The 224,846-nt window shown below is 60.6% G+C and carries 210 protein-coding genes, 1 tRNA gene and 4 pseudogenes (2 of these 215 only partly in view); 94 read left to right on the top strand and 121 right to left on the bottom strand.

Annotated features, from left to right (window positions below; translation table 11 throughout):
- A protein-coding gene (locus RlegSU303_RS03225; protein WP_131720370.1) for a chloramphenicol phosphotransferase CPT family protein crosses the window boundary here: on the top strand, positions 1-281 show its end. Its footprint begins 361 nt before the window's first position; 281 of the gene's 642 nt are visible here — the last part of the coding sequence; its start codon lies off the left edge, out of view; the stop codon is at positions 279-281.
- A 454-nt stretch (positions 282-735) separates the two neighbouring features.
- Here RlegSU303_RS03225 and RlegSU303_RS03220 read toward each other — a convergent pair whose 3' ends face one another.
- From RlegSU303_RS03220 to coxB, 6 genes are all read right to left on the bottom strand, one after another.
- The gene (locus tag RlegSU303_RS03220) at positions 736-1,614 is read right to left on the bottom strand and encodes a cytochrome c oxidase subunit 3 (protein ID WP_003545992.1); all 879 of its coding nucleotides are present in this window, start codon (positions 1,612-1,614) and stop codon (positions 736-738) included.
- A 61-nt stretch (positions 1,615-1,675) separates the two neighbouring features.
- Entirely contained in the window at positions 1,676-2,284 is a 609-nt protein-coding gene (locus tag RlegSU303_RS03215; RefSeq protein WP_130788898.1) for a cytochrome c oxidase assembly protein, read from the bottom strand.
- A complete protein-coding gene (locus RlegSU303_RS03210) occupies positions 2,281-2,421 on the bottom strand; it encodes a hypothetical protein (RefSeq protein WP_020048779.1) in 141 nt (46 codons plus the stop codon). The genes RlegSU303_RS03215 and RlegSU303_RS03210 overlap by 4 nt, the downstream gene beginning before the upstream one ends.
- Positions 2,421-3,371, bottom strand: coding sequence for a heme o synthase (locus tag RlegSU303_RS03205; protein WP_131720681.1), 951 nt, complete (start codon positions 3,369-3,371; stop codon positions 2,421-2,423). Before RlegSU303_RS03205 ends, RlegSU303_RS03210 begins: the two co-directional genes overlap by 1 nt.
- A 66-nt stretch (positions 3,372-3,437) precedes the next feature.
- Positions 3,438-5,159 (bottom strand): cytochrome c oxidase subunit I, encoded by a 1,722-nt coding sequence (gene ctaD, locus RlegSU303_RS03200; protein WP_222352416.1) that lies wholly within the window; start codon positions 5,157-5,159, stop codon positions 3,438-3,440.
- A 17-nt stretch (positions 5,160-5,176) separates the two neighbouring features.
- Positions 5,177-6,061, bottom strand: coding sequence for a cytochrome c oxidase subunit II (coxB, locus tag RlegSU303_RS03195; protein WP_131720683.1), 885 nt, complete (start codon positions 6,059-6,061; stop codon positions 5,177-5,179).
- A gap of 316 nt (positions 6,062-6,377) precedes the next feature.
- Between coxB and RlegSU303_RS03190 the strand changes: the two genes are divergently transcribed.
- The 3 genes from RlegSU303_RS03190 to RlegSU303_RS03180 all read left to right on the top strand — a co-directional run bounded on the left by RlegSU303_RS03190 (position 6,378) and on the right by RlegSU303_RS03180 (position 9,402).
- A complete protein-coding gene (locus RlegSU303_RS03190; protein WP_205928103.1) occupies positions 6,378-7,040 on the top strand; it encodes an invasion associated locus B family protein in 663 nt (220 codons plus the stop codon).
- Between the two features lie 438 nt (positions 7,041-7,478).
- Positions 7,479-8,894, top strand: coding sequence for a metalloprotease TldD (tldD, locus tag RlegSU303_RS03185; protein ID WP_131720539.1), 1,416 nt, complete (start codon positions 7,479-7,481; stop codon positions 8,892-8,894).
- Positions 8,895-8,910: 16 nt separating this feature from the next.
- The gene (locus RlegSU303_RS03180; RefSeq protein ID WP_131720538.1) at positions 8,911-9,402 is read left to right on the top strand and encodes a GNAT family N-acetyltransferase; all 492 of its coding nucleotides are present in this window, start codon (positions 8,911-8,913) and stop codon (positions 9,400-9,402) included.
- A gap of 112 nt (positions 9,403-9,514) precedes the next feature.
- On the opposite strand, the gene RlegSU303_RS03175 is transcribed toward RlegSU303_RS03180, so the two are convergent.
- Together RlegSU303_RS03175 and RlegSU303_RS03170 are read right to left on the bottom strand one after the other, a co-directional pair.
- Entirely contained in the window at positions 9,515-9,832 is a 318-nt protein-coding gene (locus RlegSU303_RS03175) for a MazG nucleotide pyrophosphohydrolase domain-containing protein (RefSeq protein WP_131720537.1), read from the bottom strand.
- A gap of 98 nt (positions 9,833-9,930) precedes the next feature.
- Positions 9,931-11,214, bottom strand: coding sequence for a D-alanyl-D-alanine carboxypeptidase family protein (locus RlegSU303_RS03170; protein WP_131709924.1), 1,284 nt, complete (start codon positions 11,212-11,214; stop codon positions 9,931-9,933).
- A gap of 261 nt (positions 11,215-11,475) precedes the next feature.
- Here RlegSU303_RS03170 and RlegSU303_RS03165 point away from each other — a divergent pair, with 261 nt between their 5' ends.
- A complete protein-coding gene (locus RlegSU303_RS03165) occupies positions 11,476-12,513 on the top strand; it encodes a polysaccharide deacetylase family protein (RefSeq protein WP_131720536.1) in 1,038 nt (345 codons plus the stop codon).
- A 6-nt stretch (positions 12,514-12,519) separates the two neighbouring features.
- Here RlegSU303_RS03165 and pdxH read toward each other — a convergent pair whose 3' ends face one another.
- Positions 12,520-13,140, bottom strand: a complete 621-nt coding sequence (gene pdxH / locus RlegSU303_RS03160) for a pyridoxamine 5'-phosphate oxidase (protein WP_028742776.1) — start codon at positions 13,138-13,140, stop codon at positions 12,520-12,522.
- Between the two features lie 65 nt (positions 13,141-13,205).
- Here pdxH and RlegSU303_RS03155 point away from each other — a divergent pair, with 65 nt between their 5' ends.
- The 4 genes from RlegSU303_RS03155 to RlegSU303_RS03140 all read left to right on the top strand — a co-directional run bounded on the left by RlegSU303_RS03155 (position 13,206) and on the right by RlegSU303_RS03140 (position 16,712).
- Positions 13,206-13,664 carry an RT0821/Lpp0805 family surface protein gene (locus RlegSU303_RS03155; RefSeq protein ID WP_017959254.1) on the top strand — a complete coding sequence of 153 codons (459 nt, stop codon included), beginning with the start codon at positions 13,206-13,208 and terminating at the stop codon, positions 13,662-13,664.
- A gap of 276 nt (positions 13,665-13,940) precedes the next feature.
- On the top strand, positions 13,941-15,158 hold the full coding sequence (locus RlegSU303_RS03150) for a J domain-containing protein (RefSeq protein ID WP_231283450.1): 1,218 nt from the start codon (positions 13,941-13,943) through the stop codon (positions 15,156-15,158).
- A 121-nt stretch (positions 15,159-15,279) separates the two neighbouring features.
- Positions 15,280-16,098, top strand: a complete 819-nt coding sequence (gene fabI / locus RlegSU303_RS03145) for an enoyl-ACP reductase FabI (protein ID WP_131720534.1) — start codon at positions 15,280-15,282, stop codon at positions 16,096-16,098.
- A 23-nt stretch (positions 16,099-16,121) separates the two neighbouring features.
- Positions 16,122-16,712 carry a histidine phosphatase family protein gene (locus RlegSU303_RS03140; protein ID WP_131720533.1) on the top strand — a complete coding sequence of 197 codons (591 nt, stop codon included), beginning with the start codon at positions 16,122-16,124 and terminating at the stop codon, positions 16,710-16,712.
- 20 nt (positions 16,713-16,732) lie between these two features.
- Here RlegSU303_RS03140 and RlegSU303_RS03135 read toward each other — a convergent pair whose 3' ends face one another.
- The 3 genes from RlegSU303_RS03135 to RlegSU303_RS03125 all read right to left on the bottom strand — a co-directional run bounded on the left by RlegSU303_RS03135 (position 16,733) and on the right by RlegSU303_RS03125 (position 17,587).
- Positions 16,733-16,927, bottom strand: coding sequence for a type II toxin-antitoxin system HicA family toxin (locus tag RlegSU303_RS03135; RefSeq protein WP_003588117.1), 195 nt, complete (start codon positions 16,925-16,927; stop codon positions 16,733-16,735).
- A gap of 4 nt (positions 16,928-16,931) precedes the next feature.
- Positions 16,932-17,174, bottom strand: a complete 243-nt coding sequence (locus RlegSU303_RS03130; RefSeq protein WP_131630185.1) for a DUF1902 domain-containing protein — start codon at positions 17,172-17,174, stop codon at positions 16,932-16,934.
- 152 nt (positions 17,175-17,326) lie between these two features.
- Positions 17,327-17,587 carry a DUF1344 domain-containing protein gene (locus RlegSU303_RS03125; RefSeq protein WP_003569889.1) on the bottom strand — a complete coding sequence of 87 codons (261 nt, stop codon included), beginning with the start codon at positions 17,585-17,587 and terminating at the stop codon, positions 17,327-17,329.
- Between the two features lie 243 nt (positions 17,588-17,830).
- Here RlegSU303_RS03125 and RlegSU303_RS03120 point away from each other — a divergent pair, with 243 nt between their 5' ends.
- The 3 genes from RlegSU303_RS03120 to ribB all read left to right on the top strand — a co-directional run bounded on the left by RlegSU303_RS03120 (position 17,831) and on the right by ribB (position 23,457).
- Positions 17,831-21,010, top strand: a complete 3,180-nt coding sequence (locus RlegSU303_RS03120) for a bifunctional diguanylate cyclase/phosphodiesterase (RefSeq protein ID WP_131709922.1) — start codon at positions 17,831-17,833, stop codon at positions 21,008-21,010.
- Between the two features lie 233 nt (positions 21,011-21,243).
- Positions 21,244-22,341 (top strand): chorismate synthase, encoded by a 1,098-nt coding sequence (gene aroC, locus RlegSU303_RS03115; protein ID WP_231283449.1) that lies wholly within the window; start codon positions 21,244-21,246, stop codon positions 22,339-22,341.
- Between the two features lie 12 nt (positions 22,342-22,353).
- Complete coding sequence (gene ribB / locus RlegSU303_RS03110; RefSeq protein ID WP_129418160.1) at positions 22,354-23,457, top strand: 3,4-dihydroxy-2-butanone-4-phosphate synthase; 1,104 nt, start codon at positions 22,354-22,356, stop codon at positions 23,455-23,457.
- Between the two features lie 685 nt (positions 23,458-24,142).
- Here the strand turns inward: ribB and RlegSU303_RS03105 are convergent.
- Positions 24,143-25,333, bottom strand: a complete 1,191-nt coding sequence (locus tag RlegSU303_RS03105) for a winged helix-turn-helix domain-containing protein (protein WP_231283448.1) — start codon at positions 25,331-25,333, stop codon at positions 24,143-24,145.
- A gap of 118 nt (positions 25,334-25,451) precedes the next feature.
- Here RlegSU303_RS03105 and RlegSU303_RS03100 point away from each other — a divergent pair, with 118 nt between their 5' ends.
- The 8 genes from RlegSU303_RS03100 (at position 25,452) to RlegSU303_RS03065 (ending at position 31,439) form a co-directional block, all read left to right on the top strand.
- Entirely contained in the window at positions 25,452-26,126 is a 675-nt protein-coding gene (locus tag RlegSU303_RS03100; RefSeq protein WP_020485966.1) for an energy-coupling factor ABC transporter ATP-binding protein, read from the top strand.
- Positions 26,126-26,734: an energy-coupling factor transporter transmembrane component T family protein gene (locus tag RlegSU303_RS03095; protein WP_231283447.1), complete on the top strand. Its 609-nt coding sequence runs from the start codon at positions 26,126-26,128 to the stop codon at positions 26,732-26,734. Before RlegSU303_RS03100 ends, RlegSU303_RS03095 begins: the two co-directional genes overlap by 1 nt.
- Positions 26,735-26,761: 27 nt before the next feature.
- The gene (locus tag RlegSU303_RS03090; protein ID WP_094087669.1) at positions 26,762-27,325 is read left to right on the top strand and encodes a biotin transporter BioY; all 564 of its coding nucleotides are present in this window, start codon (positions 26,762-26,764) and stop codon (positions 27,323-27,325) included.
- A 174-nt stretch (positions 27,326-27,499) separates the two neighbouring features.
- On the top strand, positions 27,500-28,012 hold the full coding sequence (locus tag RlegSU303_RS03085) for a GXWXG domain-containing protein (protein WP_222402889.1): 513 nt from the start codon (positions 27,500-27,502) through the stop codon (positions 28,010-28,012).
- 129 nt (positions 28,013-28,141) lie between these two features.
- The gene (locus RlegSU303_RS03080; RefSeq protein ID WP_222372336.1) at positions 28,142-28,933 is read left to right on the top strand and encodes an alpha/beta fold hydrolase; all 792 of its coding nucleotides are present in this window, start codon (positions 28,142-28,144) and stop codon (positions 28,931-28,933) included.
- Entirely contained in the window at positions 28,930-30,069 is a 1,140-nt protein-coding gene (locus RlegSU303_RS03075) for a PAS domain-containing sensor histidine kinase (RefSeq protein WP_231283446.1), read from the top strand. The genes RlegSU303_RS03080 and RlegSU303_RS03075 overlap by 4 nt, the downstream gene beginning before the upstream one ends.
- A gap of 595 nt (positions 30,070-30,664) precedes the next feature.
- Positions 30,665-31,051: an adenylate/guanylate cyclase domain-containing protein gene (locus tag RlegSU303_RS03070; protein WP_231283445.1), complete on the top strand. Its 387-nt coding sequence runs from the start codon at positions 30,665-30,667 to the stop codon at positions 31,049-31,051.
- Positions 31,052-31,064: 13 nt separating this feature from the next.
- Entirely contained in the window at positions 31,065-31,439 is a 375-nt protein-coding gene (locus RlegSU303_RS03065; protein ID WP_017959238.1) for a DUF3307 domain-containing protein, read from the top strand.
- A 114-nt stretch (positions 31,440-31,553) separates the two neighbouring features.
- Here the strand turns inward: RlegSU303_RS03065 and RlegSU303_RS03060 are convergent, their stop codons facing one another.
- From RlegSU303_RS03060 to RlegSU303_RS03045, 4 genes are all read right to left on the bottom strand, one after another.
- Positions 31,554-33,098, bottom strand: a complete 1,545-nt coding sequence (locus RlegSU303_RS03060; protein WP_231283444.1) for a methionine--tRNA ligase — start codon at positions 33,096-33,098, stop codon at positions 31,554-31,556.
- Positions 33,099-33,370: 272 nt separating this feature from the next.
- On the bottom strand, positions 33,371-34,717 hold the full coding sequence (locus RlegSU303_RS03055) for an SLC13 family permease (RefSeq protein WP_231283443.1): 1,347 nt from the start codon (positions 34,715-34,717) through the stop codon (positions 33,371-33,373).
- 95 nt (positions 34,718-34,812) lie between these two features.
- Positions 34,813-36,327 (bottom strand): malonate--CoA ligase, encoded by a 1,515-nt coding sequence (locus RlegSU303_RS03050; RefSeq protein ID WP_168280066.1) that lies wholly within the window; start codon positions 36,325-36,327, stop codon positions 34,813-34,815.
- A complete protein-coding gene (locus tag RlegSU303_RS03045) occupies positions 36,324-37,745 on the bottom strand; it encodes a malonyl-CoA decarboxylase (RefSeq protein WP_231283442.1) in 1,422 nt (473 codons plus the stop codon). The genes RlegSU303_RS03050 and RlegSU303_RS03045 overlap by 4 nt, the downstream gene beginning before the upstream one ends.
- Positions 37,746-37,895: 150 nt before the next feature.
- Here RlegSU303_RS03045 and RlegSU303_RS03040 point away from each other — a divergent pair, with 150 nt between their 5' ends.
- Entirely contained in the window at positions 37,896-38,546 is a 651-nt protein-coding gene (locus tag RlegSU303_RS03040) for a GntR family transcriptional regulator (RefSeq protein ID WP_026158550.1), read from the top strand.
- Between the two features lie 84 nt (positions 38,547-38,630).
- Here RlegSU303_RS03040 and RlegSU303_RS03035 read toward each other — a convergent pair whose 3' ends face one another.
- The 4 genes from RlegSU303_RS03035 to RlegSU303_RS03020 all read right to left on the bottom strand — a co-directional run bounded on the left by RlegSU303_RS03035 (position 38,631) and on the right by RlegSU303_RS03020 (position 42,568).
- Entirely contained in the window at positions 38,631-39,377 is a 747-nt protein-coding gene (locus tag RlegSU303_RS03035) for a GntR family transcriptional regulator (protein ID WP_168276947.1), read from the bottom strand.
- 162 nt (positions 39,378-39,539) lie between these two features.
- A complete protein-coding gene (locus tag RlegSU303_RS03030; protein WP_131720523.1) occupies positions 39,540-40,670 on the bottom strand; it encodes a sugar phosphate isomerase/epimerase family protein in 1,131 nt (376 codons plus the stop codon).
- Positions 40,671-40,757: 87 nt separating this feature from the next.
- Positions 40,758-41,630, bottom strand: a complete 873-nt coding sequence (locus RlegSU303_RS03025; protein ID WP_231283441.1) for an amino acid ABC transporter permease — start codon at positions 41,628-41,630, stop codon at positions 40,758-40,760.
- A 5-nt stretch (positions 41,631-41,635) separates the two neighbouring features.
- On the bottom strand, positions 41,636-42,568 hold the full coding sequence (locus RlegSU303_RS03020; protein WP_231283440.1) for an ABC transporter substrate-binding protein: 933 nt from the start codon (positions 42,566-42,568) through the stop codon (positions 41,636-41,638).
- A gap of 504 nt (positions 42,569-43,072) precedes the next feature.
- Here RlegSU303_RS03020 and RlegSU303_RS03015 point away from each other — a divergent pair.
- Genes RlegSU303_RS03015 through RlegSU303_RS02990 form a run of 6 tightly spaced genes read left to right on the top strand, consistent with a single transcriptional unit; the run spans position 43,073 to position 49,145 of the window.
- Positions 43,073-44,305, top strand: coding sequence for an ABC transporter ATP-binding protein (locus tag RlegSU303_RS03015; protein ID WP_231283439.1), 1,233 nt, complete (start codon positions 43,073-43,075; stop codon positions 44,303-44,305).
- Positions 44,302-45,351 (top strand): ABC transporter substrate-binding protein, encoded by a 1,050-nt coding sequence (locus RlegSU303_RS03010; RefSeq protein ID WP_222372277.1) that lies wholly within the window; start codon positions 44,302-44,304, stop codon positions 45,349-45,351. The genes RlegSU303_RS03015 and RlegSU303_RS03010 overlap by 4 nt, the downstream gene beginning before the upstream one ends.
- 9 nt (positions 45,352-45,360) lie before the next feature.
- Positions 45,361-46,188, top strand: a complete 828-nt coding sequence (locus RlegSU303_RS03005) for an ABC transporter permease (protein WP_222372269.1) — start codon at positions 45,361-45,363, stop codon at positions 46,186-46,188.
- Positions 46,181-47,002 carry an ABC transporter permease gene (locus tag RlegSU303_RS03000; protein ID WP_231283438.1) on the top strand — a complete coding sequence of 274 codons (822 nt, stop codon included), beginning with the start codon at positions 46,181-46,183 and terminating at the stop codon, positions 47,000-47,002. The genes RlegSU303_RS03005 and RlegSU303_RS03000 overlap by 8 nt, the downstream gene beginning before the upstream one ends.
- A gap of 45 nt (positions 47,003-47,047) precedes the next feature.
- Entirely contained in the window at positions 47,048-48,472 is a 1,425-nt protein-coding gene (locus RlegSU303_RS02995; RefSeq protein ID WP_231283437.1) for a M24 family metallopeptidase, read from the top strand.
- A 1-nt stretch (position 48,473) separates the two neighbouring features.
- Positions 48,474-49,145 (top strand): flavin reductase family protein, encoded by a 672-nt coding sequence (locus tag RlegSU303_RS02990; protein ID WP_231283436.1) that lies wholly within the window; start codon positions 48,474-48,476, stop codon positions 49,143-49,145.
- 84 nt (positions 49,146-49,229) lie between these two features.
- Here RlegSU303_RS02990 and RlegSU303_RS02985 read toward each other — a convergent pair whose 3' ends face one another.
- Positions 49,230-49,631, bottom strand: a complete 402-nt coding sequence (locus RlegSU303_RS02985; protein ID WP_131645566.1) for an acyl-CoA thioesterase — start codon at positions 49,629-49,631, stop codon at positions 49,230-49,232.
- A gap of 285 nt (positions 49,632-49,916) precedes the next feature.
- Between RlegSU303_RS02985 and RlegSU303_RS02980 the strand changes: the two genes are divergently transcribed.
- The 5 genes from RlegSU303_RS02980 (at position 49,917) to dxs (ending at position 55,163) form a co-directional block, all read left to right on the top strand.
- On the top strand, positions 49,917-50,852 hold the full coding sequence (locus RlegSU303_RS02980; protein WP_017959231.1) for a histone deacetylase family protein: 936 nt from the start codon (positions 49,917-49,919) through the stop codon (positions 50,850-50,852).
- A 2-nt stretch (positions 50,853-50,854) separates the two neighbouring features.
- Entirely contained in the window at positions 50,855-51,106 is a 252-nt protein-coding gene (locus RlegSU303_RS02975; RefSeq protein ID WP_003545921.1) for an exodeoxyribonuclease VII small subunit, read from the top strand.
- An 86-nt stretch (positions 51,107-51,192) separates the two neighbouring features.
- The gene (locus RlegSU303_RS02970) at positions 51,193-51,960 is read left to right on the top strand and encodes an SDR family NAD(P)-dependent oxidoreductase (protein ID WP_131623043.1); all 768 of its coding nucleotides are present in this window, start codon (positions 51,193-51,195) and stop codon (positions 51,958-51,960) included.
- Between the two features lie 197 nt (positions 51,961-52,157).
- Positions 52,158-53,081, top strand: a complete 924-nt coding sequence (locus RlegSU303_RS02965) for a pirin family protein (protein WP_017959229.1) — start codon at positions 52,158-52,160, stop codon at positions 53,079-53,081.
- A 165-nt stretch (positions 53,082-53,246) separates the two neighbouring features.
- Complete coding sequence (dxs, locus tag RlegSU303_RS02960; protein WP_017959228.1) at positions 53,247-55,163, top strand: 1-deoxy-D-xylulose-5-phosphate synthase; 1,917 nt, start codon at positions 53,247-53,249, stop codon at positions 55,161-55,163.
- 161 nt (positions 55,164-55,324) lie between these two features.
- On the opposite strand, the gene RlegSU303_RS02955 is transcribed toward dxs, so the two are convergent.
- Together RlegSU303_RS02955 and RlegSU303_RS02950 are read right to left on the bottom strand one after the other, a co-directional pair.
- The gene (locus RlegSU303_RS02955; RefSeq protein ID WP_231283435.1) at positions 55,325-57,262 is read right to left on the bottom strand and encodes a methyl-accepting chemotaxis protein; all 1,938 of its coding nucleotides are present in this window, start codon (positions 57,260-57,262) and stop codon (positions 55,325-55,327) included.
- A 219-nt stretch (positions 57,263-57,481) separates the two neighbouring features.
- Positions 57,482-58,480 carry a DUF4424 domain-containing protein gene (locus RlegSU303_RS02950; protein WP_231283434.1) on the bottom strand — a complete coding sequence of 333 codons (999 nt, stop codon included), beginning with the start codon at positions 58,478-58,480 and terminating at the stop codon, positions 57,482-57,484.
- Between the two features lie 89 nt (positions 58,481-58,569).
- On the opposite strand from RlegSU303_RS02950, the gene RlegSU303_RS02945 reads away from it, so the two are divergent.
- The 3 genes from RlegSU303_RS02945 to RlegSU303_RS02935 are packed head-to-tail and all read left to right on the top strand — an operon-like array spanning position 58,570 to position 61,615.
- Positions 58,570-59,355 (top strand): TlyA family RNA methyltransferase, encoded by a 786-nt coding sequence (locus RlegSU303_RS02945; protein WP_231283433.1) that lies wholly within the window; start codon positions 58,570-58,572, stop codon positions 59,353-59,355.
- Positions 59,352-60,602: a class I SAM-dependent RNA methyltransferase gene (locus RlegSU303_RS02940; protein WP_231283432.1), complete on the top strand. Its 1,251-nt coding sequence runs from the start codon at positions 59,352-59,354 to the stop codon at positions 60,600-60,602. Before RlegSU303_RS02945 ends, RlegSU303_RS02940 begins: the two co-directional genes overlap by 4 nt.
- A 2-nt stretch (positions 60,603-60,604) precedes the next feature.
- The gene (locus RlegSU303_RS02935) at positions 60,605-61,615 is read left to right on the top strand and encodes an MBL fold metallo-hydrolase (protein ID WP_131709913.1); all 1,011 of its coding nucleotides are present in this window, start codon (positions 60,605-60,607) and stop codon (positions 61,613-61,615) included.
- Positions 61,616-61,675: 60 nt separating this feature from the next.
- On the opposite strand, the gene RlegSU303_RS02930 is transcribed toward RlegSU303_RS02935, so the two are convergent.
- On the bottom strand, positions 61,676-62,431 hold the full coding sequence (locus RlegSU303_RS02930) for a crotonase/enoyl-CoA hydratase family protein (protein WP_017959222.1): 756 nt from the start codon (positions 62,429-62,431) through the stop codon (positions 61,676-61,678).
- Positions 62,432-62,440: 9 nt separating this feature from the next.
- Complete coding sequence (locus tag RlegSU303_RS02925; RefSeq protein WP_231283431.1) at positions 62,441-64,219, bottom strand: acyl-CoA dehydrogenase; 1,779 nt, start codon at positions 64,217-64,219, stop codon at positions 62,441-62,443.
- 209 nt (positions 64,220-64,428) lie between these two features.
- On the opposite strand from RlegSU303_RS02925, the gene RlegSU303_RS02920 reads away from it, so the two are divergent.
- Complete coding sequence (locus RlegSU303_RS02920; RefSeq protein ID WP_027666630.1) at positions 64,429-65,424, top strand: transporter; 996 nt, start codon at positions 64,429-64,431, stop codon at positions 65,422-65,424.
- A 291-nt stretch (positions 65,425-65,715) separates the two neighbouring features.
- Here RlegSU303_RS02920 and RlegSU303_RS02915 read toward each other — a convergent pair whose 3' ends face one another.
- Both RlegSU303_RS02915 and RlegSU303_RS02910 read right to left on the bottom strand, forming a co-directional pair.
- Positions 65,716-66,195 carry a BA14K family protein gene (locus RlegSU303_RS02915; protein ID WP_017959218.1) on the bottom strand — a complete coding sequence of 160 codons (480 nt, stop codon included), beginning with the start codon at positions 66,193-66,195 and terminating at the stop codon, positions 65,716-65,718.
- A gap of 220 nt (positions 66,196-66,415) precedes the next feature.
- On the bottom strand, positions 66,416-67,660 hold the full coding sequence (locus RlegSU303_RS02910; RefSeq protein WP_231283430.1) for an aromatic ring-hydroxylating oxygenase subunit alpha: 1,245 nt from the start codon (positions 67,658-67,660) through the stop codon (positions 66,416-66,418).
- 417 nt (positions 67,661-68,077) lie between these two features.
- Between RlegSU303_RS02910 and RlegSU303_RS02905 the strand changes: the two genes are divergently transcribed.
- The 3 genes from RlegSU303_RS02905 (at position 68,078) to RlegSU303_RS02895 (ending at position 71,272) form a co-directional block, all read left to right on the top strand.
- Positions 68,078-68,686, top strand: a complete 609-nt coding sequence (locus tag RlegSU303_RS02905) for a DUF6656 family protein (RefSeq protein WP_017959216.1) — start codon at positions 68,078-68,080, stop codon at positions 68,684-68,686.
- 141 nt (positions 68,687-68,827) lie between these two features.
- On the top strand, positions 68,828-69,802 hold the full coding sequence (locus tag RlegSU303_RS02900) for an L-threonylcarbamoyladenylate synthase (RefSeq protein ID WP_222330703.1): 975 nt from the start codon (positions 68,828-68,830) through the stop codon (positions 69,800-69,802).
- Between the two features lie 33 nt (positions 69,803-69,835).
- Positions 69,836-71,272, top strand: a complete 1,437-nt coding sequence (locus RlegSU303_RS02895) for an FAD-binding oxidoreductase (RefSeq protein ID WP_231283429.1) — start codon at positions 69,836-69,838, stop codon at positions 71,270-71,272.
- Between the two features lie 18 nt (positions 71,273-71,290).
- On the opposite strand, the gene RlegSU303_RS02890 is transcribed toward RlegSU303_RS02895, so the two are convergent.
- Positions 71,291-74,620, bottom strand: coding sequence for a DUF1217 domain-containing protein (locus RlegSU303_RS02890; protein ID WP_131623067.1), 3,330 nt, complete (start codon positions 74,618-74,620; stop codon positions 71,291-71,293).
- Between the two features lie 300 nt (positions 74,621-74,920).
- Between RlegSU303_RS02890 and RlegSU303_RS02885 the strand changes: the two genes are divergently transcribed.
- A complete protein-coding gene (locus RlegSU303_RS02885) occupies positions 74,921-75,487 on the top strand; it encodes a DUF6101 family protein (RefSeq protein ID WP_027666623.1) in 567 nt (188 codons plus the stop codon).
- An 85-nt stretch (positions 75,488-75,572) separates the two neighbouring features.
- Here RlegSU303_RS02885 and ubiA read toward each other — a convergent pair whose 3' ends face one another.
- The 5 genes from ubiA to RlegSU303_RS02860 form a co-directional block, all read right to left on the bottom strand.
- Positions 75,573-76,532 carry a 4-hydroxybenzoate octaprenyltransferase gene (gene ubiA / locus RlegSU303_RS02880; protein ID WP_231283428.1) on the bottom strand — a complete coding sequence of 320 codons (960 nt, stop codon included), beginning with the start codon at positions 76,530-76,532 and terminating at the stop codon, positions 75,573-75,575.
- A gap of 159 nt (positions 76,533-76,691) precedes the next feature.
- The gene (locus RlegSU303_RS02875) at positions 76,692-77,504 is read right to left on the bottom strand and encodes a MipA/OmpV family protein (protein WP_017959210.1); all 813 of its coding nucleotides are present in this window, start codon (positions 77,502-77,504) and stop codon (positions 76,692-76,694) included.
- A gap of 127 nt (positions 77,505-77,631) precedes the next feature.
- The gene (locus tag RlegSU303_RS02870; RefSeq protein WP_077976573.1) at positions 77,632-78,213 is read right to left on the bottom strand and encodes a histidine phosphatase family protein; all 582 of its coding nucleotides are present in this window, start codon (positions 78,211-78,213) and stop codon (positions 77,632-77,634) included.
- Between the two features lie 67 nt (positions 78,214-78,280).
- The gene (locus RlegSU303_RS02865; RefSeq protein WP_151519382.1) at positions 78,281-79,540 is read right to left on the bottom strand and encodes an SAM-dependent methyltransferase; all 1,260 of its coding nucleotides are present in this window, start codon (positions 79,538-79,540) and stop codon (positions 78,281-78,283) included.
- Between the two features lie 133 nt (positions 79,541-79,673).
- The gene (locus RlegSU303_RS02860; RefSeq protein ID WP_151519383.1) at positions 79,674-81,983 is read right to left on the bottom strand and encodes a Tex family protein; all 2,310 of its coding nucleotides are present in this window, start codon (positions 81,981-81,983) and stop codon (positions 79,674-79,676) included.
- Between the two features lie 414 nt (positions 81,984-82,397).
- Between RlegSU303_RS02860 and glyS the strand changes: the two genes are divergently transcribed.
- Positions 82,398-84,572 (top strand): glycine--tRNA ligase subunit beta, encoded by a 2,175-nt coding sequence (gene glyS, locus RlegSU303_RS02855; RefSeq protein WP_231283427.1) that lies wholly within the window; start codon positions 82,398-82,400, stop codon positions 84,570-84,572.
- A 58-nt stretch (positions 84,573-84,630) separates the two neighbouring features.
- On the top strand, positions 84,631-85,119 hold the full coding sequence (locus RlegSU303_RS02850; protein ID WP_094086614.1) for a DUF523 domain-containing protein: 489 nt from the start codon (positions 84,631-84,633) through the stop codon (positions 85,117-85,119).
- Between the two features lie 78 nt (positions 85,120-85,197).
- Here RlegSU303_RS02850 and RlegSU303_RS02845 read toward each other — a convergent pair whose 3' ends face one another.
- The 10 genes from RlegSU303_RS02845 to RlegSU303_RS02800 all read right to left on the bottom strand — a co-directional run bounded on the left by RlegSU303_RS02845 (position 85,198) and on the right by RlegSU303_RS02800 (position 97,597).
- Positions 85,198-87,021, bottom strand: coding sequence for a methyl-accepting chemotaxis protein (locus RlegSU303_RS02845; RefSeq protein WP_131623077.1), 1,824 nt, complete (start codon positions 87,019-87,021; stop codon positions 85,198-85,200).
- A 461-nt stretch (positions 87,022-87,482) separates the two neighbouring features.
- On the bottom strand, positions 87,483-87,944 hold the full coding sequence (locus RlegSU303_RS02840) for a plant virulence effector HPE1-like domain-containing protein (protein ID WP_094086616.1): 462 nt from the start codon (positions 87,942-87,944) through the stop codon (positions 87,483-87,485).
- Positions 87,945-88,043: 99 nt separating this feature from the next.
- Positions 88,044-89,321 (bottom strand): phosphoribosylamine--glycine ligase, encoded by a 1,278-nt coding sequence (gene purD, locus RlegSU303_RS02835; RefSeq protein ID WP_231283426.1) that lies wholly within the window; start codon positions 89,319-89,321, stop codon positions 88,044-88,046.
- Positions 89,322-89,386: 65 nt separating this feature from the next.
- A complete protein-coding gene (locus RlegSU303_RS02830; RefSeq protein ID WP_222352372.1) occupies positions 89,387-91,321 on the bottom strand; it encodes a DUF2207 domain-containing protein in 1,935 nt (644 codons plus the stop codon).
- Between the two features lie 36 nt (positions 91,322-91,357).
- Positions 91,358-92,620, bottom strand: a complete 1,263-nt coding sequence (locus RlegSU303_RS02825) for a 3-phosphoshikimate 1-carboxyvinyltransferase (protein ID WP_094086619.1) — start codon at positions 92,618-92,620, stop codon at positions 91,358-91,360.
- An 89-nt stretch (positions 92,621-92,709) separates the two neighbouring features.
- The gene (locus tag RlegSU303_RS02820) at positions 92,710-93,261 is read right to left on the bottom strand and encodes a LemA family protein (protein WP_094086620.1); all 552 of its coding nucleotides are present in this window, start codon (positions 93,259-93,261) and stop codon (positions 92,710-92,712) included.
- A gap of 113 nt (positions 93,262-93,374) precedes the next feature.
- Positions 93,375-95,198, bottom strand: a complete 1,824-nt coding sequence (locus tag RlegSU303_RS02815; protein ID WP_445944748.1) for a DUF2207 family protein — start codon at positions 95,196-95,198, stop codon at positions 93,375-93,377.
- Positions 95,199-95,280: 82 nt separating this feature from the next.
- Complete coding sequence (locus RlegSU303_RS02810; protein ID WP_017993106.1) at positions 95,281-96,237, bottom strand: glycine--tRNA ligase subunit alpha; 957 nt, start codon at positions 96,235-96,237, stop codon at positions 95,281-95,283.
- A 289-nt stretch (positions 96,238-96,526) separates the two neighbouring features.
- Positions 96,527-96,718: a membrane protein gene (locus tag RlegSU303_RS02805; protein WP_020048688.1), complete on the bottom strand. Its 192-nt coding sequence runs from the start codon at positions 96,716-96,718 to the stop codon at positions 96,527-96,529.
- A gap of 18 nt (positions 96,719-96,736) precedes the next feature.
- A complete protein-coding gene (locus RlegSU303_RS02800) occupies positions 96,737-97,597 on the bottom strand; it encodes a S49 family peptidase (protein WP_029872639.1) in 861 nt (286 codons plus the stop codon).
- Between the two features lie 170 nt (positions 97,598-97,767).
- Here RlegSU303_RS02800 and RlegSU303_RS02795 point away from each other — a divergent pair, with 170 nt between their 5' ends.
- Positions 97,768-99,108, top strand: a complete 1,341-nt coding sequence (locus RlegSU303_RS02795) for an Nramp family divalent metal transporter (protein WP_231283425.1) — start codon at positions 97,768-97,770, stop codon at positions 99,106-99,108.
- Between the two features lie 29 nt (positions 99,109-99,137).
- Here RlegSU303_RS02795 and RlegSU303_RS02790 read toward each other — a convergent pair whose 3' ends face one another.
- Entirely contained in the window at positions 99,138-99,914 is a 777-nt protein-coding gene (locus RlegSU303_RS02790; RefSeq protein ID WP_231283424.1) for a tRNA1(Val) (adenine(37)-N6)-methyltransferase, read from the bottom strand.
- 6 nt (positions 99,915-99,920) lie between these two features.
- Entirely contained in the window at positions 99,921-100,148 is a 228-nt protein-coding gene (locus tag RlegSU303_RS02785) for a putative signal transducing protein (RefSeq protein ID WP_065278960.1), read from the bottom strand.
- Between the two features lie 108 nt (positions 100,149-100,256).
- Here RlegSU303_RS02785 and RlegSU303_RS02780 point away from each other — a divergent pair, with 108 nt between their 5' ends.
- From RlegSU303_RS02780 to moaB, 4 genes are all read left to right on the top strand, one after another.
- Entirely contained in the window at positions 100,257-101,273 is a 1,017-nt protein-coding gene (locus RlegSU303_RS02780; protein ID WP_065278959.1) for a polyprenyl synthetase family protein, read from the top strand.
- A 134-nt stretch (positions 101,274-101,407) separates the two neighbouring features.
- Entirely contained in the window at positions 101,408-103,240 is a 1,833-nt protein-coding gene (locus tag RlegSU303_RS02775; protein ID WP_231283423.1) for a tetratricopeptide repeat protein, read from the top strand.
- Positions 103,241-103,296: 56 nt separating this feature from the next.
- Positions 103,297-104,208 carry a 4-(cytidine 5'-diphospho)-2-C-methyl-D-erythritol kinase gene (locus RlegSU303_RS02770; RefSeq protein WP_077976593.1) on the top strand — a complete coding sequence of 304 codons (912 nt, stop codon included), beginning with the start codon at positions 103,297-103,299 and terminating at the stop codon, positions 104,206-104,208.
- A complete protein-coding gene (gene moaB / locus RlegSU303_RS02765; protein ID WP_231283422.1) occupies positions 104,208-104,759 on the top strand; it encodes a molybdenum cofactor biosynthesis protein B in 552 nt (183 codons plus the stop codon). The genes RlegSU303_RS02770 and moaB overlap by 1 nt, the downstream gene beginning before the upstream one ends.
- Positions 104,760-104,774: 15 nt before the next feature.
- On the opposite strand, the gene RlegSU303_RS02760 is transcribed toward moaB, so the two are convergent.
- Together RlegSU303_RS02760 and RlegSU303_RS02755 are read right to left on the bottom strand one after the other, a co-directional pair.
- Entirely contained in the window at positions 104,775-105,110 is a 336-nt protein-coding gene (locus RlegSU303_RS02760) for a hypothetical protein (RefSeq protein ID WP_170268254.1), read from the bottom strand.
- A 181-nt stretch (positions 105,111-105,291) separates the two neighbouring features.
- Positions 105,292-105,810, bottom strand: coding sequence for a glycosyltransferase family 2 protein (locus tag RlegSU303_RS02755; RefSeq protein ID WP_017959187.1), 519 nt, complete (start codon positions 105,808-105,810; stop codon positions 105,292-105,294).
- A 139-nt stretch (positions 105,811-105,949) separates the two neighbouring features.
- Between RlegSU303_RS02755 and RlegSU303_RS02750 the strand changes: the two genes are divergently transcribed.
- Positions 105,950-107,107, top strand: coding sequence for a PA0069 family radical SAM protein (locus RlegSU303_RS02750; protein WP_168271494.1), 1,158 nt, complete (start codon positions 105,950-105,952; stop codon positions 107,105-107,107).
- 167 nt (positions 107,108-107,274) lie between these two features.
- Positions 107,275-107,964 (top strand): ribonuclease HII, encoded by a 690-nt coding sequence (locus tag RlegSU303_RS02745; protein WP_131720663.1) that lies wholly within the window; start codon positions 107,275-107,277, stop codon positions 107,962-107,964.
- A gap of 549 nt (positions 107,965-108,513) precedes the next feature.
- Here RlegSU303_RS02745 and RlegSU303_RS02740 read toward each other — a convergent pair.
- The 11 genes from RlegSU303_RS02740 to RlegSU303_RS02690 form a co-directional block, all read right to left on the bottom strand.
- A complete protein-coding gene (locus RlegSU303_RS02740) occupies positions 108,514-109,005 on the bottom strand; it encodes a F0F1 ATP synthase subunit B (protein WP_012756242.1) in 492 nt (163 codons plus the stop codon).
- A gap of 3 nt (positions 109,006-109,008) precedes the next feature.
- The gene (locus RlegSU303_RS02735) at positions 109,009-109,632 is read right to left on the bottom strand and encodes a F0F1 ATP synthase subunit B (protein WP_027666596.1); all 624 of its coding nucleotides are present in this window, start codon (positions 109,630-109,632) and stop codon (positions 109,009-109,011) included.
- A gap of 77 nt (positions 109,633-109,709) precedes the next feature.
- The gene (locus RlegSU303_RS02730; protein WP_003545854.1) at positions 109,710-109,937 is read right to left on the bottom strand and encodes a F0F1 ATP synthase subunit C; all 228 of its coding nucleotides are present in this window, start codon (positions 109,935-109,937) and stop codon (positions 109,710-109,712) included.
- Positions 109,938-110,004: 67 nt separating this feature from the next.
- A complete protein-coding gene (locus RlegSU303_RS02725) occupies positions 110,005-110,757 on the bottom strand; it encodes a F0F1 ATP synthase subunit A (RefSeq protein WP_131624429.1) in 753 nt (250 codons plus the stop codon).
- Between the two features lie 62 nt (positions 110,758-110,819).
- Positions 110,820-111,158: an AtpZ/AtpI family protein gene (locus RlegSU303_RS02720; RefSeq protein WP_017959180.1), complete on the bottom strand. Its 339-nt coding sequence runs from the start codon at positions 111,156-111,158 to the stop codon at positions 110,820-110,822.
- 271 nt (positions 111,159-111,429) lie between these two features.
- Positions 111,430-112,641 carry a cell wall hydrolase gene (locus tag RlegSU303_RS02715; protein WP_222282394.1) on the bottom strand — a complete coding sequence of 404 codons (1,212 nt, stop codon included), beginning with the start codon at positions 112,639-112,641 and terminating at the stop codon, positions 111,430-111,432.
- A 368-nt stretch (positions 112,642-113,009) separates the two neighbouring features.
- Entirely contained in the window at positions 113,010-114,908 is a 1,899-nt protein-coding gene (locus tag RlegSU303_RS02710; protein ID WP_131624335.1) for a potassium transporter Kup, read from the bottom strand.
- Between the two features lie 18 nt (positions 114,909-114,926).
- On the bottom strand, positions 114,927-115,904 hold the full coding sequence (locus RlegSU303_RS02705; protein ID WP_315856230.1) for a magnesium transporter CorA family protein: 978 nt from the start codon (positions 115,902-115,904) through the stop codon (positions 114,927-114,929).
- Between the two features lie 452 nt (positions 115,905-116,356).
- Complete coding sequence (locus RlegSU303_RS02700; RefSeq protein ID WP_131630389.1) at positions 116,357-117,535, bottom strand: Mrp/NBP35 family ATP-binding protein; 1,179 nt, start codon at positions 117,533-117,535, stop codon at positions 116,357-116,359.
- A 541-nt stretch (positions 117,536-118,076) separates the two neighbouring features.
- The gene (locus RlegSU303_RS02695; RefSeq protein WP_130654733.1) at positions 118,077-118,811 is read right to left on the bottom strand and encodes a helix-turn-helix transcriptional regulator; all 735 of its coding nucleotides are present in this window, start codon (positions 118,809-118,811) and stop codon (positions 118,077-118,079) included.
- Between the two features lie 244 nt (positions 118,812-119,055).
- Positions 119,056-119,853 carry an IclR family transcriptional regulator gene (locus RlegSU303_RS02690; protein ID WP_231283421.1) on the bottom strand — a complete coding sequence of 266 codons (798 nt, stop codon included), beginning with the start codon at positions 119,851-119,853 and terminating at the stop codon, positions 119,056-119,058.
- 108 nt (positions 119,854-119,961) lie between these two features.
- Between RlegSU303_RS02690 and RlegSU303_RS02685 the strand changes: the two genes are divergently transcribed.
- The 5 genes from RlegSU303_RS02685 to RlegSU303_RS02665 all read left to right on the top strand — a co-directional run bounded on the left by RlegSU303_RS02685 (position 119,962) and on the right by RlegSU303_RS02665 (position 124,022).
- Positions 119,962-120,723, top strand: coding sequence for an SDR family NAD(P)-dependent oxidoreductase (locus tag RlegSU303_RS02685; protein WP_231283839.1), 762 nt, complete (start codon positions 119,962-119,964; stop codon positions 120,721-120,723).
- The gene (locus tag RlegSU303_RS02680; RefSeq protein WP_231283420.1) at positions 120,723-121,640 is read left to right on the top strand and encodes a 2-dehydro-3-deoxygalactonokinase; all 918 of its coding nucleotides are present in this window, start codon (positions 120,723-120,725) and stop codon (positions 121,638-121,640) included. The genes RlegSU303_RS02685 and RlegSU303_RS02680 overlap by 1 nt, the downstream gene beginning before the upstream one ends.
- Positions 121,641-121,653: 13 nt before the next feature.
- Positions 121,654-122,295, top strand: coding sequence for a 2-dehydro-3-deoxy-6-phosphogalactonate aldolase (locus tag RlegSU303_RS02675; RefSeq protein ID WP_129418091.1), 642 nt, complete (start codon positions 121,654-121,656; stop codon positions 122,293-122,295).
- Entirely contained in the window at positions 122,292-123,179 is an 888-nt protein-coding gene (locus RlegSU303_RS02670; RefSeq protein WP_017959170.1) for an SMP-30/gluconolactonase/LRE family protein, read from the top strand. Before RlegSU303_RS02675 ends, RlegSU303_RS02670 begins: the two co-directional genes overlap by 4 nt.
- Before the next feature lie 231 nt (positions 123,180-123,410).
- Positions 123,411-124,022, top strand: a complete 612-nt coding sequence (locus RlegSU303_RS02665) for a PRC-barrel domain-containing protein (RefSeq protein WP_017959169.1) — start codon at positions 123,411-123,413, stop codon at positions 124,020-124,022.
- Positions 124,023-124,094: 72 nt separating this feature from the next.
- Here the strand turns inward: RlegSU303_RS02665 and RlegSU303_RS02660 are convergent, their stop codons facing one another.
- The gene (locus RlegSU303_RS02660) at positions 124,095-125,459 is read right to left on the bottom strand and encodes a putative bifunctional diguanylate cyclase/phosphodiesterase (protein WP_017959168.1); all 1,365 of its coding nucleotides are present in this window, start codon (positions 125,457-125,459) and stop codon (positions 124,095-124,097) included.
- A 153-nt stretch (positions 125,460-125,612) separates the two neighbouring features.
- Positions 125,613-127,331, bottom strand: a complete 1,719-nt coding sequence (locus tag RlegSU303_RS02655) for a response regulator (RefSeq protein ID WP_222402863.1) — start codon at positions 127,329-127,331, stop codon at positions 125,613-125,615.
- Between the two features lie 183 nt (positions 127,332-127,514).
- On the opposite strand from RlegSU303_RS02655, the gene mutL reads away from it, so the two are divergent.
- Both mutL and RlegSU303_RS02645 read left to right on the top strand, forming a co-directional pair.
- On the top strand, positions 127,515-129,317 hold the full coding sequence (gene mutL, locus RlegSU303_RS02650; protein ID WP_094086639.1) for a DNA mismatch repair endonuclease MutL: 1,803 nt from the start codon (positions 127,515-127,517) through the stop codon (positions 129,315-129,317).
- Between the two features lie 172 nt (positions 129,318-129,489).
- Entirely contained in the window at positions 129,490-129,720 is a 231-nt protein-coding gene (locus RlegSU303_RS02645; protein ID WP_003545832.1) for a DUF2093 domain-containing protein, read from the top strand.
- A gap of 68 nt (positions 129,721-129,788) precedes the next feature.
- Here the strand turns inward: RlegSU303_RS02645 and lpxK are convergent, their stop codons facing one another.
- The 6 genes from lpxK to RlegSU303_RS02615 all read right to left on the bottom strand — a co-directional run bounded on the left by lpxK (position 129,789) and on the right by RlegSU303_RS02615 (position 135,714).
- Positions 129,789-130,853 carry a tetraacyldisaccharide 4'-kinase gene (lpxK, locus tag RlegSU303_RS02640; protein ID WP_017959165.1) on the bottom strand — a complete coding sequence of 355 codons (1,065 nt, stop codon included), beginning with the start codon at positions 130,851-130,853 and terminating at the stop codon, positions 129,789-129,791.
- Between the two features lie 158 nt (positions 130,854-131,011).
- A complete protein-coding gene (locus tag RlegSU303_RS02635) occupies positions 131,012-131,734 on the bottom strand; it encodes an HAD family hydrolase (protein WP_017959164.1) in 723 nt (240 codons plus the stop codon).
- A 9-nt stretch (positions 131,735-131,743) separates the two neighbouring features.
- Positions 131,744-133,063 carry a lipid IV(A) 3-deoxy-D-manno-octulosonic acid transferase gene (gene waaA, locus RlegSU303_RS02630; RefSeq protein ID WP_231283419.1) on the bottom strand — a complete coding sequence of 440 codons (1,320 nt, stop codon included), beginning with the start codon at positions 133,061-133,063 and terminating at the stop codon, positions 131,744-131,746.
- Positions 133,064-133,235: 172 nt separating this feature from the next.
- Positions 133,236-133,481 carry a DUF4170 domain-containing protein gene (locus RlegSU303_RS02625; RefSeq protein WP_003545820.1) on the bottom strand — a complete coding sequence of 82 codons (246 nt, stop codon included), beginning with the start codon at positions 133,479-133,481 and terminating at the stop codon, positions 133,236-133,238.
- A 61-nt stretch (positions 133,482-133,542) separates the two neighbouring features.
- On the bottom strand, positions 133,543-134,352 hold the full coding sequence (locus tag RlegSU303_RS02620; RefSeq protein ID WP_017959162.1) for a 3'(2'),5'-bisphosphate nucleotidase CysQ: 810 nt from the start codon (positions 134,350-134,352) through the stop codon (positions 133,543-133,545).
- 15 nt (positions 134,353-134,367) lie between these two features.
- Positions 134,368-135,714 (bottom strand): TldD/PmbA family protein, encoded by a 1,347-nt coding sequence (locus RlegSU303_RS02615; protein WP_094086641.1) that lies wholly within the window; start codon positions 135,712-135,714, stop codon positions 134,368-134,370.
- A gap of 119 nt (positions 135,715-135,833) precedes the next feature.
- Between RlegSU303_RS02615 and RlegSU303_RS02610 the strand changes: the two genes are divergently transcribed.
- The 3 genes from RlegSU303_RS02610 (at position 135,834) to RlegSU303_RS02600 (ending at position 139,610) form a co-directional block, all read left to right on the top strand.
- Positions 135,834-137,648 (top strand): monovalent cation:proton antiporter-2 (CPA2) family protein, encoded by a 1,815-nt coding sequence (locus RlegSU303_RS02610; RefSeq protein WP_094086642.1) that lies wholly within the window; start codon positions 135,834-135,836, stop codon positions 137,646-137,648.
- Between the two features lie 91 nt (positions 137,649-137,739).
- Entirely contained in the window at positions 137,740-138,147 is a 408-nt protein-coding gene (locus tag RlegSU303_RS02605; protein WP_094087674.1) for a hypothetical protein, read from the top strand.
- An 89-nt stretch (positions 138,148-138,236) separates the two neighbouring features.
- Positions 138,237-139,610: a PepSY-associated TM helix domain-containing protein gene (locus RlegSU303_RS02600; protein ID WP_231283418.1), complete on the top strand. Its 1,374-nt coding sequence runs from the start codon at positions 138,237-138,239 to the stop codon at positions 139,608-139,610.
- A 46-nt stretch (positions 139,611-139,656) separates the two neighbouring features.
- Here the strand turns inward: RlegSU303_RS02600 and RlegSU303_RS02595 are convergent, their stop codons facing one another.
- From RlegSU303_RS02595 to RlegSU303_RS02585, 3 genes are read right to left on the bottom strand one after another with little or no spacing between them, the layout of a single operon-like run.
- Positions 139,657-140,538: a patatin-like phospholipase family protein gene (locus RlegSU303_RS02595; RefSeq protein ID WP_094086644.1), complete on the bottom strand. Its 882-nt coding sequence runs from the start codon at positions 140,536-140,538 to the stop codon at positions 139,657-139,659.
- A 12-nt stretch (positions 140,539-140,550) separates the two neighbouring features.
- Complete coding sequence (gene rsmD, locus RlegSU303_RS02590) at positions 140,551-141,111, bottom strand: 16S rRNA (guanine(966)-N(2))-methyltransferase RsmD (RefSeq protein WP_017959156.1); 561 nt, start codon at positions 141,109-141,111, stop codon at positions 140,551-140,553.
- Positions 141,092-143,185 (bottom strand): pseudouridine synthase, encoded by a 2,094-nt coding sequence (locus RlegSU303_RS02585; RefSeq protein ID WP_131645404.1) that lies wholly within the window; start codon positions 143,183-143,185, stop codon positions 141,092-141,094. The genes rsmD and RlegSU303_RS02585 overlap by 20 nt, the downstream gene beginning before the upstream one ends.
- A 90-nt stretch (positions 143,186-143,275) precedes the next feature.
- On the opposite strand from RlegSU303_RS02585, the gene RlegSU303_RS02580 reads away from it, so the two are divergent.
- A complete protein-coding gene (locus RlegSU303_RS02580; protein ID WP_029872596.1) occupies positions 143,276-143,713 on the top strand; it encodes a nucleoside deaminase in 438 nt (145 codons plus the stop codon).
- A gap of 51 nt (positions 143,714-143,764) precedes the next feature.
- On the opposite strand, the gene RlegSU303_RS02575 is transcribed toward RlegSU303_RS02580, so the two are convergent.
- A complete protein-coding gene (locus RlegSU303_RS02575) occupies positions 143,765-144,394 on the bottom strand; it encodes a hypothetical protein (RefSeq protein ID WP_094086646.1) in 630 nt (209 codons plus the stop codon).
- Between the two features lie 133 nt (positions 144,395-144,527).
- Positions 144,528-147,419, bottom strand: coding sequence for an isoleucine--tRNA ligase (gene ileS, locus RlegSU303_RS02570; protein ID WP_094087675.1), 2,892 nt, complete (start codon positions 147,417-147,419; stop codon positions 144,528-144,530).
- 352 nt (positions 147,420-147,771) lie between these two features.
- Between ileS and RlegSU303_RS02565 the strand changes: the two genes are divergently transcribed.
- Together RlegSU303_RS02565 and RlegSU303_RS02560 are read left to right on the top strand one after the other, a co-directional pair.
- A complete protein-coding gene (locus tag RlegSU303_RS02565; protein ID WP_017959151.1) occupies positions 147,772-148,035 on the top strand; it encodes a type II toxin-antitoxin system Phd/YefM family antitoxin in 264 nt (87 codons plus the stop codon).
- Positions 148,032-148,490: a type II toxin-antitoxin system VapC family toxin gene (locus tag RlegSU303_RS02560; RefSeq protein WP_094086647.1), complete on the top strand. Its 459-nt coding sequence runs from the start codon at positions 148,032-148,034 to the stop codon at positions 148,488-148,490. Before RlegSU303_RS02565 ends, RlegSU303_RS02560 begins: the two co-directional genes overlap by 4 nt.
- Before the next feature lie 12 nt (positions 148,491-148,502).
- On the opposite strand, the gene RlegSU303_RS02555 is transcribed toward RlegSU303_RS02560, so the two are convergent.
- Positions 148,503-149,486, bottom strand: coding sequence for a bifunctional riboflavin kinase/FAD synthetase (locus RlegSU303_RS02555; RefSeq protein ID WP_094087676.1), 984 nt, complete (start codon positions 149,484-149,486; stop codon positions 148,503-148,505).
- 30 nt (positions 149,487-149,516) lie between these two features.
- The gene (locus RlegSU303_RS02550; protein ID WP_094086648.1) at positions 149,517-150,365 is read right to left on the bottom strand and encodes a TIGR01459 family HAD-type hydrolase; all 849 of its coding nucleotides are present in this window, start codon (positions 150,363-150,365) and stop codon (positions 149,517-149,519) included.
- On the opposite strand from RlegSU303_RS02550, the gene RlegSU303_RS02545 reads away from it, so the two are divergent.
- From RlegSU303_RS02545 to RlegSU303_RS02530, 4 genes are all read left to right on the top strand, one after another.
- Positions 150,358-150,642: a hypothetical protein gene (locus RlegSU303_RS02545; protein WP_131720582.1), complete on the top strand. Its 285-nt coding sequence runs from the start codon at positions 150,358-150,360 to the stop codon at positions 150,640-150,642. The two genes, RlegSU303_RS02550 and RlegSU303_RS02545, sit on opposite strands and share 8 nt — an antisense overlap.
- A gap of 117 nt (positions 150,643-150,759) precedes the next feature.
- Positions 150,760-151,056, top strand: a complete 297-nt coding sequence (gene groES / locus RlegSU303_RS02540) for a co-chaperone GroES (RefSeq protein WP_003545797.1) — start codon at positions 150,760-150,762, stop codon at positions 151,054-151,056.
- Between the two features lie 72 nt (positions 151,057-151,128).
- Positions 151,129-152,772: a chaperonin GroEL gene (gene groL, locus RlegSU303_RS02535; protein WP_003545786.1), complete on the top strand. Its 1,644-nt coding sequence runs from the start codon at positions 151,129-151,131 to the stop codon at positions 152,770-152,772.
- A gap of 633 nt (positions 152,773-153,405) precedes the next feature.
- Positions 153,406-153,882 carry a hypothetical protein gene (locus RlegSU303_RS02530; RefSeq protein WP_094086649.1) on the top strand — a complete coding sequence of 159 codons (477 nt, stop codon included), beginning with the start codon at positions 153,406-153,408 and terminating at the stop codon, positions 153,880-153,882.
- 115 nt (positions 153,883-153,997) lie between these two features.
- Here RlegSU303_RS02530 and RlegSU303_RS02525 read toward each other — a convergent pair whose 3' ends face one another.
- Entirely contained in the window at positions 153,998-154,708 is a 711-nt protein-coding gene (locus RlegSU303_RS02525; RefSeq protein ID WP_094086650.1) for a glutathione binding-like protein, read from the bottom strand.
- A 217-nt stretch (positions 154,709-154,925) separates the two neighbouring features.
- Here RlegSU303_RS02525 and RlegSU303_RS02520 point away from each other — a divergent pair, with 217 nt between their 5' ends.
- Positions 154,926-155,363 (top strand): DoxX family protein, encoded by a 438-nt coding sequence (locus tag RlegSU303_RS02520; RefSeq protein ID WP_011650625.1) that lies wholly within the window; start codon positions 154,926-154,928, stop codon positions 155,361-155,363.
- Between the two features lie 79 nt (positions 155,364-155,442).
- Here the strand turns inward: RlegSU303_RS02520 and hisG are convergent, their stop codons facing one another.
- The 3 genes from hisG to hisS form a co-directional block, all read right to left on the bottom strand.
- Complete coding sequence (hisG, locus tag RlegSU303_RS02515) at positions 155,443-156,138, bottom strand: ATP phosphoribosyltransferase (protein ID WP_094086651.1); 696 nt, start codon at positions 156,136-156,138, stop codon at positions 155,443-155,445.
- Positions 156,135-157,256: an ATP phosphoribosyltransferase regulatory subunit gene (locus RlegSU303_RS02510; protein WP_094086652.1), complete on the bottom strand. Its 1,122-nt coding sequence runs from the start codon at positions 157,254-157,256 to the stop codon at positions 156,135-156,137. The genes hisG and RlegSU303_RS02510 overlap by 4 nt, the downstream gene beginning before the upstream one ends.
- A gap of 180 nt (positions 157,257-157,436) precedes the next feature.
- Positions 157,437-159,008 (bottom strand): histidine--tRNA ligase, encoded by a 1,572-nt coding sequence (gene hisS / locus RlegSU303_RS02505; RefSeq protein ID WP_094086653.1) that lies wholly within the window; start codon positions 159,006-159,008, stop codon positions 157,437-157,439.
- Positions 159,009-159,138: 130 nt separating this feature from the next.
- On the opposite strand from hisS, the gene RlegSU303_RS02500 reads away from it, so the two are divergent.
- Positions 159,139-159,900, top strand: coding sequence for a hypothetical protein (locus tag RlegSU303_RS02500; protein ID WP_077976631.1), 762 nt, complete (start codon positions 159,139-159,141; stop codon positions 159,898-159,900).
- Between the two features lie 158 nt (positions 159,901-160,058).
- Here RlegSU303_RS02500 and RlegSU303_RS02495 read toward each other — a convergent pair whose 3' ends face one another.
- The gene (locus tag RlegSU303_RS02495; RefSeq protein ID WP_094086654.1) at positions 160,059-161,108 is read right to left on the bottom strand and encodes an aldo/keto reductase; all 1,050 of its coding nucleotides are present in this window, start codon (positions 161,106-161,108) and stop codon (positions 160,059-160,061) included.
- Positions 161,109-161,345: 237 nt separating this feature from the next.
- Between RlegSU303_RS02495 and RlegSU303_RS02490 the strand changes: the two genes are divergently transcribed.
- On the top strand, positions 161,346-162,050 hold the full coding sequence (locus tag RlegSU303_RS02490; protein ID WP_094086655.1) for an HAD family hydrolase: 705 nt from the start codon (positions 161,346-161,348) through the stop codon (positions 162,048-162,050).
- A 19-nt stretch (positions 162,051-162,069) separates the two neighbouring features.
- On the opposite strand, the gene RlegSU303_RS02485 is transcribed toward RlegSU303_RS02490, so the two are convergent.
- Both RlegSU303_RS02485 and RlegSU303_RS02480 read right to left on the bottom strand, forming a co-directional pair.
- Complete coding sequence (locus tag RlegSU303_RS02485; protein WP_017959138.1) at positions 162,070-162,576, bottom strand: hypothetical protein; 507 nt, start codon at positions 162,574-162,576, stop codon at positions 162,070-162,072.
- Positions 162,573-163,202 (bottom strand): DNA-3-methyladenine glycosylase I, encoded by a 630-nt coding sequence (locus RlegSU303_RS02480; RefSeq protein WP_094086656.1) that lies wholly within the window; start codon positions 163,200-163,202, stop codon positions 162,573-162,575. The genes RlegSU303_RS02485 and RlegSU303_RS02480 overlap by 4 nt, the downstream gene beginning before the upstream one ends.
- A gap of 249 nt (positions 163,203-163,451) precedes the next feature.
- Here RlegSU303_RS02480 and RlegSU303_RS02475 point away from each other — a divergent pair, with 249 nt between their 5' ends.
- The 3 genes from RlegSU303_RS02475 to RlegSU303_RS02465 all read left to right on the top strand — a co-directional run bounded on the left by RlegSU303_RS02475 (position 163,452) and on the right by RlegSU303_RS02465 (position 165,823).
- A complete protein-coding gene (locus RlegSU303_RS02475; RefSeq protein ID WP_094086657.1) occupies positions 163,452-164,201 on the top strand; it encodes a L,D-transpeptidase in 750 nt (249 codons plus the stop codon).
- Between the two features lie 135 nt (positions 164,202-164,336).
- A complete protein-coding gene (locus tag RlegSU303_RS02470) occupies positions 164,337-165,029 on the top strand; it encodes a L,D-transpeptidase (RefSeq protein ID WP_017959135.1) in 693 nt (230 codons plus the stop codon).
- 119 nt (positions 165,030-165,148) lie between these two features.
- Positions 165,149-165,823: an outer membrane protein gene (locus RlegSU303_RS02465; protein ID WP_017959134.1), complete on the top strand. Its 675-nt coding sequence runs from the start codon at positions 165,149-165,151 to the stop codon at positions 165,821-165,823.
- Between the two features lie 18 nt (positions 165,824-165,841).
- Here RlegSU303_RS02465 and RlegSU303_RS02460 read toward each other — a convergent pair whose 3' ends face one another.
- From RlegSU303_RS02460 to RlegSU303_RS02445, 4 genes are all read right to left on the bottom strand, one after another.
- Complete coding sequence (locus RlegSU303_RS02460) at positions 165,842-166,282, bottom strand: hypothetical protein (protein ID WP_017959133.1); 441 nt, start codon at positions 166,280-166,282, stop codon at positions 165,842-165,844.
- A gap of 65 nt (positions 166,283-166,347) precedes the next feature.
- On the bottom strand, positions 166,348-167,658 hold the full coding sequence (gene glcF / locus RlegSU303_RS02455) for a glycolate oxidase subunit GlcF (protein WP_231283417.1): 1,311 nt from the start codon (positions 167,656-167,658) through the stop codon (positions 166,348-166,350).
- Between the two features lie 282 nt (positions 167,659-167,940).
- Complete coding sequence (gene glcE / locus RlegSU303_RS02450) at positions 167,941-169,143, bottom strand: glycolate oxidase subunit GlcE (protein ID WP_094086659.1); 1,203 nt, start codon at positions 169,141-169,143, stop codon at positions 167,941-167,943.
- On the bottom strand, positions 169,140-170,579 hold the full coding sequence (locus RlegSU303_RS02445) for an FAD-linked oxidase C-terminal domain-containing protein (RefSeq protein WP_231283416.1): 1,440 nt from the start codon (positions 170,577-170,579) through the stop codon (positions 169,140-169,142). The genes glcE and RlegSU303_RS02445 overlap by 4 nt, the downstream gene beginning before the upstream one ends.
- Positions 170,580-170,740: 161 nt before the next feature.
- On the opposite strand from RlegSU303_RS02445, the gene RlegSU303_RS02440 reads away from it, so the two are divergent.
- Positions 170,741-171,637: a LysR family transcriptional regulator gene (locus RlegSU303_RS02440; RefSeq protein WP_017959127.1), complete on the top strand. Its 897-nt coding sequence runs from the start codon at positions 170,741-170,743 to the stop codon at positions 171,635-171,637.
- Positions 171,638-171,644: 7 nt separating this feature from the next.
- Here the strand turns inward: RlegSU303_RS02440 and RlegSU303_RS02435 are convergent, their stop codons facing one another.
- Complete coding sequence (locus tag RlegSU303_RS02435; protein WP_017959126.1) at positions 171,645-172,802, bottom strand: adenosylhomocysteinase; 1,158 nt, start codon at positions 172,800-172,802, stop codon at positions 171,645-171,647.
- A 98-nt stretch (positions 172,803-172,900) separates the two neighbouring features.
- Positions 172,901-173,809, bottom strand: coding sequence for a LysR substrate-binding domain-containing protein (locus tag RlegSU303_RS02430; protein WP_231283415.1), 909 nt, complete (start codon positions 173,807-173,809; stop codon positions 172,901-172,903).
- Between the two features lie 232 nt (positions 173,810-174,041).
- Here RlegSU303_RS02430 and RlegSU303_RS02425 point away from each other — a divergent pair, with 232 nt between their 5' ends.
- The 4 genes from RlegSU303_RS02425 (at position 174,042) to RlegSU303_RS02410 (ending at position 178,410) form a co-directional block, all read left to right on the top strand.
- Positions 174,042-174,572 carry an NUDIX hydrolase gene (locus tag RlegSU303_RS02425; protein ID WP_017959124.1) on the top strand — a complete coding sequence of 177 codons (531 nt, stop codon included), beginning with the start codon at positions 174,042-174,044 and terminating at the stop codon, positions 174,570-174,572.
- A 62-nt stretch (positions 174,573-174,634) separates the two neighbouring features.
- Positions 174,635-176,134 carry an inorganic phosphate transporter gene (locus RlegSU303_RS02420; RefSeq protein WP_017959123.1) on the top strand — a complete coding sequence of 500 codons (1,500 nt, stop codon included), beginning with the start codon at positions 174,635-174,637 and terminating at the stop codon, positions 176,132-176,134.
- A 17-nt stretch (positions 176,135-176,151) separates the two neighbouring features.
- Entirely contained in the window at positions 176,152-176,889 is a 738-nt protein-coding gene (locus tag RlegSU303_RS02415) for a 16S rRNA (uracil(1498)-N(3))-methyltransferase (protein ID WP_017959122.1), read from the top strand.
- Between the two features lie 147 nt (positions 176,890-177,036).
- Complete coding sequence (locus tag RlegSU303_RS02410) at positions 177,037-178,410, top strand: glutamate--cysteine ligase (protein ID WP_017959121.1); 1,374 nt, start codon at positions 177,037-177,039, stop codon at positions 178,408-178,410.
- A gap of 62 nt (positions 178,411-178,472) precedes the next feature.
- Here the strand turns inward: RlegSU303_RS02410 and RlegSU303_RS02405 are convergent, their stop codons facing one another.
- Complete coding sequence (locus RlegSU303_RS02405) at positions 178,473-179,357, bottom strand: hypothetical protein (RefSeq protein ID WP_017959120.1); 885 nt, start codon at positions 179,355-179,357, stop codon at positions 178,473-178,475.
- 197 nt (positions 179,358-179,554) lie between these two features.
- Between RlegSU303_RS02405 and RlegSU303_RS02400 the strand changes: the two genes are divergently transcribed.
- Positions 179,555-180,409 (top strand): DUF937 domain-containing protein, encoded by an 855-nt coding sequence (locus RlegSU303_RS02400; RefSeq protein ID WP_207156380.1) that lies wholly within the window; start codon positions 179,555-179,557, stop codon positions 180,407-180,409.
- A gap of 261 nt (positions 180,410-180,670) precedes the next feature.
- Here the strand turns inward: RlegSU303_RS02400 and RlegSU303_RS02395 are convergent, their stop codons facing one another.
- Positions 180,671-180,970, bottom strand: a complete 300-nt coding sequence (locus RlegSU303_RS02395; RefSeq protein WP_065282286.1) for a DUF1127 domain-containing protein — start codon at positions 180,968-180,970, stop codon at positions 180,671-180,673.
- A gap of 214 nt (positions 180,971-181,184) precedes the next feature.
- On the opposite strand from RlegSU303_RS02395, the gene RlegSU303_RS02390 reads away from it, so the two are divergent.
- Complete coding sequence (locus RlegSU303_RS02390) at positions 181,185-182,141, top strand: LysR substrate-binding domain-containing protein (protein WP_038614725.1); 957 nt, start codon at positions 181,185-181,187, stop codon at positions 182,139-182,141.
- Positions 182,142-182,147: 6 nt separating this feature from the next.
- On the opposite strand, the gene RlegSU303_RS02385 is transcribed toward RlegSU303_RS02390, so the two are convergent.
- The 5 genes from RlegSU303_RS02385 to RlegSU303_RS02365 form a co-directional block, all read right to left on the bottom strand.
- Complete coding sequence (locus RlegSU303_RS02385; protein WP_026158539.1) at positions 182,148-182,789, bottom strand: TetR family transcriptional regulator; 642 nt, start codon at positions 182,787-182,789, stop codon at positions 182,148-182,150.
- A gap of 196 nt (positions 182,790-182,985) precedes the next feature.
- Positions 182,986-183,402 (bottom strand): MAPEG family protein, encoded by a 417-nt coding sequence (locus tag RlegSU303_RS02380; protein WP_017959115.1) that lies wholly within the window; start codon positions 183,400-183,402, stop codon positions 182,986-182,988.
- Between the two features lie 77 nt (positions 183,403-183,479).
- The gene (locus RlegSU303_RS02375; protein ID WP_231283414.1) at positions 183,480-184,034 is read right to left on the bottom strand and encodes a hypothetical protein; all 555 of its coding nucleotides are present in this window, start codon (positions 184,032-184,034) and stop codon (positions 183,480-183,482) included.
- A 2-nt stretch (positions 184,035-184,036) separates the two neighbouring features.
- Positions 184,037-185,521, bottom strand: a complete 1,485-nt coding sequence (guaB, locus tag RlegSU303_RS02370; RefSeq protein WP_131619274.1) for an IMP dehydrogenase — start codon at positions 185,519-185,521, stop codon at positions 184,037-184,039.
- 180 nt (positions 185,522-185,701) lie between these two features.
- Positions 185,702-186,694: an MBL fold metallo-hydrolase gene (locus tag RlegSU303_RS02365; RefSeq protein ID WP_231283413.1), complete on the bottom strand. Its 993-nt coding sequence runs from the start codon at positions 186,692-186,694 to the stop codon at positions 185,702-185,704.
- Positions 186,695-186,954: 260 nt separating this feature from the next.
- Here RlegSU303_RS02365 and RlegSU303_RS02360 point away from each other — a divergent pair, with 260 nt between their 5' ends.
- Positions 186,955-188,379: a DHA2 family efflux MFS transporter permease subunit gene (locus tag RlegSU303_RS02360; RefSeq protein ID WP_131718751.1), complete on the top strand. Its 1,425-nt coding sequence runs from the start codon at positions 186,955-186,957 to the stop codon at positions 188,377-188,379.
- Positions 188,380-188,386: 7 nt separating this feature from the next.
- On the opposite strand, the gene RlegSU303_RS02355 is transcribed toward RlegSU303_RS02360, so the two are convergent.
- The 3 genes from RlegSU303_RS02355 to RlegSU303_RS02345 all read right to left on the bottom strand — a co-directional run bounded on the left by RlegSU303_RS02355 (position 188,387) and on the right by RlegSU303_RS02345 (position 191,234).
- On the bottom strand, positions 188,387-188,770 hold the full coding sequence (locus tag RlegSU303_RS02355; RefSeq protein ID WP_020048594.1) for a VOC family protein: 384 nt from the start codon (positions 188,768-188,770) through the stop codon (positions 188,387-188,389).
- A 158-nt stretch (positions 188,771-188,928) separates the two neighbouring features.
- Positions 188,929-189,648, bottom strand: a complete 720-nt coding sequence (locus tag RlegSU303_RS02350) for an RlmE family RNA methyltransferase (RefSeq protein WP_017959110.1) — start codon at positions 189,646-189,648, stop codon at positions 188,929-188,931.
- 14 nt (positions 189,649-189,662) lie between these two features.
- Positions 189,663-191,234: a Ppx/GppA phosphatase family protein gene (locus RlegSU303_RS02345; RefSeq protein WP_168292744.1), complete on the bottom strand. Its 1,572-nt coding sequence runs from the start codon at positions 191,232-191,234 to the stop codon at positions 189,663-189,665.
- 242 nt (positions 191,235-191,476) lie between these two features.
- On the opposite strand from RlegSU303_RS02345, the gene RlegSU303_RS02340 reads away from it, so the two are divergent.
- Positions 191,477-191,550: transfer RNA gene (locus RlegSU303_RS02340), tRNA-Gln, on the top strand.
- 175 nt (positions 191,551-191,725) lie between these two features.
- Here the strand turns inward: RlegSU303_RS02340 and RlegSU303_RS02335 are convergent.
- Both RlegSU303_RS02335 and RlegSU303_RS02330 read right to left on the bottom strand, forming a co-directional pair.
- A complete protein-coding gene (locus RlegSU303_RS02335; protein ID WP_231283412.1) occupies positions 191,726-192,046 on the bottom strand; it encodes a hypothetical protein in 321 nt (106 codons plus the stop codon).
- Positions 192,047-192,340: 294 nt separating this feature from the next.
- A complete protein-coding gene (locus tag RlegSU303_RS02330) occupies positions 192,341-192,559 on the bottom strand; it encodes a hypothetical protein (protein WP_026157258.1) in 219 nt (72 codons plus the stop codon).
- Positions 192,560-192,755: 196 nt separating this feature from the next.
- On the opposite strand from RlegSU303_RS02330, the gene RlegSU303_RS02325 reads away from it, so the two are divergent.
- The 7 genes and pseudogenes from RlegSU303_RS02325 to RlegSU303_RS02305 all read left to right on the top strand — a co-directional run bounded on the left by RlegSU303_RS02325 (position 192,756) and on the right by RlegSU303_RS02305 (position 196,741).
- Positions 192,756-192,971, top strand: coding sequence for a hypothetical protein (locus tag RlegSU303_RS02325; protein WP_094086681.1), 216 nt, complete (start codon positions 192,756-192,758; stop codon positions 192,969-192,971).
- A 374-nt stretch (positions 192,972-193,345) separates the two neighbouring features.
- Complete coding sequence (locus RlegSU303_RS02320) at positions 193,346-193,636, top strand: ribbon-helix-helix protein, CopG family (protein WP_094086682.1); 291 nt, start codon at positions 193,346-193,348, stop codon at positions 193,634-193,636.
- Between the two features lie 666 nt (positions 193,637-194,302).
- Positions 194,303-194,383 (top strand): annotated as a pseudogene (locus tag RlegSU303_RS34460) (hypothetical protein); the annotation flags it as partial.
- A 115-nt stretch (positions 194,384-194,498) separates the two neighbouring features.
- A complete protein-coding gene (locus tag RlegSU303_RS34175) occupies positions 194,499-194,633 on the top strand; it encodes a hypothetical protein (protein WP_011650582.1) in 135 nt (44 codons plus the stop codon).
- A 49-nt stretch (positions 194,634-194,682) separates the two neighbouring features.
- Positions 194,683-194,985 (top strand): hypothetical protein, encoded by a 303-nt coding sequence (locus RlegSU303_RS02315; RefSeq protein WP_231283411.1) that lies wholly within the window; start codon positions 194,683-194,685, stop codon positions 194,983-194,985.
- A 438-nt stretch (positions 194,986-195,423) separates the two neighbouring features.
- Entirely contained in the window at positions 195,424-195,594 is a 171-nt protein-coding gene (locus tag RlegSU303_RS02310; protein WP_231283410.1) for a hypothetical protein, read from the top strand.
- Between the two features lie 44 nt (positions 195,595-195,638).
- A protein-coding gene (locus RlegSU303_RS02305) for an IS3 family transposase (protein ID WP_231283409.1) occupies positions 195,639-196,741 on the top strand; the annotation gives its coding sequence in 2 pieces (ribosomal slippage) (positions 195,639-195,900 and positions 195,900-196,741; 1,104 coding nt in all).
- A 244-nt stretch (positions 196,742-196,985) separates the two neighbouring features.
- On the opposite strand, the gene rffA is transcribed toward RlegSU303_RS02305, so the two are convergent.
- The 14 genes from rffA to RlegSU303_RS02235 form a co-directional block, all read right to left on the bottom strand.
- Positions 196,986-198,134: a dTDP-4-amino-4,6-dideoxygalactose transaminase gene (gene rffA / locus RlegSU303_RS02300; RefSeq protein WP_082933909.1), complete on the bottom strand. Its 1,149-nt coding sequence runs from the start codon at positions 198,132-198,134 to the stop codon at positions 196,986-196,988.
- The gene (rfbA, locus tag RlegSU303_RS02295; RefSeq protein WP_094086684.1) at positions 198,124-199,017 is read right to left on the bottom strand and encodes a glucose-1-phosphate thymidylyltransferase RfbA; all 894 of its coding nucleotides are present in this window, start codon (positions 199,015-199,017) and stop codon (positions 198,124-198,126) included. The genes rffA and rfbA overlap by 11 nt, the downstream gene beginning before the upstream one ends.
- A gap of 92 nt (positions 199,018-199,109) precedes the next feature.
- Positions 199,110-199,991 carry a class I SAM-dependent methyltransferase gene (locus RlegSU303_RS02290; RefSeq protein WP_094086685.1) on the bottom strand — a complete coding sequence of 294 codons (882 nt, stop codon included), beginning with the start codon at positions 199,989-199,991 and terminating at the stop codon, positions 199,110-199,112.
- Entirely contained in the window at positions 199,988-200,374 is a 387-nt protein-coding gene (locus RlegSU303_RS02285; RefSeq protein ID WP_231283408.1) for a GtrA family protein, read from the bottom strand. Before RlegSU303_RS02285 ends, RlegSU303_RS02290 begins: the two co-directional genes overlap by 4 nt.
- 10 nt (positions 200,375-200,384) lie before the next feature.
- Positions 200,385-201,326: a hypothetical protein gene (locus tag RlegSU303_RS02280; protein WP_094086686.1), complete on the bottom strand. Its 942-nt coding sequence runs from the start codon at positions 201,324-201,326 to the stop codon at positions 200,385-200,387.
- The gene (locus tag RlegSU303_RS02275; RefSeq protein WP_064650496.1) at positions 201,323-201,988 is read right to left on the bottom strand and encodes an acetyltransferase; all 666 of its coding nucleotides are present in this window, start codon (positions 201,986-201,988) and stop codon (positions 201,323-201,325) included. The genes RlegSU303_RS02280 and RlegSU303_RS02275 overlap by 4 nt, the downstream gene beginning before the upstream one ends.
- A complete protein-coding gene (locus RlegSU303_RS02270; RefSeq protein WP_094086687.1) occupies positions 201,985-202,620 on the bottom strand; it encodes a class I SAM-dependent methyltransferase in 636 nt (211 codons plus the stop codon). Before RlegSU303_RS02270 ends, RlegSU303_RS02275 begins: the two co-directional genes overlap by 4 nt.
- A 404-nt stretch (positions 202,621-203,024) precedes the next feature.
- Complete coding sequence (locus tag RlegSU303_RS02265) at positions 203,025-203,963, bottom strand: glycosyltransferase family 2 protein (RefSeq protein WP_269207227.1); 939 nt, start codon at positions 203,961-203,963, stop codon at positions 203,025-203,027.
- A gap of 5 nt (positions 203,964-203,968) precedes the next feature.
- Positions 203,969-204,790, bottom strand: a complete 822-nt coding sequence (locus tag RlegSU303_RS02260) for a phytanoyl-CoA dioxygenase family protein (protein ID WP_094086688.1) — start codon at positions 204,788-204,790, stop codon at positions 203,969-203,971.
- On the bottom strand, positions 204,787-205,884 hold the full coding sequence (locus RlegSU303_RS02255; RefSeq protein ID WP_231283406.1) for a class I SAM-dependent methyltransferase: 1,098 nt from the start codon (positions 205,882-205,884) through the stop codon (positions 204,787-204,789). The genes RlegSU303_RS02260 and RlegSU303_RS02255 overlap by 4 nt, the downstream gene beginning before the upstream one ends.
- Positions 205,885-206,373: 489 nt before the next feature.
- A complete protein-coding gene (locus tag RlegSU303_RS02250) occupies positions 206,374-207,066 on the bottom strand; it encodes a WbqC family protein (RefSeq protein ID WP_064650486.1) in 693 nt (230 codons plus the stop codon).
- Positions 207,067-207,596: 530 nt separating this feature from the next.
- Entirely contained in the window at positions 207,597-209,642 is a 2,046-nt protein-coding gene (locus RlegSU303_RS02245; protein ID WP_094086689.1) for a thiol-disulfide oxidoreductase DCC family protein, read from the bottom strand.
- Between the two features lie 182 nt (positions 209,643-209,824).
- Positions 209,825-211,663: a hypothetical protein gene (locus tag RlegSU303_RS02240; RefSeq protein WP_094086690.1), complete on the bottom strand. Its 1,839-nt coding sequence runs from the start codon at positions 211,661-211,663 to the stop codon at positions 209,825-209,827.
- Between the two features lie 410 nt (positions 211,664-212,073).
- On the bottom strand, positions 212,074-212,784 hold the full coding sequence (locus RlegSU303_RS02235) for a class I SAM-dependent methyltransferase (protein ID WP_094086691.1): 711 nt from the start codon (positions 212,782-212,784) through the stop codon (positions 212,074-212,076).
- A 68-nt stretch (positions 212,785-212,852) separates the two neighbouring features.
- Between RlegSU303_RS02235 and RlegSU303_RS02230 the strand changes: the two are divergent.
- From RlegSU303_RS02230 to RlegSU303_RS02220, 3 genes and pseudogenes are all read left to right on the top strand, one after another.
- Positions 212,853-213,109 (top strand): annotated as a pseudogene (locus RlegSU303_RS02230) (DUF7940 domain-containing protein).
- A complete protein-coding gene (locus tag RlegSU303_RS02225; RefSeq protein ID WP_331275221.1) occupies positions 213,084-213,551 on the top strand; it encodes a lysozyme in 468 nt (155 codons plus the stop codon). The pseudogene RlegSU303_RS02230 and the gene RlegSU303_RS02225 overlap by 26 nt, the downstream one beginning before the upstream one ends.
- Positions 213,551-213,856 (top strand): hypothetical protein, encoded by a 306-nt coding sequence (locus RlegSU303_RS02220; protein ID WP_231283405.1) that lies wholly within the window; start codon positions 213,551-213,553, stop codon positions 213,854-213,856. The genes RlegSU303_RS02225 and RlegSU303_RS02220 overlap by 1 nt, the downstream gene beginning before the upstream one ends.
- On the opposite strand, the pseudogene RlegSU303_RS02215 reads toward RlegSU303_RS02220, so the two are convergent.
- A pseudogene (locus tag RlegSU303_RS02215) lies at positions 213,785-213,970 on the bottom strand (lysylphosphatidylglycerol synthase transmembrane domain-containing protein); the annotation flags it as partial. The gene RlegSU303_RS02220 and the pseudogene RlegSU303_RS02215 overlap by 72 nt on opposite strands.
- Before the next feature lie 708 nt (positions 213,971-214,678).
- Here RlegSU303_RS02215 and RlegSU303_RS02210 point away from each other — a divergent pair.
- The 3 genes and pseudogenes from RlegSU303_RS02210 to RlegSU303_RS02200 form a co-directional block, all read left to right on the top strand.
- A pseudogene (locus RlegSU303_RS02210) lies at positions 214,679-214,813 on the top strand (dTDP-glucose 4,6-dehydratase); the annotation flags it as partial.
- Positions 214,814-214,954: 141 nt separating this feature from the next.
- Positions 214,955-217,027 carry a polysaccharide biosynthesis protein gene (locus RlegSU303_RS02205; RefSeq protein ID WP_064650476.1) on the top strand — a complete coding sequence of 691 codons (2,073 nt, stop codon included), beginning with the start codon at positions 214,955-214,957 and terminating at the stop codon, positions 217,025-217,027.
- Between the two features lie 303 nt (positions 217,028-217,330).
- Positions 217,331-218,158 carry a Wzz/FepE/Etk N-terminal domain-containing protein gene (locus RlegSU303_RS02200; protein ID WP_094086693.1) on the top strand — a complete coding sequence of 276 codons (828 nt, stop codon included), beginning with the start codon at positions 217,331-217,333 and terminating at the stop codon, positions 218,156-218,158.
- Positions 218,159-218,162: 4 nt separating this feature from the next.
- Here the strand turns inward: RlegSU303_RS02200 and RlegSU303_RS02195 are convergent, their stop codons facing one another.
- From RlegSU303_RS02195 to RlegSU303_RS02165, 7 genes are all read right to left on the bottom strand, one after another.
- On the bottom strand, positions 218,163-218,939 hold the full coding sequence (locus RlegSU303_RS02195) for a glycosyltransferase family 2 protein (protein ID WP_094086694.1): 777 nt from the start codon (positions 218,937-218,939) through the stop codon (positions 218,163-218,165).
- 62 nt (positions 218,940-219,001) lie between these two features.
- Positions 219,002-220,174, bottom strand: coding sequence for a glycosyltransferase family 4 protein (locus RlegSU303_RS02190; RefSeq protein ID WP_094086695.1), 1,173 nt, complete (start codon positions 220,172-220,174; stop codon positions 219,002-219,004).
- Positions 220,171-221,121: an NAD-dependent epimerase/dehydratase family protein gene (locus tag RlegSU303_RS02185; protein ID WP_064650468.1), complete on the bottom strand. Its 951-nt coding sequence runs from the start codon at positions 221,119-221,121 to the stop codon at positions 220,171-220,173. The genes RlegSU303_RS02190 and RlegSU303_RS02185 overlap by 4 nt, the downstream gene beginning before the upstream one ends.
- Before the next feature lie 9 nt (positions 221,122-221,130).
- Positions 221,131-221,973: a class I SAM-dependent methyltransferase gene (locus RlegSU303_RS02180; RefSeq protein ID WP_094086697.1), complete on the bottom strand. Its 843-nt coding sequence runs from the start codon at positions 221,971-221,973 to the stop codon at positions 221,131-221,133.
- Positions 221,970-222,563 carry an acyltransferase gene (locus tag RlegSU303_RS02175; protein ID WP_011650563.1) on the bottom strand — a complete coding sequence of 198 codons (594 nt, stop codon included), beginning with the start codon at positions 222,561-222,563 and terminating at the stop codon, positions 221,970-221,972. Before RlegSU303_RS02175 ends, RlegSU303_RS02180 begins: the two co-directional genes overlap by 4 nt.
- A complete protein-coding gene (locus RlegSU303_RS02170; RefSeq protein ID WP_064650464.1) occupies positions 222,560-223,651 on the bottom strand; it encodes a glycosyltransferase family protein in 1,092 nt (363 codons plus the stop codon). Before RlegSU303_RS02170 ends, RlegSU303_RS02175 begins: the two co-directional genes overlap by 4 nt.
- Positions 223,652-223,659: 8 nt before the next feature.
- A protein-coding gene (locus RlegSU303_RS02165; RefSeq protein WP_064650462.1) for an O-antigen polymerase crosses the window boundary here: on the bottom strand, positions 223,660-224,846 show its 3' portion. The gene runs 172 nt beyond the window's last position; the window shows 1,187 of its 1,359 coding nt (coding positions 173-1,359); the start codon falls outside the window, past its right edge; it ends in the stop codon at positions 223,660-223,662.

Raw genomic sequence — 224,846 nt, 5'->3', positions numbered from 1 at the left:
TGCTGTTCGTCGGCGTGCGCTGTCCGATCGAGACGATCATGCAGCGGCGCGACATTGCCCAGGAAGGGCGCGAGACGCTTTATCTCAGCGCCACCGAAGACGTACCAGTCCCGGAACCGGTGCAGCGCTGGCAGGATGAGGTTCATCGTCCCGGCATCTACGACATGGAGATCGATACGTCGGTGCTGACACCGCTCGAATGCGCCGAAGCGATCCGCCACCAGTTGGATCTCGGTATTCCCGAGCCTTCGGCCTTCGAACGGATCGCCGGGGTACGCTGAGGCGATAAAAGCGGGAGCCCTTACCTCGGCCGAAGAGATTGCCGCACCTGCCCCTCATCCGGCTGCCGCCACCTTCTCCCCGTAAACGGGGCGAAGGGGACATGCCGCAACCTCTCGATTCCCTCTTCTCCCCAGCGGGGAGAAGGCGCCCGTAGGGCGGATGAGGGGGCCGGCGAAGCCGGTCTTTAAAACAACATTCATGCGGGATTCAACCGCACTCGCGTCGGCACGGCGGGATAGTTAAGATGAGAGGGCGTGCCGTGTGGCCCCCTCATCCGACCCTTCGGGCCACCTTCTCCCCGCTGGGGAGAAGAGGACACATGCCGCAACCTCTCCGTCCCTCGCCCGCTCTCGCATGGCACGTCCCTCGTCTCCGGAGAGGTGCGGGCTGTCGTGGATCCCACCAATAAAAAAGGCGGGCACGAGGCCCGCCTTTTCTCAAGTTTCGTTCCGGTCAGCCGGCTGCGACGGGTGCGCCCCAGCCGCCCCAGACGTAGATGCAGAAGAACAGGAACAGCCAGACGACGTCGACGAAGTGCCAGTACCAGGCGGCCGCCTCGAAGCCGAAATGCTGTTTCGGGGTGAAGTCACCGCGCAGCGCGCGGATCAGGCAGACAGCCAGGAAGATCGTGCCGACGAGGACGTGGAAACCGTGGAAACCGGTCGCCATGAAGAAGGTCGCGCCGTAGATCGAACTCTTGAAGGCGAACGGGGCGTGAGCATATTCGTAGGCCTGAACGGCAGAGAAGAACATGCCGAGCAGCACGGTCAGCGTCAGGCCCTGGATCAGGCCCTTGCGGTCGTTGTGCAGCAGCGCATGGTGCGCCCAGGTGACCGTGGTGCCCGACAAAAGCAGGATGACGGTGTTGTAGATCGGCAGGTGCCAGGGGTCGAGAACCTCGATACCCTTCGGCGGCCAGGTGCCGCCGGTATAGAGCAGGCGCGAGGCCTGGATCGCTTCGTTCGGATAGAGGCTGGCGTCGAAATAGGCCCAGAACCAGGCGACGAAGAACATCACTTCCGAAGCGATGAACATGATCATGCCGTAGCGCAGGTGCAGCGAGACGACACGGGTATGGGCGCCCTCATGGGCTTCCTTCACCGTATCGGCCCACCAGCCATACATGACGTAGAGCACCAGCGCGAAGCCGATATAGAAAACCCAGGGATTGGCAAGCTCGAAGCCGGCGACCTTGAAGGAGCCGCCATTGAGATAACGCATGTAGGAGACGCCGCCGAGCGCCATGATGAAGGCGCCGAGCGAGGCGAGAATCGGCCACGGGCTCGGATCGATGATGTGATAGTCGTGATTCTTCTGGTGAGCATCGGCCATGTCGTTATCCCCGGATGTCTTCCTTCACTCCGCTCCCGGCATAGCCGGAAACGAGCCTTGATCAAAGTTTCTTTTCAATCTTCTCCGCTCCACCCTCATTCGAAGCCACCGGCTTCGGACCCTCTTTCGGGTAGAACGTGTATGACAGCGTGATCGTATGGATATTCTTCGATTCCACCGCCTTGACGATTTCAGGATCGATGTAGAACACGACGGGCATGTCGAGCTTCTCGCCCGGCTTCAGGTCCGTTTCCGTAAAGCAGAAACATTGCACCTTGTTGAAATAGACGCCGGCTTCGCCCGGCGTGACGTTGAAAACCGCCTGGCCGCGCTGGGTCTCGTTCGAACGATTCTCGGCGGTGAAATTGACCTGGATGGTCTCGCCGATCTTCGGATTGACCTCGCGCTCGACCGGCTTGAAGTCCCATTGCAGGCCGGGGGCGACATTGGCGTCGAAGGTGACGCGCATCGTGCGGTCGAGCACGACGCTCGACACCTGGTCGACGCGCTGCGTCGTGCCGTTATAGCCGGTCACCTGGCAGAAGATGCGGTAGAGCGGCACGGCGGCATAGCTCATCGCGCCCATGCCGAAGACGAAGCTCAGGCACATCATGACGACGGCGCCGTTGTTGCGGCCGGGCTTTTTCGGTGCGGCGGGGTTATCGCTCATCCGGCCGTTCCCCCGCCGATCTTCACGATTGCCATCACGTAGAAGAGAACGACGAGGCCGGCAAGCACCAGCCCCAGCGCGATGTTGCGGTTGCGGCGCGACTTGAGCTGCTTTTCCGTGAGCTTGACCAATTCCATCAGAACCAACCTCCCGCATGCGAGACCAGCACCGACGTCAGCCGGTCGATCATCAAGGCGGAGAACACGGCGAAGAGATAAAAGATCGAGAAACCGAAGAGCTTCTTCGCCGGGATCATCTTCAGATCGCCGTCGGGCATGCGCCAGACGGCGATGGAACAGTATATGAAGATCGCGCCGAGGACGGCGGCGACGAGGCCATAGCCGAGGCTTGCGAAACCGAGGAAGGATGGCAATACCGCGCAGACGGCGGTCAGCACCGCATAGGCGACGATCTGATGCTTGGTCACCCGTTCGCCGGCAACGTTCGGCAGCATCGGCACCCCGACGGCCTCGTAGTCGCGCATCTTGAAGAGGGCAAGCGCCCAGAAATGCGCCGGCGTCCACAGGAAGATGATGAGGAAGAGAACAGTGCTCTCGATCGTCACGCTGTTGGTGACGCAGGCCCAGCCGATCATCGGCGGGAAGGCGCCGGCAGCACCGCCGATGACGATGTTCTGCGGCGTCGAGCGCTTCAGCCACATGGTGTAGACGACGGCATAGAAGAAGATAGTGAAGGCGAGGATGCCGGCCGAAAGCCAGTTGACGGCCAGGCCGAGGATCACCACCGAAAAGCCCGACAGTACCAGGCCGAAGGCGAGTGCCTCGGAGGGTGCAATGCGGCCGGCCGGGATCGGACGGTTGGCCGTGCGGCTCATGATGGCGTCGATATCGGCGTCATACCACATGTTCAGCGCGCCGGAGGCGCCAGCGCCGACGGCGATGCAGAGGATGGCGATCATGCCGAGGACGGGATGAATGTGGCCCGGCGCAAGCACGAGACCGGCAAAGGCAGTGAAGACCACGAGCGACATGACCCGTGGCTTCAGCAACTCGAAATAATCGCGCGCACTCGCTTCCGACAATTCGCCGTCCTTTGCAAGCACCTCGTGATTGTCGATAACAGTCATCATTCCGTCCTGAATGTCTTACGATCAGGACGCCGTATCGAACGCGGCGTCCTGATATCAGCGCAATTACTTGATGCGCGGAAGCTGTTCCCACTGGTGATAGGGCGGCGGCGAAGGCAGCTGCCATTCGAGCGTCGTTGCGCCCTCACCCCACGGATTGTCGCCGGCGACGCGCTTCCTGGCGAAGGCTTCGAAGACACCGTAGAGGAAGATCAGCACACCGAAGGCCGAGATGTAGGAGCCGATGGAAGAAACATAGTTCCAGCCGGCAAAGGCATCCGGATAATCGATATAGCGGCGCGGCATGCCGGCGAGGCCGAGGAAGTGCTGCGGGAAGAACACCAGGTTGACGCCGATGAACATGATCCAGAAATGCAGCTTGCCGACCAGCTCGTTGTACATGTAGCCGGTCATCTTCGGGAACCAGTAGTACCAGCCGGCGAAGATCGCGAATACGGCGCCGAGCGATAGAACGTAGTGGAAGTGGGCCACGACGTAATAGGTGTCGTGCAGCGAGCGGTCGAGACCGGCATTGGCGAGCTGGACGCCGGTCACGCCGCCGACCGTGAACAGGAAGATGAAGCCGATCGCCCAGAGCATCGGCGTGTTGAACGAGATCGAGCCGCCCCACATCGTCGCGATCCAGGAGAAGATCTTCACACCCGTCGGAACGGCGATGACCATCGTCGCGAAGACGAAGTAGCGCTGCGCGTCGAGCGACAGGCCGACCGTGTACATGTGGTGAGCCCAGACGACGAAGCCGACGGCGCCGATCGCGACCATGGCGTAGGCCATGCCGAGATAGCCGAAGATCGGCTTCTTCGAGAAGGTCGAGATGATGTGGCTGACCATGCCGAAGCCCGGCAGGATGAGAATGTAGACCTCGGGGTGACCGAAGAACCAGAACAGGTGCTGGTAGAGGATCGGGTCGCCGCCGCCTTCCGGAGAGAAGAACGCAGTGCCGAAATTGCGGTCGGTGAGCAGCATGGTGATACCGCCAGCCAGAACCGGCAGCGACAGCAGCAGCAGGAAGGCGGTGATCAGCACGGACCATGCAAACAGCGGCATCTTGTGCAGCGTCATGCCCGGAGCGCGCATGTTGAGGATCGTGGTGATGAAGTTGATCGCACCGAGGATCGACGAGGCGCCGGCGATGTGGAGCGCGAAGATCGCAAGGTCGACCGCCGGTCCCGGCGTGCCGCTTGTCGCCAGCGGCGGATACATCGTCCAGCCGCCGCCTGTGCCATAGGCGCCTGCCGGGCCTTCGACGAACATCGACAGCAGCAGGAGAATGAAGGCAGGAACGATCAACCAGAAGGAGATGTTGTTGAGGCGCGGGAAGGCCATGTCGGGCGCACCGATCATGATCGGCACCATCCAGTTGGCGAAACCGCCGATCATCGCCGGCATGACCATGAAGAAGATCATGATCAGCGCGTGCGCTGTCGTGAACATGTTGAACATCTGCTTGGCGCCGTCGATCGCGGCATCGCCCTCATAGCCGTAAACCATCGAGGCCAGGCCGTGGAAGATCTGGATGCCAGGCTCCTGCAGCTCCATCCGCATGGCAACCGACAGCGCGCCGCCGATGATGCCGGCAATGATCGCGAAGATCAGGTAGAGCGTGCCGATGTCCTTATGGTTGGTCGAGAACAGCCAGCGATTGGCAAAGCTCGGCTTGTGCCCGTGATCGTGATCGTCATGCGCGTGGTCATGATGGGCGGCGTGATCGCCATGCGTGCGATCGTGATCATGAGAATGATCGTCGTGAGCGGAAGGTCCAGCCATTGTCCCGATCCCCTTTATTACTGTGCTTCGGCGACGTTAACGGTCTTTGCGGGACCATCGGTTGCGGCCATGAGTGTCTTGTAGGCGCCGGGCAGGTCGCTGGCGGCTGCGGTCAGCCACTGCTTGTACTTGTCCTCGGAGACGACGCGGATGGCGATCGGCATGAACGCATGGTCCTTGCCGCAGAGCTCGGAACACTGGCCATAGAACAGGCCTTCGCGCTCGGCCTTGAACCAGGTCTCGTTCAGGCGACCCGGCACGGCATCGATCTTGACGCCGAAGGACGGCATGGCGAAGGCGTGGATGACGTCGGTCGGTGATGCGGTCACGAGAACGCGGACCGTCTTGTTGACCGGCAGGACCAGCTCGTTGTCGACGGCGAGAAGTCTGGGATAGATCGACTTGTCTTCTTTGCCGGCGGCTGCGCGGTCCTGATCCTTCAGCAGGAAGGAATCGAAAGCCAGCGGGCTTTCGCCCGAACCTTCATATTCGTAGTTCCACTGCCACTGGGTGGCGGTCGCCTTGATCGTCACGTCGGGGTTTTCGGGCAGCGTCAGCTGCGCCGTCAGCAGGTTGAACGAGGGAATGGCGAGAAGAAGAAGCACCAGGACCGGCCCCACGGTCCAGGCAATCTCGATCAGCGTGTTGTGGCTCGTCTTCGAGGGAACCGGGTTCGCGCTGGCGCGGAACTTGAAACAGACGACGATGAGCAGGACCAGAACGAAGAGCGTGATCGGAACAATAAATATCAGCGTATATTGTTCGAACCAGTGGATTTCCCGCATGATCGGCGTTGCCGCCGGCTGCAGCGTCGCCTGCCACGGCGTCGGCTGGTCGGCATATGTGCCGGAAGCAAAAAGCAGACAGACCAGCGTGGTCAGGGCTGCATAAGCCTTCTTCATCACCTTGTAATCTCCCTCGAGCGCTTGACCTGCAAAATAGAACGCAGAATCCTTGCCATCTTCAGCGCTTCAAACCACAGTTTGGCATTCGCCGCAACAGGTCAGAGCAATTGTCTATGCGGCATTTTTGCTCAAAGCATAGGCAGGCTGGAACGGCAAAACATCCCAAATTTTTCATCAGCATATGAAAAATCGGCTTTCCGGCCAATCCGCGCGCGGCACATTATTTCGCAAAGGTCCAATTTCCGCCGCAGTCCCCCGGTTTTCACGGGGTGGGGCTTTTCATTTTTGGTGGGCAGCTTCAACAATAGCCGCAATGATTCGATATCCAGAGGTTTCCATGGGTTTCCGTTCCCTCGCGCAGTCGCTTCTCCTGACTGCCAGCATCGCGGCCGCAGCGACGACGCCCGTTTTCGCACAGCAGCAACCCGCCCCGTCACAGGCCACCCCCCCGGCTTCGGCGCCGGCCCCTGCTCCGGCGCCGCAACAGCCGAGCGCCGCCAAACCGAATGTCGAACCGGTGGCACCTGGCCAGACACAACCGCCGGCGCCGGGCACGGTGAAGTCCAATCATGGCGCATGGTCCGTCGTCTGCGACAAGCCGGCGGGTGCAGCGACCGAACAATGCGCGCTGATGCAGAATGTAATCGCCGAGGATCGGCCCGAGGTCGGGCTTTCCGTCGTCGTCCTGAAGACGGCCGACCGCAAGTCGAAGATCCTGCGCGTGCTGGCACCACTTGGCGTGCTGCTGCCGAACGGCCTCGGGCTCAATGTCGACGGCAAGGATATCGGCCGCGCCTATTTCGTCCGCTGCTTCGCCGACGGCTGCTACGCCGAGGTCGTGCTCGAGGATGAGTTGCTCAAGACCTTCCGCAGCGGTGCGCAGGCAACCTTCATCGTCTTCCAGACCCCGGAAGAAGGCATCGGCATCCCCGTCGACCTCAAGGGCTTCGCCGAAGGTTTCGACGCTCTGCCGTGAGGGCAGGCTAGTCGCGACGTCTCGATTCCCTCTTCTCCCCAGCGGGGAGAAGGTGCCCGTAGGGCGGATGAGGGGGCCGGCGAAGCCGGTCTTTTCAACAACGCCCATACGGGCTTCGACAGCGCTGGCGTCATCTCGACCATGCTCAGGGTCTTGTGGGCGCGGTGCTATCGTTAGCGAACCGGGAATAGGGTTTACGTGAAGGATGTGCCGTGTGGCCCCCTCATCCGCCTGCCGGCACCTTCTCCCCGAGGGGAGAAGAGATTGCGCCGCGCCCTCTCCGTTCCCCGCCAACTCATCACATGGTACGTTCCATCTCGCCACATCATCCTTGCCCAACAAAGAATAATTCGACGGCGGGGCTTCACTCCTTATTATGTGGAGCCCTATCTAGGGAGTAAGTGCATTCCTGAACGCATGCCTATTGGAGCCATTACCATGACCACCGATCTCCTGACGCTCTTCGATGCCGATGAAGCGACGATGCGCAAGCACGTGGCTGAGGCCCTGTCCGGCGCCGATGACGGCGAACTGTTCATCGAGCATGCGCAGGCGGAAGCGCTGACCTTCGACAATGGCCGGCTGAAGGGCGGCAGCTTCAACACCGAACAGGGTTTCGGCCTGCGCGCCGTTGCCGGCGAAGCGGTCGGCTATGCTCATGCCGGCGATCTCTCGGTGGCGGCGCTGAAGCGGGCCGCCGATGCCGTCGGCGCAGTGACGCGCGGCTATTCCGGCTCCTATGCTGCCGCACCCCAGGGCACCAACAAGAAATTCTACAGCGACGAGAACCCGATCGGCCAGCCGAGCTTCGAGGAGAAGGTCAAGGTCCTGCAGGACATCGACGCCTATCTGAGGGGCAAGGATGACAAGGTGCGCCAGGTGACGGCCTCGGTCGCCGCAAGCTGGCAGGTCGTCGATATCCTGCGCGCCGACGGACACCGCGTGCGCGACATCAGGCCGATGACGCGCATCAACATTTCGGTGATGGTCGGCGAAGGCGAGCGGCAGGAGAGCGGCTCCTATGGCAGCGGCGGGCGCATCGGCTTCGGCGACTTCATCGCCGAGGGCAGCTGGCAGTATGGCGCCGACGAGGCGCTGCGCCAGGCGCTCGTCAATCTCGAGGCGATCGATGCGCCGGCGGGCACGATGGACGTGGTGCTCGGCTCCGGCTGGCCGGGCGTGATGCTGCATGAGGCGGTCGGTCACGGGCTGGAAGGCGATTTCAACCGCAAGAAGACCTCGGCATTCGCCGGCCTTCTCGGCCAGATGGTCGCCGCTCCCGGCGTCACTGTCGTCGATGACGGCACGATCGACAATCGCCGCGGCTCGATCACCATCGATGACGAGGGCACGCCGTCCGCCTACAACGTGCTGATCGAGAACGGCAAGCTCGTCGGCTATATGCAGGATCGGCAGAATGCCCGGCTGATGGGCATGGCGCCCACCGGCAACGGCCGCCGGCAGGGCTATTCCCATGTACCGATGCCGCGCATGACCAACACCTACATGCTCGGCGGCGACAAGACGCCTGAGGAAATGATTGCCTCGGTGAAGAAGGGCATCTACGCCGTCTCCTTCGGCGGCGGCCAGGTGGACATCACCTCCGGCAAATTCGTCTTCGGCTGCACCGAGGCCTATCTAATCGAGAACGGCAAGGTCGGCGCGCCGATCAAGGGCGCGATGCTGATCGGCAACGGGCCTGATGCGATGAAGCGGGTGTCGATGATCGGCAACGACATGAAGCTCGATACCGGCATCGGCAATTGCGGCAAGGCCGGCCAATGGGTTCCCGTCGGCGTCGGCCAACCGCATCTGCGCATGGATCAGGTGACGGTCGGCGGCACGCAGACCTGAGGCGAAAGGATCCATCATGGCGGACGTCGATATCAGAACCTTCACCGCCGACGACGCCGATGACGTGCTTTCGGTGATCCTGCCGATCCAGCGCGAGGAATTCGGCATCGATATCACCGCGGATGAGCAGCCGGATCTTAGGGTCATCCCGGATTTCTACCAGTCCGGCAAGGGACAGTTCTGGGTTGCCGTCAAGGATGGTGCCATCGTCGGCACGGTCGGGCTCAAGGATATCGGCAACAACCAGGCGGCGCTGCGCAAGATGTTCGTCTCAGCTGAAGTTCGCGGCTCCGAGCATGGCGTGGCCGCACGGCTTCTCGATTACCTGTTTGCCCATGCCAGGGATGTCGGCCTCACCGATATCTTCCTCGGCACGACGGACAAGTTCGTCGCCGCGCATCGCTTCTACGAGAAGAACGGCTTTAGCGAGATCGCCAAGAGCGCCCTGCCCCGCGCCTTCCCGCTGATGGCGGTGGACAGCAAATTCTACCGCTATAAGGTCGGCTGACTTAAGCTGCGGGAGAATCCTGGTGCGGTTGACGAGGGACAGTCTCGCCTAAAGCGCGTCACATCGAAATGCCGTCGCCCCCAAACACACTGCGCATTTTCGGCGCGTTGCATCAGCTCTTCGACGTTTGCGCCGGCTGAAACAGCCACTTGCGTTCGATCGCGGCGGCAAGGTCGATATCGTTGTGTCGGGCGAAAAGCAGTAAGTGGCCGAGGACGTCGGCGGTCTCGTCGGCAAGGTCTTGCTGCATATCTTCCGGTGAACGCCCCTTCGCACGACCGCGCCCGGTCAGCCGGTTCCAGGCCTGTGTCAACTCGCCCATTTCCTCCTGGAGTTTTAGAAGGAACCAATCGGTATCACGCTCGATGCCGTGGGCCGCGACATGGGTGGAGGAAGAAATTTCGAACTGATCGGCGAGACGGCGCAGCATGAGCGTTCTCCTTTTGTTTATGGAGGAGACGCTGATTCCCAATGTTTGTCCAGCGTGGGATTGTCCCGCGTGGATTGTCCGGAGTGCTGGAGTGGCAATCAGCCGTGGTCCGGCAGCAGCATGCAGTCATAGGAGCGTTGCTTCAGCGCATCGCAGGCCGAGACGGCGGCATCCTTGCTGGCGAAGCCGACGAAGCGGGCGCGATAGATCTTGTTGACCCCCTGCCCGACCGCCTCCGTATAGGGTGAGGCGGACACGAGCGGTGCGCCGCCTTCCGACTTCGCCTGGGCGAGAAGTGCACGCGCCGCATCGGCACTCGGTGCGGCCGAGATCTGGATCTGCCAGTCGCCATTGGTCTTCTCTGCCGATGTCTTCGGCATCTTGCCGGCGTTGAGGATCTCGTCCATCGCGACGGGACGCTCCAGAGGCACGACGGCGTCGTCGGCATAGGCAAGGCTCTTTGCTGCGAGATCGTCGGCCGGGCGCGGTGCGTTGAGCGGCACCGGAACATCGGAGGCCTCGGCGGCGGACGCGACTTCGACGGGTTCCCTCGCGCCGACGCTCGCCATCAGCTTTGCGCCGCCGGAAGACGAGGCACGGCCGAGATAACGGTCGAGCAAACCAGCCATCTTGGCGTCGCGGCTGCGGGCGGTGCGGCCGCCGAGCACGACGCCGACCACGCGGCGGTTGCCGTCTCTGACGGCGCTGACGAGGTTGAAGCCGGAGGCGTTGGTATAGCCGGTCTTGATGCCGTCCATGCCCTGGTAGCGGTACATGAGATTGTTGTGGCCGCGCACCGTCCGGCCGCGGAAATTGAAACTGGCCGTCGAAAACAGCCGGTATTCGTTCGGGTAATTCTTCATCAGCGCGATGGCGAGCGTCGACATGTCACGCGCCGTCGTGACCTGGCGGCCGTCCGGCAAGCCGGATGCGTTGACGAAGACGGTGCGGCTCATGCCGAGCTGGCGGGCTTTGGCCGTCATCACCCGGGCAAAACCGCTTTCCGAGCCGGCGAGCTTTTCGCCCATGGCGGAGGCAGCATCATTGGCCGATTTGACGATCATGCCATAGACCGCCTCGCGCACGGTGATCGTGCCGCCCGCCTTGACGCCAAGCTTTGTCGGCGGGCGTGCAGCTGCGTATTTCGACATCCGGATCGGCGTGTCCCAGGTGATCTTGCCGCGCTTCAACGCCTCGAAGGTGAGATAGAGCGTCATCATCTTCGTCAGCGAGGCCGGATGGTTCAGCGTATCGGCGTTTTCGGAGGCGAGAACCTTGCCGGTCCGGGCATCGAGGATCAGCGAAGCGTTGCCGGCAAGGGCCGCAAGCGGCGCCGAAACGGCAAGCGTTACGGTCAAAACAGCCGCCAAAAGCTTTCTCATGCACTTTCCCCTCATACCCTGGCCCCTCATACGCTGGTCCCTGATGCGCAGCCCTTAATGCCGGCTCTCGGTCAGACCGGAATTGTGCCGTAATGTGACAGAAGCCGTAAGTTTGGCGCGACTTTGAGGCAACGCCTATCATTTTTCTAGTCTTTTCATCGTCTTGGTAAACAGAAAATGAAAGACCCGTGCCGGATCGGGATTCAGCAAGGCTTAAGTCGCACTTGCTAGTTTCCTGAAAAGGCAAGGGATAGGCGCCGCATGACGGGACAATTCAAGCGATTGGGCAAGCGACTGGCGATCGGCGCCGGGCTCGAGTTTTCCTGGCTGCTCGCGTCAGTCGGACTGATGCGCGAAGCGCGCGGGCGCGGCGTCGTCTTTACGCTGCATCATGTCCGCCCGCACGCGCCCCAGGCCTTCGAGCCGAATGCGCATCTCGAAATCACCCCCCGTTTTCTCGACGCGGCGCTGCGGCGGCTGCGGCGAGAGGGCTACCGCTTCGTGCCGCTTGATCAAGTGCCGGCGCTGCTGGCGGAGCCGGAAGGCGCAAAGCCCTTCGCGGCGTTCACCCTGGACGACGGATACAGCAACAATCTGGAACATGCGTTGCCGGTGTTCGAGCGGCATCAGGCGCCGTTCACGGTGTTCGTCGCCAAGGGTTTTGCCGAAGGCTCTCACAGCATCTGGTGGGAAACGCTCGCCGTCCTCCTGCGCCGGCCGAGCGAAATCTACTTCGATTTCGGCCGCGGCAGAGAGCGCCTGGCGCTGGACAACCCGCAGCAGCAATGGCATGCCTTCGACCGTTTCGCCTGGTATATCCACGGCTCCGAGGAGGCGCGCGCCATTGCCGCCATCGATCTGCTGGCGCGCGAAAACGGCATCGAGCCGACGGATATCGTCCGCGAGCTGGTGATGGGGCCAGGCGAACTGCAATGGCTGGCGGCGCATCCGCTCGCAACGCTCGGCGCCCATACGATCAGCCATCGCGCACTGGCCCGGCTGCCGGAAGCCGAAGCACGAATCGAAATGCAGGTTTCGGCGGATTACGTCGAAGCAGTGACCGGCATCCGTCCCGAGACGATCGCCTATCCCTATGGCACGCCTGATGCTGCGACCGCCCGCGAGGCGCGCATCGCCCGCAATCTCGGCTTTACGCTTGCGGTCACCACGCAGCCCGGGCTGCCGTCAGCGCAGCTGACCGGCTATCTCCCGCGCATTTCGCTCAACGGCTTCTACCAGAAGCGACGCTACGTCTCGGCGCTCGCCTCCGGCATACCGTTGAAGCTGATGGGCAGGTAAAGCCCGCTACGGATACATCCGCACCTTGTCCCATTCGCCTTCCGGTGACGGCCGGCGGAATTCGACGCGGTCGTGCAGGCGGAATTTCTGGTCCTTCCAGAATTCGATCGAGGTCGGCCGGATGCGGAAGCCCGACCAGTGGGCGGGGCGCGGAATCTCGCCGATGGCATAACGCGCGGTATATTCGGCCACGGCCTTTTCCAGCGCGAACCGGCTTTCGAGCGGGCGGGATTGTTTTGAGGCCCAGGCGCCGATGCGGCTGCCCCGCGCCCGCGTCTTGAAATAGGCGTCCGCTTCGGCGTCGGTAACGATTTCGACCGGGCCGCGCAGCCTGACCTGGCGACGCAGGCTTTTCCAGTGAAAGCACATGGCCGCCTTTTTCTGGCCGAGAATTTCGCGGCCTTTCTGGCTCTCGAAATTGGTGTAAAAGACGAAACCGTCGTCGTCGAATCCCTTCAGGAGAACCATGCGGACATTGGGAAGACCATCCTCATCGACCGTTGCCAGCGCCACCGCATTGGGGTCATTGGGCTCGGAAGCCTCGGCTTCTTTCAGCCATTCGGCAAAGAGCTTGAAGGGCTCGCCACTTTCGGTAAAGTCACCGCTTGTTAACTCGTTTGCCGACATATTGGTTCAAATGCCCCGGATTATTCAAAACTCGCCCAGCTTTTGATAACTGGACAGGATGCAGGGTGGAAGTCATAGCAAAGTCATCTCGCCATACAAAGGGCCTGCGGCGACGCAGCAGTGTGTTCTTCGTCACCGGCGTCGCGATGTTGTCGCTGTCCGGCTGCGTCGGCGGCGGCATGGATTTCCTGAGTGAAGCCAAGGTCGACCGGTCGGTGGCAACCGGGACCGTGCCGCAGACGCCGCCGAGCACCGACACGCTTTCCGACGAAATGACCGTGCGCAATGCCGTGACCTCAGCCGACGTGCAAAGGCTCGAGGGCCAGCCGCTTCCCTGGGCGAACGCATCGACCGGCAGTGCCGGCGTCATCGATACGATCGTCGAGAATAACGAGTCCGGCCAGGTCTGCCGCCAGTTCCGCACGACCCGGCATTCCTATGTCGGCATCGCCAAATTCTACGGCAAGACCTGCCTCGTCGGCGGCGGCAACTGGCAGCTTCTGAGCTTCCAGCCGGAAAGCTGATCTTCCCCAAGGTCACTCAAATATTACAGCGTCCTTTGGGCGTTCGAAAAGACGCGGCGCGCGCCCTCCCCAACAGGTTAACGCGTGACCGCTTTCTGCCGAATGCTTAGCAAAGAGCTAACCATTTACCGCGAAACACCCCACATCTCTTCGCAGAATAACAAGTGATTAGCAACTCGGCCCGCAGGATCGGCGTTGAGAGTGGCTGTTCCTGCCTTTGCGGCGGGTGACGCCACACACGCTTTATTGGACGGGGATGCCGGGCAAGGACGAGGCTTGCCGCATCGCAACACCGGCGGTTTTGATATGCGCGATCCTTACAAAATTCTGGGCGTCAAGCGCGACGCGGCAGCAGACGAGATCAAGGCGGCCTGGCGCAACATGGCCAAATCAGCCCATCCCGACCATAATCAGGACGACCCGACGGCGACGGCCCGGTTCGCCGAGATCGGCCGCGCCTATGAAACCCTGAAGGACCCGCGCAAACGCAGCCTGTTCGACAATGCCGTGCGGATGGCTGAAGCCAAGAAGCACGAACAGACGATCATGCAGCAGCGCCAGGCTGCCCGCGAGGCGGCCGTGCGCGCCAAGGCGGCGCAGGCCAATGCCGAGCGCGTGATGGAGGAGCTGGCGCGCGCCGCACAGAAGGCCGCCGCCGACGGCTCCAGGCAACAGGCAGGCGCTACCGAGCCCGCCGACGAGATGGTGGATCGCATTTTTGGCGCCCAGGCGCGTGCGGCCGGCGGCGGCCAGGCGCAGGGTCGCGCCCAGCAGACACAATATCAGCAGGCCCAAAGTCAGCAGACACAAAACGCCCAGGGCGAGACCGGCAGGCGCATCGATGGCGATGCCGCCGAGGCTGACACCAAGGGCGACGAGGAAGCGGGCGAAGCCGGGCAAAATGCCGCCGCCAACCTGTCGCTGCCGCTCAGCATCCTGACAAACCTGGTGCGCCGTTTCACCGGCGCCAAGGATACCGGGCTCGATAAAGCACCGGATGAGGTGACGACGGCGACGGTGACGATCGACGACGTGTTGAAGAGCGGCTGGATCACCGCGTCGCTGCCTGAGGGCCGGGAAATCGGCTTCGCATTGCCCGCAGGCACGACCGACGGTCACGAGATCAGGCTCAAGGGACAGGGCTTCAAGCTGCCTGGCATGCAGCGCGGCGACGCCGTCATCAACATTCGCATCGCAGCCGATCCGCGCTTCACCGTCGACGGTTTCGATCTGCACGCCGTGCTGCCGCTCAGCATCGAAAATGCCGTGCTCGGCACCGAGGCGCGTATCGAAGGACCGAGCGGGCCGCTGAACGTGACGATCCCCGCATGGTCCGGCTCGGACAAGACGATTAGAATTCCCGGCCAGGGATTGCCCCGCGAAGAGAGCGGCAGAGGCGATCTGGTCGTCGAATTGCGCATTATCTTGTGGGAAAAACCCGACGACAAAATCACCGATCTGATGCGGAGCATGCGCGAAGGCCTGTTCCTATGAAATTTTTATGACATTCGCACCCTTTATTACGATCCCTAACAGTTGATGATCCCGGCCAAGCTTGAACCGATTAACGGCCTATGCCATAGGCAGGATCGATCAGAATCCTAGGGAGCGAAATATGGCTCAAGCATCCGGCCTCATGGCAGGCAAACGCGGCGTCATCATGGGTGTCGCCAACAATCGTTCGATTGCGTGGGGTATTGCCAAGGCCATTCATGCGCATGGCGGAGAAGTCGCGCTCACCTATCAGGGCGACGCGCTGAAGAAGCGCGTCGAGCCGCTCGCCGCCGAGATCGACGCGACGCTGGTCGGCCATTGTGACGTCGCCGACGAAGCCACCATCGACGCCGTTTTCGAAAACGTTGAAAAGCTTTGGGGCAAGATCGATTTCCTCGTGCATGCGATCGGCTTCTCCGACAAGGACGAGCTGACCGGCCGCTACGTCGACACTTCGCCTGACAATTTCAACAAGACGATGCAGATCTCCGTCTATTCCTTCACCTCGGTCGCACGCCGCGCCGAGAAGCTGATGACGGAAGGCGGCGCGATGCTGACGCTGACCTATTACGGCGCCGAAAAGGTGATGCCGAACTATAACGTCATGGGTGTCGCCAAGGCGGCGCTCGAAGCGAGCGTCAAATATCTCGCCGTCGACCTCGGACCGCAGAACATCCGTGTCAATGCCATCTCGGCCGGGCCGATCAAGACGCTTGCCGCCTCCGGCATCGGCGATTTCCGCTACATCCTGAAGTGGAACGAATATAACGCGCCGCTGCGCCGCACCGTCACCATCGAGGAAGTCGGCGATGTCGGCCTCTATCTCCTGTCGGATCTGTCGCGCTCTGTCACCGGCGAAGTGCACCATGCCGACAGCGGCTATCATGTCATCGGCATGAAGGCGGTCGACGCGCCCGACATTTCCGTCGTCAAGGACTGATTTTTCCATATGGATGCGAGACCGTGCTTATCTATGTGATCAGACACGGCCAGACCGCCTGGAATGCAGAGCGGCGCCTGCAGGGGCAGAAGGACATCCCGATGAATGCCACGGGCCTGGAGCAGGCCCGGCAGAACGGCATCGCGCTTGCGGAGATTCTCGGCGACACGGTCGACGAATTCGATTTCGTCGCAAGCCCGCTCCAGCGCACACGCGCGACGATGGAAATCATGCGCACCGCCATGGGCCTGCCACCGCTTGCCTATCGCACCGATCCGAGGCTGGTGGAAATTTCCTTCGGCGACTGGGAGGGCTCGACCATCAAGGAGCTGAAGGCGACGCAGCGCGAGCGGGTGGCGGAACGCAACGCCTCGAAATGGGATTTCATCCCGCCCGGCGATGACGCGGAAAGCTATGAAATCCTCTCCTGGCGCACCGGCTCATGGCTGAACTCCGTCGATCGTCCGACGGTTTGCGTCACCCATGGCGGCGTCATCCGCACGCTTTTCCAGACGATCGCCGACCTGCCGAAAAGCAGCGCTGCTGAAGGTGCGATCCCGCAGGACCGGATCATCCGGATCGAAACCACTGAGCGGACGATTGCCTGGCTGTAGGCATTGCCATTGCGCCTCGATCAGAAAGCCTTCGGAAGTCCGGCCTGTTTCAGCGTTTCATTGGCCGTATGGCGGGATTTTACACCATGGTCGACCGTGAAGTGGCGGTTAGAAATCGGGCTGTACCAGATTTCATGATCACCCTTTCCCGGTCGCACGTATTCGCAGCCGGCCTTCAGCAATAACTCTTTGAGTTCGCGGAGATAGCCGGCCATGTGCTCAGTAGGTCGGATTGGGGATGCGAACGAGCTGTTCGGCCATGATGTGGACGGGGATTTCCGGCAGGCTCGAGGTGAAACCGTTCAGCTCGAAAAGGTCGGTTATAGCTGCTACAACTTTAGGCTCGAGGGCTTCGAGGGTATCGGCCTCGACGGCCAGCCCTTCGATATCGTCGCTACTGGCAACCCAAACACCAGCCTCTTCATCCCAATCCGCGCGCACTATGATCGAGGCGTGCTTCATACGATCAGTCTCCATAGCGGACACGATTGTCCTACAAGGTTGCGCACCACTGTTGGTACTACGCCGACGTGGCATAGTGTACATATATAGCGGAATGGAAATTATAGCGGAATGGAAATGAATTTTATACGCTGATCTGAGTGTTTCGGCCGCTATTTAACGATGTCGAGATCGTTGATGACGCGCTTGCCGTCGACTTCGGTATAGAAGACGATCACCTTCACGCCGGCTTCGAGGCCGTCGAAATTGAATTCCTCGGGCGCCTGATAGGTTTTGCCGTCGTCGAGCGTCAGCACGAGGTTGGCCGTGTCGACCTTCTTGATCGTCGCCTCGACATCGGCGCTCTCGGCGAAACCGCTCATTGGTGACAGGAAGCTTGCTGTTGCCAAAAGCGTGGCGACGACGAAACGCATGGCGACAATCCTTTAAGACGCTGCACGAGAACACGACCGGCCACAGATAAGCTCCTGAATATGGCGAAAATTGCCCGTAAGAATGGCTTTTCCCGCCCAATTGATGAATAGGATTTTAAATATAATCAAAATGCCGCGTTAACCCGCGCTTTTTCCCTTCCCGCGATCTCTCGGCGTCGAAGGCGGGGCAATCGTAAATTAACCCGCGCGCCCTACAGTTGCTCGTCAACATGGGGGTTCATTTTGTTATCCAGGCTCAGCGACAGCAAGCAGTTGCGGCGCGTGTTGAAGAATAGCCGCGTCTCGTTTCTGGTTTCGTCGCTTGTCGCCCTGGTCGTCATCATGGTCGGCTTCGGCCTCGACCAAGCCAATACTGCGTCTCATGTGCGCGAACTTCATATCCGCACCGAAAACGAGACAAACCTCATCCGCGCCCGGGTCATGGCCGAGATCAATATGGACCTCAGCGTCGTCCGCGACCTGACGAACCTGATCTCCGTCAGCGCGGCAAACGGAGAGGAGATGGAACGCCAGATCAACTGGCTGCTGATCCAGAACCCGTCTTTCATCCATATCGCCGTCGCGCCTGATTTCATCATCCGTGACATCCACCCAGCGCAATCCGGCAATGAGCGGATCGGCCGCGACGTGCGCGAGGAGCTCTTCTTTCGCCAGGCGATGACCGGCGCGGCCGGCAACCAGTCGGCGCGCTTCTACGGCCCGATCAGCACCGACGGCCGGGACGCCTTTGCCATCTTCTTCCCGGTTTACGTCAAGGAGAATGGCCAGCGGCGGATCTGGGGGGCGGTCCAAGTCGCCATCGACCAGACAATGTTCTACCAGGCGACCGGGCTGATGCCGGCGCGCGACCGCGAGAACCGGGAACGCTATCCGCATCTCGGCCATCTTTCGATCGCAATCCGCGATATCGGCGCGCCGACCGCCGCCAAGGCTCCTCCCCCGGCGCCGTTCTTCGGGTCCTCCGATATCGACGGCAAGGATCCGATGCGCCAAAAGATCGGTTTTGCCGGCGGCAAGTGGGAGCTTGCCGCTGTGCCGAACAGCGGCTGGAACGCGATACCCGAAAACCGCACCGAGTTGCGCCTGATCATCGTTGCCGCCGGCTTCATCATCATCGTGCCGATCTTCTTTGCGACCATGCTGCTCGGCGAGCGCAATCGCAACATCAACGCGCTGGAGACGCGCGAGGCAAAACTGCTGGAACTGTCGCAGCGGCTCAACCTGGCGCTGGAATCCTCCAATATCGGCATCTGGGAGCTGCAGGATGATTCAAACAGCCTGCACTGGGACGCGCGCGCCGCGGCCCTGCACGGCAAACCGGCGCAAGAAGGAAGCCGGGCGCTCGACGAATGGCTGGCGGCAATCCTGCCCGAGGACCGCGACACCGCCGAAGTACATTTCTTCAGCTGCAGCATTGCGGGTGCCGCCTGCACGGCGCAGTACCGCATCCTGCTCGGCGACGGCGGCATCCGCCACCTGCGCTCGGTCGGCTCCTTCTATACGGATGCCGGCGGCGTCAGCAAGACGATCGGCATTGTCTGGGACGTGACCGCAGATGCGGAGATCACCGACACGCTGCGCAAGGCCAAGGATATGAGTGAGGTCAAGAATGCCGAGCTGGAATTGGCGCTTGAAGAGCTCTCGAGTCGTGAGGGGCAGCTCGCCGAGCTTTCCAGCCGGCTCGACCTGGCGCTCGATTCCTATCAGTGCGGCATATGGGAAGCGCGGCCGGGCCTCGGCGGTTCGATCTGGAACGAGCGGATGCACGAGCTCTATGGGCTTACGCCGCGCAACGGCTTCATGACCGAAGAGACCTGGCTTGGCTGCATCCACCCCGAGGATCGGGCCTTAGCGCTTGAAAGCGCACGCCACTTCAAGCGCAACGGCGATACGCACACCCTCGTCTGCCGCGTGCTCGTCGACGACGGCTCGGTGCGCTATGTGCGCTCGGTCGGCAAGGTGCACCAGACGGGGACTAGCGAGATGAAGATCATGGGCATCGCCTTCGACGCCACCGAAGACGTGCTGATGACGATCCGGCTGAATGCCGCCAAGGACGAAGCGGTCGCCAAGAATATCGAACTCGAGCTTGCCAAGAACAGGATCGAGCACAATTCGCTTCACGACCCGCTGACCGCACTCGCCAACCGCCGCAAGCTCGACATCGCGCTCGAAAATCTGACCCAGGACGGCCGTCAGCAGCGGCAGAAATTCTCGATCCTGCATATCGACCTCGACCGCTTCAAGGACATTAACGACACGCTTGGCCATGCCGCCGGCGATGCGATGCTGGTGCACGCCTCGAAGGTGCTCGCCAAGAACGTCCGCGGCAGCGATATCGTCGCGCGCATCGGTGGCGACGAATTCGTCATCCTTGCCCTCGATGTCGACGATAAGGAGATGGCGCAGCTTTCGACCCGGATCATCGAGGAGATGCGCCAGCCCATCGATTTCCAGGGCTTCTCCTGCCGCTGCGGCGTGTCGATCGGCATTGCGCTTGCCAACGGCATCCATGTCGATGCGCGCAAGGTGCTGATCAATGCCGATATCGCGCTCTACCGCGCAAAAAGCATGGGCCGCAACCGCTTCGAATTCTTCAATCACAATCTCCAGGCCGATATCATCAACACCAAGCGCACCGCCGACGAGATCCTCGCCGGCATCGACAATGGCGAATTCACCGCCTGGTACCAGCCGCAATTCTGCGCCCGGACGATGGAGCTGACGGGCGTCGAGGCGCTGGTGCGCTGGAACCACCCGTCCAAGGGGTGGCTCGCCCCCGACAAGTTCCTGCGCATCGCCGACGAGATCAATGTCGTGCAGATGCTCGACCGGATCGTGCTGGAAACGGCGCTGCGCGACAAGGTGCGCTGGACGGCGCGCGGCATTGTGGTGCCCAAGGTCTCGGTCAATGTTTCGGCGCGGCGGCTGCATGACGGCAGCCTGTTGGAATCGCTCGCCGATCTGCATATCCGTCCGGGTGAGATCTCCTTCGAACTGGTGGAATCGATCTTCCTCGACGAGAGCGAGGACGTCGTCTCGCAGAATCTCGAACGCATCAAGGCGCTCGGCATCGATATCGAGATCGACGATTTCGGCACCGGCCATACCTCGATCGTCAGCCTGTTGAAGCTGAAGCCGAAGCGGCTGAAGATCGACCGCCAGCTGGTGCAGCCGATCGTCAATGCCTCGCAGGAGCGGGCGCTGGTCAGCTCGATCATCGAGATCGCCCGCTCGCTCGGCGTCGAAACCGTGGCCGAAGGGGTGGAGACGGCAGCCCATGCCGCACTGCTGCGCGATCTCGGCTGCGATATCCTGCAGGGCTACGCCTTCTCGCGGCCGCTCTCCTTCGACGATTTCACCAACGAGGCGACCGGGACGGGGTGGCGGCTGGCGTCCTGATCACCGCGTGCCGATCGGCCGCGCCCTCACCCCTCCCCGCCTGCGCAGAGAGAATGGCGGCAAGATGGGTCGCCCATCCCCGGCAACGAACGGAAACAGCATTTCCTGAGCTGCCGGTTTGGCGCAAAGAAAGACTTTTGCCTCGGCGGTTTTTTGGCCTATGAGTGTCGCGCCTTTTCAAGCAATGGCGCGGCCGGCAGCGATCGGCTTCGGCGCGCCACCGGTCGGAACACATGTCGCACAATACATTCGGTCACCTCTTCCGCGTAACCACCTGGGGCGAAAGCCATGGTCCGGCGCTCGGCTGCGTCGTCGACGGCTGCCCTCCGGGGCTCAGCTTCAAGCTCGAGGACCTGCAGGTCTGGCTCGACAAGCGCAAGCCCGGGCAATCCCGCTTCGTGACGCAGCGGCGCGAGGACGATCTGGTGAAGGTACTATCAGGCGTCATGCTCAACGCCGACGCCGAGACGATGACGACCACCGGCACGCCGATCTCGATGCTGATCGAAAACACCGACCAGCGCTCCAAGGATTACGGCGAGATTGCCCGGCAATATCGCCCCGGCCACGCCGATTATACCTATGACCTCAAATACGGCATTCGCGACTATCGCGGTGGCGGCCGCTCCTCGGCGCGCGAGACCGCCGCCCGGGTTGCCGCCGGCGGCATCGCCCGCCTTGTCGTGCCCGGCGTCACCGTGCGCGGCGCGCTGGTGCAGATCGGCAAACACAAGATCGACCGCCGCAACTGGGACTGGGATCAAATCGGGCAGAACCCGTTCTTCTCGCCCGATGCCGCGATCGTCCCGGTCTGGGAGGAATATCTCGACGGCATCCGCAAGAACGGCTCCTCGATCGGCGCGGTCATCGAAGTGATCGCCGAAGGTGTGCCGGCCGGCCTCGGCGCGCCGATCTATGCCAAGCTCGACCAGGATATCGCCTCGCTGCTGATGTCGATCAATGCCGTCAAGGGCGTCGAGATCGGCAATGGTTTTGCCGCCGCCGAAACCTCAGGCGAAGACAATGCCGACGAGATGCGCATGGGCAATGACGGCACGCCGATCTTCCTTTCCAACAATGCCGGCGGTATTCTCGGCGGCATCTCCACCGGGCAGCCGGTGGTGGCGCGTTTTGCCGTCAAGCCGACCTCCTCGATCCTGACCGAGCGCCAGTCGATCGATGCGGAGGGCAAGAATGTCGATATCCGTACCAAGGGCCGGCACGACCCCTGCGTCGGCATCCGCGCCGTGCCGATCGGCGAGGCGATGGTCGCCTGCGCCATCGCCGACCATTATCTTCGCGACCGCGGCCAGACCGGCCGTCTGAAATAGGAGCGCTCGCCCATGTCTTATGACCAGAAGCGCGTCGTCGACGCCATCCGGGCCTTCGAGGCCGGCGAGATCGTCGTCGTCATGGACGACAATGACCGTGAGAACGAAGGCGACCTGATCGTCGCCGCCGTGCATTGCACGCCGGAAAAGATGGCCTTCATCGTGCGCCACACCTCCGGCATCGTCTGCGCGCCGATGCCGAAGGAAGAGGCCAAACGCCTCAACCTCAACGCCATGGTGGCGGAAAACGATTCGGCCCATACGACGGCCTTCACCGTCTCGGTCGATTTCAAGCACGGCACGACGACCGGCATCTCGGCCGACGACCGGACACTGACGGTGCGCAACCTCGCCAATCCGAATGTCGGCGCTTCCGACTTCGTCCGTCCCGGCCACATCTTCCCGCTGGTTTCCCGCGAAGGCGGGGTGCTGATGCGCTCCGGCCATACCGAAGCCGCCGTCGACCTCTGCAAGCTTGCCGGCCTGCCGCTGATCGGCGTCATCTCCGAGCTGGTCAACGACGACGGCACGGTGACGCGCGGCCCTCAGGTGGTCGACTTCGCCGCACAGCACGGGCTGAAGCTCGTCTCCGTCGCCGATCTCATCGCCTACCGCCAGCGCAAGGAAACGCTGATCGAACTCGGCACCAGCTTCGACATCGAGACGCCGTTCGGCAAGGCGAAGGCCCATACCTATTCCCTGCCCTGGGATCCGATGCAGCATCTCGCCGTCGTCTTCGGCGACATCCGCGACGGCGTCGACATCCCTGTTCGCCTGCATCCGGAGAACGTCGCCGAGGATCTCTTCGGCAAGAACAGCCCCGTCGATTTCTACATGCAGAAAATTGCCGAGCAGGGCCGCGGCGTCATCGTCTATCTGCGCGAAGGCTCGGTCGGCGTCGGCCATCACGACAACGGCCGCAAGGCCCGCAACCAGGGCCGCGAAGCCCATGCCGAAGCCCAGACGCGCGACAGCGAATGGCTGGAAATCGGCCTCGGCGCCCAGATCCTCAAGGATCTCGGCGTCAGCTCGATCAAGCTGCTCACCAGCCGCGAGCGGCACTATGTCGGCCTGGAAGGTTTCGGCATCAAGATCAGCACGACGGAGATCTGCTGAAGGAGCTTAGCGGCTGCCGCCAGGCGATATTCATACGCAATTTTTACGACCCGGAGATATTATTCTGGGCAAACAAAATTACTTATAATCTGCCCAGAAAGAACGATGGAGCATGCAAAAGCAACCAACGCTGAAACAGCCACGCTCACGGAAAACCGATTCCTCACCAAAAGAAAAATACATAAGTAGGCAACACAAAACGATACTATTGCCGTGAAATGCCTGATGAAGTGCATCTCAACATCATTATAACAAACGCCGTCGCCGAGAAAATCACCATTTAATACTAAATAATATTGAGTAAAATAATTATACACGAAAAATATAATAAACAATATTGGATATACTAATATAATACACGCATTTAAAAAGCGTCTGCTTTGCAATTTTTTCTCCTTGGCTTTGATTATCTTACATTGTTCGAGATTGATCGCAAGCGCCGCAACCAGAGCATGCAATTATGTCGCCTAGTGCAGTCATGTTGTCCAAAAAATCATGGGAACGTCGAAGCCTGATTAGGCGAGGATCTTGGTCAATGTTCTCCAGCTCCGCCATGGCTTAGGGCCGGGATTGATAACTACTGCTGAGTATTTGGCACTTGGTGAGATGAAGATATCTCTCAGCGTGGAAAAGACCGAGCGGCAGGATATGACTCGGATTTGAACCGTGGTGCGCTAGAGGAAAATCATGCTCTCCACCCCTCCAGAAACACGACCTTCTCCACACCCGCAAACCGCGCCAGCCGGTCGAGCTCCGCTTCCAGCCTCTCCAGCCGGCCTGCCGAAGGCTTGACGCCCGGCTCAAGCCAGAGCCGTTTGACGTCGAGCGTCGACTTCTTCCGGTCCGCCTTCATGTCGATGCGGCCGATCAGCCTGTCGCCTTCGAGCAGCGGGAAGACGTAATAGCCATATTCGCGCTTCGGCTCGGGCACGAAGACTTCAATGCGGTAGAAGAAGCCGAACAGGCGTTCGGTGCGATTGCGGTCGCGGATCATCGGGTCGAAGGGGCTGAGCACGCGAATGCGGGGCGGAGCATCGGGATAGCTGTCGAGCGTCGAGAGGAAATCGGCAAAAGCCCAGGATGGGCGCGCCTTGCCGCCAAGCGCCGGTTCGATCAGCACTTCGATCAGTTCGTCGCGATGGGCTGATACCCAGGCCTTGGCTTCATCGGGCGAGACGAGGTTCCAAAAGGCTGCGATCTCGCCATGGGTAGCAAAGCCGAGGCGGGCAAGCGCGCTGCGGCAGGCCCAGTCGACAAACTCCTCGCGGCTCACCTCGGGCTCGCGGAATTCGGCCGGAATGACCCGCTCGGTGAGATCATAGATCTTCTGGAAATTCGAGCGGCCTGCGATGGCGAGCTTGCCGGTGTGCCAGAAATATTCCAGCGCCGTCTTGTTCGGATGCCAGTTCCACCAGCCGCCGGAAACGTGGCCATCGGCCTTGACGTCGCGCGCCAGCATCGCGCCGTCGCGACGCACGCGCTCGTAGGTCTCCTCGAAAGCCGCCTCGAAGCCTTCGCCGCGCCACTTGCGCCAACGCTCGATCAAGACCTTCTCCTGATGGCGGAACTTGTGCTTCCAATAAACGAAGAAGGCGCTCGGCAAGATCGAGGCATCGTGCGTCCAGTGCTCGAACAACGCGCGTTCCTTTTCGAGCAGCGCCTTCAGATGTTCGCGCCTATAGGTCTGATTGCGGGAAAACAGGATCTGATGATGCGCCCGCTCCACCGTCTGGATGCTGTCCACCTGGACGAAACCCAGTTCATGGATGAGCTGCAGCAGGCCGGCCTTGGTCAAGGCGCGGTTCGGCGGGGCGCTGAGGCCCTGTTTGGCAAGGAAGACACGGCGGGCGGCGGAATTGGAAAGCAGATTCGTCATGGCCACATCATAATCCGGAAAATCTTCCTAGCCACCCGATATCGACAGCGCACTTTGCTCTTTCATCACCCTCGATTACCCGTATAGAAGCGGGATCGCATGGATGCGAGGGATTGGTTTGGATATTCGTTTCGAAGGCGCCGGAGTCAGTTTCGGGGCACGGGTGGCGCTGCAGCCGCTGACGCTTGGCATCAGTGGAAAACGCATCGGCGTCATCGGGCTGAACGGCTCGGGCAAGACGACTTTCGCCCGGCTGATCAATGGATTGGCCAAGCCGTCGGTCGGCCGCGTCACCGTCAACGGCCGCGACACGAGCGACGACAAGACTGCGGCGGCCGATGTCGGCTTCATCTTCCAGTCGCCGCAGAACCAGATCATCCTGCCGATCGTCAAAGACGACATCGCGTTCGGGCTGAAGCGGCGCGGCTTCACCAAGGCAGAGATCGAGGCGAAGGTCGAGGGCGTGCTGGCCCGCTTCGGCGCCGAGGCGCTGGCCGATCGCCGCGCGCACGAGCTTTCCGGCGGCGAGTTGCAGGTGGCGGCCCTTTGCTCGGTGCTGGCAACGGGGCCTGGCATTCTCATCCTCGACGAGCCGACCAACCAGCTCGACCTCAAGAACCGGGCGCTGGTCGAAGGGATTATCGCCGGACTGCCGGAAAGCGCCATCATCATCACGCATGATCTGGAACTGATCGCCGGTTTCGAGCGAGTGCTGCTGTTTCATGAAGGGCGGCTTGCCGCCGATGCGCCGGCCGCCGAAGCGATCGCCCGCTACAAGGAGATCGCCGCCTGATGCAATCGCTCTATGTCGAAGGCAACAGCGTGATGCACCGGCTTTCGCCGCGGGTAAAGCTGTTGTCGCTGACGATCTTCGGCGTGGTGCTGTTCATCAGCGGGAACCTGGTTCTGCTCTCGATCGCCGTGCTGCTGACGGCGGCTCTCTACCGGATGGTCGGCCTGCCGTTTGCGGATGGGCTCAGGCGGCTGCGGCCGATCTTCCTGACGATCGCGGTCGTCGCACTCTTCAACCTCATCTTCAATCCCTGGCAGGAAGCACTCGTGCCCCTGCTGCGGCTGACGGCACTGATGCTGCTTGCCGCTACCGTGACGGCGACGACGTCGATCGCTGAGTTTATCGACGAGGTGACCGCGCTTGCCCGCCCGCTCGAACGCACCGGCTGGGTGCAGGCCGACGATATCGGCCTGGCGCTCGGGCTGGTGCTGCGCTTCGTGCCGGAGATTGTCGGCCGTTATCAGGCGATCCGCGAGGCGCATAGGGCACGCGGCCTGAAGATCCGGCCGACGACGCTGCTTGCGCCGCTGATCATCCTGACCCTTAAGGATGCGGATAATATCGCCGCAGCGATTGACGCGCGGGGCATTCGGTGGCATGTGAGTTAACGATTGATAAATACGGAATTGATGATGATGAGCACCCGCGACCTCGTTCTTACCGCCCTCTTCGCCGCGATCATCGTGGCGCTCGGCCTGCTGCCGCCGATCTCGCTCGGCTTCATTCCAGTGCCGATCACGGCGCAATCCCTCGGCGTCATGATGGCCGGCGTCGTGCTCGGCGCCCGGCGCGGCGCGATTGCCGTGCTGATCGTGCTGGTGTTGGTGGCGATCGGCCTGCCGGTGCTTTCCGGCGGCCGCGGCGGGCTTGCGATCTTCGCGTCGCCAACGGCCGGCTTCCTGATCGGCTGGATCTTTGCCGCCTTCGTCACCGGCTATCTCAGCGAGCGGCTGGTCAACGATCAGCAAGCCGCCCTGGTGCAGACGGTGAGCTTCTTCCTCACCGCCATGGTCGGCGGCATCGTCGTGCTCTACGCCTTTGGGATCACCTATCTCGCCACCGTCGCCGGTCTCGGCTTCACGAAAGCCTTCGTCGGCTCGATGGCTTTCATTCCCGGCGATGTGATCAAGGCTTTCGTCGCAGCCCTGCTCGGCCGCGCCGTCATGGTCGGCTATCCCCTGCTGCCGTCGCGGGCCTGACGCAGAGGTCGATCTTGTCTGGCGAATGCCCCAACGGCCCCTTCGAGAGCCGTTGGGCTTAAAGACATAGAACTTATGCGAAAGCCTCACCAGGCGCGCCGCCCGGTCCGATGAACGGGAACTTCCGAACCTTCTTTTCATTTTTCCGCAACGAATATCCGTGAAGGAGAAATCATGCGAGGCGACCAGCAGGAGGAGGTGGCTGCCTGGTTCCGGTCGCTGGAGCCCGTCCAGCCAAAGGACATGGTCGGCCTTTGGAGCGGCGTTGGTATTCCGTCGGGTCATCCACTGGACGGCGTGCTCGAGAATCTCAACTGGTTTGGCAAGCGCTTCCATTCCGACATGCGGGCGGACGCCCTGCTCTTCAAGTGGAGACCGGGCCGGCTCGTTCCGATCGAGCCAAGTTTCTTCCCTGTTCGGCTGGCGATCAAGATGGCGCCCTTTGGCCGGACGTTCGTCGCCCGCCATTGGTTCTCGTACCTGCAGAAGATGCTTCGAGCGAGAGGCACGACAGCTTCATTGAAGCTTCAGGCTCTCGACGGCGTCAAAACGGCTGCGATGGTCTACGACAAACAGCCGATCGTGGACTACTTCCACAGGATTGACGATGACGGGATTGCCGGGATGATGTGCGTGCACGACGACCCTCGGCGATTCTTCTTCAAGCTGCAGGAAGTGATGGGCTGAGACATGTCGCAAACGGCAGGGCGGTTGCCTTCTGGAATATCATGTCACACATCCATCGAACCCGTTGGCTGGCCGATCTTTCCTCAATCCAAGGCAGCCGGAACATGCTATGAGAGGAAAGAGGGCGAGATGACCGTCATCGATCGAAATCATGTTCAAATCCGGGGCGATGGCCAGCGTGCGATGATCTTTTCGCATGGATTCGGCTGCGACCAGAATATGTGGCGCTTCGTGGCACCGGCCTTCGAAGGCGACTTCAAGACAGTGCTGTTCGATCATGTTGGCGCGGGACGATCCGATCTCGCGGCTTATGATGCCCAGAAGTATTCGTCATTGGCAGGTTATGCCGATGACCTCGTGGAAATTTGCCGCGCGCTCGGCCTGACGCAAACGGTCTTCGTCGGCCACTCCGTCAGCGCGATGATCGGCGTCATCGCGTCGCTGCAAGCACCGGAACTGTTTGAAAGCCTGGTCCTTGTCGGGCCGTCGCCGCGCTATATCAATGACGATGACTATACCGGCGGCTTCAGCGCGGCAGATATAGACGAACTGCTGACGTCGTTGGACGACAACCACATGGGGTGGTCTGCCGCCATGGCGCCCGTCATCATGGGCAATCCCGATCGACCGGAACTCAGCGAAGAGCTGACAAATAGCTTCTGCCGCACCGATCCTGAGATCGCCAAGGCGTTCGCACGGGTGACATTCACGTCGGACAATCGCAGCGATCTTCCGCGCGTCACCGCCAGAACGCTGATCCTTCAGTGCCGTAATGATGTCATCGCTTCCGAAGAGGTCGGCGAATTCGTCCATCGGCAGGTCCCAAACAGCCAATTGGTGGTGCTGAATGCGAGTGGCCACTGCCCTAACCTCAGCGCTCCCGACGAGGTCATATCGGCAATCCGGCGGTTCGTCCGATGACCGATGCCAATATGCAGGTCGCCATGCCGGCGGAAGACCTCGAGGACTTGTACGAAAACGCGCCATGCGGCTATCTTTCGCTGCAGCCGGATGGGCGCATCGTCAAGGTCAACAGAACGCTGTCGACCTGGATCGGCATCCCTGCCGAGCAACTCCTCGGCAAACGACTTCATGACCTGCTCAACGCCTCGGGCCGGATATTCTACGAGACCCATTTTGCGCCTTTGCTGCGCATGCAAGGGTTCTTCAACGAGGTTGCCCTCGACCTTGTCACAGTAGAAGGCAAAAAGCTGCCCGTGCTCGCCAACGCGATGGAAAGACGGGCGCAAGACGGTGCCCTGCTTTTCACCCGTGTGACGATGTTCCAGGCTGCCGAGCGTCGCCGTTATGAACGGGAACTGGTCGAGGCGCGCGCCGCGGCGGATGCTGCCGGCGCCACGATCAAAGCCAAACTTGCCTTCGAACAGCAAACCGCCGAATTGCGGGAAGAGTTCATTGCTGTTCTCGGCCACGACCTGCGCAACCCGCTTGCCTCGATTTCAGCCGCTGCGCGCATTCTGCGAAAAGAAAAGCAGACCGATCGCGCGATTAAAGTTCTCGACTTGATGCAGGGCAGCGTCGTTCGCATGTCCGCCCTGATCGACAACGTCCTCGACTTCGCGCGCGGACGATTGGGTGGCGGCATCACACTCGAGAGGCGGTCGGAGCATGTCGAGCCGCTCTTGCGGCAGGTCATCGAAGAACTCCGCTTCAGTCATCTCGACCGCGGGATTGAGGTGACGATTGAATTCGACGGGCCGATAAACTGCGACAGCGGGCGGATCGGCCAGTTGGTGTCCAATCTTCTGGGAAATGCCCTGACCCATGGCACACCGGACGAACCCGTGCGGCTATCGGCGGCAACTGTCGACGGAAAGCTGGAGCTTTGGATCGCCAATGGCGGCGCTCCGATTTCCAGCGAGGCGATGACAGGGCTTTTTCAGCCTTTCTTCAAAGGTGAAGCCGGCACAAGTCAAAGAGGATTGGGGCTGGGTCTGCACATCGCCTCGGAAATTGCCCGCGCCCATGGCGGGACGATCACGGTTAGTTCCGATGACAAGGAGACGCGCTTCACCTTTGTGATGCCCTTGGATTGACCGGGGCACAGCCGCGCCGGAATCCGGGCAACAAAAAACCGCCTTGAGGCGGTCGGGCATTCTATCGATTTCAGTTTGATTTAGTCTCCTCCTCCACCATCTCCGCCACCGCCGTCACAGTCGCCTGAGGCATCGAACCAGCCTCCACCTCCATCGCCGGAGCTTCCTGAACTGCCCGACCTACGCTTGGTGTTTGCGGTGGTCTGGGCAGTGCGCCCTCGTGCTGCCCCGGTGATCAGGGCAAACAGGACAAAGCCTGCGATGAGCATGGTAGTCATAAGAAATATACTCAATCAGTCTCCTTCGTTTGTTTCAGGAAATCTTGTTTCCTGATTAAAATAGTAGATTATTTTCGCTCTGCCGGAAATAGCCTGAATATGAAACTTTCATGACATTCTGGATCACGTCAAGCGTGGGCTGTTGCATCAGCGGGCAAGGACCGCATTCACCGAATCGTCCTTCGACTGATCGATTGAGAACATGGAAGGCCGTTCGATGTGCGTTTCGCGCTCCCTCGCGCTTTCCATCGCCGCGATCCACGCCGAGGGCGGCACGGTCGACAAATTCATCGGCGACGCTGTGATGGCGATCTGGAATGGCCCCGAACGACGAGCCCGATCACGCGTCGTGTGCCTGCCGTGCCGCGGCCGCGATCCTTAACGCGATGCATGCCATCCCGCCGCTCGCGCCCCAGCATGACGCAGTGCGGGTCAGGATCGGCATCAACAGCGGGACGGCACTCGTCGACAATATCGGCTCGGCCGAACGCCTGAGCTACACGGCGATTGGCGATGCCGTAAACCTCGCAAGCCGCCTGGTCGGCGTCGCCAAAGACAAAGGCGTTGAAATCGTGTTGAGTGGCGAGACGTGGGAACGGGCCGACAGGCGGCTCGATGCCCGCTCGCTGGGAGAGACGGTGGTGCGCGGCAAATCGCAACCGGTGCCGATCTTTACCCTGGACCGGAAATCGCCCCCAATTTGAGGGAGGAAGGATCATGGAAAGTGCATCTTCCCTTATTGGCCTACTCGCCTGGCTGCAGGTCAAGCATTTCGCCGCCGACTATCTCTTGCAGTCGACCTGGATTCTGCGGGGCAAGGGCGACATCCGCCATCCCGGCGGCTATATCCATGCAGCGATCCACGTCGCAGGCACCCTTCCGGGATTGTTTTTGTTCGGGCTGGATGGCGTGACGGTCGCGGTCTTGGCGCTAGCCGAATTTCTAATTCACTTCATCATCGATCACTTAAAGGCCGTTCACTCGCGCCGCCATCCGGCTGCCGTGACAACCCGTCCTTACTGGGCCGCGCACGGAGCCGATCAGTTGTTGCATCACTTGACCTACACTGGGATTTTGGCTGCTGCGATGTGAGAAGATAGGCGTTTGATTGATCCTGCAGATCATGCGAATGCCGCTGTTAGCGCGATCGGGAAGAGGATGACTGCCCTCTCCTACCGTCTCCAAGCAGGCTCGAAACCTCGTCGTTCAAGCCGCCGCTCGTTGCGGAAAAAGGACGGCTTGTGGAGCGGCCTTGACCCCGCCAACGATCAAGGGGTCCCGATAGAGGCGAGGAGACGGTATTCCCAGCCTGGAATGCAGCGTTGCGGCCGAGCTTGGCAGGAACGGCAGGAGGCAGCGGGCAACGACCGCAAGGCCGTAGACCTGCTCGGCCAGGGAAGCGCCGAGGCGCGCAGTGGTCGCCTGCCGATCCTCCGGCGTGAGATCGGCAAGCAGGGCTTTCGCATCCGCCCATGGCGCGCCTTGTGTAAACCGCCTGTTCGCCGCGCCGATAAACGCAAAAATATCGGCGAGGCCGACATGGAGCTCGTAGGCATCGAAGGCTTCAGCCACCTTCCCCGGAAGACGGGCAGCCTCATCTACGAACGCGCTGTCCGGCACGGGCGGAACGAAACCGCCGAATGACGTGGACAGAAGCGCAAGCACCCGGTTGGCGAGATTTCCGAGCTGCCCGGCGAGCTCGCCCGACCAAGCGGCTTCGAGACGCTCGGCCGAGAAGTCGCCATCGTCTGCCGAGCGTATATGCCGGAGCAGGTAATAGCGCAGTGCATCCGGCGTTGCGTAGGATTGGATGATGCGTTCCGGATCGATGCCGTTGCCAGCCGACTTGCCGATCTTCCTGCCGTCCACCGTGACGTAACCGTGCACGAGGATCGAGGATGGCGGCGGCAGGCCTGCCGACAAGAGGATGGCCGGCCAGTAGATGGCGTGGAACTTGGAAATGCCCTTACCGACGACGTGGATGCGTTGGCCGCCGTTCCAATAGCGCGGCAAGAGGGTTTCATCGAAGCCGTGGCCGAGACCTGTGAGATAGTTTGCCAAAGCATCGAACCAGACATAGACCACCTCATCTCCATCGGGCACGGGAACACCCCAGCCTCGCGCCCGCTCCGCACTGCGCGACACGCTGATGTCGGTCAGGCCACGCCGCAGCAGGGCAAGGATTTCGTTGCGCCGATGAGCCGGGACGATCCGAAGCTCGCCGGTCTCGACCAGCTCGATGAGCCGGTCGCCGTAACGGGAGAGACGGAAGAACCAGTTCTCCTCGCGGATGGTCTCAAGGGCGATGCCGTGTTCCGGGCACCGCCCTTCATCGAGTTCCGACGGCTCGTAGAATTGCTCGCAGCCGACGCAATAGAGACCCTCATATGCCTTGCGATAAAGGTCGCCCTTGCTAGCGCATGCCCTCCACAAGGCGTGGACGCAGGCGATGTGCCTCGGATCGCGGGAGGTGCGGACGAATTCCTCGTTGGAGATATCGAGCAGGCCGCCAAGGCGCTCGAACCTGTCCGCGTTCGCATTGACGAAGTCCTTGACCTCCACTCCCGCGGCTTCCGCCGACCGGACATTCTTCAGGCTGTTGTCGTCGGTTCCGCACTGGAACCTGATGTCGTGGCCGAGAAGCCGGAAATGGCGGGCATAGGCGTCGGCCTGGATCAGCTCGAGGGCAAAGCCCACATGCGGCGCGGCATTCACATAGGGGATCGAGGTGGTGATGTAGATCTTGTTCATCGGTGTTTCCTTTCGAAGGCTGTTATTGCCCGCGAGACGGATCGACCCATGAAAAGACCGCCTCGAGGGCGGTCGCTGGTGCATTCTGGACGCACGAAACCCGCCACGCTATGAGCGCGACATCATCATCACGAAAGTGCTGATCAGGGTGTTGTCCATGCGATTTTCTAGCATCGCGGGCCGTTTCGAACAAGCGCGCTCTTCGATCTGGATGCACTGGCGCCGCGGGCATGGCCTGCGGCGGAAAGCGATGATTCCAGGGCAGCCCGCCGTCACACCAGCCCGGACACGACAAACACCAACCAGGCGACGATCGGGCCGATGATCGCGATCAAGGCGCTGTAGACCAGCAGCTGTCGCAGCACCTGCTCTCGCCAGTCGTCCGGCGCATTGGCGACGACAAGAGCGCCATTGGTGGAAAACGGGCTGGTATCGACTATCGTCGTCGAGATCGCGATCGCCGCGACCACACCGATGGCGCTGACGTGTCCTTGCAAGAGGAACGGAACGGCAAGCGGGATGATCGCGCCGAGCAGCGCGGTCGAGGAGGCAAAGGCCGAGACGATGGCGCCGGTAAAGCAAAGCAGGAGCGCCACCAGCAGCGGCATGCCGAGACTGGATATGCCGTTCGCCACGTAGTCGACCGTGCCGGCCTTCTCCATGACGCCGACATAGGTGATGATGCCTGATATCAGCAGCACGGTCGACCAGCTGACCTTGTCGATCGCTGCCTTCTGAGTCTTCGGTGACAAGAGCGCCAGTGCGACGGCGACGGTCATGGCGACGAGGCCGACGTTGAACTTGAAGACCAGGGCGCCGATGCCGAGCGCCGTCAGGCCGATCAAGGTGGTAATTCTCTCATTGTTCAGGCGCAACGACGTCGCGGTATCAGCCGCCGTACCATAGGCATGCTCCCTGATCGGTTTTGCCGGCGTGCCGCCGTGACCTCTGATCGACTCCGATACGCCCTCGGGATGGAGTTCGGGCAAGGGGCCAAGTGATGCGGGATCTTGCTTCATCACCCTGGCGCCGCCGAAAACGAAGAAGACCAGCACCGCAATCGCCAGGTTGAAGAAGAAGCTGGAGAGAAACAGCGAGGTCGGCGCGAAAGGCAGGCCGGCCTTCGCAACGATCTGGTTGGTGATACCGCCATAGATGCTGATCGGCGAAAAGCCGCCGGCCTGGGCGCCGTGGATCACCATCAGGCCCATCATGACCGGGTGGATGCGGTATTGCACGGCAAAGCTCAACGCGACGGGTGCGAGAATGGCGACCGCGGCAGGCCCAAGCGCACCGAAACCGGTAATGATGACGGCGACCATGAACATCACCCAGGGAATCAAGCCGATCCGCCCGCGCACCAGGCGGACGGCACATTCGACGAGCCAGTCGATCGTGCCGTTGATCTGCGCTATGGCGAAGAGATAGGTGACGGCGACGAGCGTCAGGAACAGATCACTCGGAAAGCCGGCGAAAATATCGCTGGTTTTCATCCCGATGATCATCGAGCCGAGCACGAAGGCACCGGCAAAGGCGAGCGCACCCATGTTGATCGGCTGGATCGTCGCAATGATGAACATCGCGACCAGCAGGCCTATGGCCAATAGTTCAATACCCATGATTCCCCTCCCTCCGACGCCTCCAGCGCCGTAGTTGCTGTTTTAAGATCGATGCTGGATGTCGACGCACCCTCCTCCCAGAGGGCGCGGTCGCCTTACCTCCTGGTGTAAAGATCGGCGTATTGCTGCCGCAGGATATTCTTCTGAACCTTACCCATCGTGTTGCGCGGCAGGTCGTCGGCGAAGATGATGCGCTTGGGTTGTTTGTAGCGGGCGAGACGGTCCTGGAGGGCGCTGACGATGGTCTTTTCATCGAGGACAGCGCCGGGCTTGCACACGACGACGGCCGTTACGCCTTCTCCGAAATCGGGATGCGGCACACCGATCACAGCGCTCTCAACCACACCCTCGATCTGATCGATCTCGCCTTCGACCTCTTTCGGATAGATGTTGTATCCACCCGAAATCACCAGGTCCTTGCCGCGACCGACGATGTGGACGTAGCCTTCCCGGTCGATCTTGCCGAGATCGCCGCTGATGAAGAAACCGTCGGCGGTGAATTCGGCCGCGGTCTTTTCCGGCATGCGCCAATAACCCTTGAAGACGTTCGGTCCCTTGATCTCGATCATGCCCGTTTCTTCAAGCGGCAGCACGAGCCCGGTGGCGGGATCGGTGACGCGCACCGTGACATCAGGCAGCGGGAAACCGACCGTTCCGGCAATCCGTTTGCCCTCATAGGGGTTGGACGTATTCATATTGGTTTCCGTCATGCCGTAGCGCTCGAGAATGGCGTGACCGGTGCGGGCCTGGAACTCGGTATGGGTTTCGGCAAGCAGGGGAGCCGAACCGGAGATGAAAAGGCGGATGCTGGCGACCGCTTGCTCGTCGAGGCGCGGGCTTTGCAGGAGGCGCACGTAGAAGGTCGGCACGCCCATCAGCATCGTTGCCTCAGGCATCAGCGACAGGATCTCCTCCGGATCGAACTTCGACAGCAGGAACATCGAGGCGCCGGCGAGCAGCGTGACGTTCGTGGCGACAAACAGCCCATGCGTGTGGAAGATCGGCAAGGCATGGATCAGCCGATCGTCGGCGGTGACGCGCCAATAGTCTCGCAAGGTCAGGGCGTTCGAGAGCAGGTTCCCATGCGTGAGCATCGCCCCCTTGGAGCGTCCGGTCGTTCCCGACGTGTAGAGGATCGCAGCCAGATCATCCGCGGAACGCGAGGCATCGACAAAGTCGGCCGGCTCATCGCGGGCGAGATCCAGCAACGAGCCGCTGCCGTCGGCATCGAGCGTTTCGACGATCGCGCCGTGAGGCTTGGAGATTTTCTCCACGCCCTCTCTCGCAGCCGACGCGACAACCACCAAACGCGGCTCCGCATCGCCGATAAAATAATCGAGCTCAGCCAGCGTATAGGCGGTGTTGAGCGGCAGGTAGACGGCGCCGGTTCGAAGGCAGGCGAGATAGAGGATCAGTGCCTCGGCACTTTTCTCGACTTGCACCGCCACCCGGTCGCCGGGGCGAATGCCGAGCGTGTCCATCGCGCCGGCAATACGGCCGGAAAGAGCGAAAGCGTCATCATAGGTCCATGTGCGCTTGCTATCGATCCGGATGAACGGTGCGTCACCGGGCGCAGCCGTCCGCATGGCGTCGAAAAGATGGTTGCTCACTTTCGCCCTCCAAGCGTTGAGTTCATGATCTGTGCGAATGGCCGGGAGCCTTGCTGGCCATTGCCGCCGCGGCGGACTTCGTCGTTCTGGTTGAGCAAGCTCTTGACGGCAGGCGAGGCAATCACCTCGCCGCGCTGCGCCAGGGCCTCGTGGTTGGCCACGATATCGTCGAGCTTGTAGAGGTAGTTGACCATCAGGCCGTGTGCCTGCTGCATCGCCTTGGTCGAGCGGTCGCCAAGAAAATTCAGTCTTTCCAGTCGAGCGCCGTTGCCGAGATGGAAGCGGGCGACAGGATCGATGGGGCGGCCCTCCGGCGTCCGTTCGGTCAGGAAATAGCCCGCGGCAAGAGGCAGCAACACGCGCTCCACTTCGCTCGCCGTATTCTCGTTGTCAGGCCAGCTCGGATCATCCAGCAAGGTCATTTTTTCGAGGACCGCTTCCGGCAGCAACCGGTCGGCGGCCGGGGCACGCGCCTTGGCAAGCCAGCGGGCAAAGCCTGGAACGGGCGACAGCGTGACGAAATTCTTGAGGCCGGGCAGGTCCCGGCGCAGGTCTTCCACGACCTGCTTGATCAGGAAGTTGCCGAACGAGATGCCGCGCAAGCCATCCTGGCAGTTGGAAATCGAATAGAAGACAGCCGTCGTCGCCTCGTCGGCATTGATCTGCTCCCTGCCCTCGACCAGCACATCTCCGATCGCGCCGGGCACGGATCGTGTCAGCGCCACCTCGACAAACACGAGCGGCTCGTCGGCCAATCGGGGGTGGAAGAAGGCAAAGCATCGACGGTCGGCCGGTGCCAAACGACTGCGCAACTCCTCCCAGCCGGCGATCTCGTGCACGGCCTCGTATTTGATGATCTTTTCAAGGATGTAGGCCGGCGTCGACCAGTCGATGGGGCGCAGCGTGAGAAAGCCGCGATTGAACCAGGAGCCGAACAGATGCGTGAAGTCGGCGTCAAGCGCGTGATATCCTGCGGATTGGTCTTTGGAAGCAAGCAGCTGCTCACGCATCCGGACAAGCTTGGCGGTGCCGTTCGGCGCGTGATTCAATCGGCGCAGAAGCTCCTGTCGCCGCGGCTCGGCTGCCTGGTGGAGCGCGATGATCGCGGCAGAGCTTTTGTCGGTGCGGTAATTTTCAATCGCCTGGTCGAGCTTGGCCGTGTCAGGCCCGAACTTTTCATGCAGCATATCGAGGAATGCCCGCGAGCCCTCGCTCTTGAGCGCGCCCCAGCGATCGAGTATCTCGGCCGCAAGTGCCATGCCCGAGGCTTCGCCCCGGCTCGACAGCAGCATTTCACAGAGTGTGTGGAGATCGGCCTTGGCTGCGACCTGCGTGGCGCGGGAGCCGGAAAACAGAAGCTGGCGTCCGCGATCCGTGATGCTCTGCAGCATGTCGGTGAAGAAGGAAGCCTCAGACATGCCATTCTCCTCTCTTCTGGGTGCGGACCGTTTTGACGGCTGCTTCCCATCGTCGGGTTTCACCGGTAGTATGTAGAATGCCACTCTTCGTACACGAGGTCAATGATCGTGTATACAAGAAGTGCTATTATGTATGAGGAATTGAGACGAATGTCCGAGAATGTCGGCCGATGGCTTCGGGATGAGATTGAAAATTCCATTCTTTCCAATGAGTTCTCCCCCGGTGAGCGACTCGACGAAATGGTGCTTGCGACGCGTTTCGGGGTCTCCCGCACGCCGGTGCGCGAGGCGCTGATGCAGCTCGATGCGATCGGCCTCATCGAAATTCGACCGCGCAGAGGCGCAATCGTCATCGATCCGGGGCCGCACCGCGTCTACGAGATGTTCGAGGTGATGGCCGAATTGGAGGGCCTGGCCGGGTCGCTCGCCGCACGACGGCTGGACAAGGCTTCCCGGGAAGCGATCACGGCCACCCACAGCCGCTGCGAGCAATCAGCCGCGGCCGGTGACAGCGATGCCTATTATTACGACAATGAGGAATTCCATAAGGCCATCTATGCAGCCGGCCGAAGCGAATTCCTCGAGGAGCAATGTGTGCAATTGCACCGCCGCCTGCGGCCTTATCGCCGCCTCCAGCTGCGCGTGCGCAACCGCCTGTCGACCTCCTTCTCAGAACATAGCGCCATCGTCGATGCGATCTTTGCCGGAAATGGAGATGAAGCCCGCCGTCTGCTGCGGACGCATGTCGGCATTCAGGGAGAGAGGTTCAGCGATCTGGTAGCCAGCATGGCGGCGAGATGATTGGACGGCGTGACCGAGCTCAGGCGGCAGGAAAGCCCCACACCCGCGCGATGGAAGCCGTTATCCGATACGCGCGGGTCTCCATCAGGAAAAATTCTCCAGCACGGCCAGGAATGTGTGCCGGTCGCCCTGCCCTTCGGTCAGGCGCACGCGACCCTCGATGTCGGCGAGATGGTGGTCCATCAGCTGTTGCGCCTTGGCGAGGTTTTTCTCCTTTAGGGCGGCAACGATCATGCGATGGTGGTCCGCGCCGCAGTCGTCCTTGCGGTCCTCTTCGTACAAGGACATGACGAGCGAAAGCCGGGCGACGATCTTGGCGAGCACTTCGGTCAGCACCGGGTTGCCGGCGATTTCGGCAAGCACGATGTGGAACTTGCCGGACAGGACCGTCTTCGACTTTTCGTCACCGTGGTGGTGGATGTGCTCTTCTTCATCCGTCAGCTTCTGCAGCGCATCCAGCTGCTCCAGCGTGACGCGGGCGATCACCAGTTCGAGCAGCAGGCCCTCGATCTTCCGGCGCGCCTCGAAAAGGCTCTTCGCCTGCTCGACGCTCGGCTCGGCGACGAAGGTGCCGCGGTTTCTCTTCCGCTCCAGCAGATGGTCGCTTTCAAGCACGCCGAGCGCCCCGCGCACCACCGTTCGGCTGACACCGAAATGCTCGGCGATCGCTTCCTCCAGGATCTTGGTGCCGGGCTTGAGTGCCCCTTCGCCGATGGCGGCGGCCAGCGTGGAGCGGATGCGTTCCGAAACATCGTCATTGGTATCGGTGCTTTCCACCGGCCCATTGGCCGCTGTCATCACTTTGGCACTCTGACGGCGCATCTTTCTCATTGCAGTCTCCAAATTGCCTCTGGCGGCCCGGCGTGGATTCGATCGATCACCAGATATCCAAGCGCCATACTTTTTTCCATAAGAATATTCTTGCGTAAATAATTCCGGCACCAGCATTTCGACAGCCGGTGCCGATGGAAAAAGCTGGCACCGCCTCGGGACTCAAGCCGCTTTCTGCTTCTTTTCCGGCACCGACAGGGCAATGCCCTTTTCGGCGCAAACCATCTCGACATGACGAGCCGATTGCTGGATGAAAGCGATTGCCTCGTCGAAACCGTAGGATTGCACCTCATAGGTCGGATAGCCGTAGCAACTGCTCTCATAGGCCTCCCAGTCGAGAACAGCCCCGGAGGCGACCCGCTTCTCATAGGCATCCACCATCGCCATATAGGCCGCAAGCTCATCCGCCGTCAGGTCGGGGTGGCCGGCGCGCCAGATAGGATCGTCGATCTCGATGCACTGGCGCGGATTGGCCTTGCGGGGCTTGTCGGCGACAGACTGGGCAACCTCCAGCGACAGGTTCAGCCTCGGGTTAGCCTCCGCAAGAATGGGGAGGATCGCAGCAAAATCGACGATGCCGCCGCCAACGGGTCTGGTCTGGAAATCGAGACCACCTGGAGCGCGCCCGACATAGGCATCCTTGATATGGGTCTGGCGGATATAGGGAGCCAGGCGCTTGGCGGCGAAGACCGGATGCTCGCCCCGCTGCAGTCCGTTGGCCGTGTCGAAGACGACGCCGACGCAATCGGCGCCGACCTTCTCGATCAATCGCAGGATCTCGAAGGAGGTGATTTCGTCGTGCGTTTCGATATTCATGTGCGCGCCATTGGCGCGGGCGACGGGAGCGAGCTTGCGGAGGACCTTTTCGATCCCGAGCAGTTGCTCTTCCCAGGTCACATCGGTGCGGAAGCGGTCATTGGCCAGCCGGCCGCGATATTCGCTCTTGAAATTGCCCGGAGCAACCCAAAGCTCATGGCAGCCGATCGCGGCACTTGCCTCGATCATGCGCGTGAAACCGGCAATGATATCGCCGCCGCCGGCGGCCCGGAGCGCCGGTTCCTCGGCGCTGCAATAGGGATTGATCTTGCCGATGCCGCTTTCGAGATAGAGGCCAAGGTCGTCGGCCTTCGCCCTGATCTCGCGTAGCAGGCCGCTGTCGAGATCGGGGCTCATGTCCAGCGCCGTACTGAAGAAAATGCCTGCGAGCCCAAGTTCCTTGACGTGATCAAGGCTTGCCAGAGGCCCCCGCTTCTTTGCCTCGGGCAGCTTTATGCTGTCGATTCCCAATTTCATGTCATGCTCCTCTGCTGTTTCCTGATGGGGCGCGCTGCACTGGCGACCCTTCGTTGTTGATCTCAATTCACATCGACGGATCCGCGATCACGCCCGTCCGGGAGCGCGAGGCTTCTCTACTGTCCGGCCTTTCGGAACGAGACTCTTTTCGAGATAGTGCTGGCCTATGGATGCGACACTCGTGATGGCGAGGTACCAGATCGAGGCGACGAACAGCAGTTCGATGACGAGGAAGTTCCGGGCGTAGATCGCCTGGGCCTGCGTCAGCAGATCCTGCATGCCGATGACCGAGACGATGGCGCTGGCCTTCAGCATGCCGATGGCCTGGTTCCCCGTCGGCGGCACGATGATACGCGTGGCCTGGGGCATGATGACGGTGAAAAAAGTCTGTGTCTTTTTCAGCCCGAGCGCCGTTGCCGCTTCGCGCTGGCCGCGATCGACCGCAATCAGGCCACCTCGGATGATCTCCGACATGTTCGCGGCTTCATGCAGCCCGAGTGCGAGGAAGCCGGCCAGGGCCGGCGTCACCAGATCGTTGATCGAAATGGTGAAGCTTCCCATCCCGACCTGCGGGATGAAGAGGGCGATATTGAACCAGAAGAAGATCTGGACGATGAGCGGCACGCCGCGAAACCACCAGACGAAGCTGGCGGCGATCACCTTGAGAACCGGGTTCTGGCTCGTCGCCATCAGCGCCAGCAGGCATCCGAGCACGATGCCGAACACCATGGCGCCTGCCGTCAGTTCAAGCGTCAGCAGCACGCCGCGCAGGATCGAAGGATCTACCAGATAGCGGGGGATCTCGGACCACTGGATGCTCTGGCTCCGCCCGACGACGAGCGCGAAGAAGGCCAGCGCTGAAATCGCGATGGCACCGGTTGCGATCTGCCCCCAACGCATCGGTCTTCCGACCGTTGGCGCAAGGGAGAGCGATATGGTTGACGCTTGAAACAGGGCCATCGGCGTCAATCCGCACGCATGCTGGCGGCATCATTGACCTTGACGGTCTTCACGGCCAGCGGTCCGAGGCTCCACTTCTTCATGATGGTCTCGTAGGCGCCGGAGTCCACCATCTGCTGCAAGGCGGCAACGACGCTGTCGCGCAGCTGCGGATTGTCCTTGGCGGTCAGCATGCCAAGGTAACCGACGGCAAGGCGGATATCCGGCAGCGCCTGCAGGCCCTTGCCGTTTCCGGTCTGGTGTTCGGTGGTGTAGACGCTGGTGGCGTAACCGTTGACCGTGGCGTCAGCCCTCCCGGTGCGGACGGCCTGCAGCACATCCGGCATTTTCGGAATCGACATGATGTTGACCGGGGTCGCGCATTTGGCCGATGCCGCCTCGACCATCTTCGCCTGGAAGGTGCCGACGGGAACGGCGACCTTCTTGCCGCACAGATCCTCCAGGCCCTTGATGGCGAGAGGATTGTCCCTGATCGTCATGATCGTCGTCGCGTCATACATATAGTCGATGACGTCGACCTGCTTTTCCAGCTCCGGATCGTCGTTGATTCCCGAGATCGACATGTCGAAGCGCTTTGCCAATATGGAGGGCACGATCGCCGCACCCGCCCCGACATCGGTCATCTCAACATCGACGCCCAGGATGACGCCGAGTGCGGCGGCGATATCGGCATCGATGCCGATCAGCTTGCCGTCTTCGCCATGAAAGCTGATCGGCGGCGTCAGGTCGGTCGCAACCTTCAGCACGCCCGATGACTTGACGGAGGGCGGCAGCCCGTCGGCCAGTTTCTGCGTGAGGACGACACCGGGGAGCTTGGCGACATCGGCGCCGGCCGCCATCTTCTCGGCGGCACCTCCGGCAGCGTAAGCAGAGGCCGCGATCAAAGTGACCATCGCTCCGGCAACTCCGGCCTTCAAGATTTTCTGAATGCGCATCATGTGATCCCCTGTCATTTTTGTATCGGTGAATTCTCGGGATCATCTATGCAATCGCCGTGCCACCTGCAGTGGTGCGTCAGTAATTATCTGATATCAATAGGATTTTTATTAAAAACGACATTTCGGATAGAGTTTCGCAATATAATTCGCATAAAGTTTCGAACATACAATGCACAATTTTTATGCTCCCAGGCCCCGCCGCATCATTTTTGACCGTCTCATTCGCCCCCAAGACCCAAAAACACCTCTTCAGAGGCCAAAACCCGCACTTTTCGGCGCTTGATCGCCCGCTCAGGGGCCGTGGCTACTTCTATCTGATGCCCATTTAATATACGACGTTGGCGAAAATTTATACAAAAAGCAAATTCGAATTTCAAATCGAATGATTATTATTACAAACTTTCGAAACTTTATAAGTCAAAAATATCGATTTATTTTCATAGGCTTGATACCGTCGTCAACGGCGAATGGCAAAACTGGCACGCCGCTTGCAGTTCGTTTCTCATGAACAAGCTCGACGCAAAATTTCTCGCCGGACCGCATCTCCGTCTTGTGCCGGAGACCGCGCAGCAATCCGTGACCTCGACCCAGAACCAGGGAGGCCCTATGCCCATACCGAATATGGCTGAACGCAAACGGCTCAGCGTTCAGGGCCTCACCCACAGCTATGGCGGCCAGAATGCCATCAGCGACGTGGCCTTCGATATCGAGGCCGGCGAGATCGTTGCCCTGCTCGGGCCGAGCGGCTGCGGCAAGTCGACCGTGCTGCGCGCCATCGCCGGTCTGATCCAGCCGAAGACCGGCAGGATTGTGCTCGGGGAGAAAGACTTGGCCGATGTCTCGGCCCGCTCACGCGGCGTCGGCATGGTCTTCCAGAACTATGCTCTGTTTCCGCATCTGACGGTCGCAGAAAACATCGCCTATCCGCTCGCCTGCCAGAAGCTTCCTCGCACTGAGCGCAAGGCGCGCGTCGAGGAGATGCTGTCTCTCGTTAGGCTCAAGGATTATGGCAACCGCCTGCCGCGGGAACTCTCCGGCGGCCAGCAGCAGCGCGTCGCCGTCGCCCGCGCCATCGCCGGACGCCCGTCCCTTCTGCTGCTCGACGAACCCTTCGGCGCGCTCGACCGCGCCTTGCGTTTCGATCTGCAGGTGGAGCTGCTGCACCTGCAGAAGACGCTCGGCATCACGACGCTGATCGTCACGCACGACCAGGAGGAAGCCCAGAGCCTCGCAAACCGCCTGGTGCTGATGAACAAGGGTAATGTCGAGCAGATCGACACGCCGATGACCGTCTACGATCGCCCGAAGACGCTTTTCGTCAACACCTTCATCGGCCAGGCAAACCTGCTCAATGGAACGGTGCTGCGGCTCGATGCCGACAGCACGCTGATCGGCCTTGCCAATGACCGGACCCTGCTCCTGCCGCGCCGCCTGAACTTCACCCTCGGCTCGAAGGTCACGATCACCTTCCGGCCGGAAGAGGTTCGCCTGTCGACGCAGCCAAGCGAGAGCACCCTACCGGTTCGCATGACCGTGTCCGTGCCGCTCGGCCCCTCCCTCGTCCATGACCTTGTTCTGGAAGACGGAACGGGCCTGCGCGCCTCCGAGATCAGAGGCCCCACCACATTCATTCCCGAACCGGGAACGCAGCAATTTGCCGAGATCGACACCGCAAGGTGTCACGCCTTTCCGGCCGAACCGGAAATCATGAGTGAAGAAACAATTCAACAGAGGTGAACGTGATGAAGGACTTTCAGATTACCCGTCGCGGGTTCGGTTTCCTGGCGGCCGGTGTTGCCGCATCGACCATGCTTCCATTTGCCGCCCGCGCTGCCGGTGGCGGAGCCGTTGCCGCCACTTTCCCGGGCAGCTGGGAAGACGCCTACCGCACAGTGCTGACGCCGATGGTCAAGGATGCAGGCTATGACCTGACCATTGCCCCGGCGATGGCGCAGGACCAGCTTGCCAAGATCATGGCGAGCCCCGGTAACCCGCCCTATGACACGCTGCTGATGTCGCCCGGCCAGATGGCCGTCGCCATCGAGAAGGATCTCATCCAGAAGATCGATCCGAGCAAGCTCAAGAACTGGGGCATGCTCGATCCGTCCTTCCAGGGCGAATACGGCCCGACCGTGACCATCGAAGTCAACGGCATCGCCTACAATCCCGATCTCGTTCCGAAGCCGAAGGGTTATCGCGATCTCTTCGAGAACCCGGCCTATAGCGGCAAGGTTTCCTGGACCGGCTTTGCCTCGAACACCGCCGTCATGGCCTATACCGAGATCGCCAAGATCTTCGGTTCCGGCCCCAACGACATGGACGCGGTCTTCAAGCTGTTCAAGGATCATCCGGAGCATCTGAAGGGCGTGGTCGACAGCACCAACCACCAGATGACGCTGTTCCAGCAGGGCGAAATCGCCGTCTTCATGTGCTCGACCGGCAACGTCGCCCGCCTGAAGAGCCTCGGCCTCAACGCCGAGTTCGTCCAACCCGAAACCGGCTCGCCGGCAGCCCCCGTCAATATCCACCTGACCAAGGGCACGGCCAATCTCGATGCGGCCTATGCCTATATGGATGCCGCGATCTCCAAGGCCGCCCAGGACCAGCTCAAGGAGCCGCCGACCGAGATGTTCCCGACCAACAAGGACGTGGCGCTGACGCCGGGCATCGAAGCCTATGTCACCCGCGACCAGCTCAAGACCATGGTCTATCCGGACTGGGTCGCGATCAACAAGAACCGCGACGGCTGGATCCGCCAGTTCGACGCCCTCGTTGCCGGTTGAGGTGATGTGATGAAGGCGAGCGGCTTCCCATACGTCCTACCGATGCTGTTGCTTTCCGTGGCGTTCTTCGCAACGCCGCTCGCCGTCCTCGTCGGTTTCAGCTTCGCCGGCCCCGGCGGAGCGACCCTCGAACATTATGTCCGCTTCTTCGGGGACGCATTCAATTTCCGCGTCCTCGTCAATACCGCAAGGCTCGGGCTCGAAACCGTCATCGGCACGACCTTGCTCGGCGTGCCGATCGCGCTTCTCTACTGGCATGGTGGCCGAAACCTGCGGCAGGTGCTGATTTTCCTGACGCTCATTCCGATGCTGACCAGCAATGTCGTGCGCACTTTCGCCTGGATCGTCATCCTCGGACGCCAGGGGCCGATCAGCGAAGCGCTGGTCGGGCTCGGCCTGGCGGGAATGCCGACCAGCCTGCTGTTTACCGAACTCGGCCTGGTCATGGCCATGTGCCAGATCGACCTGCCGCTGATCATCCTGCCGCTGATTGCCATCCTGTCGCGCACGCCCGTGCAACTGACGGAAGCCGCCCAGGTTTCCGGCGCCGGCCCCTGGCGCATCTTCGTCACCGTGCTTTTGCCGCTGATGCTGCCGGGCCTGCTGGCGGGCTGGATCCTGGTCTTTGCCAGTACCAGCAGCTCCTTTGTCACCCAGGCGGTCATCGGCGGTGCGCGCAACGTCTATGTTCCACAGTTGATCTACCGCGAAGTCGGCACGCTGTTCGACTGGCCGCTGGCCTCGGCCATCGCCGTCGTCCTGCTGCTGTCCACCGGCTGCCTGCTGGTCGCCCTTACCATGATGTCCCGTCACAGGAGGTTGGTCGGTCATGCGTGATCATCGCGAAAATCCCATTCCCGTCATGCTCTACAAGGCATTCGTCTACGGTTTCGGCGGGCTCTGCGTCATCTATCTCGTGGCACCCATCGTGATTGCGCTGACGATGTCGTTTACCTCGGGGCAGACATTGAAATATCCGCCGCAGGGCTTTTCGCTCAGGTGGTACGCGGCGCTGCTCGATCCGGTGCGCTCGGCAACCGAACATATCGCTGCCTGGAACTCGCTGAAGATCGCCGGCCTTGCCGTCCTCGGATCGCTGATCTTTGCGGTTCCGGCAACCATCGGCATGACGCGCATGAAGCGCAGCAGCGCCGGCACCATCGAGCCACTGCTGCTCGCCCCGCTCGTCCTGCCGAGCCTGGTCTACGGCCTTGCCGCCCTGATCGTCGCCAATTTCATCGGCTTCAAGCCGTCGCTCTGGCTGACCGTATCAGGCCATGTCGTGGTCTTCGGGCCGCTGATGTACCGCGCCGCCTCCGTCGTCGCCCAGGGCCTCAATCCCTCGCTTGCCGAGGCATCGACGACGATGGGCGCGAGCTGGTTCATGACACTGCGGCGCGTGACCCTGCCGCTATTGATGCCCGGCATTCTGGCCGGCGCATTCCTCGTCTTCATCCAGTCGCTCGATAATGTGTCGGTATCGCTTTTCCTCGCCGATGCCCGAACGACCGTCTTGCCGCTGCGCATGTTCGCGCTGATCGAGGAATCGCTCGATGTCCGCGTCGCCGCAATCTCCGGAATTCTGATCGCCGTGACGCTGGTCGGACTGCTGGTTGCCCGGCGCGTGCTCGCGCCGCCACGGCAGGCCTGAACAATCCGTCATTTGGCCTATGCTTGAATTAGAAGGAACAAACTCATGAATATGCGCGCGACAAACGCAGGCGGCTATCGGATGGGATCGCTGCTGGCCGATTTCCAGCCGGATTTCGATTTCTCCGCTCCGCTGCCGCTTCCTGTCGAAGAGTTCGAGGATCGCCTTCGCAGAATTCGCCGTCAGGCGGTCGAAGCCGGGCATGACGCGCTGATCGTCCATGCCGGCAGCGTCGGCTGGTTCCACGCTTCGAATGCCTATCTGCGCTATATCTGCGACTGGATGCGCGAGGGTGTGCTGATCATTCCGACCGATGCCGACAAGGCGATGGTGCTTCTCTCCTTCTTCACGCAATCCGTCCTGCTGCCGCCGGGCGGCGAGCCTGTGCTCGTCGACGAGATCTGGCAGATCGGCCCGATCGGCCGCGAATATGCCGACCGCCCCGGCGATTCCGTCATCAAGACCGCCGAGAAATGCGCCGAGGTTCTCGCCGGTCTCGGCCTCGCCAAGGCCCAAATCGGCAGGATCGGCGACCGCACGTCGCTGAGCTTCTGGTCTGCCCTCGACGAACTGCTGCCGAAGAGCAAGTTCGTGGCCGACAACGCCATTCTCGACCGCATGCAGAAGGTCCGCTCACTGCCCGAGATCGAGATGTTCCGCGCCGCCGCCCAGCTGATCAGCATCGGCACGCAGGCCGCCTATCATGTGGCGAAGTCAGGCGTCACCGACCATGAAATCCTGGCGGCCTTCACCTATGCGCAGATGGCGCTCGGCGGCGAAACCGGCGACGGCTACCAGATCGGCATCAACGAATTCGGCACCCATTGCGGCAAGCCCTATGGCCGCATCGTCCGCCCGGGTGACCTCATCAACCTCTATATTTCCAACGTCACCTATCGCGGCTACACCGCCCAGACCGCCCGCATGATCGCGATCGGCGACATCACCAGCCAACAGGAGGATGTGCTTGCCGCCTGCACCGAAGGCGTCAAGCGGGCCGAAAAGCTGATCAGGCCCGGCGCATTGATGCGCGAGGTCAACAATGCCGCCTTCGAACCGATGATCGAGCGAGGCATGCTCACCTCAGCCGAGGCGCGCACCATGCCCTACAACTGGTCGCCGATGGAAGACGGCGGCGCCCGCCTGATTCCCCATCAGTATGTGAAGGACATCGACTGGGAGGCGCAGGGCCGCAAGCTCATGCACGTCTATCCGGCAACGCACGGACCGCACAATCCGAACCTCGGCCATTCGGTCGGCATGGCCGGCGGCCAGAACAGCTTCAACATCTCCTCGCATAACTACGACAGGATGGAGGAGGGCATGGTCTTCGTGCTGCACACGCAGTGGCTGGAACCGCTATCGGCCGGCTGCAATATCGGCGACATGTATGTCGTGACCAAGGACGGTTTCGAGAACCTCAGCCGCCATACCCCGCTTGAAACCCACCGCGTCGCTGCCGAGGCCTGACATGACCCATCATAAACAACACACGCATTTCGATTTCGCCAAGATGACCGAGCGCGAGCGTTACAAGATCCTCATCGGCACGGTCATTCCGCGCCCCATCGCACTGGTCACCACCTTGAGCAAGGAGGGCCTGCCGAATGCCGGCCCGTTCAGCTTCTTCAACGTCCTCACCCACGACCCGGCAATCGTTGCCATAGGCGTCGAGAATTATGCCGACATGCGCTTCAAGGATACCGCCCGCAACATCCGCGAAACCGGCGAGTTCACGGTCCATATCTGCGATGACGCCCTTGTCGACCAGATGGAGGTCTGCGCCATCAAGTTCGGACCTGAGGTCGACGAGCTCTCCGAAGCCGGCCTGGCAACGGCGCCGGGACAGATGGTCAGAAGCCCCCGCATCCTGGCAGCGCCCGCAGCACTCGAATGCCGCCGCCACACCACCCTGCAGGTCGGCCCGGCGCGCGAAATCATCCTCGGCGAAGTCCTCGGCGTCTATGTCAGAAGCGATGCGGTCAATCCGACGAACCTGCACATCGACCAGCAACTGATGGACGCCGTCGGAAGGATGGGCGGCCATACCTACACAAGGACGCGCGACCAGTTCGACATCAAGACGCAGACCAAGGAGGAGTGGAGTTCGCGAAAGAGCGTTTCAGAGCCGGTCATCGCATAGTCAGGCTTGGCATACGCTCAAGCCGGAGGTGGTTTCCGTTTCCGGCGTAAAACTCCCGGGAAAACCCTTTGCATTTGGAATCCCCTAATTCAAAAACCGATAGAGCCAGTCCCGCGTCTCCTCCGGCAACGGAGCCGGCGATTCGTCTTCGGGGGCGTGGGCCTGCCAGATGATTTCCACCTCGGCGGCGCGCTCCTCGCCCGTCTCGATCGAGATGAGGAAGCCGATAGAGCGCACGCCGATCTTGTCGACGGTGGCGGTGAAGGTTGCCGGCTCGTCGTAGTGGAGCGGGCGGTGGAGAAAGCAGGAAACCTTGCTGGGGCTATAGACGGGTTCGTCGTCGACATCGGGCCGTGAGGACCAGAAGTTCGCAAGCACGGACTCGGCATAGGAAATATAGGATGCCAGAAACATCCGGCCGGTCATATCGACATCGCGAAACGGCACGCGTATTTCCGCCACATCAGGACGTTTCGACTGACTCATCAACAAATCTGCCCTACAGAGTTCCCATGGCAACACTACTTCATAATTGCTTATACCGGAACCGGCTTAAGGATAAAATTACGCAATAGTTCAAAGTGTTACAGTGTCCTCCACGTACCGGAAAGGTGCGGGCCGTTGCAATTGGACCTGATCGACGGGAACGGCGCAAACGAGACAGTGTGATAGGCGAACGGTCGGAAGGCGCGGCAAGAGCGCTTGTTGAAATCGTCAGGCGATGCCCCATCTGCTGTGGCACATGACATAAGCGACCGATAGAGTGTCTTCATGAGCACCCGTCTTTATGAACACCCGATCTTCCTGGAACATGTCACGCCCGCCGGCCATCCGGAGCGATCGGACAGGATCCGCGCCATCAATGTTGCGCTGGAACATCCGAATTTCGAGCGGCTGGAGCGCCGGCAGGCGCCGCAGGCGAATGAGGATGCGGTGCTGCTTGCCCATCCGGAGGAGCATCTGACCGCCGTCATGCGGGAGATTCCCGAGGAAGAGGGTGAGATCAACCAGATCGAAGCCGATACCTATGCCAGCAGCAAGAGCCTGCAGGCGGCGCTGACCGGCATTGGCGGGGCGATGGCGGCGGTGGACGATGTCTTTACCGGCCGGGCCGACAATGTCTTCGTCGCCGCCCGCCCGCCGGGGCACCATGCCGAAAAGATGACGGCGATGGGCTTCTGCTTCTTCAACAATGCGGCGATCGCCGCCCGGCATGCGCAAAAGACGCATGGCGCCGAGCGCATCGCCATCGTCGACTGGGACGTGCACCACGGCAACGGCACGCAGGATATCTTCTGGGACGATCCTTCGGTGCTGTTCTGCTCGACGCATCAGATGCCGCTCTATCCCGGCACCGGCGCCAAGGACGAGAAGGGCAAGCACAACACCATCGTCAATGCGCCGCTGTCGCCGAATGTCGGCAGCGACCACTTTCGCGAGGCGTTCAAATCGCGCGTGCTACCCGCCCTTGACGATTTCCGGCCGGATCTCATCATCATCTCCGCCGGCTTCGACGCGCATCACCGCGATCCCTTAGCGCAGATCAATCTGACCGGCGAGGATTTCGACTGGGCGACCGGGCGCGTGCTGGAACTCGCGGACCGGCACGCGAAGAACCGGGTCGTCAGCCTGCTCGAAGGCGGTTATGATCTCGAGGGACTCGCCGAATCGGCGGGCATGCATATTCTGAGAATGATGAAGGGTTGAGAATGACTGACAGCGCCAAGCCGGAGGTGTCCGGCCTTTCCTTCGAAAAGGCGGTCGCCGAACTCGAAAGCATCGTCGCCCGGCTGGAACGCGGCGATGTGGCGCTGGATGAATCGATCGAAATCTACGAGCGCGGCGAAGCGCTGAAGAAACATTGCGAAACGCTGCTTTCGGCCGCCGAAAACCGCATCGAAAAAATCAGGCTCGACCGCGCCGGCAAGCCGCAGGGCGTCGAGCCGCTCGACGGCGCCTGAGGCAGCAAACTCCCTTTTGAAGATGCTTGGCTATCGGCTTCGGACCGATCTATGATCCCCATCCAAAACGATGAGGGGACAAGGACATGACGGACAGGTTGAAGGGCAAGGTCGCCATTATCTCGGGGGGCGCGACCGGCATGGGCGGTGCTGCCTCGAAGCTTTTTGCGGCGGAAGGGGCGCGTATTGCGATCATCGACCGCAATGGTCAGGCGGCGGCCGAGACCGTGAAGCAAATCCGTGATGCCGGCGGCGAGGCCGATTGCTGGACGGCCGATGTCTCGGACGAAGCAGCCGTCAATGCCGCCGTAGCGGGCGTCGAAGAACGCTACGGCGCAGTCACCGTGCTCTTCAATCATGCCGGCACGATCGTCATCAAACCGTTTCTGGAAACGACCGTTGAGGAATGGGACTGGCTGCACGCCGTCAATGTGCGCTCGATGTTCCTGATGACCAAGGCCGTGCTGCCGAAGATGGTTGAAAGCGGCGGCGGGTCGATCGTCTGCACCTCGTCGATCTCGGCGGTCGCCGCCACGCCGATGGAAGTGCTTTACGACACGACCAAGGGGGCCGTGCATATGTTTGCCCGCGCCATCGCGGTGGAGTTCCGTGACCGCAATATCCGCTGCAACGCCGTCTGCCCCGGCTTTATCCGCACGCCGCACGGCCTGCGCGAGGTGGCCGACTTGCAGGCGCTTGGCGTCGACGTTTCGGATGCCGCCATTGCCGCCCAGCAGGGGCGGATTGGCGAGCCGGAGGACGTGGCGCGGGCCGCGCTTTATCTCGCCAGCGACGAATCGAGCTTCGTCAATGGCGCCCATCTCTTCGTCGACAATGGTTTTACCGCGATCTGAGATAGAGGCTGCTCAGCGCATCCGATTGGACGCGCGGTGTACTAACCGTTATCTCTGTTGGATGCTAGAGCATGATGCCGAAAAGTGTGAGCGGTTTTCGGACGACATCATGCTCTAACTATATAATGTAGAACAGGATTCAGATTTTAGGCCGACCCGGCCTAAAATCATCCTGTTCTAGCGATCGGAGATCCCACATGTCCTTCTTTCCCGGTAAAGATCCCCTGCCCGGCGATGCCTTCGCCTGCGACGCGATCGAGAACCTGATCATCCCGCGTACCAGCGATATCGGCGGTTTCCAGGTGCGCCGCGCGCTGCCCAGCCGGCAGCGGCGGCTCGTCGGGCCGTTCATCTTCTTCGACCGCATGGGGCCGGCGATCCTGAAGCCGGACGAGGCGCTCGACGTCAAGCCGCATCCGCATATCGGACTGTCGACGGTCACCTATCTGTTCGACGGCGAGATCCGCCATCGCGACAGCCTTGGCACCGAAAAGGTCATCCGTCCCGGCGATATCAATCTGATGACCGCAGGCCGCGGCATCGTGCATTCCGAGCGCACGCCCGACAATCTGCGCGGCCATCCGCTGCTGATGTCGGGGCTGCAGACCTGGCTGGCGCTGCCCGACGACAAGGAGGAGATTGATCCCGCCTTCGCCCATACGGAAAAATCCGCCATGCCGCTAATCGAGACGGCAGGCGTGCGCGGGCGCGTGGTCATCGGCTCGTTCGAAGGCATGACATCCCCCGTCGGCGTTTTCTCCGACACGCTCTATGTCGATCTCGACCTGCAGCCGGGCGCCAAATTTCCCTTCGGCGCGGGCCATGAAGAGCGCGCCGTCTATGTGCTCTCGGGCGAGGTCGTCATATCAGGCGACCGTTTTGCCGCCGACCAGTTGCTGGTCTTCCGGCCGGGCGATGCGATCACGCTGGAGGCCGGCCGCGATGGCTGCCACCTGATGCTCTTCGGCGGTGCGGCGCTCAATTCGAAACGTTATATCTGGTGGAATTTCGTCTCTTCCTCGAAGGAGCGGATCGAACAGGCCAAGGAGGAATGGCGCACCGGCCGCTTCGATATCGTGCCGGGGGATGAAGAGGAATTCGTGCCGTTGCCGGAGGGCTGAGCGACACGAAATGAGAGAAATAGACCAGGATATACTCCGAAAACCGTTCACACTTTCCGGCATCATGCTCTAAGGTGAAAAGCTTCGGTTCCTGAAATGCACTTGTTTTGCCGCAATCTAATCGAATAAAGCGGAACAAGGAAAAGCAAGAAAGAGCGCCCGCCTGTGACACAACTGCCGAAGACCCCCCTGCTCGACCAGGTCATCTATCCCGCCGACCTGCGCAAGCTCGAGGATCGCGACCTACCGCAGCTTGCCCGCGAAGTCCGGGACGAAATGATCGATGCGGTGTCGCGCACCGGCGGCCATCTCGGCGCCGGTCTCGGCGTCGTCGAATTGACGATCGCCATTCACAGCGTCTTCGACACACCTGATGATCGGCTTATTTTCGATGTCGGCCATCAATGTTATCCGCACAAAATCCTCACCGGCCGGCGTGACCGCATCCGGACGCTGCGCCAGGAAGACGGGCTGTCCGGCTTCACCCGCCGGGCCGAAAGCGAATATGATCCCTTCGGTGCGGCGCATTCCTCGACTTCGATCTCGGCCGGCCTCGGCATGGCGATTGCCGCCGACCTCGACAAATCAGACCGTCGCGTCATCGCCGTCATCGGCGACGGGGCGATGTCGGCCGGCATGGCCTATGAGGCGTTGAACAATGCGGGTGCCCTCGATGCGCGGCTCATCGTCATCCTCAACGACAACGACATGTCGATCGCGCCACCGACGGGCGCCATGAGCGCCTATCTCGCGCGCCTTGCCTCGGGTCGCACCTATATGGGCTTCCGTGACTTCGGCAAGAAGCTGACGGCCTATCTCGGCAAGAACATCGACCGGGCGATCACCCGCGCCGTCGAGCATGCGCGCGGCTATGTCACCGGCGGCACGATGTTCGAAGAGATGGGCTTTTATCATATCGGGCCGATCGACGGGCATTCCTTCGACCACCTGCTGCCCGTGTTGCGCAACGTGCGCGACAATGGACGCGGGCCGGTGCTGATCCATGTCGTCACCCAGAAGGGCAAGGGCTATCCGCCGGCGGAAGCTGCGGCCGACAAATATCACGGCGTCAACAAGTTCGACGTCATCACCGGCGCCCAGGCCAGGGTCAAGCCGAATGCGCCGAGCTATACTAGCGTCTTTGCCGAAGCGCTGGTGCAGGAAGCCGCCCTCGACGACAAGATCGTCGGCATCACCGCCGCCATGCCGAATGGTACCGGCCTCGACAAGCTCGCCGAGGCCTTTCCGTCGCGCTGTTTCGACGTCGGCATTGCCGAACAGCATGCCGTGACCTTCGCCGCCGGCCTGGCAGCGGAAGGCTACAAGCCGTTCGCCGCCCTCTATTCAACCTTCCTGCAGCGCGCCTACGACCAGGTCGTGCATGACGTGGCGATCCAGGGATTGCCGGTGCGTTTTCCGATCGACCGCGCCGGCTTCGTCGGCGCCGACGGGCCGACCCATGCCGGTTCCTTCGACACCGCCTTCCTCACCACCCTGCCCGGCTTCGTGGTGATGGCGGCGGCCGACGAGGCCGAACTCAAGCATATGGTGCGCACGGCTGTCGCCTATGATGGCGGGCCGATCTCGTTCCGCTACCCGCGCGGTGAAGGCGTCGGCGTCGACATGCCGGCGCGCGGCGAAATCCTGCAGATCGGCAAGGGCCGCATCGTCAAGGAAGGCACCAAGGTGGCGCTGCTCTCCTTCGGCACCCGGCTTGCCGACTGTCTGCTTGCCGCTGAGGATCTCGATGCCGCGGGGCTTTCGACGACGGTCGCCGATGCACGTTTCGCCAAGCCGCTCGACCATGATCTGATCCGCCAGCTTGCCCGCCACCACGAAATTGTCATCACCGTCGAGGAAGGCTCGATCGGCGGCTTCGGCAGCCATGTGATGCATTTCCTCGCCACCGAGGGCCTGCTCGACAACGGCCTGAAGCTGCGCTCGCTTGTGATGCCCGACATCTGGATGGAGCAGGCCAAGCCCGAAGCCATGAACGCCCACGCCGGCCTCGACCGCGCCGGCATCGTCTCCACGGTGTTCAGGGCGCTGGGGCGCGGTGTTGCGGTTGGGGTTGCTGGGTAGCTGAGATTATGTGACGGCGTGCCGTGTGGCCCCCTCATCCGCCCTACGGGCACCTTCTCCCCGAGGGGGGAGAAGAGGGAATTAAGGGGTCCTCTCAATAAAAAAGGCGGCACATCACTGCACCGCCCTTTTTATTTAACGTCCCTGCAAAGGGTCCGCTCTCAGAACTCCGTCCACTCTTCCTGAACGGTCGCCGCAGCGCTTGCCTGTCTTCCGCCGAAGGCCTTGGCGACGGTTCGGGTCAGGGCGTGGGCCGGGGAGGCGACCGGGCGGGAGCTCGTGCCGGCAACGCTTGCGCGCGGCGCCGGCGCCACCTGGCCGAGCTTGAACTGGCGCAGCAACTCTTCGAGGGCATTTGCTTCCTGGGCGAGCGCATGGCTGGCCGCGGTCTGCTCCTCGACCATGGCGGCGTTCTGCTGCGTGCCCTGGTCCATGTTGTTGACGGCGGTGTTGATCTCCTGCAGGCCGATCGACTGTTCGCGCGTGGCGGTGACGATGGCGCTGACGTGGTGGTTGATCTCCTGCACCTCGGAGACGATGACCTCCAGCGCCTTGCCGGTCTCGCCGACGAGGCCGACGCCGGCGACGACTTGTTCGCCCGAGGTGGTGATCAGCGCTTTGATCTCCTTGGCGGCCTTCGCCGAGCGCTGGGCGAGTTCGCGCACTTCTTGCGCGACGACCGCAAAGCCCTTGCCGGCATCGCCGGCGCGGGCCGCTTCGACGCCTGCATTCAAGGCCAAAAGATTGGTCTGGAAGGCGATGTCGTCGATGACGCCGATGATGTTGGAGATTTCGCCCGAGGACTTCTCGATCTGCTGCATGGCAGAGACGGCCTTGCGGACGACTTCGCCTGATTTCTCGGCGCCGAGGCGGGCGCGCTCGACGAGATTGCCGACATCCTCGGCGCGCTTGGCGCTGTCGCGGACGGTCGTCGTCACTTCCTCGAGCGCTGCTGCGGTCTGTTCGACGGCGGCAGCCTGCTGCTCGGTGCGGTGGGCCAGATCGTCGGCGGCGGAGCGGATTTCGCCGGCGCCGGCATTGATCGCCGAAGCATTGCGGCCGACCGATTGCAGTGCCGCCTGCAGCTTTTCGACGGCGTGGTTGAAGTCGTTGCGCAGGCTGTCATATTGCGAGGCGAACGGCGTCTGGAGACGACCGGCCATATCGCCATTGGCAAGCTCGGCAAGGCCGCCCGCCAAAGCGTCGATGGCATAGCGGATCTCGCCTTCCTCGCGCGCCTTCTGCTCGTCGCCTGCCCGGCGCTGGCGCTCGGCGTCGTCGCGCATGCGGTCGGTCTCGCCGGCAAGGCGCAGCTTCTCGATCGCTGCCTGCTTGAAGACCAGGACGGACTGCGCCATGCGGCCGATTTCGTCGCCGCGCTCGACTGCCGGAACCTCGATATCGTTCTGACCGCCGGCGAGGCGATCCATGGCGCTCGTCATGCCGACGACCGGGCGGACGATGATGCGCGACATCAGCCAGGCGAGCATAGCGGCGGCGAGCGAGGCGACGATGCCGCCGGCAATGAGCGTCGTCTTCAGATGGCTGTTGGCATCGGCGCGGATTGCGGCGAGCGCATTCGACTTTTCCCGCGCGGTGGCCTTGATCTTGGCCGAGGCCTGGCGGAAGCCGTCGAGCTGGCCCTTGGTGGCGTTGACGCCGATCTTGACGACCTCTTCGATCGGCATGTCGGTTTCCTTGCGCGCCTTGGTCTGCGGCTCGGCAAGTTCATGGAAGTAGAGATCGGCGGCCTTCTGCATGCCGTCGATCATCTCGACGAGCTGCGGCTCGCCGGCGGCCGTCTGCTTGGCGGCGGCAATCGCCTTCAGCATGCGCTCGCGGTTGGCGAAGACATCGCCATAGGTGCTGTCGCTGCGGAACAGGATGAAGCCGCGCAGGTTGACGGCCTGTTCGAGCATCGCCTGCAGCGCATCGTCGATCTGGTTGACGAGCAGCTCGGATTTTTCCTGTTCGGCGGAAGCGGCCGCGGACGCCGTCGCCTTCGAATAGACGAAAGCGGAAACGGCGATGAAAATGAGAATGAGGGCTGCGAACGTGGCCGCAAGCTTACCGTTCAAGGATATGTTTTTGGCGGACATCGGTGATTTCTCCTGACGACAGTCGACGCGGCGAGAGGCAGGTCGCGCGAGACGCAACCGCCGGGATGTTTGAAGCTGAGAACATGATCGGCGTGGAAACGCTTGCGCCGTCATGGCGCCGAGCGGCTCGAATGAACCGCTGCAATCAAGCCGACCCTATCCGGGGAGGCTTTAAATTTGTTTAAATTTGTGCAGCGCAGCAGCGACCACACCCGCGGATTATTGTGCCGTTTCCGGAGGATTGAGGATCAGGATGTCTAAATCCTTCGTGGGATCGAAATCCTCTGATGTCATTCGGAAGGTCGTCGGGCCGATCTTCTGAACGTTGCTGCCGCAGAAGCTGATAAGGCTGCTGGGCTTGCCCTTGTCGATCGTCAGCTGGAAGCGCTTGATCGGCCCCGCCCAGTTGGCGCCAGTCGACAGCACATAGGAGATCCAGCTTTCGGTATAGTTGGCGCCGCCGGTCTCGGCTTCCCGCGCACGCTGTTGGGCAACCCTGATGAAGTCTCCGTCGAGGCAGTATTTGCGGGAATATTCCTCGAAACGCTCACCCTTTGGCTCACTACCTTCGAGAAAACTGATGGCGACGGTGCCGCCGACTGCCGGCTTGTAGCGATGCTGGACGCTGACTTTCTTTTTTGCCGGAAAGGTGGTGCGCCACCAATAGGTCGAGCGCAGCGTCCAGAGCGGCACGAGGTCGACCCCGGCAGCATCGCCGGCGCCCATGGGATAAACGAGGCCGCGAACGATCCAGTCCTTGCGGATGGTTTCGGGAAGCTTGGCGAGCGCCTCGGTCGTCTTCTGGCTATAGGGCAGGACGGGGATGCCCTGCTTGGCGAACTCGTCGGTCACGTCGATGCCGAGCGAGATGACGCGCTGTTGCAGCTTGGCGGTGATCGGCCTGCCATCCTGCACGGTGGAAAAATGCAGGAAGTTATCACTGTCATAATCGGAGATAGCGGAGTTGTTGTCGACCTGACCTGATATGTCAGGCATCGGGAAGGCGACCAGGCTCTCGACGTCCTTGTCGGAGCTGTTTTCGAAGACGTAGTCGACACGCACTTCCGAAGCGGAGATGAAGAGATCCTCTTCCGCCATGCTGACATCGTCGGATTGGGCAAAGATCAGCCCGCCGGTCTTGATCTCGGCCAGAGTATCATTCGCCAGCGCGGGCGATGCGATCCCCGCGGCGACAAGAAGAGTGAAGAGCTTCAGCATAGAGCACCCCCATGCGGCCCGCCCCGCGATCGCCGCGGCAGGATTATCGCCGAAAGCTTTTGAGGGTCAATGACGGTCTTGGGAACAAAATGCTTGCAACCGGCGGCTTTGCCGGTCATGCACAGCCGATGTCAGATCAAAACACCCAACGCCTCGACCAACTTCTCGTCTCTCTCGGCCTCTTTGCCAGTCGTTCACGCGCCCGCGACGCCGTGCAGCGCGGCACCGTCAGGATCGGCGGCCAGGTGGTCACGAAGGCCGGCGCGCTGTTTGGCGCAGACGCGTCGATCGAGATCGACGATCCGGCGCAGGACTACGTCTCGCGCGCCGCACTGAAGCTTGCCGCCGCACTCGACCATTTCCGGCTCGATCCTGCCGGCCATCACTGTCTTGATGTCGGCGCCTCCACCGGCGGCTTCACCGAGGTGCTGCTGCAGCGCGGCGCCGCGCACGTCACCGCGATCGATGTCGGCCATGGGCAGATGCATCCGCGCATATCAGGCGATCCGCGGGTGACGAACAGGGAGGGCCTCAACGCCCGCAACCTGACGGCAGAGGATATCGGCCATCCCGCGACCTTCATCGTTTCCGACGTCTCCTTCATCACGCTGAAGCTGGCGCTCGCGCCGGCCCTTGAGATCGCCGAACCCGGTGCTGTCGCCGTGCTGCTGGTCAAGCCGCAGTTCGAGGCCGGGCGCGAGGCGATCGGCAAGGGCGGGATGCTGAAGGACCCCTCGTCCGCTCCCGCCGTTGCTGCGGAACTGGAGCGCTGGTTCATCGAGGACATGGGCTGGAAAAGCCTCGGCCTCATCCCCTCCCCGATTTCCGGCGGCGATGGCAATCAGGAATTTCTTCTGGCAGGATTGAAACCGTGAGCACCGAAACCGTCAAGATCGAGAAGCTCGGCGCCCAGGGCGACGGCATCGCCGGCAGCGCCGGCGGACCTGTTTATGTGCCATTTTCCCTGCCCGGGGAAACGGTGGCGATTGCCCGGATCAAGAGCCAGGGCACGATCATGTCGATCACGACGCCCTCGCCCGACCGGCAGGAGCCGCCCTGCCGGCATTTCGGCCCGGATGGCGTCAACGGCACCTGCGGCGGCTGCACGCTGCAGCATATGGCAGACGCGCCCTACCGCGCCTTCAAGCGCCAGTTGGTCATCGATGCGCTGAAATCCAAGGGGCTGACATCAGATGTCGGCGAGATCGTTCCGGCTCGGCCAGGCGAACGGCGGCGCGTGGTGTTTGCGGCGCGCAAGACCGAGAGGGACATGCTTGTTGGATTCAACCAGGCCGAAAGCCACCATATCGTCGCCATCGAAGAATGTCCGATCTCGTCGGCAGGGATCATCGCCCGGCTGTCGGCGATCAGGGCAATTGCCGCATCGCTGGCGACCAGTGCCGAACCCTTCCGCGTTGCCGTGCTAGAAACGCTTTCCGGCCTCGATATCTCAGTCGACGAGGTGAAGAAGCTGTCCGACGCGCAGCGGCGCAAGGCGATCGAGACTGCGCTCAGCCTGCGCGGCATCGCGCGTGTTTCGCTGAACGGCGAAATCCTCGTCGAGCCGTCGAAGCCGATGGTCGAATTCGGCGGCGTCCAGGTTTCACCGCCGCCGGGCGGCTTCACCCAGGCAACCAAGCCCGCGGAAGAGGCGATGGCCGAACTGGTGCTTGCTCATGTCGGCAAGTCGAAGCGGATCGCCGATCTCTTTGCCGGCGCCGGCACGTTTTCGCTGCGCCTGGCGCGGATCGGCCGTGTGCACGCCGTCGAAGCCGAGGCAAAGGCGCTCGCAGCACTCGATCATGCCGCCCGCAACACGCAGGGGCTGAAGCCGGTCACCGTCGAAAAGCGCGATCTCTTTCGCCGTCCTTTGATGACGCAGGAATTCAAGCCCTATGATGCCGTCGTCTTCGACCCGCCGCGCGCCGGTGCCGAGTTCCAGTGCCAGGAGCTTGCCCGTTCGGCGGTGAAGAAGATCGTGGCCGTCAGCTGCAATCCGCTGACGCTGGCGCGGGATCTCGCGATCCTCGTCGAGAGCGGTTACCGGATCGCGCAAGTAACGCCGATCGACCAGTTCCTCTGGACCTCGCATGTCGAGGTGGTGGCGACGCTGGAGAAATAGGCGTGTCTGTCGAAAAGACCAAAAGACGCAACCCATACTATAACGGCCCAGTGTCCGATCATTTCGACGGCACGCATTTCTTCAATCCCGAAGGTATTGAGCCCCTTGGTTTCCGCGACCTGATGCGCTGGCAATTCGGCGGTGGCCGAGAGCGTTGGCCGAGGTCGGTCCCAAGTCCTTACGCGATGGCCAAGCCGGATCCACACGTCGACGGCGAGGATCTAAGGGTGACCATGGTTGGCCATGCAACAATGCTCGTGCAGGTCGCCGGGCTCAATATCCTCACCGACCCGGTATGGTCGGAGCGCGCGAGTCCCTTCGCTTTTGCCGGACCCAGGCGCGTCGTCCCACCGGGCATCGCGTTCGATGATTTGCCGCCGATTGATCTCGTGCTGGTATCGCACAATCATTATGATCATCTCGATATCGCAACGCTCAGGCGGTTGGGTGCGAAGCATCGGCCGCGTGTCGTGACGCCACTTGGCAATGACACGATCATACGGCGTGCCGTGCCCGATATAGAGACGACATCTATGGACTGGGGCGAGCGCATTTCGCACGCCGGAATAAGCATTGACGCGGAGCCTGCACACCATTGGTCGGCCCGCGGAACCGCCGACCGCCGGATGGCACTCTGGGCGTCGTTCGTTTTGTCGACTCCCGCCGGAAAAATTTATCACGTCGGAGATACGGGTTTTCACCACGGCATCAATTACAAAGCGGCACAGCAGAAGCATGGCGGCTTTCGTCTGGCCATTTTACCCTTCGGCGCCTACGAGCCGCGCTGGTTCATGAAAGGGCAGCACCAGAATCCGCAGGAGGCGGTGATCGGGATGACGTTGGCAAATGCGGCCTATGTGGCCGGGCATCACTTCGCCACGTTCCAACTGACAAACGAAGCGGTCGATGCGCCGGCAAGAGCGTTGCAAGACGCAATGCGCGAGCATGATATTCCCCCGGAACGGTTCCGGCCGCTCAGGGCCGGCGAGGTATTCGACGTGCCGGCGGTCTAATCGCTATCCGTTTGCTCCGGGTGTTGGTGTCGATCGCCGCGAAGCGATGCCAGGCGGCGCTCAGCGGCGCATGAAGGCCTCGAAGGCCGCCCGGGCCTCGGCGCTTTTCAGCCGCGCGGAGAAATAGCGGGCCTCCTCGTCGATGCGGGCGATGATCTCGCCACGATCGCCGCGAATGAGATCGCGGGCGATGCGCAGCGCCTCCGGCGGCTTGGCGGCGAGCGTTGCGGCGAGGCCAAGCGTCATGGCATCGACCTCGCCTGGCTCGACGACTTTCCAGACCAGGCCGGCTTCCTTGGCTTCTTCGGCCGAGAATGCTTCGCCGGCGGCAAGCATGGCGAAGGCGCGCTGATGACCCATCAGGCGTGGTGCGACGAGGCTGGAAGCCGCCTCCGGCACCAGCGCCAGATCGACGAAGGGGGTGCGAAACTGGCTGCGGCTTGACGCGATGGTCAGGTCGCAATGGAGATGAATCGTCGTGCCGATGCCGATCGCCAGGCCGTCGACGCCCGAGACGACGGGTTTTTCGGCGTTCACCAGCGCATAGAGGAAGTCGAGGATCTCCTGGCCGAGGCCGCCCCCGCCGATCGCGGCAGCGAGAAAATCGTTCATGTCGTTGCCGGCCGAAAAGCAGCCTTCGGTGCCGAGCAAAGCGCTGGCGCGGATGTCGGGATTCGTGTTGGCCGCATTCAGCGCATCGGCCATCGTCCGGTACATGGCGCGGGTGATGGCGTTCTTCTTTTCCGGCCGGTTGAAGCGGATCAGCTGCACGCCTGGATGGGCGGCAGGCTGCTCGACGATGATGTGATCGGTCATAAGGTCTCCTTAGGCAAGCAGGATGCGGGCGGCGGCAAGGCTTGCCGCGCCATTGACGACCCGGTCGCGAAGGGCTGCGGTCTCGGCAAGCAGGTTTTCGGCAGCGAAGCGGCAGAGCGCGATGCGTTTTTCGCCTGCCCCATCGGCTCCCTCGGCGAGACCGCCCTTGGCGAGATAACAGCCGGTGAGCACCAACCCGAACAGGCGTTGATAGGGCGTGGCACCGGAGAGCGCCTCGGCGACCTTGTCATCGGCAAGCGTCTTTATCAGCCAGGCGGTCGCCTGTTCGAGATCGGCGATCGCCGCGTCGAGCCGCGCAGCGGTCTCGCCGAAACCATTAAGATTGGAGCGTCGGACGCCATCGGCGATCTGCTTCAGCTCGGTGATGAAACCCTTTACCTGATCGCCGCCGGAGAGCGGCAGCTTGCGGGTGACGAGGTCGATCGCCTGGATACCATTGGTGCCCTCATAGATCGGCGCGATGCGGGCATCGCGGAGATAACGCGCCGCGCCTGTCTCCTCGATAAAACCCATGCCACCATGCACCTGGATGCCGAGCGAGGCGACGTCGACGCCAGCATCGGTCGAAAAGGATTTGGCAATCGGCGTCAAAAGGGCGGCGCGTTCCTGCCAATGGCGGCTGGTGTCACCTGCCCGATGGGACATGTCGATCGCATGGGCGCAGGCATAGGAGATGGAGCGCGCCCCTTGCGTCAGCGCCTTCATGGTGAGGAGCATGCGGGCGACATCGGGATGTTCGACGATCGGGCTCATGCCGGCGCCGCTTGAACCTGGCGCCCTGCCCTGGGTGCGTTCCCTGGCATAGGCGAGCGCCTTCTGGGTGGCCGCCTCGGCGATCGCCACGCCCTGCATGCCGACGGCAAGGCGGGCATTGTTCATCATCGTGAACATGCAGGCGAGCCCCTTGTTCTCCTCGCCGACCAGCCATCCCACAGCGCCCTTTTCACCGCCGAATTTTCCGTCGCCGTAGATCATCGTGCAGGTCGGCGAACCATGGATGCCGAGCTTGTGCTCCAGTGAATGGCAGAACAGATCGTTGCGGGGCCCAAGCGAGCCGTCGTCGTTCACCAGGAATTTCGGCACCAGAAACAGCGAAATGCCGCGTGTGCCGGCCGGCGCATCCGGGAGGCGGGCCAGCACCAGATGGATGATGTTGTCGGCCGCGTCGTGCTCGCCCCAGGTGATGAAGATCTTCTGGCCGAAAAGGCGGTAGCTGCCGTCGTGGCGGCGCTCGGCGCGGGCTTTCAGCACGCCGAGATCGGAGCCGGCATGCGGCTCGGTCAGGTTCATGGTGCCGGTCCATTCGCCGGAGACCATCCTCTCCAGATATGTGTCTTTCAGCGCAGCACTGCCATGGACGCTGACCGCCTCGATGGCGCCCATCGTCAGGGTCGGGGCGAGTGCGAAGGCCATGGAACCGGAATTCCACATTTCGAGCGTTGCGACATTCAGCATATGCGGCAAGGCCTGGCCGCCGAAAGCCTCGGGCGCCGTCAGTCCGTTCCAACCGCCGGCGATCCAATGGCGGTAGAGTTCACGCCAGCCATCCGGCAGCCTGACCTCGCCACCCTCCAGACGAGCGCCCTGGCGGTCGCCGATTTCGGCAAGCGGGGCCACTTCCTCTGTGGCAAAACGCCCCGCCTCGGCGAGGATGGCGTCGACGAGATCCTCGCCGAGATCGCCGAGAAGCCCTTTTGAAATCGCCTCGCCCATGCCCGCTACATGCTTCAGCGTGAATGCGATTTCCTCGACGGGCGCCTTGTACATGGTTTTTCCTCCGCAGACCGGCTTCGCGCACGGCAAAGCCCCTCCGAGGCAAGGGCTAATTGATTTTTACGTAAACGTCAATTTCGATTTCTTTAGTGGTCATGCGATAGTTTGGCTGAAATGACGCTTTGCTCTTGCACCGTCGGCGAAATGGACGTCATGAACAAACTCTAAGGAAAGACATCGCCTTCGAAAAGGACCGGCGAACAGTGGACACATTGCCCGTCAACATACCCGGTTTTGTCTGGGGCTATCGCTTCTCGCCGGATGAAAAGACCGCGGTGCGGCTGAACAACAGTGCGACGGTGGCGGAACTGACCGCGGATAACTGTTTCTACTGGTTGCACCTCAACCTTGTCGACGCCCGCGTGCCAGCCTTGCTCGATACGCTGGAGGGGCTGACGGAGGACGCGAAATCGGCGCTGACGACGCGCGATACGCATGCGGCCATCACCGTCGACGAGCAGATGCTTTATGGCACGCTCGTCGATTGCCAGCGCGAGTTTGCCGAGGATACCAACAATCTCGGCTGGCTGCATTTCGCCATGTCCGACCGCTTCATCATCACCACGAGGCTGCAGCCGCTGCGCAGCGTCGAACGGGCACGCGCACTGATCGATAAGAATCCGGGCAAATTCTCGCGGCCGGTCGATCTCTTCGAACTGCTGGTGACCGAATTCCAGCGTACGTTGATCGCCATCGTCATCGAACTCACCGAAGAGCTGAACCAGATCGAGGATATCGTCTACGACAGCGCGCAGCGCGATGAACGGCGGCGGCTGGCGCCGGTGCGGCGAACCGTGGTCAGGCTGCATCGGCACCTGCGCACGGTGCTGGCGCTGATGCGCCGGGCGGCGGCGGCCGACGACGACGAAATGCCCTTCGGCTTCGACGATGTGGCGCGGCGGCTGACCGGCCGGCTGGAAACGGTCGACCACGATATTTATGCGCTGCAGGACCGGGCGCGCCTGCTGCACGAAGAAATCGATTCGAAACAATCCTCCGAAACCAACCGTCATCTCTATCTGCTGTCGATCATGACGGCCTTCCTGCTGCCGCCGACCCTGGTGACGGGCTTCTTCGGCATGAACACGGCAAACCTGCCCTTCGCCGTCGGCGACTACGGCACGGAATATGCCGTCGTCCTCATCCTCGCCTCCGTTGCCCTTGCCTGGTGGTTGCTGAGGCGGGTGGATATTCTTTGAAGGTGAACGTGCGGGCGTGACTGTCGGAGAGGCGCATTCCCCACACGTCGCGGTACTTGCTCCAGAAGCTCACCCCACCCTCCGTCATCCTCGGGCCCGACCCGAGGATCCATGTTGCCCTCCATCAGCCGCGGGCATGGATCCTCGGCTCAAGGCCGAGGATGACGGAGGGTGGGGTTAGTTCCGGCCGAACTCCGCCGCTCACGCAACGAATGAAATGGCGCTGCTCCTATGGCATCACGCTGCGTTGACACTTAGCGATTGGAAGCGCAGCGCGCTTCCTACGCCTTATCAATACGGCGAATAGCACTGCTGGCGCGGGCCGTTATAGGGTTGGAACGTGTTGTCGTAGGCGCGGTATGACCGGTAGCGGTTGGCGCACCAGGCGACGTGGCTCGAACCCATGCGCGGCGCAGGTGCGACGTAACGCGGCTGTGCGGCAATGGCGCCGCCGATGACCGCGCCGGCGCCGAAGGCGGCGAGCGGATACCAGTAGCCGTTATAGCGGCGGTATCCCGGGCGGTAATAGGAATATCCGCGATAGCCACCGTAATAGCCGGGCCGGTAGTAGGCGCCGGGACGATAGCCAGGCCGGTAGCCCGGACGGTAACCGGGGCGATAATAGCGGCGGTACTGCACGTTCTCGACGGCGGAGGATTTTTCCACCTGCGGGGGGGTGGGCATCTGGATTGCCTGCGACGGCGCAAAGCCCGTCAGCACCACGGCGGCCGCCAGAATTGCGGTCGCGATCTTGTTACTCAAACCGAACATTCTTCTCTCCCATTCAACAGCGATAACCGCCTGCTCAGCAACGCTTTCGTGCCGGAATGGTTCCGAAAGCGGCCGGGGGCCAGCTGCTTTCGTATGTGTACAGAAATCGATCTGAACCGGGCATTAACCGGGAGGCCGATGATGTCGCCCGGAACGCACTTCAGTCCTTTGTTCATGCATGCCGTTATCCCGGAATCGTAACAGTTCCGGGCTACATGCATTAGGCCACGGCTGAAATTTTCGCCTGGTCACCCTGCAGACGGTTCACCATGAAGTTCGAATACCATTCGAGGAACTGCATGACGCCGCCCTCATGCAGGGCGGAATAGGGGCCGGGTTCATAGGCGGGCGAGTGAATGCCGAAGGCGTTTTCCTCGACGATGCGGCGATCCTGATCGTTGGTCTCGGTCCAGACGTGGGTCAGTTCCTCGAGATTGTAATCCACGCCTTCGACCGCGTCCTTGTGGACGAGCCACTTGGTCGTCACCGCCGTCTCATTGGCGCTGAGCGGCAACACCCGGAAGGAAATGGCGTGGTCACCGAGCAGATGGTTCCACGTCGTCGGGTAGTGGAAGAGCAGCATGGCGCCGATATGGCTGATCGAAATATCGTCGGAGAGCTGGCGCTTGACGGCGCGCTTGCCCGACATGGTGTAGCTCTCGGCATCTTCGATCAGCGGCATGCGGGCGGTGCGGAACTGACCGTCCGGCGAAATCTGGAACTTGCTCGGCAGGCCGGCAGCCTCGCAGCGCGCCCAATGGCCGGCGATCTCGGGATCGTCGGCGCCGCCATCCGTGCCGGTGACACTCGGAGCCTCGGGATAGGTGCGGCAGAGCTCGGGGTGATTGGCGGCGCAGTGATAGCACTCGCGGTTGTTTTCCCAGACAAGCTTCCAGTTGCCCTTCTCGATGATCGTGTTCTGGAAGGCGACCTTGCTCTCACTGATCCGGTGCGGCGCGACATAGGGTTCGATCTTGTCGCGCACCGGCTGGAAATCCGGAGCGGTGTTGGCAAGGCAGATGAAGACATAGCCAGCGACGATTTCGCAATGGACGGGTTTCAGGTTGAAGCCAGTCTTGTCGAAATCATCGCCCATGTGGCGGGCGAAGGCGAGCTTGCCTTCGAGATCATAGGTCCATTGATGATAGGGGCAGACGAGACGCACGGAGGAGCCATGCTCCTTGGTGCAGACGCGCGAACCGCGATGGCGACAGCTGTTGTGGAAAGCGCGGATGACATTGTCACGGCCGCGGACGATGACGACGGGATAGGTGCCGATCTGAACAGTGAAATAGGCGCCCGGATTCGGCAGCTCGCAATCATGGCCGATAAACAGCCAGTCGCGATAATAGATCATCTCCATGTCGAGCTGGAAATAATCCTCGTCGATATAGAACGGCTGTTCGAGGCTGAAGCCCTCACGGCGGCTCTTGAGCTGACGCAAAACGTTGCTGCGAATATCCATCTTCATGTCCTCGTGCACCCGGCTGCCGCCCTTCCGGCAAGAAGGCCGGCGGAAGCGCGCCCGCTTCCTTCTCCTTCGGGAGAAGTGTTCATGGCGTCATTTAATCACCGAGCCTGCCTGCCGCTTGGTTGTAATGCGACATCGGCTTCGAAATTGACGACAGGATGCGGCAAGCCGCAAGCTGCCGATCCCAGTCGATGACATCGCCCGACTCTCCGCGCAATTATCGTCAATTGCGACATGGCGTAAAGACCCGCTCCGCAAAGAGGTCTGCTGCCGAGATCGACCGCCATCGCGTTTGCGACATCTGCCGGCATTTGCCCTTCCGCCGGCCGGCTGCGGACCATTTTTTAACATCGCCTTAAGCATACGGTCCTATCCTCCTGGTGATCACCGACCGACCGAAGAACGCGAACCATGGCCAAACTCCGTTATTTCGACGCGAAAGATGCGAGCAGATCGCAAGAGCCGCAGCTGATTGCCGCTCATTCCGAATTCTTGCGCACCGGCCGCATTCCCCGCGAGCGGCGGCATTGGCTGGCAGAGGAAAAGCGGTATTTCACCCATGACGAGGTCGCCGCAAAGACCGGCCGCAAGCTGCAGGTGGCCGGCGAAAAAACGCATCAGAACATCAACGGTTTCCACCATTCGATCCAGTTTCCGAAGATGATCTTCCACCGGACGCTGCAGGATAGCCCGCATCTCGGCTATTGCCACGTCACCGCCGCACGGACGAAGTTCGCCCGCTACGAGGAGGTGAGCTGGGCTTTCTACATCGCCAATTTCTACTCCGACATCGGCGACAACGACAATTTCTTCGAGCGCATCGACGTCGGTTATTCCCGCATGTATTTCGCCGTCGCCATAAAACCCGGCGAAGACTCCGCGGAAAAGATGGCCATCGACCGGTCGGTGCGCGGCAACGGCCTGCTCTTCCGCACCCACGATCCGCAGGCGGCGATCCGCAACATCCTGCTGCTCGGCGCCCGCAACGAACAGCTGCGCGAAATCATCCGGCAGCTATAAAGCTGCGACGCGGTCCTTGCTTGATGCATGTCGTGGTCCCAAAACCGCTGCACACTTTTGGGCGACATGCATAGATGAACAACGCGATTGATCGCAGGCGGCGGAAAGCCTAATGACTGCCGGGACGAACACGGGCAGGACATGGCACACACCATCGACATAGAGGCAGACAGGCAGGCAGCGATCGAGGCGGCCTCAGCCGCTCTTGCCGGAGGCTTTGCCATCGCCATCCCGACGGAGACCGTCTACGGCCTTGCCGCCGACGCCACCAATCCTTTGGCCATCGCCCGCATCTACGAGACAAAGGGACGGCCGCGCTTCAACCCGCTAATCTGCCACATGGCCGACCTCGCCATGGCCGAAAAACATGCCGAGTTCGACCCGGTCTCGCGGGCGCTCGCCAAAGCCTTCTGGCCCGGCCCGCTGACCCTCGTGCTGCCGCTGAAGCGGGAAAGCCCGATCCATTCGCTGGCGACTGCCGGGCTCGACAGCGTCGGCATCCGCGTGCCGAAGGGGTTTGCAGGCGCTTTGATCGGCGCCTTCGGACGGCCGCTCGCAGCCCCCAGCGCTAATACCTCAGGCGGGATCAGCGCCACGAGCGCCGCCCATGTCGAAGCCGATCTCGGAGCGAAAATCCCGCTGATCCTCGACGCAGGTCCGAGTGCTGTCGGCGTCGAATCGACGATCGTCAAGGCAGAGGGTGGCCAACTCAGGCTGCTTCGGCCGGGTGGGCTGGCGGCGCGCGAGATCGAGCGCGTTGCGGGCCAACCGCTGCTGCGGGCGAAGACGGCATCGGCGGCCATCGAGGCGCCGGGCATGCTTGCCTCCCATTACGCGCCGGGTGCTTCCGTGCGCCTCAATGCAACGGCAGTCGAACCTGGCGAAGCGCTGATCGCCTTCGGCAGCGCTGCGGTCTCCGGCGCGGACAGTGCGCGGATCGTCCTTGATCTTAGCCCGCGCGGCGACCTTGCCGAGGCCGCCGCCAATCTTTTCGACTATATGAAGCGGGCCGATGCGAGCGGCGCCCGGAGCATTGCCTTTTCGCCCATTCCCGGGGAGGGGCTGGGCGAGGCGATCAACGACCGCCTGCAGCGGGCAGCCGCGCCCCGCGACTGAAGGACCGTGCATCACGATGAAGGACCGAGCCCGATGAGCAATTCCAGCATTTCCACCGAACTCCTCGATCGCTTCGCGGCCATCGTCGGCGAAAAATACGCGCTGCGTAACGAGGCCGATCTTGCACCGCATCTGATCGAAAACCGCGGGCTCTATCACGGCTCCTCCCCTCTCCTCTTGAAACCCGGTTCGGTCGAAGAAGTCTCTGAAGTCATGAAGCTTGCGACGGAGACCGGAACGGCGATCGTGCCGCAGACCGGCAATACCGGCCTCGTCGGCGGCCAGACGCCGCGTCAGGGTAAGTCCGATATCATTCTGTCGCTCGAACGCATGAACAGGATCCGCGATGTCGATCCGGTGGCGAACGTGCTGGTGGCCGACGGCGGTGCCATCCTTGCCGAGGTGCAGAAGGCGGCTGAGGCGCATGGGCGGCTGTTTCCGCTGTCCCTTGGCGCCGAGGGCTCCTGCCGCATCGGCGGCAATCTTTCCACCAACGCCGGCGGCACGGCCGTGCTTGCCTATGGAAATATACGTCAGCTCTGCCTCGGCCTTGAAGTGGTGCTGCCGACCGGGGAGATCTGGGACGGCTTGCGCCGCCTGAAGAAGGACAATACCGGCTACGACCTGCGCGACCTCTTCATCGGCGCCGAGGGCACGCTCGGCATCATCACAGGCGCGGTGCTGAAGCTCTTTCCCCAGCCGCTCGGCCATCAGGTGGCCTTCGCCGGCCTGAATTCGGTGACGGATGCGCTTGCCCTCTTCAACCTTGCCTCCAGCCTCTGCGGCGCCTCGCTCACCGGTTTCGAGTTGATGCCGCGTTTCGGCGTCGAGATCACCACGCGCCATATCGACGGCGTGCGCGATCCGCTGGAAACGGCCTATCCCTGGTACGTGCTGATCGACATTTCGACATCGGATTCGGCCGAGACGGCGGAGCGGATGATGAGTGGCGTGCTGGAACAGGGTTTTGAGGCCGGGCTGGTGCTGGATGCCGCAATCGCCTCATCCGTGGCGCAGCAGAAGGCGCTCTGGCACATGCGCGAGAGCATGTCGGATGCGCAGAAGCCGGAAGGCGGATCGATCAAGCACGATGTTTCCGTGCCCGTGTCGAAGATCCCGCATTTCATGACCGAGGCCGAAGAAGCGGTGATGGCGGCCATGCCTGGCGCCCGCATCTGCGCCTTCGGCCATATGGGCGACGGCAACATCCATTACAATATTTCCCAGCCGCTCGGCGCCGACAAGGACGCCTTCATTGCCCGCTGGCATGAGATGAACCATATCGTGCATGGACTGGTGCTTGCCCATGGTGGCTCGATCTCCGCCGAGCACGGCATCGGTCAGCTGAAGCGCGACGAACTGGCGGCGATCCGCCCGGCGATCGAAATCGAGCTGATGCGCCGCATCAAGCGCGCCTTCGACCCAGCCGATATCATGAACCCGGGAAAGGTTGTCAGCCTCGATCCGTGAGGCTGCACGCCATCAGGCCTACTGCGTACCGCCGTTGGTCAGGATCATCAGCGCCGGTGACTGCTGGGTGGCGTTCTGGACGTCGTACATCGCGGTGAACCGGCGTAGCAGCTTGTCGACCTTCTTCGGATCCTGGAGATCCTCGAGCTTGACGAAGCGGTTGATGAGATCGGCCTGTTTGGCGACATCCATGCCGGAGATCTGCGACGGCAGGCTGTAGGCTGTGGTGATGACCTGATAAAGCGCCCTGTCGCCGAGGATTCCATAGATCGAGGTGATGCTCGAGGCCTTGCGGCTGAAATAGAGCGCCAGGCGGACGCCGTCATTGCTTTCGCCTTGCTGGGCTTCCATCGTCTGCTGAACGTAGAGCTCCTGCGTATGCTCCTCGGCCGCCTTGTTCTGGATGGTGCCGATCTTGGCGCGGGTCAAGTTGCCGTCCTTGTCGAAATTGAAGGCGGCGACGATGTCCTGGAATCGCGCATCGGCGGTGGCGTTGAGATAGCTCTTCTTGTCATCGGGATCGGACGTGAAGATCTTCTTCAGCGTCGCCTTGTCGTAATCCTTCGGATCAAGGTTGTTGGCCTTCAGCACCAGATCGGTCAGCCGGCTGTCGTCGAGGAAGTCGTCGAGCGACTTCACCTTCGCCATGCCCTTGGCGAAATAATCGACTTCCGCCGTCGCATCCTTCGCCGCCTTGTCCTTTACCGGACCGTCCTTCATCAGCATGGTCATATGCGATCTATAGTCGGTGGCGTATTTGGCCATTGTCGCGTCGGGAAGCGCCTGGAAGGGTGATGCCGCCTTCCCGTCGGGGCCGAAGTTGAAGGCGCGGGCAAGGTTGGTGATGCGTTCATCCTTGAGCGACGCGACATAGCCGTTCGGATCATAGGCATCGCTGGTCAGGATCTTGCGCATCATCGAACGCGATACATCCTGGTCCGTCAGGCCGAAAGCCTGCAGCGCCACATGGAAGAGATCCGGCAGATTGTCGTTGCTCTTGCTGAAATCCGCTGACGAATTGCTGCGCAGGAAATCATTGACGCTGTTGACGTCGGAGAAATTCACCAGGCTGCTGCTGTCGGCCATAAGCTTCTGGTAGTTGGATGCGACCTCTTCGATCGCCTCGTCGCGCTCGTCGTCGTAGCGCGCCGCATAATTGTCATTGGTGGTCTGCGCCTGATCGGCCGTCTGGACCGAACTGACGACAGGAAGCGATCCATCGGCGGCGAAGTTAAAGTCGGCATTGAGATCCGCGTGGCCGGCTGCTGCAGCTGCCGTCGCATCGGTCAGAATGCTCTTCAGGTCGGCGTTCGAGATATCGAACGGCAGATTGTAAGTGCTCTTTAGGAAATTGGTGATGCCGTCATCGGCAATAAGATCATCGACATTGGCGATCGCCCTCATGCGTGCGGAATAGTCGTTGGTCCGCGCTGTCGCACTAATTTTCGTATTGCTGATCTGGGCGGCCGTCTGCGCCTGCATACCATCTTCAAGGGTGCCGTCCGCCTTGAAGTTGAAGGCAGCAGCAACGTCGGCATAAGTGCCGGTGCCGCTCTGGTCAGTCAGGATATTCCTGAGATCGAGATCGCTGACCGTCGACGGGATGCCGAAGGCGTTGCGGACGAAATTGTTCAGTTTCTGGTCCGCCAGCAACTGATCGACGTCCGAGATGCCGGCGATGGTCGCCTGATAGTAGACGGCCGCATCATTAGCCTTGCTGGTGGTGCTCGCGCTCTGCGAGGCACTTTGCGAGGCGTAAAGGGTGGCGACAGAACCGTCGGTCTTGAAATTGAACAGATCGTGGACGTCGCTATAACCCTGGGCGCTGGCAGCCGCGGGATCGACCAGGAAGGTCCTCAAGGTCGCATCCGAGACGCTGTCTGCGATCTGCATGCTGTTTCTGATGTAACTGACGGCAACGGCATCGGACATGATGCCATCGACATTGGTGACATTGCCGATCATGCCGTTGAAATGCGCGGCGTTCGCAGCCGACTTGTCGGTGGTCGACTTGCGCTGCGCTTCCGTCTGAATCACCGAACCGTTGATCGAACCGTCCGCCTGGAAATTGAAGTCGGCATTGATGCCGGCATGGCCCTGAGCCGCAGCATAGGCCGGATCCGTCAGAATGCTCTTGAGGTCGGCATTGCTGAAATTCGTGCCCAGACGATAGGCATCCTTGATATAGCGCGCCAGCACGTCATCGGCGAGCAGGTCATCGACATTGGTGATGCTGCTCGATTGCGAGGTCAAGGTATAATACTTGCCGGTGTTCGACGCAGCCGACTGCAGATTGTTCGCCTGGGCGATAGACTGGGCGCGCGCCGTGTTCGACGTTGAACCGTCCGCCTTGAAATTGAAAGCATTGTAGACATTGGTGAAGCCCATCAGTTGGGCATAACCGGGGTCGGTCAGCACCGTGCGCAGCGCTGCGGCGGTAAAGTCGGCACCCATGCTGTAGGCTGTCTTGATATATGAGGTCAGCCGGTTGTCGGCGACCAGGTCATCGACATTTGTGATCGTGCCGATCTTGGCGGTGTAATAGGCCTTGTTGTATTCGGCCGCTGTCTTGCCGACATAGTAGACGTCGGAGCCGACCGAATTGTCGATGATGACCGATTGGGAATTCAGCGTGTAGGACTCGATGACCGAGGCCTTCTGCGCCGCGGTCTGGGCCGTGCCGGTGACGGTGCCGTCGGCGTTGAAGCTGAACTGGGCGGCAAGCGCCTTATATTTGTCGCCGCCCTGCGTATTGACGAAGCTCGTGGGGTCGCTGAGATCGCTGGTCAGCACCTGCCGCAGAAAGTCCTTCGACGCATAGGTGGGATCGATCTTGAAGGTCTTCAGCACATAGGTGCGCAACCGGGTGTTGTTGAGCAGGTCGTCGACGCTCTGCACGCTATCGATATTGTTGCCGTAATAAGTGCTTTCGGCGCTGGCGGCCTTTTCGGCATCGGCGAAGGATTGCTTGTAAAGGCCGATGAGCTCGTCTTCCTGCGCATCCGTCTGCACGTCCTTCTCCGGCGCATTGAAATTGAAGGCGGCGGCGAATTCGCGGTAGCGCGTGTCGGAAAGCTTGTTGGCGTAGCTGTCGGGATCGGTGAGATCGCTTTCCAGCACCTTCTTCATGAAGGCCTTGGCGTAGGTCATGTCCTCGAGGCCATAGGCCTTCATCGCATAGCTGTAGAGCTTGTAGTCGCCGAGGAAGTCGTCGACATTGGTGACCTTGTTGATATGGTCGGCGTAGTATTGGGCATCCTTCTTGACCGTCGTCTGCGACGCGACCTTGTTGAGGCTCGACGTCATGTCCCGCGACAGGATCGTGTAAGCGAGGGAAGCCGTGATCATGGAAAGCGCCCTTTTCGGCAAAATCTCTAAAAGAACGACGAAATGCTGGTGAGCACATTTTGCCATGGAAAGCTTACCTGAGGCTTACCTCCGGATGCATCATTCCAGGACACCACATCGTTCACCTTCCGGAAACCCTGCCGGATTCGGTTTTGATAACCATCAGAGGAGGCAAAGTTTTCTTAACCGCAATTTTTAAGCTGTACGGAACGGCAGCTGCCTATTGTCGGCCATAGAGGACGAAAAGTCCCAAGGAGAAGACCGGAAATCGGCTCTCAGGTAAGACAAGGGTAGAATGAAATGAACAATCCCGTTATGAAGCCCGCCTGGGCTGGCACGACGTTACGCCTCGATCCGTCCCGCTTTCCCCAGCAGGTCAGCTACGCCATCCACGATTGTTCGGATGACGTCAATATCACCATAGACGAACGCGGTGCGGTCCTGCGCAAGGTCCTTCCCTCCAGCGGCCTGCCGCTCTCGATTGCGCTGCCGAAGCGCGTTTTCAAGGGCGTCGCCGCCCGCGCCATCGACCATGGCGACGGCGATGTCACTGTCACTCTCGAACTCCATCACACCGATCCGGAGCTCTGCATTCCGCTGCTCGTCGCCCATGATCTCAGCGACATTGCCGCCGACTGGCGCAGCTGGTCCGAAGCCTTCCGCATTCCGATGCTGATGGTCGAGGCCGACGGCGTCGCCCGGCCGCTCGAAGATCACATCGGAGCCTTGCGCACCAGCGACCTCAAGCCGCGCCGCCGCCATTCCTACTTCGCCAATCGCCGTCCGCGCTTCCTCGTGCGCCGCACCACTGGCCGGCTGGGCGTCGCCATGAAGATCGAAGGTAAGGAAATCATCGCCCGGACTTAAGCGAAATCGCGAAAGTCCCAATGTGGCAATGCCATTTTGAAACCCGGCGCCCGCGCCGGGTTTATCGTTTCGTTCATCGTCCCAATCAGGGAATGGCGAAGAGCAGCGAGACGAAGAGGCCGAAGAAGATGATCAGGCCGACGCGGTTGTTCGATTTGAAGAGCGCCAGGCACTGGTCGGCATCGTTGATATCGAGCCGGATGATCTGCCAGGCGAACATGCCGGCCGCACCGAGCAAGGCCAGAAAAGCAATGAGGTTGGCGCCGGCGAGAGCGAAAGCAATAAACATCAGCACCAGCGTCAGCCCATAAAGGCCGATCAGCCATTGCCGTGTCCTGTCGCCGAACAGGCGCGCGGTGGAGCGGACGCCGATCAGCTCGTCATCCTCCTTGTCCTGATGCGCATAGATCGTGTCATAACCGATCGTCCAGGCGACGGAGGCGGCGTAGAGCAGGATGGCGGCGAAGGAGAGGCCGCCCATAACCCCGGCCCAGCCCATCAGCGCGCCCCAGGAGAAGGCAAGTCCGAGGTAGAATTGCGGCCAGTCGGTGAAACGTTTGGCAAAGGGATAAAACGCCACGATCCCGAGCGAGAGCACGCCGAGGAAGACGTTGAGCCAGTTGAACTGCAGCAACACGATGAGGCCGACCAGCGCCTGCAGGCCGATGAAGATTTTCGCGTGGGCGCGCGTGACGCGGCCGGAGGGCAGCGGACGCGACCGCGTGCGCGCCACTTCCATATCAATCTCGTGGTCGACGAGATCATTATAGGTGCAGCCGGCGCCGCGCATGGCGACCGCGCCGATGAAATAAAGGAACAGATGAGACACCAGCAAGCTGCCGGAATAGATCCCCTCGCCGATCGCCGCATTGGCCGCAAGTGTCGCCGACCAGAAGCACGGCCACATCAGGAGCTGCCAGCCGATGGGGCGATCCCAGCGTGCGAGCTGTGCATAGGGCCAAAGCCGTGGCGGCAGGATCCGGTAGACCCAGTTATCGGAAGGTGCGTCGGAGACGCGATCGTTGAAGTCGCCGGTGTCGTGCATGCCGCTCATCTAGCGGCGGGCCGTCGATGCGGTCAAGAAGCGATCATTGCGCCGCCATTTGCATCACCGTTGGATCGATTCTGATCCAAGGGTGAAATTATAGGGCAATTCAAAGCATTACAGCGCTGCGCATCTGAGAGAGATGCGCAGCCGCATCAATCACTGCAGTGAGAAATTGAACTTGTAAGTCGCTGAGACGCCGATCAGGACCTGGTTCTTCGAGCCGCGGTCACGCACGAGGCTGCTGTCGGCGGCAGGGCCTGCCAGCCGCTTATATTCGAGGAAGGAACTTGCCGAGAGGTTTTCCGTCGCCTTCCAGGTCAGCGCCGCGCCTGCGCCATAGGATTGGATGCCAGACGACGGCTTATAGGGATCAAGGCCGCTTGCCGCCGCCTGCTTGGCGTTGACGCCGTAATAGGCGTCGTAATAGCCGCTGGTGGCGAAGGTCGCACGCGGGCCGCCTGATAGCTGCAGGTCGGGGGCGATATCGGTGAAGGCATCGACCGCGAGATCGGCGACGATGCCGTCATGCGAGCGGATGCCCTGGCGGACTTCGGCGCGGGCACGAAGGAAATCTGTGGGGTAGACCTCGACGAAACCGCCGGCTTCCGCCCCCCATTTGACCTTCTTCAAGCCCTTCAGCTCGCTGCCGTCGCCGTCATCGCGCGACGGCACAAACCTGCCGACGATGCCGGCGCGGAAAGCGCCCTTGTCGATGAGGGCGAAGGACGGATTGTCGTTGCGCGAGGAAAAACGCGGGCCGGCGCCTTGGCGACCGACCGAGATCAACGGGCTGAACTTGAATTCATTGTGCGACGAGCCCTCGAATTTCGGGGCGGAGAAGCCAGCGACGCCGACGCTCAAATACCAGTCGCCGGACCAGAAGTGCTGGCCGCTTTCCTGGGCGGCCGCCGAGCCAGCAGATAAAAGGGCAATAGCCAAAGAGATCGATACGACTGATCGATGAGACACGTCCACACTCCAGAAAACGCAAAAACAAAGCCGCGGAGGGCGGCGCTCGCTACATCTATCCCGATGTCGTTACCCCAATGTTAACCACGGCGGCGAGATTGAGCAGGCAGACGACTGCGTCTGGTTTTTACCGCTGGTTCCAGCGGCGGATGACCGGCTCGGTCAGATCGTGCTCGTAGCCGAGCACGCTGATGCTGGCCGTATCGAGTACGAAACGGGAGCCGTCTTCCGGCGGCAGGCCGAGCCAGCGGGCGGCGAGGACGCGCAGGAAATGCGAGCTCGAAAAGACCAGGATGGTGCCGGCCGTTTGACGAAGTCCGCTAATCACGGCGTCGGCGCGATCGCCGACATCGGCGGCGAATTCGCCCTTCGGGCAGCCGTCGCGAAAGAGCTGCCAGCCGGGGCGGTTGGCAAGGATCGCCTTGGTGGTGATGCCTTCATAAGAGCCGTAGTCCCATTCGGCGAGATCGTCCTTGATCACCGCGCCCGATCCGAACCCGGCGAGCGCGCAGGTCTTGCGGGCCCGCTCGGACGGGCTCGACCAGACGGCGGAGAAGCTAAGGCCCGCCAGCCGGTCGGCGAGTTTGCGGGCGGCGGCCTCGCCGTTCGCCGTCAAGGGAATATCGCTGCGTCCGGTATGCCGCCCCGACAGGCTCCATTCGGTTTCACCGTGGCGGACCAGGTAGATCTCGGGAAACGCACTGCTCATCGGCACAACCTTTCATGAGAATTGGCTCCTCGGCAAAATCGCCAGCGGAAGCGGCATTTCCGGGGGATCAGAATGTCACCTTTTCGAGCGGGGCGCGCCTCGCCTCGAATTCCTTCAACTTCGCTTCATTCCGCGCAATGTAACTACGATTGTCGGGAACGGCGAACTGGTTCTTGGCGATCTGGATCTGCAGGATGAAAAGCTCGTCCCAGCGGAAGCCCATTTCGGAACCCGCCAGATAGAATTCCCACATGCGGAAGAACTGCTCGTCGTAAAGTGCCACCGCTTCGGCCTTGCGCGCCACGAAACGCTCGCGCCAATGACGCAGCGTATAGGCATAATGCAGCGGCAGGATTTCGATATCCTTGACCAGCAGCCCGGCCTTTTCAAGCGGCGGCACGACCTCGCCGACGGAAGGGATGTAGCCGCCCGGGAAAATGTATTTCTCGATGAAGGCATTGGTGCCGAAGCTCGGCTTGGGGCGGCCGATCGAATGCAGCACCATGACGCCGTTGTCATCGAGGAGATCCGATACCTTACGAAAGAAATTGCCGTAATGGCCGATGCCGACATGTTCGAACATGCCGACCGAAACGATGCGGTCGAACTTCCTGCCCGTCATGGTGCGGTAGTCCTGCAGTTCGAAACGCACCCGATCGGCAAGGCCGCGCTTTTCGGCGCGCTTACGCGAGACCTTGAGCTGTTCCTCGCTCAGCGTGATGCCGGTGAACTCGGCACCTTCCGTCGCCTCCGTCAGGTACATGCCCATGCCGCCCCAGCCGGAGCCGATCTCCAGGATGCGCTGGTTCGGCGCGAGCAGAAGCTTGGCGGCGATATGGCGCTTCTTGGCGAGCTGCGCCTCGTCGAGACCAATCCCCGGCGGCTCGAAATAGGCGCAGGAATATTGCCAGTCCTCATCGAGGAAAAGATCGAAGAGCTTGGCCGACAGGTCGTAATGATGGGCGACATTGTGCTTGTTGCGATTGACCGGCACGCGGTTCTTCAGTTGCTGCCAGGCAATGCGGCCGAGAAGCAGTGCCGCCATCTTGAAATCGAAGATCTCGTTGGTGGTGTTCTGCTTCACCAGCGACAGGAAATCATAGATGTTGCCCTGTTCGAGAATGAACCGGCCTTGCATGTACATTTCGCCGAGCTTCATGGTCGGGTCGCGCCGGATGGCGTCCTCGGCCTCTTGATCGGCAAGGCGGGCGACAACGGGTTCACCGGTGCCGTCGCCGATAATGTGGGTTTCGCCATTGGCAAGGGTAAGTTTTAATGAACCCTTGCGGACGATTTGCTGGACGATCGATAAGAATGCCGACGCCATGGACGCCTCGCAAATGTGACAGGATAGTCACATCAACTTAATAGCTCTCTTTCGCCTTACAAGCGCCCGATTTAGCACTCCGCTCAGAACGCTGCCAAACTGTTGCATTTTTGCCGAAATTCCGGCTAAACCTTTATTTTCGCTTCATGGCTTCGGCAAGTGCTGCACCGAATGCACCCTGGCTTTCGGCTTTCTGCGCCGCCGGCCGGCGTTCGTTCTGCGGCCGGGAACCCTGACTTCCGCGAGAATCACCACGCGGCGGAGAGGCTGAAGAGCCGTCATCACGTTTCATCGAGAGAGCGATGCGCTTGCGCTTGGCATCGACTTCGACAACCCGCACCTTGACGACATCGCCGGCCTTCACGACTTCGTGGGGATCCTTGACGAAGCGATCGGCAAGCTGGGAGACATGCACCAGGCCATCCTGGTGCACGCCGATATCGACGAAGGCGCCGAAGGCGGCGACGTTGGTCACCGTGCCTTCCAGCACCATGCCGGGCGTCAGGTCGGAAATTTCGTTGACGCCCTCGGCAAAGGTCGCGGTCTTGAAGCTCGGACGCGGGTCGCGGCCAGGCTTTTCCAATTCCGCGATAATGTCCCTGACCGTCGGCAGGCCGAATTTCTCGTCGATAAACTGGCGCGGATCCACCGATTTCAACACGGCACTATCGCCCATCAGCGCGCGCAGATCGCGGCCGCAGGCGGCGACGATCTTCTTGGCGACGCCATAGGCCTCCGGATGCACCGAGGAGGAATCGAGCGGCTCCTTGCCGTTGGGAATGCGCAGGAACCCGGCGCATTGCTCGAAGGTGCGGCCGCCCAATCTGGCGACCTTCAGGAGATCCTTTCGCGTCTCGAAACGGCCCTCGCTGTCGCGGTGGCGGACGATGGCGTCGGCGATCGACGGGCCGAGGCCGGAGACACGCGCGAGCAGCGGCGCTGACGCCGTGTTGAGGTCGACACCGACGGCATTCACCGCGTCTTCCACCACGGCATCGAGCGAACGCGACAGCTTCTGCTGGTCGACATCATGCTGATATTGGCCGACGCCGATCGACTTCGGCTCGATCTTGACGAGTTCGGCCAGCGGATCCTGCAGGCGCCGCGCGATGGAGACGGCGCCGCGCAGCGACACGTCGAGATCGGGGAATTCTGCCGCTGCGGTCGCCGAGGCGGAATAGACCGAGGCGCCGGCTTCCGACACGATGACCTTGGTCGGCTTCGGCGCCGGCAACTCGGCCAGCATGTCGGCCACCAGCTTTTCGGTTTCGCGGCTGCCGGTGCCGTTGCCGATCGAGATCAGCTCGACATTGTGCTTGCGGACCAGCGATGCGAGCTCGACCTGGGCACCGCGCACATCGTTCCTCGGCTGGAATGGATAGACGGTCGATGTCGCCACCACCTTGCCGGTGCCGTCGACGACAGCGACCTTGACGCCGGTGCGGATGCCGGGATCGAGACCCATCGTCGCGCGCGAGCCGGCGGGCGCTGCCAAGAGCAGGTCCTTCAGATTGCGGGCGAAGACATGGATCGCCTCCTCTTCGGCCCTTTCGCGCAGTTCCCGCATCAGGTCGAGCGAGAGCGACATGGAAAGCTTGACGCGCCAGGTCCAGCTTGCGACCTCCATCAGCCAGCGGTCGCCGGGACGGCTCGTACCGATCTCGTAAGCCGCCACGATCATGCGTTCGACCGGCTTGTTCGGAGAGGCGGTTTCGGCGTCGGCCTCGATCGTCAGCGTCAGCACCTCCTCGTTCCAGCCGCGCAGCATCGCGAGCGCGCGGTGGCCCGGCGCAGTCGCCCAGCGTTCGGAATGGTCGAAATAGTCGGAAAACTTCTCGCCCGTTGCCTGCTTGCCGTCGACGACTTTTGCCTTCAGCAGTGCGGCCTGGCGCATATGGGCGCGCAACTTGCCGAGCAGGTCGGCATTTTCGGCAATGCCTTCGGCGATGATGTCGCGCGCGCCTTCGAGCGCCGTCTTCACATCGGGCACATCAGCTGTGACGAAGCCTTCGGCCAATACCGCCGGTTCCCTGGCTCGGTCGGCAAGGATCGTCTCGGCGAGCGGGCCGAGGCCGCGTTCGCGGGCGATTTCCGCCCGTGTGCGGCGCTTCGGCTTGTAGGGCAGATAGAGATCTTCGAGCTCGGCCTTGGTTTCGGCGCCTGCGACCTTGGTCATCAGCTCGTCGGTCATCTTGCCCTGGCCGGTGATCGATTCGACGATCGCGTCGCGCCGGGCTTCGAGTTCGCGCAGATAGACCAGCCGTTCGGCGAGATTGCGCAGCTGCGTATCGTCAAGCCCGCCCGTCACTTCCTTGCGGTAGCGGGCGATGAAGGGCACGGTTGCGCCCTCGTCGAGCAGCTCGATGGCGGCTTTGGCCTGTTCGGGCCGGGCGTTGATTTCGGCGGAGATGCGGGCTGCGAGAAAACGGAGGTCTGCGGCCATGGGATTTCCTGTTTCGTCAGAGGTGGCGGGACCATAGCGGCGAAAAGCGGCAAGGCAATGCCCGACTGTGGTTTTCACAGGTTAATGGATTGGAGGATCATCGACGTGTTGCCGTGTGGCCCCCTCATCTGCCTGCCGGCATCTTCTCCCCGAGGGGAGAAGGGATATGCCGTACTGCTTTCCTCCATCACAAACGGCAGCGGCAAGAATGGATCGCTGCCGCAACTCCCCTTCTACCCATCGGGGAGAAGGTGCCCGGCAGGGCGGATGAGGGGGCCACGCGGCAACACGCCTGCCGGTTGCCCCACCCCATCGCTCTCGTCCGTTTTTGCGGTTGTGCAGATGCGGCATTCTTTGATAGCAGAAGCAACGTTTTTGGATCGCCCTGCCCGCGGGCGCAAGGAAAAGATTGACATGCCAAACCTTCTTCTCGAACTCCGCTCCGAAGAGATTCCGGCCCGCATGCAGCGCAAGGCTGCCGGCGACCTGAAGAAGCTCGTCACCGATGCGCTTGTCGAAGCGGGTCTATCCTACGAGGGCGCACGCGAATACTGGACGCCGCGGCGGCTTGCGCTCGACATCCATGGGCTGACGGCACGCTCCGCCGATGTGCGCGAGGAACGCAAGGGGCCGCGCACCGACGCCAACGAAAAGGCGATCGAGGGTTTTCTGCGCGGTGCAGGACTGTCCTCCGTCTCCGAGGCGCAGGTGATGAGCGATCCGAAGAAGGGCGATTTCTACGTCGCAGTCATCTCCAAGCCCGGCCGTGCGACGGAAGAGATCGTCAGCGATGTGATGCCCGGCATCATCCGCGATTTTCCCTGGCCGAAGTCGATGCGCTGGGGCAAGGCTTCATCGAAGCCCGGTGCGCTGCGCTGGGTGCGGCCGCTGCAGTCGATCGTCTGCACCTTCGGCCCGGAGCATGAAGAGACCACCGTCATTCCCTTCGAGATCGACGGCATCACCGCCTCCAACATCACCTACGGCCACCGTTTCCACGCGCCCGAGGCGATCACCGTCCGGCGCTTCGACGATTATGCGGCGAACCTGGAAAAGGCCAAGGTCATCCTCGACGCCGAGCGGCGCAAGGACATCATCCTGCACGACGCCCGCGACATCGCCTTTGCCAACGGGCTGGAGCTGGTGGAAGACGAAGGCCTGCTGGAGGAAGTCTCCGGCCTCGTCGAATGGCCGCAGGTGCTGATGGGCAGTTTCGAGGAGGATTATCTCTCGATCCCCTCAGAAATCATCCGGCTGACGATCAAGACCAACCAGAAGTGTTTCGTGACGCGCGCGAGCGGCAGCGAGACGCTGTCGAACAAGTTCATCCTGGTCTCCAACATCCAGGCGAGCGACGGCGGCAAGGAAATCGTCCACGGCAACGGCAAGGTTGTGCGCGCAAGGCTTTCCGATGCGCTGCATTTCTGGAAGCGCGACCAGGGCGATCTGCCGGATCTCGAAACGCTGACGGCTTCGGCGGCAAAGTTCGGCCTCGACATCAAGAAGCCGCTCGACCAGCGCATGGCCAAGCTCGACGCGCTCGACGTGACCTTCCATGCCAAACTCGGCACGCAGGGCGCACGCGTTGCCCGCATCCGCGCCCTGGCCAAGGAATTGGCTGGCATCACAGGCGCGGATTCAGCTCTCGTCGATCGTGCTGCGGTACTTGCCAAGGCCGATCTGCGCACCGAAACGGTTGGCGAATTCCCGGAATTGCAAGGCTTGATGGGCCGCAAATATGCGGTGCTGCAGGGCGAGAATGCCTCCGTTGCCGCAGCAATCGAGGATCACTACAAGCCGCAGGGTCCGTCCGATCGCGTGCCGGAGGATAAGGTAGCGATCACTATCGCCCTTGCCGACAAGCTCGATACGCTGATCGGCTTCTGGGCTATCGACGAAAAGCCGACCGGGTCGAAGGATCCGTTCGCCCTGCGGCGGGCGGCGCTCGGTGTCGTCAGGATCCTCTTGGAGCGAAGAATCCGCCTGCCGCTTTTGGCGTCTTTAATTGGGGTAGCCTTCGACGCTAAGGTGCTCGGAACGGAGAAAATCGAGGTTACCGGAGAAGCCATCTCCGACCTGCTCTCCTTCTTCCACGACCGTCTCAGGGTCTATCTGCGCGACCAGGGCGCCCGCCATGATCTGATCGACGCCGTGCTGACGCCCGATGCCGACGACCTGTTGATGGTGGCGCGCCGCGTCGAAGCGCTGACGGCTTTCATCACCTCGGAAGACGGCAAGAACCTGCTTTCCGGCACAAAACGCGCGACGCAGCTGCTTGCCGCCGAGGAAAAGAAGGGCACCGTGATCGCCGACGGCGTTTCGCCAGCGCTTCTGAAGCTCGATGCCGAGAAGGAGCTCTTCGCCGCAATCTCCAGCGCCTCGAAGGATGCCTCGGGCGCCGTTGCCGGAGAGGATTTCCGCTCGGCGATGGAAGCGCTTTCCAAGCTGCGCGGCCCAGTCGACCGCTTCTTCGAAGAGGTACTCGTCAACGACGAGGACGCTGCCATCCGCGCCAACCGTCTCGCGCTGCTGCGACTGATCCGCGAGGCGACGGGAACGGTTGCGGACTTCTCGAAGATTTCGGGGTGATGTTCGGCCGCCATCGGCGGTCTGGCATTGCCGCCGCCGTGGCGTTATTCATGCAGACATGCAGAGCAAGATTCTCGTCAGCGCCTGTCTCATGGGCCACGCCGTCCGCTATGACGGGCGGGCGAAGCCGTTGCTTCACCCTGCGATCGAGCGCTGGCGGGCCGAGGGCCGGCTGGTGACGATCTGTCCCGAGATGTCGGCTGGCATGACGGTGCCGCGGCCGCCCGCGGAGATCGCAGAGGCGGCAACCGGCGAAGAGGTGCTGGCCGGCAAGGCGCGGGTTGTCGAGCTGACGGGCGCCGATGTAACGGAAGAATTCCTGCAGGCTGCCAAGAATGCCGTGACGCTCGCACTGCAAGCCGGCTGCCATTATGCGCTGCTCATCGACGGCAGCCCGTCCTGCGGGTCCGGTTTCATTTATGACGGCACGTTTTCCGGCCGTAAGCAGGCCGGCAACGGCGTGACGGCGGCGGCGCTGAAGGCAGCCGGCGTCGAAGTGTTTTCCGATCACGAAATCGAGCAGTTGATCGACCGTATCGCGGAATAGGGGTCCAAATGGCACGGCCGCCGGAGAACCGACGGCCGCTAAGAATTTGGTGATAAAAACGCTTTTGTCACGCGCCGTTTAAGCGGCACGGCGACCTTGATGCATAGCCGGGGCAGCGCTTTCGCCACTGACGCGGAAGCCGCGGATAAGGTCGATCAGCTCGTCGGTATCGCTGGCCAGCGTCTCTGCCGATGCCGTGGTCTCCTCGGCCATGGCGGCATTCTGCTGGGTGGCGGCATCGAGCTGGTTCATCGACGACGAGATCGAGCGCAGCGTCGTATCCTGTTCGGAGGCGCTGTGGGCGATCTTGGCGACGATCTCGTTGGCGGCTTTGATCTGATCGGAGATGCGCTTCAGCGCCTCGCCTGCCTCGCCGACCAGACGGACGCCGTGGTCGACCTGGCTGGAGGAGCGGGCGATCTGATCCTTGATCTCCTTGGCCGCAGCGGCGGAGCGCTGGGCGAGTTCGCGGACTTCCTGAGCGACGACCGCAAAACCCTTGCCGGATTCGCCGGCACGGGCTGCCTCGACGCCGGCATTCAGCGCCAGCAGATTGGTCTGGAACGCGATCTCGTCGATGACACCGATGATCTTGGTGATCTCCGACGACGACTTCTCGATGCCGCTCATCGCCTCGATCGCCTGGGTGACGATCGCATCGCTATGGGTGGCTTCGGTGCTGACCGAATGGACGCGCTTGCTGGCTTCATGGGCGCCATCGGCCGTCTGACGGACGGCGACGGTGAGTTCGTCGAGGGCCGCCGAGGTTTCTTCGAGGCTGGCAGCCTGGCGTTCGGTGCGCTGCGACAGTTCGTTCGAAGCCCGGCGGATCTCTTCCTTGCTGGTGCCGATATCGGTGCCCTTGGCGCTGACCTTGGCCATGGCGGCTTCGAGATGCGACAGCGCATCGTTGAAGTTGTCGCGAAGGGCGGCGTATTTCTGGCCGAGATCGGCGCAGCGGACGGTGAGATCGCCGCGGGCGATCATCTCCAGCGCCTGGCCGATCGTCGTCACCACGCGCGCCTGCAGCGTTGCCTCGTCCTGCTGCTGGCGCAAGTTGTTTTCGCGCTCGCTTTCCAGCGCCAGCTGCTGGGCCGCCTCGCGATCGGACATCTGATGGCGCTCCCTGATCTTTTCCTGCAGCGAGAGAGTCGCCTTGGCCATCATGCCGACTTCGTTATTCATGCCGGTATGCGGGATGGCGATGGAAACGTCCTCTTCCGAGACCGCCTTCAGGGCGGCGTGGACATTGTTGAGAGGCCCCGATATGCCGCGAATGACGATGTAGGCGGCTGCCATGGCAAGGAAGAACAGAACGATGCTGCCGGAGAGTGCAGTCAGGATCGTGCTGTTTATCTGAGCATCAAGATCGTCCATATAGACGCCGGTAACGACGACAACCTTCCAAGGTTCGAAGGCCTGTGCATAGGCCGTCTTGCGGAAATCGCCCGCCGGCTGGCCCGGTTTGCTGGTGGAATAAAATTCGACGAGACCGCCGCCCTGCTGCCCGAGCTTGACCAGCTCTTCGCGATAGAGCTTGCCTTTGCTGTCCGGCTGACCCTTCAGGTTCTGCCCGACTTTCGCGGCATCATAATGGAACATCATCTGGACGTCGTAGCTATAACCGAAGAAATAGCCGTCCGGATCGTATTTCATCCCGTTGACGGTGGTGTAGGCCTGCTTTTGGGCATCCTCGAGCTTCATTTCGCCCGCGGTTACCTTGGCCTGGTAAAGCTTGAGGACCGAGACCGCCGACTGAACCTCGGCGCGGAGCATGTCATAACGCTCCTTGTAGATTGCATCGACCGAGGAGCGGATCTGCAGAGAGGTGGCGATCGCAAAGGCGATCATCAGGCCGACGACCAGCAATATGAGCTGCTTCGATATCTTCAAATTTTTCATGACGCCTCGCAACGGGAATGGATGGCTGCATTCCGGTGCGGTTTTCTACCGCCTGTGCGAGCGCGCCGAAAAGGAGGACGCGTCTACCGCTGCTAAAACAAACATGCTGCGACCGGGTAAGGAACAATTGATGCCCACCCGATAAAAAAGCTTTAACTTTATTGTTCGCGATCCGAATTTCCCTTAAAATCCAGGGTGCTTACAAAGAAAAACCGCCGGATCTTCATCCGTCGGCCAAATATCATTTTTTTTCGAATTCTCGGCGTGCCCGGCGCATCAAAACATGAATGCACCCTCGCTGCTCATCGAGGGTGCATTCGGTCCACCGGTGGTGGAACCCCAATCGATCGAAACCTTGATCAGGCAGGGGCAGGGAACTTTTTTGTTTTTCGCAATTCCCGGCAAAACCGCTTCGCGCTTTGCCTGGGAAAGCCGTTGCGCACTTTTCCAGGAAGTTGCTGTTAGAAACGCAGCTTGAAATCGGAAGCGTTAAGGGCTGCCGGTTGTTCCGCCATGCCGGCCGCAACGGGCCTGGCGTCGCCGCCGATGACGGCTGCCGTCGTCGCACTCATGTCGATGCCGTCGGCAGGCAGGGCTGGAGGTGCCGCGGCAAGCATCGCTTCCGGGGTTGCCTTGCTGACGAAGACGACGGGCGAGCCGCCCATCCAGCCTTCGGTGCGATAGAGCTTCTTTTCGCCGCCGACATCGCGGATTTCACTCGCCTGGAGGACGCCGGGCTTCAGCTCCGGCACCGTATAGTCCCTCTTGGTCAGCTCGGCCTGGAGCGGCGGGCAATGGGCGCAGGTTTCGGTGACGATGCTGCCTTCAGCGGACGGCGCGGTCTTGCCGACCACCTCTATCGAGGACGCCATCGCAGAACCTGCCATCAGCAGGATTGCCGCACCGAGGAAAATCTGACGCATCAAAGTTACTCCGTCTCATCTCAGGAGCAAATTAGCGCAGCTTTGTTTCCATACCGTCAGGGGAAAAGGTAAAAACTTATAGAATGCGGCGGTTTATACTCACTGCGGGCCGGTTTCGCGTTCGATCGCCCGCCAGCCGATGTCGCGCCGGCAGAAGCCGTTTTCCCATCTCACCCTGTCGAGCAGCGCGTAGGCGCGGTCCTTGGCCTCGGCGACCGTGCCGCCTGACGCGGTGACGTTCAGCACGCGGCCGCCGGTCGCAACCAGCGCGCCGTCCTTCAGACCCGTACCGGCATGAAACACCTTCTCGCCCTCGCCCGCATCCGGCAGGGAGAGGATCGGCGTATTCTTGTCGTAGGCGCCGGGATATCCCTTGGAGGCCATGACCACCGTCAGTGCCGGATCGTCGCTCCATTCGGCCTTGACCTGATCGAGCGTGCCGTTGGCGGTGGCGAGCAGCAGCGGCAGGAGATCGCTCTTCAACCGCATCATCAGCACCTGGCATTCGGGGTCGCCGAAGCGGACATTGTATTCGATCAACTCCGGCCCCTTCCTGGTGATCATCAGCCCGGCGAAAAAGACGCCGGAGAAAGGATGACCGCTCTCGGCCATGCCGCGCATCGTCGGTTCGATGATCTCCTTCATGGTGCGCTCGACCATTTCGGCAGTCATCACAGGCGCCGGCGAATAGGCCCCCATGCCGCCGGTATTGACGCCGGTATCACCCTCGCCCACCCGCTTATGATCCTGGGCGGTTGCGAGCGGCAGCGCATTTTTGCCATCGCAGAGGCAGAAGAAGCTCGCCTCCTCGCCATCGAGATAGGCTTCGACGACGACTTCGGCGCCGGCAGCGCCAAAGGCACCCTCGAAGCAGTCGTCGACCGCCGCCAAAGCATCATCGAGCGTCATCGCAACCGTCACGCCCTTGCCGGCGGCAAGACCATCGGCCTTGACGACGATCGGCACGCCTTCGGCGCGGATATAGGATTTCGCCTTCGGTCCATTATTGAAGCGCTGGTAGGCGCCTGTCGGAATATCGTAGCGGGCGCAGATATCCTTGGTGAAGCCTTTGGAACCCTCGAGCTGGGCGGCGGCAGCGGAGGGACCGAAGACCGCCAGGCCATCGGCGCGCAAACGGTCGGCGAGGCCGGCAACCAGCGGCGCCTCCGGGCCGACGACGACGAAATCGATCGCCTTGTCCTTGCAGAAGGCCGCGACCGCTTCGTGATCCTCGATATTCAAGGGCACGAGGACGGCGTGTTCGGCAATGCCGGGATTGCCGGGTGCGGCGTGGAGTTCCGTCATCAACGGCGATTGCGCCAGCTTCCAGGCGAGCGCGTGCTCGCGTCCGCCCGATCCGATCAACAGAACCTTCATGCGCCACCCTTTCCTTTTCTGTCTGGCGGTTAAGGGCCAGGGGCCGAAAGGTCAAGCAGGAAAGCTTACCAGCCCCCGCCTCCCCCGCCTCCGCCACCGCCGCCGGACGAGCCGCCGCCGGAAAAACCGGAGGATGAGCTCGAAGGCGGCGGCGCGGGAATCGTCGACGCGATGGTCGAGGCCATCGAAGAGGAAAAGCCGCCGATACGATCTGAGAAGCTGCCGCTGTTGAAATTGCCGGCATACCAGGCGGGCGCATAGGCGGCGGCCGCGCCGGCGGCAGCGACCGCAAGCCAGGTCTCGAAGGTGCGCGACCAGGGCTTTTCGACGCCGAGCGCCACCGCATAGGGCAGCAGCGTCTCGAAATGCTGCGGCGACATATCAGGTGCGCCTGCCGTGTTCATCCGGTCTTTCTCGGCAAGCGTCAGATACTGCCGCAGGCCGTCTATGCCGTCCATCATCTTGGCGCCGAGCGGGGTCGGCGCACCCATGATGAAGAAATAGAGGATGTTCAAAAGCACGATGCCGCCGACAGCAAAGAGCATCGGCGTTTCGTGCAGTTCCACCAACGAGGAGGCAAGCGCCAATCCCATGGTCGCCAAGATGCTGATGCCGACGAAGACGCCGATCGCGGCGGAGATGATGGCGATGATCTTGCCGAACAGCGACTTGCCGCGATGCAGTGACCTGACGAGGCCGGCGACGAACACCGAAACGAAGACCGAGATGACGATCGGGATCAGCATCACCGCGATGGTGTCGGGCTCCAGCGAACCGAAAACGAACAGGATCACCAGGGCCGCGGCACTGAGCGCGATGCCGCCTGCGGTATAGATCAGGTTGGAATTGTAATATTTGCCGCGATGCTCCTTCTCGATCGCCGAGCGGAATGCCTGCCCGACGGACTTCACCCGCTCGCCATTGGCCTTGTCGATCGTCAGCGTCGAGCCGGCGCCACCGGCGACCTTCAGCAATTCGATCTCGCCGGCCTGGAATTTCTCCTTGCCGAGCGGCTTGCCGGTTCCGCGGATGACGATCGAGTTCTTCAGGTCTTCCAGCTTGACGTAACCGCGGACGGCAAGATTGAGCGCGGTGGCGGACAGCGCCGTCCAGCCCTCTCCGGAGAAGCCCTTATTGTCGATATAGTTGACCAGCGCCGGCGAGATACCATCCGGCGCGTCCCAGCGCGGCACGACGACGCCACGGGCGGGATCGCGGCCGACCTTCAGCCAGGAGCGCGTGTAATAGGCGAAAACGAGGATCAGGCCGCCGAAGCCGATGAAATAATTGCGGTTGTCCTTCAGCCACCAAGTGCTTTCCATGTCCGCGCTCGGCGGATCGATCGACCCCTTCGGCATGCGGATTGCAAAGGTGAGCCCTTCGTTGGGGCCAAGGGGCGTGGTGGTGGAAAAGACCAGGCCAGCGCCGGTCTGGTTGACGCGGGCGTTCTTTCCCGTCGCGCCCTGCTGGCCGGTAAAGAAAGTCGTCTCAGTCGCGCCGACGCCAGGCGGCAGCGTCACCGTCGCCGTGGCCGAAAGCATCGGGAAGATCCAGCCATTGCCGGTAACGTTCCAGTAGAGTTCGTCATGATCGTCGAAATAGCGGATCTGTCGGTTGGTCCTGTAGGTGAAGACATAGCGATGACGGCCCGGCGTCACCGTCTCATCGGCGGAACCGGCATAGATGCGAATGCCGCCTGAGATCGATTCGGTGTGCCAGGGCTCGTCCTCGCCGTCGCGCTGGACCGACACCACATCGAAATCGACGCTACGGCGGCGGCCCGCAGCATCAGTGAAATAGAGCGGGAAATCACGGAAGATGCCATGGTTGATCTGGTTGCCCTCGGCATTGACGGTGATCGTTTCGGTCACTGTCATCGCACCGCTTTTGTCGAGCGCGATGTCGGACGCGAAACTGTCGATCACCTCGGCGGCAAAGGCAGCGGGGGCGGGGAGCATCAACAGCAATGCAAAGCAAAATCCGAAAAACCGACGACCCATCCCTGTCTCCCCGCCGGCAGCCTCGGCTGCGTTTCGTCAATCGTTGTCCTGATAGGTCACGCCGAGTGCCGCCAGCGTCCGCCAATAGGCGGGGAAGGTCTTGCCGACGCAATCGGGATCGAGAATGGTGATGCCGTCGACCTTCAGCCCGGCGAGTGCGAAGCTCATGGCGATGCGGTGATCGGCGAAGCTGTCGATCTCAGCCGGCAGCGTCTGACCGGCGAGAGCAGGATCGGAATGGACGATCAGATCGTCGTCGTCCTCGACGGCCAGGCCTGCGCGGATATTGTTGAGCCCCGTGGACAGGGCGCGGATGCGGTCGCATTCCTTGACTCGCAGATTGGCGATGCCAACAAAGCGGACCGGCGTCTCATTGAAAGCGGCGAGCACCGCGATCGTCGGAACGGCATCCTGCATCTGCGAGCCGTCGATTTCAGCCGGCAGATGCGGGAATTTGGCGATCGCCTCGTAGGCCTTGGCATCCGGCTGGGTGAAGGCATCGTTCGGCACGCCGAGATCGATCTTGCCACCACTCAGCACTTCGGCCGCCCAGAGATAGGTCGCGGCGGATGCATCCGGCTCGACGATGAAATCGGCGGCCCGGTAGCCGGTCGGCTCGACGCGCCAGGTGACGGGACTGGTCTTTTCGACCTTGGCGCCGAAGGCCTTCATCGCCGCCGTCGTGAGATCGATATAGCCAAGCGCGCCGATATCCTCACCGACGAGTTCGATATCGACAGGACGGTCGCCGCCGGCCGCCATCATCAGCAGCGCCGAAACATATTGGCTGGACAGGCCGCCATCGATCGGGATTCGGTCGGCCTCAAAGCGGCCGGTGCCCCTGACGGTGACCGGCGGGCAGCCGGTCTCGGCGGTGACGTCGATGCCGAGCGTACGCATCGCCTCGACCAGCGGGCCTATCGGGCGCTTGCGCATATGCTCGTCGCCATCGACGATGACGGTGCCGTCGACCAAAGCCGCAGCCGCCGTCAGGAAGCGGGTCGCCGTGCCGGCATTGCCGAGGAAGAGCGGCGCTTTCGGCGCCATCAGCCTGCCGCTGCCGGTGACGACGAAGCTGGTATCGTCAGGCTCGTCGATTGCAACACCCATGGCGCGCAGCGCTTCGGCCATATAACGCGTATCGTCGCTCTTCAGCGCCCCGGTCAGCCGGCTAGTGCCCTTCGCAAGGCCGGCGAGCAGAAGCGCGCGATTGGTGATCGACTTGGAGCCCGGCGGCATGGCGCGGCCCGAAAGCGGCCTGCCCGGCGGGATGATCGTGAGTTTGGCTGTGCGTGTCATGCTGTTCTTCCGTCCATAAGGCGACCATTACCGGCCGCAATCTGCCCTTGCTCTTAATCGCTTTCTGGCAAAGGCAAAATGCCGGATCGTCAGAATTTCACGGTGGGGACGGCGCGGTCGGCCTCGTTGGTGATTTCGAAATATTCCCGCTTGGCAAAACCGAACTGGCCGGCAACGAGATTGGACGGAAAGCTTTCGACCTTGACGTTCAGGTCGCGAGCCGCACCATTGTAATAACGCCGCGCCATTTGAAGTTCGCCTTCCATGGTTTCCAGCGAGGCCTGCAGCTCGGCAAAGTTCTGGTTGGCTTTGAGATCGGGATAGGCCTCGGCGAGCGCGATGACCCGGCCGAGCGCCTGGCCAAGCAGGCCTTCCGCCTGCGCCCTGCCGGCGACATCGCCTGATGGAACGGCCTGCGCCTTGTTGCGGAGCTCAACCACCTCTTCAAGCGTCGACTTTTCGTGGGCGGCATAACCCTTGACCGTCTCGATCAGGTTTGGGATCAGGTCGGCGCGGCGCTTGAGCTGGACATCGATACCCGACCAGGCCTCTTCCGCCATCTGCCGCGCGCGAACCAGGCCGTTGTAGATGAAGACGAGATAGAGCGCGATGACAACGATAATAGCGAGTGTCACAAACATGCAGATGGGCTCCCCGATTTGATGATCGCACGTTAGTGATTCGGCATAACAAAGTCATCTTGGCGCAGTCATTCTTTGACTGATTTCGATCAGACCTTGAGAATGCCGCTCGTCTAAGAACTTATTCGCCAATCCGGAGCATAGGCATCCATCTTCTCGCTCTCTCGCCAGAGGTTGAAACGTTCGGTCCAGCGTTGCTCAACACCAAGCGCGACGGCGAAGGGCAGATGGTGCTCGTAGCATTCGATCGACATTGGCGGGCCATCGATCTCGCCGTGGAAATAATGGTGCAAGCTGAGGATGTTATTGCGCATCTGCCGCTGCTTCGACGTTGGCATGCGCAGCATCGCCAGAACGACGATAATGCCGACAATGTGTAGCAAGATCGCCACCAGATATGGCTGCTGTTCGCCGATCACTTCAGTCATGCCGATATAGCCAAGTGCAACAATCAGTATCGCCGGAAGACCCACAAACAAACTAATCGCCTGTTTGAACTGCTCGGAGGTGCCGGTGGCCACGGGAAACCGCTCTGGATGGCGGAACATTGTTACCGCTAGAAAAACAATGAACAATATCCCGCAGATGGCCGCGGAAAAGATCAAGAGGCCCGACAAATAGGCAGTGGCAATGCCAAGAACTAGAATTGTAGCTGAAGTCTTCAGCGCTGCTCGATCTGCGCCGCCTCTAACTTTCCGATATTCCTCGGCGACTATCTGGTGCAAGTCAGGTTCAAAACCATACAGGCCGTATACGACGGTGCGCCGATCATTGACAGGTCGCTCTCCTTCAATCCGACCAAACACCGAACGCGTCACAGCTGGAAGACCATACCATCTGGCGCGCGCCACCTTGCCCTTCTTGCGCACCTGCCTGGCAGACAAATCCGAAGCTTCAGCATTCTCTCCAAGGCCAGAAATGCGAAGCAGTCTCTTCGTTGCGAGATGGCAGACAGACGCCATGAAGGCTGCCTTTGCAGCATCCGGCTTCCAGTTCCAAAACACATAGGCGGCTAAAGCAGGCGAAATGCTCTCCGTCTTCTTACCGTCGACAGCAATTGAAGGTGCAGTCAATCGCCAGCTCTGCCCCAATCTAATGAGGACAAACAGACTGGCGATGAGCGGTCCCAAAATACTTATGCACGGGAGAAGGTGATCGGAGAGCCACCACCGCACCCGATCGCCGCTCGTTACGGTCACAAAGGTCCCTGCGGGATATTCGATCTCGATGTCCGGCAGCTTTCGATCCGCTTTACCTACTGGAATGGATACCAAGATCTCATTCGGTGCGCTCCGCGTAATGTCATAGGCCGCCGCCCGATCCTGTTGCGAGGGGCGTACCGTTCCGCCCGGCGGCAGTTTTAGAGTAAGCGTTTTTTTCGCTCCCTGGCCGTGCACGCGGCCCATATAGGCCGGCAGGAAGAGAACCTCGCGATCGCCTTCCTGACGAACCAGGCGTCCGAGCCAGTAAGCGATCTGGATCTTTGTAACACCGGTGAGCAGATCTGCAGAACAGCCTTTGCAGTGCTCCGTTCCTATGTAAACCGAATAGCCCGGCACACTGTTTTCTTTGAAATAATATTCGTCTATTCCGTCACGCCGGGCTGCGGCCAGTTCGAAATCTCGCCAGTGAACACCACCTGAAGCATCCGTGAAACGTTGAGGGATATCAACGTAAACGCCGCCGTAATTTTCCGCCTTTTTGACCAAAATATCGAAGTTTTCCGACACAAACGCACCGCCGTCGGTATAGACTTCGATGGTAGTGTTTGCCGAATAGACGGTGAATTCTTTGTCGAAATTGCTGCACGAAGTGAGGACGAACAGCATGGCGCATAAGATGGGCCATGCTAAAAGGCGCAACATCCTGGGGGCGGAATTTTCATACAAAAGTTTAAAGTAAAGAATACCGCTCTTCAAAAGAGATACCGAAGCCATACGTGATCGCAACACCCACAAGACAATGTGGGGACAGATTGCGCAATACAAAAGAAGCGTAGCGACGGAAATTAGACGGCTATTACGCCGCCTCTTTCGAGAGGTTGACGCCGCCGGCGTCGGTCAGCAGGAAGGCTTCGCCACAGGCCTTGGCGAGCGTACGCACGCGCAGGATATAGCTCTGGCGCTCGGTGACCGATATGACGCCGCGGGCATCGAGCAGGTTGAAGACATGGCTTGCCTTGATGCACTGGTCATACGCCGGGAAGACGCATTTGTGCAGGCGCTGGTTTGCGTTATCGCCGGGGGCGCCGGCATCGAGCAGAGCCCGGCATTCCTTCTCGGCATCGACGAAATGGCGATGCAGCATCTCGGTATTGGCGAATTCGAAATTATGGCGCGAATATTCCTGCTCGGCCTGCAGGAAGACGTCGCCATAGCTGATCTTCTCGTCGCCGTCGCGGCCGTTGAAGTTCAGGTCGTAGACATTGTCGACGCCCTGGACATACATGGCGAGGCGTTCGAGACCATAGGTCAGTTCGCCGGCGACGGGCGAGCATTCGATGCCGCAGACCTGCTGGAAATAGGTGAACTGCGAGACTTCCATGCCGTCGCACCAGCATTCCCAGCCGAGGCCCCAGGCGCCGAGCGTCGGGCTTTCCCAGTCGTCCTCGACGAAACGGATGTCATGCAGCAGCGGATCAAGACCGATCGCCGCCAGCGAGCCGAGATAAAGCTCCTGCAGATTGGCAGGGTTCGGCTTCAGGATGACCTGGTACTGGTAATAATGCTGCAGCCGGTTCGGGTTTTCGCCATAGCGGCCGTCGGACGGGCGCCGCGACGGCTGGACGTAAGCCGCCTTCCACGGCTTTGGGCCGAGGGCGCGCAGCGTGGTGGCCGGGTGGAAGGTGCCGGCGCCGACTTCCATGTCATAGGGCTGCAGCACCGCGCAACCCTTGTCCGCCCAGTAGTTATGCAGGGTCAGGATCAACGCCTGGAAGGAGCGCTTCGGGTTCATATGGTCTGGGATAGCTGACATCGAACGGTACCGATTGCGTGGGATTTATCGGCGCGACAGGTGCCATGGAGGGCGGCGGGGGTCAAGACTTTTGCGGCGGCGGAGAGATCTAAAACCCCTCCCCAACCCCTCCCCACAAGGGGGAGGGACTAACCCGGAGTACCCGCCTCGCTCCTTCCGAAACGTCGAAGATCTGGAAAGAGGGTGCGGCAAGTTAAGCCCCTCCCCTTGTGGGGAGGGGTTGGGGAGGGGTCTAGGATGCCGGATGGGGCAGAGCAGTGGCGACGCCCCTTTAATTTGTGCTCTTAATTTATTCTCCCTCGCGCTTCAGCCGGTATTCCCCCGTCTCCGGGTCCTTGACCAGCGTGCCGATCGCACCGGTCTGGCGCTCCTTTTCAGCACGGCGCGACTTTTCGGCAAGCTTACGGGCATCGGAGACGAAGCGGCGGTAAAGCCACCAGGCTGAGAAAACCAGGACCAGGATTGTAATAAGCTGTGCCATGCCCCTCTCTTGCTCCTCTCAAAGCCCGAACCGGCTCCACAATGCTCTCTCTTCCGCCGCTTCGACAAGCCCCGTCGCGAGACCGGATGCAGCACCTTCGAGCGAGACCGGCGATACGCCGGGTATCCTGCGGCCGAACAGGCCGCGGCCGGCGGTGACGAGCTCCAGCTTGGTCTTCTGGCCGTAGCGCCGCTTCAGTTCCTGGCGCATGTCGCCGAGGCCGTCGATCAGGCCGAGTTCGAGGCCGCGTGTGCCACTCCAGAACAGGCCGGAAAACACCGCCGCATCGTCCCTCAGCTTGCCGGCGCGACGTTCGCGCACCATGGAGATGAAGACCTGGTGGATTTCGAGCTGCAGGCTCTTCAGGTACTCGATGTCCTTTTCCTTTTCCGGCTGGAACGGATCGAGGATCACCTTGTTTTCGCCAGCCGTATAGACGCGGCGTTCGACGCCGATCTTCTTCAGCAGTTCGGGAAAGCCGAAACCGCCGGAAACGACGCCGATCGAGCCGACGATCGAGGTGGCGTCGGCGATGATCTCGTCGCCGGCAAGCGCGATCATGTAACCGCCCGAGGCAGCGACATCCTCGACGAAGACCAAAACCTTCTTCTGCTTCTCGCGGGCGAGCTCGCGAATGCGGGTGAAGATCAGGCGCGACTGCACGGGCGAGCCGCCCGGCGAATTGATGGAGATGGCGACCGCCGGTGCGTCCTTCATGGCGAAGGCCTTTTCCAGAACCGGAGAGACATTGGCGAGGTTGAGGGTCGGCCGGAACTGGCCGCCGCCGCTGATGATCGCCCCCTGCAGGCGAACGACCGGAATGGTGATGCCGTCCTTGCGGAACCGTTTCGGCATCAGTTTTCTCAAGAATCCGGCCATTTCCCATCCTTCGCTTCGGGTCGCACGATCGTCACCCATGTATGCGCTGGAACGACAAACGCAATGGCTGCGTTCCTGAAAACATTGGGCTTGAATTTGTTGTTGCGAATGACTTGCATTATCATTCTAATTCGTCATAGTGCGTGCACGATAAAACAGGTGGAAATCGCATGGACGTGCTCAATCCGAATACAAAGAGCGGCTGGCGGCACGAACGCGGAGAAGCGTCGCTGTCGGATGTCTACCGCACCGTCGGAACCGGGCGTCACAGCTCGATGTGGCGAAGGGCGGCGGCCTTCGCCGGGCCGGGCTACATGGTCGCCGTCGGCTACATGGACCCCGGCAACTGGGCGACCTCGCTCGCCGGCGGCTCGAAATTCGGCTATGCGCTGCTCACCGTCGCGCTGCTTTCCAACCTGATGGCGATCGTGCTGCAATCGCTCTGCGCGCGCCTCGCGATCGCCTCCGGCCGCGACCTCGCGCAGGCCTGCCGCGACGCCTTTCCGAAATATGTCTCGCTGCCGCTCTGGGCCTTTGCGGAAATCGCCATCATCGCCACCGATATCGCCGAGGTGATTGGCACGGCGATCGGCCTCAACCTGTTGATGGGCATCCCGCTCGAACTCGGCGTGCTGATCACCGCGCTCGACGTCTTCGTGATCCTCTTCCTGCAGAAGCTCGGCTTCCGCTGGGTGGAAGCCTTCATCATCGCGCTGCTCGGCGTCATCGCGGTCTGCTTCGGCGTGCAGATCCTGCTGGCCGACCCGCAATGGGGCGCGGTTCTCACCGGCTTCTTCCCGACGACCGAGATCGTCACCAATCCCGAGATGCTCTACCTGGCGCTCGGCATTCTCGGCGCGACCGTCATGCCGCACAATCTCTATCTCCACTCCGGCATCGTGCAGACGCGGGCCTATGGCCATACGGTTCCTGAAAAGAGGGAGGCGCTGACCTTTGCGACGATCGACTCGACGGTCGCGCTCTGTTTCGCGCTGCTGATCAACGCCTCGATCCTGATCCTGGCTGCCGCCGCCTTCAACGCGCATGGCAAGACCGACGTCGTCGAACTCGGCGATGCCTATTCGCTGCTGTCGCCGCTGCTCGGCCTCGCCATTGCGCCGACGCTGTTCGGCATCGCGCTTCTCTGCTGCGGTCTCAACTCGACGGTGACGGCGACGCTTGCCGGCCAGATCGTCATGGAAGGCTTCCTCAAGATCCGGCTGAAGCCGTGGGTGCGCCGCCTGATTACCCGTGCCATCGCCATCGTGCCGGCAGCGATCGTCACCATCTGGTATGGCGACCAGGGCACGGCGGAGCTGTTGATCCTGACCCAGGTGGTGCTCAGCCTGCAGCTTTCCTTCGCCGTCTTCCCGCTGGTGATGTTTACCGCCAACAAGGCCAAGATGGGCGAACTGGTGGCGCCGCGCTGGCTGAGTGGTGTCGCCTATCTGATCGCGGTCGTGATCGCCGGACTGAACGTCAAGCTGCTCCTCGACTTCGTCACCGGCTGAAGCATTTTCAGGAAAAGTGTGAAGCCAGCCTAAAGCCTGGCATAGGCCGCCCGGCCATTGTTGAAATCATCGACGAGGGGAGAGAACTTGTGGCTCCCCTCTTCGTGCATGATGAGGGCCGCCCGTAGCGACAGCCGCGCCCGCGATCCCTTGATCGCTGTCACCAGGATCCGCACGGCATTTTCGCCCGGACGCGGATGGATGGCGGTGATCTCGATGCCGCCGAAGCGCCGGCCGCAGGCCGTGATGATCTCGGCGATCGATTGCGGCCTGGCGATCAGCGACAATTGCCCGCCTGGGATCATGATGGCACCCGCCGTGCGGATCCAGCTTTCGAACAGGCCGTCGGTCATCGCATGGGCTTCGGCCTTCAGCGCATCCGGCGTGCGCCGGTCGCCGGCGTCGTTGAAGGGCGGGTTCATGATGACGTGGTGGAAGCTCTCATCGGTGAGCCCCGCATCGTTGCGCGCCTTGGCGGTCAGCGTCACATCGGCCTCGACGACGCTGACGCGGCCGGCGACATGGGCATTGTCGGGCAGCAGGATGCTGCGGCGGGCATAATCGGCCATCTCGGCCGAGCGTTCGAAAAGCACCACCTCTGCATCGGCAAGGCGCGAGGCGACGGCAAGACCGGCGGCACCGGCGCCGGCGCCGAGATCGGCAACCCTGACCGGGCGATCGTCGGCGACGAGCGCCGCAAGCAGCATCGCATCCATGCCGGAGCGATGGCCCCTGCCCTTCGGCTGGACCACATGGAAGGCGCCGCGATGAAAGGCATCGATCGTTTCAGCGGTTTCCCCGGTCATCGAAGCTCACTTCCGATCGCGCAGCTCGCTGCCGAGACCGGCATCGATGAGGATGCGGCGCGCCTGATCGGCCATCTCCTCATCCACCAGCAGGCGGCGCGACAGCATGCCGAGCGAGCCTTCGAGCACGCTCATGCCCTGATCGGCGATGAAGCAGTGAATTCCGGCATCCTTCATCAAACTCTCGGCATAGGAGAGAAGAACGGGATCGTTGGCGCGGATAAGCTCATGCATTTGCCGTCGTTTTCCTTCCAAATTCGCCCAGCGCGACAATTCACCCCTTGCCGCGTCCATCGCCCCTTTCTATTGTCAGGTGCAATGAATGAATAGGAGTCCGGGTCGTTGGGCGTGGTCATACCGCTTGAAGAAAGCAAAAACAAACTGGCATCCATAAAGCCGCTGGTCGATCTCACCAGGGCGGATATGGAGCGAGTAAACCAGCTCATTCTCTCCAAGGCCGGCTCCGACGTGCAGATGATCCCCGAAGTGGCGAACCATCTGATCTCGTCCGGCGGCAAGCGGCTGCGGCCGATGCTGACGCTGGCTTCCGCATCGCTGTTCGACTACAGGGGCGAAAACCACGTCAAGCTCGCCACATCGGTCGAGTTCATGCACACGGCGACGCTGCTGCATGACGACGTGGTCGACGAAAGCGATCTGCGCCGCGGCAAATCGACGGCGCGGATGATCTGGGGCAACCAGGCAAGCGTGCTGGTCGGCGATTTCCTGCTCGGCCAGGCCTTCCGCATGATGGTCGATGTCGGCTCGCTCGATGCGCTGGACGTCTTGTCTGCCGCCGCCTGCGTGATCGCCGAAGGCGAGGTGCTGCAGCTTTCCGTCGCCAAGAACATGGAGACGACGGAGGACGATTATCTCTCGGTCATCCGCGCCAAGACGGCCGCTCTCTTTGCCGCCGCCGCCGAAGTCGGGCCGATCGTCGCCGAGGCCGGCCGGTCAGGCCGCAATGCGCTGAAATCCTACGGCATGAATCTCGGGCTCGCCTTCCAGCTGGTCGACGATGCGCTCGACTATGGCGGCAAGGCCGCCGATCTCGGCAAGAATGTCGGCGACGATTTCCGCGAGGGCAAGATCACCCTGCCGGTCATTCTCGCCTATCGCCGCGGCACCGAGGATGAGCGCGCCTTCTGGCGCGATGCGATCGAGGCCGGCAACAGCACCGACGCCAACCTCGAAAAAGCGCTGGGATTGATCACCAAATACGGCACGCTCAGCGACACGATCGGCCGCGCGATCCATTACGGCACGATCGCGCGCGATGCGCTTGCGCCCCTTCCCGATACGGTCTGGAAATCCGCCCTGATGGAAGTGATCGACTTCTGCATCGAGCGCGTCAATTGATCAAACGTCCTTGATCGCAGGCTGATTTTCTTGCAGCACCGCTTCAAAAAAGCCATCCTGTTATGAATCAGTGATCGCAACTGATTTTGCGGCCGGCACCATTTGTCGGGACGCTGTCGAAGAAAGGTTTCCTAATGCGGCAGAGAATTGCCATCCGTCTTCTTACGAGCGCAGCGCTGGCCGCTGTCCTTTCGCTCAGCGGTGTCGGCGGCGCAAACGCCGAGGATGCGGCCAAGACAGACGATGCCGGCACGGCCGTTCACTTCGATGCGGACAGCGTCACCACTTTCTCCGGCGCCTTTCTCGCCGCGCGCACCGCCGATGTCGATCATGATTATGAAACGGCGATCGAACTCTACAAGAAGGCGCTGCAGATCGAGCCCGGCAATCCGGAGATTCGCCAGCGGCTGATGATCTCGCTGCTGCTCAATGGCGATATCAAGGACGGCGTCAAATATGCCAACGACCTGAAGGGCGATCCTTCCGTCGAGCGTATCACCACGATCGTGCGCGGCATGGATGCCGTGCGCCGTGATGACTACAAATCCGCCGAGGCCATCCTGAAATATAAGGGGCCAAACGATCTCGACCGGATGATGAACGACCTGCTGCTCGCCTGGGCCCGCGTCGGCGCCGGCCGCGGCAAGGAAGCGCTCACGATGGTCGAGAAGATGAAGGGGCCGGACTGGTTCCGCATCTTCCAGAATTACAATGCCGGAGCGATCGCCATCGCCATCGGCGACGTGAAATCCGCCCGAAAGCATCTGAACGATGCCGTGCTCGACAAGGAAGGGGGCGCGACCGCGCCCGACACCTTCATGCGCGCCGTGATGGCGCTTGCCCGCCTCGAAGCAACACAAGGCAATAAGCAGAAGGCGCTCGACGCCGTTTCCGTCGGCGACAACCTGTTGCCGAACTATGCGCCGCTGAACGCGCTGCGCGACAGTATCGAAAAGAACGAGAAGCAGGAGCAGCAGGTCAAGACGGCCGAAGAAGGTGCCGCCGGCGTGCTGTTCTCGGTCGGCGGCGCGCTGAACCGCGACGGCGCCGAGGACATCGTCTCGCTGTACCTGCAGACGGCCAATGCGCTCGATCCGAACAGCGCCGATACGCTGGTGCTGCTCGGCGGCATTGCCGAGAAGCAGAACCAGATGGACCGCGCCATCGCGCTCTACAAGAAGGTGCCGGAGAATTCGCCGATGCGGCGCATCTCCGAGCTGCAGCTCGGCCTTGCCCTTGCCCAGGGTGGCAAGGTGGACGAAGCGCGCAAGCACCTGCAGGCGCTGATCGCCTCCGATCCGAAGGACATCCGCAGTTACCTCGCCTATGGCAGCGTGCTCTCCGACGCCAAGGACTACCAGGCGATGGCCACGAATTACGACAAGGCCGTCGAAACGATCGGCCCCATTCCGGGCCGCGCCAACTGGAGCGTCTTCTTCCAGCGCGGCATTGCCTATGAACGGCTGAAGAAGTGGGACCAGGCGGAACCGAACTTCCGCAAGGCGCTGGAGCTCAATCCCGACCAGCCGCAGGTGCTGAACTATCTCGGCTATTCGTGGATCGACATGAATCGCAACCTCGACGAAGGTCTCGGCATGATCAAGAAGGCCGTCAACCTTCGCCCTGACGACGGCTACATCATCGATTCGCTCGGCTGGGCCTATTTCCGCCTCAACCGCTTCGACGATGCCGTCGACGAGCTGGAGCGGGCCGCCCAGATCAAGGCCGGCGACGCGACGATCAACGACCATCTTGGCGATGCCTACTGGCGCGTCGGACGCAAGCTCGAGGCCGTCTACCAGTGGAACCGGGCGCTCGCCTCCGAGCCCGAAGCTGCCGAGATCCCGAAGATCAAGGACAAGGTCGCCAACGGCCTGCCTCCCGTCAGCGACGATGCCAAGGCAGCCGACAAGAAGCAGCCGGATCCGGCGCCCGTCATCCCGCCGCCGGTCGACAAAAAATCCTGACGGGCAGGAGGCATGCCTGAAAGGACTTGGCCGGATACAGGTCAAAGAAATAGAGCATGATGTCGTCCGAAAACCGCTCACACTTTTCGGCATCATGCACTAGCGTTTCCGAGGAGGCGCGCGCGAAAATCAACCTGGCCCTGCATGTGACGGGCCAGCGGCCGGACGGCTATCATCTGCTCGATATGCTGGTGACCTTCGCAGATCATGGCGACCGGCTGGACTTCATGCGGTCGCCGGCCGATGCATTCACCCTGTCGGGCCGTTTCGGCGAGATACTTGCCGGCGACAGCGGCACCAACCTGGTGCTGAAGGCCCGCGACCTCCTGCGCGAGGCGATCGGTCCCCTCGCCTTTCCCGTCCGCATTCATCTCGAAAAGAACTTGCCGGTTGCCTCCGGCATCGGCGGCGGCTCGGCCGATGCAGCCGCGACGCTGCGCGGGCTGATGCGGCTCTGGGGCACGACATTATCGGCGGAGACGCTTGCCGCGCTGGCGCTGAAGCTCGGCGCCGACGTGCCGATGTGCCTGGAGAGCCGGCCGCTGATTGCCCGCGGCATCGGCGAAAAGATCGAAGCTGTGCCTGATCTGCCGGCCTTTGCCATGGTGCTCGCCAATCCGCTGAAGGGCGTCTCGACGCCTGAGGTTTTCCGCCGGCTGGCGACAAAGAACAATCCGGCCCTGAGCCTGGCACCGAGCCCGCCTCAGACTGCCGACTGGCTCGCGGCAATTGCTGCTGCCCGCAACGACCTGGAGCCGCCGGCGCGCGAACTCGTGCCCGAGATTTCGGAGATCTCGGCGATGCTGCAAGCTCACGGCGCCCTTTTGACCCGCATGTCCGGTTCCGGCGCCACCTGTTTCGGCATCTTTGCGAGCATGACTGTTGCCGAAGATGCGGCGGCAGCTCTTCACGACGAGTGCCCTGGCTGGTATTTCCAGGCGACGGAAACGGGTTCGGGAGGCGCATGATGGCAGGTCTGGACGAAAAGCGGCCCTTCATCGCGGTCGGCATTGCGGTTCTCACGATCTCGGATACCCGCACGCCGGAGACGGACAAGTCAGGCGACACGCTGGCGGCGCGGATCACCGAGGCAGGTCACAGGCTGGTCGACCGGGGGATCGTGCCCGATGATCGCCAAAAGATTGCCGCACGGGTGAAGGCCTGGACTGAGAGAGAAGACATAGACGTCGTCATCACCACGGGCGGCACCGGCTTTACCGGTCGCGATGTGACGCCCGAAGCGCTGGAACCTTTGTTCGAAAAGCGGATGGACGGCTTTTCCGCCATCTTCCACCGGATCTCCTACGAGAAGATCGGCACGGCGACGATCCAGTCGCGCGCCACGGCAGGTGTTGCCAACGCCACCTTCATCTTCGTGCTGCCGGGTTCGCCCGGCGCCTGCCGGGATGCCTGGGACGGCATTTTGAAAGGACAGCTCGACTATCGCAGCGTGCCGTGCAATTTCGTCGAGATCATGCCGCGTCTGGACGAGCACCTGAAACGCGGCGTGACCAAATAGACCGATGTGCCTGCGCTATGTCGCAAGGCCTGGCAGGACGGGCATCGTGTCCCAGCTGTCACCCGACAGCAGGACGCAGCTTATGCCGTGAACATCCGTGACGATGAGTGTCCAGGTGCCGCTTTCGGCGGCATAGACCTCAAGAACGGCGTTCTGGTTGATCAGTCCGACTGCCGTGAGCTTTTCGGCGAAATTCTTGTCCAGGAAATTGACGATTTCGGGTCGGCCTGCGCAACTGCGCATCATCTGCGATGCTGCCGAATGCGGATGCGCGATCACCAATGTCGGCAATATGACGGCCATGAGGCCGCAGATCATACTGCGTACGCCGTAGATCCTACCGCGCGCCATGACGCACCTCCTTTCGCCGGGAACCCGGCAGAAGAGGAGATTGTCACTGACCTGTTCTGCCGTTCACCGGCATTCCATGGCCATTCCGTTGCGAAGCGAGGCGCTTCGACGGCGCCATGTTTAAATTATAGCGCGAAATCCTATTGGGCGCCATCTTTTGCTCATGGAGAGCGTTGCGGCCCTATCGCGCAGCGCGGGCGACCCAGGACGGAATCAGTTCGCTCGCGAGCTTGCGCGGCTTCTGCCCCTTGACGAATTCGGTCAGCCGCATGCCGCTTTTGGCAATGGCGAGCGCCTGCTTCTTCGGCAGGAGAAAGCCCAGTTCCAGGGGCGGCACGGCTCGGCCGACACGCTGGAAAAACGGGCGCCGGTAGCCGCGCGACGCGGTGAAGCGCGCCGGCAGCTTGTTCAGCGCGACATATTCGGCGATCTCATCGATCCAGCCGGCCTGGGGTCTGGCGCCCGGCTCGACGAAGAGCAGCCATTCGCCGCGCGCTGCGCGGACGATGTCCTTGATATCCCATTGCGAATGGAAGCGGCAGCCGGCGGCGTCGGCCACCCGCGAGGTGCCGTCGCGCGAGCCGTGATCGAGCACGACCACATCGCTCACCAGCCCCTCCACCGCGCCTGCCACCAGTACCGATAAAGTCTGTGCCAGCTCAGATTCCTGATCCTGACATTCGAGAACAACCGTCAACATTGACTATTTATAATGCGCCGCACAAATTTTTTCCAGCGCCGTTTTCCTCATTTTGTTCTTGCAATGTTCTCATTTTGCGGATAGGAATTTAATCAGCAAAACGGGCGGAGGCGATGGCTTTCCGCCGCGGGAGAATCCGATGAGAGAGCAGTCCCTGGCAGGGCAGGCCGCATTCGCGCCTGCCAATACGGCAGATATTGCCGATGCGATGATCGTGTCCTCCGGCCTGAGAGTCGAGGTCGACCGGCGGCGTGGACGTGGGGCGGGACTGAACCCGACGGGTCGGTTCGAGCCACTGCAGCGGGAGACCGTCGACGATGGCTGGCAGACCTGGGAAGAGCTGCCGCCATTCAAGACGGAAGTGCAGGTCGAGAAGCCGCGCACGGCCATCACCCGCAACGAATCGCCGGACCTTTCCTTCGACCGCTCGATCAATCCCTATCGCGGCTGCGAGCACGGATGCATCTATTGTTTCGCCCGGCCGACACACGCCTATATGGGGCTTTCCGCAGGGCTCGATTTCGAGACGAAGCTCTTTGCCAAGCCCGATGCGGCAAAACTGCTGGAGCGGGAGCTCGCCAAGCCGGGCTACAAGGTGCGGGTGATCGCAATCGGCACCAATACCGATCCCTATCAGCCGATCGAGAAGGAATGGCGCATCATGCGCGGCATTCTGGAGGTGTTGAACAAGGCGAACCATCCGGTATCGATCGTCACCAAGTCGGCGATGATCCTGCGTGATCTCGACATTCTGCAGGAGATGGCAGCTAAGAACCTGGTGCGCGTCGGCATCTCGGTGACCACGCTGGATCGCAAGCTTGCCCGGACGATGGAGCCGCGTGCCGCCACACCGCCGCGGCGGCTGGAGACGATCCGCACCCTTGCCGAAGCAGGCATCCAGACGGCAGTCATGGCCGCCCCGCTCATCCCGGCGCTGAACGACCACGAGCTGGAGCGCATCCTCGAATCGGCAAAGGCTGCGGGCGCTGCCGAGGCGAGTTATGTCATCCTCAGACTGCCGCTCGAGGTCAGCCCGCTGTTTCGAGACTGGCTGCTGCAGCATTATCCCGATCGCTACCGGCATGTGATGTCGCTGGTACGCTCGATGCGCGGCGGCAAGGATTACGATGCCGAATTCGGCAAGCGCATGAAGGGCGCCGGTCCCTATGCCTGGCAGATCGCCCGGCGCTTTGAAATGGCCGCCAGACGTTTCGAGCTGACGCGACGTAGTGTGCCGCTGCGCGATGACCTGTTCGTACCGCCTGATGGCAGCGGCGTGCAATTGTCGCTTCTTTGATTTTTAAGCTTGCGTTTCGGCATCTCGACAAAACCGCCCTGTTTTCGAGCACCGAGCGCAATTCCCGCGGATGGCCCTGACCGCCACCATCCGCCGGACCGGTCCCCGGCCGCCGCCCTGATCCGGGGACTTGCGGGAAATCGGGTTGGCGTGCGAGGTTCAGCCGCATGAAACCTCGCACGCCACCCGATTCTCCCCTGCTTTTCGACACGGCTCCACTCGTGCCGGATTTCCGACTGGAACTCAAAGCCCGCAAGGCCGGCCACTGGCCGGTCGCCGGTGCCGACGAGGCTGGCCGCGGCCCGCTGGCGGGACCCGTCGTGGCGGCCGCCGTCATTCTCGATCCGAAGCGCATCCCTGAGGGGCTGAACGATTCCAAGCAGCTTTCGGCGCAACGGCGCGAGGAACTGTTCGTGCAGATTCTGGCGACTGCGACCGTCTCCATCGCCTCCTCCAGTTCGACGCGCATCGACGAGACGGATATCCGCAAGGCAAGCCTCGACGCCATGCGCCGGGCCATCTGCAGCCTCGCCATTCCGGCTAGCTACGTGCTGACCGACGGGCTCGACGTGCCGCCCGGCCTCGATTGCCCTGGACAGGCGGTGGTCAAGGGCGATGCCCGCTCGGTCTCGATCGCCGCCGCCTCGATCGTCGCCAAGGTGACGCGCGACCGGATGATGGCGCGGGCACATAGCGTGTATCCGGATTACGGCTTTGCGGCGCATGTCGGCTATGGCACGGCGCAACACCGCGCCGGCATCGAGAGGCACGGCCCCTGTTCGCTGCACCGGATGAGCTTCAGGCCGCTGCGCAAGACCGAGGACGGTCCTGAGACGGACGAACTGCTTTCCGAGTAGGGTCGCCCCAAAGAAGACCGGGCAAATGAAAAGCCCGTGCATGCTCTGTGAAAGGGGCGCGCGAGGAACGGAGAGGTTGCGGCATGTCCTCTTCTCCCCTCGGGGGTCCGAAGGACGGGTCGAGACCAGTGTGCTCGACCCCGGTCGGTGCCGGCAGGCGGATGAGGGGGCCGCACGGCACATCCGTCCCATTATTCTATCTGCCGCGCCACAGCTACCTGAACCGAGTCGAGATGACGATAGCGCGGTCGAAGCTCGTATGCGCGTTGCTGGGAAAGACCGGCTTCGCCGGCCCCCTCATCCGCCCTACGGGCACCTTCTCCCCGCTGGGGAGAAGAGGGAATCGAGACGTTGCGGTATGTTCCTTCGCCCTGTTTGCGACGGTCCGAAGTACGGCGCGAGAAACGTACTCGACCCGGGCAAAGGTGGCAATGCCGGATCAACGGCACCACATTGTCCTCGGCACGAGGCCGGGTAAAGACCAAGCCTTGCCAACAAAGAAAAGGCCGGGACATGCCCGGCCTTCCCTCTCAATCTTTTCGAAGCCGCTCAGTTCAGCCGCGTCTTGACCTGGCCGACAGCATTGCCGAAGAGCTCGGACTGGATTTTGGTGTCGGCCCGCTTGGCAAGCACGGTTTCAGCGGCCGCGATTGCGAGATCGACGGCAGCGGAACGCACCGCCTTCATCGCCTCAACCTCGGCCTGCTTGATCTTCTGCTCGGACAGCGCCGTGCGGTTGGCGACGAATTCTTCGGTCTTCTTCTTCGCTTCAGCGGTCAGCATTTCGGCTTCGCGCTCGGCGGCGGCAACGATATGGGCCGCTTCGGCTTCTGCTTCCTTGCGCTTGCGCTGGTATTCGGCGAGCAGGTGTTGGGCCTCCTCGCGCAGACGCTTGGCTTCAGCCAACTCGTTGCGGATCTGGTCGGCGCGGTCGTCGAGCGACCGTGCCATCATGCCCGGAACCTTCAGGTAGACGACCAGCGCCAGGAAGAGGACGAGGCCGACAAAGGCGAAGAAAGTCGCGTCAAAGGCAAATTCCATCGATCAGGCCTCCTTCTTGGCAGCCGCGACGGCGGCGGCGACATCGGCCTTGGCGACGGTGCCGCCGATCAGCTGATCGACCACGGCAGCCGCCGTTTCCTCGGCAATGGTGCCGACGTCGGCGAAGGCCTTGGCCTTGATCTCGCCGATACGGAGCTCGGCAGCCTTGATCTTTTCCGAAAGGCTCGCCTCGACAGCGCGGCGTTCCTCTTCGGCCTTGGCCTTGGCGGCGTCGCGTGCGGCGGAGCCGATCGCGTTGGATTTGGCGCGGGCGGCGGCCAGTTCACCTTCATAGGTCTGGACGGCGGCGTCGGCTTCGCCCTTCAGGCGGCCTGCCTCTTCCAGATCCTGGGAAATGCGCGTGTGACGCTGATCGAGGATGGCCCCGATGCGCGGCGCGATGACCTTTTGCATGAGCAAATAGAAGACGCCGAACGTGATCACCAGCCAGAGCAGCTGGGACGCGTAGGTCGTCGAATCGAAAGGCGGGAAAGGGCCGCGGGCGTGTTCGCCTTCGGCAACACCAGTCTCGGTATGGACCTCGCCTGCGGCCGGAGCGGCATGCGCATCCGTACCCGTCGCTGCCGCCGGTGCTTCCTCAGCGTAAGCCGGGGTCACAAAAAACATGCTCACCTCCAGGTGGACTGCAAATGCAAAGGATCACGGCTTGCGGTCGCAGGCCGTGATCCATCTATTCGCCGATATCAGACGGCGAAGAGGAGGAGGAGAGCGACGAGCAGCGAGAAGATGCCCAGAGCTTCCGTAACGGCGAAGCCGAATACCAGACGGCCGAACTGGCTGTCAGCGGCAGACGGATTGCGCAGAGCGCCGGAGAGGTAGCTGCCGAAAATATTGCCGAGGCCGAGAGCCGTACCGGCCATACCAAAGCAAGCCAGGCCTGCACCGATGTACTTTGCTGCTTCCGCTTCCATGTTGAACTCCTTTGAAATGGTTGTTGCGGCGAATGACTGACGCCCTTTGACGTCGATGTCGTTATCCTTAGTGCCCGCCCGGATGGATTGCATCGTTGAGGTACATGCAAGTCAGCACCGCAAAGACGTAAGCCTGAAGGAAGGCGACGAGGAACTCGAGACCGGTCAGGGCGACGGTCATGATGAGGGGAAGAACGGCGCCGCCGATACCGAGAGCACCCATGGTTCCGAGCGAGGCGACGAAGCCTGCGAACACTTTGAGCGTGATGTGACCGGCGAGCATGTTGGCGAAAAGACGAACCGAGAGTGAAATCGGTCGCGACAGGAAGGAGATGATTTCAATCGTGACGACCAGCGGCAGCAGAACGCCCGGCACACCCGAGGGCACGAAGACATTCAGGAAGTGGAAGCCGTGCTTATAGAAACCGTAAACGAGAACCGTACCGATAACCAGGATCGCAAGCGCGAAGGTGACGATGATCTGGCTCGTCACCGTGAAGAAATACGGGAACATGCCAAGCAGGTTGGCCGTCAGGACGAACATGAAGAGCGAAAAGACCAGCGGGAAGAACTTCATTCCCTGCTTGCCGGCGCCTTCCTTCAGCATATTGGCGATGAATTCATAGGACATTTCCGCAACCGACTGCGAACGGCCCGGCACGATGGCGCGGTTCGAGGTCGAGAAATAGAGGAAGCCTGCGGCAGCGGCAGCTGAAACGGCCATGAAGAGCGATGCATTGGTAAACGAAAAATCAATTCCGCCGATTTCGATCGGCACAATCTTCTGGATCAGGAACTGATGAGTCGGATCGTTAGACACCGCTTGTTCTCTCTCTTTGGCCCGCAGGACGCGGGGTCATTGCACTGGACCGGAACCGGTCCCTATTTCTTGTCGTCCTTGTCGTCCAGGGGATGGGCCACCACCCCCGCAGAACGCAGCACGTTCAGAACGCCGGCACAAAATCCGAGAAGCAGAAGAACAATCAAACCCCAAGGCGCCGTGCCAACAAAACGGTCGAGGACATAGCCAAGGAGAGCACCGACGACGATTGCGGAAATGAACTCGCTGGAAAGCTTCATCGCCTGGGCATAACCTTTGCGGCTTACCTCGGCGCGGGCTTCCCTAGCCTCGTCCTGTCCCGTCTCGACGCGCTTGGTCGCGAGTTTCGCTTCCAATTGCGCACGGCGCTTCTCAAGACTTTCCTCGCGGTCATCCGCCATGGATCTCTCCTCGCCTGCCCGTCGCCCGCACTCCCGCTACCCCGGTCATTCGGACCCCGGACGCGAAGGTTGAGACCCTTCCGGCCCGTTCTGAAGTCGCGCGCAACATAGTTTTAGGGATTAGCATAGTCAAGGCGTAGACAGCTTCTGTCCAGCGAGAAAATAATTACATCAAATCAAAGGGATAAATCGACTCCGGGTCGATCGCGCAAATTCGACGGAAAGAATCCGCTTTTCCGGGCCGGAAATCGGCTTGCCCAAGCGATTTATCTCAGCTCCAGCCGCCACCATGGGTGCGATAGAAGACGTGAAGACCGATGCGACCGACCTTTTCCATGGTCTTTGCCCATTTCGGTCTGACATAGACGGCATGGTAATGCGTCGCCGAGCCCACCTGCGGCAGCCAGATCTTGCCTGATGTCACCGCCATCGCAACGTCGCGGGCGACTCGCCAGTGATATTCCGAGTTCACCCTGTCCTTGATGCTGTCGCAGGCGAAGGAAAACTGGCAGCGGTTGCGCCAATCCTCGTTCTGATAGACGACACCGCAGATGGTTTTCGGATAGGAAGGGTTGCGGACGCGGTTGAGAATGACCTGGGCGACGGCCGCCTGGCCCTTCACCGATTCTCCACGCGCCTCGAAATAGATGCCGGAGGCAAGGCACTGCTGTTCTTGGGCGGAAAAGACGCTCGGCGCCAGCACGCTTGCGGCCCAGGCATGATCGCGAGGGCCGATCTCCGGAACGAAGCGGCCGCTGTCCTGTTCGGTCAGGATGGAATCGAACGGCGATTGGCGGGCATAGTCGGGTGTGGCCGGGGCATAGGCGGTGGCCAGAACATCGGCCTTGTTGCTGGTGACGAGGCTTGCGAGCATTGCCGGCACGCCATTATCGGTCACAACCGGCTGCGTCTTATAGAAAGATGTGGCGATCTCGATTTCCTTGCCCTGGATCTTCGGCTTGACGAAAGCCGACCGGTCCTTGAGATCGAAGCTCGGGGTGAAGAGCATCTTGGTGCGCTCGAGGATGGAGCCGGCTGAAAAGTCCTTCGGCGGCTGCATCTTCTCGACGGCGACGACGCGGCCTTTCTTGCTGCCACGGTTGACGCGATCCTCGTCCGGCGTGTCCTCGTGGCCTTTGTTCTTGGCAGTGAAGGCGACCTTGCGGCCGTCAGGCAGAACCATGCCGGCACCGGCGGAGATCGAACCGGTCACCATCGGCTCGGCGAAGGCGAGTTCGGCCTGGTGGATGGAGCCGGCCGGCGAATTGGTCAGCACCATGCGCCAGTTCTCCCCCTCATGATCGAGGCCGGCGAGCATGGCGGCGAGATCGGCATGGGATGCGGCGCTCGGGAAAATCAGCCAGCCGGCGAGACCGAAGATTGCGGGCGACACCCAATTCTCGGGAATAAGACGCAGCTTGCTACGGGAAGGGCTCTTTCGACGCAACACGGACTCCGGGCATGGAACGCGGGAACATTCCATTAAAAATCCCGCATTAACCTTGATGTCCGGTTAACAGGCCGTGCCGAAATGTGACCGTGAGAAGTTTTGGATGTTCTAATATGAGGGATAATTTCGTGGGATGAGGTGTGTCGCAGCTTCGTAAAAGTCCCCTCTCCACCTTGCGAAAGTCCCCTCCCCACAAGGGAGCGGGACTAATGTGCGGCGCTCGCACGCAACAAACATCAGCCTTTCTGCGGATGAAACGATGAAGTGGGAAGCGCCGGAGCGGCGGATTAAGCCCCTCCCCCTTGTGGGGAGGGGTTTGGGGCGGGGTCTTTATCGCGAAGGCCGAAGTTCCCGAAACATCGCTGAGCTAGGGCCGAAGCAAGCGCCCCTCTTTCAACGCATCAAATAATAACGTGCGAGCCGAGTTCCACCACCCGGTTCGCCGGCAGGCGGAAGTAATCCGAGGGGTTGGCGGCGGCGTTGGCGAGCGCGATGTAAAGCCGGTCCTGCCAGTAGGGCATGCCAGATTTGGCGTCCGGCACCAACTTGCGGCGGCCGAGATAGAATGAGGTCGACATGATGTCGAACTTCAGTCCCGTCTTGCGCAATGTCGCCAAGGCCTGCGAGACGTTCTGCGATTCCATGAAGCCGAACAGCAGTTCGACGCGGGAGAAGCGCTCGGAAATCTGCTCGACCCTGTAGCGGTCGTGGCTCGGCACGCGCGGTTTGTTGATCGTGCGGATGGTCAGGATGACGTTGCGGTCATGAAGCACATGATTGTGCTTGAGATTGTGCAGCAAGGCGGCGGGAGCCGATTCCGGATCGCTGGTCAGGAAGATCGCCGTGCCCGGAACCTGCGCCGGCGAGTGTTCGCTCTTGCGCTCGATCGAGCTGACGAAGGAGGCGAGCGGAATATCGGTGTGGCGGGTCTTTTCCATCAGGATCGCGGTGCCGCGACGCCAGGTCCACATGACGATGGTAAAGGCCGTGGCGATCATGATCGGGATATAGCCGCCGTCGTGGATCTTCAAAAGGTTGGCGCCGAGGAAGATCATTTCAAGCACGACCAGCGGCGCGAGCGCGAGCACCGCAACCGGGAGCGACCAGTTCCAGCGGGCCCGGACGAATTCGAAGGCCATGATCGAGGTGACGACCATGGCGCCGGTGACCGAGATGCCGTAGGCGGTCGCCAGCGCGTCCGATGTCTTGAAACTCAAGACCAGGAAGATGACGCCGATGAACAGAACGGCGTTGACCGAAGGCACGAAGATCTGCCCGGTATTGGTTTCCGAGGTGAAGAGGATTTCCATGCGCGGCAGGAAGCCGAGGTTGATGCCCTGGCGCACCATCGAGAAGGCGCCGGTGATGACAGCCTGGCTGGCGATGATCGTTGCGGCGGTCGCCAGGATGACGACCGGCAGCAGCGCCCATTTCGGATACATCAGATAGAAGGGATCGGACATCGTCGCCGGATTGCCGAGAACCAGCGCGCCCTGCCCGAGATAGTTCAGCGTCAGCGCCGGGAAAACCAGCAGGAACCAGGCCCACTGGATCGGGCGGCGGCCGAAATGGCCGAGATCGGCATAGAGCGCCTCAGCACCCGTCACCGTCAGGAAGACGGCGCCGAGCACGACGATGCCGTAGAAGCCCTCATGCAGCAGGAAGGCGACGGCATAATAGGGATTGAAGGCAGCAAGGATGCCGTAATCGTCAGAGATATGGGAAATGCCGGCGGCGGCCATGACGAGGAACCAGACGGCGGTGATCGGGCCGAAGAACCTCGCGACGGCGCCGGTGCCGCGCGATTGCACGACGAAGAGCAGCGCCAGGATCACCACCGAGATCGGCACGATATATTCCGCGAGGCTGGGTGTGACGAGCTTCAGGCCTTCGACGGCCGACAGCACGGATAGAGCCGGCGTGATCATCGCATCGCCGAGGAAGAGGGCTGCACCCATCAGGCCGAGCAGCATCAGGACGGCAGTGTGGCCGTTGGCGGTCTTCATCAAAAGGGCAAGCAGCGACAGCGTGCCGCCCTCGCCGTCGTTGTCGGCGCGCAGCAGGAAGAGCACATATTTGATGGTGACGATGATCGTCAGCGCCCAGATCATCAGCGAGATCAGGCTGATGATCTCGAAACGGGTGACGCCGTCATGGGCCACCGGCTTCAGCGCCTCGCGAAAGGCATAGAGCGGGCTGGTGCCGATATCGCCGTAGACGACACCGACGGAACCCAGCCCGAGATAGAACAGCTTTTTCGGCGTCATATGGCGTTCGTTCGGATGGCTATCTTCGGACATGAAGTTTTAACAGGCTCCTCAGAGCCAGCCTTTCCAGCGGAAAAAGAAAAAAGGGATGACGGCGGATAACACCATCAGGGCCAGCGAATAGGGATAACCCGCGGCCCAGGTCAGCTCCGGCATAACCTGAAAGTTCATACCATAGACGGAAGCGACCAATGTCGGCGGCAAGAATACCACCGAGGCAATCGAGAAAATCTTGATGATCGAGTTCTGCTCGATGTTGATCAGCCCGAGCGAAGCATCGAGCAGGAAGGTGATGTTGGCGGCGACGAAGGAAGCATGCTCCGACAACGACTGGATATCGCGCGAAACGGTGCGGCAGAGCTCCTTCGCCTCATGGTCCTGCTGGATCGCCGGGATCGTGTGAAAGAACGTCAGCAGGCGGGCAAGCGAACCGAGACTGTCGCGCACCTTGCTGATCATCCGGTGATGGCCGGCAATATCGCGCAACTTCTCCTCGAGGTAGTTCGAGGGCTTACGCACTTTCCTTGCCCGGTCGCCGAAGACATGCGTCGACAAGATGTCGATGCGCGAGACGGAGATCTCGAGGATCTCGGCGGTGCGGTCGACGATCGTCTCCAAGAGCTTGGCGAGAAGGGCAGCGCCGCTGCGCCAGTTTTCCGGCAGCCGGTGAAGGGCGGCGATGAACAGTGCAAAGGATTTGGGATGGGCGTAGCGAATGGTGACCAGGCGGTTTCCAGCCAGGATGAAGGCGACATCGGTCAGCGTCGGCACGTCGGTGTCAGCCTTCCAGAGCAGCGAGGCGGTCATGAAGACGGCGTCGTTTTCGACATAGAGACGGGCGGAAGGCTCTATATCCTTGAGATCGTCGCGGGTCGGGACCTCGATGCCGAGAATCTTCTCGACATAGAGTTCCTCATCACGGGTCGGCTCGATCATGTCGATCCAGACGACATCCTCGGGAAAGGAGGCGGCATGCGACAGATCGTGGATCTCCACCGACCTGCAATTGGAACAGTAGGCGGTAATCACCGGTCGTCTCTCCGGCTGCATCCAACCTTAAAGGCCGGCATGCGCGTTGTGCTCAACCGCATCGCAGTTCCCAATCCTTCGATCGACAAGACAACTCCGAACTTGCAGGCGGGCCGGCCTCTTCGAAACGAAGACCGCCGTCACTGAGCATCTGCAGCAAAACGCCATCATGGCGCCGCGGCATATGAAGCAAAGCCGTGAAATAATCAAGGCATCTTCCGTGAAGCGCGGCTTTTCATCACGTTTCCCCCACAATTGGGGGTATCTACCGCAGTGATTCGGCTCGCTCAAGCACCTCGCATCGACACGATTTAACCGCTGCACTTCCGGCGGCATGCATTTGTTGTGATGTATGCCTTTATCCGGAACCGCTGCACACTTCCGGGCGGCATGCACTTTGTTTTATGCATGCCTTTATCCCGGAACCGCTGCACACTTCCGGGCGGCATGCATTATTCGAAGACGATTGTCGGCGCCGGGCGCTGGGACTGACCGGCGACCTGCTCCCAGACCTTGGCGGCGATGCCGCGATAGATGCCGGCGACGACGCCGTTCGGCTCGGAGGCGACGAGCGGCGTGCCGGCGTCGGAGGTTTCGCGAATGTTCATCGTCAGCGGCACTTCGCCGAGGAAGGGCACGCCGATGCGCTCGGCCTCCTTGCGGGCGCCGCCATGGCCGAAGATATCGTAGCGGGTGCCGGTGTCCGGGGCGATGAAATAGCTCATATTCTCGACGATGCCGAGCACCGGCACCTCGACCTTGCGGAACATGTTGAGGCCCTTGCGGGCATCGATCAGCGCGAGATCCTGCGGCGTCGAGACGATGACGGCGCCGGCAAGCGGCACCTGCTGGGCCATGGTCAATTGGGCGTCGCCGGTGCCGGGCGGCATGTCGACGACGAGGACGTCAAGTTCGCCCCAGGCGACTTCGCGCAGCATCTGCAGCAGCGCCGACTGGACCATCGGCCCGCGCCAGATCATCGCCGTCTCCTCGTCGACGAGGAAGCCCATCGACATGACCTTGAGGCCGTAATTCTCCATCGGATTGATGATGCGGCCGTCGATCTGCGTCGGGCGGCCCGATATCTTCAGCAGCCGCGGCATCGAGGGACCATAAATATCGGCATCGAGAATGCCGACCCGAAGACCGTTGGCGAGCAGGCCGAGTGCGAGATTGACGGCGGTGGTCGACTTGCCGACCCCACCCTTGCCCGAGGCGACGGCGATGATGGCGCCGATGCCGGGCACACCGATCTTGCCGGCGCGCGGCGGCTGTTGAGGAGCGTGAGCATGGCTCGCATGATCATGTTGGTGATCGTGGCCGGCATGACCGTGAGGCGGGTTCGGCGCAGGGCGGGCAGCCGGAGCGGCGGCGGCCGCCTTCTTGTCGGCGGTCAATGTGACGAGGGCACCCTTGACGCCCGGCATTTCCTTGATGACGCGCTCAGCGGCGAGCCGCATCGGCTCCAACTCCCTGGCGCGATCGGCCGGGACGGTGATGGAGAAATAAACCTTGCCGTCGGAGATGAAGACGTCGGAGACCATGCCGAGCTCGACGATATCGTGCTCGAGATCGGGCCCACGCACGGTCTTCAGCGTTTCGAGAACCTGTTCTTTGGTGACGTCGGCCATTCCACCCTCACTGCTTCTTCTTGCAGATCACAGATAGTGGAGACGGAAGCCTTCGCCAAACAAAATCATCGGGAGGGAAATCGATTGCCGGCGCTCAAAAAGGCGCCGGGGAGAATTGGCGATCCGTTGCGGCCATCAAGTCCGCCGGGCTTTCGCCCTGATGGCCGCAACGGTCTCCCCGAGAACCGGCGCAATCCGGGGCGAACTAGAGCAAGTCGAGCAAAAGGCCAGCGAAAAGTGAACGAGGAAGAGGAAATCGCAGGCAGCCGGGAAAGAAGCGGTGCCAAAACGCAACAACCGCCGCCGACACCGAAGAGCCGGGAGAAAGCGGCAACGGCGTCGGACAGCGGTGTGTCGGCCGCGCCATTTCCTGGCGCTGGCCTCAAAGTCCCCTCTGGACCTCTCGCATGAAGAGATGCAGAAAGCGTGCCAGATGGAAAATCAAGGAAAAGACTGCAAAAGCGCTTGCGACAGCCCCTCAACGGGAAAGACTTGCCTACGCGCTGGGCGGCTTCAAAAGCAGTCGGTTGTCTTTTGCAACTTATTTGATCAGGCCGATGCGCAGCGCCTTGGCGACCGCCTGGGTGCGGTTGACCGTATCGAGCTTCTTGGTGGCGCGGTTGAGGTAGTGATTGACCGTATGCTCGGACAGGGTCAGGATTTCAGCGATTTCGGCACTGGTCTTGCCGGCCGCCGTCCAGTTGAGGCAATCGATCTCGCGGTCGGTCAGCGTGTCCGTCATGCGCGTATCGAGGTTGCGGATCTCGGCAAGCCTGTCGAAGACATGGATGGCGATGTAGCAGAGCTCGCGCATCTCGGCAGGGCTGAAGGGTTCGCGGTCGCCGGCGAAAGAGACGGCGCCGCGCAGGCCGGAGGGCTCATGCGTCGGGAAATAGGCGCAGCGCATCATCTTGAAACGTTCGAACAGGGAGGCGACGAGAATGGACTTGCCGTCGTCCCGCGACCAGTTCTGCCGCGACATATCGTAGAAGAAGGGCCGCGCGGATGTTCTCAGCCGCCTGAGGACCGGACTGTTCACCATCAGACCCTCCTGGTCGTAGAGGGCCAGAAGCTCGGCCGGCCAGCTGGTGATGACAGTGCTGCCCTGAAGATCGAAGGAGGTGATCGGCGGCAGGTTGAGAACCATGAAGGCACGGCTGCGATACGCTTCCGTCACGCGTTTCATGAAACGGAAAATATCGAACTGGGTCTTCAGGCCCGCTATTTCCTGAACATAATCGTCTTCTTCCGTGGATGTTTGCGACAAGGGTGCCATCACATTTCTTCATCTTCGGCCGGCAAACCGTTTGCGAAACCTGCCCGCCGCGGCCGGCTCGATTGCATCGGGAAACGACGATCGCTGGTTGGAATCGGCTTCGGCGTTGAGCGTTCGGCCGGTGAATGGTTGTAGATTTCGCGGACCGTTCTAGTTGTGGTGATTCGCCGGAAAATCTCAATATCGCGCTTATCATAAGCATGCTCTGCGATTACGTCCAGCAGTGGCCGACGGCGATCTTCCGTCAGCGGCGCGGACCGAGACGGACGCGCATGCCTTCCATGATGCTCGCAGCCGCCAGTTGCACCGGAACGGACCATTGGTGCAGAAGTTCCATCGATAAGCGATAGGCCGGGCCGGTAATCGAAATGCCACCCATAAAGGTCCGATCCTCCGACCAGATGGGTGCGGCAACGCAGCGGATGCCGGCCTCATGCTCTTCGCGGTCGAAGGCATAACCCTGATCGGCAATCTCGCGGATTTCGGCAAGCAGCGTTTTGGCGGAGACATGGGTCGAGGCGGTAAAGCTGGTGAAGCTCAGGCCGGCTAGCAGATCGACAAGGCTTTCGGCCGGCAGCAGCGAAAGGGCGGCCTTGCCGACGCCGGTGCAATAACAGGGCGAGGCATTGCCGATCTGCGAATACATACGTACCGGCTGGCGGCCTTCGACCTTATCGAGATAGATGATCGACTGGCCTCTCAGAACGCCGAGATGCACCGTCTCGCCGGTCGCCCGCTGCAGATCTCTCAGGTGCGGTTCGGCAATCAGGCGGAACTCGTTGCGCGCCCAGCTGCGCGCGGCGAAATCGAGCAGGCGCAGGCCAGGCGCATAACGGCCGTCGCCATCGAGCTCGAGCAGCCCCTCCTCGACCAGATGGGTGAGCTGGCGATGCAGCGTGCCGCGCGGCTGGCCGGCAAGGCCCAGGATATCGGTGAAACGCAGCGGCGCATCGGCATGGGTGACGAGATCGAGCAGAACCATCAGTTTGCCGAGCGTGCCGGTCTCGCGTGCCGGTGTTGTGTTTTCGCCGTTTGAACTCATCGCCTCGTCCGCCCTTGACAGAAAGGGCAGTGTAATTCGATAATTCCATATAGTCAAATTAAGTTCCAAATAATGGAACAATTCAGTCGGGAGGCGACGGTGACCACAATGGCAGCACAATTTCCCGAATTCAAAGACCGAGCCGTGCTGGTGACCGGCGGCGGATCGGGCATCGGTGCTGCGATCGTCGAAGGTTTCGCGCGCCACGGCGCCAAGGTCTCGTTCATCGATATCGCCGAGGCCGCCGGCCGCGAACTTGCCGAAAGACTGTCGCGGGAGACGGCGCATCCGGTCTCCTTTTACCATGCCGACCTGCGCGACATCGCGGCGATCCGGCGCACGGTCGATACCGTCATTGCCAATTCAGGGCCGATCCGCGTGCTGGTCAACAATGCCGCCTGGGACGACCGCCATGAATTCGACGCGGTGACCGAGGCCTATTGGGACAACAACCAGGCGGTCAACCTCAAGCACGTGTTCTTCACCTCGCAGGCAGCCGTGCCGTCGATGCGGTCGGCCGGCGGCGGGGCGATCATCAATATGTCGTCGATCGCCTTCAAGCTGAACATGGGCGGTTTTCCCGCCTACGCGGCGGCCAAGGCGGCGGTCGTCGGGCTGACGAAGAGTATGGCGGGCAGGCTCGGGCCGGAGAACATCCGGGTCAACTGCATCCTGCCCGGCATGGTGGTCACCGAGCGGCAGATGCAGCACTGGCTCACCGAGGAAAGCATTGCGCGCTCGGTCGAGGATCAGTGCCTGAAGGTTGCGCTCAAACCCGATGCGATCGTCGGTCCCTGCCTGTTTCTTGCATCCGACTGTGCGGCGGCGATAACCGCCCAGTCCCTGATTGTCGATGGAGGCGTTCTGTAATGACAAATCCCGCTTATGTCGCGGTGGACTGGGGCACCAGCAGTTTCCGGCTCTGGCTGATCGGCAGAGACGGCACCGTCCTTGCCGAACGCCGCAGCGGCGAAGGCATGACGAGCGCGGCAAAGACCGGCTTTTCCGCCGTGCTTGCCGGCCATCTCGCCGCCATCGAGGCGCCGGAAAACCTGCCGGTGATCGTCTGCGGCATGGCCGGCGCCAGGCAGGGCTGGGTCGAGGCCGGTTATATCGATGTGCCGGCGCCGCTCGCCTCGATCCTGACCGGGGCGGTCTCCGTGCCCGGCGAAAGCCGCGACATCCGCATCCTGCCGGGCCTTGCCCAGCGGGACATGGCGAGGCCCGACGTCATGCGCGGCGAGGAAACCCAGCTTCTCGGTGCGCTCGGCCGCGCAAGCTCAGGCGCGCAGGCGGTCTGCATGCCTGGCACGCATTCGAAATGGGTGCATGTGACGGACAGCAAGGCGACCGGCTTTTCGACCTTCATGACCGGCGAGCTTTTCGACGTCATCAGCAAACACACGATCCTTTCGCATGCCGTGGCCGGTGCGGAAGAGCAGCCGGCGGATGCGGCGGCTTTCGAGGTCGCGGTCTCGGCCGCTTTCGCACGCCCGGCCCTTGCCTCCAACCTGCTCTTTGCCGCCCGTTCCGGCCAGCTCCTGCACGGGATTTCTGCCGCTGCCGCACAAGCCCGGCTTTCCGGTACGCTGATCGGCCTCGAAATCGCCGGCGCGCTGCAGGATGCGGCAAACGGCACCACCATCACCCTCGTCGCCTCCGGGCGCCTGCAGGCGCTCTACGAACAGGCCTTCGGAACCCTCTCCCTTGCCTTCACCGCCATCGACGCCGACGCTGCCGTGCGCCGCGGGCTTTCGGCCGCTGCCGAAGCCATCTGGCCGAATTGAGAAAGCTGACACGATGAACCGTATCCCCTTCCCCGACATGAAGCGTCCGCTGATCGCCATCCTTCGCGGCATCCGGCCCGACGAGACAGAAAGCGTCGTCGGTGCTCTGATCGACAACGGCCTGACGGCGATCGAGATCCCGCTCAACTCGCCGGAACCGTTCAAATCCATCGAGATCGCCGCGAAGATGGCGCCGGCCGAAGTGCTGATCGGCGCCGGCACGGTGCTGACCGTCGAGGCGGTCGACAGCCTGCATGCGGCCGGCGGCAAGCTGCTGGTCACCCCGAATGTCGAACCCGAGGTGATCATCCGGGCGCGCGAATACGGCATGGTGACGATGCCGGGCGTCTTTACGCCGACCGAGGCGCTGGCAGCTGCGCGTGCCGGCGCCACCGGTCTCAAATTCTTTCCGGCCAGCGTGCTTGGCCCTTCCGGCATTACGGCGATCCGGGCAATCCTGCCGCCGGAGCTGACGATTGCCGCCGTCGGCGGTGTCTCGGACAAGAATTTCGGCGATTACACCAAGGCCGGCATCTTCGCCTTCGGCCTCGGCACCAGCATTTACAAGCCGGGAATGACCGCATCAGAGGTTGCCGAGCGCGCCAAGGCGACCATTTACGCCTATGATGCAGCCATTGGGAGCGTGAACGTATGACCGATATTTATGAGTTCGAGGGCAAAACACTTTGCAATACCAATTCCGTCCTCGGCGAAGGTCCGACCTATGATCCGGACAGCAACACCGTCTGGTGGTTCAACATTCTCGGCAAGGAACTGCACGAGCTCAATCTTTCGACGAGCGAGAAAAAGGTGCACCCGCTGCCTGTGATGGCGAGCGTGCTTGCTCGCATCGACGCCGGGCGGCAGCTGATCGCAACGGAAGAAGGGCTTTTCGTGCGCGACATCGCAAGCGGCAACCTGACCTTCTACGCCGCGCTCGAAAACGACAGGCCGGAAAACCGTTCGAATGATGGCCGCACGCATCCTTCCGGTGCGCTCTGGATCGGCACGATGAGCAAACGGGCGGAAAATCAGGCCGGCGCCATCTATCATGTCGCCAGCGGCAAGGTGACGAAGATCTTCAACGGTATCAGCATTCCGAATTCGATCTGCTTCTCGCCTGACGGAACGGTCGGCTATTATACGGATTCCCGCATCAACCGGCTGATGCGCGTCATGGTCGATCCGCTGACCGGCCTGCCTTCGGGCGAGCCGATCGTGCTCGTCGACAGCATGGACGACCCCGGCAGCATCGACGGCTCGGTGGTCGATGCCGACGGCTATCTGTGGAACGCGCGCTGGGGCGCCGGCGCCGTCGACCGCTATAGTCCGGACGGTCTGCGCATCTCGCGCTATATGGTTCCTGCCGTCCAGCCCTCCTGCCCTGCCTTCATCGGCGTCAATGCCGACCGGCTTGCGGTAACGACCGCCTGGGAAGGGCTGGACGAGGATGCCCGTTCGGCGCAGCCCAGTGCCGGCGCGCTTCTGGAACTCGGCATCGACGTCAAAGGCGTGTTCGATCCCGTCTATGTAATCTGATTTTTGCTTGTCATCGGTGATCAGAGGCGCTCCCCACCGGGGCGCCTTTTCTCGTTTTGGCGGCCACTCTTCGATAAATGTTCCGTGAGAATCGAGAAATTTTCCGTGTTTTCAACCGGAACCAATCGCGCCACCAGCCATTTTCCTTTCGAACTGACGCGGCAACGAGACCTGAAAACAGGTGTTGCCGGGTTAGCGGTTACTCTAAAGAAAAACGAAGGTAGGTTCGAAATGACACGCAAACTCTTGACGACCGTTGCCGCTGGCGCACTGTTTGCCACGGCTTTCGCACCGGCGGCATTTTCGCAGACGGCACCGCAGCCTGCGGACCCCGCCGCTCCGACCCAGGCGGCTCCCGCCGACCCGGCAGCACCGAAGCCGATGACGCCTGACGTCACCAAGCCCGCAGGCGATGCCGCACAGGCGCCGGCCGCAGCACCGACGGCAGATACGGCTCAGGCCGCCTATCTGACGGAGCAGGCTCCGGACCAGGTCAGCGCCAACACCTATATCGGCCAGTCGGTCTATAACGGCAACAACGAAAGCATCGGCAGCGTCAACGACCTGATCATGAAGAAGGATGGCGGCATGGTTGCCGCAATCGTTGGCGTCGGCGGCTTCCTTGGCATCGGCGAAAAGAATGTCGCCGTGCCTATGGAAAAGATCACCGTCGCGCAGAACACCCAGGACGGCAGCGTCAAGCTGACGACCAGCGAAACGGCTGAATCGCTGAAGGCTGCACCCGAGTTCAAGACGCTGGCAATGCTGGCCGCCGAAAAGGCTCCGGCTCCGGCTGCGACCGGCACCGATACCACGGCAACCGGCTCGACCACGCCTAAGTAATCCGCGCGCGGTAGTATAGCGTAGGCGATGGCGCTCTCAGGGGCGCCATCGTTTTTATGTGGCGCCATCGCTTTATGCGCTGGCACGCTCCATCATGGTCGGATCGTAATAGTTCTCGTGCAGGAAGCGCAGCGTGGCGATACCGTCGGCCGGACGGCCGAAGTGATAGCCCTGGCCCATGCCGCAGCCGAGCGTGCGCAACTTCACCGCCTCCGCATAATCCTCGATGCCTTCCGCTACGACTTCCAGCTCCAAGCCCTCGCACATGGTGAGGATCGCCTTGATGATGTGTTCGGAGGCGCGATCGGAATTGATGCGCGAGACGAAGGCACGGTCGATCTTGATCTTGTCGAAGATGAAGTCGCGCAGGCGCCCGAGGCTCGACTGGCCGGTGCCGAAATCGTCGAGCGAGATGCGCACACCGGCGGCGCGCAGATCGGCGATGATGCGATGAGCGGTATCGGCCGAACTCATCACCGCGGTCTCTGTGATCTCCAGCTCCAGGCGATGCGGATCGAAGCCGACGCGGCCGAGGATCGACAGGACGCTGCTGCTCGTGCCCGGATCCATCAGCTGGGCCGAGGAAAGATTGAACGACAGGAAGAGTTCGCGCGGCCAAGAGAGCGCTGCCTCGGCGGCTTTGCGCAGCAACGCCTCCGACAGCGCATCGATGAAGCCGCGTTCTTCGGCGAGCGGCACGAAGACGCCGGGCGACACGAAGCCGAGATCGGGATCGTTCCAGCGGGCGAGCGCCTCGAAGCCGACGACCTGATTGTTGGACAGCGAGACGATCGGCTGGAAATGCACGTCGATCGCGTCGGAGATGATGGCGTTTCTGAGCGCCTGCTCCAGCTGTGTCGCGCGCTTCATCTCCTGGGCGATTTCGCGCGAATAGACGGTGATCTGGCCGCGGCCGCGGCGCTTGGAACGGTAGAGGGCGGTTTCGGCGCTCTTCAGCAGTTCCTCGCAATCCTCTCCGGCGAAGGGATAGATGGAAAAGCCGAGGGAGGCGGAGAGACGAACGTTGCGGTCACCGAGGTCATAAGGCGCCGACAGCACCTCGCGGATCATCTGGCCGAATTTCTCGGCACTCGCCCGCTCGAAAATCAACGGCAGCACGAAGGCGAATTCGTCGCCATCGTGGCGGGTAACCAGCGCGCCGTCAGGAATGCAGGCCCTGAGACGATGGGCGACCTGACAGAGGATTTCATCGCCGGCTGTCGAGCCGAACAAATCGTTGATCGGCTTGAAACTGTCGAGGTTGACGATGCCGATGGTGAAGGGGGCCGGATCGCTGGCGCGCTCGGAAGAGATCTGCAAGACCTTGTCGCGCATGCGATTGCGGTTGCCCAATCCGGTCAGCGGATCGGTATAGGCCATCGCCTGAAGCTCATTCTGACCGACGGTCAAGAAAGCTATGTCCGCCGATTTCATCATCCAAACCCGAGCTTTCCTCCGGAGCCATGCAGAAGAATGACCGGCAGGTCTTAACAATTTGATAGTAAATCAGCGACATAGCCGCCTGAACCTCCCCAAAATCTAGGGAATTGACGGGTATTTTGGCGCCTGCACACTTTTGCGCGGCAGGTTTCAGTTTTGAGCCCGCATGGGTTCATTCATTAGGTATTTCTGAAATATAGTTTCCAGCATGTCAGGGCTGACGGGTTTCATGATGACGTCGTCCATGCCCGATTTGACGCATTCGGCGCGGTCACGCTCGAAGGCCTGGGTGAGCACGCCGATGATCGGGGTGCGGGTGCCACCGCCGGTTTCCTCCATCTGTCGGATGAGGCGGGCGGCCTCGAAGCCGTTGAAGCCCGGCAGGGAAATATCCATCAGCACGATCTGCGGCCGGTGCTCGGCCCACAGGCGCACGGCCTCGTCGCCGGTCGCCGCAAGCATGTGGCGATAGCCGAGACCTTCGAGGATCTGTGAAAAGACGATCTGATTGATATCATTGTCTTCGGCGACGAGAACCTGCAGGCCGACCGGATCGTCGGAAATGGTGATTTCCCAATCCGCATCCGAACCGGCGCTGCGGCTGTTGCGATTGAAATGGCGGGCAATCTGGAAGGTGAGCTCGTTGGCGATCTGGAAACCGTCCATGACGAGCGCCGGGATGCCGTATTGCTCGGCAAGCTCGAGGCAGCGCATGCCCATCTGATTGTCGATGATCAGAAGATCGAGCGAGATGCCGGAGGAGGTGGCGATTTCCAGAAACCGCTCCTCTTCGTCCTCGCCGCGGACCGAGCAGGATTCGAAGCCGTATTTCGTCAGCGTCCGCAGCGCGGCCGTCTCGGCGGCGAGGTCGGCCGTGACGACGAGGACCTTGCGGCCGGAGAAATTCTCCGGAACGATCGCTTCCATCGCCGCCGGTTCGCGCCGCGCGATGCCGGTTGGTACCGGTACATAGGCCCGTCGATAGCTTTGATTGCTGGAGGCGGTGATCGCGGACGCTTGACCGAACTCGTCGAGATCGGCGCCGTCGCGCGGCAGGTCCTGCATGGTCGACACCAGGAAGTAGCGGCCAGGCTTGCCGATGCGGTGCTTCCGACTGACGATATCGCGCTCGATGCCGTCGCGGGAGATCTGCCGCTGGCGGGAGACGGACATCTCGCCGGTCTCCAGCACATGGCGGTCGCTTTCTTCGAAGCGCTTGGCGATCTCTTCTGAAAAAAGATCGCCGCTCTTGCGCCCGAGCACCTCGTCGGCGCTTGTCTGATATTTCTCGCAGAAGGCGAGATTCACCGCGACATAGGTGAGGTTGCGATCCTTGACGAAGAGCGGGAACGGCAGATTGTCGAGAATGTCCTCGGTGAGCTGCACCCGCTCCAGATCGGAGCGCCATTGCTCTTCGCGCTTCTTGTTCTCGGAAATGTCGGAGATGATGGTGACGCCGTAACCGCCGGGCAGCCTGCGCTTGACGAAGCGGACCCAGCTATCGGCACCGTGGCGCTCGACGGCGTCGAAGCGCTCGCGCCAATGCGAGGCGATTTTCTGCGACAGCCAGTCTTCGCGGCTCAGCGAGCCACCCTGCCTGACATCAAACTGCTGGCGAATGCCGGTGTCGTACATCGCGCCGAGGAAATCGCGAAGCCGCGTGCCCGGCTTCAGCATCTCGGCGGGCAGCGGAAAGAAATCGAGGGTTTGGCGGCTTGCAAAGATCAGGTGATCGTTTTTGTCGTAGATGATGAAAGCCGCCGAAAGGCTGTCGCACACCACATCGAAAAGCGCCGTCTGCAGATCGGCCTCGGCGGGAGCCCCATCCATTTCTGATGATGTGTCCGCCTTTTCGAAGCCGGCACTCATTCTATTGCGTCCCACATCTGTTCGATTTCGCAGCTTCCGGAGGTATGTGATTAGAAATGCCATTTTTATGTTAAAACCGGCTTAACATTACCTATTCCCAAATTTGGCGGAGCCCCGGATCACGTTTCGGGAAAGCCTGTCGAGACCCCTTCCCTCCGGCCCGCGAATCCCCGAAAATAGCCCATGGCCATCAGACAGCTTTCCGAAACGCTCATCAACCAGATCGCCGCCGGCGAAGTCATCGAACGGCCGGCGAGTGCTGCCAAGGAACTGATCGAAAACGCACTCGACGCGGGCGCGACGCGCATAGAAGTCGCCACCTCAGGCGGCGGCAAGGCGCTGTTGCGCGTCAGCGACAACGGCTCGGGAATGGACGCGGCCGATCTAGAACTGGCGGTCAGGCGCCACTGCACCTCGAAGATATCGGAGACGCTCGAGGATATCCGCACGCTCGGCTTCCGCGGTGAGGCGCTGCCCTCGATCGGCTCGGTCGCGAGGCTCAGCATCGCAAGCCGCAGGCGCGACAGCGCTGGCGGCCACGAGATTGCCGTTGCCGGCGGCAAGATCGCGCATCTGCGCCCCGCCGCCGCCAATCCCGGGACGATCGTCGAAGTGCGCGACCTTTTCTTCGCCACACCCGCCCGGCTCAAATTCCTGAAGACTGAAAAAGCCGAGGCCGGCGCCATCACCGAAATCGTCAAGCGCATGGCGATCGCCTTTCCGGCCGTGCGTTTCGTGCTGTCGGGCTCGGACCGCACGACGCTGGAATTTCCAGCGACCGGCGACGATCATCTGGCCCGCATGGCGCAGGTGCTCGGCAAGGAGTTCCGCGACAACGCCATTGCGCTCGACGCCATGCGCGAAGAGATCGCGCTGACCGGCTTTGCCGGCGTGCCGACCTTCAATCGCGGCAACTCCGCCCATCAATATGCCTTCGTCAACGGCCGGCCGGTGCAGGACAAGCTGATCCTCTCGGCGATCCGCGGCGCCTATGCCGAGACGATCCCATCCGGACGCCATCCGGTGGCGGTCCTGTCGATCGCGCTCGATCCCGGTCTCGTCGACGTCAACGTGCATCCGGCAAAATCCGACGTGCGCTTCCGCGCCCCTGGCCTGGTGCGCGGCCTGATCGTCGGCGCCATCCGCGAGGCCTTGGCGCGCGACGGCAGCCGGGCGGCAACGACCGGTGCGAACGACATGCTGCGCTCCTTCCGCCCCGGCTTCCAGCCGCACGCTCAACGGCCGCAGACACCATGGTCGGCCGAGACCTCGCCCTCCCGGCCCTATCAGCCGACAACGGGTTTCGGCGAGCGGCCACAGGCGTCCTTCGACGGACTTTCGATGCCGGCGGCGCGGGCCGAGCCGCAGTTTTCGCCGCAGCCGGCAGCCGCCGAACCAAACGCGCGGTATCCGCTCGGTGCGGCGCGGGCGCAGATCCACGCAAACTACATCGTCGCCCAGACCGAAGATGGGCTCGTCATCGTCGACCAGCATGCAGCACACGAGCGGCTGGTCTTCGAGGCGATGCGCAAGGCGCTGCATTCGAAGCGGCTGGCCTCGCAGGTGCTGCTCATCCCCGAGATCATCGATATTCCGGAAGAGGACTGCGACCGGCTGATGCAGCACGCCGCCGAGCTTTCCGAACTCGGCCTGGCGATCGAGCGTTTCGGCCCTGGGGCGATTGCCGTGCGGGAGACGCCGGCGATGCTCGGCGAGGTCGATGCGCATGGGCTGATCCGCCAGCTCGCCGACGAGATTGCCGAATGGGACACGGCGTCGGGCCTGTCGGCCAAGCTCGAATATGTGGCGGCGACCATGGCCTGCCACGGATCGGTGCGCTCCGGACGGCGGCTGCGGCCGGAGGAAATGAACGCGCTGCTCCGGGAGATGGAAGTGACGCCCGGCTCCGGCCAATGCAATCACGGCCGGCCGACCTATATCGAATTGAAGCTCAGCGATATCGAACGGCTTTTCGGCAGAAGCTAAAAAAGCTGGAAAAGCGACCCTTGCGGGAGTATGGCAAACTAAGGCGTGTCGCGATCTTTCAGATCGCTTGGCCCACGCTTTAGGTCTTTGATGTTCCGCATGTCGTGATCGCAAAACCGCGGCACAGTTTTGCGCGACATGCTCTAATGACAGACTACAGGGAACGGAGCGCATGAATTTGTTCGAAGGGCACGGAAACCGCGAAGCGAAGATCCGGTATCTCGATGGCGATTTCCAGATTCTCTCGCCCGGCTCCTATGTCGTCTGCGCGATGACGGGGAAACAGATCCCGCTCGACGAATTGCGCTATTGGAGCGTCGCCCGGCAGGAACCTTATGCCGACGTGATCTCGGCCATCGATGCCGACAAACGCGCCGGCGTGCTGCCGAACCAGCGGCGCTAGACCGGCTCAGCTTTTCGTGGAATTGCAGAACGGCTCTCGCTTTTTACGCAATTCCCGGCAAAACCGCTTCACACTTTTCCTGGAACTGCCTTAGCCGCAGTTTTGATCTCCCGCAGCCGCCGCTCGCGGCAAGCGACGATCGCCCGGTCGATGATGAGGCTGGGGGCGAGGTGATCCTCGAAGACCATGTCGACCTCGATCACCCGGCTCTTTTCGACGAGCCGCGCCGCCTTGCCGTGATGGCCGGAAAGGCGGACGAAATCCTTGGAGGTGGTGACGATCATGAGAGCTTGACGCTCGGCGGTCGTCAGGATGTCGTCGATCTCCTCCTCGGTCAGGTGCTCGTGGTCGCCGAAGGACTTGGCGACGACGATCTCGGCGCCACGGGATTCCACCGTGCGGAAGAATTTGGCGGGATCGGCAATGCCGGCAAAGGCGAGCACCTTGGTGCCGGCCAGCGTATTGTCGCCCCGGACTTTCAGCGATGCGGTGAAATAGGGCTTTGCCGCGCGCGCCGCCATGCGGACGATCCTGTCGGCGGCGTTGCCGCCGCCAACCTTCAGCAAAGCGGTCGCAGACCGCAACTGCTGGCGGATCGGCGCGCGGACCGGGCCACCCGGCACGATATGGCCGTTGCCGAGGCCGCGCGTCGCGTCGATGACGAGCAGGGCGTAGTCGATCGCCAGCCGGGCACTCTGGAAACCGTCGTCCATGATGATGAGATCGGCGCCCTCCGCCACCAGGCGCTGAGCCCCTTCGACGCGCCGGCGGGAAATCACCGTCAGCGCTTCCTGGGCAAGCAGCAAGGGCTCGTCGCCGACGGCAATCGCCCGGTGATGATCGGGGTCGACCACGGTCGTCACATCGAGCGAGCCGCCGTAACCCCTGCTGAGAAAGCCGGGCTTCAGCCCCTTCGCCTTGGCGGCACGGGCAATCGTCAGCGCCGTCGGCGTCTTGCCGGCGCCGCCGACGGTGAAATTGCCGACGCAGATGACGGGAACAGGAACGGAGGCGCGGCGCGCATGGGCCATGCGGTGGCCGGCGATACGGCCATAGAGAAAAGAAAGCGGCAGCAGCAGCCAGGCCCGCCAATCGGCTTTCCTCCACCAGAACGGTGGCGCTTCAGATATCATCTTGCCGTCCCGCTCCCCTGTCCGGCTTGTTCTCACGCAATCCCGGACGCAAAACCGCTGTGCACTTTTGCTGGAATTGCTTTAGCCACAGCCAGTCCCCTGCTTGTCGATCGCGGGATTGAGAGGCCAAAACCTGAAAAAATGCAAGCCCTTACCCGTCAGGCGGGCTGCAGGTCCGGCAGCAGGGTCTCGATGGCGGTGATATCGTCGAGCACATGATCGGCCGCGGCGGCAAGCGTCTCCCGCGAGCCGGTGCCGGTCAGCACCGCGATCCTCAGGCCGGTGCCGGCATTCAGACCCATGTGCAGATCGTGATTGTTGTCGCCGACCATGGCGACCTCTTCAGGCAAAAGACCGGTCGCGGCGCAGAAGCCGAGCACCATGCCCGGCTCCGGCTTGACGCCGAAACCACTGTCATATCCGGCGATGTAATCGATATAGCGGGCAAAACCGAAACGTTCCGCCGTCTGGCGGATCGAGCGCTCATTGTCGCTGGAGGCGACACCGAGCTTGAAGCCCCGCCGATGCAGCCGCGCGAAGAAGCCGGCGAGGTCGGTCACCGGCACGGAAAATTCGGCGGCGCTGGAAAAGAGGTCGTCGAGGCGGACCGTCAGCTCGTCGACATCGACCATCGAACCCGCCGCAACGAGGCCCTCGGCGATCTGGCGGGTATTGCCGGCGGCAAGCAGGCTGTCGGGAACGATATGGCCGGTCACCGGATCCATGCCGCAGGCCGACAGCAGCCGGTTGGCGAGAAGCTCATCCCCTTTGGCGGCGATGCGGGCAAGCTCGCGGTTGACCGGCAGCCAGCTCTCGTCATAGTCGAGCAGCGTGCCGTCCTTGTCGAAGAGGATGCCTTTGATAGGGGACGCTGCCGACATCTTCGCTCCTCAGACCTGGGCCACGGCCTTGGGCAGCAGCCGCGCCTTCACCGTCAGCGGATTGATATAGGGTTCCAGCCCCTTTACCGTCGCCGTCAGCGCGCCGCGCATCTCGTGCACGGCAGTGATGCCGGCCTCGATCATGTTGCGGCGGGCGTCGTCGTTGATCAGCAGATAATGCACGCCCTTGGCCAGCATTTCAGTATCGCGCACCATGCGGGCGCTGCCGCTGCGGGCAAGCTTCTGATAGGCATCGCGGAAATTCTGCACATGGCCGCCGGAGAGAATGGCGCAGCCGAGCATGGCGGGCTCCAGCGGGTTCTGGCCGCCTTCGGCAAAGAGCGAACGGCCGACGAAGGCGATTTCCGTCAGTCTCAAATAGAGGCCCATTTCACCGATCGTGTCGCCGAGGAAGATATCGACATCGGCCGACAAGACATCGTCGCGGGTACGGCGGGCGACCTTCAGCCCCTGCTTGACAAGCGCCGCCTCGATCTCGTCGCTGCGCTCGGGATGGCGCGGCACGATGATGGTCAATTGATGGTCGCGCTCCCTGAGCGCCCGGTGAACGATGGCGGCGGCATTCTCCTCGCCGTCGAAGGTTGAGATCGCCGCCCAGGTCTTGCGCTTGCCGATCTGCTTCTTGTAGCGGGCAAGGACAGCGCTGTCATAAGGTGGTGCGTCGGTATCGACCTTCAGATTACCCGAGGTGATGACGGGAACCGCGCCGAGATCGCGGAAACGTTCGGCATCGACATCCGACTGGGCGATGACGAGAGCAAGGTTCTCGAACAAGGCTTCGGCGATCGCCGGGCGGCGGCGCCAGCGGGCAAAGGAACGGTCCGACATGCGGGCATTGATCAGGATCTGCGGAATGCGGCGGTGGCCGAGTTCCAGCACCGTTGCCGGCCAGATCTCGGATTCGGCGATGATGGCGCAATCGGGCTGCCAGTAATCGAGGAAGCGGCTGACGGAGGGTTTCAGATCGAGCGGCACATATTGATGGATCGCTTCCTGGCCGAGGCGCTCGGCGGCGAGCTTGGCCGACGTGATGGTGCCGGTCGTCAGGATGACATGGATATCGCGGCGGCGGATTTCGCGGATCAGCGGGATGACGGCGTTGGTTTCACCGACGCTTGCGGCATGGAACCAGACGAGCGGCCCTTGCGGCCGGTTGGCGCTCGGATAACCGAAGCGTTCCAGGCGGCGGGCCCTATCTTCCTTGCCCTTGGCCGTGCGGTAGGTGATATAGAGGCCGACGACAGGAGAGGCCACGGTTCCCGCCAGACGGTATGCGTTCAGACCGAACCGCGCCATCCGGGAACTCATCGCGCCAGCCTCCGATCAAAACCGATCGACATCAAACCCATTCCCTAATTATCGTTGCGGCCGCAATGGCCGATTAATTTGTTCAGAATGCGTCAAACAATCCGGATCGACGGGCGCGCGCCATGCAGCAAAGCCCGCTCGACGAGCGGCCGGCCGGCGGCACTTGCTAAGCTCAGCCCTTGGGCTTTTCCTGCGGATCGAGCAAACGATGCATGTGGACGATGAAGTAGCGCATATGCGCATTGTCGACCGTCTGCTGCGCCTTCGACTTCCACGCCGTCAGCGCCGTGGCATAATCCGGGAAAATGCCGACGATATCGAGACCCTGCAGGTCACGGAACTGGACGTCATCGAGGCTTTCCAGTTCGCCGCCAAAAACGAGATGCAGAAGCTGCTTCTTGTCACCGGAGTCAGTCATTTTTTCTTCTCTTTCTGCCTATTCTCCTCCGCCACCCATCTGCGGGATTTTGACGGAAACGTCAACTGTCTCGTCGCCCCGCAAAGGCCGCGAGGAATTCACTGATGCGGGGTGTTGGGGCCGCACAGAGGACCTTGTGGGTGACCTCAGTGCGGTTGTAGACGATCGGTTCGCCTTCGAGGTCGACGAGGCCGCCACCGGCGCAGACAAGGATCAGATCGGCAGCGGCAAGGTCCCAATCATGTGAATTGCCCTTGACGAAGGTGCCTTCGAGACGACCGTCCGCCACCATCGCGATGCGATAGGCGAGCGAGGGAATATATTTTTCGCGTGTCACCCGGTCACGGAACGCCGGCGGAAAGGTCTTCAGCAGGTCTTCACCGATCGCAAGGCGGCTCATCTCTTCCGGTCCGGCGGCCGAGACGGTGCAGGGAACGCCGTTCTTCAGCGCCACGCCGCCCTCGACCGCCTCATAGAGCTCTTCGAGCGCCGGGGCATAGAGCACGCCGGCGACCGGCCGGCCGCGATGAACGACCGCGACGCTGACGCACCAGACCTTCTGCCCGCCGAGGAAGGCGCGCGTGCCGTCGATCGGATCGATGATGAACAGTGTCTCGCGTGAGAGACGGTCGGCATCGTCGTCGGTTTCTTCCGACAGCCAGCCATAATCCGGCCGAGCCTTGCGCAGGATGGTCTCGAGCGTCTTGTTGGCGGCGAAATCGGCGGCGCTGACGGGAGACCGGTCTTCGTTCTTCCACCAGACCTCGGGAGACTGGTTGAAGAAGCCGAAAGCGACGGCGCCCGCCTCTTTCGCAGCATCGACGATCAGCGTCAGATCGCTCTGCCAGCGGGCCTTTTCCTTATCGTTCATCCCGTCATCCGTTTCTCAGCGCCCTGCGAGTGTCATGCCTTCGATGGCGAAGGTCGGGGCCGCGACGCCGAACTTGCGGTCGATGTCGTTTGCCGGCGTCAGGCGCATGAACATCTCCTTGAGGTTCGAGGCGATCGTCACCTCGGAGACCGGGAAGGTCAGTTCGCCGTTCTCGATCCAGAAGCCGGTGGCGCCGCGGCTGTATTCGCCGGTGATCATGTTGACGCCGTGGCCGATCAATTCGGTGACATAAAAACCGTTGCCGACGCTGCGGATCAGATCCTCCGGCGAGATGTCGCCGGGTTCCAGCGCAAGGTTGGTGGAGGACGGCGAGACGGCGCTGCCGCCTCGCACGCCGCGGCCGTTGGTTTCGAGACCGAGCTCGCGCGCCGTCGAGGTCGAAAGGAACCAGTGCTTCAAGACACCATCCTCGATCATCACCAGCCGCTCGCCGGACACGCCCTCGCCGTCGAAGGGCCGCGAGGAAGGCCCCCGCACGATCAGCGGATCGTCGGTGATCGACAGGCCTGATTTCAGCACCTGCTGACCCATCCTGTCGCGAAGGAAACTGGACTTGCGGGCGACGGAAGCACCATTGATCGCACCGGCGATATGGCCGACGAAGCCGCGGGCGACACGCGGGTCGAAGATGACGGTGACGTCCTTGCCGGTCGGCACCTGGCGCGGATTGACGCGCTTGATCACCCGTTCGGCTGCGCGACGGCCGATTTCAGAGGGATCGTCGAGCTCGGCATAATAGAGGCGGCTGTCGAAATCATAATCGCGCTCCATGCCAGTGCCTTCGCCTGATATGACGCTGACGGAATGGCCGAAACGCGAAGCCATGTAACTGCCTTCGAACCCGTGCGAGGTGGCAAGAACGAGGCCGCCCATGCCGGCAGAGGCGCCGGCCCCGGAGGAATTGGTGACACCCTTGACCGCAAGCGCGGCTGCTTCAGCGGCAAGAGCCGCCTCGCGCAGCATCTCGGAGGAGACCTCGGTGGTATCGAGCAATTGCAGGTCGGGATAGGATCTCGAAAGGCTCGCCTCATCCGCCAGGCAGGCGAAAGGGTCTTCCGGGGAAACCTTGGCCATGGCGACGGCGCGTTCGGCCAGCGCCTGAAGATCGAAGCCCGGATTGGCCGAAACGCTGGCGACCCGCTTGCCGATGAAGACGCGCAGGGAAAAATCGTCGTTTTCGGAGGATTCCGTTCCCTCGACCTTGCCGAGGCGGACGCTGACCGATTGCGAGCGCGACCGGACGACGACGGCATCGGCGGCATCGGCCCCTGCCTTCCTTGCCAGATCGATCAATTGACTTGCGCGGGAAAGAAGTGTCGAGGAATCAATTTCAGAGGACATGATTTGGCCTTTCCTTCGGCTTCCATTTATTGTGCACTCTCCCAAGCATCAAGGCCGCCGCCTCCGATTCTTTACCGGGGCTGCCAGCGTGCTCCCCGCCGTTGAAAGAAATTGTCAGCATGTCAGCGCCCAATGCCCTTTTTTCCGAAACGATCCTGCTGCTTGGCGGGGCGGTGGTCGCCGCTCCGATCTTCAAGAAACTCGGGCTCGGCACGGTGCTCGGCTATCTCGCCGCAGGCATCGTCATCGGCCCGGTCTTCCATGGCATCACCGATGGCGAACAAATCCTCGCCGTCGCCGAACTCGGCGTCGTCTTCCTGCTGTTCATCATCGGACTGGAGCTGAAACCCACCCGCCTCTGGCAGATGCGGCGCGATATCTTCGGCCTCGGCACGGCGCAGGTGGTGCTGACGGGGCTGGCGCTGACCGCGCTTGCCTGGTTTTCTGAGGTTCTCGACTGGCGCGGCAGCATCGTTGCCGGATTTGGCCTGGCGCTGTCTTCGACCGCCTTCGCCATGCAGATCCTCGAGGGCGATGGCGACGTCAATACGCGATACGGGCAGCGCTCCTTTTCGATGCTGCTGTTCCAGGACCTGGCGATCGTGCCGCTGCTGGCGCTGATCACCATCCTCGACGGCGGCGACAAGGGCAGCAACGCGCCGCTGCTGGATTTCGCCGTCGCCGTCGGCGCGGTTGCGGCGATGATCGTCATGGGGCGCTACCTGCTGACGCCGCTCTTCCAGATCATCGCCCGTACCGGGGCGCGCGAAGCAATGATCGCGGCTGCCCTCTTCGTCGTCATGGGGTCGGCGAGCCTGATGCAGCTGGCCGGGCTTTCGATGGCGATGGGCGCCTTCCTTTCCGGCGTGATGCTTGCCGAATCCTCCTACCGACACGAGCTGGAGGCGGATATCGAGCCCTTCCGCGGCGTACTGCTCGCTATCTTCTTCATCGCCGTCGGCCTGTCGCTGGAGCTCGACGTTCTCGCCGACAACGCGGTCTTCGTCATCGTCGCCGTGCCGATCGTCATGGCCGTCAAGGCGATCGTCATCTATGGGCTCTGCCGGATCTCCGGCTCCCCGCACAACGATGCGATCCGCATCGCCTTCCTGCTGCCGCAGGGCGGCGAATTCGGCTTCGTGCTGTTCACCACGGCGGCTGCAGCCGGCCTGATGTCGACGAGCACGGCCTCGCTGCTGGTCGCGATCGTCACGCTGTCCATGGCGCTGACGCCGATCGGCTCGGCCCTTTCGAAGCGGCTGCTGAGCGGCGACGAGCAGGAGGAGCTGGACGAGGATTTCGAGGGGGCCGGCGCCGACGTGCTGATGGTCGGCTTCTCGCGTTTCGGCCAGATCGCCGCCCAGATCCTGCTTGCCGGCGGGCGCAGCGTCACTGTGATCGATTTTTCGGCCGACCGCATCCGCCAGGCCTCCTCCTTCGGCTTCCGCATCTATTTCGGCGACGGCGCCCGCAAGGATGTGCTGCGCTCGGCCGGCATCGACCGGGCGAAGATCGTGCTCGTCTGCACGCAGAAGAAGGAAATCACCGACAAGGTGGTGGAACTGGTGCAGGCCGACTATCCGCACACCCGGCTCTACGTGCGCTCCTACGACCGCGTCCATTCGATCGAACTTCGCAACAAGGGCGTCGACTACGAGCTGCGCGAAACATTGGAATCGGGCCTGCTCTTCGGACGGCGAACGCTGGAGGCGCTCGGCGTTTCCGAGGTCGACGCCTACGAAATCGGCGAGGATATCCGCAAGCGCGACGAGGCACGCCTGGTGCTGCAGGTGTCCGAAGGGCTGCAGGCCGGGCGCGACATGCTATTTTCCCACCCTGTCCGCCCCGAACCGCTGGTCAAGCCGAAGCGTGCTGCTGATCCTTTCGAGGACGATCCGCTGGCCGGAACCGCGGATGCGACGGCGGATGCCTGATCGCCCCTGACCGGCTTGCGAAATTGACGCATTGAATATCAAGGGGGCGGCGTTTATCAAACGCGCGATCGGAGCGATCCAAGAGGGAAACTTGATCAAACGGGCGACACAGATCGAACAATGGGCGCTGCGCATCCTGTGCGCGGTCGCATTGGTGTTCGTCGGCTTCGCCCATCAGCTGCCCGCCGCAGAGGCCGGCGAATTTGATCCAGCCGAACTCGGCCAATATGTGCTTCCGGACGGGACGCTGCCGACGCTATGCGTCACCACGACGGAGAAATCCGGTCAGAGCCAGCACGACAAGGGGCATTCGCATGGTTGCGAAGCCTGCCGGATCAGCACCGCCATTCTCCTGCCGGCGCCGGCGGACATCGCCGGTGCCGCCATACCCTTTGCGGCTGCGGTTGAACTGCCGATCCGGACCGAGGCCTTCCATCGCCAGCTTTTCCCGCCCAATACCGGTCCCCGGGCTCCTCCTTCCGATCCGATCCCTGCCTGAACTTCGCGTTGCGGCAGGCGCCGTGACGCGCCTTTCAACGCCGGCCGACCTGCATGCGTGCCGTCGGTCGTGGATACGGATCCATTCTCATGTCGACTATTACTGCTGCCGAACCGGCAGAGGACGCAGCAAACGGCGTTTCGCTCTACCGTGCCATCTGGCGCTGGCATTTCTTTGCCGGACTTCTCGTCATACCCTTCCTGCTCAATCTGGCCGTTACCGGATCGCTCTATCTCTTCAAGGACGAGATCAACAGCACCTTCTTCGGCTACCGCTACAGTGTCCAGCCGGCTGGCGAAGCGCTGTCGCCGGAGCGGATCGCGGCGATCGCCGCCTCCGCCGTGCCGGGCTCAACCGCAACATCCTACAAAGACCCGGTCCTGCCCGAGCGATCAGCCATCGTCACCCTTTCCAGCGATACCGGCTCGATGCTGGTCTTCGTCAACCCCTATGACGGCAAGGTGCTCGATGTGGTCGGATCGACCGACGAGTTCAATTATGTCGTCAAGCGCATCCACAGCCTCGCCTATTTCGGCACCATAACGAACCGGCTGATCGAAATTGCCGGCGGCTTTGCCATGGTGCTCGTCGTCACCGGCATCTATCTCTGGTGGCCGCGACGCCAGACGGGCGGCGTCGTCAGCGTGCGGGGAACGCCCGGCCGCCGCGTATTCTGGCGCGACCTGCATGCGGTGACCGGTGCCTTCGCCGGTGTCCTGATCTTCTTCCTTGCGATGTCAGGCATGCCATGGTCGGCCTATTGGGGGGCAAACGCCAACGCCTGGCTGACCGAACATGGCCTCGGCTATCCGGTCCAGCTCTGGGACGACGTGCCGAAGTCGCGAAAAGTCACCGAGGATATCCTTCCGAACAGCGGCTGGATCGTCGAGAAGGCGCCCGTTCCGCTTTCCGATATCGCCGCAGCGCAATCAGCCAAGCCGATCGGCCTCGACAAAGCCGTGGAGATCGCCAAACGGCTGGGCATGGCGCCGGGCTTCGACGTGGCGATCCCCTCCGACGAGACGGGCGTCTATACCGCCTCCCTCTTTCCGGACGACCTTACCGACGAACGCACCCTCCATATCGATCAATACTCCGGCAAACCACTGATCGATATCGGCTTCGATCAATATCCATTCCTCGGCAAAGCGATCGAGTGGGGCATCAATGTCCACCAAGGACAGGAATGGGGGCGTTTCAACCAGTTGCTGATGCTCGCAACATGCCTCGCAATTGTGCTCAGCTGCGTGACCGCCGTCGCCATGTGGTGGAAACGGCGCCCGATCGGCCGCCTCGGCGTGCCACCCATGCCGCCAAAGCCTTCGATCTACTACGGCCTGTGGGTGATTGTCGGGATCTTCGCGGTCGCCTTCCCGATGAGCGGGCTCGCGATTCTCGCCATGATCGCCTTCGACCAGATCGTCGTGCGGTTCGTACCGTTGCTGAAACGTGTTCTCGCTTGAGGGAGGCCAAAGCGCGAAGAGCGAATCTGAAAGATCGCGACGCGCTTTAGCGCTTCAGCCGGGCCTCAATTTCCCGGTCAAGGGCGAATTTCAGGTCGTCCTTGACGCCGACGGACATGGCAAGGACTTCGCGGGCCTTGAGGAAATCCATGACGCCGGTGCGGCCGACGGTCGGGCGCAGGAAGATATGCGGCGGGCGAAGCTTCAGCTTCAGTGAGATCGCCGTCTGCATCATCAGCTGGCCGGAACCGAAGATGCTCTCCATGCGGTTCGGAATATGGGTGCCGTCGCCTTCCGGCGCGCCGACGACATCGATGCCGACGACGATGTCGGCAAGATCCATCAGGCATTCATAGGGTACCGGATTGCTGATGCCGCCGTCGATCATCACGCGGTCGCGCAGACGCACCGGCATGAAGACGGCGGGAATGGCGGAAGAGGCGGCGAGCGCTGGGAACAATTCGCCGTGTTCGATGATGACTTCGCACTGCCCGTAATAATCCGTGGTGATCACCTTCATCGGGACCAGCAGATCCTCGAAGCGGGCCGGCAGCTCGGACGGCAGGAAGGCCTTGAGAATCCGCTCCAGATTGAACTGGCCGATGCGGATACCCTTGGCCACCGCATCGCGCACCGTCGCCGGCCTCAGGCCCCAGATGCGGGCAACGACCGCCGTCTTGTTGCCGACGGTCGTCAGCGCATGTTCGCGGATCTCGGCGCCGGACATGCCAGCCGCCATGCCGGCCGCCATGATCGCGCCGATCGACGAGCCTGATACCGCCACCGGGCGGATGCCGAGTTCATCGAGCGTCTCGATGACATGGATATGGGCAAGTCCGCGCGCGCCGCCGCCGCCGAAAGCGACGGCGACCGTCGGCACATCGCTGATCGCAGGCAATTTCGGGCTGATGATCTCTGCCTGCTGCACGCCTGCCCCCGCTTATTGCGGCTGATATCGGAAGAAATGCACCCTCGTATCGCCAAAGATGCGGCTTTCGAGGAAAACATAGGAAGGATGCACGGAAACGACAATATCGGCGCGTTCTTCGAGCACTGCGATTGCGCCAGGCCGCAGCCAGCCGCCCTCGGCCGCCGCCGCCATCGCCTTTTCGCCGAGACCCTTGCCGTAGGGCGGGTCGGCAAAGAGCACATCGAAGGGTTCGAGATTGCCGACGCTGCCGAGATCGGTCGCATCCCGGCGCAGGATGCGCGTGCGGCCATGCAGGCCGAGCGCATCGATATTCTCCCAGAGCAGCGCCCTGCCCTCGACGCTGTTTTCGACGAAGAGCGCATGGCGACAGCCGCGTGAAACCGCTTCGAGGCCGACGGCGCCGGTGCCGGCAAAGAGGTCGAGAATCCGGGTGCCATCGACGCATTCCGGATAGGCATGGCTCAATATATTGAACAGGCTCTCGCGCGTCCGGTCGGCAGTCGGCCGGATCTCGTTGGATTTTGGCACGGCGAGAGGCCGTCCGCGAAACTCACCGCCGACGATCCGCACCGCGCGTCATTCCTTTTCCTTTAGCACCACCTCTGGACGGCCCGCCCGCAGGCCTGTCACCGCCCGGCCTGTCACCCCCCGGTTTGGCGCCTTTCGGCTTGCCGGAAAAACTCTTGGCCCCACCAGGTTTCGCCCCGGGCTTGGCCGCAAAGCCCTTGCCGCGCGGCCTGTCTCCAGAAGGCCTGTCACCCGAAGGCTTGTCGCCGTACGATCTTTCGCCGCGCGGACGCTCGGAGCGGCCCTCGCCGGCAAAGCTTCTGGCTGCCCGTGGACGTTCATCACCGTCCTCGCGCGGCCTGCGATCGCCACGCGGCTTATCGCCGAAGGGCCGGTCTCCACGTGGACGATCACCGGAGGGGCGGTCGCTGCGCGGACGCTCCGAACGGCCCTCACCGGCAGAGCTTCTCACGGCCCGAGGACGCTCGTCGCCATCCGCACGCGGCTTGCGATCGCCGCGCGGCTTGTCGCCGAAGGGGCGATCTCCACGCGAAGGACGATCACCGAACGGCCGGTCGCCGCGCGGACGCTCCGAACGCCCCTCACCGGCAGGGCCTCTCGCGGCACGAGGACGCTCGTCACCGTCGGTACGCGGCTTGCGATCACCGCGCGGCTTGTCGCCGAAGGAACGATCCCCACGCGAGGGACGATCACCGAACGGCCGTTCGCCGCGCGCCGGGCGGTCGCCAGAACCGCGGTCTTCGCGGGCGGGGCGATCACCAAAGCCGCGCTTGCGGCCGAAGCCCTCGCCCTCATCCTTGCGGCGGGGCTCTTCGCTCGAGCGGATCCATTCGCCATCCTCTTCGCGCACGCGGTTCACCTGGGTGCGCGGGCGATCTTCGATGCGATCATTCTTTGCCGGCACCGGCTCGCCGCGCCGACGCGCGGTCTGCGCATTCTTGGCGGCTTTCGCCGCGGCCTTTTCGCCGAGCGGCCGGGCGCCCGGCGCCATCCAGACATTGGCGCTGCGGCGCTGGCCGAGCGGCTGGGGACGCTTCGGCTTCTCGTCGTCCCTGCGGCCACCGTCACGGCGATCGTCATCTCTGCGCGCGCCACCGTGGCGGTCGTCGCGCTTGGTATCGAGACGGCTCAGCGCCCGTTCGCGCTTGTCTTCGTCGCGGCGCGGACGCTCACGCTTTTCAGGTGCTGCGGGCTCCACCTCTTCCTCGGCAGCGACCGCCGCCGCATTGTAGATCGGCGCGTCGAAATTCGCCTTGGCTTCCTCGATGAGGCGCGGGCCGAGCTGGTCGCGCAAGGTGCGGCCGCGCACTTCGACGACATGGCCTTCCGGCAGGTCGCCGAGCTGGAATGGGCCATAGGAAATGCGGATCAGGCGATTGACCTCGAGGCCGAGCGCGCCGAGCACGTTCTTGATTTCGCGGTTCTTGCCTTCGCGAAGACCCATGGTGATCCAGACGTTCGAGCCTTGCGTGCGGTCGAGCGTCGCCTCGATCGAGCCGTAGAGCACGCCGTCGACGGCAATGCCGTCCTTCAGCTTGTCGAGCGCGTCCTGATCGATCTCGCCATGGGCGCGGACGCGGTAGCGCCGCAGCCAGCCGGTCGCCGGCAGCTCAAGCGCGCGGGCGAGACCGCCGTCATTGGTCAGGAGCAGCAGTCCTTCGGTGTTGATGTCGAGGCGGCCGATCGACATGACGCGCGGCAATTCTTCCGGCAGGTTGTCGAAAACGGTCGAGCGGCCTTCCGGATCGGCATTGGTGGTCACCAGGCCCGCGGGCTTATGATAGAGCCACAGCCTGGTGCGCTCGATGCCGCGGATCGGCACGCCGTCGACCTCGATGCGGTCGGCGAGCGTGACGTTGACGACGGGGGTTTCGAGAACCCTGCCGTTCAGCATCACGCGGCCTTCCATGATCATGCGTTCGATATCGCGGCGGGAGGCGACGCCGGCGCGCGCCATCACCTTGGAAATGCGTTCGGCCTTGGCCTCGCCGTCAGTTTCGGCGGCGATCGGACGCGCGGTTACAGCCTTTGCCGGCTTCGCATCGCCCGGTTTCGGCCCGGTGTCCCGTGAAAAGGGCTTTGCGCCCGGGCGTTTTGGCTTGTCTTTGGGTGTCATTTGTTGTTTGCCTGCCTTTTCGGCCTGTCTATCAGGTCACGCATCTGCGGTTAAGTGGAAATTCTTGCGATCGTGAAGACAAATCGTTTCATGGAGATGGCGCTCGAAGAGGCGCGTGCCGCCGGAGAACGCGGCGAGGTGCCGATCGGCGCCGTCGTCGTTGTCGACGATATTGCCGTTTCACGCTCGGGGAACCGCACGCGCGAGCTCAAAGACGTGACCGCGCATGCCGAAATCGCCGCGATCCGGCTCGCCTGCGAAGCGCTCGGACAGGAACGTCTTGTCGGCGCCGATCTCTACGTGACGCTGGAGCCTTGCACCATGTGCGCAGCAGCCATCTCATTTGCGCGTATCCGCAGGCTTTATTACGGCGCCGAGGACCCGAAGGGCGGCGCCGTCGACAATGGCGTGCGATTCTATGGGCAGCCGACCTGCCACCACGCCCCGGAGGTCTATTCCGGCTTCAACGAGGTCCAATCAGCCGATCTGCTGCGAAGGTTCTTTTCGCAAAGAAGAGAGGCGCCGTAATCCGCAGCGCCGGTGCGCGGCGCCGTCATCCTTGCCGGCGCGCCGAAAAAGCTATTGCAGGAAATTCCACCACTGCTTGCCGGTGTTGGCGACAGCTGCATCCTTCTTGCGCTTTTTCTGCTTCTTGAGTTCGGGCTCGCCGACATCATCGAGCTTTGCCGGATCGTCGACAGTGCGGTAGCCGGGCGGCGGATCGGATATATAGCGGCGCTGGTCGACATAGGAGCCCTTCTGCAGGGCACGGGCTTCACGATAGGCCTTGGTCTGGGCTTCCGTCGTGCGCCGGCCGCCTTCGATCGCAGAGCTTGCGAGTGGCGAGCGGTAATTCGGATTGTCCGAATTCGCGTCGGCCTCCGAAACGAGACGAGCACGCGTCTCCTCCGGCGATTCAAGCCATTGCGGATTGTCCTTGTTGGCGACCGTCGGCTGCGGCGCAACCAGGGTCTCTTTCTGCGCCTGGGCCGGCAGCACCAGCGTCGGACGCGGCGTGTACTTGACGCCCTTGTTCTTCGGGTCCGGTCCGGTCAGCGACACGGACTGGCCGAGATCGTCGGTCAGCTGTTCCATGGCGGTCTTGTCGGTGCCGTAGGTCGGGCTGCTGGCGCAACCGGACACCAGGGAACATCCCGCCACTACAACAGACAGGCAGGCGCCCATACGGAACCAATGCGTTGCTAACATGAAAACCCTTCCAGCCCTGCCGGTGCAATCGTCGCCCAACCGGACAACCGTCCCCCTGACGCAAAATTCCGGCCATTTTCAGGCAGCTTTTACCGGATGAACCGCGAAAACGCAATTCACCCGGCAATATTCTTCACTTGAGCGCGGCAAGCTCGCGAAGGGCGGCGGCATCGCGGGCCGAAACATCAGGATATTCCGGATCGGAGCCGACATCCCTGGTGATGCGCCAGGAGCGGGCGCATTTCTCGCCCTCTGCAAGCTTCGGCACGACGCTGACCTCCGGGACCTCCGCCAGGCGGAAGGCATCCACCGGTCCTTCACCGGCCTTGATCTCGATTGCCGACGTGATGCAGACCTCGGTGAAGTCCTGGCCCGCCAGGGCCTTCAGCAGCTCCGGATCGGCGATATGAACGACAGGAGCCGCTTCCAGCGAGGAGCCGATGCGCTTGTCCTTCCGCTCGATTTCCAGAGCGCCGGTCACGACCGAACGCACGGCGCGGATCTTCTTCCACTTCTCGGCTAGGGCATCGTTGCGCCATTCCTTTGCAACCGGGGCAAACTGCTCCAGATGCACGGAAACGGCGGACGGATTGCGCGACAGCCAGGCCTCCTCGGTGGTGAAGGGCAGCATCGGGGCAAGCCACGTCACCATGCAATCGAAGATCTGGCGGATGACGTGCAGGCTGGCGCGCCGACGCAGGCTCGACGGCGCGTCGCAATAGAGCGCATCCTTGCGGACATCGAAATAGAAGGCCGACAGCTCGACATTGGCGAAATCGATCAGCGCGCGGGCGATCTTCTTGAAGTCGAAGGCATCGTAGTTCTCGCGCACCAGCTCGTCGAGTTCGGCCAGCCGGTGCAGCATCAGCTGCTCCAGCTCCGGCAGATCGACAAGCGCGATCTCCTCGCCCTTGTCGTGGGCAAGCGTGCCGAGCATCCAGCGGATGGTGTTGCGCAACTTGCGATAGGCGTCGACATTGGTCTGGATGATCGTCTTGCCGACGCGCAGGTCGTCGGCATAATCGGAGGTCATCACCCAGAGGCGAAGGATATCGGCGCCGGCATCCTTCATCACTTCCTGAGGTGCTGTGACGTTGCCCTTCGACTTCGACATCTTCTCGCCCTTCTCGTCCATGGTGAATCCATGGGTGAGGACGGCGTTGTAAGGCGCGCGGCCGCGGGTTGCCGCCGATTCCAGCAGCGACGAATGGAACCAGCCGCGATGCTGGTCGGAACCTTCAAGATAAAGGTCGGCCGGCCACTTCAGGTCCGGGCGGTCTTCGAGCGTGAAGGTGTGCGTCGAGCCAGAGTCGAACCAGACGTCGAGGATATCCATGACCTGGGTCCAGCGGGAATGGTCGTGGTCATTGCCGAGGAAGCGCTCCTTGGCGCCTTCGGCAAACCAGGCGTCGGCGCCCTCATGTTCGAAGGCTTCGAGGATGCGGCCGTTGACGGCTTCGTCGACCAGGACCTCGCCCTCATCGTCGGCAAAGACGGCGATCGGCACGCCCCAGGCGCGCTGGCGCGAGAGCACCCAGTCCGGACGGCCCTCGATCATGGCGCGCAGGCGGTTCTGGCCGGCGGCCGGCACGAAGCGCGTATCGTCGATCGCACTGAGCGCGCGCGAACGCAGCGTCGTACCGTCGGCAAGGGTCTTGTCCATATAGACGAACCATTGCGGCGTGTTGCGGAAAATGACCGGCTTCTTCGAGCGCCAGGAGTGCGGATACTGGTGCTTCAGACGGCCGCGGGCAAAGAGCGCGCCGCGGGCGATCAGTTCCCTGATGACACGGTCGTTGGCATCGCCCTTCTTGCCGTTGTCGTCGATGACGCGGGCGCCCTCGAAGCCGGGAGCGTCGGCGGTATAGAAGCCGCCGTCGTCGACCGGGAACGGGATTTTGGTGTCGATGCCGCGGGCCTCAAGCGTGCGGACAGCCGACATCCAGGCGTCGAAGTCTTCGCGACCGTGGCTGGGTGCGGTGTGGACGAAGCCGGTGCCGGCATCGTCAGTGACGTGGTCGCCATCGAGCAGCGGCACACGGAATTCATAACCGCCGTCGAGACCCTTGAAGGGATGCGCGCAGGTCATCGCTGCGAAGTCGGCCGCAGAGACATCGCTCAAGCGCTTGTACTGCAGCTTGGCCTTGGCGAAGGATTCCTCGGCCAGCTTATCGGCAAAGATCAGCTTTTCGCCGGGACGCGGACCAAAATCGTTCTCGGCGGCCGTCACTTCATAGAGGCCGTAGGAGATGCGTGGCGAAAAGGAAACCGCGCGGTTGCCGGGGATCGTCCAGGGCGTGGTCGTCCAGATGACCACGAACGCATCCTTGAGCGCGACCGGACCTTCGACCACCGGGAATTTCACCCAGATCGTGTCGCTCTCATAATCCTGGTACTCGACCTCGGCCTCGGCCAGCGCCGTGCGCTCGACCACCGACCACATGATCGGCTTGGAGCCGCGATAGAGCTGCCCGCTCGCGGCGATCTTCAGGAGTTCACCGGCGATGCGCGACTCCGCGTGGAAGTTCATCGTCGTATAGGGATTGTCGAAGTCACCCTCGATGCCGAGGCGCTTGAACTCTTCCGCCTGGACCTTGATCCAGCCGGCGGCGAATTCACGGCATTCCCGGCGGAATTCGTTGACTGGGACCTCGTCCTTGTTCTTGCCCTTCTCGCGGTACTTCTCTTCGATCTTCCATTCGATCGGCAGGCCGTGGCAATCCCAGCCAGGCACGTAATTGGCGTCATAGCCGCGCATCTGGAACGAACGGTTGATGACGTCCTTGAGGATCTTGTTTAGCGCGTGGCCGATATGGATGTTGCCGTTGGCATAGGGCGGGCCGTCGTGAAGGACGAATTTCTCGCGGCCGGCGGCGGAAGCGCGCAGTTTCTTGTAGAGACCCATCTCCTGCCAGCGCTTGACGAGTTCCGGTTCCTTCTGCGGCAGGCCGGCGCGCATGGGGAAGTCGGTCTCGGGCAAATAGAGGGTCTTCGAATAGTCGATCTTTTCGGCTGTGTCGGTCATGTCTGACAATCGTTTTCTGGCGGCCCAGGAAGGGGCGCAACGGGCGTGAAATTGCTGGTGACGGAAGCGCTCGTATCCAAGCGCCAAAAACCCGGACCTTCCGGCCGCTTAGCGCGCGCGGAAGGCCGGGCCGATAATTCGCATCATCATTGCCAGCCGATATTTCTTCATCGCGCCGGTTCATAGGCGTTTTTGCCGGGAAAAGGAAGAGAAGAATTCGCGGTTGTCAATCGGCTTCAACGGCTGGAATCGCCGGTGCCCGCATCGTTCCGGAAAGCCTATGGCTGGAAACTCTATGCGGCTTGCCGTATATAACTGACTATCTGACTAGATTAGATCGAGAGCCAGAAGTATGAAAAAAATCACGAAGCAAAGCTGGAAGCTCGAGGACGCGAAAGCGCGCTTCAGCGAGGTAGTCCGTCGTGCACATAGCGAAGGACCACAGCGCGTGACCGTTCGCGGCCGGGACAGCGTCGTCGTCATCAGCGCCGAAGAGCTCGACCAACTGACCAAAGCCGAACCGAAAAAACCTTTCGTCGCCTTCATGGAAAGCCTCGATCTCAAAGAGCTAGACCTCGAGCGAGAGGCAGATTACGGGCGGGATGCCGAGCTGTGATCGGCTGGCTGCTCGATACCAACGTCATTGCCGCGCTGATCAATCCGAACGGCGCACCCTCCGTCAAATCCTGGGCTGCGGCCCAAGACGAGAAGAAGATGTTCATCAGCATCCTCACGCTGGCGGAATATGACAAGGGCATCGAAAACCTGCCCGACGACGATCAAAACCGCTATCGCTATGCCGCCTCCCGCGATGCGCTGGAGGAAAGGTTTTCGCAACGCGTTCTTTCGCTGAGCGACGCAGCCGTCAGACACTGGGGCGTCATTTCGGGGCGGGTGAAACTCAAGACCGGACATGCGCCGTCGGTTGTCGACACGATGCTCGCTGCCACCGCAATCGAGCACAATCTCTATCTGGTGACGCGAAACGTCAGGGATACGCGCTTCTCCGGCGCGGCGATCTTCGATCCATGGACAAACGATCCCGCTCAGTTTCCGCTGAGCCGGAGATAACTCAAGGCGACATCAGGAAAAGCAGAGTTTCTGATCAAGAGCGCCGAGCGGCTTAACACCGGCAAGCAGCGCCCTCGCCTCTTCCTCATCGCGTTTGATCTGGGCGACGAGCGGATCGAGGCCCTCGAATTTCAGCTCGGGTCTAATATAGCCGAAGAAGGAGACTGAGCAGAGCTGGCCATAGAGATCGCCGCTGAAATCGAAAAGATAGGTTTCGAGCAGCGGTGCGCCGTTTTCCGTCACCGTCGGGCGGCGGCCATAGCTGGCGACGGCATCGTGGAGCGTGCCGTCCTGGCGGCGGAAGCGGACGGCGTAGATGCCGGCGGCAAGTTCGACCTCCGGCGGCAGGCGCATGTTGGCTGTCGGGAAACCCAGCTGCCGGCCGAGCTTTTCGCCATCGATCACCTCGGCTTCCACCGTATAGCGGTAACCGAGCATGCCGGCGACTTCGCTGACATTGCCCTCCTTCAGGAGCGCGCGGATATGGCTCGAAGAGACGACATCGGCGTTTTCGTCGCGGAAGGCATCGATCAGGGTGACGCCGAAGCCGTAGGTTTGGCCGGCATTCATCAAGAAGGCCGGACCGCCCTCGCGGCCGCGGCCAAAATGGAAATCGAAGCCGGTGACGACTTCGGAGGCGCCGAGCCAATCCTTCAGGATCGAATGGATGAAATCGTCGGCCGAGCGCTGTGAAAATTCATAGTCGAACGGATATTCGATGACCGCGTTGAAACCAAGCGTTTCCAGGATGCGGGCCTTGAGCGGCGCGGGCGTCAGCCGGAAGACCGGCGTCTGCGGCTGGAAGACCGTTCGAGGATGCGGCTCGAAGGTCAGCACCAAGCCGGGAATGCTGCGCGCCTTCGAGATCTCCAGCGCCCGGCTCAGCACCGATTGATGGCCGCGGTGCACGCCATCGAAATTGCCGATGGCAATGACGCCGCCCTTCAGATGGGCGGGTAGGGGTTCCCGGGTTTCATTGCGGTGGAAGACGGTCATCGGCTGGCTCTCTTCATGCAAGGCGTGTCTTCATGCAAGGCGGGGCATCCACCACTTTGGCGCGGCGTTTTCCCGTTCGAGATAGGCGTTGAGGAGCGCCTCGTCGGTCTCGCCGTTGAGAGTATATTCCTTAGCGTGGATACCACCGCTGATGTAGAGGAGGTCGAGGCCGTAATTCAAGGCGCCCCGCACATCGGTCGGCATGCCGTCGCCGATCGCCAGCACGCGCTCGACCGGGAAATCACCGCGAAGCTCGCGGGCAGCCGCAAGCGTCGCCTCGTAGATCGGCCGATGCGGCTTGCCGGCGATGCGGGTTTTTCCGCCGAGCTGCTCGTAATAGGCGGCCATGGCGCCGGCGCAGGGGATGATGCGATGGCCGCGCTCGACGATGAGGTCGGGATTGGCGCAGATCATCGGCACCTCGCGGGTTTTGAAATCGAGAAGCATCTCGGTGTAATCCTCCGGCTTCTCCGTCTCGTCGTCGAAAAAGCCGGTGCAGACCAGCGATTGCGCTTCGCCCGCCGGCCGGCGCTCGACGCCAATGCCTTCGAGCAGCGCCTTGTCGCGCTCGGGGCCGAGCAGAAAGACGGTCTTCGGCCCTTCGGCGATCAACCCGCGCGTGACGTCGCCGGAGGTGACGATCCTGTCATAGGCGCTGTCGGGAACGCCGATCTGGCGCAACTGCTCGACCACCTGCCAGGAAAGGCGCGGAGAATTGGTGATGAGGACGACGGCGAGGCCGCTGTCGCGTGCCGCTTCAAGGGCTGCTGCCGCCTTCGGGAACGGATCGACGCCGTTGTGAACGACGCCCCAGACATCGCAGAGCACCACATCATAGTGACCTGATATCTCCGAGAAGTTTTCTATCCGCTTGGCCATTCCGATTTCCCGATTTGCTTCAGTCACCGGTGACATTGCAAAGGCGCAAGGCGATGGCAAGGCATTTTCTTTGCTGCCGGGCCAATGCGAAGAGCTCGAACGGCGATCCGGCGAAGCGGATGGGCAAGGGGTTTTGACGATTGCCGCAAAGCGCCAGATCGCCGGCGGCGGACGAGTTCGGCAAAGTTCGGCCGCGCCATGGTTTCGGCCGCAATCTCCGACTATTCTCCGGCCTCTTCACAATTCCGGCACAAAAATTCGTGATTGCTCTCATTGACTCCTCTCGGAGCCATCCCTAAATGCTCGTCGCTAGCACTCACCGCAAGGGAGTGCTAACATCTATCCATGTGGGCCACTCCGGTCCGCGAATGTCATTCGATCGAGGGATTAGACAATGGCAAGCACCAACTTCCGCCCCCTTCACGACCGCGTCGTTGTTCGCCGCGTTGAGTCCGAAGCCAAGACCAAGGGCGGCATCATCATTCCCGATACCGCCAAGGAAAAGCCGCAGGAAGGCGAAATCGTCGCCGTCGGCTCCGGCGCGCGCGATGAGTCCGGCAAGGTCGTCGCACTCGACGTCAAGGCTGGCGACCGCATTCTGTTCGGCAAGTGGTCCGGCACCGAAGTCAAGATCGACGGCGAAGACCTTCTGATCATGAAGGAAGCCGACATCATGGGCATCATCGGCTGATCGGCCGACCTGCTTTCCCGAAATGGCTGACGGGCTCTTTGCCCGAACAACTCGAATTCAGGAGTTAAGAATATGGCATCTAAAGAAATCAAGTTTGGCCGCACCGCGCGCGAAAAGATGCTGCGCGGCGTCGACATTCTCGCCGATGCAGTCAAGGTAACGCTCGGCCCGAAGGGCCGTAACGTCATCATCGACAAGTCCTTCGGCGCGCCGCGCATCACCAAGGACGGCGTTTCCGTCGCCAAGGAAATCGAACTCGAAGACAAGTTCGAAAACATGGGCGCCCAGATGGTCCGCGAAGTTGCTTCGAAGACCAACGACATCGCCGGCGACGGCACCACGACGGCAACCGTTCTTGCCCAGGCGATCGTTCGCGAAGGCAACAAGGCCGTTGCAGCCGGCATGAACCCGATGGACCTGAAGCGCGGCATCGACCTCGCTGTCGCCGACGTCGTGAAGGATCTCCAGGCCAAGGCCAAGAAGATCTCGACTTCGGAAGAAGTTGCACAGGTCGGCACGATTTCGGCAAATGGCGACAAGCAGGTCGGTCTCGACATTGCTGAAGCCATGCAGAAGGTCGGCAACGAAGGCGTCATCACGGTTGAAGAAGCCAAGACCGCCGAAACCGAACTCGAAGTCGTCGAAGGCATGCAGTTCGACCGCGGCTACCTCAGCCCCTACTTCGTGACCAACCCGGAAAAGATGATCGCCGACCTCGAAGACGTCTTCATTCTCCTTCACGAGAAGAAGCTCTCGAACCTGCAGTCGATGCTCCCGGTTCTCGAAGCCGTCGTTCAGACCGGCAAGCCGCTCCTCATCGTTGCTGAAGACGTCGAAGGCGAAGCGCTTGCTACGCTCGTCGTCAACAAGCTGCGCGGCGGCCTGAAGATCGCTGCCGTCAAGGCGCCTGGCTTCGGCGACCGCCGCAAGGCCATGCTCGAAGACATCGCCATCCTGACGGGCGGCACTGTCATCTCCGAAGACCTCGGCATCAAGCTCGAATCCGTCACGCTCGACATGCTCGGCCGTGCCAAGAAGGTTTCGATCTCCAAGGAAAACACCACGATCGTCGACGGTTCGGGCGCCAAGACCGACATCGAAGGCCGTGTTGCCCAGATCAAGGCGCAGATCGAAGAAACCACCTCCGACTACGACCGCGAGAAGCTGCAGGAACGTCTTGCCAAGCTCGCTGGCGGCGTTGCCGTCATCCGCGTCGGCGGCTCGACGGAAGTCGAAGTGAAGGAAAAGAAGGACCGCATCGACGACGCGCTCAACGCGACGCGCGCTGCCGTTCAGGAAGGCATCGTCCCCGGCGGCGGTATCGCTCTGCTCCGCTCCTCCACGAAGATCACCGTCAAGGGTGCAAACGACGACCAGGAAGCCGGCATCAACATCGTTCGCCGCGCCCTGCAGTCGCTCGTTCGTCAGATCGCTGAAAACGCAGGCGACGAAGCCTCGATCGTTGTCGGCAAGGTCCTCGACAAGAACGAAGACAACTTCGGCTACAACGCCCAGACATCCGAATATGGCGACATGATCGCCATGGGTATCGTCGACCCGCTCAAGGTCGTTCGCACGGCGCTGCAGAACGCTGCTTCTGTCGCATCGCTGCTGATCACCACCGAAGCCATGATCGCCGAACTGCCGAAGAAAGAATCGGCTGGCGGCGGCATGCCGGGCGGCATGGGCGGAATGGGCGGAATGGACATGATGTGATCGGCGAAAGCCATCACTGACTACCATTCCGGCATCCGGAACAGGAAGGGCGGCCCTCGGGTCGCCCTTTTCTTTGACCAAAGCGATTCGACGCGCGGCACACTGATTGGCATAGCCGGCGAAACATTTACCCATCTCCCTCTTGCAGGTCCGAGGCACGAAGCTTGCGCCAAACTTGCGCTGCCTGCGTATTTCTCAGCCTGCCGGCATGCGAGAGATCGCAGTGCTGCTGCAACATTTCCGGCCTGACGTTGAGTGAAAACGTTTGCAAAGCTCTCAAAGATGATCTTCCCATGCCAATTCTCGCGAAATAGGCCGAAGATGCAGACATCCTAAGAAAAGAGGCCGATCCGAATACCCCTTAAAAAGCCGTTGCCGTTTGTCCAAAAGCCCCTATAAATCCGCGCTGCACTTCAACCGCGCCCGGCGATAGTTCTCGCCAATAGACGAGGCCGGAGCACGGAGAGCATACGTGAACGTTCGGCTTTGAGGGGCTCCGGTTACGGAGGCCAGATGGCCGTGGCAATAATCGCCGGAGGTAAGCGCGGGCATCATGCCCGCTGCTGCGTGATCCTGTTTCTTTGTGTTTGCCGAGCGTGCGGCCGAGGAGCCGCATCCGAACGGGGGAACGCCTTGTTTAACATCGCCAGAGCCAATGCAGCCGTACCTTTGACACCCAGCTCGCTTGATGACGCCAATCAAAATCATAAGATGTTGGCGCAGTTTTCCGTTTCCGAAGCCTGGACTGGAGATTTTTCGAGCGGCATGCTCCGTCTCGGCGAATGGAGCGCGATGCTGCACGGCCTTGCCACGCAGGATTGCGGGCTGCTCGGCCTGATCCGCTGCTATGATGCCAAGGACCGCAGCCACATATTGGAGCTGTTCGAGCAGGCGGCGACGCTCTGCTCCTCCTTCTGTTTTTCGACGACGATCATCATGCCGAACGGCTTTCGCCAGCCGCTCTTCTGCATGGGCGAGTCCAATGGTCTCGAGCAGAAATACAGCGGCAGCATGGCCGGCGTTTTCGTCTTTCCGCGCTTCAAGCTGGAAGGCGCAAAGCAGATCACGACAGCGCCGCGCAGCTTTTCAGACGCGCAAAGGACGCTGTAGCATTTTGAATTGCTGCATCATTTTATTCAGTCGCCAGCAATAAGCCGGAAAAGCAAAATCAATGGCCGCCCCGACGTCTGCGAGGGCGGCCTTTCTACTTTCCAGCTATCTTTCGTTACTCCGGCTTGACCGGTATGTTTAGACCCCTGGCACTTGCCGGACGAGCGATGCAGCGCTCCAGCCAATCCGAGACGGCGGGGAATTTCGCGTATTCGAGAACCTCGCGGCCGCCATAGAAGATATCGGCACCGCGAACCCAGGTGAAGGTGGTGATGTCGGCGATGGTGTACTGGTCGCCCATGATCCACTGACGGCCCTTCAACCGGTCTTCAAGCACCCCGAGCAGGCGCTTGGATTCATCGCGATAACGCTCCACCGGGTAGGAATTGTTGACGACCTTGTCGGCGGCAAATTTGTAGAAATGACCGAACTGGCCGAACATCGGGCCGATGCCCGCCATCTGGAAAAACACCCATTGGATGGTTTCATATCGGCCGGCAGCATCGGCAGGGATGAGCTTGCCAGTTTTTTCCGCGAGATAAAGCAGAATGGCGCCGGATTCGAAAAGGCCGATCGGCTTCCCATCCGGCCCGTTCGGATCAATGATCGCCGGAATGCGGCCGTTTGGGTTGAGAGATTCGAATTCCGGCGACTTCTGCTCGTTGGCGGCGAAGGAAATATAATGCGGCTCGTAGGCAAGGCCGAGCTCCTCGAGGGCGACTGAGACCTTCACCCCATTCGGCGTCTGCAGGGAATAGAGCTGGATGATGTCGGGATTTTTCGCCGGCCAGCGCGTCGTGATCGGAAATGCGGAAAGATCTGCCATCGGATTCTCCATGTTGGGCGCTGACCATAAAAGACCGGGCTTGGCAAAGGCAAGCGGGGAGACCGCAAGGTAGATCGTTCCATATTAGTGAACGAAGTGTCCCCTTTCGTTTATCTTTCCACAACAAGAGAAAAGAGCGACATAGAGGCATCCGAGGTCGAACCGGTGCCGGGGCGGCACCGTGATCTCCAAAGTCCTTGAAACGGAGACAACGTCCATGTCGAACAACGTCATCATCCTGATTGCCCGTATCCTGCTTTCCTTCATGTTCATCTTCGCCGGCTTCGGCAAGGTAACCGATCCGGCCTCGACCGCAGGCATGATCGCCGGCGCCGGTCTTCCGGCGTCCACCGCGCTCGCCTATCTCGCCGGCCTCTTCGAACTCGCAACCGGCATTGCCGTGCTCGTCGGCTTCCAGGTCCGCATCGTCGGCTGGCTGCTCGCCGTCTTCTGTGTCTTCACCGGCCTTGTCTTCCATCTTGCACCGGTCAATGTTCCGGATTTCCCGGCCGCCGCCAACGGCTGGATCAACGGCCTGAACTTCGTCAATCTCATGAAGAACATCACGCTCGCCGGCGCCTATATCATGCTCGCCACCAATGGCGCAGGCGCCTACTCGCTCGACGCCCGCCGCGGCGCCTACGCAGCTGCGTAACACCAGCAGACATCCTCCCAGACATAGCGAACCCGCCGTCATCCGACGGCGGGTTTTCTTTTGGTCTTTATGACTGAGATCAGAGGGCGGCGCGCACTGCCTCTATGATCGCCTGCACGACAGGCTCGCCGGCGTGGCTTTCCTTGCGGGCGCGCACCAGGCAGGCCTGCGAATGCAGGATGACACCGTCCTGGAGCACCTTCAGATGGTTGGCGCGCAGCGTCGAGCCGGTGGAGGTGATATCGACGATGATATCGGCCGAGCCGGCCGCGGGAGCGCCCTCGGTGGCGCCCAGGCTTTCGACGATGCGATAAAGCTGGATGCCGTGCTGGCTCGAAAAGAACTGCTGGGTCAGCCGCCAGTATTTGGTGGCGATGGCAAGGCGCCTGGAGTGGCGGGCGCGAAAATCGGCGGCGACATCGACGAGATCGGCCATGGTGTCGACATCGAGCCAGATCTCCGGCACGGCGACGACGACATCGGCGTGGCCGAAGCCGAGGCGGGCGCAGAATTCGACGCGCTTGTCGACCTCGGCAAAACCCTCCCGCATCAGATCCTCGCCGGTGACGCCGAAATCGACGGTGCCGTTGCCGATTTCACGGGAGATTTCGGAGGCCGAGAGGAAGGCGATTTCCACATCGTCCCAGCCTTCGACGCGGCCGCGATAGGAGCGATCGTTGCCGACCGCAGAAATCGTCATACCGGCACGTTCGAAGATCGCCGAAGCGTCTTCCTTCATCCGGCCCTTGGAGGGAAGCGCGATGGTGATGGTCATACGGCTGCCCTTTCGGTTTCGATGCGGTCGAGCCAGAAAGAGAAGCCGACGGCCGGGATGCGGTCCGTCGCACCGAGGAAGGTCAGGAGCCGGTCGAAGCGACCGCCGCCGGCCAGAACCGCGGTCGAACCTTCGACCGTCACCTCGAAGACGAGGCCGGTGTAATAGTCGAGCGGCCGTCCGAAGGCGGCACGATAGTCGAGGCAGGAAAGATCGACGCCGGCATTGGAAAGTGCTGCGACGCGGCCGTTGAAGCGCGAGAGCGCGTTGCCGAGTTTGAGGCCGGCAGCATCGGCGAAACCGGCAAGGGCCGCGGACGCATTGACGAGCGGCACGTCGAGCGACAGGAACTCTTCCAGCACATGGAAGGCGGCATCGTCGAGGCGCGTTTCGGACAGGATGAGCTTTTCCTTGAGCCGTCGGGCGATCTCCAGGGCCGAGCGGCCGGCATTCGTCGAATAGCCGGTCTTCTGCATCTCGCGCTCGAGATGGGCGACCAGCGCCTGCTCGTCGCCCGATGCGACAAGCCTGGCGATATCGTCGTCCAGCCCGGTGACGAATTGCGGGCTGACAAGGCTGGCGAGCAACGCCTCCAACTGCGTCATATTGCCGAAGGCATGGATCAGGCGCTTCTGCCAGCCGAGCGGCAGGCCGAGCGCCTGGACGACCGCCTCGAACACCGCCTGGTCGCCTAATGTCACGGCTAAGCGCCGGCCCGGTAGCAGGCGGGCGAGAATGCCGGTGGCATCGCCGATAGCGCGGGCGTCCGCGCTTGACAGGTTGATATCGCCCAGGTCCTCGATGCCGGCCTGATAGAATTCGTTGGCGCCGTCGCGGCGCTGGCGGAAAACCTCGCCGAGATAGGCGTAACGCTTCGGCGTGCCGGTCGCCGTCTCGATGTGGCGCAGACAGACGGGAATGGTGAATTCGGGACGTAGGCAGAGGCTGGCGCCGGTTTCGCTCTCCGTCATGAAGATGCGGCGGCGCAGATCTTCGCCGGCAATATCAAGGAAAGGTTCGGCCGGCTGAATGACAGGCGTATCGATGCGCTCGGCGTTGCGCTCGATGAATTCGGCAATGAGGTCGTTGGCGAATTCGGGGAGATTGATCAGGGGCATTGGCTTGACTTCCCTCTTCTCCCCAGCGGGGAGAAGATGCCCGACAGGGCAGATGAGGGGGATGAGGAGTGTAAACGACGAATGTCCTGAGCGGCGAGCGAAGGACAGCTTCTGCCGTGATGCCCCCTCATCCGACCCTTCGGGCCACCTTCTCCCCGAGGGGAGAAGGGGAGATTCCTCTCAAGCGTTCTCATCAGTGTCACCGACTTGGGCGGGATCATATGGAAGTGCGAAGCCGTAGGCCGCCCGTTTCCGATCCTCGGCCTGCGCAGCAAGGATCTCCTTCACGTTGGCGACGAGGTCGGCTTCCGGCGCCGTTTCCTGCGCTACGCGCGCTTCGCGCCAGCTGGCATTGTCCTCGATCTCGCCGGAGAGCCGCTTGCCTTCGATCAGATCCTTGATCTGCACCACGCCTTCGGCGCGCTCGTCGCCGCCCTGGATGATGGCGACGGGGCAGCCGCGGCGATCGGCATATTTCAGCTGATTGCCGAACTTCTTCCAGTTGCCCTGGAACATCTCGGCGCGGATGCCGGCGGCGCGCAGTTCCTGCGTCATCTTTTGATAACGGCCCATCGCCTCGACATCGCCGTCCATGACGGTCACCAGCACCGGCTCGATGACTTCGCTGGCGCCGAGCTTGCCGAGGTTTTTCAGCGCCGTCATCAGCCGGGAGACGCCGATCGAAAAGCCGGTCGCCGGCACCGGCTGGCCCATGAAGCGGGAGACGAGGCCGTCATAACGGCCGCCGCCGCCGACCGAACCGAAGACGACTTTCTCGCCCTTTTCATTGGTGACGTCGAAGGTCAGTTCGGCCTCATAGACCGGGCCTGTATAATATTCGAGGCCGCGAACGACGGAGGGGTCGATCTTGATGCGGTCAGGGCCATAGCCGGCGCTGGTAACCAGCGCACCGATGAAATTCAGCTCCTCGACGCCTTCGCCACCCCTGGCGGTTCCCGCAACCAGCTCGGCGAGGCGTTGAGCGCTTTCGGCATAGTCCTTGATGCCGACGAAGAACAGCACCTTGTCGATCTGCTCCTGATCGAGACCGGCGCCCTTGGTGAAGTCGCCGGATTCATCCTTGCGGCCGGGACCGAGCAGCAAGGCCACGCCCTCCGGGCCGAACTTGTCGAGCTTGTCGATGGCGCGCAGCACGTTGAGCCGCTGGCCGGCCATGTCGTCGCCGCCGAGACCGATCGCTTCGAGCACGCCATCCAGAACCTTGCGGTTATTGACGCGGATGAGGTAATCGCCGCGCTTGATGCCGAGGGCTTCCAGCGTATCGGCCATCATCATGCACATTTCGGCATCGGCCTGGACGCCGGGCGCACCGACGGTATCGGCATCGAACTGCATGAACTGGCGGAAGCGGCCGGGGCCCGGCTTCTCGTTGCGGAAGACGTAGCCGGCGCGATAGGTGCGATAGGGCAGCTGGATCTCGTTGAAATTCTCGGCGACGTGACGGGCGAGCGGCGCCGTCAGGTCGTAACGCAGCGACATCCATTGCTCGTCATCGTCCTGCAACGAGAACACGCCTTCGTTCGGCCGGTCGCTGTCGGGCAGGAACTTACCGAGCGCATCGGTATATTCGAACAGCGGCGTTTCGAGCGGATCGAAACCATAATGCTCATAGACTTCCCGGATCTTTGCCGTCATCTCGTTGACGGCGCGGATATCACCGGCCGTGCGGTCGACGAAGCCGCGCGGCAGGCGGGCCTTGAGCTTTTGCGGTTTCTTCTGCTTGTCGTTCATTTCCGGGAATTCCACTGACTGTGACAGTGGCGGTTTCCTAGCGGATTGGGCGGGGAGCGGCAAGGGCGAAGGCCCTTGATCTCAAGACCGGAATCGATTGAACGAAGAGGCGTCCACCAGAAATGCGGATATGCTTATGATCACTGAGGCGCTTCTCTATGCCGCGACCTTGCCGCTGACCGGCAAGCCGTGTCGAAAGTTCATCCGCTATTCCGTCAATCTCTGGTCGCGGGCCGGGCGCTGTGCGGCGGATTGGGCCGAACATGAGGAGATGAGCCGGAAGGCGATCCTGGCAGCAGCGGCCGACCTCAGGCAGAAGCGGACCGCCGTCGTCCTCGGCTCCGGCCTGTTGCGCGACGTGCCGATCGAAGTGCTGGCGCGGGATTTCGACACCGTCGTCCTGGTCGATCTCGTTCATCTCGCCTCGGTGCGCCTGTGGCTGTCGGCCAAATTCTATCGCAACGTCCGGCTGATCGAGCGCGATCTCTCCGGCTATGATGAACTTGCCGCCGGCCGCGAGCCCGAACCGCTCGGCTTCCTGCGCGGCGTGCCCTATCTCGACTTCGTGGTTTCCGCCAACCTCTTGTCGCAGATCGGTCGCGGCGTGAAACGGCGCCATGAGGCCGAGGCCGGGCGAATGCCTGAAGACACGGTGGAAAGGCTGATCACGGCACATCTGACCGGACTTGCGGGGCTTCCCTGCCGCAACTGCCTAGTAACCGACATCGCCTATGCCGTCATCGACCGCAACGGCAAGACGCATGAAGAGGCCGACCTGCTGCACGGCGTTTTGCCGCCGCCGGCAAAAGCGGCCTGGACATGGCCGGTCGTGCCGCTCGGCGAAGAAAGCAACGATTATAGGATCGAGCACAAGGTCATTGCCGGCTGGTGATCCGGATATGACCGCCGGCAGTATTTGGTTGCAGCCGACATTCACAGCGAACCGAGATCGCCGAGATGAACGCCTGGCTCAAGGCGCACGGCAAGTAGCCGATCGTTGATGAAAAGGGGAACGCCGGATGTCCGGCGTTCCCCAAGACTTATGAGATCTCAGTCCTTCGGCTCGAAATCGGCTGGACGACGGCCGGCGCCCTGTCGCGCCAGCATCCAGCCCGGATATTCGGGCGCAAGCGCGCTTACCTCGTCGAGCTTCTTGATATCGTCTTCATCGAGCTTCAGCTTGACGGCGGCAAGGTTCTGGTCGAGTTGGTCGACACGCTTGGCGCCGATGATGACTGTCGTGACGAAAGGCTTGGCGAGGATATAGGCGAGCGCCACGGTGGCGACGCTGACGCCGTGTTTTTCGGCGACTTCGCGCATGACGGCGACGCAGGCCCAAGCCTTGTCCTTGTCGACGGGCGGGAAATCGAAACTGGCGCGGCGGCCTTCACCATTGCCGGGCGCGCCGGGACCGTACTTGCCGGAGAGCAGACCGCCGGCGAGCGGCGACCAGACCATCAGGCCAAGCTTTTCCTCCTGCATCATCGGCACGATGTCGCGTTCGAGGTCGCGGCCGGCGATGGAGTAATAGGCCTGCACGGTTTCGAAACGGGAAAAGCTCCGGCGTTCGGAGAGGCCCAACGCCTTGGAAATGCGCCAGGCCTGCCAGTTGGAGACGCCGATATAGCGCACGAGACCGCGGGAAACGAGATCGTCGAAGGCGCGCAGCGTCTCCTCGATCGGCGTCACCGTATCGGTCCCGTGGATCTGATAGAGGTCGATATGATCGGTCTGCAGGCGCTTGAGGCTCGCCTCGACCGAATCCATGATGTGGCCGCGCGAGGCGCCGCGGTCGTTCGGCTTGTCGCCCATGACGCCGTAGACCTTGGTGGCAATGACGACGTCCTTGCGTGGCACGTCGAGGTTCCTCAGCGCCTGGCCGAGCAACCTTTCGGACTCGCCAAATGAATAGACGTCGGCCGTGTCGATGAAATTGACGCCGGATGCAAGCGAGCGCTCGACGATCCGGTCGGCGGCATTCTGGTCGACGTCGGCGATGGCGCCCCAGGTGCTGCCTTGCTTGGCTTCGCCGAAGGTCATCGTGCCAAGGCAGATTTCCGAGACGAAAAGTCCCGTATTTCCGAGTTGATTGTAACGCATGGTGAAAAAATTCCTTTGTGTCTGGCGCAAGAGGGCTTGCGAACTCAAGAACTTCATTTTTTGATTATTGGCCTGCGCGCGACAGGCACAGCCGTGGCTGGCTGCTGAGTGAGGCCGTTTCGATGTAGTGCGACGACGGCGCTTTTCAACGCTAAGCCTTGTCGCATCGGAAGTTGACGCCCTTGTCTCGACACAGGCGGCCGGTAGATTGCCGGCCATATTTCAAGAGGTGCGCATGTGACGACGCGAGCACTGACGACGATCGGCTTCGATGCCGACGACACACTTTGGCAAAACGAACAATATTACCGACTGACGGAAGCCCATTTTACCGAGCTTCTTGCGGACTTCGCCGAAGGCCCGAAGATTTCCGAGCGGCTGCTGGAGGCCGAAAAACGCAACCTTCGCCACTATGGCTTTGGCATCAAGGGCTTTACGCTGTCCATGATCGAAACGGCGATCGAGATTACCGAGGGTAAGGTGCCGGCCAGCGTGATCGCCAAGATCCTCGATACCGGCCGCGACCTCCTCAACCATCCGGTCGAGACCCTGCCGCATGCGCGCGACACGCTGGAAGCGCTTGCCGGCAAATATCTGCTTGTCATGATCACCAAGGGGGATCTCTTCGATCAGGAGCGCAAGCTTGCCCAATCCGGGCTCGGTGACTTCTTCGATGCCATCGAGATCGTCTCCGACAAGACGGCGGTCACCTATCGCCGCATCTTCGCCAAGGTCGGCGACGGGCCGGAACGGGCGATGATGGTCGGCAATTCGCTGAAATCGGATATCGTGCCGGCAATCGCCGCCGGCAGCTACGGCGTCTTCGTGCCGCACGAACTGACCTGGGTGCTGGAACATGTGGACGAGCCGAAAGAGGCGCCGCGTTTCCGCAAGATCGGCCACCTCGGCGAATTGCGCGACCTGATCGACCGGCTCGGCTAAGCTGGGCGCTACCTCTGCCTCATTGCGGCTTCGGCGGGGCCTTCGGGAACAGCGAGGGGCGCTCCGGCTCGGCCGGCGGTTTCGGCTGCTGCGGGGCAGCCGCCAGCGGCTCGATCAGGATGCTGAAGGGAGCGCCGAGACCGCGGCGCGGCGAGACCTTGGAATAATAGGGACGCAGCAGCCAGGTGGCGTTTTCCTTGATCGTCGTCTCGAAGCTCATGCCGTCCTCGTCGGTGCCGAAGAAGGCCTCGTCATCGGGCTTCGACAGGTCGAAAATCGCCAGGAAGGCAAATTTGCTCTTGGTGGAAAAACTGATCTTCAGGTGCTGGCCGGCGCGCACCGGCAGCGTATAGACATGGCCATTGCCGAACTTCGTCCAGCCCTTCAACTGCATGGTGACGGCCGGGAATTGCAGCTTCTCCAGCTTCTCGCCAGGATCGAGCTGCGGCGTCTGCGCCATGGCGGAGACGGTCAGGAGGAAAAGGGCAGCAGCGGCGATCAGTGTTCTCACGGAATGATCTTTCATGGGCGAACCAGGGCGGTGCGCATCGCTTCGACCTCGGGCCGGCAGAAGCAGCCTTCCAGATGATCGTTGACGAGACCCATCGCCTGCATGAAAGCATAAACTGTGGTCGGGCCGACAAAGGTCCAGCCGCGTTTCTTCAGATCCTTCGAAATGACCACCGATGTCGGCGTCGTCGGATTGGCGATGATATGCTCGCGGTCGACCACCGCCGGCCGCTCGTTATGGCCGGGTTCGTAGCGCCAGAAATAATGGGCGAGCGAGCCGAATTCGTCCTTGAGCTCGATTGCGCGTTTGGCATTGTTGATGGTCGAGACGATCTTGCCGCGATGGCGGATGATGCCCGCATCGGCAAGACAGCGAGCGACATCCCCTTCGCCGAAGAGGGAGACCTTTTCGAAATCGAAACCCGAAAAGGCGGCGCGGAAATTCTCGCGTTTGCGCAGAATCGTCAGCCAGGAAAGACCGGACTGAAAGCCTTCGAGGCAGATCTTCTCGAAGAGGCGGGTATCATCGGTGACGGGGCGGCCCCATTCCTCGTCATGATACCGGAGATAATCGGGCAGGTTGGCGTGCCAGTGGCAGCGGCTCCTGCCGTCTTCGCCGATGATGATGCCAGTCGCGCTCATGATCCTTCATTCTGCGGGGATCCGCTTCGTTCTCTGCTCATGATTCCGGCTTTACCATTTGCAAACCGTCTTTCCAAACCGAACGGTAACCCTGACGAAAAGTTTATCCGGTGGGTCGGCTTTTCATGAATCGATCTTTACCATTCGCTGGCGGATAGGGTGGCAGCGTCATTCCCGGGCGGAACATCTCCGCCCGGGCGGACATGTCCCGCCAGCCGCATTTTCGGTCATTTGTAGAGAGTTCGTCCGATGATGAAACAGCTTGTTCTTGCCGCAGCCCTCTTCGGCATTTTCTCCACGGCCGCCATTGCAGACGACCGCTACGCAACCCGCCCGCCCGTCGTGCTCAGCCCGGATCTGACCGCGCCCTGGATCAACCAGCTGGGCGGCGGCAGGGTTCGTCCCGTCGTCTATCAGCGGCCGGTCGTCCGCCAGCAGCAGCGCGGTCTTTTCCAGCGCCGCGTGCTGCGCCAGGCGCCGCAGGCGGCACCACAGACCGTTTCGGCGATCAATCCCGGCATCCCGTCGATCCGCCGTCCGATCGAACCGCAATACCTGCCGCAGATGGTCGATTACGACACCACGGAAAAACCCGGCACGATCGTCATCGATACCAACAACCGCTTCCTTTATCTGGTCATGCAAGGCGGCAAGGCGCGGCGCTACGGCGTCGGCGTCGGCAAGCCGGGCTTCGAATGGGCCGGCGCCCACAAGATCACCCGCAAGACCGAATGGCCGGACTGGACGCCGCCTTCCGAGATGGTCCGCCGCGAAGCCGCCAAGGGCCATTATCTGCCGGCGCGCATGGATGGCGGGGCGGAAAACCCGCTCGGTGCGCGCGCCATGTATCTCGGCTCGACGCTTTACCGCATCCACGGCACCAACGCGCCCTGGTCGATCGGCAGCGCCGTTTCCTCCGGCTGCATCCGCCTGCGCAACGAAGACGTCGTCGACCTCTACGACCGCGTCAACGTCGGCACCCGCGTCATCGTCATGTAACGGCACACCTAATATTCAGGGAGCCGTAAGAACAAGCGGCTCCCTTCTCTAAAAATGCTTTATCCGGCCACACCGATCTTGAATCGGGCAGAAGTTCATGTAGCTTCGAGCGGATTTGCTTGAGGGGAATCGATCATGATCAAACTAATGTCGGGTCTGGCTGCTGCCGGACTTGTCCTGTCCTTGATGTCCACATCCGCCTTTGCTGCACCCGCCGGCTCCGCGTCCGACAATGCACGGCGCCCGGCGCAGATCGTGCGCGTGGCGCAGATGCCGAAATATGTGAAGCCGCAGTTCAAGCGCAAGAAAGTGCGGCTGGTGACGACGGAGGCCGCCGGCACCGTCATCATCGATACCAACAACAAGTATCTCTACCTCGTCGAAGGCAACAATCGCGCCACCCGCTACGGCATCGGAGTCGGCCGCGACGGCTTCGGCTGGTCGGGGGTCGTCAAGATCGGCCGCAAGGCCGAATGGCCGAGCTGGACGCCGCCGGCCGAGATGCGCCGCCGCGAAGCCGCCAAGGGACATATTATTCCCGCTTTCCAGGAGGGCGGCGAGGACAATCCGCTCGGCGCCCGCGCCATGTATCTCTACCAGGGCGGCCGCGACACGATCTTTCGCATCCACGGCACCAACCAGCCTTGGACGATCGGCCTCAACATGTCTTCCGGCTGCATCCGCATGATGAACGCCGACGTCATGCATCTTTACGATCGCGCCTCCGTCGGCACCAAGGTGATCGTCATTGGCCCCGGCAACAGGCAGGGCAAGGTGGCGTTCGAGGACAGGGGCATCGACGTGCTGCGCACGATGTTCGGCGGCTGAGCAACACTTACAAAAAAACGAAAGGCGCAATTTGACGCGCCTTTTGTTTTGCTTAGACTTTGCGGCAAAAAGCTGGCACACGTGCCTAAGAGTCGACATATTTATATCGGGGCTATTCAATGACATCTGCGCTGCGTTCCTCCGCTTCCCTGTTTGCGGGCATCGCGTTTTTTACCATCTGTTCGGCAGTTTCCGCCTCGGCGGAAGACCTGCAATTCTCCATTTACGGCGGCTACCAGACCGCACCGCATAGCGGTGTCGACGTTTCGGACGGCACGAGTTTCACCGCCGGCTGGGAAGGCAAGTCCTTCGGCAGCCCGCCTTATTACGGCGCCCGCGTCACCTGGTGGCTCGAGGACTTCAACAAGCCGAACTGGGGCATCTCGCTCGATTTTACCCATGACAAGGTCTATGCCGACGACGACACGCTCGCCAAGGCCGGCTGGTCGCATTTCGAATTCACCGACGGCCTGAACCTGCTCACCGTGAACGGTCTCTACCGCTTCCAGGATCCGGCCCGCCGCTGGACGCCCTATCTCGGCGCCGGCATCGGCGTGAACATTCCGCATGTCGAAGTGATTCGCCCCGAGGGCAAGACCTGGGCTTATGAATTCGGCGGCGTGACGCTGCAGGCCCAGGCCGGCGTCGACTTCAAGGTGACTGAGCGCTGGTCCACCTTCGTCGAATACAAGGGCACCTATTCGCGCGTCGACGTTCCGATCGACAGCGGCGACCGGCTGAAGACCAACATCTTCACCAATGCCGTCAATGTCGGCGTATCATTCCATTGGTGATAAATTTCAGCTGCGGTGCTATTTCGTGCCGCAGCTGACCTTGCCCTCGACGGCATAGGGTTTTTCACCGCCTTCGATCGTCAGGGAATAGCTGCCGCTGAAATTTGCCGCTGGCTTGCCGCGCTCGCCGGCGACAACCACCAGATCCAGCGTTGCTCCACCGGTGTCATCTTCGCCGCCGTCGAAGACTTCCATGAGCAGTTCGCCGTCACGCGACCAATGGTTGGTCAGGTGCTGCGATTCGAAAACACGTTTTCCGAATACGGCCTCTTGGGCCGGATCCTTGACGATCAGCGCGCCGCGGAAATGGTTGAGCTTGTGGCCGGCAGCGCTTTCGAAACCGCTTTCGACCGTGAAGCGCGCTTCCTTGTCATCGGCAGAACAGAAAAAACGACTGTCAGCATGGGCAGTGCCTGCCGTACCGAGTAGTCCCGCAAATACGATCATTCCACGCCACATTGCCCAACCTCCCGAGACAGCGTCCTTTGCGGCTCTCGAAAAGATGCGCGGCGCTGTAATAGGTCTCAGCCTAACGGCAAACCTGTTAATTTTTCCGGCACAGCGCCGCCATAGGCCCAATCGAGAAGCTCGACCGTATGCAGGATCGGCATGCCGGTGCCGGTGGCGATCTGGGTAATGCAGCCGATATTGCCGGTGGCGATGATATCGGCCTTGGTGGCCTCGATGTTCTTGACCTTGCGCGCCTTCAGCGCCGCGGAGATCTCCGGCTGCATGATGTTGTAGGTGCCGGCGGAACCGCAGCAGAGATGGCCTTCCGCCGGATCGCGAACCGTAAAGCCCGCCGCCTTCAGCAATTGCTTCGGCGCAAGCGTGATGCGCTGGCCGTGCTGCATGGAACAAGCGGAATGATAGGCGACCGTGATGCTCTTCGGCATCTGCGCCGGCAGGTCGATGGTTGCGAGATATTCGGTGACGTCCTTGGCCAGCGCCGAGACTCTGGCCGCCTTTGCGGCATAGGCGGGATCGAGGCGCAGCATATGGCCGTAGTCCTTGATCGTCGTGCCGCAGCCCGAAGCGGTGATGATGATCGCGTCGAGGCCCTGCCCGTCGATCTCGCGCATCCAGATATCGACATTGGCACGCGCACTTTCGAGCGCCTGTTCGGCGCGGCCCATGTGATGGACCAGTGAGCCGCAGCAGACCTCGCCTTCCGGCATCACGACCTCGACGCCGAACCGCGTCAGCAGGCGGATCGCTGCCGCGTTGATGCCAGGATCGAGCACCGGCTGAGCACAGCCGGAAAGGATCGCCACCCGGCCGCGCCGTTTGGTCTCGGGGCGATACGTGCCTGGCTTTGCGAAGTCCGAAGCGGTCGGGATCCGCCGCGGCGCAAGCGCCAGCATGGCGGCAAAGGGTTTCAGCGCGCCACCGCGCATCAGGCCGGCGAAGGGCCGGCCGAGACGGGCGAGTTTGAGCGCCAGACGGAAACGGCCGGGATAGGGCAGCACGGCGGCAAGGATGGCGCGCGTCAGCCGGTTCATGAACGGGCGTTTATAGGTCTTTTCGATATGGGCGCGGGCGTGATCGACCAGATGCATGTAATCGACGCCGGAGGGACAGGTAGTGACGCAGGCAAGGCAGGAGAGACAGCGGTCAATATGGGTGACGACCTCGGCATCGGCGGGCCGGCCGTTTTCCAGCATATCCTTGATCAGGTAGATGCGGCCGCGCGGGCTATCGAGCTCATTGCCGAGCGTCACATAGGTGGGACAGGTGGCGGTGCAGAATCCGCAATGAACACATTTGCGCAGAATCTGCTCGGATTCGGCGACATCAGGGTCGAGAAGCTGGGTCGGGGTGAAGTTGGTTTGCATCACGTGGTCTCCCGCCGGGTTTCGTGACGTCGGAGCGATGCGATAGCCACTTGCTCCCTCTTCTCCCCCGCGGGGAGAAGTGCCGAGCAAAGCGAGGCGATGAGGGGGCGAGCGACGAAAGGAGCGAGCATCTGAGCGACAAGCGAAGATGACATTTGCCGCGCCGCCCCCCTCATCCGGCCCTTCGGGCCACCTTCTCCCCGCTGGGGAGAAGAGGGAGCAAGTCCAACCGTAGTTCCATCTCCCGGCGCCAATATTCCCAGATAGCTCGAAAACAACATCTCAGCCACCCATCTTCCCCGGATTGAATATGCCCGCCGGATCGAATTTTTCCTTCACCCGTCGAGACAACATCGCCACCGCCTCAGGCTCCGGATGGAAGGCGGATGTAACCGCCCTCGCCTCACCAGATGCACGGATCAGCGTCGCGTGGCCGCCGCCGAGCACCTTGATGTAGCGACGGACCAACTCGGCTTCGGGGTCCGCTTCCATGCGCATCCAGACGAGGCCGCCCTGCCAGTCGTAGAAGGCGTCGACGCCTGCCTCAAGGCGGAGGGCTGCGACCAGCTGATGGCCGGTGCCGGGGGCAACCGAGACGCGCCAGACCGGTCGCGCGGTGCCGTCGGCATAGGGCAGCACATCGCGGATTTCCTGCCAGAGCTTCTGGCTTTCCGGTTGTTCCAGCCGCGTGACCGCGGCGAAGGCCGACATTGCCGTCGCAAGCTTTTCGATGCGTACGTCGACCGAGCCCGGCAGGCCTTCGATGCGCAGAACTGTCGCCTCGCCCTCGGGCAATTTGCCGGCGAGGAATTTCCACGTCACCGTCAGCGGCAGGTGGGCGGCGCCTGAGACTTCCACCGGCAGAGCCATCGCCGCCGCCATGGCGTTTGCCGCCTCGGCGTCGTTGAGGCCGGATAGCACCACCGTCCGCTCTGTCTTCGGGCGCGGCGGCACACGGAAGGTGACTTCGGTGAGGAAACCCAGCGTGCCATGCGAGCCGGCAATCAGTTTGGCGAGGTCGAGGCCGGTGACATTCTTCATCACCCGGCCGCCGGCCTTGATGATCTCGCCCCTGCCGTTGACGAAACGCACACCGAGCAGACTGTCGCGGGCGGCACCCGCGACCAGCCGGCGCGGGCCGGAGACATTGGCGGCAAAGACGCCGCCGATGGTCGGCTCGCCCGATGTGCCCATCACAGGGCGATGATCCATAGGCTCGAAGGCGAGCATCTGGCCGCTCTCCGAAAGCGCCGCCTCGACCTCGGCAAGCGGCGTGCCGGATCGGACGGTCATGACCATTTCGCCGGGATTATAGGCGACGATCCCGGCAAGCCCGGTCGAGCGCAGCCGGTCCTCGGCGGCAACCGCATTGCCGAAGCCCGAGCGGCTATTGCCGCCGCAGATCGCCAGCGGCCGGCCGCTCTCCGCATGGGCGCGGACGATCGCCGCTGCCTCTTCCTCGGTCTTCGGCATCAGATCGATCATGCGGCGGGGCGCCCTTCGAGCGGGAAGACCTTCGACGGATTGAGGATCCAGCCGGGATCGAAGGCGGCACGCGCCGCCATCTGCTGGGCGAGATCCACCTCGGAATATTGGTGCCGCATCAGGTCGCGCTTCTCGATACCGACGCCGTGTTCGCCGGTGAGGCAGCCGCCGGCATCGACACAGAGCCTCAGAATATCGTTGCCGGCCGCCTCGGCGCGGGCGGCATCCTCCGGATCGTTGGCATTGAAGAGGATCAACGGGTGCATATTGCCATCACCGGCATGGAAGACGTTGGCGACTCGCAGGCCATAATGATCGACGATCTCGGCGGTTCTTTTCAGCACGTGGGAGAGCTGGCTGAGCGGCACGGTACCATCCATGCAGATATAGTCGGCGATGCGGCCGGTGGCGCCGAAAGCGGATTTGCGCCCCTTCCAGATCAGCGCTGCCTCGGTCGCCGACTGGCATTCGCGTACGGTCCTGACCGCGTGCCGGCGGGCGATCTCGACGATGTCCTTCAGCGCGGCGTCCATCTCCGCTTCCGACCCCTCGACCTCGACGATCAGCAGCGCGCCGACATCGAGCGGATATCCGGCATGGGCGAAGGCCTCGCAGATCTCGATTGCCGGCTTGTCCATGAATTCGATCGCAACCGGGATGATGCCGGCGGCGATGACATCGGCAACGCAGGCGCCGGCCTCCTCCGAGCTCTCGAATCCGAAGAGCACCGGGCGCGCGCCTTCCGGCTTGGCGATCAGCCGCACCGTCGCCTCGGTGACGATGCCGAGCTGGCCTTCATGGCCGCAGATGAGTCCGAGCAGGTCATAGCCCGCCGCATCCAGCGCCTTGCCGCCAAGCTCGATCACCGTGCCATCGACCAGCACCATCCTGACGCCGAGCAGATTATTGGTGGTGACGCCATATTTCAGGCAGTGAGCGCCACCGGAATTCATGCCAATATTGCCGCCGATCGTGCAGGCAAGCTGCGAGCTAGGGTCAGGCGCATAGAAAAAGCCGTCCGCGGAGACGGATTCGGAAATATTGAGATTGGTGACGCCCGCCTGGACCACGGCGACGCGGTTCGGCAGATCGATTTCGAGGATGCTGTTCATCTTCGACAGGCCAAGCACGACGGCATCCTCCTGCGGAATGGCGCCGCCGGAGAGCGAGGTGCCGGCGCCGCGCGGCACGACGGGAATGCCGTAGCGATTGCAATAACGCATGACGGCGGAAACCTCGGCCGTGGTGCGCGGCAGGGCGACGGCGAGCGGCAGGCGGCGGTAGGACACGAAAGCGTCGGTCTCGAACGGCACCAGCTCGCGCGCCTCATGCACCAGGCATTCCGGCGGCAGAAGATCGGTCAGATCGGCGACGATCTGGGCGCGGCGCGCCAGCACGTCGGCGCGGGGCTCGAGAAACGAAATGGCGTCGGACATGGCGTTCTCCCTGGCCCTGACGACGGGGAATGACAGCGGGAAGATGACAACGGAAACCGGCCGCGACCTCCCTGCCGCCGATAGATCGGCTTAGCACTTTCCCGAAAGTGGCGCAAATGCTAAGCACTTATGCCAAAAGGGGAAAAAGTAACGAAAACCGTATGACCAATCTGGGTGATCTCGAAATCTTTGCCAAGGTCGTTTCGACCGGAAGCATGTCGCTCGCCGGCCGGGCGCTCGGCTTTTCGCCGGCCGTCGTCTCCAAACGGATCAAGCGGCTGGAGGACCGGCTGGGTACCCGGCTTCTGCAGCGCACGACGCGGCAGATCTCGCTGACGGAGGCCGGACAGGGCTTTTACGACCGGGTTCTCGGCATTCTCGCCGGGCTTGAAGAGGCGGAATTCTATATTTCCGGCCGCTCGGCGCAGATGCACGGCACGCTGAAGATCTCGGCCCCGACCTCCTTCGGGCGTATGCATATCGCGCCGCATCTGAAAGATTTCATGGAGGCGCATCCGGAGCTGGCGATCAACCTGGTGCTAACCGACGAATTCAGCGACATCGTCGGCGGCGGCTTCGATCTGGCGATCCGCATCGCCGAACTCACCGATTCGAGCCTCGTCGCCCGCCGTCTGGCGCCGGTGCGCCGGCTGCTCTGCGCTTCGCCGGATTACCTTGCGGCGCATGGCGAACCGAAGCACATCGACGAGCTGAAACACCATCGCTGCCTGCCGGCCCACAATAACGACACCTGGCGGCTGAAGGGGCCAGACGGGGCGCTGAGTCTCAGGCCGGAAGGCTTGCTGATTACCAATTCCAGCGAGGTGATCCGCGAGGCTGTCATCGCCGGTCTCGGGATCGCGCTGCGCTCCACCTGGGATATCGGCGAAGAGCTCAAGAGTGGCCGCCTGGTGCAGGTGCTGCCGGCCTATGAGAGCTCGCACAATGTCGCGCTGTCGGCCGTCTATCCCAGCCGGCAGTTCCTGCCGGCCAAGGTGCGGCTGTTCATCGACTATCTGGCGGATCTTTATGGGCCTGTCCCCTACTGGGAGCGTTGAAGCCGATTCAGCGCGCCAGATCGAGATAGGCGCTCGCCACCATCGCATCGATATCGGGGGAAACAGGCACGATGCAGGATTGGGGACCGGCTTCGCCTCTGGCGATGCGCTCCAGGCAGCGGGCCTGAAGGGTGAAGCCGAGATCCATCGATTCGACGGTATTGCCGAGCGGCCGCGAGCCGGCGAGATTGGCCATGTGACCGCCGCCGAGCACATGGAAGCAGCGGCCGTCGCTCAAATGGAAGGTCTCGATGTGATCGGCCTCATAACGGTCGATGCCGGCGACATCGGGATGGCGGCGGAAAGCCTCGACATCGATCTCATGCGGGAAATGGCCGCCATTCATCAGGATCGCGCCGTCCTTGACCAGCGGCAGGTCGGCCGCCGTCACGATACCGGCAAAACCCGTGACGGTGACGATTATATCGGCCGAGCGGATTGCCGCATCGCGAAGCGGCGTGACGAACCCGTCGAGATGGGCTTCGAGCGTCGTCACCGGATCGATATCGACGACGCTGACGGTGGAAAAGGCATTGCGGAAACAAGCAGCCGTGCCCTTGCCGCAGGCGCCGTAGCCGAACACCGTCACGCGTTTGCCGTTGGTGGAGCGGTTGGTGAAGCGCAGATAGCTTTCAAACAGGCTCTGGCCGACGGCATGCCTGTTTTCGGCGAACTGCTTGATCGGGCTGTCGTTGATGACGAGGATCGGCATGTTCAGGCGCTCGCGCAGCGGCAGCAGGCGGGTGCGGCCGGAGGTGGTTTCCTCGGTGCCGCCGCGGAGATTGGCGTAAGGCTTTTCCGCCGCAATGGCGAAAAGATCGCCGCCATTGTCGAGCAGCAAATCGGGCTTTTCGGCGATCACTGCTTCGAGGCTCTGATGATGAGCGGCGGGATCGGTCGTCTGCGTGGCAAAGACCATGATGCCTTGGGAACGCAGGAACTCGACCGTCGAGGGCTGGGTGCTGTTGAGATTGCCGGTGCAGACGAGACGCGCGCCGCCGGCGCGAAGCGTCATCAGCAGCGCCACCGTCTTCGGCTCGAGATGAATGCCGGTGCCGATCGACAGGCCTTCGAAAGGACGCGTCCGCTCGAATTCGGCCGCCGTCGCCTTAAGCAGCCGACAGCTGCTGCCGATCCAGTCGATGCGGGTTGCGCTCTTTTCCATCATCTCTTTCCTATTTGCGTGTTGGTGCTGTTTTTAGCGGAGCAACAGGGCTGCGAATATGGAAGTAATTCTGGCGAAGGGGCAGAAAATCTGCCCTTTCAGCCTGATGTCCCGCAACGGAGCAACCAGCCGGCCAAGGCGGCAAAGGCCGGCCGTTTCGCATCCGGCGTGCGACAGCAGAGGCTATAGCCCGGTGGCCGGGAGATGAAACCGTAGGGCGCGACCAGATGCCCGCGCTTGAGATCGTCCTCGATCGAGGCGCGTGGCGCAAGCGCGACCCCAAGCCCGGAGCGGGCAGCACCCAGCGCCAGCAGCAAGTCCTCGAATTCCTGGGCGCGGGAAAAGACGACCGGCGGCGTGCCGCTTTCGGCAAACCATTCGTCCCAGAGCTTCGGAACGCTGCGGCTGACAAGCATCGTCAGCGCACCCATGGCCGCCGGGCCGCTCGATAGCGTCGCGGCAAGCGAAGGCGTCGCGACCGGGCCGAATTCGTCCTCCATGAACCGCAGGGCGGTGATGCCCCCGGCCGGCCGGTATTCGCCACCCATGATCACGGCGTCCAATTCGGGGTGCATCTGCAGCGGTTCGACCACGGTCATCGGCACGATGTCGACGGTATCGCCGAGGCTCGCCTGCATGTCTGCTGCGCGCGGCATCAGCCACCAGACCGCGAAGGCGGAGGGGACACCAAGCCGGATGCGGCCCGGCACCACACCTTCAAGCTCCGAAGCAGCGCGCTGCAGAATGTCGAAAGCCGCACTCGCGGCGGCTGCAAAAGCGCTTGCCTGCAAGGTCGGGATCAGCCTGCGGCCGTCACGCAGGAAGAGCTTGCGGCCGAAGTGATTCTCCAGCGTGTCGATCTGCTGGCGCACGGCGCCGCGCACCACATTCAGCTCTTCGGCAGCCTTCAGAATGCTGCCGTGACGGCAGACGGCCTCGAAGGCGCGGATGGGATTGAGCGGGGGAAGACGCATGGCGACGACATTCACAAAATCATAGTGGATCACTAGATCTCGCCATTGAACGAAAGGCAAGATCACGCCATATTGTACAGCTGTGCAATGTGACGCATTCGAGACAGGGCGTGACGGATTTTCCGAGCCTGTCCCGCCTCGATTTCCCTATGAACGGCGATCAAATCGTGTTTCGAATCGTCACGCCTATTTTGGATTGAGTAAGCTTTCCGTGATATATGTATATGAGTGATTCCTAACGACGACTGCGAAGGTGACCCGACAATTGACTCTTCTCGCCCGACTGGCTTCCGATGTGCAACTGATGTTCCGGCGTCCACCGCGACAGCAATATGGTGCGCTCTGCTATCGGGTAAAGAAGAAGAGCGGTGCCGTCGAAGTGTTGCTGCTGACGAGCCGCGATACCGGTCGCTGGGTCATTCCCAAGGGCTGGCCGATGACTGGAAAATACGCCCATGAGGTCGCGGTGCAGGAAGCCCTCGAGGAAGCCGGCGTCCGCGGCGTAGTCGAAACGGAGACGCTCGGCGCCTACACCTATCCGAAGGTGCTGCGCGATGGGGTGCAGGTGATCTGCAAGGTGCAGGTCTATGCACTCGAAGTCACCGACATGGCGAAGAACTTCAAGGAAAAGGGCGAGCGCCGCATCGAATGGGTCTCGTTCGACGAGGCGGCCGGGCGCGTGCGCGAACCGGAGCTCCGCCACCTTTTCCTCGCCTTCAAACAAATGATGGCCGACAGGCTTTCGGCCAAGGCGGCAAAACAAATTCCGGCAGTGAAACAAATTCCAGCAGAATGAATCCTGCCATCTTGCGCTGCTAGGAAAGCAGCGTAGAAGCAGATTCATCCTCAGGAAAAAGAATGCCGCCACGTCCCGCAGTCCTCACGAAACGAACGCTCGACAAGGACCTCGACAAGATCACCCATGCCGAGGACGCGGCGAAGCATGTTTTGCGGCGGCTGGTGCCGCCTGGTCTCGGGCTGATCTTCGTCGGTCTGGCCATGCTCTTTGCCGGTGTCTACGTATTCGACCGGCCGGGAGCGATGCTCGTCATCGCGGCGGCGGCCCTTGCCGGCTACATGGCGATGAACATCGGCGCCAATGACGTGACCAACAATGTGGGTGCCGCCGTCGGCGCGCGCGCCATGACGATGGGCCAGGCACTGGTCATCGCCGCGATTTTCGAAGTTCTTGGCGCCACGATCGCCGGCGGCGAGGTCGTCAAGACGATTTCCACAAACATTGTCGACGCCGTCCAGGTACCGCCGGCGCTGCTCGGCTGGATCATGATGGCGGCCCTGATGGCCGCAGCCCTCTGGATCAACCTTGCAACCTGGATGAACGCGCCAGTCTCCACCACCCATGCGATCGTCGGGGCGGTGATCGGCGCCGGCATCTCAGCCGTCGGGCCGGAGCCAGTGAACTGGCGGGTGATGCTGGAGATCACCTCGAGCTGGATCACCTCGCCGCTGATCGGCGGGCTGATCGCGGCCGGGCTGCTTTATCTCGTCAAGACCCTGATCATCTATCGCGACGACAAGATCGCGGCCGCACAGCGCTGGGTGCCGGTGCTGGTCGCGGTGATGGCCGGCGGCTTCATGGCCTATATGGTGCTGCAGCTGTCGCCCACGGGCAGGTTTCAGTCTTTCACCATCATCCTTATCGGGATCGGTATCGGGCTGGTGAGCTGGCTTGCCGCCCGGCCGCTCATTCTCGCCCAAGCGCGAGAGCTCGAAAACCGCAACAGCTCGCTGCGGGTGCTGTTTAAGCTGCCGCTCATCGGCTCCGCAGCGCTGCTGTCCTTCGCGCATGGCGCCAACGACGTTTCGAACGCGGTCGGACCGCTTTCTGCGATCGTCCATTCGGTCGGCATCGGCGGCGACGGCGGCATCGGGCATCCGCCGCTCTGGGTGATGCTGATCGGCGCCCTCGGCATCTCCGTCGGTCTGCTGCTCTTCGGGCCGCGCCTCATCCGCCTCGTCGGCGAGGAGATCACCAAGCTCAATCCGATGCGGGCCTACTGCGTTGCGCTGTCGACCGCCTTCACCGTCATCGTCGCCTCCTGGCTCGGCCTGCCGGTCAGCACCACACATATCGCCGTCGGCGCCGTCTTCGGCGTCGGATTCTTCCGCGAATGGTACACGCGCCATTCGAAGCGCCGCATCGCCTATATCAGGCGCAAGGCCGAGAGCTTTGATATCGACGAGCCGGAGGAGCCGAATATCCACGAGACGCGGCGGCGCTATCTCGTGCGCCGTTCGCATTTCATGACGATCATCGCCGCCTGGATCGTCACCGTGCCGGTTTCGGCAGCGCTTGCGGCAATGATTTATTGGGTTATGTTCGCGCTCTTCGTCTGAGATCCCGAGTTTTTTAAATGCGCGCCAATTTCCGTATGCAACGGCTTTTCGTCGACGCGCCGCTTTCCAGCGGCGCCGTCGTCGAGGCGAATGCCGATCAGTTCAACTATCTCGGCAATGTGCTGAGGATGGAGGAAGGTGCGGAGATTTTGCTCTTCAACGGCCGCGACGGCGAGTGGAAGGCGACGCTTACCTTCCCCACGCGCAAACGCGTCCTTTTGACGGCAACCGAAGAGACGCGGCCACAGCCGCTGCCTTGCGACCTGCACTATCTCTTTGCGCCGCTCAAGGTCGGCCGGATGGACTATCTCGTGCAGAAGGCGGTCGAAATGGGAGCCGGCCTGCTGCAGCCAGTGATGACCCAGCACGTCCAGGGCAAGATCACCAATCTCGACAAGCTGCGCGCCAATGTCGTCGAAGCGGCGGAGCAATGCGGCATCCTCGGCATTCCCAATGTGGCCGAGCCGGTGAGGCTTCTCGAGCTGCTCGACCGCTGGCCGAGCGAGCGCCGCATCATCTATTGCGACGAGGGCGATGCCGGGCAAAACCCGCTGCCGGTGCTGTCGGCGATCAAGGAAAGACATCTCGCTTTGCTCGTCGGGCCGGAAGGCGGCTTTTCGGAAGAGGAACGGGCGCGGTTGCGAAGCCTTGATTTCGTCACCGCCATTCCGCTCGGACCGCGCATCCTGCGGGCCGATACGGCAGCCGTTGCGGCCCTGGCGGTGGTGCAGGCGGCGATCGGCGACTGGAATTGACCTCGAAAACGGGTTGACATGGAAATCGGCGCTATTTTTTTGATGCGTCGTTGAAAGAATTTCACTTGCAACATAGGTGGCTTGGGTCCAAATCACCCTTCCAATTGCCCGGCCCCCTGGGCGCCTTTTTGAATACAGGTATCCCGCATGGCCCGCGACACTACCGACCAGACACCGCTCTCTTCGGTCCAGGATCTGACCGATTATATCGCCGCGGGCAACAAGCCGCGGGAGCGCTTCCGGATCGGCACCGAACACGAGAAATTCGCCTTCTTCCGCGCCGACAACAGCCCGGTTCCCTATTTTGGCGATGCCAGCATTTCGGCCCTCCTGACCGGCCTGCAGAAAAAAAGCGGCTGGGAGCCGATCACCGACGGCGGCAACATCATCGGGCTTGCCGAGCAGAACGGCATGGGCGCGATCTCGATCGAGCCAGGCGGCCAGTTCGAACTCTCCGGCGCACCGCTGGAGACGATCCACGAGACCTGTCGGGAATCGAACCAGCATCTGGCGACGCTGCGCGAAATCGCCGAGCCGATGGGCATCCGCTTCCTCGGCATCGGCGGCAGTCCGAAATGGACCTATGCGGAAACCCCGCAGATGCCGAAATCACGCTACGAGATCATGACCCGCTATATGCCGAAGGTCGGTACACAGGGTCTCGACATGATGTACCGCACCTGCACGATCCAGGTGAATCTCGACTTCTCCTCGGAAGCCGACATGCGCAAGAAGATGCGTGTCTCGATGAAGCTGCAATCGCTGGCGACCGCGCTTTTCGCATCCTCGCCCTTTACCGAGGGCAAACCGAACGGGCTGCTCTCCTGGCGCGGCGATATCTGGCGCGATGTCGACAACCGGCGCGCCGGCCTGCTCGATTTCACCTTCCGCGACGATTTCGGCTTCCGTGACTATGCCGAATGGGCGCTCGACGCGCCGATGTATTTCATCGTCCGCGACGGCCGCTATCACGACTGTACCCATGTCACCTTCCGCCAGTTCATGAACGGCGCATTGAAGGGCGAGGTCGCCGATCCGGCGCCGACGATGGGCGACTGGACGAACCATCTTTCGACACTCTTCCCCGACGTGCGGCTGAAGCGTTTCCTCGAAATGCGCGGCGCCGACGGCGGCCCGTGGCGGCGCATCTGTGCCTTGCCGGCCTTCTGGGTCGGCCTGCTCTACGACGATGCGGCCCTCGAAGCCGCCGACGAACTGACCAAGGATTGGAGTTTTGCCGAGATCGGCGCGCTGCGCAACGCCGTTCCCGCCGAAGGGTTGAAGGCGCAATTCCGCGGGCACCCGCTCTTCGACATGGCGCGCGAGGTGATCGGTATATCACGGGCCGGCCTCAAGGCGCGAGGCAGGCTCAACCGGGAAGGCCAGGACGAGAGCATCTTCCTGGCGCCGCTCGAAGAAGTGCTCGCCAAAAAGGCGACGCTCGCCGAGGATCTGCTGTCGCTCTATCACGGCCGCTGGCAGGGCTCGGTCGAACCGGTGTTCGAGGACTATCAGTACTGAACTGAGCCCCTGAATTCCCTAAATCGGAATCGATTCAAGGAATATGCAGTAGCAAGCTGCGGTCACAGCGTCTTCGCGCGTTTCCTGGCTTCGCGCGATCTTGCCGTGCGACGGGCGGGCCTCAGCTCCTCGATCGTCGGTAGCCACCACTCGGCATCCTGAACTGGTGGCATCTTCGCAGGCCAGCTGCGGACGAGTTCTTCCAATGTGGGCACCCGCCAATATCCCCAGACGTGATCCTCGGTCACGCCGGCATAGAAGTCCGTCACGACGTTCGGGTCGACCAGCTCACCTGAGATTTCGGTAAAGACGACGATTCCATAAGCGGTGACCACAGGACGGCCTATCGGCGGCAAGTCGTCGCTCTGAAGCGGGTAGCGATGACGCTTTCGTTCTGCCGAGCGGAGCTTGCTGCGCACATCCTGTTCGGTCCCCTTCCGCTCTTCGGCTCGACGTCGTCTCTCCTCCGGCTCGTTTCTGCGCGCCGCCGCCTCGATCTCCGGCCACCGGCGTCTGAGCTCCTCATAGGCCCGGAAGGGAACGTGCCATAGCTTGAGATCGCCATCCCATCGCGAAAATGGCACCTCGCGCAGTTCGTCGACGATGGTCTTTGAATAGGGCGTGCGGATTCGAAAGCCTGCCTTGCCGAGTTCCAGGTAAGGACTGTCGATGGGATCGAAGGCGAAGGCGTCTCGGCCCTTCGCATCGGCATGGGCGTCGGCTTCAGCCTCCATCTCGGCAAGCCATTGCCCAATGCGGCGGGACGCCGTCCGCCCGGGAACGAACCAGGCCTTGCGGGCATCACTCCAGCGGGCACGGGGGAAGCGTCTTCGGAATTGTTCGACGGTCATCCTGTCATAGGGGAAGGAAATGTCAGCACCCGGCTTCGCACCGTCTTCATTCGGCGGCGCCTCGTCGTGACCAGTGGAGAATTTGGTTTCTGCCATGGAAGAAGAACGCCGGCGCGCAGGGATCGGTTTCCGGTGAGGATAGCATATAGGCCGACGGAGGATGACGGCCGGCCGTCGTTATGGCCGCTTTCGCCTCATCAGGCTAAGTTCTTATGGCAAAAAGCCGTTTGCGCATTGCCATTTCCGGTTATAGTGGCGTTACAACGCGTCACGACCGGGGGAAAGGAACTTCCATGCTGCCACTCTTCGACATGATGATGCAGGCGCAGAACGGCGCGGCGATGGAGGCGATCGCCCGGCAGTTCAACCTTGCGCAGGAACAGGCGACGAAGGCGATGGCGGCGCTGATGCCGGCCTTTTCCGCCGGGCTGAAACGCAGCACCAGCAATCCCTATGATTTCGTCGGGCTGATGCAGGCGGTCTCCTCCGGCAACTACGCGCGATATTTCGAGGATATGAACCGGGCGTTCACGCCGGAGGGCATTTCCGACGGCAACAATATCCTTGCCCAACTCTTCGGTTCGAAGGAGGTTTCGCGCGCGGTCGCCGCCCAGGCCGCGCAGATGACCGGCATCGGCCAAGATATCTACAAGCGGATGCTGCCGGTGCTGGCCGATACGCTGATGGGCGGGCTCTTCAAGCAGACGACCGGCCAGATGGCCTCGCCGGTCAATCCTTTCGTCAATACGGCGATGGGCGAGACCATCCAGAAATGGCTTGAGAGTACCGGCTTCGCGCCGAAGCCGGCCCCAGAGCCCAGCGTCTTCGACAATCCCTTTACGCAGGCGATGCAGCAGATGTTTTCGGTGCCGAAGCCTGCCCCAACGCAGACGCCGAACCCCTTCCTCGACAATCCTTTCGCCAAGGCCTTCCAGGAGATGATGGGCGGGCTCGGCCAGCAGCCGGCAGCCGAGACCAAGACGCCTGAGGCGCCGAAGGAAGAGGCGAAGGTCAATGCCGACAGCTATACCGAGATGCTGAACGCCATGTTCGACAGCGGACTGGAAGTGCAGAAGAATTACCAGCGGAACCTGGAAGCGATCTTCGAAACCTATCGGCCGAAGCCTTCCTCGGAAAAGAGCGAATAGCGCACTAAAGCGCGTCGCGATCTTTCAGATTCTCTTGCCACGCTTTAGGTCGTTGGTTTCTCGCATGTCGTTATCGCACAACCGCGCACACTTTAGCGCGACATGCTTTAGATTTTTGCGCATGTCGTTAACGCAAAACCGCGCACACTTAGCGCGACATGCTTTAGCGCATAAAAAAACCCGGAGATGGCTTGGGAAAGCCGATCACCGGGTCAAGCGGCAGGGCTATTGGCTATCACCCTGCGGGGAAATTCGACGCTCCTACTCTTCGTGGGAGCGAAAGAACGACAGGCGCCAGCGATTGCGCGCCGAGCGCGTCAGATGTTCCGATGGGTCCTCGAAGAAGGTCGACGCCAGGAACGCGGAGGTCAGGTCGGCCCTGCTAAGGCCGATATCCCTCAGCTGAGCGTCGCTCAGATCGTGCAGCGTGTTGATCTCCATTCGATTGCGGAATCCGCGAAAGAGGGAGGTCAACGGTGCGAGGCCTGCTGCCAGACGCTGGGAAAACGTCGGGGTGAGCTTGCCGCAGTCGAGTTCTATTGTTCTGTCTGTCATCCGCATGGGACTCTCCTTTCTTTCGATTTTTTTCAGGCGCGCAACACCCCACCCTCCCCGCGAGGTCGTGCGGGAAGGAGCAAGGCTGAATTGGCTCGGACAGGCAGGGCGTCTGTCCTTTCACTTTGCTTGATTTGCATCCCGAAGATGCCAAAGACCTATTGATCAGTCCAACGAATGTTTCTAATGATTATCATCAGCTATCTTTATGGGTGAAAACATGTCCGCGCCTCTTGATCTCGACCAATTGCAGACTTTCATCGCCATCGTCGATTCCGGCAGCTTCACCAAGGCCGCCGACAGGGTCTACAAGACCCAATCGGCCGTCTCCATGCAGATGCGCCGTCTCGAGGAGCGCATCGGCAAGCAGCTGTTCATCAAGGACGGCCGCGGCAACCGGCTGACGGTCGAGGGAGAAAAGCTGCTCAACTATGCCCGGCGCATCATCCGCCTCAACAATGAGGCGATTGCGGCTTTCGACGACAACAGGCTGGAGGGGATGCTGCGCATCGGCACGCCGGACGATTATGCCGACCGCTACATGCCCGAAATCATCGGCCGCTTCGCCAAGACGCATCCAAATGTCGAGCTCTATATTGTCTGCGAGCCCTCGGTGGATCTGGCCGAGCGCATGCACAAGGGCGAACTCGACATCGCGCTCGTCACCCACAATCCGCGCGAGCGCATGTCCGATGTGGTGAGAACCGAGCCGCTCTGCTGGGTGGGTTCGGCCAACCATCCGATCCGCGACGACGCCCCGGTGCCGCTTGCCGTCGGCCGGCGCGATTGCCAGTGGCGCCAGCTCGCCTGCTCGGCACTCGATGCTGTGGGACGTGAGCACCAGATCCTGTTCACCAGCTGGTCCTGCACCGTCGTTGCCGCTGCCGTGCTTGCCGGCATGGCGGTTTCGGTAATGCCGGAATCGGCGCTGCGGACAGGCATGAAGGTACTGAGCCAGGCGGACGGCTTCCCGGCGCTGCCGCCGGTGCAGATCGGCATCATGAAGCGGCCGGGCGTTTCGCTCTCGCTCATGAACGCGATCACGGCGCATATCACCGCCTGCCTCGACAATATCACGCCCACTGTCGTCGACGACAGCCTCGAGGCGGACGTCAAATCCGCCCAGGCGCGCCTTTATCCGCGGCTGAAGGCGGCCAATATGGTACCAAGCTGGTAAGAGCTCTCAGGCAGCGCGCTGTACCGTGGTGGCGAAAAGGGAGGCGCGAATGACGCGCTTCCATTCATCGAGCATGCGCCGCGCCAGGGCCTCCTCGCTGACGGCGGCAAGCCGGATGACGGCGCCGATCAGGTGGCTGAACAGGTAAGTGCGCGCATACATGTCTTCGTCGCAAAGGTCGGGAGCCAGCTGGCGCACGGCGTCATGGAAGACACCGGCGACGCGGCTGCTATGTTCGATATTCAGCTGCAACAGATCCTGATCGGTCTCCGTTCCCATCCAGACGCCGAGATAGACAGGATCGTTGTGGTAGGACTCGTAATACCAGTCGATGATGGCGCAGACGCGGTCCAGCGCCTGGTCGAGTGACTGGACGTCGGTAAACATCGCCGCCGTCTTCGCCTGGATCGCCGAGGCGTGCTGGTCGAAAAGGGCTTTGACGATTGCCGCCTTCTCCGGGAAATACTGGTAAACCGAACCGATCGGCACTTTGGCGGCAATGGCGAGTTCCGTCATCCGCATGGCGCTGACGCCCTTTTCGGCGATGATCTTGGCGGCGGCAGCGAGAATGAGGTCCAGCCTCTGGATGCTGCGCTCCTGCTTCGGCTTCCTGCGCAAGCCGATCCGATCCATGCTTTCCGCGCCCATGTCGTTCCCATTCTTTTTGTTCGCGGCGGAAGGCATATGCCAGCCAGCGCTTCGAGCCGATATGACATGCGGGTCTTCATCGGCGGTAAATGAAAACGTTCGCATTTTAACGACTGGAAAAAGCGGGTTTTATCGCGATTTCAGGCTGCGGAATTGTCGCCTCACAACCGGCACAAACAGGCCCGCGTGCCGCCTCTCACCCCATTGCCATCCACGCGGCGAGCCAAACCCACATGGCGGCGAGCACCAGATAGCCGGCGGCGAAGATCGGACTGCGATAGCGCAGGTCGTTGCTCGTGACGTGGATGACGGCATGAGCGTAGCGCAGGGCAACGAAGCCCCAGGCAAGCCCGACGGTGACGATATTATCGGCGTCCGTGATATAAAGAAGAACGCAGCAGGCGTAGAAGAGCACAGGCAGTTCGAACTGGTTGGCGAGGCAGTTCTTGACGACCAGGCTTTCGGCCGGCTCGCCACGGTTTTCGCGGTAATCCGATTTCGCGATGCTGCCGGCGCGGACCATCCTGGCGCGACGCATGCCCAGAAGCGCATAAAGACCATAGACCAGGGCCACATGGGCGAGGAGTGGCCAGAAGATTTGATAGCCGGTCATATGTTGGTCGTTTCCTTTCGGCTTCCGCTTTCGACGCGAGCATTAGCTGAAAGGGGAGCTGGATGGAATACGGCGCCTCAGTCCTGGCGCGAAGAGAGCCAGCGCATGACGGCGAGCCGGGCGGCGACGATGAAGCAGATGGCGAGGCTTGCGAATTTCAATCGCGTCATCCAGGGCAGCAGGTACGTTGCAAGACCTGCATACGCGCCGTTGCCGAATGCGATGAGGCTCGAGATATTCTCGCCATAGTCGGCGATGCCGTAGATGAACGGCAGCAGGTAGACCGCCTTGCTAATGACCGGATGCACCGATTGGCCGAACCACGAACCGACAGGACCGAGCGTGAGGAAGGCGAGGAACAGCAGCGCCGTCAGCAATGCCGGAAAGATCAGCTCCGGCCCGAAATACATGGCGCGCAGCAGCCTGGTCGCCGTCTCGTTCTCATCGAGCAGCTGCTGCATGTGGAAGACCGCCGACTCGTCGTAACCGGCGAAATAGGTATCGAGCACCGCCTGGCCGGTTTCGTGCTTGAAGGGAACGACGAAGCCGAAGGTCGTCCAGGCGAGCACGGCAAGGCAAAGGGCTGCGAGCAGCGCGACGATCCAGAGAGGAATCCCGCTGCCCGCCTTCATGATCAGAGGCCGGCGCCCGGATAGTTCGGGCTCTCGCGGGTGATCGTCACGTCATGGGCGTGGCTTTCGCGAAGACCGGCACCGGAGATGCGCACGAAAGTCGCCCGCTCCTGGAAATCCTTGAGGTCCTTGCCGCCGACATAGCCCATGGCCGCCTTGAGGCCGCCGGCGAGCTGGTGGATGACGCCCGAGACCGGCCCCTTGTACGGCACCTGACCTTCGATACCCTCAGGCACGAGCTTCAGCGTGTCGCGCACTTCGGCCTGGAAGTAACGGTCGGCCGAGCCGCGAGCCATGGCGCCGACGGAGCCCATACCGCGATAGGCCTTGAAGGAGCGTCCCTGGTAGAGATAGACCTCGCCCGGGCTCTCATCGGTGCCGGCAAGCAGCGAGCCGATCATGACGGCGGAAGCGCCGGCAGCGATCGCCTTGGCAAGATCGCCGGAGAACTTGATGCCGCCATCGGCAATAACGGGCACGTCCTGGTCATTCGCGGCCTGCACCGCCGACATGATGGCGGCGAGCTGGGGAACGCCGACGCCGGCAACGATGCGCGTCGTGCAGATCGAACCCGGACCGATGCCAACCTTGACGGCGTCCGCGCCGGCATCGATCAGCGCCCTGGTGCCGTCATAGGTGGCGACATTGCCGGCCATGATGCGCACCGAGTTGGAAAGCTTCTTGACGCGGGCGACGGCATCGAGGACGCGCTGCGAATGGCCGTGGGCGGTATCGACGACCAGAAGGTCGACGCCGGCCTCGATCAGCCGCTCGGCGCGCTCGAAGCCGTCATCGCCGACGCTGATCGCGGCAGCAGCGCGAAGCCTGCCCTGTGCATCCTTGGAAGCGTTCGGGTTCAGCTGCGACTTCTCGATGTCCTTGACGGTGATGAGGCCGACACAGCGGCCTTCGGTATCGACCACCAGCAGCTTCTCGATGCGGTGCGAATGCAGCAGGCGCTTGGCCTCCTGCTGATCGACGTTTTCCTTGACGGTGACCAGATTGTCCTTGGTCATCAATTCATGGATCTTCTGTTCCGGGTCGGAAGCGAAGCGGACGTCGCGGTTGGTCAGGATCCCGACGAGGCGGCCGGACTGCTCCACGACAGGGATGCCGGAAATGCTGTAGGACTTCATGAGCCCGAGCGCATCGGCAAGCGTCGCATCGGGGCCGATCGTCACCGGATTGACGACCATGCCGCTTTCAAACTTCTTCACTTGCCGGACCTGCTCGGCCTGCTCGATCGGCGTCAGGTTGCGATGAATGACGCCGAGGCCGCCGGCCTGGGCCATGGCGATCGCCAGTCGGCTCTCGGTGACGGTATCCATGGCTGATGAGATGATCGGGATGTTGAGTTCGAAATCCCGGGCGATGCGGGTGGAGATATTCGTCTGGCCGGGCATGACCTCGGAATGTCCCGGCTGCAGCAGCACGTCGTCGAAGGTAAGCGCGTCTGCGCCTGTTGCCGTTTCAATGATGCGTGCCATGGCCAAATTCCTTCATTTAATAGAAATGCGACCCTGTCCGGAAACGAATCGTCCGCCCCAGCGGTCTGCATTGGGTTGCTTGGAAGTTGGCGAGGGCTGGTAACACGTCTATGACAGGAAGGAAATAGCAAAAAAGCCCGGCATGCCCGCCGGGCTCGTCATGGCAGCCATACATCTCGCTCAGATGTCGAATTGATAGGTCTTCGGCACGAAGCGATAGCCGCCATCCTGCTTCTCAGCGAAGCCGACAGCTGGGAACGGCATATGATAGCCAAGGAAGGCGATCTTGTCGGTCGCGATCATGTCGAAAACCTTGCGGCGGCTGGCCGCCGCCTGCGCCTTATCCATATCGAAGCGCACTTCCCAATCCGGGCGCAGCAGCGAGAGGATATAGTGGTTGGCCGTGTCGCCAGCGAGCACCAGGCGCTTACCCTCAGATTCGACGTGGAACACCATATGCCCCGGGCTGTGGCCCGCTGCCAGCACCGCCGTCATGCCCGGCGCGACGCTATCACCGTCCTTAATAAAAGTGGTCTTCTCCGCGAGCGGCACGACATTGGCGAGCACCGCCTTGTGGCCGCCCTCGGCAGGTGTGCCCTCACGTGCCTTGTCCGACCAGAAATCATATTCCGCCTGGCCGACGATATAGCGGGCATTCTTGAAGGCAGCCGCGCCATTTTCCATCAGGCCGCCGATATGATCTCCGTGCAGGTGGGTGAGCGCTACGATGGTGACATCCTCGGCCGAATACCCCGCCGCCTTCAGGCCTTCGGCAAGCTGGCCGGCGCCGCGCGCGCGACCGCTCGCACCGAAGCCGGTATCGACGAGGATGACATCCGAACCGGTATCGATGAGAGCCGGCGTGTAGCCGTTCAGGAACTTGTCGGCCGGCAGGAAATTTGCGGAGAGCAACGCCTTGACGGTTTCGGGATCCTGATTGGTGCCGAAGGTTTCGTAGGGCTTTTCTGAGATGTTGATCCCGTCGCGGACGACGGTGAACTTATAGGAACCGAGCTTGAATTGATCGATTTCGGGCAAAGGCGTTCCATCCATATTTCTGTTGTCTCCAGTCGCAGCCGCTTCGGCCTTGTCTCTAAAAATTGCCGGCGCCGCAGCCAAGCCAAGGCCTGCGGCAAAAAGCGCGCGCCGCTTCATTCGCGTCGAAATTGTCATATATCCATTCTCCCATGACGTGCGGTGTGCCGCCGCTCGGCCCCGATGACGTTTCCGGCCGGATTTGTTGCCCCGGCTAGGTAAACATATGTCAATGTTGAAAGCCGACGTTGGCGGGCAAGCCGTCTCACGCAGACGTGAAGCAAACGTGTCATCGACCCGAATTGGGACCCGGATTGGGGGATTGGCAGAACGGGGAAGTGGGACTAAACAGCACGGGCCTTCCCACCTCCCATCCGCGCCCCTCAAGGCTCCCGCCTATGAATCGCATCGTGCCGCTGATCCTTGCCGTCGCCCTTTTCATGGAACAGATGGATTCGACCGTCATTGCGACGGCGCTGCCGGCGATCGCTAGGGATCTCAATGTCGGGCCGATCACCCTGAAGCTGGCGCTGACCTCCTACATGGTGGCGCTTGCGGTGTTCATCCCGGTCAGCGGCTGGATGGCCGACAGGTTCGGCGCCAAGAAGATCTTTCGCCTTGCCATCTCGGTCTTCGTCATCGGCTCGATCTTCTGCGCAATTTCGTCCAACCTCGTCGAATTCGTATTTGCCCGCTTCCTGCAGGGCATGGGCGGCGCGATGATGACGCCGGTCGGCCGCCTCGTGCTGGTGCGCACGACGCAGCGCAGCGACCTGGTCTCGGCCATGGCGCTGCTCACCATCCCCGCGCTTGTGGGCCCGCTCACCGGCCCGCCGCTCGGCGGCTTCATCACCACCTATTTCAGCTGGCACTGGATCTTCCTGATCAACGTGCCGGTCGGCATCATCGGCATCTGGCTTGCGACGATCTTTCTGCCGGAGGTGGAAGCGACGGCGCCGCCGCGGCTCGATGTCACCGGCTTCGTGCTGACTTCGCTTTCGGCCGCGGGCGTCGTCTTCGGCCTGTCGGTGGTCAGTCTGCCGGCCCTGCCGCCGATCATCGGCGTCACCGCCACCTTGATCGGCCTCATCTGCGGCGTCCTTTACGTGCGCCATGCCAAGCGACATCCGGCGCCGATCCTCAACCTCAACCTGTTCAAGAACCCGACCTTCCGGGCCTCCACCTTGGGCGGTATGCTCTTTCGCATTTGCGTCGGTGCCATGCCCTTCCTGACGCCGCTGATGCTCCAACTCGGCTTCGGGCTGACGCCGTTTCAATCCGGCCTCATCACCTTTGCAGGCGCCATCGGGGCAATCACCACCAAGTTCATGGCGAAACGCGTCTTCGCAGCCGCCGGGTTCCGCACGACGCTTCTCGGCGCGGCCATGGTAACGACCCTGGTGACTGTCGTCACCGGCCTGTTCACGCCGTCAACGCCGCATCTCGTCATCATCGGCGTGCTGCTGCTCGGCGGCTTCTCCCGCTCCTTCATGTTCACCGGCGTCAATGCGCTTGCCTTCGCCGATATCGAAGATGCGGAAGCCAGCCAGGCGACATCGATGAGCTCGGTGATGCAGCAGGTCAGCCTGGCGCTCGGTGTAGCGGTCGCCGCCGCGATCCTGGAGAGCTCGATCTACTTCCGCGGCGAAGCGCTGCAAGTGGCCGATTTCCACCTCGCCTTCTACATCATTGCCGGGCTCACAGTGATTGCGACCATTCCCTTCATTCGGATGGACCGCAATGCCGGCGCAATCGTTTCCGGCCACCGCTCGAAGGCAATAAAGGCGGCAACGGTTGAAGCCGAACAGCAGGCAGTGAAATAGGCAGCCGCTAGTCCGGGCTTTCGCAGACGGCAGAGAGCTTGTTGCCGTCGAGATCACGGATATAGGCGGCATAGAAATGGGCGTGGTAGGAGCGCAGGCCGGGCTCACCCTCATCCACGGCGCCTGCCGCGATCGCCGCCGCATGGAAGGCATCGACATCGGCCCGCGTTTCGGCTGCCAGCGCGACCATGGCGCCATTGCCTGAGGTCGCCCGGCGGTGATTGAACGGCGTCACCACCCAAAAGCGGCAGCGCGTATCGCCCTCGGCGGAATAGCCGATTTCCTCTTCGGAAGAGCGTTGGCGGCGATAGCCGAGGGGAGATAGCACGGCATCGTAAAAATGCCCTGCGCGATAAAGGTCGTTGGTTCCGAGCGTGACGTAAAGAAGCATGGGATCAGCGGTTCAAATCCTCACAGCGCCGCGCGTCCTTTCGGACACGCAAAGGACGCGGCAACGCTTTCCATTGCTGCCTATCTTATCCTTAAATCGATCCCGATTTAAGGAATTATGCAGTCGATCGCCATCATCCGTCAGGATCGGCCTGAAGATCAAGCTTCTTCTGCTTCGCCTTCGGCCTTGCGCCCCTTGAACCCCTTGGCCAGCAGGAACATCTCGACCGATTCGGCGCGCGACGAGTTCGGCTTGACATGGACGACCTGGCGGAAGTTCTGCTTGAGCATGGCGAGCAGCTCACGCTCGGTGCCGCCCTGAAAGGTCTTGGTGAGGAAGTGCCCGCCTTCCCCCAGCACTTCGACGGCGAAATGGGCCGCGACTTCGCAGAGATGCATGGTGCGCAGATGGTCGGTGCGGTGGTGGCCGGTGGTGGGTGCTGCCATGTCCGAGATGACAAGGTCGGGTGTGCCGCCGACGGCCTCCAGCAGCTTTTCCGGCGCAGTCGGATCGAGGAAATCGAGTTGCAGGATCTTGACCCCCGGCAGCTGGGTCATTTCAAGGAAATCGATCGCAGCCACACGAATATCATCATCTGTCGAGCCGGTGACCTTGGCGGCGATCTGCGACCAGCTGCCGGGGGCAGCGCCGAGGTCAATGATGCGCCTGGCGCCACGCAGGATATGATGTTTCTCGTCGATCTCCAGCAGCTTGAAGGCGGCTCGGGCGCGATAGCCTTCGAGCTGGGCGCGCTGCACATAGGGATCGTTGATGTGGCGCTCCAGCCATTGGCGGGAAGAGGCCTTCATCTTCTTGTTCTTGACGCGCTGGCCGAGCTTGCGGCCGGTGCGGTTTCCCGCGATCGGTGCCTTGGTCATGCCTATTCCTTATCTCACGATCTCACGCGCTGGCCGCGGCGGTTGCGATTGCGCCGCCACACGCCATCATCGGCCATCATGTCGGTGAGCAAGCCTTCCCTCAAGCCACGATCGGCAACGCGCATGCGCGGGCTCGGCCAGCGGCGGCGGATCGCCTCGAGAATGGCGCAGCCGGCGAGCACCAGATCGGCCCTATCAGGCCCGATGCAGGGATTGGCGGCGCGGCTTGCGAAATCCCAGGAGAGAAGCTTTGCCTGCATGGCGGAGACCTCATCGTCGGACAGCCAGATGCCATCGACCTTGCGCCGGTCATAACGCGGCAGGTCGAGATGCACACCGGCAAGCGTCGTGACCGTCCCCGATGTGCCAATCAGATGAAAGTCGCCGGTCTGGGCGACCTCGATCTCCGGGCAATCGAAGCCTCCAAGCATGCCTTCGACTTCGCGCACCATGCCTTCGAAAGCCTCCGGCGTGACGTCGTGCCCACCATGGCGCTCCGACAGCGTTACGACGCCGACCGGCAACGAGGTCCAGTGGGTGATGTGATTGGCAAGGCGGCTGAAGCGATTGTCGCCGATGCGGATGACAGCGATCTCCGAAGAGCCGCCGCCGATATCGAAAAGCACGACGGAGCGCGTCTCACGACCGACCAGCGACGAGCAGCCGGAGACGGCGAGCCGCGCCTCTGTCTCCCGATCGATGATCTCGAGCTCGAGGCCGGTTTCGGCAACGACCCGGCTGAGGAAGTCCTCGCCATTGACGGCCTGGCGGCAGGCTTCGGTGGCGATCAGCCGCATGCGGCGGATCTGCCGGCTCCTGAGCTTGGAGGCGCAGATCCTCAGCGCCTCGATCGCCCTCTCCATCGCCTCGTCCGACAGACGGCCGCTGGCCGCAAGGCCTTCGCCGAGGCGCACGATGCGGGAAAAAGCATCGACGACGCGGAATTGACCCGGACGGGTAGGCTGGGCAATGAGGAGACGGCAATTGTTGGTGCCGAGATCGAGGGCGGCGTAGAGCTCCTCCGGCCATACATGCTCGCCGGCGGCCTGACGATCCCCCTGATGCCCGGAATGGGAATGGCTTTCCGGGCGGCCCCTGCGGTTGGCGCTTGCGCCATTCAGTGTTTCACGCAGTTCGACCCTGAGCACCGCTTCTTCTGCGCGGCGTTCCTGCTGCGGGGCACCTGATGGTTTTGCCGGTGTCAGCGGCCGGCCCTGCAGACCGCGCTTGCCGCGGTGCTTGCGGCGGTTACGACGGCTCGGCGTTGAATCGCTATCGGAGCGGACAGCATTGCCTGCCGCTGCCGTCTGTTCCATTGCCTGGGGGAGAGGTGAACCGTCCTGCACGGCGCCATGGCCTCCACGACGGCGACGCTTGCGCTTGCGGGCCGGATTCCCGGCTGCATCTTCCATCGGGCGCGCAGGCTGTCCGGCACCGCCGGAAGGCTCATGCGAAGCGGGATGAGCCGCGTTGCGGGATTGCCCGCCACGCTTGCCCTTGCGGCGCCTGGACTTCTTGCCGTCCTTGCGCCCTGCCGCCGACGCCCCGTCAAATTGCGGCTTTGCGCCGCCTTCGGGGTCTTCCACGTTATTTTTCCATCGCGCCGCGCAAGTCCTGGGATATGCAGCAGGCGCTCATTCGATTTTTGCGTTGCGGCAAGAATATCAGCGCCCGCCGAAATCGCCAAATTCTTTTTTGGACCAAGGGATTTGCAGCGGTTTCACCTTTCCGCGGCAGCACGGATTTTTTTTAAAACAGCTATTTGCAATCCCCCGGCTTTTGGTTATAAGCGCGCACACCAGCCGACCGCCAGCCGGTTCGCTTATGCTGGGGAATAGTTCAATGGTAGAACGACGGACTCTGACTCCGTTAATCTTGGTTCGAATCCAGGTTCCCCAGCCAATCAATTTCTTCGACAATTTCAGTTAGTTAGTGAGCGATCAGCCCACTCGATCGAGCCAGTCCCATGTCGCAAGCGTGTTACATCTGCTTGCGTTGATTTCCAAGCGTTTCAATTAGGTAGCGGCGAATCCAAGCGACATGGAATGCAACATGCGACGCTGACACCCCTGAGCCATCATTCCTCTTGCCAACGGACTTCGAGGATGCCCCCGAGCGCCTTGACGGCTTTGCTTATCGCCTTGAAATCTGGATACTTGCGCCTGCTGCCGTTTCTCTGAAAGTAGCGGCCTGTGCCGCTTTCCTCATCCAGGTCCCGCATTGTCCACCCCAGATCGTAGCAAAAAGCTCGAACCTGATCATTGGCTGCGATGCCCGTTATGACGTATCGCTTCTTTTTTCGCCGATAACCATAATAGCGAGCAGCGGCTTGGATGTTTTCCCAGGGGATGTCGGGAAACGTGGCGCATATCTCTTCCCGAGAAGCCTCGGGATACAACTTTCGAAGCTTCTGCCGTTCTAATGGGCCCCAGCGGTGATATTTCCGCCCAAATCCAAGCTTGCAGCAGCGTGCTTGAATTACCCGCGCCGTTCGATGTCTGAGTATTTGGCGCAGCGCGAAGTGGTCAAAATACAGAAGACGACAGAAATCGTCTTCGATCTCCGTCCATACCTTGTGCCTGCGGGAGTTACGCAGAGGCGAGCCATCCTGGCTCTCATACGCTCAGCGGTCGCCGCATTCTTCGCATAGTATGCCGGCGTCAAAGTTAAATACGTCGGCTGTTGGGATTGCCTACGCCTTCTTCACACGCATCACACGGTAGGAATTGAACGTTCCGGCCTTGTCGGTGAACACGGACTCGACTGCGTTCGGCAGCCCTCCGATTTCACGAAGCTTATAGGCGAGATCGGCAAATTCTAGTTTAAGCCGATCTATCTGGCCTGCCATGACCTCCTGAATTCTGGTTTCAAGTTCCGCCTTTTGCCTCAAGAGATCATCAAGTTCAGACATCATCTTCTCCGGTTACGATGGTGACGCGCATTTTCTATGGCGCGCCTTGGAGACATGTCCAACGGGGATGCCGTTTAGGCTTGAAGAAGTTCTACGGGAAAAGCCGACCGGATCATTTTGGACCAAGCCGCCGCGGTGTGATTGACATGGACGCGAGTGGTGCCACTTTGTGGCGTACCACGAATTGGAGCCTACCATGACCCCTGCTCGTTTCACCGAATGCCTTCTCCACATCCGCTGGACGCCAATAAACCTTGCCAGTGCGCTGCAATGCGACCTCTCGTGGGTGGAAGCGCTGGAAGCTGGCAATACTGAAGTGCCGGCGGGGTTAGCAGCATGGCTGGAGACGCTTGCGCGGTGCCATGAGGCTGCAGGAATCCCTACAACCTACCGCGGAAAGGGACACGAGTGATTGATCCGAATAGAAGGATATGGCGATCGCAAGATCGATCCGAGCGCTCTCGGCTTATGCTCGTGAAAATGCGTGGCTTTATGTTAGGTCAAGCCCCCACCTTTCCACGAATCTGTGGCTGACGCTCATAAAGCGGCCGTAGAGTCCGTCTGTGACGCCATGGACGCCCTCGCCAACGAAGCTTTGGAGCGCAAAGTGGCATATTCTGAGTTCGATGCTCTGCGGAAACATTTGATCAAACTGAACTCGTTTCCGCCAAATGAGTATTTCGAACCCGTCGCTCGGGCGTTCGCGGAAAGCGGCGCCCTTCAATAGCGCCAGGCTGATGCCATGGGCCGGCCCAACATGAAGCTGATCAAAGTAAGGATTGCAGCTTGGTAAAGGATGACACCGCCACCCTCCTCGAAGACGCCGCCGATCGGATCGCAGATATCTCGCGAGCGGATCTTCAGATCATGCTTCGTCGCGCCGCTCTACGGCTACGCGATGCCGGCGGCGTCTCGATGGAGGATGATGTCGAAGACGCCTTGCGCGACCTGGCGGGCGAGCTTGGCAAGACGCGCAATGACATGATCAGGTTTATCGTTCGAGAGTGGATGGAGAAGAACACCTATCTGCCAGTGCACGAGCTGGACGAAGATGGCGATGTTGATGGGATTGCCTGAGCCGCACTATACTTGTGGACTCGCGAACACTAAATGGAGCATCAGCATGGCAAGCCTCGAGCAGATGACTGGTTCACTGCATATCCACAATTCTATATCGGGAAGTTGAAAGTTAGGCAGGAGCAGCTTTTCGTGAGCGATCCCGAATTGGCGATGCTTCTCGACAATGTGGCTGCTGTTCTGTCGGAGCACGCTGCGGTGTTGGCTGACGATATCGCTGACATGGAATGCGATGATTGATAGCGTAACAGCTTGAGCTATTCAGCGGAGGATCAATTTTCAATGATCAAGCCTGAACTCGCGTTCGCCATCATACTTACGAGCAACTTCGCAGCTCCGATCTTGGCTTTAGTCGCTGGTCGGAGATGGCCACATTGCCGGAAAACATTGCATTTTTTGGCGGTGATCTGGGTCGTTCTGTCATTATACGTGTGCGACAGAATGACGTTCACGCCAGATATCACCACTGTGGACGACTCTTATGACGATTTAGACCAGTTTATAGCCGTCGTCGCCATCTTGTTGCAGCAGCTAGCCATTCTAATGACCTACGTAGCTTGGTTTGCGTGTAGCGCATTTGCTAAGCGGCAGCGGGCATCTCGAAAAGAAGAAGGACGCCACGTGTGATAAACATATGCCATTTCGACATGTGTTGGCTTCGTCATGCTGGCCGATGGTCGCATCGAGATCGGCAAGAACGCCGTCGAGAGTACCATCCGGCAGATAGCGCTAAACCGGAAGAACGCGTCAATGTGCGAGACAGCGCTTACGGATCAGCGGGGGCGCACCCTGATTTGGCCATGCCACTAAGGCAATGTGCTGCCATCTGACCCGCAACCGGTCTTTTTGCAGATGAAATCACATGGCACTGGGCGCAACGATCGGAATTGGAATAGGCGCCGCCTTCGGCCTGATGATTTTTGACGACGCTGTGATTGGCATTACCTTCGGTGCGTCGCTTGGTGCTGCCGTCGGCGCCCTCATTACCAGTAGATGACCATCGGTTTCTCCGGGGATCAAGCCGTCATCCTAGGACCGCGCTGTTCATGGCCGAATTCGTGCCGGAGAAAAACACGACACCACTCTTCTTGACTCTACGCCTTTGTCGCCAAAATATTTATGAGGTGCAGTTCTCCGAGGCAAAGGACATGAATTACGTTGAAACGAAGCGTTTCCGCTGTTCAAACGCTGAAGGTCGAAATTATACTGTCATTGAACAAATGCGGACTTCTCGGCGGTCCGTAAATACAAGGACCGACTACGTCACCGAAGAAGGGGACGTTGCAGAGCGCCTCGACGATGGCAGTTTTCTGCTCCTTTTATCCAACGAGGTAATTCGCGTTTCCTAGGTGGCGTAAGGATTAAACGGCCAAAGGAGGCGGGCCTTGCGACCCGCCTCGCATCACATCCGCGGCAGAAGTCCGATGTGCTGACCGGCGTAAATTCCGACGATGAACAGCGCCACCAGGAACATTGCGATCATAACCGCCCGCAGGCTGCTGCGCTGATCCATCTCGGCCTCCCACCTTATCTCCACAAAATCGATGTAGCGCGACGCGAGTTTGAGGGAATGGCGGGCGTCGCGACCCGCCGCTGGGCATTTCCACTATCCGATGTACACCCATCCAAGCTTTGGCAATTGCGGAGTTTCAACACTCAGTTGGATGCGGCATGCCATTTCGCCCGCGGAGTGGGCGGCATCCCGCCAATCACACATTTTATCCATAGCCACAAAACGTGTTCGGCTTACGGTCGACGCATCCGCGTCACCTCGGTAGAAGGTGGCTATGAACGATTCGAAAAACCAAAACCGAGACGAAGATGAACGGCCGGCGAAGCCGCCGCTTCCAAAGGGCGAGAAATTTTTCGATCCGTGGGACGCAGAGTTTCGCCGGGCTTACAAGTCGGACACGTTCGAATTTGATCTGAACCCTTCAAACTGGACCAGTTTTGGTTAGAGTTTTCCGGTGCATTTTCCTCGCTGGGAAAGGAACGGAAGACGATGAAGGCATCGCAATTTTCGGACGCGCAGAAGGCGTTCATTCTGAAGCAAGGTGATGAAGGTGTCTCGGTTGCTGAGATCTGCCGCAAGGCGGGCATCAGCCAGGCGACCTATTTCAATTGGAAGAAGAAGTATGCCGGCATGTTGCCGCCGGAGATGAAGAAGCTAAAGCAACTCGAGGACGAGAACGCACGGCTGAAAAAGATCGTCGCGGATCAGACACTCGACCGCGAGATGCTGCAGGACGTCATTCGCCGAAAGCTCTAAGGCCTGCTCGCAAGCGGGAGGTGGTGAAGGGCATGTGCCGCGATTGGGCGATCTCGATCCGGCGTGCCTGTGGGGCGCTGAACTTCGATCGTTCAAGCTACCACTACACCTCTCGCCGTGCCGATCAGGCCGGCCTGGAATGTCGTATTCGCGAGATCTGCGAAACCCGAGTGCGCTACGGCTATCGTCGGGTGCATGTGCTCTTAGAGCGTGAGGGTTGGGGCTCCAACATCAAGCGAACCTATAAGATTTACAGGGTCTTGGGCCTTCAACTGCGGAACAAAACGCCAAAGCGCCGGGTCAAAGCCAAACTGCGGGAGGATCGGCAAATGGCGGTTGGACCGAATGATGTCTGGGCCATGGACTTCGTTCACGACCAGCTGGCGACCGGAAAGAAGTTGCGGGTTCTGACGGTGATCGACACCTTCTCCCGCTATGTGCCGGTGCTTGATCCGCGTCACAGCTATCGCGGTGAAGACGTCGTGCAAACCTTGGAACGGATATGCCGGCAGGTCGGTTATCCGAAGACGATCCGTGTCGATCAGGGCACGGAATTCGTGTCACGCGATCTCGATCTTTGGGCCTATGCCAAGGGTGTGACCTTGGACTTCTCACGTCCGGGAAAGCCGACGGACAATGCCTTCATCGAAGCATTCAACGGCCGCTTCCGAGCCGAATGTCTGAACCAGCATTGGTTCCTGACCCTTGCGGATGCCCGCGAAAAGATGGAGGATTGGCGCAGAGACTACAATGAGGTTCGGCCACATGGCGCCATCGGCAATAAGGTGCCAATCTTACTGATGAATCCGGGAGGCGTAACCAGCCCACCTCCCTGAATGAAGCCGGAAAACTCCAGCCTCCGGTGGTCCAGAATCCTGGGGCGGTTCAAAACCACTGGAGCTCTAGTCGCTGCTGGATGAAACTTCAGTGGCAGGTCAAAGGTCACCGATAAGGGGTGAATTTTGGATGCTGATTGACAACCTTGGAAATTCAGCGGATGGCAGCTTGCGTATCCAGCCTCTATAAGGAACAGCCGCTCGTTCGCGGAATTTTGGGCTGAGGTTAGGCGCGGATGACAAACTACGCCGCCCATCCTTCCAGCGCGTCAGCCAGAACTGCCGCAACGCGGTTCTGTTGCTCGAACGTCAGGCCTACCCACAAGGGCAAGCGTATCAGACGCTCTGACTGCGAAGTCGTTACCGGCAACTCGCCTGACATCCGCGCATATCGTCTTCCTGCGGGCGAGGAATGAAGAGGGACGTAATGGAAGACTGACGAAATGCCGTTGCTTTTCAGCTCACCTAGTACCTTTTGACGGTCTCTCTCTTCCGGCAGCAGTACATAGTACATGTGGGCATTATGCTGGCAATCATCAGGCACGATAGGGCGACGGAGCAGCCCCTCGGTTTCGAGCGGCTCAAGGATCGCGTGATAATAATGCCAGATCGCCAGACGGTCTTTTGTAATGCGCTCTGACTCTTCGAGTTGCGCCCACAAGAAGGCCGCGATCAACTCCCCCGGCAGGAAGGACGAGCCCACTTCCTGCCAAGTGTACTTGTCAACTTCACCCCGGAAGAAACGACTGCGATCAGTGCCTTTTTCACGGATGATTTCGGCCCGCAGAGCCAGCGCAGGATCATTGACCAATAGCGCTCCGCCTTCGCCAGAAATGACATTCTTGGTCTCGTGAAAACTGTATGCCGCGAGATCGCCGATGCTGCCGAGCGGGCGCCCCTTATATGCGGCCATCACGCCCTGTGCCGCGTCCTCTACGACCTTGAGACCGTGTTGTTTGGCGATGCGCATAATGGTGTCCATTTCGCATGCAACGCCCGCGTAGTGAACTGGGACTATAGCGCGAGTGCGCGGGGTGATCGCCGCTTCAATCAAGCTTTCATCTAGATTCAGAGTGTCTTCACGGATGTCGACGAATACCGGGACACCGCCGCGCAGGACGAAGGCGTTTGCAGTCGAGACGAAAGTGTATGATGGCATTATGATCTCGTCACCCGGCTGAATGTCGAGAAGCAGAGCCGCCATTTCGAGCGCCGCAGTGCATGAGTGAGTTAGTAGCGACTTGTTGCAGCCGCTTGTTTGCTCAAGCCACTCATGACATCTTTTGGTAAATGGGCCGTCTCCGGCAAGCATGTTTCCAAACTTTGCTTCGGCAATGTAATAGAGTTCCTTCCCTGTCATGAAAGGACGGTTGAATTCTATTTTATTGCTCACTGCTTCCCCCTTGAAGTCTGTGCCATTCCTCGGAGACACTGTGCAGGTATTCGCTGTATTCGCATTTTGGCATGCGAGTTATCAGGCCTTCGAATTGCTCAATACTGAGGAAGCCTCTTACGAGGGCAGCCTCTTCCGGGCAACCAATTTTTACGCCCTGTCTTCGTTCGATCGCTTCGATATAGCTAGACGCCTCATGCAGAGCAGTGCTGGTTCCGGCGTCAAGCCAGGCGAAGCCACGGCTCAGGCGTCGCACCTGTAATTGGCCGCGTTCAAGGTATTCCAGATTGACAGCGGTAATCTCCAGTTCGCCGCGCGCGGACGGCTTGACCGCTCTTGCAATCTCCAGCACGCTGTTGTCGTAGATATACACTCCGGGTACTGCAAAATTGCTTTTTGGGTGGCTTGGTTTCTCTTCAATGGAAATCGCTTTGCCGTTTCTGTCGAATTCCACAACGCCGTAGCGTTCTGGATCCTTGACATGGTAAGCAAATATCGTCGCACCCCCCGTAAAACTTGATACCGCTCGGGGAAAATCGTCCCCGCCGGAAAAAATGTTGTCACCTAGCATTAGGATGACATCATCGGTACCGACGAAATCGGAGGCGATCAAAAATGCCTGCGCAATTCCTTCAGGCCTTGGTTGCTCGCGGTACTGGATCGCCACTCCCCATTGTTCGCCGTTTCGGAGCAGTTGCTGGTATCGGGGTATGTCTGCTGGCGTTGATATGATGCAGAGTTCCTTGACACCCGAAGCAATCAGGACGGTCAGAGGGTAATAGATCATAGGTTTGTCGAAAACAGCCTGGAGCTGCTTACTGGACACTTGCGTCAGAGGATACAGGCGCGACCCCGCGCCGCCAGCAAGAACAATCGCTTTCATTCATGTCTCCCCACACGATAGCCTCGCCGCGATCGGTCTCCGTTAGATGAATGCCCTTCCACTCGACAAAAGGGAAAGGGACAACATCAGCCTCACATCTTTCTGGCGACGAGCAGTCGCGAACCACCCAAAGGGAAATCCAAACCAGTTCCGATGAGAGCGCTTTCCGCACGCAATATCCATCTGAAAGCGTTATTGAGCAGGCTTGGAAGTTGCATCTCGGTTCGAACGTCGATCTCGTCAACCGATTTATTCCGGCTCATTAAACGCGAAGCAAGCATCGCCGGCAGCAGGAACGAGACGAAGGAGGTGTTGCGAAGGATGGTGAAGCCCGCGGCAGTAACTTTCCTGTTCAATTCGCTGGCCGTGTACCGACGGCAATGGTGAGCGTAATCGTCAAGGGGACTCCACAGCCATGGATGTTGCGGAACAGTCACCAGCAGCGTACCTTTAGGCTTCAGCGCGGCGTGCATTTGCTGCAGGACGGTTTCATCTTCCTCGATGTGCTCAAGAACATCAAATGCGCCGATGGCATCAAATTCCTCCGCGAATGGAATTGCCCGGGCATCCATTTGCATGAGTCGTGCATTAGGCAATCTCTCAGAAGCGAATCGCAGACCCTCGATAAATATCTCGCTCCCGAAAATCTCAGCTTCTGGATATTTCCCGGTGACGCCGGAAAGAACAAAACCCGTTCCACAGCCAATTTCCAGAAAAGAGCGGAATTTGGGATGGTACTTGCGCAAAGCCCACAGGATAAGATCGTTTCGGGACCGGAACCAGAAATTTGTGGCCTCTAATTCCGACAAAACTTTGAAATAAGAAGCCTCAAATCCACCTCCTTGGTTAGCAAACTGTGGAGCGTAAGCTGCAATTCCGCCTATTTCCTCAGGCTCCCAACGGCAAGCGGGGCAATGAGGCCTGCCGGCTTCGCTGTCGAATTTAGTTCCACAACCCAAACAACGGGAGCTCACGGATTTTGTTTTCTCTTGCTGGTGGAAGGGAAGGCATAAATGCTGCACGCCGCATATACGAATGCGGCCACAGCAACTATACCAAATGCTTGCACATAAAAGTGAGCGTAATGGAGCCTATCCACAAACACGTAGAGGATGCTGTAGTTCAGCGAGTAACCAACGCCATAGATGATTCCATATCGGACTAGGGCGCTCTGCTGCTCCGCAGCCTGCATGAAAACCCAGCGCCGATTGGCAGCAAAGCTCATAACAACTCCGAGCAAATAAAGTATAGTCATTGCCAACTTTGGCGGAATCCCAGCAAAGGTGACCATGAGGTACAGGATATATCCGCAGGCGTTCGTCAATAAGCCGATAAATCCAAAACGGGCCAGCTGCAATATACTACTTTTAGATAGAATCAGATCTCTCCACCTTATTGTCGTCCAGAACGGCCAAGCCAAAACCCGTTTTCCCGAAACTATCGCCATTGTATAGCATATATGTATTGTCCCCGTGCCGAAACACGTAAGGGTACTCGATCATCGTGCTATCCCAGCCGTTTTCGGAAACGTCTATACCCGCTTGGTCTAATTTCAAGATCCACGCGATTCCGTCTCGGCTTTCAGAATACCCGATCCGATAGGCTTCGCCTTGACCGCTGCGGTAAGAGAACCACATCCGGTAACCACACACTGCATCAATGAGAACCGTGGGCCGGGAGAAGGCTTGCGCCTTGCCTATTTCATAGGGAATTGCCGTACCGTCCTTGTGCCATATATGGCCATCCCTTGAAGTTGCGGACTTGATAACATGGAGCATTTCGCCGTTGCCCGCGTCCCAGCTTACGGTAGATCCGTACCACATCCTGAACGTTTCACTATCTGTCCTTTCAACCCATGGATAGGAAAGACTGACGGAATCCTCCTCATCCGAGGCCATAAACGCTAGGTCGGCGTCCAGTTCAAGCGTTAGATCGGGTCGAACCTTTATGCGGCCTATATCGCCTCGCCAGTGCCTTCCCGGGGGCCTCTGCCATCCCATGAATAGCATATAGCGCTGCGGACCCGCACAATAACAGTTACCGATGCTGATACCCGCTTCAAAGAAACTGCCGCCAGCACCGTGGACCAGAAAGGGCTGCTTGTGCTCGTGCACGACTTCTCGCGTCAAGAGATTGATATCAACGGCGCCCACAGAGGAACGATTCTCGCTGTCACGCCCGCTAAAAAATACCCTGTATGTGTCACGTTCGAGGTGAAGTGCGAGCGGGTTCGCAGCGTGACTCCTCAGCTTGGGGTGAACGCCGGACGGCTTGAAGAGCAGGCCGGTTTTGATCCATGTGCCGGTCATATCTTGCGCAGTTTTGAGCTGGGAACACGCGAGCGTTCAGTGGTGCTAGATACGTAGACTCCATCAGCCTCGGCATCGGACAGTATGAGCGCTGCGGCACCGATAACGCATCTTGCCCCGATACTAACGTGATCGCGAAGGGTGGCATTGACCCCTATGAAACACTGCTCGCCAATCCTGACCCCACCGGACACCACGACATGCGAGGAAATAAACGTGTGACTTCCAATATCCGAATGATGACCGATATGGTTACCACTCCACAACGTGACATTATCACCAATATGCGAAAATGGTTGGATCGTATTGTCTTCAAGAATAAAACAATTACGTCCGACGGAGTGCTCGTTGAGGACTGTTGCGCTAGAACTGATATAGCTTGCCAGGTCGTAACCGAGAGCCAGCCCGGCCTCGAACTTCTGCTTGCGGATTTGATTTAGCTTAGAGTAGCTGAGTGCGACGAAAAGGGCATGGTCGGCCGGGGGATAGCGATCAGCGACGTTTTCGAAGGCAACGACCGGCAGGCCACAAAACTCTCGATCAGTTAAATAAGCTTCGTCCACAGTGAACGCGACCACATCATAATCGCTGTCATTTTCGAAATAGTAATGGGCGAGTTGGGCAATTTCACCTGTCCCAAAAATGACGAGCTTCCGCCTCATGGCAACTTCCTCACGATCATCGTAAACTCGTATAGCTCATAGTCATGTAACAAAGCTACCTGCCGTGAATAGCGCCGTTTGCAAAGATCGAATAAGTCCAGCGGGTTGGCGTAAAAAAGATCACCCCGCATCCGGGCTTCGTCAGAATAGGATGTTAGACAATTGAAAGAAAAACCTGTCCGACTGGATATGTTCATCATGTCCAGTGTTTCCACCAGATACGCAAGCCACTCCTCGTCCGTCCGACCAAGCCGCACATTGAAAATTCCCGACGCTACAGAATAATCGACGATCTCACCTGGCGAGTTACCCGGCCTAAAAGTCACGTCCGGCGACGCGGCGATACGCGAACGGGCGGCTTCAATCATCGGCAGAGCAATGTCGACACCTATATACCGAGTGGCGTGTCCCAACTGCGAGAGGTGGTCAAGCAACGCTCCATATCCGCATCCTATATCGGCGATAGAATATGGTTGCGAAGAATCGACCACTTTGAGAAGTTGATTGAAGCGCATGATTTGGCCGGCTTGGCTGTTCCAGTCAACACCTGCTGCGGTTTGGCCATGCTCAGCGATCCGTCCCGAATAATAGTCAGCCACATCCTTCAGGATGTCATCACTCGATTCAACCATGAATGTCCCACCACGTGTAAGGGCGCTGATGTTTAGCGGCGCTAATTGTTCTCAAAAATCCTATAAACACACTACCAGTCCGCCACTCAAAGAAATATGAGGTCTTCCTTCGATCTTCGTTATCGCTTTCAGCGCTCGCATTTGTGAGGGACCAGCAACATCTCGTATCCCAATTTTGTTCATTTCCCGTGAGCCGGTTACCGCGTCCGAATACTCAAGTGACGGGTATCTACGATTGACTCGGGCGATCGTCAACATGAACTCCAGGTAGGTCACGCCACGTGGTAGCCATTCCAGCAATATCTACTCCAACACCCGCGACAGCATATACCGCCCGGCTGACGACGTTGGAAACGCCCCTCCAACTTTTGTAAAGCGCGTGAGTATTTTTCGGAATAGATCGGCTAGGTCTCTGAGGAATTCCTTTTAGAATAGATATCTTGAATGATCGAGCGCGGTCTATCCTTCACCTCCTCCAGGATCTGCTTGACATAAAGGCCCATCAGCCCGGTAAAAACAGCATTCAAGCTGAAGAAAAAGACCACGACGGCCATGAGTGACGCCCATCCGTCTTGGACCGGCCCGATCAGCGCACGCACCACAACAAACCCGCCGTAGACGATACCTAAGAAAGCCATCATTAAGCTGAAGCACAGCATTAATATCAGTGGCTTGGCTGAAAACGTCGTGATAGCAAGGGCGGTCAGAGCAATCCGCCTTCCTAACGAGTAGGTCGTATCCGAGGTGCTGGCTTTGACAAAAGGGAACGATGCCTGGGGATAGCCAACAAGAATGCTTAGTGGAACGAAGACTGGGTTTTTGTCGCGAAATTTAAGTAGAGCGGATACATAGCGACGGGTCATCAATCGCATCGTTGATACGTTCTGGGGTAGGCGTACCTCGCTTAACGCGGAGAAAAGCCAATAAAAAAGGTGCCCCGATATCCGCTCCATCCGGCCGCCTTTCCGACGTTCCTGCAGCCCGTAGAGACAATCAACAGCTTTTCCCCGCAAAACCTGCGCCATTTCCGAAAGCAACTCGGGAGGCTCCTCGAGATCGCTGTCAATCAGGAATATTAAGTCGCCTTGGGCATGCTCCAAACCCACGAGCATCGCTTTATGATGCCCGAAATTTCTGCTCAAGCATAATAGCGAGATCCGAGCGTCGCGCTCAACCCAATTTCGCACGATGTTCGCCGAACCGTCCGGACTGCCATCATCGACAATCACGATTTCAATATCATCCGATACCGCCTCTCCCGCGGCCAAGGCACGTTGGATGAACTCATCGATTGTGTCCATTGACCTGTATAGAGTGGTAACAATGGATAACTTGCGTGTCATGGAACTCATTTGACTTTCGGCAACCGAGAGTTGAACCAGTCGTCAACTGAACGAAATTCATCTAGGCCATAGCCCAGTATTTTCTTTTGCTGCTCTGTAAAATCTGGAGCTTCACCAAGCACAGAAGGAATATGGAACTGCTGACGCAGCATAGGAATTGTGAAGACGTGATTAATGGCGCGACGATTTTTATCGGTCTTATTGGTGCTGCCGGCGTGATAAACCATGCAGTCCAAGACAATGAACGTCCCCCGTTTGACGGTGACGTGGGTCTCCAAGCGCCGAACAACTTCGTCAGGTGGAAACGCTTCACGATGATGTGTTCCAGGGATCACGCGCGTGGAGCCATTTTCGATAGTGAAGTCGTCTAGTGCAAAGAGTGCATTGATAGCGAGCGGCCGAGAGCTAGTGAAATGCTGATACGGAAGATCTCTGTGATACTGGGCTTGGTGGTATTTGCTTTGGTGGCCGCGGTTTATCAGGCCGTTCACCTGGTTCAGGATGAAGTAACCGCCGAGGAGCCGCGACAATAACACATGAAGTGGCCGATTGAAAACGACCTCCCAGAAATTGGGGCACACCATCGGAAGGAGGCGAATCGTATCACGCTCATTAATCTTGCTAAGATCATAACCTCGGTCTGTTGCCTCGATATCGTATTCTAACTCCGCTCTATTGAACAACTGCGAGAGTTCATCGAGCTGAGCCCCGGCCAATCCGGAATCTAGCGTAGTGTATCCCAGTAGCCTGACCTCCTCCGCGAGGATGTCGTAAATGTCGTTTGCTTCGGTTGTCGCAATAACGCCGTAGCGAGAAATTTCCGTCATAGGATGGCATCCTGCCTTGCAATTTCAAGAGAATGAAAGATCGGAACATCCTCCGATCCAAAACGATCTCGGATGAGCGACCAGCTTCGCTCATGCACAGCCGCGATCAGGGGCATTCTTGGAAAGCTCAAGAAGTCTTTGACCGATACAACAGGTTTACCATAGAAATCCGCCTCTACCGGTTGATCCCTAACAAAAAACTCTGCGTTTTCGACCACGGACGGGCTATAGGCGTGAAGAAGATCCGAATACTCACCCGTGCCGAAGATGCCATACTTCCGGCCCTTAAGCACTCGGTTGGTCGCGCCTCGTATCTTGCTCCACGTGTTCACATACTCTGCGCGCTCCTGAGAAAGAAAGGCGAAACCGCGGATCTGACTGTCAGGGTCAGCGTCGCCGAACTGCAACAGGTAAATCCTAAATCCCTGCAGGCTGCCCGTTAAGGGGGAGTTCGCAACCATCCGCAGGTTTGCACCCGCTACAATCATTGCCAAGGAAGCGGACGTAAAGTTGGATATATGATCGTAAAAGAGCAACTCCGACCCTACGATTTCTCCATCCGGACAAATGACGACAATATTCCCCGTTTTATCAATGACGCGTCGGCATGCTTGCAGAAAACCGAGGGGATTACGTGTGTGCTCAATCACGTTAACGGACAGGCAAAGATTGTAGCCGGGGGGGGAGGCCTCGAACTGCTCAGCAAAACCCTCGTGGATGGAAATTCGACCTCCCACGTTTGAACGCGCATTCGCGGCTATCCGGGAACTAGGCTCCACTCCGGTTGAAATTTGAGCGCCAAGCCTATTGGTCAGATGACCGAGCAACGTACCGCTGCCGCATCCAAACTCTATGATTTTGGAAAAATTGGCTTCATTCCCCAGATGATGCGTCAAGAAAGCTTCTATCTGTCGGCTATATTCGGCGGAGCGCGCAGCCTCCGCCACCGCGTCTCGCAGGCCGATCGAGTAGTCGGCGCTATAAATCTCTTTTATTTGCTCTTCTGAAAAACTTTGGGTGTGGAAGCCATGGCCGCAGTTGTTACAAGAACAGCGCTTAAGAGGATTCGATACCACCTTGCCGTCGCTAACCATCGAGCGGGCTGCATGCGGAATAGGTAGATTTCTACAATCTGCTGACCCACATGCGGGACACCTAGAAATAGATTCCGTCAAGCGAAGTCCCCCGCAGTGCTTGCTAGCGGACCGCAATAACGCAATTTTGTCACCACGCGCAAGCCTTAAAAGTGTGGAGGATTGGCGCCAGTATCCGGTACGCTTTCTGCTTTCTGCACACGCGCACCAATGCTCCAAAGGGTGGTGCGGCGCCGGAAACCCACGCCAAACATTCAAGGGTTAGTCAACTCATTATGCCTCTCCCAAGGATCAAAACTGCCCCACGCTATTTACATTGCAGCCTCCAGGCTACAGAGAGCGCCGATCATCCACCCTTCGTTCCTTGTTCCCGGGAGTCGGTGGCGAGAGTGTCGAAACACCGAAACACCTCCAGCGGTGCCCAATCATTTCCGCCACTCTCAAAAGCGCAATTCACTAGAGGACCAGAAATTTGGCGCTGTGAAGGTTTCATTTCAGGTACCTCATGTGATTTCGCGTGTCCCTTCCACAATTAAAGAGAAGATCGAGGATCGTCACTCCATGAACGAATTCACCCCAGAGCTGAGGGTATTTAGGATAGCTGGCATAGTCGAACCAGGTAAGCCTAATTCCTCGTTCTTCAAAGACTTCTTCATCCACATAGTCTTTTGCCGCGGGGCCAGATACGTACTCTGTGCCACCCGCTTGAGCACAAAGCGCAGCCAGACGCTCTGTCTTTCCTTCCACTAACGTGTAGTCCCATGAATGGGAAATTACAGTTTGGATTGAGAGATAATTGCAGATTGCTTCAATGAATCGGCGATTGAGCGGCGAAAGGTGACTTGGCGGTTCATTCAGGTAAAGAGGCTCCAGCCACACAGCGATTTCCTCAAAGTGTGCAGCACGACGATAGTTCTGGATCAGGCTCTTCCAATGGGCGTTCGCCCATTCGGTGCCTTCTATCTCAGTTTCTCGGATTTTCTGATGGTACTTTCCCTTTACCTGAACGGGGACTGTGAGCCATTGAATCCCCTGAGGCGTCTTAATCTGATTGCGATTGCGCCAATCACGTCGCGTATATTGCATGTCGTCGTAGAGGATAAACTCATCCACGGCAGCGATCATATCGAAATAACCCTTCCACGGGATATAGTTTGACTGGACGATAGCCACCTTCTTCACTTCATTTCCTTCGCTCGAATGGCACGGCAGGCGTTCAAAGCCTCACTCGCTGCCGTCGGTTTGTAAAGCTCTTGAGTACGGCTGGCATCATAGCCGCCTGCGCCTGCGGCTGCACATCATTGTTTGTTGGGAGATCGTCAACGCGCCTGCTCGGGGCATCCTGTTCAAGGAGATTGGCAGCGCCCGCTGATCGTCGATGGGCTGACTAGAGTCTCGGTAATCAGATGGTATGGTTCGCGTCTTGATGAGCCCCGCGATGATAGGAGGCCGATACGGCGGCGTGCTCCGAAGGAGCTCTGGGTTGAACTGAACCAGTCACGTCACAGGACAGCAGCTCGACGGTTCGCAGGAGCCGCCGACGAAGGACGATAATTCTCTTGACCACGAGGGTTTTAACAAGAAGCCGGAGCAGATAAAGTCCTTTTGGTCATCGCAGCAAAAACGGTTCAGGATTAGCGAACTCGCCTCCCCCAGTCCTGATGAAAGATGATTGTATATGGACAGCCGCCCCTCAAACGTTGACAGTTCCGCTAAAACGTCACTTCGCAAACCAGTCGTCTCTCGCTCGCCATATATTGGCCCCGCAGTAGCAAATCCACGCTGGGTAGCGGCTCCACGTACTGACGATAAATGAGGGTCTCACCGTTTGAATGTTCGTTTTCGCCAAGGTAGCTGACCTGCTGGCGAAACGCTTCAAATTGGCAGCCCTCCTTCCCGATTACGCCGCGCCTGAACGCCACAGTGTTCCCAAAATAGACCCGGTCCGATCTGTGAGCAGCTAGACGTTTCCCGTCCTCGGAGAATATTGGAAGAAGCTGTTCGAAGCCGTCCTTGGTCTTCTTGCTGAGGGTAAACCAGTTCTCAGCCATCCGAAGATCGGTAGAATTAAACACGTCAATTGGACCGACCCCGTAGATACCAGCTGCGTTCGTCGGGGCCGCAACGGATCTCTGGATTTTCCGCAGGACCGTCGGAGGATTCTTCACCAGGTACGGCAGAGGAAGCGAGATAGCAAAGCATGCCAGCAAAATCATTACATGACAGAAGACGGTGGAGATCGGATCACCCGGGACGATGTCCTTGTGGACCATCTGGCCCGTTGGCAACAGCGTATACTCTGGCTTTGGCGTAGGGATTTGACAGACGCCGAACATCCTCGTCCGACGCTCGGCAACGAACCTGTACACTGCCGGTCCGCCCAAATATCGACCGACTATGAGCAACGGATGAAGCGGCAGCAAAAGGAACACGTGCTTCGATAAAAGCACATAGAACTCGTAACCCTTGACGGCATTCCCGCTGCTGACGTCGACAGCGTAAAGGTCCTTTCGTGCATCATCTGGATCGATGCCGACTTCGATAAGCCAAGGAATGTTCTTGGACAACGGCTTAAGGTGGACTCGCCTGAAGAGATCGACGGCCTTTACGAACGTCACCGTCCTATCGCACAGGTTGCAGCGGTCATCGTACGCCACCTGCAGCCTGTTTGCGCCACTGATGAATGTCTTGGTCCAAAACAAGGCGGCCAAGAACAGGAACTCGAATTGGGCTAGCCACCCGAGCTGGAGGATGAATAGGCTCAGCCCGAAGAACAGCAAGCCCCACATGATTACATATTTGCGAAACACTCCGCCGAGAAGCACAAACGGAAGCAGCAGAAGATACCACGGCAACATCGCCCAGAGTGATACGCGCGCCAGGAAAACCGGGATCGGGCCTTGCGAAAGCAGCCAGCTAAACTCACTCGAATATCTGGACATGAAGTTATTGGTGAGCAGCAGTGGGCCAGCCGAACCTGACATCCAGGCAGGCTCGGCCAAATGGATCGAAAGCGAGTACAGGCACACGCACCAGTAACAGGCGAGCGTCATCAACTTTGCGAGCTGCAGCCCGGATTCACTTGGCAAACCGTTGTCATAGTAGAACGCTGAGATGACCTTGCACGCGAACGTGCCTCTTTTCATAAGCAGCCGGTCCAGCGAAAAATTCGCTCCGGCGTTTGCGAAAATCAGAAGCACTGAAAGCATCGCTGCGATCCAGTTTCCCAATGTGGATGTGCGGAGTAGTATGTCTCCCATCTGCCACTGAAAAACGATCAGATACACGAGAGTGTACTGCGTCAGCAGACCCGCTGTCACCAAGACGCCGCAGAGCAATCCCATCGTGGCAGTCAACCAAATCGATGGCTGCCCCCAATCCGAAGGCTCAAGATAGGAGATCACCCAGAAGGCGCGCTCGATCATGAAGAGCCCAAATACTATTCGGATCAGCGCGAATTTCGGTGCTTCCTCCTCTGGATTTGATACGAAGGCCCCGCGTCTAGCGAGCCAATCCGCAAGACCACTTAGGACGACTGCGGCCTTCACTCTAACTACGGGGTGGATGCCGAGTACGAACAAACCGATCAGCAGCGGGAAAAAGCCGAAAAAGCGATTCGCGAACCAGTCCCAAGTTCCGGTAAGAGCGACCAGGGAAAGAGCAATGATGAATATCAGGCTGGTTACGAGGATCCCTTTGCTGCGGCGCACGTTTGAAAGGGACTCCACGCCCGCTGATATATCCGTCGCATCAACCATGCCCAACCGTCGCCTTCGATTTCTTCGCTAAGTCTCATTAGGGGCGTACCGTTCAGCGGCCTGGAGCTTAGCGCCTCCTGCTTCCATGACCTCTATCCAAGCGAACGCTTACTTTAGAATCGAGCGAAGCTCAAGGCACGACTTCCAAGGGATGTAATTTGACTGGACTATCGCAACTTTCTTCATTCCGCATCCTTATCTCGCAGTGCCTTGCACGCTTTCAGAGTGTCCGCGGGGTTTATCGGCCGATAAAGCTCCTGAACCCGGCTTGCGATGTAACCGCCCGCACCATCAGCGGTGCTCCACGTTCCCGCATGCTTGTAGTTTTGCGGAAACATTGCTCCCATGTCGGCCATGAGTTCTGTCGGAATGCTGCGAGGGCCTGTTGCCTCCACCAGAACCCAAGCTGCGGCGAGTTTTTCACACGACACACGGCCCATCACTGCGGTCGCATATTTCAGGCTGCCGGTGTAGCCGCCAATCATCCAAGCGGCTCCGATGCTTTCGGCGCCCATGGCGTACAGGAGCGTTGGAGATTGACCAGATAGATCGATGACGGGATCGCCTGGTTTGAAACCGCTGTTTTTAGCAGCCATAACCGCATCCGAAATATAGGAAGCATACGCCTTCGATAGTATCAATTCAGATCGATGAGGCCCAAGGTTTATGGGGGCATCGTTGAGCTTGAGCGATTGAGGTTGGCGAAACGGTTGCTCTAGTGCTGTCTGAAGAAGGGTCGCCGTCACCGCTTGGGCGGCAAGGACGAGGGGTAACAAAAACGACCAATTTGATCGTTCACGAGCAATTGGGCTAAGTAGTACAATGCCGGCCAGCAGCCAAAAAAAACCCGCTTGTATCCCACTTTCCCAATAATTAACGTTTGTCCCAAAGGCATACATATGCGGGGTTATCAAAAAGAGACACGCGATGCTCCAGTGCGCCACCGATAAGCCCTTGAATGGTCTCGGCCTGCCAAAGGCTAGGCCTGCGAGCGCTGCAGCATAGACGACGCCGAAAAATGACAACCCTTGAAACTGCCCCAGCTCTGCAACCTTAGGGATCTGGCCAAATACGAGGAGCGCCGTCACGAGGAAGAGGCTGACCGCAGCGATCAGGGATACAATCACGCTCACGGATCGTCGCGACAAGAAACCCCAGACGGCAATAAACGTTGCTAGGAATACGAGTTGGGTAAGTAGTTTATCTTTGCCGTTCAGCCAGAAACTATCGATGCGCAAAAGTTCGGTGAATGTGTGGCCGCCACCGAGATATTGTCCAAACTCAAGTCCTAGCTGTAGCCGTTCCACAAACTTCCGAAGGGAGCCATCGATTACGAATGCGCTGAGCAGAAGTGGGACGACCGCACTGGTGATGGCAAGTAAGAGCAGACGCAGCTGGAACTTTTTGGAAACGATCAGGTAGACCAGGGTGCCCACAGCCAGTGCGCCTGCAGTGCTTGGCTTGGCCATGAAGGCCAGCCAGCCACCTGCGCCGATCAACATCGAGCCTGCAACGCTTCGCCAGTTCCATGCTGGTTCAAACATGAGCATACCGATGCTCGTCACCAGCAAAGACTGAAGTGCCAAGCTATAATAGCTGGGCGTTAGAAGCCACGAGTCGAACAGGGCAAAAACACTAGTTGCCAGTCCAGCCGCGGCAGCGCACAGGACGACATCATTCGCTCTTGATTCGGGTGCGACTGCCACGAGAAGTGTATGTGCCAGCCCCCCAGCCAAAGCGAATGTGACGAGTATGTTGGCCTGCCTTAATGCCGCAATGTCCCCGCCGAGCAAAACATACAGAGGATGATACACAAATCCGAACTGCGTGATCGAAAAATCATAGATGAACGGGTTAGATATCGACACCAGATGAAAGCCTTCATCGGTGAACTCGATCCCGTAGGAGCTATATTTGAGCACCCAGCCGAGGATCAACATTGTTGCTGCTAGCGTCAGGCCAGTCATCGCGTGACTGGAGCCTGCGACAGGGGCGCTTTTATAATTCTCACTCAGCGCCATATTGGACTGCTCGCTGCTTATTTCTGGATCGCCTTCGATTAAGCGACCCTGTCACGGTTGTGGTTAAAGTCGTCTTAGATCACTTTTCAGGTGATATAAAACTGCTTTTTCATGCTGAGGTCCAAGCTAGCTTTTTTCACCTCTCCAATTTCAATCCGACCGTTGATGTAAGCTGCAAATTGGGAACCAACTGATTCAGCCCACGCGTCTCGCTCCCCACGGGTTGCCGTGCTTGCTCTGATCATCGACGGTGTTGTGGACGAATAGGCAAGTGCCGGGTTCCCGGTTCGCTCTGTCCCGGTGAACAACTTCTACAACGCCACGACGGATTGCGATGAGGACGGCATCCACCCGCATACGATCGGGCATCTGAACTATGCGTGCGCCTGTATATCGGAAATCCACATCCTCTAGGCGGAGCAGAGAGCCCCGGCCATATACACCATGTTCCGCGCAGCAGTCTTCGGAGCCAATTTCAGGAAATTCTGCCGGATCTGATACTTCAGCCACCCCTTTGCCTTACCAGCAAGGTGCTGCTCGTATTCGATGTCATGTGGGAACACCATGAGGCGCTCCACCTTAAAACCGCATGTCTTCAGCAGGTTTTCGAAAGAGCCGGGGCTGTAGAAGTTGATATGCCCATAAGGGCCGGATTCGCGGATCGACTTGTCTAGGTTCCGCGTCAGCTCCAAGGGCACCTCGATATAGAGCTTCCGGCTCACCCGTCTGGCCTCGTAGAGGAACATACGCTCATGCTCGACATGCTCAAGGACATGGATGGCAAGCGCGAGATCAAAGGCTTTGCCCGGGTGGGGGATCTTGTAGCCATCGAACTGATCAACTGAAGCCAAGTTCTTGATGCGCCGGTTGCTTATCGCGTCCAGCCCTGATTTCGAGATTTCCACGGCTGCGAACTGCTTTGCAAAGGCAGAATTGCTCAACTCGGAAAGAACCGCACCTTCGCCGGCGCCGATGTCGACAACCGAGTTGAACGTCTGGCCTTCCGTGATTTTGCGTATGTGCCCGACAGACTGCCGCGCAGCTATGGCTCGTTTCTCCGAGACTGAGCCGTCTGCGTAATACCCCTCGTACATCTCGAGTATTTCGGTGCTGCTGTTCATCTCGTCCTCCGGAGCAGTGAGAGGGCATCGATACACCACAAAGTGAAATCCCACAATCTGGAGCTCCCATGCTCGTCAGCAACTGGCGCGCGGTGGTCAAGCATGCCTGGTCAATCAGGTTCATGGTCCTGGCCCTGCTCTGCATCATCATCGAGCCGATCTACACCTTCTTCGCCGCCACATGGGTCGCGAAGAACATCTACATCCAACTTGGGATGTCGGCGGTCACCGGCCTCTTGGCCGTCGCCGCTATCATCGCCGCATCTTCGTTCGACAGAAAGTCTCTGGAGACCTCGCCAATGGCAAGCCGCCTCAAGAAGGGTAGCGCGATTGCTGCTGCCTGCATCGCCGTCGTCAGCACCTTCGAAGGGCTGCGAACTGTCGCCTATCGAGATCCGATCGGGATTCCAACAGTGTGCTTCGGAGAGACACGCGGCGTCAAGATGGGCGACAGCTACACCGTCGCTCAATGCAAGGACATACTCGGCGACAGCCTGAAGGAATTCGAGACGGGCATGCGCGCCTGCATGAAGCAGCCGGATCAAGCGCCGTCCGGCGCCTATGTCGCCTTCCTCTCCTTCACGTACAACGTCGGAACCGGGGCGCTCTGCAAATCGACACTGACGCGCAAGCTGAACTCGGGCGACGTCGTCGGCGCCTGCAACGAGCTGCCCAAGTGGGATAAGGCCGCCGGCATCCGTCTCCCGGACCTCACGAAGCGCCGCACAGCGGAACGGGCGCTCTGCCTCAATGGTATCCGGACCTGATGTTCGGCATCATCGACTATCTCGAGATGGGCGCCGGCCTCGCTGGTGGCCTGATGCTCTATCACCTCTATGCCGTCTCGATCGGCTATCCCTCAGCGGCGAGGCAGGCGCGCGCCGGCTATGTTCTTGTTGCCGAGAAGAGCGCAGCCGAGGCCCAGGCGGACGTAAGGGACTGTCGCGACAACTCGGCTGTAATGCACGCGCAAAAGGTCTCCGCCTCTCGCGGGAAGAAACATGTTGGCGCCCAGACCGAGCAGGGAAGCCATGAGAGACGTCCCGTAACTGATCTTCCCGTCCAGCAATAGCCGCCATCGCAGCGCATAGCCGACTGCGATACCGAAGGTAACAAGCATAAACCACAAAAGCGATGTTGCCGATATTCCGCTACGAAAAATGCGGATAGCTTCCTCCCAATCCACCGCCCGAAGCAGGAAGATCAGGACGACAAGGCTTATTGCCGAGGCTATAAGCGCCCGCGGGCGCTGATGATTGAAGAGGCCACGTATCACTTTCTTTTGATGTTCTCTTTGGAAGCGGTACCGTCTCTGGACCGGGAACGCCTTCGCTCTTCTCGGGTCGCTGCCCCTAACATATTACCACAATCAGCTGCAACCCCGTGACCTCGCGCTTTCACAGGCGTTGCAGTCACGACGGCGGTTGAGTTATCTCTTGACCTGCTCTCTCTTTGATTCAGAGCCAAGTGAACCGACCATCACCCTAGATCAAAGCGCTCGCAGCGTTACATCTACCAGCTTAGCCAGATAACCTTTCAGTCCATTAGGCTCGATGAAGCGGAAATATAAATATCCAAACGCAATGGAAGCATCGTTCTATGATCCTTGCGTGGCGTTAATTGCCAGTTCCGCTTGTGGGCCGGTCAGATCGATGTCCCTGGCGCTGGCCCAAGGATTGCAGAAAAATGCGATACGAGCGGGAAAGTTGGAACGGACGGGTCTCACGGCCGGCATCGTATCGACCTCAAAGAACTCGGGTGCCTGCTGGTCTGCCCGCCCCAAGCATACGGAATTTAGAGGTATAGTCGGGAAATCCATATTCCGAGGCTCCTCCGAGCCGCGGGGTCTTGTCGGATATCCAGTAGACTTATCAAGATCTCCAAGCGGGAAAATATGATCCTGGTGACGGCGGGAGCCGGTTTCATCAGTTCGAATTTCGTACTCGATTGGCTTGCGATTCATGATGAACCGATCGTCAACCTCGATGTGCTGACGTATGCCGGCAACTTGGAGAATCTCGCTTCCATCATGACCCGTGCCATCTGTTCGTCAACTTCTGATAGATAAGTCGGTGCGGAAGACCTTACTTTCCGATTATTTCAGTTGCGCTCGTTGCAGAAAATGACAAGAAGGTGATTGTCTGATTGATCCGCGAGACGCTGGTAAGCAATGCCCGAAAATACCCCCACTGAGACGCCGCGCTCAGGATGGTTCTTAATGCCGATGCAAGCGCTCGTCGCCCCTCTGCTGGCGATGCCGCGGGTTGCCAAACGCGCCCTGGCTTTGCTGGTCGATTCCAGCTTTTGTGTTCTGACGATCTGGCTCGCCTATTGTTTCCGCCTAAACGAATGGACGGTGCTGACGGGTGTGCAGTGGCTGCCGGTCTTCGTTTCACTGTGCATGGCCCTTCCCATCTTCATCGTCATGGGCATGTATCGGGCGATCTTCCGTTATGCCAATATGGCTGCTTTCATTACTGTTCTGAAGGCGATTGCGATCTACGGCGTCGCCTTCATGACGATATTTACAGCACTCAGCGTCCCCGGTGTTCCGAGAACCGTCGGCATCCTCCAGCCCTTCCTTCTGTTGATTGCGATCGGGCTGTCGAGGTTGAGTATCCGCTACTGGCTCGGGGATGCCTACCAGCGCATCCTTCACAAGAATATGCTCGCCAAGGTGCTGATCTATGGGGCAGGGACGGCCGGGCGGCAACTGGCCGGTGCCTTGATCAACAGTGCCGAACTCAATGTCGTCGGCTATCTGGATGATGATCCGCGTCTCAAGGGCGGCGTCATGGGTGGTTTGCCGATCTACGACCCCTCGGATCTTCCGGTGCTTGCCGAATCTCTCGGCGTGCACAACGTGCTTCTTGCTCTTCCCTCCGCATCGCGGCAGCGTCGCAACGAAATCCTGGAGCACATCCGTAAAGCCAGGGTCAATGTTCGTACGTTGCCGGATCTCACTGCCCTGGCTCAGGGACGCATCGCCGTCTCCGACATCCGAGAGCTGGAGATCGAAGATCTGCTGGGAAGAGAAGCGGTCGCGCCGCGCCAGGAGCTACTCGACAAATCGATGCGCAACAAGGTGGTGATGGTCACCGGTGCTGGCGGCTCGATCGGCGGCGAGCTATGTCGTCAGATATTGCGCACCGGGCCTTCCAGCCTCATCCTCATCGATCAGAACGAGTTTGCGCTGTATAATATCCATGCCGAATTGCAGAAGCTGGCCGAACTGTACAAGCATGAAAATATGCAGATCGTCCCGATTCTGTGTTCTGTCCGCGATCAGGATCGCATGGAACATGTCATGCAGAGCTGGCGACCTCAGACGCTCTATCATGCAGCCGCTTACAAGCATGTTCCCCTTGTCGAACACAATGCCGTGGAAGGCATCAAGAACAATGTCATGGGTACGCTGGTCGCGGCACGCGCGGCGAATAAATGCGGCGTCTCGAATTTCGTGCTGATCAGCACAGACAAAGCCGTGCGTCCGACAAATGTAATGGGCGCCAGCAAGAGGCTGGCGGAGATGGTTCTACAGGCGCTTGCGGCGGAATCGGCAGTCGACAGAATGCGAACGAATTTCTCCATGGTCCGTTTCGGAAACGTCCTCGGCTCCTCAGGATCCGTCGTGCCGCTTTTCCGGCAGCAGATCAAGGACGGCGGCCCCGTGACGCTGACACATCCTGATATAACCCGCTATTTCATGACCATTTCGGAGGCTTCCCAACTCGTCATACAGGCCGGTGCTATGGCGGAGGGCGGAGATGTCTTCCTGCTCGACATGGGAGAGCCGGTTCGCATCGCCGATCTCGCCCGCAAGATGGTGGAGCTTTCCGGGCTGGCCGTCCGCGATGAAGACAATCCCGAAGGCGATATCGAGCTGTCCGTTACCGGTCTTCGTCCCGGCGAGAAGCTCTACGAAGAACTGCTGATCGGGGATAATCCGAAAACAACCGAACATCCCCGGATTATGAAGGCGCGCGAGGATTTCCTGTTGTGGCCGGAGCTTTTGAAAAAGCTCAACGCGCTCAATGCGGTATTGGATCGGAACGATATGATCGCTGCACGTGCGATACTAGCGGAGCTTGTTTCCGGCTATTCGTCAACCGGCGAGGTCTCGGATCTGGCTTTCACCGGCACCTTAAAACCAACAACGCGGCTTAAGACACCCAAGGTCGGCGAGCCCACGTCGACGAATGTTGCTGCGAGTGACAAAGCGCGGTGGGTGCAGCAGCCGTAAAAGATCAGCACGACGAGTTAGGCGGAGATAGGTTCCAGAGCTTTTTGATCAAACATGATAAGCTCCCGTTATGATGTTGCTGACGGCGAGAAGCAGAGCGAGCATAATCGCTAGCTCAAGGACCGATTCAGGTATTTTTTCCAGGCCTCGTCACGGCCTAAGGAAGCATGGCATCGCGATATGCGCTGGATGTGATTTTTCATGATTGACATTGCAGGGCCAATAAGATTGAAGCGACATTTAGGCCTGCTGTTGTGAAATTTTTTGCTAATTTTGAGCCTACGGTGGATTCTGAAAGCTGAGATGATGGAACAGAGATCATTTGACGAGGAAATTAATCTCTTTTCTGTTGTTTCCTTCCTACGAAGGGGCATCGGCACCATTGCTTTGTGCTGTTCCATCGGAGCTATATTAGCAGGCATTTTCCTGTGGCGTAGCCAACCCTTTTATCAAGCCTCAGCACAACTCGTGCTTGCGGCTTCGTCCAATCCAACGCAACTAGACCCTGATGCAGTCGCTCTTGTGGAGCCTCGTGAGCATGTTACTTTTCGTCTGCGATCTCCATCAGCTTTCGATCAGCAGACCGTCTCCGCGTGCTCCGACGGCGGCCCGGCAACCGCCGAACAGATTTCGCAAAATGTGAGGGTGACGGCACCATCAGTTCCCAGTGACGTCATCGAGATTTCCTTTACCGCCCCAGCCGCTGAATTGGCACGGCAGTGCGTCGCCGCGATCGTGCGGGGGATTCAAGAACAGCAGACGTTGGTTGCGTCCATCAGCTTGGAACATCTGAAATCTCAAATCAGGTCACTGCAGGATCAACTCGTGGAAAATTCGAAACTCCTGAAGGAGGCGCAGGATTCCGGGTGGCAGCAGGCAATATATCTCGCGACACGCGACGATGCGATCGCATTGCGTAAGGACATTGCCGACTTGACGGGTAAACTAGAACTAAGCAAGCCTGCAACTCTGCTTTCCCCAATTTACGCTCCATCAAATGCCGCCTCTCCGACCAAGATAACCATTCTGACTGCAGGTCTCTTTGTCGGGTTCGTTATCGGCGTTCTAGTCAACCTCCTTAAAAGCGCATACCTCATGCAGCGAAATCGCCGTAGCCGGTCGAACGGCTAATGCGTTAGCGCACGTTAAGCAAGGCCGCACGAAGTACCTGCATGCCCCGCGACATAAGCTTCTTAGAGAAGAAATGTACTGGGCTGGCTCTCAACCCGTGAGTTTCAAGCGCACGTAGAATTTCTTTGTTTTGCTGCAGGATATTCTTCCAGCTGCGATTTGTGGTGCCGCCCATTCGCATCTTCACCATAATGCCGGGCAGGTATTCCGACTTGATACAGTGGCGTTCTAGGAAGCGCATCATTAATTCTACATCAGCAGCAATCCTATAACTGAGGTCAAATGTCCCAAGGCGCTTGTAGACCTCGCGCCGAACAAAGAATGTTGGATGAGGCGGGCACCAGCCTTCTTCGAAAGCCTTAGGTACAAAAGGCGAAGAGCGCCAGTCGCGCACTATCGTCGAGGTATCATTTTGCCGAACATAGCAGAGATCCCCGTAACATACTTCCAAGGCCGGATCCCGGAACGCCTCCGCGACCTTTGCCAGAGCGCCCGGCATGTAGAAGTCATCCCCATTGATGAAGCCGATAACTTCGCCGGTTGCAAGACTTATTCCTTTATTCATAGCATCATAGATGCCGAAGTCCTCTTCGGAAACCAGGCGCGTGATAACATCGCGGCGTTCGTTGATCCGATCAAGCGTGCGGTCCTTTGAGAGTCCGTCGACGACGATATACTCCATATTTGGGTAGTTTTGAGCGCGAACGGATTCGATCGTATCAGCGATCGTGGCTTCGTTGTTGAAGACAACGGTGATGATTGAAATTTTCGGTTCGCGCATTCACACTTACTTTCATAGCTGGTGGGTAGAGGCGAGGTCCCCCGGCATTCTTCGGTGGTTTGCTACCGGCGTTTGGTGGCAGCCCGTTGAACAAGCGCATGGAAATCAGTGATGAAACGGTTGACGCGTTCATTAGCGAAGGCCTGTGCCTTCGCCGCCCGTTCGAACAGAATATCCGGCGAAGACAGATTTGTCGAAGCAAGTGCGTCGGCAAGCGCCTGCGCGTCATGGCGATCGAAAAATACGGCCGCTTCGCCCGCCTGTTCCCTGTTGACGTCCAAATCAGACAAAATCAACGGCACGCCCCACGACAGGGCCTCTTCAACTGTCGTGCTCCATCCTTCGAAGAGAGATGGGTTCAGCAAGGCCATACTAGCGGTTGCGAGTGGAGCAAGATCGCCATATGGGATAAGACCGAGAAGAATGAAGTTCGAGGAGAGATCGGCACTTTCGATAGCAGCCTTCACACGCGGAAAATAAGAGGGGTCGCGCGGATCAGACTGGCTGCCACATGCTACGACAGTAACGTCGTGACCGCGGCGACGGAGGATCGTCAATGCCTCCACGACAAGAAGATGATTCTTGTGCTGCCAGAACTGGTTGGGAAGGAAGATATACCGCTCAGGCAGTCCATATTTGTCGGCAAGAGCACGAGCAGCCGCAGGAACAATCACTCCCTTGGGCGGCACCGCAAACCTGACGACGTGTGTGCGCCCCCGGGAGGACGGATAGAAAACTTCGCACGAGACGCGCGAGTCCTCACTGCTCAACATGATCTCGCGCTTTCCCAGGACCTGAATTCTAAACCCTATATCGCGTTTCCAGTAGCCAAGCTTACTGAAGAGACGGGGGAGGAAGCGGTGTTGGAAATCTGGGATCCAGGCAATAGCGGGGATGCCGAGATTGAAACCAAAAAATTGTGCCACCTCAAATACGACATCTATCCGGTGAGTTTTAAACAGCTTACGCACACGCCAGTCGGCGCCGGTGACAAGACCGGTGAGCAGAGATCTAAAGCTCCTGGATCTGTTAAAGAGCGGGCTACGAACCACCTCAACGCAATTGAGAGCCGCAAATGGAGTTATATCTTCTTCATCGACGTCGGTTCCAAAGAACATAACGGGCGTAAGAGCTCTGCTCTGATCAGCGGACAGCAGCCTGGCGAGATTTATCAGATAGTTATAACCGCCGGTCCAGTTTTTCCCGCCGATCATCGTAAAGGCAATACGGGTCATGATCTCACACCGGATTCCGATCGAAACCACCTGACATAGCCTGAGAGGCCTTCCATCAAATCCTTCTGCCACTCGAACCCGAGGGCTGCGAGTTGCTCGGATTGGGCTATCAGGCTTTGAGGGTCGCCAGCTCTTGCTTTACCCGAAAATTCAATCCTGGCTTCCAAATTGGTATCGACCGCCCATGCTTGGGCAATGCCTTCAACGATCGCACGAACATTGGTGCCGCGGCCGGTGCCGATATTGATAACTTTTGGCGAGGGATTCGCCTCGGTGTGGATAAGCGACAGCGCGCGCACGACGTCGGTCACCGCCGTCCAGTCTCTAAGCTCGTTGCCACTGCCGCCGAGAAGGAGTCGCTCAGGATGAACCTCGAGCTGGGAGCAAACGTCCCAGAGCAATTGCTTGCGTAATCCCTCCCCATAAACTGAAAACAGACGACCGATCACGACCTTTAACTCGTAGCTCTCGCAATAGGAGACGCAGAGAGATTCCATTATATGCTTGTGATGACCGTAGGGAGAGAAGGGGTTGGGTTTCGCCGTCTCAGCTATCTGACCTGTGTGGCCTGCCCCGTAAACAGCAGCGCTAGAAACCGCCACTAAGCTGCTTTTAGGGGCCTCCAGTCTCAGCCATTCAAGCAGTTCAATGGTCGAGCTGACCGTGCGGTGGAAATCTTCGCGAGGATTTGCGATTGCTGCTCCGACCGACGAGCCCCCCGCAAGATGGTACACAATGTCCACCGTCCCAAACTGCTGTTGAATCAACCGAAGATTGGGGATATCGACCTCACCGTTATGCCAAGAAACCAGCCCCCAGCGTTGGGCATGAAGCGGTGACCAGGTACCGTGCCCAAGGCCGAATACGGAGTTCCCGGCAAGTGCAAGCGACTTTGCCAGATATCTTCCGATAAATCCGTGAGCGCCTGTGATTAATATACGAGCCATTCTTTTTCTTTATTGGGGCCGCGTGGCGACGAACGAATACAGCCGGCCCGGCCGCCGATCGAATTTTGCTGCGATATGCGAGAAGATGGTCCAGACTGACCGAGAACTCAAAAGCGCTGGAGCGGCTCTTGCGAAGAGCGGCAATCGCATGGCAATCTGCGCCTTCAACTCCGCCGGAGTGTAGGGGGCGAAGTTGATCTCGCTCTCCAGCGGCATAAGGAGCTTGTCCATCTTGAAACCGGCCGAAACTATAGAGTTCTGATACTCCTTCAGAAGAAAGGCGTTTTCCCCTCCATAGAGTTTGTGCAGGGGATGGCGATCCAGAAAGATCGGCAAATCGCGTTCGCTCGATATCACATGTTCGCGAACTGCGATGAAGCGCCCGCCGGGCTTGAGCACTCGAAAGAATTCACGACACGCGGCCGACAGATCGGAGGTGTGATGCAGAACGGCTCTGGCAAAGACCACATCGAAGGCATTGTCGGAGAATGGGAGCTTTTCGGAAAACTCCTCGGCGATCGAAATGGGAAGATGAACTTCATTGAAGAGGGCACGAATTGCACCAGCACCCACGAGGTCGCTCGCGTCGGGCTCCAGTGCCGTTACTTCAAAACCTTCCTTGGCCAGAGCATAGCTGGCAATACCACGACCGGCGCCGATATCGACTGCAGTTCCTGGCGCCTGCGGGAGAAATTCGCGGATGGCACCCCACTCGCCGCTCCGCCAATACCGCTCGGCCGCCTGCAGAATCGGATCGTCGTAGTAGGCATCGAGCACCAGCTTTTGCTGGTCAGGCTGTTGCCGAAGCCACTCGACGGCTGCTTCCCACGTGTCCAATTTTGTTGCCGTCATGGTTGACCTTCTGTCTCTTTTTGCGTCGGCTTGAGATTTCGAATTATGCGAGCGGGGTTACCGGCGACGACGGTGTAAGGGGGGACATCGCGCGTGACAACAGCATGGGCTCCAATAACTGCCCCGTCGCCGACTGTCACCCCCTTCAGGATACTCACGCCAAAACCAATCCACACCTTGTTTTGAATAAACACTGGCTTGATGGAAACCCCGGTCCAATCCTTCTTTCCTAAGCCCCAATCGGTCACATCGTTCTTGCGCAATTCCCAGTCGAGAGAATGAGAATCATGATCCACGATTGTCACTCCCCATGAGATGATGACATCGTTTCCAATCGTAATTCCGGAATGGCATACCAGGTGACTGGCACCAATATAGCAGCGATCGCCAATGCTGATGCGGCCGCGGGGATCATCGAAGCTGATATTGCAATTGATGATACAGTTCTCGCCGATCTTCACATTGCCTCCGCGAACGGATCGCAATACCAGCCAACGGACATTGCTACCACTCCCAACGACAAATTTGCTCCGCTTGCGAGCCAACCATCCCGCCGCCATGTTTGCGATCGTGGTCAGGCTAAGCTTCATGCGCTTGCAGCCAGCCGTTGGAAGTTAAGCCATTGGGCACGCTTGTTGTACACGGTTCGTACAGTACGGGTTCCTTCGTTGGCTAACGCCTGGAGGCGCTCCGGTTCCCGAAGCAGATTTACAATTGTCCGCGCCGCGGATTCTGCATCTTCATATGTTACCATGCTGATATTATTGACCATCCCCTCAGGATAAACACCGGAGTCCGAGACCATTAGCGCACCGCATCCTAGCGCCTCCCAGCATCGCATATTTCCCCTGTCCGTTCCCGCCATATCCACGGCGCCATTTAGAACAATTTTCGCCTGCGAAATCGCTTCATAAAGCTCACGTCCGAAGAGTGGGGTACGGGACACTGCACGAATATTCTTCGGACGTCTGTGCTTCCCAAGCGGCAGAAGCCAGCCAATCGGGCTCTCAGCAAGCCTAGTCAATCGCGATCGATCAAGGTGGTAGTAAACTTTAAAATCCCTTCGAATAGCCGAAACGGCTTGCAGTATCTCTGCACGCCGACGATGGTGACGGCTATAGCCGCCGACAAAAAGCACATCGATTGGCCGGTCTCGATTTTCGGCATAGCTATCCATTGCCGGATCATGGGCTGGTGCAAAATATTCCGCGCGCCAGCCAAGCTTCCGATAACCTTCCAATATGACAGGAAAGTTGCAGACGATCAAATCGTAGGCGCCGAAGTCGGTATTGCCGGAAGGTGCCGCTCGCCACATGATTGACTTCCGAACGCAGCCAGGAAGTTTGCGGACGAAGTCGTTCCCGTATCGCATCGGATCCGAATTATAAAATATCTCGGTGCGGTGATGTTCGATCTGGCTCAGCAAGATCTGCTCCATGTCGGAGGTGGCGGGCAAACCATTTTCTACCGCCCAGTATCGTTGAAGTATCTCGTCATCGCCGTTCGTAAAGAAGATGTCTGGAGAGGTCTCCATTACCGGTTGCAGTATATGGCAAGCGCCATAGCGATCATCCAGAAAAAGGGCCAATCTGTCTGAAAAACTTCTCGCATCAACTGCGAGCATATCAAGCCGCCGCATATAAGCAGCATATACCCCGGAATTTTGAAAAACGCGCATATTGGGTTCTATACCGATCCGAGGTGGACAAGATGCTCTTGTCCACCGTCGTTCTTTTCTGGCACCCACTTCATCGCGCTGGACAGCGCTAGCACTAATGGAACAACCAAAACCAAACCGCCGGTCATCATCGCCGTTTGAAGTGCGGTCGAAAGCATGACGAATATTCCATAGTGGCCGAGAGCCAGCCCCGCAATCGTTGCAACGGTCTTCCCTCGTTTCACTATCAGCTGGATATCTAGCAAGCGGATAAAAAATCCGGCGAATAGCGAAAATAGAAGGACACCCATCCAAGAGAAGTCGGCCCAGGCATCGGCGATAAACATCGCTGTCGAGGTGGAACCTTCCATGCCGCGATGGACGGCGCCGACCAGTAGATAGGTTGGTTGGCTGGGTTGACCGGTCAGAGAGCCGACCAGCCAACTGAACTTACTACCCCAACCATAGGGGAGAACACTTGGAATTGCAGTATAATACTCAAGCAAGCTCTCATTCGGGATCATGAATATCCGGTAAAAGAGAAAGTCGAGTGCGTCACCGACACCGTGTAATTCACGAATGGCAATAAGTACCATCGCTCCGAACAGAAGTACGCCAAACAGAATAAATCTGATCGCCATCCCCAACGGCAAATCTAAAGATTTTCTAAGATGTTCAACGACTAGCAACTGCAGTATAAATATCGCCAGTGGTGCCTTGCTTAGAGTTGAGGCCTTGGCCAACATAACGGCGATTATAAAAGCCCAAGCGATCGCTCTCAGTTTCATTGACCGCTGTCTTATCGCTATAAAGCAGCAAAAGGCACAGAACGGAAGCACATTGGAGACCAGGAGATTGAAAAGATAAAAGCGGCTTCCACCCGACTCTCGTCGCATCGCAATTTTCGCGACCTCACTTGCATCCGAAATAAAGTAGACGATAGTTTTGGGTATGTTGTTTTCTAACACAACAACCGCCAAAATGATAAGGAGTCCGATTATTGAAATAAGCTCGACGCGTTGAGCGACGCCTTCAGATATCCGGACAGGCCGAGTACGCCAGGAATGCAGGGCAGCCTGGATCTGCTGATGACTAATGCCAAACGCGAAATCTGCCAACCCTATACCGAGAGTAATGCAGACAATTGAAATGGCAAGTGAGAGATCCAGCGCGCCTATGGCATCATTATAGGGGGCAGCAGACATGATTGTCTCGA

This window comes from Rhizobium sp. SU303, assembly GCF_021052345.1.
In the GTDB taxonomy this organism is placed as follows: domain Bacteria; phylum Pseudomonadota; class Alphaproteobacteria; order Rhizobiales; family Rhizobiaceae; genus Rhizobium; species Rhizobium laguerreae.
This window is presented reverse-complemented; position numbering and strand designations above follow the sequence as displayed.

What these genes read in the sequence shown, in the direction of transcription:
- RlegSU303_RS02415 (WP_017959122.1), top strand. Translation starts at nt 176,152, where the DNA reads ATGCGCGCCAATTTCCGTATGCAACGGCTTTTCGTCGACGCGCCGCTT.
- RlegSU303_RS02275 (WP_064650496.1), bottom strand. Translation starts at nt 201,988, where the DNA reads ATGAGGCGGAAGCTCGTCATTTTTGGGACAGGTGAAATTGCCCAACTC.
- RlegSU303_RS03085 (WP_222402889.1), top strand. Translation starts at nt 27,500, where the DNA reads ATGCGAGGCGACCAGCAGGAGGAGGTGGCTGCCTGGTTCCGGTCGCTG.
- RlegSU303_RS03135 (WP_003588117.1), bottom strand. Translation starts at nt 16,927, where the DNA reads ATGGCCGGCTATCTCCGCGAACTCAAAGAGTTATTGCTGAAGGCCGGC.
- RlegSU303_RS03055 (WP_231283443.1), bottom strand. Translation starts at nt 34,717, where the DNA reads ATGGGTATTGAACTATTGGCCATAGGCCTGCTGGTCGCGATGTTCATC.
- RlegSU303_RS02845 (WP_131623077.1), bottom strand. Translation starts at nt 87,021, where the DNA reads ATGAAAAATTTGAAGATATCGAAGCAGCTCATATTGCTGGTCGTCGGC.
- moaB (WP_231283422.1), top strand. Translation starts at nt 104,208, where the DNA reads ATGGCAGGTCTGGACGAAAAGCGGCCCTTCATCGCGGTCGGCATTGCG.
- RlegSU303_RS02585 (WP_131645404.1), bottom strand. Translation starts at nt 143,185, where the DNA reads ATGACACCCAAAGACAAGCCAAAACGCCCGGGCGCAAAGCCCTTTTCA.
- RlegSU303_RS02995 (WP_231283437.1), top strand. Translation starts at nt 47,048, where the DNA reads ATGAATATGCGCGCGACAAACGCAGGCGGCTATCGGATGGGATCGCTG.
- RlegSU303_RS02770 (WP_077976593.1), top strand. Translation starts at nt 103,297, where the DNA reads ATGATGTCGTCCGAAAACCGCTCACACTTTTCGGCATCATGCACTAGC.
- waaA (WP_231283419.1), bottom strand. Translation starts at nt 133,063, where the DNA reads ATGAGTTCCCGGATGGCGCGGTTCGGTCTGAACGCATACCGTCTGGCG.
- RlegSU303_RS03220 (WP_003545992.1), bottom strand. Translation starts at nt 1,614, where the DNA reads ATGGCCGATGCTCACCAGAAGAATCACGACTATCACATCATCGATCCG.
- RlegSU303_RS02235 (WP_094086691.1), bottom strand. Translation starts at nt 212,784, where the DNA reads ATGAACAGCAGCACCGAAATACTCGAGATGTACGAGGGGTATTACGCA.
- RlegSU303_RS02465 (WP_017959134.1), top strand. Translation starts at nt 165,149, where the DNA reads ATGACATCTGCGCTGCGTTCCTCCGCTTCCCTGTTTGCGGGCATCGCG.
- hisS (WP_094086653.1), bottom strand. Translation starts at nt 159,008, where the DNA reads ATGAACGACAAGCAGAAGAAACCGCAAAAGCTCAAGGCCCGCCTGCCG.
- RlegSU303_RS02470 (WP_017959135.1), top strand. Translation starts at nt 164,337, where the DNA reads ATGATCAAACTAATGTCGGGTCTGGCTGCTGCCGGACTTGTCCTGTCC.
- RlegSU303_RS02400 (WP_207156380.1), top strand. Translation starts at nt 179,555, where the DNA reads ATGCTGCCACTCTTCGACATGATGATGCAGGCGCAGAACGGCGCGGCG.
- RlegSU303_RS02825 (WP_094086619.1), bottom strand. Translation starts at nt 92,620, where the DNA reads ATGACACGCACAGCCAAACTCACGATCATCCCGCCGGGCAGGCCGCTT.
- RlegSU303_RS03170 (WP_131709924.1), bottom strand. Translation starts at nt 11,214, where the DNA reads ATGAGAAAGCTTTTGGCGGCTGTTTTGACCGTAACGCTTGCCGTTTCG.
- RlegSU303_RS02330 (WP_026157258.1), bottom strand. Translation starts at nt 192,559, where the DNA reads ATGTCTGAACTTGATGATCTCTTGAGGCAAAAGGCGGAACTTGAAACC.
- RlegSU303_RS02760 (WP_170268254.1), bottom strand. Translation starts at nt 105,110, where the DNA reads ATGGCGCGCGGTAGGATCTACGGCGTACGCAGTATGATCTGCGGCCTC.
- RlegSU303_RS02555 (WP_094087676.1), bottom strand. Translation starts at nt 149,486, where the DNA reads ATGACCGTCTTCCACCGCAATGAAACCCGGGAACCCCTACCCGCCCAT.
- fabI (WP_131720534.1), top strand. Translation starts at nt 15,280, where the DNA reads ATGGCTCAAGCATCCGGCCTCATGGCAGGCAAACGCGGCGTCATCATG.
- RlegSU303_RS02785 (WP_065278960.1), bottom strand. Translation starts at nt 100,148, where the DNA reads ATGCATGAGCTTATCCGCGCCAACGATCCCGTTCTTCTCTCCTATGCC.
- RlegSU303_RS02795 (WP_231283425.1), top strand. Translation starts at nt 97,768, where the DNA reads ATGGACGTGCTCAATCCGAATACAAAGAGCGGCTGGCGGCACGAACGC.
- RlegSU303_RS02645 (WP_003545832.1), top strand. Translation starts at nt 129,490, where the DNA reads ATGAATTTGTTCGAAGGGCACGGAAACCGCGAAGCGAAGATCCGGTAT.
- RlegSU303_RS03130 (WP_131630185.1), bottom strand. Translation starts at nt 17,174, where the DNA reads ATGAAGCACGCCTCGATCATAGTGCGCGCGGATTGGGATGAAGAGGCT.
- RlegSU303_RS02695 (WP_130654733.1), bottom strand. Translation starts at nt 118,811, where the DNA reads ATGGCACCCTTGTCGCAAACATCCACGGAAGAAGACGATTATGTTCAG.
- RlegSU303_RS02390 (WP_038614725.1), top strand. Translation starts at nt 181,185, where the DNA reads ATGTCCGCGCCTCTTGATCTCGACCAATTGCAGACTTTCATCGCCATC.
- RlegSU303_RS02820 (WP_094086620.1), bottom strand. Translation starts at nt 93,261, where the DNA reads ATGTTTGTGACACTCGCTATTATCGTTGTCATCGCGCTCTATCTCGTC.
- RlegSU303_RS02245 (WP_094086689.1), bottom strand. Translation starts at nt 209,642, where the DNA reads ATGGTTGATGCGACGGATATATCAGCGGGCGTGGAGTCCCTTTCAAAC.
- mutL (WP_094086639.1), top strand. Translation starts at nt 127,515, where the DNA reads ATGGCCATCAGACAGCTTTCCGAAACGCTCATCAACCAGATCGCCGCC.
- RlegSU303_RS02885 (WP_027666623.1), top strand. Translation starts at nt 74,921, where the DNA reads ATGAACAATCCCGTTATGAAGCCCGCCTGGGCTGGCACGACGTTACGC.
- ubiA (WP_231283428.1), bottom strand. Translation starts at nt 76,532, where the DNA reads ATGCACGACACCGGCGACTTCAACGATCGCGTCTCCGACGCACCTTCC.
- RlegSU303_RS02635 (WP_017959164.1), bottom strand. Translation starts at nt 131,734, where the DNA reads ATGTCGGCAGCGTCCCCTATCAAAGGCATCCTCTTCGACAAGGACGGC.
- RlegSU303_RS03045 (WP_231283442.1), bottom strand. Translation starts at nt 37,745, where the DNA reads ATGTCTGAGGCTTCCTTCTTCACCGACATGCTGCAGAGCATCACGGAT.
- RlegSU303_RS02265 (WP_269207227.1), bottom strand. Translation starts at nt 203,963, where the DNA reads ATGACACGCAAGTTATCCATTGTTACCACTCTATACAGGTCAATGGAC.
- RlegSU303_RS03035 (WP_168276947.1), bottom strand. Translation starts at nt 39,377, where the DNA reads ATGAGAAAGATGCGCCGTCAGAGTGCCAAAGTGATGACAGCGGCCAAT.
- glcF (WP_231283417.1), bottom strand. Translation starts at nt 167,658, where the DNA reads ATGCAAACCAACTTCACCCCGACCCAGCTTCTCGACCCTGATGTCGCC.
- RlegSU303_RS02680 (WP_231283420.1), top strand. Translation starts at nt 120,723, where the DNA reads ATGACAAATCCCGCTTATGTCGCGGTGGACTGGGGCACCAGCAGTTTC.
- RlegSU303_RS03000 (WP_231283438.1), top strand. Translation starts at nt 46,181, where the DNA reads ATGCGTGATCATCGCGAAAATCCCATTCCCGTCATGCTCTACAAGGCA.
- RlegSU303_RS02310 (WP_231283410.1), top strand. Translation starts at nt 195,424, where the DNA reads ATGAACGATTCGAAAAACCAAAACCGAGACGAAGATGAACGGCCGGCG.
- RlegSU303_RS02840 (WP_094086616.1), bottom strand. Translation starts at nt 87,944, where the DNA reads ATGCGTCAGATTTTCCTCGGTGCGGCAATCCTGCTGATGGCAGGTTCT.
- RlegSU303_RS34175 (WP_011650582.1), top strand. Translation starts at nt 194,499, where the DNA reads ATGGCACTGGGCGCAACGATCGGAATTGGAATAGGCGCCGCCTTCGGC.
- RlegSU303_RS02410 (WP_017959121.1), top strand. Translation starts at nt 177,037, where the DNA reads ATGGCCCGCGACACTACCGACCAGACACCGCTCTCTTCGGTCCAGGAT.
- RlegSU303_RS02200 (WP_094086693.1), top strand. Translation starts at nt 217,331, where the DNA reads ATGATGGAACAGAGATCATTTGACGAGGAAATTAATCTCTTTTCTGTT.
- RlegSU303_RS02270 (WP_094086687.1), bottom strand. Translation starts at nt 202,620, where the DNA reads ATGGTTGAATCGAGTGATGACATCCTGAAGGATGTGGCTGACTATTAT.
- RlegSU303_RS02750 (WP_168271494.1), top strand. Translation starts at nt 105,950, where the DNA reads ATGAGAGAGCAGTCCCTGGCAGGGCAGGCCGCATTCGCGCCTGCCAAT.
- RlegSU303_RS02355 (WP_020048594.1), bottom strand. Translation starts at nt 188,770, where the DNA reads ATGCTTCTTTACGTCACGCTCGGAACCAACGACCTTTATCGCGCAGGG.
- RlegSU303_RS02670 (WP_017959170.1), top strand. Translation starts at nt 122,292, where the DNA reads ATGACCGATATTTATGAGTTCGAGGGCAAAACACTTTGCAATACCAAT.
- RlegSU303_RS02480 (WP_094086656.1), bottom strand. Translation starts at nt 163,202, where the DNA reads ATGAGCGCGACTGGCATCATCATCGGCGAAGACGGCAGGAGCCGCTGC.
- RlegSU303_RS02715 (WP_222282394.1), bottom strand. Translation starts at nt 112,641, where the DNA reads ATGGAATGTTCCCGCGTTCCATGCCCGGAGTCCGTGTTGCGTCGAAAG.
- RlegSU303_RS02325 (WP_094086681.1), top strand. Translation starts at nt 192,756, where the DNA reads ATGACCCCTGCTCGTTTCACCGAATGCCTTCTCCACATCCGCTGGACG.
- RlegSU303_RS02930 (WP_017959222.1), bottom strand. Translation starts at nt 62,431, where the DNA reads ATGACCGATCACATCATCGTCGAGCAGCCTGCCGCCCATCCAGGCGTG.
- RlegSU303_RS02945 (WP_231283433.1), top strand. Translation starts at nt 58,570, where the DNA reads ATGCTTGCAACCGGCGGCTTTGCCGGTCATGCACAGCCGATGTCAGAT.
- RlegSU303_RS02550 (WP_094086648.1), bottom strand. Translation starts at nt 150,365, where the DNA reads ATGGCCAAGCGGATAGAAAACTTCTCGGAGATATCAGGTCACTATGAT.
- purD (WP_231283426.1), bottom strand. Translation starts at nt 89,321, where the DNA reads ATGAAGGTTCTGTTGATCGGATCGGGCGGACGCGAGCACGCGCTCGCC.
- RlegSU303_RS02205 (WP_064650476.1), top strand. Translation starts at nt 214,955, where the DNA reads ATGCCCGAAAATACCCCCACTGAGACGCCGCGCTCAGGATGGTTCTTA.
- RlegSU303_RS03040 (WP_026158550.1), top strand. Translation starts at nt 37,896, where the DNA reads ATGTCCGAGAATGTCGGCCGATGGCTTCGGGATGAGATTGAAAATTCC.
- RlegSU303_RS02990 (WP_231283436.1), top strand. Translation starts at nt 48,474, where the DNA reads ATGACCCATCATAAACAACACACGCATTTCGATTTCGCCAAGATGACC.
- ctaD (WP_222352416.1), bottom strand. Translation starts at nt 5,159, where the DNA reads ATGGCTGGACCTTCCGCTCACGACGATCATTCTCATGATCACGATCGC.
- RlegSU303_RS03175 (WP_131720537.1), bottom strand. Translation starts at nt 9,832, where the DNA reads ATGCTGCGCCGTCTCGCCGATCAGTTCGAAATTTCTTCCTCCACCCAT.
- RlegSU303_RS02625 (WP_003545820.1), bottom strand. Translation starts at nt 133,481, where the DNA reads ATGACTGACTCCGGTGACAAGAAGCAGCTTCTGCATCTCGTTTTTGGC.
- RlegSU303_RS02575 (WP_094086646.1), bottom strand. Translation starts at nt 144,394, where the DNA reads ATGTTAGCAACGCATTGGTTCCGTATGGGCGCCTGCCTGTCTGTTGTA.
- RlegSU303_RS02850 (WP_094086614.1), top strand. Translation starts at nt 84,631, where the DNA reads ATGCAGAGCAAGATTCTCGTCAGCGCCTGTCTCATGGGCCACGCCGTC.
- RlegSU303_RS02225 (WP_331275221.1), top strand. Translation starts at nt 213,084, where the DNA reads ATGGCAAGCCGCCTCAAGAAGGGTAGCGCGATTGCTGCTGCCTGCATC.
- RlegSU303_RS02965 (WP_017959229.1), top strand. Translation starts at nt 52,158, where the DNA reads ATGTCCTTCTTTCCCGGTAAAGATCCCCTGCCCGGCGATGCCTTCGCC.
- aroC (WP_231283449.1), top strand. Translation starts at nt 21,244, where the DNA reads ATGTCGCACAATACATTCGGTCACCTCTTCCGCGTAACCACCTGGGGC.
- RlegSU303_RS02665 (WP_017959169.1), top strand. Translation starts at nt 123,411, where the DNA reads ATGACACGCAAACTCTTGACGACCGTTGCCGCTGGCGCACTGTTTGCC.
- rfbA (WP_094086684.1), bottom strand. Translation starts at nt 199,017, where the DNA reads ATGAAAGCGATTGTTCTTGCTGGCGGCGCGGGGTCGCGCCTGTATCCT.
- hisG (WP_094086651.1), bottom strand. Translation starts at nt 156,138, where the DNA reads ATGACCATCACCATCGCGCTTCCCTCCAAGGGCCGGATGAAGGAAGAC.
- RlegSU303_RS02865 (WP_151519382.1), bottom strand. Translation starts at nt 79,540, where the DNA reads ATGGCGTCGGCATTCTTATCGATCGTCCAGCAAATCGTCCGCAAGGGT.
- RlegSU303_RS02280 (WP_094086686.1), bottom strand. Translation starts at nt 201,326, where the DNA reads ATGACCGGCACATGGATCAAAACCGGCCTGCTCTTCAAGCCGTCCGGC.
- RlegSU303_RS02485 (WP_017959138.1), bottom strand. Translation starts at nt 162,576, where the DNA reads ATGAAAGATCATTCCGTGAGAACACTGATCGCCGCTGCTGCCCTTTTC.
- RlegSU303_RS02910 (WP_231283430.1), bottom strand. Translation starts at nt 67,660, where the DNA reads ATGGATATTCGCAGCAACGTTTTGCGTCAGCTCAAGAGCCGCCGTGAG.
- RlegSU303_RS02970 (WP_131623043.1), top strand. Translation starts at nt 51,193, where the DNA reads ATGACGGACAGGTTGAAGGGCAAGGTCGCCATTATCTCGGGGGGCGCG.
- glyS (WP_231283427.1), top strand. Translation starts at nt 82,398, where the DNA reads ATGCCAAACCTTCTTCTCGAACTCCGCTCCGAAGAGATTCCGGCCCGC.
- RlegSU303_RS02385 (WP_026158539.1), bottom strand. Translation starts at nt 182,789, where the DNA reads ATGGGCGCGGAAAGCATGGATCGGATCGGCTTGCGCAGGAAGCCGAAG.
- RlegSU303_RS03095 (WP_231283447.1), top strand. Translation starts at nt 26,126, where the DNA reads ATGCAATCGCTCTATGTCGAAGGCAACAGCGTGATGCACCGGCTTTCG.
- RlegSU303_RS02720 (WP_017959180.1), bottom strand. Translation starts at nt 111,158, where the DNA reads ATGGCGGATGACCGCGAGGAAAGTCTTGAGAAGCGCCGTGCGCAATTG.
- RlegSU303_RS02900 (WP_222330703.1), top strand. Translation starts at nt 68,828, where the DNA reads ATGGCACACACCATCGACATAGAGGCAGACAGGCAGGCAGCGATCGAG.
- RlegSU303_RS02315 (WP_231283411.1), top strand. Translation starts at nt 194,683, where the DNA reads ATGGCCGAATTCGTGCCGGAGAAAAACACGACACCACTCTTCTTGACT.
- RlegSU303_RS02980 (WP_017959231.1), top strand. Translation starts at nt 49,917, where the DNA reads ATGAGCACCCGTCTTTATGAACACCCGATCTTCCTGGAACATGTCACG.
- RlegSU303_RS02690 (WP_231283421.1), bottom strand. Translation starts at nt 119,853, where the DNA reads ATGAGTTCAAACGGCGAAAACACAACACCGGCACGCGAGACCGGCACG.
- RlegSU303_RS02610 (WP_094086642.1), top strand. Translation starts at nt 135,834, where the DNA reads ATGTCAGCGCCCAATGCCCTTTTTTCCGAAACGATCCTGCTGCTTGGC.
- RlegSU303_RS03125 (WP_003569889.1), bottom strand. Translation starts at nt 17,587, where the DNA reads ATGCGTTTCGTCGTCGCCACGCTTTTGGCAACAGCAAGCTTCCTGTCA.
- RlegSU303_RS02510 (WP_094086652.1), bottom strand. Translation starts at nt 157,256, where the DNA reads ATGCCCCTGATCAATCTCCCCGAATTCGCCAACGACCTCATTGCCGAA.
- RlegSU303_RS02580 (WP_029872596.1), top strand. Translation starts at nt 143,276, where the DNA reads ATGGAGATGGCGCTCGAAGAGGCGCGTGCCGCCGGAGAACGCGGCGAG.
- RlegSU303_RS02985 (WP_131645566.1), bottom strand. Translation starts at nt 49,631, where the DNA reads ATGAGTCAGTCGAAACGTCCTGATGTGGCGGAAATACGCGTGCCGTTT.
- RlegSU303_RS02185 (WP_064650468.1), bottom strand. Translation starts at nt 221,121, where the DNA reads ATGGCTCGTATATTAATCACAGGCGCTCACGGATTTATCGGAAGATAT.
- RlegSU303_RS02655 (WP_222402863.1), bottom strand. Translation starts at nt 127,331, where the DNA reads ATGAGTGCCGGCTTCGAAAAGGCGGACACATCATCAGAAATGGATGGG.
- RlegSU303_RS02615 (WP_094086641.1), bottom strand. Translation starts at nt 135,714, where the DNA reads ATGTCCTCTGAAATTGATTCCTCGACACTTCTTTCCCGCGCAAGTCAA.
- RlegSU303_RS03165 (WP_131720536.1), top strand. Translation starts at nt 11,476, where the DNA reads ATGACGGGACAATTCAAGCGATTGGGCAAGCGACTGGCGATCGGCGCC.
- groES (WP_003545797.1), top strand. Translation starts at nt 150,760, where the DNA reads ATGGCAAGCACCAACTTCCGCCCCCTTCACGACCGCGTCGTTGTTCGC.
- RlegSU303_RS02445 (WP_231283416.1), bottom strand. Translation starts at nt 170,579, where the DNA reads ATGTCCGACGCCATTTCGTTTCTCGAGCCCCGCGCCGACGTGCTGGCG.
- ribB (WP_129418160.1), top strand. Translation starts at nt 22,354, where the DNA reads ATGTCTTATGACCAGAAGCGCGTCGTCGACGCCATCCGGGCCTTCGAG.
- RlegSU303_RS02710 (WP_131624335.1), bottom strand. Translation starts at nt 114,908, where the DNA reads ATGTCCGAAGATAGCCATCCGAACGAACGCCATATGACGCCGAAAAAG.
- RlegSU303_RS03105 (WP_231283448.1), bottom strand. Translation starts at nt 25,333, where the DNA reads ATGACGAATCTGCTTTCCAATTCCGCCGCCCGCCGTGTCTTCCTTGCC.
- RlegSU303_RS02380 (WP_017959115.1), bottom strand. Translation starts at nt 183,402, where the DNA reads ATGACCGGCTATCAAATCTTCTGGCCACTCCTCGCCCATGTGGCCCTG.
- coxB (WP_131720683.1), bottom strand. Translation starts at nt 6,061, where the DNA reads ATGAAGAAGGCTTATGCAGCCCTGACCACGCTGGTCTGTCTGCTTTTT.
- RlegSU303_RS03215 (WP_130788898.1), bottom strand. Translation starts at nt 2,284, where the DNA reads ATGAGCGATAACCCCGCCGCACCGAAAAAGCCCGGCCGCAACAACGGC.
- RlegSU303_RS02810 (WP_017993106.1), bottom strand. Translation starts at nt 96,237, where the DNA reads ATGTCAGCTATCCCAGACCATATGAACCCGAAGCGCTCCTTCCAGGCG.
- pdxH (WP_028742776.1), bottom strand. Translation starts at nt 13,140, where the DNA reads ATGTCGGCAAACGAGTTAACAAGCGGTGACTTTACCGAAAGTGGCGAG.
- RlegSU303_RS02800 (WP_029872639.1), bottom strand. Translation starts at nt 97,597, where the DNA reads ATGGCCGGATTCTTGAGAAAACTGATGCCGAAACGGTTCCGCAAGGAC.
- RlegSU303_RS02740 (WP_012756242.1), bottom strand. Translation starts at nt 109,005, where the DNA reads ATGGAATTTGCCTTTGACGCGACTTTCTTCGCCTTTGTCGGCCTCGTC.
- RlegSU303_RS03005 (WP_222372269.1), top strand. Translation starts at nt 45,361, where the DNA reads ATGAAGGCGAGCGGCTTCCCATACGTCCTACCGATGCTGTTGCTTTCC.
- RlegSU303_RS03065 (WP_017959238.1), top strand. Translation starts at nt 31,065, where the DNA reads ATGGAAAGTGCATCTTCCCTTATTGGCCTACTCGCCTGGCTGCAGGTC.
- RlegSU303_RS02775 (WP_231283423.1), top strand. Translation starts at nt 101,408, where the DNA reads ATGCGGCAGAGAATTGCCATCCGTCTTCTTACGAGCGCAGCGCTGGCC.
- RlegSU303_RS02950 (WP_231283434.1), bottom strand. Translation starts at nt 58,480, where the DNA reads ATGCTGAAGCTCTTCACTCTTCTTGTCGCCGCGGGGATCGCATCGCCC.
- RlegSU303_RS03025 (WP_231283441.1), bottom strand. Translation starts at nt 41,630, where the DNA reads ATGGCCCTGTTTCAAGCGTCAACCATATCGCTCTCCCTTGCGCCAACG.
- RlegSU303_RS02895 (WP_231283429.1), top strand. Translation starts at nt 69,836, where the DNA reads ATGAGCAATTCCAGCATTTCCACCGAACTCCTCGATCGCTTCGCGGCC.
- RlegSU303_RS02175 (WP_011650563.1), bottom strand. Translation starts at nt 222,563, where the DNA reads ATGAAGCTTAGCCTGACCACGATCGCAAACATGGCGGCGGGATGGTTG.
- RlegSU303_RS03020 (WP_231283440.1), bottom strand. Translation starts at nt 42,568, where the DNA reads ATGATGCGCATTCAGAAAATCTTGAAGGCCGGAGTTGCCGGAGCGATG.
- RlegSU303_RS02460 (WP_017959133.1), bottom strand. Translation starts at nt 166,282, where the DNA reads ATGTGGCGTGGAATGATCGTATTTGCGGGACTACTCGGTACGGCAGGC.
- RlegSU303_RS02870 (WP_077976573.1), bottom strand. Translation starts at nt 78,213, where the DNA reads ATGAGCAGTGCGTTTCCCGAGATCTACCTGGTCCGCCACGGTGAAACC.
- RlegSU303_RS02890 (WP_131623067.1), bottom strand. Translation starts at nt 74,620, where the DNA reads ATGATCACGGCTTCCCTCGCTTACACGATCCTGTCGCGGGACATGACG.
- tldD (WP_131720539.1), top strand. Translation starts at nt 7,479, where the DNA reads ATGACCACCGATCTCCTGACGCTCTTCGATGCCGATGAAGCGACGATG.
- RlegSU303_RS02365 (WP_231283413.1), bottom strand. Translation starts at nt 186,694, where the DNA reads ATGACAATTTCGACGCGAATGAAGCGGCGCGCGCTTTTTGCCGCAGGC.
- RlegSU303_RS02350 (WP_017959110.1), bottom strand. Translation starts at nt 189,648, where the DNA reads ATGACCAAGGCACCGATCGCGGGAAACCGCACCGGCCGCAAGCTCGGC.
- RlegSU303_RS02735 (WP_027666596.1), bottom strand. Translation starts at nt 109,632, where the DNA reads ATGTTTTTTGTGACCCCGGCTTACGCTGAGGAAGCACCGGCGGCAGCG.
- RlegSU303_RS03015 (WP_231283439.1), top strand. Translation starts at nt 43,073, where the DNA reads ATGAACAAGCTCGACGCAAAATTTCTCGCCGGACCGCATCTCCGTCTT.
- RlegSU303_RS02955 (WP_231283435.1), bottom strand. Translation starts at nt 57,262, where the DNA reads ATGTCCGCCAAAAACATATCCTTGAACGGTAAGCTTGCGGCCACGTTC.
- RlegSU303_RS02190 (WP_094086695.1), bottom strand. Translation starts at nt 220,174, where the DNA reads ATGACCCGTATTGCCTTTACGATGATCGGCGGGAAAAACTGGACCGGC.
- RlegSU303_RS02745 (WP_131720663.1), top strand. Translation starts at nt 107,275, where the DNA reads ATGAAACCTCGCACGCCACCCGATTCTCCCCTGCTTTTCGACACGGCT.
- RlegSU303_RS02180 (WP_094086697.1), bottom strand. Translation starts at nt 221,973, where the DNA reads ATGACGGCAACAAAATTGGACACGTGGGAAGCAGCCGTCGAGTGGCTT.
- RlegSU303_RS02620 (WP_017959162.1), bottom strand. Translation starts at nt 134,352, where the DNA reads ATGAACGATAAGGAAAAGGCCCGCTGGCAGAGCGATCTGACGCTGATC.
- RlegSU303_RS02220 (WP_231283405.1), top strand. Translation starts at nt 213,551, where the DNA reads ATGTTCGGCATCATCGACTATCTCGAGATGGGCGCCGGCCTCGCTGGT.
- RlegSU303_RS02420 (WP_017959123.1), top strand. Translation starts at nt 174,635, where the DNA reads ATGCCGCCACGTCCCGCAGTCCTCACGAAACGAACGCTCGACAAGGAC.
- RlegSU303_RS02685 (WP_231283839.1), top strand. Translation starts at nt 119,962, where the DNA reads ATGGCAGCACAATTTCCCGAATTCAAAGACCGAGCCGTGCTGGTGACC.
- RlegSU303_RS03070 (WP_231283445.1), top strand. Translation starts at nt 30,665, where the DNA reads ATGGCCCCGAACGACGAGCCCGATCACGCGTCGTGTGCCTGCCGTGCC.
- RlegSU303_RS02440 (WP_017959127.1), top strand. Translation starts at nt 170,741, where the DNA reads ATGACCAATCTGGGTGATCTCGAAATCTTTGCCAAGGTCGTTTCGACC.
- RlegSU303_RS03210 (WP_020048779.1), bottom strand. Translation starts at nt 2,421, where the DNA reads ATGGAATTGGTCAAGCTCACGGAAAAGCAGCTCAAGTCGCGCCGCAAC.
- RlegSU303_RS02730 (WP_003545854.1), bottom strand. Translation starts at nt 109,937, where the DNA reads ATGGAAGCGGAAGCAGCAAAGTACATCGGTGCAGGCCTGGCTTGCTTT.
- RlegSU303_RS02805 (WP_020048688.1), bottom strand. Translation starts at nt 96,718, where the DNA reads ATGGCACAGCTTATTACAATCCTGGTCCTGGTTTTCTCAGCCTGGTGG.
- RlegSU303_RS02815 (WP_445944748.1), bottom strand. Translation starts at nt 95,198, where the DNA reads ATGGCTTCGGTATCTCTTTTGAAGAGCGGTATTCTTTACTTTAAACTT.
- groL (WP_003545786.1), top strand. Translation starts at nt 151,129, where the DNA reads ATGGCATCTAAAGAAATCAAGTTTGGCCGCACCGCGCGCGAAAAGATG.
- glcE (WP_094086659.1), bottom strand. Translation starts at nt 169,143, where the DNA reads ATGATCGATCTGATGCCGAAGACCGAGGAAGAGGCAGCGGCGATCGTC.
- RlegSU303_RS02435 (WP_017959126.1), bottom strand. Translation starts at nt 172,802, where the DNA reads ATGGAAAAGAGCGCAACCCGCATCGACTGGATCGGCAGCAGCTGTCGG.
- RlegSU303_RS02925 (WP_231283431.1), bottom strand. Translation starts at nt 64,219, where the DNA reads ATGTACAAGGCGCCCGTCGAGGAAATCGCATTCACGCTGAAGCATGTA.
- RlegSU303_RS03060 (WP_231283444.1), bottom strand. Translation starts at nt 33,098, where the DNA reads ATGAACAAGATCTACATCACCACCTCGATCCCCTATGTGAATGCCGCG.
- RlegSU303_RS02405 (WP_017959120.1), bottom strand. Translation starts at nt 179,357, where the DNA reads ATGGCAGAAACCAAATTCTCCACTGGTCACGACGAGGCGCCGCCGAAT.
- RlegSU303_RS03080 (WP_222372336.1), top strand. Translation starts at nt 28,142, where the DNA reads ATGACCGTCATCGATCGAAATCATGTTCAAATCCGGGGCGATGGCCAG.
- RlegSU303_RS02500 (WP_077976631.1), top strand. Translation starts at nt 159,139, where the DNA reads ATGCTTATGATCACTGAGGCGCTTCTCTATGCCGCGACCTTGCCGCTG.
- RlegSU303_RS02475 (WP_094086657.1), top strand. Translation starts at nt 163,452, where the DNA reads ATGATGAAACAGCTTGTTCTTGCCGCAGCCCTCTTCGGCATTTTCTCC.
- RlegSU303_RS02660 (WP_017959168.1), bottom strand. Translation starts at nt 125,459, where the DNA reads ATGATGAAATCGGCGGACATAGCTTTCTTGACCGTCGGTCAGAATGAG.
- RlegSU303_RS02375 (WP_231283414.1), bottom strand. Translation starts at nt 184,034, where the DNA reads ATGAAGGCGGGCAGCGGGATTCCTCTCTGGATCGTCGCGCTGCTCGCA.
- RlegSU303_RS02495 (WP_094086654.1), bottom strand. Translation starts at nt 161,108, where the DNA reads ATGCGTTACAATCAACTCGGAAATACGGGACTTTTCGTCTCGGAAATC.
- RlegSU303_RS02240 (WP_094086690.1), bottom strand. Translation starts at nt 211,663, where the DNA reads ATGGCGCTGAGTGAGAATTATAAAAGCGCCCCTGTCGCAGGCTCCAGT.
- RlegSU303_RS02260 (WP_094086688.1), bottom strand. Translation starts at nt 204,790, where the DNA reads ATGACGGAAATTTCTCGCTACGGCGTTATTGCGACAACCGAAGCAAAC.
- ileS (WP_094087675.1), bottom strand. Translation starts at nt 147,419, where the DNA reads ATGACCGACACAGCCGAAAAGATCGACTATTCGAAGACCCTCTATTTG.
- RlegSU303_RS02255 (WP_231283406.1), bottom strand. Translation starts at nt 205,884, where the DNA reads ATGGTTAGCGACGGCAAGGTGGTATCGAATCCTCTTAAGCGCTGTTCT.
- RlegSU303_RS02395 (WP_065282286.1), bottom strand. Translation starts at nt 180,970, where the DNA reads ATGCGGATGACAGACAGAACAATAGAACTCGACTGCGGCAAGCTCACC.
- RlegSU303_RS03090 (WP_094087669.1), top strand. Translation starts at nt 26,762, where the DNA reads ATGAGCACCCGCGACCTCGTTCTTACCGCCCTCTTCGCCGCGATCATC.
- RlegSU303_RS03180 (WP_131720538.1), top strand. Translation starts at nt 8,911, where the DNA reads ATGGCGGACGTCGATATCAGAACCTTCACCGCCGACGACGCCGATGAC.
- RlegSU303_RS02675 (WP_129418091.1), top strand. Translation starts at nt 121,654, where the DNA reads ATGAACCGTATCCCCTTCCCCGACATGAAGCGTCCGCTGATCGCCATC.
- RlegSU303_RS02975 (WP_003545921.1), top strand. Translation starts at nt 50,855, where the DNA reads ATGACTGACAGCGCCAAGCCGGAGGTGTCCGGCCTTTCCTTCGAAAAG.
- RlegSU303_RS02905 (WP_017959216.1), top strand. Translation starts at nt 68,078, where the DNA reads ATGGCCAAACTCCGTTATTTCGACGCGAAAGATGCGAGCAGATCGCAA.
- RlegSU303_RS02195 (WP_094086694.1), bottom strand. Translation starts at nt 218,939, where the DNA reads ATGCGCGAACCGAAAATTTCAATCATCACCGTTGTCTTCAACAACGAA.
- RlegSU303_RS03030 (WP_131720523.1), bottom strand. Translation starts at nt 40,670, where the DNA reads ATGAAATTGGGAATCGACAGCATAAAGCTGCCCGAGGCAAAGAAGCGG.
- RlegSU303_RS02755 (WP_017959187.1), bottom strand. Translation starts at nt 105,810, where the DNA reads ATGTTGACGGTTGTTCTCGAATGTCAGGATCAGGAATCTGAGCTGGCA.
- RlegSU303_RS02525 (WP_094086650.1), bottom strand. Translation starts at nt 154,708, where the DNA reads ATGGCAGATCTTTCCGCATTTCCGATCACGACGCGCTGGCCGGCGAAA.
- RlegSU303_RS02790 (WP_231283424.1), bottom strand. Translation starts at nt 99,914, where the DNA reads ATGACCGGGGAAACCGCTGAAACGATCGATGCCTTTCATCGCGGCGCC.
- RlegSU303_RS02565 (WP_017959151.1), top strand. Translation starts at nt 147,772, where the DNA reads ATGAAAAAAATCACGAAGCAAAGCTGGAAGCTCGAGGACGCGAAAGCG.
- lpxK (WP_017959165.1), bottom strand. Translation starts at nt 130,853, where the DNA reads ATGATATCTGAAGCGCCACCGTTCTGGTGGAGGAAAGCCGATTGGCGG.
- RlegSU303_RS03190 (WP_205928103.1), top strand. Translation starts at nt 6,378, where the DNA reads ATGATTCGATATCCAGAGGTTTCCATGGGTTTCCGTTCCCTCGCGCAG.
- RlegSU303_RS02600 (WP_231283418.1), top strand. Translation starts at nt 138,237, where the DNA reads ATGTCGACTATTACTGCTGCCGAACCGGCAGAGGACGCAGCAAACGGC.
- guaB (WP_131619274.1), bottom strand. Translation starts at nt 185,521, where the DNA reads ATGGCACGCATCATTGAAACGGCAACAGGCGCAGACGCGCTTACCTTC.
- RlegSU303_RS02700 (WP_131630389.1), bottom strand. Translation starts at nt 117,535, where the DNA reads ATGGCCGACGTCACCAAAGAACAGGTTCTCGAAACGCTGAAGACCGTG.
- RlegSU303_RS02915 (WP_017959218.1), bottom strand. Translation starts at nt 66,195, where the DNA reads ATGTTCGGTTTGAGTAACAAGATCGCGACCGCAATTCTGGCGGCCGCC.
- RlegSU303_RS02170 (WP_064650464.1), bottom strand. Translation starts at nt 223,651, where the DNA reads ATGCGCGTTTTTCAAAATTCCGGGGTATATGCTGCTTATATGCGGCGG.
- RlegSU303_RS03205 (WP_131720681.1), bottom strand. Translation starts at nt 3,371, where the DNA reads ATGACTGTTATCGACAATCACGAGGTGCTTGCAAAGGACGGCGAATTG.
- RlegSU303_RS02520 (WP_011650625.1), top strand. Translation starts at nt 154,926, where the DNA reads ATGTCGAACAACGTCATCATCCTGATTGCCCGTATCCTGCTTTCCTTC.
- RlegSU303_RS02830 (WP_222352372.1), bottom strand. Translation starts at nt 91,321, where the DNA reads ATGGGTCGTCGGTTTTTCGGATTTTGCTTTGCATTGCTGTTGATGCTC.
- RlegSU303_RS02860 (WP_151519383.1), bottom strand. Translation starts at nt 81,983, where the DNA reads ATGGCCGCAGACCTCCGTTTTCTCGCAGCCCGCATCTCCGCCGAAATC.
- RlegSU303_RS02360 (WP_131718751.1), top strand. Translation starts at nt 186,955, where the DNA reads ATGAATCGCATCGTGCCGCTGATCCTTGCCGTCGCCCTTTTCATGGAA.
- RlegSU303_RS03075 (WP_231283446.1), top strand. Translation starts at nt 28,930, where the DNA reads ATGACCGATGCCAATATGCAGGTCGCCATGCCGGCGGAAGACCTCGAG.